Origin of the sequence: Sphingomonas sp., from assembly GCF_965200105.1 — a bacterium.
GTDB lineage: Bacteria > Pseudomonadota > Alphaproteobacteria > Sphingomonadales > Sphingomonadaceae > Solisphingomonas.
The window spans coordinates 1,407,501-1,632,686 of the sequence record NZ_CBDATN010000002.1; the positions used below are offsets into that span (position 1 = coordinate 1,407,501).

210 protein-coding genes, 1 tRNA gene and 7 pseudogenes (2 of these 218 running past the window's edge) are annotated in these 225,186 nt (G+C 69.6%); 103 read left to right on the forward strand and 115 right to left on the reverse strand.

Features of this window, described 5'->3' with window-relative positions; all coding sequences use genetic code 11:
• Positions 1-340, reverse strand: the 5' portion of a protein-coding gene (locus ACOFKX_RS08195) for a CBS domain-containing protein (protein ID WP_419826515.1). It extends 92 nt beyond the left edge of the window; 340 of the gene's 432 nt are visible here — the first part of the coding sequence; it begins with the start codon at positions 338-340; its stop codon lies off the left edge, out of view.
• Between the two features lie 76 nt (positions 341-416).
• Here ACOFKX_RS08195 and ACOFKX_RS08200 point away from each other — a divergent pair, with 76 nt between their 5' ends.
• On the forward strand, positions 417-716 hold the full coding sequence (locus ACOFKX_RS08200; protein WP_419826516.1) for a hypothetical protein: 300 nt from the start codon (positions 417-419) through the stop codon (positions 714-716).
• A 46-nt stretch (positions 717-762) separates the two neighbouring features.
• Here the strand turns inward: ACOFKX_RS08200 and ACOFKX_RS08205 are convergent, their stop codons facing one another.
• The 4 genes from ACOFKX_RS08205 to hisS all read right to left on the reverse strand — a co-directional run bounded on the left by ACOFKX_RS08205 (position 763) and on the right by hisS (position 4,998).
• Positions 763-1,563: a DUF4167 domain-containing protein gene (locus ACOFKX_RS08205; RefSeq protein ID WP_419826517.1), complete on the reverse strand. Its 801-nt coding sequence runs from the start codon at positions 1,561-1,563 to the stop codon at positions 763-765.
• Between the two features lie 291 nt (positions 1,564-1,854).
• Positions 1,855-2,670 carry a peptide chain release factor N(5)-glutamine methyltransferase gene (prmC, locus tag ACOFKX_RS08210; protein ID WP_419826518.1) on the reverse strand — a complete coding sequence of 272 codons (816 nt, stop codon included), beginning with the start codon at positions 2,668-2,670 and terminating at the stop codon, positions 1,855-1,857.
• Entirely contained in the window at positions 2,663-3,736 is a 1,074-nt protein-coding gene (gene prfA, locus ACOFKX_RS08215) for a peptide chain release factor 1 (RefSeq protein ID WP_419826519.1), read from the reverse strand. Before prfA ends, prmC begins: the two co-directional genes overlap by 8 nt.
• Positions 3,733-4,998 (reverse strand): histidine--tRNA ligase, encoded by a 1,266-nt coding sequence (gene hisS / locus ACOFKX_RS08220; RefSeq protein ID WP_419826520.1) that lies wholly within the window; start codon positions 4,996-4,998, stop codon positions 3,733-3,735. The genes prfA and hisS overlap by 4 nt, the downstream gene beginning before the upstream one ends.
• A gap of 105 nt (positions 4,999-5,103) precedes the next feature.
• Between hisS and ppa the strand changes: the two genes are divergently transcribed.
• The 3 genes from ppa to ACOFKX_RS08235 all read left to right on the forward strand — a co-directional run bounded on the left by ppa (position 5,104) and on the right by ACOFKX_RS08235 (position 8,459).
• Entirely contained in the window at positions 5,104-5,673 is a 570-nt protein-coding gene (gene ppa, locus ACOFKX_RS08225) for an inorganic diphosphatase (protein ID WP_419826521.1), read from the forward strand.
• 88 nt (positions 5,674-5,761) lie between these two features.
• A complete protein-coding gene (locus tag ACOFKX_RS08230; protein WP_419826522.1) occupies positions 5,762-7,717 on the forward strand; it encodes a M61 family metallopeptidase in 1,956 nt (651 codons plus the stop codon).
• A 91-nt stretch (positions 7,718-7,808) separates the two neighbouring features.
• Positions 7,809-8,459 (forward strand): DUF1345 domain-containing protein, encoded by a 651-nt coding sequence (locus tag ACOFKX_RS08235; RefSeq protein WP_419826523.1) that lies wholly within the window; start codon positions 7,809-7,811, stop codon positions 8,457-8,459.
• Here ACOFKX_RS08235 and ACOFKX_RS08240 read toward each other — a convergent pair.
• Genes ACOFKX_RS08240 through ispG form a run of 4 tightly spaced genes read right to left on the reverse strand, consistent with a single transcriptional unit; the run spans position 8,456 to position 11,317 of the window.
• The gene (locus ACOFKX_RS08240) at positions 8,456-9,382 is read right to left on the reverse strand and encodes a hypothetical protein (protein WP_419826524.1); all 927 of its coding nucleotides are present in this window, start codon (positions 9,380-9,382) and stop codon (positions 8,456-8,458) included. The two genes, ACOFKX_RS08235 and ACOFKX_RS08240, sit on opposite strands and share 4 nt — an antisense overlap.
• Positions 9,379-9,855: an N-acetyltransferase family protein gene (locus ACOFKX_RS08245; protein WP_419826525.1), complete on the reverse strand. Its 477-nt coding sequence runs from the start codon at positions 9,853-9,855 to the stop codon at positions 9,379-9,381. The genes ACOFKX_RS08240 and ACOFKX_RS08245 overlap by 4 nt, the downstream gene beginning before the upstream one ends.
• Positions 9,852-10,187, reverse strand: a complete 336-nt coding sequence (locus tag ACOFKX_RS08250) for a hypothetical protein (RefSeq protein WP_419826526.1) — start codon at positions 10,185-10,187, stop codon at positions 9,852-9,854. Before ACOFKX_RS08250 ends, ACOFKX_RS08245 begins: the two co-directional genes overlap by 4 nt.
• The gene (ispG, locus tag ACOFKX_RS08255; protein ID WP_419826527.1) at positions 10,184-11,317 is read right to left on the reverse strand and encodes a flavodoxin-dependent (E)-4-hydroxy-3-methylbut-2-enyl-diphosphate synthase; all 1,134 of its coding nucleotides are present in this window, start codon (positions 11,315-11,317) and stop codon (positions 10,184-10,186) included. Before ispG ends, ACOFKX_RS08250 begins: the two co-directional genes overlap by 4 nt.
• Before the next feature lie 45 nt (positions 11,318-11,362).
• Here ispG and ACOFKX_RS08260 point away from each other — a divergent pair, with 45 nt between their 5' ends.
• Positions 11,363-12,307 carry an isoaspartyl peptidase/L-asparaginase family protein gene (locus tag ACOFKX_RS08260; protein ID WP_419826528.1) on the forward strand — a complete coding sequence of 315 codons (945 nt, stop codon included), beginning with the start codon at positions 11,363-11,365 and terminating at the stop codon, positions 12,305-12,307.
• Positions 12,308-12,489: 182 nt separating this feature from the next.
• Here the strand turns inward: ACOFKX_RS08260 and ACOFKX_RS08265 are convergent.
• Positions 12,490-13,694: pseudogene (locus tag ACOFKX_RS08265) on the reverse strand (pyridoxal phosphate-dependent aminotransferase).
• A 34-nt stretch (positions 13,695-13,728) separates the two neighbouring features.
• Positions 13,729-15,483 carry an aminodeoxychorismate synthase component I gene (gene pabB / locus ACOFKX_RS08270; protein WP_419826529.1) on the reverse strand — a complete coding sequence of 585 codons (1,755 nt, stop codon included), beginning with the start codon at positions 15,481-15,483 and terminating at the stop codon, positions 13,729-13,731.
• 83 nt (positions 15,484-15,566) lie between these two features.
• Here pabB and ACOFKX_RS08275 point away from each other — a divergent pair, with 83 nt between their 5' ends.
• Positions 15,567-16,244, forward strand: coding sequence for an MBL fold metallo-hydrolase (locus ACOFKX_RS08275; protein ID WP_419827382.1), 678 nt, complete (start codon positions 15,567-15,569; stop codon positions 16,242-16,244).
• A gap of 4 nt (positions 16,245-16,248) precedes the next feature.
• On the opposite strand, the gene ACOFKX_RS08280 is transcribed toward ACOFKX_RS08275, so the two are convergent.
• Complete coding sequence (locus ACOFKX_RS08280; protein ID WP_419826530.1) at positions 16,249-16,662, reverse strand: MAPEG family protein; 414 nt, start codon at positions 16,660-16,662, stop codon at positions 16,249-16,251.
• A 206-nt stretch (positions 16,663-16,868) separates the two neighbouring features.
• Here ACOFKX_RS08280 and rpmF point away from each other — a divergent pair, with 206 nt between their 5' ends.
• The 6 genes and pseudogenes from rpmF (at position 16,869) to ACOFKX_RS08310 (ending at position 20,744) form a co-directional block, all read left to right on the forward strand.
• Positions 16,869-17,048: a 50S ribosomal protein L32 gene (gene rpmF / locus ACOFKX_RS08285; RefSeq protein ID WP_419826531.1), complete on the forward strand. Its 180-nt coding sequence runs from the start codon at positions 16,869-16,871 to the stop codon at positions 17,046-17,048.
• A gap of 23 nt (positions 17,049-17,071) precedes the next feature.
• A complete protein-coding gene (gene plsX / locus ACOFKX_RS08290) occupies positions 17,072-18,127 on the forward strand; it encodes a phosphate acyltransferase PlsX (RefSeq protein ID WP_419826532.1) in 1,056 nt (351 codons plus the stop codon).
• Between the two features lie 14 nt (positions 18,128-18,141).
• Positions 18,142-19,116 (forward strand): beta-ketoacyl-ACP synthase III, encoded by a 975-nt coding sequence (locus ACOFKX_RS08295; protein WP_419827383.1) that lies wholly within the window; start codon positions 18,142-18,144, stop codon positions 19,114-19,116.
• Positions 19,117-19,224: 108 nt separating this feature from the next.
• On the forward strand, positions 19,225-19,506 hold the full coding sequence (locus tag ACOFKX_RS08300) for an integration host factor subunit alpha (protein ID WP_419827384.1): 282 nt from the start codon (positions 19,225-19,227) through the stop codon (positions 19,504-19,506).
• Between the two features lie 8 nt (positions 19,507-19,514).
• Positions 19,515-19,865: a MerR family transcriptional regulator gene (locus ACOFKX_RS08305; RefSeq protein ID WP_419826533.1), complete on the forward strand. Its 351-nt coding sequence runs from the start codon at positions 19,515-19,517 to the stop codon at positions 19,863-19,865.
• 91 nt (positions 19,866-19,956) lie between these two features.
• Positions 19,957-20,744, forward strand: a pseudogene (locus ACOFKX_RS08310) (IS481 family transposase).
• 242 nt (positions 20,745-20,986) lie between these two features.
• Here ACOFKX_RS08310 and ACOFKX_RS08315 read toward each other — a convergent pair.
• From ACOFKX_RS08315 to ald, 4 genes and pseudogenes are all read right to left on the reverse strand, one after another.
• Positions 20,987-24,310 (reverse strand): annotated as a pseudogene (locus ACOFKX_RS08315) (error-prone DNA polymerase).
• 2 nt (positions 24,311-24,312) lie between these two features.
• The gene (locus ACOFKX_RS08320; RefSeq protein ID WP_419826534.1) at positions 24,313-26,937 is read right to left on the reverse strand and encodes a Y-family DNA polymerase; all 2,625 of its coding nucleotides are present in this window, start codon (positions 26,935-26,937) and stop codon (positions 24,313-24,315) included.
• A complete protein-coding gene (locus tag ACOFKX_RS08325; RefSeq protein ID WP_419826535.1) occupies positions 26,852-27,601 on the reverse strand; it encodes an ImuA family protein in 750 nt (249 codons plus the stop codon). Before ACOFKX_RS08325 ends, ACOFKX_RS08320 begins: the two co-directional genes overlap by 86 nt.
• A gap of 131 nt (positions 27,602-27,732) precedes the next feature.
• Complete coding sequence (gene ald / locus ACOFKX_RS08330; RefSeq protein WP_419826536.1) at positions 27,733-28,851, reverse strand: alanine dehydrogenase; 1,119 nt, start codon at positions 28,849-28,851, stop codon at positions 27,733-27,735.
• Positions 28,852-28,979: 128 nt separating this feature from the next.
• Between ald and ACOFKX_RS08335 the strand changes: the two genes are divergently transcribed.
• Entirely contained in the window at positions 28,980-29,444 is a 465-nt protein-coding gene (locus tag ACOFKX_RS08335; protein WP_419826537.1) for an Lrp/AsnC family transcriptional regulator, read from the forward strand.
• Between the two features lie 59 nt (positions 29,445-29,503).
• Here ACOFKX_RS08335 and ACOFKX_RS08340 read toward each other — a convergent pair whose 3' ends face one another.
• A complete protein-coding gene (locus ACOFKX_RS08340; RefSeq protein WP_419826538.1) occupies positions 29,504-29,986 on the reverse strand; it encodes a membrane lipoprotein lipid attachment site-containing protein in 483 nt (160 codons plus the stop codon).
• A 53-nt stretch (positions 29,987-30,039) separates the two neighbouring features.
• On the opposite strand from ACOFKX_RS08340, the gene ACOFKX_RS08345 reads away from it, so the two are divergent.
• From ACOFKX_RS08345 to ACOFKX_RS08355, 3 genes are read left to right on the forward strand one after another with little or no spacing between them, the layout of a single operon-like run.
• The gene (locus tag ACOFKX_RS08345; RefSeq protein WP_419826539.1) at positions 30,040-30,714 is read left to right on the forward strand and encodes an ABC transporter ATP-binding protein; all 675 of its coding nucleotides are present in this window, start codon (positions 30,040-30,042) and stop codon (positions 30,712-30,714) included.
• On the forward strand, positions 30,711-33,221 hold the full coding sequence (locus ACOFKX_RS08350) for an FtsX-like permease family protein (RefSeq protein WP_419826540.1): 2,511 nt from the start codon (positions 30,711-30,713) through the stop codon (positions 33,219-33,221). The genes ACOFKX_RS08345 and ACOFKX_RS08350 overlap by 4 nt, the downstream gene beginning before the upstream one ends.
• The gene (locus tag ACOFKX_RS08355; RefSeq protein WP_419826541.1) at positions 33,218-34,273 is read left to right on the forward strand and encodes a lipocalin-like domain-containing protein; all 1,056 of its coding nucleotides are present in this window, start codon (positions 33,218-33,220) and stop codon (positions 34,271-34,273) included. Before ACOFKX_RS08350 ends, ACOFKX_RS08355 begins: the two co-directional genes overlap by 4 nt.
• Here ACOFKX_RS08355 and ACOFKX_RS08360 read toward each other — a convergent pair.
• From ACOFKX_RS08360 to ACOFKX_RS08415, 12 genes are all read right to left on the reverse strand, one after another.
• On the reverse strand, positions 34,270-36,345 hold the full coding sequence (locus ACOFKX_RS08360) for a prolyl oligopeptidase family serine peptidase (RefSeq protein WP_419826542.1): 2,076 nt from the start codon (positions 36,343-36,345) through the stop codon (positions 34,270-34,272). The two genes, ACOFKX_RS08355 and ACOFKX_RS08360, sit on opposite strands and share 4 nt — an antisense overlap.
• Before the next feature lie 137 nt (positions 36,346-36,482).
• The gene (gene rplQ, locus ACOFKX_RS08365; protein WP_419826543.1) at positions 36,483-36,905 is read right to left on the reverse strand and encodes a 50S ribosomal protein L17; all 423 of its coding nucleotides are present in this window, start codon (positions 36,903-36,905) and stop codon (positions 36,483-36,485) included.
• A gap of 95 nt (positions 36,906-37,000) precedes the next feature.
• Entirely contained in the window at positions 37,001-38,068 is a 1,068-nt protein-coding gene (locus ACOFKX_RS08370) for a DNA-directed RNA polymerase subunit alpha (RefSeq protein WP_419826544.1), read from the reverse strand.
• Between the two features lie 88 nt (positions 38,069-38,156).
• The gene (gene rpsK / locus ACOFKX_RS08375) at positions 38,157-38,546 is read right to left on the reverse strand and encodes a 30S ribosomal protein S11 (RefSeq protein ID WP_419826545.1); all 390 of its coding nucleotides are present in this window, start codon (positions 38,544-38,546) and stop codon (positions 38,157-38,159) included.
• Positions 38,547-38,645: 99 nt separating this feature from the next.
• Positions 38,646-39,014: a 30S ribosomal protein S13 gene (gene rpsM, locus ACOFKX_RS08380; protein WP_419826546.1), complete on the reverse strand. Its 369-nt coding sequence runs from the start codon at positions 39,012-39,014 to the stop codon at positions 38,646-38,648.
• 951 nt (positions 39,015-39,965) lie between these two features.
• Positions 39,966-41,729, reverse strand: a complete 1,764-nt coding sequence (locus ACOFKX_RS08385; protein WP_419826547.1) for a methyl-accepting chemotaxis protein — start codon at positions 41,727-41,729, stop codon at positions 39,966-39,968.
• A gap of 10 nt (positions 41,730-41,739) precedes the next feature.
• Positions 41,740-43,788, reverse strand: a complete 2,049-nt coding sequence (locus ACOFKX_RS08390) for a TonB-dependent receptor plug domain-containing protein (RefSeq protein WP_419826548.1) — start codon at positions 43,786-43,788, stop codon at positions 41,740-41,742.
• Positions 43,788-44,234 (reverse strand): hypothetical protein, encoded by a 447-nt coding sequence (locus tag ACOFKX_RS08395; RefSeq protein WP_419826549.1) that lies wholly within the window; start codon positions 44,232-44,234, stop codon positions 43,788-43,790. The genes ACOFKX_RS08390 and ACOFKX_RS08395 overlap by 1 nt, the downstream gene beginning before the upstream one ends.
• A gap of 413 nt (positions 44,235-44,647) precedes the next feature.
• A complete protein-coding gene (locus ACOFKX_RS08400; protein WP_419826550.1) occupies positions 44,648-46,663 on the reverse strand; it encodes a sulfotransferase in 2,016 nt (671 codons plus the stop codon).
• A complete protein-coding gene (locus tag ACOFKX_RS08405; protein WP_419826551.1) occupies positions 46,660-48,171 on the reverse strand; it encodes a 2OG-Fe(II) oxygenase family protein in 1,512 nt (503 codons plus the stop codon). Before ACOFKX_RS08405 ends, ACOFKX_RS08400 begins: the two co-directional genes overlap by 4 nt.
• 7 nt (positions 48,172-48,178) lie before the next feature.
• Positions 48,179-49,339 (reverse strand): aspartyl/asparaginyl beta-hydroxylase domain-containing protein, encoded by a 1,161-nt coding sequence (locus tag ACOFKX_RS08410; protein ID WP_419826552.1) that lies wholly within the window; start codon positions 49,337-49,339, stop codon positions 48,179-48,181.
• A gap of 123 nt (positions 49,340-49,462) precedes the next feature.
• Positions 49,463-52,624 (reverse strand): TonB-dependent receptor domain-containing protein, encoded by a 3,162-nt coding sequence (locus ACOFKX_RS08415; protein WP_419826553.1) that lies wholly within the window; start codon positions 52,622-52,624, stop codon positions 49,463-49,465.
• 233 nt (positions 52,625-52,857) lie between these two features.
• Between ACOFKX_RS08415 and ACOFKX_RS08420 the strand changes: the two genes are divergently transcribed.
• Positions 52,858-53,391: a hypothetical protein gene (locus ACOFKX_RS08420; RefSeq protein ID WP_419826554.1), complete on the forward strand. Its 534-nt coding sequence runs from the start codon at positions 52,858-52,860 to the stop codon at positions 53,389-53,391.
• Between the two features lie 2 nt (positions 53,392-53,393).
• On the opposite strand, the gene ACOFKX_RS08425 is transcribed toward ACOFKX_RS08420, so the two are convergent.
• The 3 genes from ACOFKX_RS08425 to xseA are packed head-to-tail and all read right to left on the reverse strand — an operon-like array spanning position 53,394 to position 56,036.
• Complete coding sequence (locus tag ACOFKX_RS08425) at positions 53,394-54,305, reverse strand: M23 family metallopeptidase (protein WP_419826555.1); 912 nt, start codon at positions 54,303-54,305, stop codon at positions 53,394-53,396.
• Positions 54,302-54,499, reverse strand: a complete 198-nt coding sequence (locus ACOFKX_RS08430) for a DUF2093 domain-containing protein (RefSeq protein ID WP_419826556.1) — start codon at positions 54,497-54,499, stop codon at positions 54,302-54,304. The genes ACOFKX_RS08425 and ACOFKX_RS08430 overlap by 4 nt, the downstream gene beginning before the upstream one ends.
• Positions 54,500-54,524: 25 nt before the next feature.
• Positions 54,525-56,036, reverse strand: a complete 1,512-nt coding sequence (xseA, locus tag ACOFKX_RS08435; protein ID WP_419826557.1) for an exodeoxyribonuclease VII large subunit — start codon at positions 56,034-56,036, stop codon at positions 54,525-54,527.
• Between xseA and purD the strand changes: the two genes are divergently transcribed.
• Together purD and ACOFKX_RS08445 are read left to right on the forward strand one after the other, a co-directional pair.
• Positions 56,035-57,324: a phosphoribosylamine--glycine ligase gene (gene purD, locus ACOFKX_RS08440; RefSeq protein ID WP_419826558.1), complete on the forward strand. Its 1,290-nt coding sequence runs from the start codon at positions 56,035-56,037 to the stop codon at positions 57,322-57,324. The genes xseA and purD overlap by 2 nt on opposite strands.
• Entirely contained in the window at positions 57,321-57,800 is a 480-nt protein-coding gene (locus ACOFKX_RS08445; protein WP_419826559.1) for a hypothetical protein, read from the forward strand. The genes purD and ACOFKX_RS08445 overlap by 4 nt, the downstream gene beginning before the upstream one ends.
• A 6-nt stretch (positions 57,801-57,806) precedes the next feature.
• Here ACOFKX_RS08445 and ACOFKX_RS08450 read toward each other — a convergent pair whose 3' ends face one another.
• From ACOFKX_RS08450 to ACOFKX_RS08475, 6 genes are all read right to left on the reverse strand, one after another.
• Complete coding sequence (locus ACOFKX_RS08450; protein ID WP_419826560.1) at positions 57,807-59,111, reverse strand: hemolysin family protein; 1,305 nt, start codon at positions 59,109-59,111, stop codon at positions 57,807-57,809.
• Between the two features lie 94 nt (positions 59,112-59,205).
• Positions 59,206-59,415 carry a hypothetical protein gene (locus tag ACOFKX_RS08455; protein ID WP_419826561.1) on the reverse strand — a complete coding sequence of 70 codons (210 nt, stop codon included), beginning with the start codon at positions 59,413-59,415 and terminating at the stop codon, positions 59,206-59,208.
• Between the two features lie 207 nt (positions 59,416-59,622).
• The gene (locus tag ACOFKX_RS08460; protein ID WP_419826562.1) at positions 59,623-60,048 is read right to left on the reverse strand and encodes a nucleoside deaminase; all 426 of its coding nucleotides are present in this window, start codon (positions 60,046-60,048) and stop codon (positions 59,623-59,625) included.
• 20 nt (positions 60,049-60,068) lie between these two features.
• Positions 60,069-60,299: a YqaE/Pmp3 family membrane protein gene (locus tag ACOFKX_RS08465; RefSeq protein ID WP_419826563.1), complete on the reverse strand. Its 231-nt coding sequence runs from the start codon at positions 60,297-60,299 to the stop codon at positions 60,069-60,071.
• On the reverse strand, positions 60,296-60,520 hold the full coding sequence (locus ACOFKX_RS08470; RefSeq protein ID WP_419826564.1) for a hypothetical protein: 225 nt from the start codon (positions 60,518-60,520) through the stop codon (positions 60,296-60,298). The genes ACOFKX_RS08465 and ACOFKX_RS08470 overlap by 4 nt, the downstream gene beginning before the upstream one ends.
• A 61-nt stretch (positions 60,521-60,581) precedes the next feature.
• Positions 60,582-60,860, reverse strand: coding sequence for a YciI family protein (locus ACOFKX_RS08475; protein WP_419826565.1), 279 nt, complete (start codon positions 60,858-60,860; stop codon positions 60,582-60,584).
• An 83-nt stretch (positions 60,861-60,943) separates the two neighbouring features.
• Here ACOFKX_RS08475 and rpmB point away from each other — a divergent pair, with 83 nt between their 5' ends.
• The gene (gene rpmB, locus ACOFKX_RS08480; RefSeq protein ID WP_419826566.1) at positions 60,944-61,231 is read left to right on the forward strand and encodes a 50S ribosomal protein L28; all 288 of its coding nucleotides are present in this window, start codon (positions 60,944-60,946) and stop codon (positions 61,229-61,231) included.
• Positions 61,232-61,233: 2 nt separating this feature from the next.
• On the opposite strand, the gene ACOFKX_RS08485 is transcribed toward rpmB, so the two are convergent.
• The 4 genes from ACOFKX_RS08485 to ACOFKX_RS08500 all read right to left on the reverse strand — a co-directional run bounded on the left by ACOFKX_RS08485 (position 61,234) and on the right by ACOFKX_RS08500 (position 65,909).
• A complete protein-coding gene (locus ACOFKX_RS08485) occupies positions 61,234-62,262 on the reverse strand; it encodes an esterase-like activity of phytase family protein (protein ID WP_419826567.1) in 1,029 nt (342 codons plus the stop codon).
• Positions 62,263-62,320: 58 nt separating this feature from the next.
• Positions 62,321-64,153 (reverse strand): cobaltochelatase subunit CobT, encoded by a 1,833-nt coding sequence (cobT, locus tag ACOFKX_RS08490; protein ID WP_419826568.1) that lies wholly within the window; start codon positions 64,151-64,153, stop codon positions 62,321-62,323.
• Between the two features lie 3 nt (positions 64,154-64,156).
• Positions 64,157-65,161, reverse strand: a complete 1,005-nt coding sequence (cobS, locus tag ACOFKX_RS08495) for a cobaltochelatase subunit CobS (RefSeq protein ID WP_419826569.1) — start codon at positions 65,159-65,161, stop codon at positions 64,157-64,159.
• A gap of 85 nt (positions 65,162-65,246) precedes the next feature.
• Positions 65,247-65,909, reverse strand: a complete 663-nt coding sequence (locus tag ACOFKX_RS08500) for a winged helix-turn-helix transcriptional regulator (RefSeq protein ID WP_419826570.1) — start codon at positions 65,907-65,909, stop codon at positions 65,247-65,249.
• A 78-nt stretch (positions 65,910-65,987) separates the two neighbouring features.
• Between ACOFKX_RS08500 and ACOFKX_RS08505 the strand changes: the two genes are divergently transcribed.
• From ACOFKX_RS08505 to ACOFKX_RS08520, 4 genes are read left to right on the forward strand one after another with little or no spacing between them, the layout of a single operon-like run.
• Positions 65,988-66,392, forward strand: a complete 405-nt coding sequence (locus ACOFKX_RS08505) for a VOC family protein (protein WP_419826571.1) — start codon at positions 65,988-65,990, stop codon at positions 66,390-66,392.
• A gap of 14 nt (positions 66,393-66,406) precedes the next feature.
• On the forward strand, positions 66,407-67,168 hold the full coding sequence (locus ACOFKX_RS08510) for a VOC family protein (RefSeq protein WP_419826572.1): 762 nt from the start codon (positions 66,407-66,409) through the stop codon (positions 67,166-67,168).
• A complete protein-coding gene (locus ACOFKX_RS08515) occupies positions 67,168-67,653 on the forward strand; it encodes a VOC family protein (protein ID WP_419826573.1) in 486 nt (161 codons plus the stop codon). The genes ACOFKX_RS08510 and ACOFKX_RS08515 overlap by 1 nt, the downstream gene beginning before the upstream one ends.
• Entirely contained in the window at positions 67,650-68,003 is a 354-nt protein-coding gene (locus tag ACOFKX_RS08520) for an SRPBCC domain-containing protein (RefSeq protein ID WP_419826574.1), read from the forward strand. Before ACOFKX_RS08515 ends, ACOFKX_RS08520 begins: the two co-directional genes overlap by 4 nt.
• Before the next feature lie 121 nt (positions 68,004-68,124).
• On the opposite strand, the gene ACOFKX_RS08525 is transcribed toward ACOFKX_RS08520, so the two are convergent.
• On the reverse strand, positions 68,125-68,730 hold the full coding sequence (locus tag ACOFKX_RS08525; RefSeq protein ID WP_419826575.1) for a J domain-containing protein: 606 nt from the start codon (positions 68,728-68,730) through the stop codon (positions 68,125-68,127).
• Positions 68,731-68,770: 40 nt separating this feature from the next.
• Between ACOFKX_RS08525 and ACOFKX_RS08530 the strand changes: the two genes are divergently transcribed.
• Together ACOFKX_RS08530 and ACOFKX_RS08535 are read left to right on the forward strand one after the other, a co-directional pair.
• A complete protein-coding gene (locus ACOFKX_RS08530) occupies positions 68,771-69,064 on the forward strand; it encodes a BolA family protein (RefSeq protein WP_419826576.1) in 294 nt (97 codons plus the stop codon).
• Between the two features lie 25 nt (positions 69,065-69,089).
• The gene (locus ACOFKX_RS08535; RefSeq protein ID WP_419826577.1) at positions 69,090-69,791 is read left to right on the forward strand and encodes a glutathione S-transferase; all 702 of its coding nucleotides are present in this window, start codon (positions 69,090-69,092) and stop codon (positions 69,789-69,791) included.
• 473 nt (positions 69,792-70,264) lie between these two features.
• On the opposite strand, the gene rplT is transcribed toward ACOFKX_RS08535, so the two are convergent.
• Together rplT and rpmI are read right to left on the reverse strand one after the other, a co-directional pair.
• Positions 70,265-70,642: a 50S ribosomal protein L20 gene (gene rplT / locus ACOFKX_RS08540; RefSeq protein WP_419826578.1), complete on the reverse strand. Its 378-nt coding sequence runs from the start codon at positions 70,640-70,642 to the stop codon at positions 70,265-70,267.
• 14 nt (positions 70,643-70,656) lie between these two features.
• Positions 70,657-70,860, reverse strand: a complete 204-nt coding sequence (gene rpmI / locus ACOFKX_RS08545; RefSeq protein ID WP_022692209.1) for a 50S ribosomal protein L35 — start codon at positions 70,858-70,860, stop codon at positions 70,657-70,659.
• A 182-nt stretch (positions 70,861-71,042) separates the two neighbouring features.
• Between rpmI and ACOFKX_RS08550 the strand changes: the two genes are divergently transcribed.
• A complete protein-coding gene (locus ACOFKX_RS08550) occupies positions 71,043-73,175 on the forward strand; it encodes an AsmA family protein (protein WP_419826579.1) in 2,133 nt (710 codons plus the stop codon).
• A 94-nt stretch (positions 73,176-73,269) separates the two neighbouring features.
• Here ACOFKX_RS08550 and ACOFKX_RS08555 read toward each other — a convergent pair whose 3' ends face one another.
• Positions 73,270-74,037: an inositol monophosphatase family protein gene (locus ACOFKX_RS08555; RefSeq protein WP_419826580.1), complete on the reverse strand. Its 768-nt coding sequence runs from the start codon at positions 74,035-74,037 to the stop codon at positions 73,270-73,272.
• A gap of 47 nt (positions 74,038-74,084) precedes the next feature.
• Here ACOFKX_RS08555 and ACOFKX_RS08560 point away from each other — a divergent pair, with 47 nt between their 5' ends.
• Positions 74,085-74,516 carry a VOC family protein gene (locus ACOFKX_RS08560; RefSeq protein ID WP_419826581.1) on the forward strand — a complete coding sequence of 144 codons (432 nt, stop codon included), beginning with the start codon at positions 74,085-74,087 and terminating at the stop codon, positions 74,514-74,516.
• Between the two features lie 120 nt (positions 74,517-74,636).
• Positions 74,637-75,965 (forward strand): cystathionine gamma-synthase family protein, encoded by a 1,329-nt coding sequence (locus ACOFKX_RS08565; protein ID WP_419826582.1) that lies wholly within the window; start codon positions 74,637-74,639, stop codon positions 75,963-75,965.
• Positions 75,966-75,977: 12 nt separating this feature from the next.
• Here ACOFKX_RS08565 and ACOFKX_RS08570 read toward each other — a convergent pair whose 3' ends face one another.
• The 4 genes from ACOFKX_RS08570 to ACOFKX_RS08585 are packed head-to-tail and all read right to left on the reverse strand — an operon-like array spanning position 75,978 to position 78,826.
• Complete coding sequence (locus tag ACOFKX_RS08570) at positions 75,978-76,286, reverse strand: hypothetical protein (RefSeq protein ID WP_419826583.1); 309 nt, start codon at positions 76,284-76,286, stop codon at positions 75,978-75,980.
• A 58-nt stretch (positions 76,287-76,344) separates the two neighbouring features.
• Entirely contained in the window at positions 76,345-77,016 is a 672-nt protein-coding gene (locus ACOFKX_RS08575) for an HAD family hydrolase (protein WP_419826584.1), read from the reverse strand.
• Positions 77,013-77,771 (reverse strand): nucleotidyltransferase family protein, encoded by a 759-nt coding sequence (locus ACOFKX_RS08580; RefSeq protein ID WP_419826585.1) that lies wholly within the window; start codon positions 77,769-77,771, stop codon positions 77,013-77,015. Before ACOFKX_RS08580 ends, ACOFKX_RS08575 begins: the two co-directional genes overlap by 4 nt.
• Positions 77,759-78,826, reverse strand: coding sequence for a CDP-alcohol phosphatidyltransferase family protein (locus tag ACOFKX_RS08585; protein ID WP_419826586.1), 1,068 nt, complete (start codon positions 78,824-78,826; stop codon positions 77,759-77,761). The genes ACOFKX_RS08580 and ACOFKX_RS08585 overlap by 13 nt, the downstream gene beginning before the upstream one ends.
• A gap of 105 nt (positions 78,827-78,931) precedes the next feature.
• Between ACOFKX_RS08585 and ACOFKX_RS08590 the strand changes: the two genes are divergently transcribed.
• Genes ACOFKX_RS08590 through ACOFKX_RS08610 form a run of 5 tightly spaced genes read left to right on the forward strand, consistent with a single transcriptional unit; the run spans position 78,932 to position 82,499 of the window.
• Positions 78,932-80,032 (forward strand): ABC transporter permease, encoded by a 1,101-nt coding sequence (locus ACOFKX_RS08590; RefSeq protein ID WP_419826587.1) that lies wholly within the window; start codon positions 78,932-78,934, stop codon positions 80,030-80,032.
• Positions 80,023-80,832 carry an ABC transporter ATP-binding protein gene (locus tag ACOFKX_RS08595; RefSeq protein WP_419827385.1) on the forward strand — a complete coding sequence of 270 codons (810 nt, stop codon included), beginning with the start codon at positions 80,023-80,025 and terminating at the stop codon, positions 80,830-80,832. The genes ACOFKX_RS08590 and ACOFKX_RS08595 overlap by 10 nt, the downstream gene beginning before the upstream one ends.
• A gap of 7 nt (positions 80,833-80,839) precedes the next feature.
• Positions 80,840-81,784 carry an MlaD family protein gene (locus tag ACOFKX_RS08600; protein ID WP_419826588.1) on the forward strand — a complete coding sequence of 315 codons (945 nt, stop codon included), beginning with the start codon at positions 80,840-80,842 and terminating at the stop codon, positions 81,782-81,784.
• Positions 81,784-82,368, forward strand: a complete 585-nt coding sequence (locus ACOFKX_RS08605; protein WP_419826589.1) for an ABC-type transport auxiliary lipoprotein family protein — start codon at positions 81,784-81,786, stop codon at positions 82,366-82,368. Before ACOFKX_RS08600 ends, ACOFKX_RS08605 begins: the two co-directional genes overlap by 1 nt.
• Positions 82,369-82,373: 5 nt before the next feature.
• Positions 82,374-82,499 carry a hypothetical protein gene (locus tag ACOFKX_RS08610; RefSeq protein ID WP_419826590.1) on the forward strand — a complete coding sequence of 42 codons (126 nt, stop codon included), beginning with the start codon at positions 82,374-82,376 and terminating at the stop codon, positions 82,497-82,499.
• 8 nt (positions 82,500-82,507) lie between these two features.
• On the opposite strand, the gene pepN is transcribed toward ACOFKX_RS08610, so the two are convergent.
• Positions 82,508-85,117 carry an aminopeptidase N gene (gene pepN, locus ACOFKX_RS08615; RefSeq protein WP_419826591.1) on the reverse strand — a complete coding sequence of 870 codons (2,610 nt, stop codon included), beginning with the start codon at positions 85,115-85,117 and terminating at the stop codon, positions 82,508-82,510.
• Positions 85,118-85,192: 75 nt separating this feature from the next.
• Between pepN and ACOFKX_RS08620 the strand changes: the two genes are divergently transcribed.
• Positions 85,193-86,044, forward strand: a complete 852-nt coding sequence (locus ACOFKX_RS08620; RefSeq protein ID WP_419826592.1) for an SDR family NAD(P)-dependent oxidoreductase — start codon at positions 85,193-85,195, stop codon at positions 86,042-86,044.
• On the opposite strand, the gene ACOFKX_RS08625 is transcribed toward ACOFKX_RS08620, so the two are convergent.
• The 8 genes from ACOFKX_RS08625 to glgB form a co-directional block, all read right to left on the reverse strand.
• On the reverse strand, positions 85,945-86,883 hold the full coding sequence (locus tag ACOFKX_RS08625; protein WP_419826593.1) for a DMT family transporter: 939 nt from the start codon (positions 86,881-86,883) through the stop codon (positions 85,945-85,947). The two genes, ACOFKX_RS08620 and ACOFKX_RS08625, sit on opposite strands and share 100 nt — an antisense overlap.
• A complete protein-coding gene (locus tag ACOFKX_RS08630; protein ID WP_419826594.1) occupies positions 86,883-87,884 on the reverse strand; it encodes a threonine aldolase family protein in 1,002 nt (333 codons plus the stop codon). Before ACOFKX_RS08630 ends, ACOFKX_RS08625 begins: the two co-directional genes overlap by 1 nt.
• A gap of 34 nt (positions 87,885-87,918) precedes the next feature.
• Complete coding sequence (locus ACOFKX_RS08635) at positions 87,919-88,902, reverse strand: magnesium transporter CorA family protein (protein ID WP_419826595.1); 984 nt, start codon at positions 88,900-88,902, stop codon at positions 87,919-87,921.
• 112 nt (positions 88,903-89,014) lie between these two features.
• Complete coding sequence (treY, locus tag ACOFKX_RS08640; protein ID WP_419826596.1) at positions 89,015-91,489, reverse strand: malto-oligosyltrehalose synthase; 2,475 nt, start codon at positions 91,487-91,489, stop codon at positions 89,015-89,017.
• Entirely contained in the window at positions 91,486-93,420 is a 1,935-nt protein-coding gene (gene malQ / locus ACOFKX_RS08645; protein WP_419826597.1) for a 4-alpha-glucanotransferase, read from the reverse strand. Before malQ ends, treY begins: the two co-directional genes overlap by 4 nt.
• Entirely contained in the window at positions 93,417-95,144 is a 1,728-nt protein-coding gene (gene treZ, locus ACOFKX_RS08650) for a malto-oligosyltrehalose trehalohydrolase (RefSeq protein WP_419826598.1), read from the reverse strand. Before treZ ends, malQ begins: the two co-directional genes overlap by 4 nt.
• Positions 95,141-97,258, reverse strand: a complete 2,118-nt coding sequence (gene glgX, locus ACOFKX_RS08655; protein WP_419826599.1) for a glycogen debranching protein GlgX — start codon at positions 97,256-97,258, stop codon at positions 95,141-95,143. Before glgX ends, treZ begins: the two co-directional genes overlap by 4 nt.
• A 3-nt stretch (positions 97,259-97,261) precedes the next feature.
• Positions 97,262-99,394 carry a 1,4-alpha-glucan branching protein GlgB gene (gene glgB, locus ACOFKX_RS08660; RefSeq protein WP_419826600.1) on the reverse strand — a complete coding sequence of 711 codons (2,133 nt, stop codon included), beginning with the start codon at positions 99,392-99,394 and terminating at the stop codon, positions 97,262-97,264.
• 127 nt (positions 99,395-99,521) lie between these two features.
• Here glgB and glgC point away from each other — a divergent pair, with 127 nt between their 5' ends.
• The 4 genes from glgC to ACOFKX_RS08680 are packed head-to-tail and all read left to right on the forward strand — an operon-like array spanning position 99,522 to position 105,288.
• The gene (gene glgC, locus ACOFKX_RS08665) at positions 99,522-100,787 is read left to right on the forward strand and encodes a glucose-1-phosphate adenylyltransferase (protein ID WP_419826601.1); all 1,266 of its coding nucleotides are present in this window, start codon (positions 99,522-99,524) and stop codon (positions 100,785-100,787) included.
• A gap of 9 nt (positions 100,788-100,796) precedes the next feature.
• Entirely contained in the window at positions 100,797-102,251 is a 1,455-nt protein-coding gene (gene glgA / locus ACOFKX_RS08670; protein WP_419826602.1) for a glycogen synthase GlgA, read from the forward strand.
• A 9-nt stretch (positions 102,252-102,260) separates the two neighbouring features.
• Positions 102,261-102,695 carry a DUF2141 domain-containing protein gene (locus tag ACOFKX_RS08675; RefSeq protein ID WP_419826603.1) on the forward strand — a complete coding sequence of 145 codons (435 nt, stop codon included), beginning with the start codon at positions 102,261-102,263 and terminating at the stop codon, positions 102,693-102,695.
• Between the two features lie 7 nt (positions 102,696-102,702).
• On the forward strand, positions 102,703-105,288 hold the full coding sequence (locus tag ACOFKX_RS08680; protein WP_419826604.1) for an MMPL family transporter: 2,586 nt from the start codon (positions 102,703-102,705) through the stop codon (positions 105,286-105,288).
• Here ACOFKX_RS08680 and ACOFKX_RS08685 read toward each other — a convergent pair.
• Positions 105,263-105,814 carry an ABC transporter substrate-binding protein gene (locus ACOFKX_RS08685; RefSeq protein WP_419826605.1) on the reverse strand — a complete coding sequence of 184 codons (552 nt, stop codon included), beginning with the start codon at positions 105,812-105,814 and terminating at the stop codon, positions 105,263-105,265. The genes ACOFKX_RS08680 and ACOFKX_RS08685 overlap by 26 nt on opposite strands.
• A gap of 135 nt (positions 105,815-105,949) precedes the next feature.
• Here ACOFKX_RS08685 and ispH point away from each other — a divergent pair, with 135 nt between their 5' ends.
• Entirely contained in the window at positions 105,950-106,903 is a 954-nt protein-coding gene (gene ispH, locus ACOFKX_RS08690) for a 4-hydroxy-3-methylbut-2-enyl diphosphate reductase (RefSeq protein WP_419826606.1), read from the forward strand.
• Positions 106,904-106,916: 13 nt separating this feature from the next.
• Positions 106,917-108,056 carry an adenosyl-hopene transferase HpnH gene (hpnH, locus tag ACOFKX_RS08695; protein WP_419826607.1) on the forward strand — a complete coding sequence of 380 codons (1,140 nt, stop codon included), beginning with the start codon at positions 106,917-106,919 and terminating at the stop codon, positions 108,054-108,056.
• 97 nt (positions 108,057-108,153) lie between these two features.
• Here the strand turns inward: hpnH and ACOFKX_RS08700 are convergent, their stop codons facing one another.
• The 7 genes from ACOFKX_RS08700 to hpnA are packed head-to-tail and all read right to left on the reverse strand — an operon-like array spanning position 108,154 to position 115,871.
• Entirely contained in the window at positions 108,154-108,900 is a 747-nt protein-coding gene (locus tag ACOFKX_RS08700; RefSeq protein WP_419826608.1) for a phosphorylase, read from the reverse strand.
• Positions 108,897-110,849, reverse strand: coding sequence for a squalene--hopene cyclase (gene shc / locus ACOFKX_RS08705; RefSeq protein WP_419827386.1), 1,953 nt, complete (start codon positions 110,847-110,849; stop codon positions 108,897-108,899). The genes ACOFKX_RS08700 and shc overlap by 4 nt, the downstream gene beginning before the upstream one ends.
• Before the next feature lies 1 nt (position 110,850).
• Positions 110,851-112,110 (reverse strand): hydroxysqualene dehydroxylase HpnE, encoded by a 1,260-nt coding sequence (gene hpnE, locus ACOFKX_RS08710; protein ID WP_419826609.1) that lies wholly within the window; start codon positions 112,108-112,110, stop codon positions 110,851-110,853.
• On the reverse strand, positions 112,107-112,922 hold the full coding sequence (gene hpnD / locus ACOFKX_RS08715; protein ID WP_419826610.1) for a presqualene diphosphate synthase HpnD: 816 nt from the start codon (positions 112,920-112,922) through the stop codon (positions 112,107-112,109). Before hpnD ends, hpnE begins: the two co-directional genes overlap by 4 nt.
• The gene (gene hpnC, locus ACOFKX_RS08720) at positions 112,919-113,758 is read right to left on the reverse strand and encodes a squalene synthase HpnC (protein ID WP_419826611.1); all 840 of its coding nucleotides are present in this window, start codon (positions 113,756-113,758) and stop codon (positions 112,919-112,921) included. Before hpnC ends, hpnD begins: the two co-directional genes overlap by 4 nt.
• Entirely contained in the window at positions 113,755-114,882 is a 1,128-nt protein-coding gene (locus ACOFKX_RS08725) for a glycosyltransferase (protein ID WP_419826612.1), read from the reverse strand. Before ACOFKX_RS08725 ends, hpnC begins: the two co-directional genes overlap by 4 nt.
• Positions 114,879-115,871 carry a hopanoid-associated sugar epimerase gene (hpnA, locus tag ACOFKX_RS08730; RefSeq protein WP_419826613.1) on the reverse strand — a complete coding sequence of 331 codons (993 nt, stop codon included), beginning with the start codon at positions 115,869-115,871 and terminating at the stop codon, positions 114,879-114,881. The genes ACOFKX_RS08725 and hpnA overlap by 4 nt, the downstream gene beginning before the upstream one ends.
• Positions 115,872-115,949: 78 nt before the next feature.
• Here hpnA and hpnI point away from each other — a divergent pair, with 78 nt between their 5' ends.
• The 6 genes from hpnI to ACOFKX_RS08760 all read left to right on the forward strand — a co-directional run bounded on the left by hpnI (position 115,950) and on the right by ACOFKX_RS08760 (position 121,864).
• The gene (hpnI, locus tag ACOFKX_RS08735) at positions 115,950-117,092 is read left to right on the forward strand and encodes a bacteriohopanetetrol glucosamine biosynthesis glycosyltransferase HpnI (RefSeq protein ID WP_419826614.1); all 1,143 of its coding nucleotides are present in this window, start codon (positions 115,950-115,952) and stop codon (positions 117,090-117,092) included.
• A complete protein-coding gene (gene hpnJ, locus ACOFKX_RS08740; protein ID WP_419826615.1) occupies positions 117,089-118,537 on the forward strand; it encodes a hopanoid biosynthesis associated radical SAM protein HpnJ in 1,449 nt (482 codons plus the stop codon). Before hpnI ends, hpnJ begins: the two co-directional genes overlap by 4 nt.
• A gap of 76 nt (positions 118,538-118,613) precedes the next feature.
• Entirely contained in the window at positions 118,614-119,486 is an 873-nt protein-coding gene (hpnK, locus tag ACOFKX_RS08745) for a hopanoid biosynthesis-associated protein HpnK (RefSeq protein WP_419826616.1), read from the forward strand.
• Entirely contained in the window at positions 119,483-120,379 is an 897-nt protein-coding gene (locus ACOFKX_RS08750; RefSeq protein WP_419826617.1) for a ferritin-like domain-containing protein, read from the forward strand. Before hpnK ends, ACOFKX_RS08750 begins: the two co-directional genes overlap by 4 nt.
• Positions 120,376-121,344 carry a lysylphosphatidylglycerol synthase domain-containing protein gene (locus ACOFKX_RS08755; RefSeq protein ID WP_419826618.1) on the forward strand — a complete coding sequence of 323 codons (969 nt, stop codon included), beginning with the start codon at positions 120,376-120,378 and terminating at the stop codon, positions 121,342-121,344. Before ACOFKX_RS08750 ends, ACOFKX_RS08755 begins: the two co-directional genes overlap by 4 nt.
• A 10-nt stretch (positions 121,345-121,354) precedes the next feature.
• On the forward strand, positions 121,355-121,864 hold the full coding sequence (locus ACOFKX_RS08760) for a gluconokinase (protein WP_419826619.1): 510 nt from the start codon (positions 121,355-121,357) through the stop codon (positions 121,862-121,864).
• Here ACOFKX_RS08760 and ACOFKX_RS08765 read toward each other — a convergent pair.
• Positions 121,861-122,757, reverse strand: coding sequence for an acyl-CoA thioesterase (locus ACOFKX_RS08765; protein WP_419827387.1), 897 nt, complete (start codon positions 122,755-122,757; stop codon positions 121,861-121,863). The two genes, ACOFKX_RS08760 and ACOFKX_RS08765, sit on opposite strands and share 4 nt — an antisense overlap.
• 159 nt (positions 122,758-122,916) lie before the next feature.
• Between ACOFKX_RS08765 and ACOFKX_RS08770 the strand changes: the two genes are divergently transcribed.
• Genes ACOFKX_RS08770 through ACOFKX_RS08780 form a run of 3 tightly spaced genes read left to right on the forward strand, consistent with a single transcriptional unit; the run spans position 122,917 to position 125,348 of the window.
• Positions 122,917-124,011 carry an alpha/beta hydrolase gene (locus ACOFKX_RS08770; protein WP_419826620.1) on the forward strand — a complete coding sequence of 365 codons (1,095 nt, stop codon included), beginning with the start codon at positions 122,917-122,919 and terminating at the stop codon, positions 124,009-124,011.
• Positions 124,012-124,034: 23 nt separating this feature from the next.
• Entirely contained in the window at positions 124,035-124,520 is a 486-nt protein-coding gene (locus tag ACOFKX_RS08775; protein ID WP_419826621.1) for a DUF4142 domain-containing protein, read from the forward strand.
• 30 nt (positions 124,521-124,550) lie between these two features.
• The gene (locus ACOFKX_RS08780) at positions 124,551-125,348 is read left to right on the forward strand and encodes an SDR family NAD(P)-dependent oxidoreductase (RefSeq protein WP_419826622.1); all 798 of its coding nucleotides are present in this window, start codon (positions 124,551-124,553) and stop codon (positions 125,346-125,348) included.
• A gap of 81 nt (positions 125,349-125,429) precedes the next feature.
• On the opposite strand, the gene gyrB is transcribed toward ACOFKX_RS08780, so the two are convergent.
• The 4 genes from gyrB to recF form a co-directional block, all read right to left on the reverse strand.
• A complete protein-coding gene (gene gyrB / locus ACOFKX_RS08785; RefSeq protein ID WP_419826623.1) occupies positions 125,430-127,895 on the reverse strand; it encodes a DNA topoisomerase (ATP-hydrolyzing) subunit B in 2,466 nt (821 codons plus the stop codon).
• An 80-nt stretch (positions 127,896-127,975) separates the two neighbouring features.
• Positions 127,976-128,308 (reverse strand): hypothetical protein, encoded by a 333-nt coding sequence (locus tag ACOFKX_RS08790; protein ID WP_419826624.1) that lies wholly within the window; start codon positions 128,306-128,308, stop codon positions 127,976-127,978.
• Positions 128,309-128,376: 68 nt separating this feature from the next.
• Positions 128,377-129,132, reverse strand: a complete 756-nt coding sequence (locus ACOFKX_RS08795; protein WP_419826625.1) for an OmpA family protein — start codon at positions 129,130-129,132, stop codon at positions 128,377-128,379.
• Between the two features lie 82 nt (positions 129,133-129,214).
• Complete coding sequence (gene recF / locus ACOFKX_RS08800) at positions 129,215-130,294, reverse strand: DNA replication/repair protein RecF (protein WP_419826626.1); 1,080 nt, start codon at positions 130,292-130,294, stop codon at positions 129,215-129,217.
• A 66-nt stretch (positions 130,295-130,360) separates the two neighbouring features.
• On the opposite strand from recF, the gene ACOFKX_RS08805 reads away from it, so the two are divergent.
• Positions 130,361-131,566 (forward strand): MFS transporter, encoded by a 1,206-nt coding sequence (locus ACOFKX_RS08805; RefSeq protein WP_419826627.1) that lies wholly within the window; start codon positions 130,361-130,363, stop codon positions 131,564-131,566.
• Positions 131,567-131,607: 41 nt separating this feature from the next.
• On the opposite strand, the gene ACOFKX_RS08810 is transcribed toward ACOFKX_RS08805, so the two are convergent.
• From ACOFKX_RS08810 to ACOFKX_RS08820, 3 genes are all read right to left on the reverse strand, one after another.
• A complete protein-coding gene (locus ACOFKX_RS08810) occupies positions 131,608-132,408 on the reverse strand; it encodes a class I SAM-dependent methyltransferase (protein WP_419826628.1) in 801 nt (266 codons plus the stop codon).
• A gap of 313 nt (positions 132,409-132,721) precedes the next feature.
• Positions 132,722-133,849, reverse strand: coding sequence for a DNA polymerase III subunit beta (dnaN, locus tag ACOFKX_RS08815; protein ID WP_419826629.1), 1,128 nt, complete (start codon positions 133,847-133,849; stop codon positions 132,722-132,724).
• Between the two features lie 85 nt (positions 133,850-133,934).
• Positions 133,935-134,567, reverse strand: coding sequence for an outer membrane protein (locus ACOFKX_RS08820; protein WP_419826630.1), 633 nt, complete (start codon positions 134,565-134,567; stop codon positions 133,935-133,937).
• A gap of 1 nt (position 134,568) precedes the next feature.
• Here ACOFKX_RS08820 and ACOFKX_RS08825 point away from each other — a divergent pair, with 1 nt between their 5' ends.
• The 5 genes from ACOFKX_RS08825 (at position 134,569) to ACOFKX_RS08845 (ending at position 139,587) form a co-directional block, all read left to right on the forward strand.
• Positions 134,569-135,138 (forward strand): hypothetical protein, encoded by a 570-nt coding sequence (locus ACOFKX_RS08825; protein ID WP_419826631.1) that lies wholly within the window; start codon positions 134,569-134,571, stop codon positions 135,136-135,138.
• Positions 135,139-135,197: 59 nt separating this feature from the next.
• Positions 135,198-135,611 (forward strand): DUF3597 domain-containing protein, encoded by a 414-nt coding sequence (locus ACOFKX_RS08830; RefSeq protein WP_419826632.1) that lies wholly within the window; start codon positions 135,198-135,200, stop codon positions 135,609-135,611.
• Positions 135,612-135,662: 51 nt separating this feature from the next.
• Positions 135,663-136,868 (forward strand): 23S rRNA (adenine(2503)-C(2))-methyltransferase RlmN, encoded by a 1,206-nt coding sequence (gene rlmN / locus ACOFKX_RS08835; RefSeq protein ID WP_419826633.1) that lies wholly within the window; start codon positions 135,663-135,665, stop codon positions 136,866-136,868.
• A gap of 118 nt (positions 136,869-136,986) precedes the next feature.
• Positions 136,987-139,107, forward strand: a complete 2,121-nt coding sequence (locus ACOFKX_RS08840; protein ID WP_419826634.1) for a sodium-translocating pyrophosphatase — start codon at positions 136,987-136,989, stop codon at positions 139,105-139,107.
• A 72-nt stretch (positions 139,108-139,179) separates the two neighbouring features.
• Entirely contained in the window at positions 139,180-139,587 is a 408-nt protein-coding gene (locus ACOFKX_RS08845; protein ID WP_419826635.1) for a TIGR01244 family sulfur transferase, read from the forward strand.
• A 251-nt stretch (positions 139,588-139,838) separates the two neighbouring features.
• Here ACOFKX_RS08845 and ACOFKX_RS08850 read toward each other — a convergent pair whose 3' ends face one another.
• The 4 genes from ACOFKX_RS08850 to ACOFKX_RS08865 form a co-directional block, all read right to left on the reverse strand.
• Complete coding sequence (locus ACOFKX_RS08850) at positions 139,839-141,293, reverse strand: ammonium transporter (protein WP_419826636.1); 1,455 nt, start codon at positions 141,291-141,293, stop codon at positions 139,839-139,841.
• A 20-nt stretch (positions 141,294-141,313) separates the two neighbouring features.
• Positions 141,314-141,652, reverse strand: a complete 339-nt coding sequence (locus tag ACOFKX_RS08855; RefSeq protein WP_419826637.1) for a P-II family nitrogen regulator — start codon at positions 141,650-141,652, stop codon at positions 141,314-141,316.
• 146 nt (positions 141,653-141,798) lie between these two features.
• Positions 141,799-143,229, reverse strand: coding sequence for a metalloprotease TldD (gene tldD / locus ACOFKX_RS08860; protein WP_419826638.1), 1,431 nt, complete (start codon positions 143,227-143,229; stop codon positions 141,799-141,801).
• Positions 143,230-143,278: 49 nt separating this feature from the next.
• A complete protein-coding gene (locus tag ACOFKX_RS08865; protein WP_419826639.1) occupies positions 143,279-143,485 on the reverse strand; it encodes a zinc-finger domain-containing protein in 207 nt (68 codons plus the stop codon).
• Positions 143,486-143,563: 78 nt separating this feature from the next.
• On the opposite strand from ACOFKX_RS08865, the gene ACOFKX_RS08870 reads away from it, so the two are divergent.
• From ACOFKX_RS08870 to ACOFKX_RS08885, 4 genes are all read left to right on the forward strand, one after another.
• On the forward strand, positions 143,564-144,484 hold the full coding sequence (locus ACOFKX_RS08870) for an ABC transporter ATP-binding protein (RefSeq protein ID WP_419826640.1): 921 nt from the start codon (positions 143,564-143,566) through the stop codon (positions 144,482-144,484).
• Positions 144,484-146,079 carry an L-aspartate oxidase gene (gene nadB, locus ACOFKX_RS08875; RefSeq protein WP_419826641.1) on the forward strand — a complete coding sequence of 532 codons (1,596 nt, stop codon included), beginning with the start codon at positions 144,484-144,486 and terminating at the stop codon, positions 146,077-146,079. Before ACOFKX_RS08870 ends, nadB begins: the two co-directional genes overlap by 1 nt.
• 89 nt (positions 146,080-146,168) lie before the next feature.
• Positions 146,169-148,934, forward strand: coding sequence for a DNA polymerase I (polA, locus tag ACOFKX_RS08880; protein WP_419826642.1), 2,766 nt, complete (start codon positions 146,169-146,171; stop codon positions 148,932-148,934).
• Positions 148,935-148,942: 8 nt separating this feature from the next.
• Positions 148,943-150,457, forward strand: coding sequence for a lipopolysaccharide biosynthesis protein (locus ACOFKX_RS08885; RefSeq protein WP_419826643.1), 1,515 nt, complete (start codon positions 148,943-148,945; stop codon positions 150,455-150,457).
• Between the two features lie 7 nt (positions 150,458-150,464).
• On the opposite strand, the gene purH is transcribed toward ACOFKX_RS08885, so the two are convergent.
• The 4 genes from purH to ACOFKX_RS08905 are packed head-to-tail and all read right to left on the reverse strand — an operon-like array spanning position 150,465 to position 155,852.
• On the reverse strand, positions 150,465-152,054 hold the full coding sequence (gene purH / locus ACOFKX_RS08890; RefSeq protein WP_419826644.1) for a bifunctional phosphoribosylaminoimidazolecarboxamide formyltransferase/IMP cyclohydrolase: 1,590 nt from the start codon (positions 152,052-152,054) through the stop codon (positions 150,465-150,467).
• 25 nt (positions 152,055-152,079) lie between these two features.
• Positions 152,080-153,879 carry a heparinase II/III family protein gene (locus ACOFKX_RS08895; protein WP_419826645.1) on the reverse strand — a complete coding sequence of 600 codons (1,800 nt, stop codon included), beginning with the start codon at positions 153,877-153,879 and terminating at the stop codon, positions 152,080-152,082.
• The gene (gene rpe / locus ACOFKX_RS08900) at positions 153,876-154,538 is read right to left on the reverse strand and encodes a ribulose-phosphate 3-epimerase (protein WP_419826646.1); all 663 of its coding nucleotides are present in this window, start codon (positions 154,536-154,538) and stop codon (positions 153,876-153,878) included. Before rpe ends, ACOFKX_RS08895 begins: the two co-directional genes overlap by 4 nt.
• A 33-nt stretch (positions 154,539-154,571) precedes the next feature.
• Positions 154,572-155,852, reverse strand: a complete 1,281-nt coding sequence (locus ACOFKX_RS08905; RefSeq protein ID WP_419826647.1) for an RsmB/NOP family class I SAM-dependent RNA methyltransferase — start codon at positions 155,850-155,852, stop codon at positions 154,572-154,574.
• Here ACOFKX_RS08905 and ACOFKX_RS08910 point away from each other — a divergent pair.
• The gene (locus tag ACOFKX_RS08910) at positions 155,851-156,030 is read left to right on the forward strand and encodes a DUF1674 domain-containing protein (RefSeq protein WP_419826648.1); all 180 of its coding nucleotides are present in this window, start codon (positions 155,851-155,853) and stop codon (positions 156,028-156,030) included. The two genes, ACOFKX_RS08905 and ACOFKX_RS08910, sit on opposite strands and share 2 nt — an antisense overlap.
• Before the next feature lie 3 nt (positions 156,031-156,033).
• Here the strand turns inward: ACOFKX_RS08910 and ACOFKX_RS08915 are convergent, their stop codons facing one another.
• Entirely contained in the window at positions 156,034-157,014 is a 981-nt protein-coding gene (locus tag ACOFKX_RS08915; protein WP_419826649.1) for an NAD(P)H-dependent glycerol-3-phosphate dehydrogenase, read from the reverse strand.
• On the reverse strand, positions 157,011-158,045 hold the full coding sequence (gene tsaD, locus ACOFKX_RS08920) for a tRNA (adenosine(37)-N6)-threonylcarbamoyltransferase complex transferase subunit TsaD (protein WP_419826650.1): 1,035 nt from the start codon (positions 158,043-158,045) through the stop codon (positions 157,011-157,013). Before tsaD ends, ACOFKX_RS08915 begins: the two co-directional genes overlap by 4 nt.
• Positions 158,046-158,090: 45 nt before the next feature.
• Here tsaD and hemC point away from each other — a divergent pair, with 45 nt between their 5' ends.
• The 8 genes from hemC to ACOFKX_RS08960 all read left to right on the forward strand — a co-directional run bounded on the left by hemC (position 158,091) and on the right by ACOFKX_RS08960 (position 166,510).
• Positions 158,091-159,002 carry a hydroxymethylbilane synthase gene (gene hemC, locus ACOFKX_RS08925; protein ID WP_419826651.1) on the forward strand — a complete coding sequence of 304 codons (912 nt, stop codon included), beginning with the start codon at positions 158,091-158,093 and terminating at the stop codon, positions 159,000-159,002.
• Positions 158,999-159,667: a uroporphyrinogen-III synthase gene (locus tag ACOFKX_RS08930; RefSeq protein ID WP_419826652.1), complete on the forward strand. Its 669-nt coding sequence runs from the start codon at positions 158,999-159,001 to the stop codon at positions 159,665-159,667. Before hemC ends, ACOFKX_RS08930 begins: the two co-directional genes overlap by 4 nt.
• A gap of 4 nt (positions 159,668-159,671) precedes the next feature.
• Entirely contained in the window at positions 159,672-160,559 is an 888-nt protein-coding gene (locus ACOFKX_RS08935; protein WP_419826653.1) for a hypothetical protein, read from the forward strand.
• Positions 160,560-160,629: 70 nt separating this feature from the next.
• Positions 160,630-161,991, forward strand: a complete 1,362-nt coding sequence (locus tag ACOFKX_RS08940) for a glycosyl transferase family protein (RefSeq protein WP_419826654.1) — start codon at positions 160,630-160,632, stop codon at positions 161,989-161,991.
• Entirely contained in the window at positions 161,991-163,076 is a 1,086-nt protein-coding gene (locus ACOFKX_RS08945; protein ID WP_419826655.1) for a hypothetical protein, read from the forward strand. The genes ACOFKX_RS08940 and ACOFKX_RS08945 overlap by 1 nt, the downstream gene beginning before the upstream one ends.
• 27 nt (positions 163,077-163,103) lie before the next feature.
• Positions 163,104-164,018, forward strand: coding sequence for a sulfite exporter TauE/SafE family protein (locus tag ACOFKX_RS08950; protein ID WP_419826656.1), 915 nt, complete (start codon positions 163,104-163,106; stop codon positions 164,016-164,018).
• Positions 164,015-164,782 (forward strand): TIGR02186 family protein, encoded by a 768-nt coding sequence (locus ACOFKX_RS08955; protein WP_419826657.1) that lies wholly within the window; start codon positions 164,015-164,017, stop codon positions 164,780-164,782. The genes ACOFKX_RS08950 and ACOFKX_RS08955 overlap by 4 nt, the downstream gene beginning before the upstream one ends.
• A gap of 45 nt (positions 164,783-164,827) precedes the next feature.
• Positions 164,828-166,510, forward strand: coding sequence for an ATP-binding protein (locus ACOFKX_RS08960; RefSeq protein ID WP_419826658.1), 1,683 nt, complete (start codon positions 164,828-164,830; stop codon positions 166,508-166,510).
• 13 nt (positions 166,511-166,523) lie between these two features.
• Here the strand turns inward: ACOFKX_RS08960 and ACOFKX_RS08965 are convergent, their stop codons facing one another.
• Positions 166,524-167,849 (reverse strand): M23 family metallopeptidase, encoded by a 1,326-nt coding sequence (locus tag ACOFKX_RS08965; RefSeq protein WP_419826659.1) that lies wholly within the window; start codon positions 167,847-167,849, stop codon positions 166,524-166,526.
• A 225-nt stretch (positions 167,850-168,074) separates the two neighbouring features.
• Between ACOFKX_RS08965 and ACOFKX_RS08970 the strand changes: the two genes are divergently transcribed.
• The 4 genes from ACOFKX_RS08970 (at position 168,075) to ACOFKX_RS08985 (ending at position 172,048) form a co-directional block, all read left to right on the forward strand.
• Positions 168,075-170,648, forward strand: a complete 2,574-nt coding sequence (locus ACOFKX_RS08970; protein WP_419826660.1) for a helicase-related protein — start codon at positions 168,075-168,077, stop codon at positions 170,646-170,648.
• A complete protein-coding gene (locus tag ACOFKX_RS08975; protein WP_419826661.1) occupies positions 170,641-170,919 on the forward strand; it encodes an RNA-binding S4 domain-containing protein in 279 nt (92 codons plus the stop codon). Before ACOFKX_RS08970 ends, ACOFKX_RS08975 begins: the two co-directional genes overlap by 8 nt.
• A gap of 73 nt (positions 170,920-170,992) precedes the next feature.
• Complete coding sequence (gene fdxA, locus ACOFKX_RS08980; protein ID WP_419826662.1) at positions 170,993-171,331, forward strand: ferredoxin FdxA; 339 nt, start codon at positions 170,993-170,995, stop codon at positions 171,329-171,331.
• 198 nt (positions 171,332-171,529) lie between these two features.
• Positions 171,530-172,048 (forward strand): CarD family transcriptional regulator, encoded by a 519-nt coding sequence (locus tag ACOFKX_RS08985; RefSeq protein ID WP_419826663.1) that lies wholly within the window; start codon positions 171,530-171,532, stop codon positions 172,046-172,048.
• Between the two features lie 255 nt (positions 172,049-172,303).
• Here ACOFKX_RS08985 and ACOFKX_RS08990 read toward each other — a convergent pair whose 3' ends face one another.
• Genes ACOFKX_RS08990 through ftsE form a run of 4 tightly spaced genes read right to left on the reverse strand, consistent with a single transcriptional unit; the run spans position 172,304 to position 175,159 of the window.
• The gene (locus ACOFKX_RS08990; protein ID WP_419826664.1) at positions 172,304-173,020 is read right to left on the reverse strand and encodes a lysophospholipid acyltransferase family protein; all 717 of its coding nucleotides are present in this window, start codon (positions 173,018-173,020) and stop codon (positions 172,304-172,306) included.
• Between the two features lie 11 nt (positions 173,021-173,031).
• Complete coding sequence (locus ACOFKX_RS08995) at positions 173,032-173,565, reverse strand: YdcF family protein (protein WP_419826665.1); 534 nt, start codon at positions 173,563-173,565, stop codon at positions 173,032-173,034.
• Positions 173,562-174,446 carry a cell division protein FtsX gene (locus ACOFKX_RS09000; RefSeq protein WP_419826666.1) on the reverse strand — a complete coding sequence of 295 codons (885 nt, stop codon included), beginning with the start codon at positions 174,444-174,446 and terminating at the stop codon, positions 173,562-173,564. The genes ACOFKX_RS08995 and ACOFKX_RS09000 overlap by 4 nt, the downstream gene beginning before the upstream one ends.
• Positions 174,443-175,159, reverse strand: a complete 717-nt coding sequence (gene ftsE, locus ACOFKX_RS09005) for a cell division ATP-binding protein FtsE (RefSeq protein WP_419826667.1) — start codon at positions 175,157-175,159, stop codon at positions 174,443-174,445. Before ftsE ends, ACOFKX_RS09000 begins: the two co-directional genes overlap by 4 nt.
• 197 nt (positions 175,160-175,356) lie before the next feature.
• Between ftsE and ACOFKX_RS09010 the strand changes: the two genes are divergently transcribed.
• Both ACOFKX_RS09010 and ACOFKX_RS09015 read left to right on the forward strand, forming a co-directional pair.
• Positions 175,357-176,079 carry a zinc-ribbon domain-containing protein gene (locus ACOFKX_RS09010; RefSeq protein WP_419826668.1) on the forward strand — a complete coding sequence of 241 codons (723 nt, stop codon included), beginning with the start codon at positions 175,357-175,359 and terminating at the stop codon, positions 176,077-176,079.
• A 111-nt stretch (positions 176,080-176,190) separates the two neighbouring features.
• Positions 176,191-176,277 (forward strand) — tRNA-Leu (locus ACOFKX_RS09015).
• A 1,154-nt stretch (positions 176,278-177,431) separates the two neighbouring features.
• Here ACOFKX_RS09015 and ACOFKX_RS09020 read toward each other — a convergent pair.
• Positions 177,432-177,608, reverse strand: a complete 177-nt coding sequence (locus ACOFKX_RS09020; RefSeq protein WP_419826669.1) for a hypothetical protein — start codon at positions 177,606-177,608, stop codon at positions 177,432-177,434.
• A 235-nt stretch (positions 177,609-177,843) separates the two neighbouring features.
• Here ACOFKX_RS09020 and ACOFKX_RS09025 point away from each other — a divergent pair.
• The 14 genes and pseudogenes from ACOFKX_RS09025 (at position 177,844) to ACOFKX_RS09090 (ending at position 190,043) form a co-directional block, all read left to right on the forward strand.
• Positions 177,844-179,282 (forward strand): annotated as a pseudogene (locus tag ACOFKX_RS09025) (methyl-accepting chemotaxis protein).
• Positions 179,283-179,307: 25 nt separating this feature from the next.
• Positions 179,308-179,583 (forward strand): STAS domain-containing protein, encoded by a 276-nt coding sequence (locus ACOFKX_RS09030; protein ID WP_419826670.1) that lies wholly within the window; start codon positions 179,308-179,310, stop codon positions 179,581-179,583.
• A 10-nt stretch (positions 179,584-179,593) separates the two neighbouring features.
• A complete protein-coding gene (locus tag ACOFKX_RS09035; protein WP_419826671.1) occupies positions 179,594-181,726 on the forward strand; it encodes a chemotaxis protein CheA in 2,133 nt (710 codons plus the stop codon).
• 23 nt (positions 181,727-181,749) lie between these two features.
• Positions 181,750-182,580: a CheR family methyltransferase gene (locus ACOFKX_RS09040; RefSeq protein ID WP_419826672.1), complete on the forward strand. Its 831-nt coding sequence runs from the start codon at positions 181,750-181,752 to the stop codon at positions 182,578-182,580.
• Positions 182,577-183,614, forward strand: coding sequence for a protein-glutamate methylesterase/protein-glutamine glutaminase (locus ACOFKX_RS09045; RefSeq protein ID WP_419826673.1), 1,038 nt, complete (start codon positions 182,577-182,579; stop codon positions 183,612-183,614). Before ACOFKX_RS09040 ends, ACOFKX_RS09045 begins: the two co-directional genes overlap by 4 nt.
• Before the next feature lie 71 nt (positions 183,615-183,685).
• A complete protein-coding gene (locus ACOFKX_RS09050; RefSeq protein WP_419827388.1) occupies positions 183,686-184,051 on the forward strand; it encodes a response regulator in 366 nt (121 codons plus the stop codon).
• A gap of 23 nt (positions 184,052-184,074) precedes the next feature.
• Positions 184,075-184,518, forward strand: coding sequence for a chemotaxis protein CheW (locus ACOFKX_RS09055; protein ID WP_419826674.1), 444 nt, complete (start codon positions 184,075-184,077; stop codon positions 184,516-184,518).
• Positions 184,519-184,545: 27 nt separating this feature from the next.
• Positions 184,546-185,544 carry a chemotaxis protein CheB gene (locus tag ACOFKX_RS09060; protein WP_419826675.1) on the forward strand — a complete coding sequence of 333 codons (999 nt, stop codon included), beginning with the start codon at positions 184,546-184,548 and terminating at the stop codon, positions 185,542-185,544.
• Positions 185,545-185,582: 38 nt separating this feature from the next.
• Positions 185,583-185,867, forward strand: a complete 285-nt coding sequence (locus ACOFKX_RS09065) for a hypothetical protein (protein ID WP_419826676.1) — start codon at positions 185,583-185,585, stop codon at positions 185,865-185,867.
• A 129-nt stretch (positions 185,868-185,996) separates the two neighbouring features.
• Positions 185,997-186,942, forward strand: a pseudogene (locus ACOFKX_RS09070) (IS630 family transposase).
• A 231-nt stretch (positions 186,943-187,173) separates the two neighbouring features.
• Positions 187,174-188,661, forward strand: coding sequence for a PAS domain S-box protein (locus tag ACOFKX_RS09075; RefSeq protein WP_419826677.1), 1,488 nt, complete (start codon positions 187,174-187,176; stop codon positions 188,659-188,661).
• 119 nt (positions 188,662-188,780) lie between these two features.
• A complete protein-coding gene (locus ACOFKX_RS09080) occupies positions 188,781-189,038 on the forward strand; it encodes a GlsB/YeaQ/YmgE family stress response membrane protein (RefSeq protein WP_419826678.1) in 258 nt (85 codons plus the stop codon).
• A gap of 58 nt (positions 189,039-189,096) precedes the next feature.
• Entirely contained in the window at positions 189,097-189,717 is a 621-nt protein-coding gene (locus ACOFKX_RS09085) for a hypothetical protein (protein ID WP_419826679.1), read from the forward strand.
• A gap of 14 nt (positions 189,718-189,731) precedes the next feature.
• Positions 189,732-190,043: a hypothetical protein gene (locus tag ACOFKX_RS09090; protein WP_419826680.1), complete on the forward strand. Its 312-nt coding sequence runs from the start codon at positions 189,732-189,734 to the stop codon at positions 190,041-190,043.
• A 170-nt stretch (positions 190,044-190,213) separates the two neighbouring features.
• Here ACOFKX_RS09090 and ACOFKX_RS09095 read toward each other — a convergent pair whose 3' ends face one another.
• Positions 190,214-190,381: a hypothetical protein gene (locus ACOFKX_RS09095; protein ID WP_419826681.1), complete on the reverse strand. Its 168-nt coding sequence runs from the start codon at positions 190,379-190,381 to the stop codon at positions 190,214-190,216.
• A 172-nt stretch (positions 190,382-190,553) separates the two neighbouring features.
• Here ACOFKX_RS09095 and ACOFKX_RS09100 point away from each other — a divergent pair, with 172 nt between their 5' ends.
• Complete coding sequence (locus ACOFKX_RS09100; protein ID WP_419826682.1) at positions 190,554-191,891, forward strand: hypothetical protein; 1,338 nt, start codon at positions 190,554-190,556, stop codon at positions 191,889-191,891.
• Positions 191,892-191,929: 38 nt separating this feature from the next.
• On the forward strand, positions 191,930-192,925 hold the full coding sequence (locus ACOFKX_RS09105) for a S66 peptidase family protein (RefSeq protein ID WP_419827389.1): 996 nt from the start codon (positions 191,930-191,932) through the stop codon (positions 192,923-192,925).
• A 341-nt stretch (positions 192,926-193,266) separates the two neighbouring features.
• Here ACOFKX_RS09105 and ACOFKX_RS09110 read toward each other — a convergent pair whose 3' ends face one another.
• Positions 193,267-193,407, reverse strand: coding sequence for a hypothetical protein (locus ACOFKX_RS09110; protein ID WP_419826683.1), 141 nt, complete (start codon positions 193,405-193,407; stop codon positions 193,267-193,269).
• A gap of 772 nt (positions 193,408-194,179) precedes the next feature.
• A protein-coding gene (locus ACOFKX_RS09115; RefSeq protein WP_419826167.1) for an IS3 family transposase occupies positions 194,180-195,309 on the reverse strand; the annotation gives its coding sequence in 2 pieces (ribosomal slippage) (positions 194,180-195,048 and positions 195,048-195,309; 1,131 coding nt in all).
• A 424-nt stretch (positions 195,310-195,733) separates the two neighbouring features.
• Here ACOFKX_RS09115 and ACOFKX_RS09120 point away from each other — a divergent pair.
• The gene (locus ACOFKX_RS09120) at positions 195,734-196,303 is read left to right on the forward strand and encodes a peptidase S14 (protein WP_419826684.1); all 570 of its coding nucleotides are present in this window, start codon (positions 195,734-195,736) and stop codon (positions 196,301-196,303) included.
• Position 196,304: 1 nt separating this feature from the next.
• Here the strand turns inward: ACOFKX_RS09120 and ACOFKX_RS09125 are convergent, their stop codons facing one another.
• Genes ACOFKX_RS09125 through ACOFKX_RS09140 form a run of 4 tightly spaced genes read right to left on the reverse strand, consistent with a single transcriptional unit; the run spans position 196,305 to position 200,345 of the window.
• Entirely contained in the window at positions 196,305-197,054 is a 750-nt protein-coding gene (locus tag ACOFKX_RS09125) for a peptidase (protein WP_419826685.1), read from the reverse strand.
• Between the two features lie 14 nt (positions 197,055-197,068).
• Positions 197,069-197,893, reverse strand: coding sequence for a transglutaminase family protein (locus ACOFKX_RS09130; protein WP_419826686.1), 825 nt, complete (start codon positions 197,891-197,893; stop codon positions 197,069-197,071).
• Entirely contained in the window at positions 197,893-198,828 is a 936-nt protein-coding gene (locus ACOFKX_RS09135) for an alpha-E domain-containing protein (RefSeq protein WP_419826687.1), read from the reverse strand. The genes ACOFKX_RS09130 and ACOFKX_RS09135 overlap by 1 nt, the downstream gene beginning before the upstream one ends.
• Positions 198,828-200,345, reverse strand: a complete 1,518-nt coding sequence (locus tag ACOFKX_RS09140; protein WP_419826688.1) for a circularly permuted type 2 ATP-grasp protein — start codon at positions 200,343-200,345, stop codon at positions 198,828-198,830. The genes ACOFKX_RS09135 and ACOFKX_RS09140 overlap by 1 nt, the downstream gene beginning before the upstream one ends.
• Positions 200,346-201,500: 1,155 nt before the next feature.
• Here ACOFKX_RS09140 and ACOFKX_RS09145 point away from each other — a divergent pair.
• Positions 201,501-201,800, forward strand: coding sequence for a transposase (locus ACOFKX_RS09145; protein WP_419826689.1), 300 nt, complete (start codon positions 201,501-201,503; stop codon positions 201,798-201,800).
• Between the two features lie 191 nt (positions 201,801-201,991).
• Here ACOFKX_RS09145 and ACOFKX_RS09150 read toward each other — a convergent pair whose 3' ends face one another.
• The 3 genes from ACOFKX_RS09150 to ACOFKX_RS09160 form a co-directional block, all read right to left on the reverse strand.
• Entirely contained in the window at positions 201,992-202,501 is a 510-nt protein-coding gene (locus tag ACOFKX_RS09150) for a hypothetical protein (RefSeq protein ID WP_419826690.1), read from the reverse strand.
• Positions 202,502-202,638: 137 nt separating this feature from the next.
• Positions 202,639-203,190, reverse strand: coding sequence for a transposase (locus ACOFKX_RS09155; RefSeq protein WP_419827390.1), 552 nt, complete (start codon positions 203,188-203,190; stop codon positions 202,639-202,641).
• Between the two features lie 96 nt (positions 203,191-203,286).
• The gene (locus ACOFKX_RS09160) at positions 203,287-204,186 is read right to left on the reverse strand and encodes a LysR family transcriptional regulator (protein WP_419826691.1); all 900 of its coding nucleotides are present in this window, start codon (positions 204,184-204,186) and stop codon (positions 203,287-203,289) included.
• Positions 204,187-204,263: 77 nt separating this feature from the next.
• Here ACOFKX_RS09160 and ACOFKX_RS09165 point away from each other — a divergent pair, with 77 nt between their 5' ends.
• The gene (locus tag ACOFKX_RS09165; RefSeq protein WP_419826692.1) at positions 204,264-205,376 is read left to right on the forward strand and encodes an S-(hydroxymethyl)glutathione dehydrogenase/class III alcohol dehydrogenase; all 1,113 of its coding nucleotides are present in this window, start codon (positions 204,264-204,266) and stop codon (positions 205,374-205,376) included.
• A pseudogene (locus ACOFKX_RS09170) lies at positions 205,376-205,645 on the forward strand (ferredoxin). Before ACOFKX_RS09165 ends, ACOFKX_RS09170 begins: the two are co-directional and overlap by 1 nt.
• 17 nt (positions 205,646-205,662) lie before the next feature.
• Here the strand turns inward: ACOFKX_RS09170 and ACOFKX_RS09175 are convergent.
• A pseudogene (locus ACOFKX_RS09175) lies at positions 205,663-206,706 on the reverse strand (IS630 family transposase).
• Between the two features lie 244 nt (positions 206,707-206,950).
• Between ACOFKX_RS09175 and ACOFKX_RS09180 the strand changes: the two are divergent.
• From ACOFKX_RS09180 to ACOFKX_RS09195, 4 genes are all read left to right on the forward strand, one after another.
• Positions 206,951-207,967: an aldo/keto reductase gene (locus ACOFKX_RS09180; protein ID WP_419826693.1), complete on the forward strand. Its 1,017-nt coding sequence runs from the start codon at positions 206,951-206,953 to the stop codon at positions 207,965-207,967.
• A 469-nt stretch (positions 207,968-208,436) separates the two neighbouring features.
• Positions 208,437-208,709: a hypothetical protein gene (locus ACOFKX_RS09185; RefSeq protein ID WP_419826694.1), complete on the forward strand. Its 273-nt coding sequence runs from the start codon at positions 208,437-208,439 to the stop codon at positions 208,707-208,709.
• 688 nt (positions 208,710-209,397) lie between these two features.
• Positions 209,398-209,622 (forward strand): hypothetical protein, encoded by a 225-nt coding sequence (locus ACOFKX_RS09190; RefSeq protein WP_419826695.1) that lies wholly within the window; start codon positions 209,398-209,400, stop codon positions 209,620-209,622.
• Between the two features lie 80 nt (positions 209,623-209,702).
• Positions 209,703-210,176: a hypothetical protein gene (locus ACOFKX_RS09195; protein WP_419826696.1), complete on the forward strand. Its 474-nt coding sequence runs from the start codon at positions 209,703-209,705 to the stop codon at positions 210,174-210,176.
• Here ACOFKX_RS09195 and ACOFKX_RS09200 read toward each other — a convergent pair.
• The 4 genes from ACOFKX_RS09200 to ACOFKX_RS09215 form a co-directional block, all read right to left on the reverse strand.
• Positions 210,173-210,337 carry a hypothetical protein gene (locus ACOFKX_RS09200; RefSeq protein ID WP_419826697.1) on the reverse strand — a complete coding sequence of 55 codons (165 nt, stop codon included), beginning with the start codon at positions 210,335-210,337 and terminating at the stop codon, positions 210,173-210,175. The two genes, ACOFKX_RS09195 and ACOFKX_RS09200, sit on opposite strands and share 4 nt — an antisense overlap.
• Before the next feature lie 117 nt (positions 210,338-210,454).
• Positions 210,455-210,721, reverse strand: coding sequence for a hypothetical protein (locus ACOFKX_RS09205; protein ID WP_419826698.1), 267 nt, complete (start codon positions 210,719-210,721; stop codon positions 210,455-210,457).
• 1 nt (position 210,722) lies between these two features.
• The gene (locus ACOFKX_RS09210; protein WP_419826699.1) at positions 210,723-211,301 is read right to left on the reverse strand and encodes a Panacea domain-containing protein; all 579 of its coding nucleotides are present in this window, start codon (positions 211,299-211,301) and stop codon (positions 210,723-210,725) included.
• Between the two features lie 81 nt (positions 211,302-211,382).
• Positions 211,383-212,357: an IS1595 family transposase gene (locus ACOFKX_RS09215; RefSeq protein ID WP_419826700.1), complete on the reverse strand. Its 975-nt coding sequence runs from the start codon at positions 212,355-212,357 to the stop codon at positions 211,383-211,385.
• Here ACOFKX_RS09215 and ACOFKX_RS09220 point away from each other — a divergent pair.
• Together ACOFKX_RS09220 and ACOFKX_RS09225 are read left to right on the forward strand one after the other, a co-directional pair.
• Complete coding sequence (locus ACOFKX_RS09220; protein WP_419826701.1) at positions 212,328-213,341, forward strand: hypothetical protein; 1,014 nt, start codon at positions 212,328-212,330, stop codon at positions 213,339-213,341. The two genes, ACOFKX_RS09215 and ACOFKX_RS09220, sit on opposite strands and share 30 nt — an antisense overlap.
• Positions 213,342-213,371: 30 nt before the next feature.
• Positions 213,372-213,875, forward strand: a complete 504-nt coding sequence (locus ACOFKX_RS09225) for a hypothetical protein (RefSeq protein ID WP_419826702.1) — start codon at positions 213,372-213,374, stop codon at positions 213,873-213,875.
• 536 nt (positions 213,876-214,411) lie between these two features.
• On the opposite strand, the gene ACOFKX_RS09230 is transcribed toward ACOFKX_RS09225, so the two are convergent.
• Positions 214,412-214,963: a SixA phosphatase family protein gene (locus tag ACOFKX_RS09230; protein WP_419826703.1), complete on the reverse strand. Its 552-nt coding sequence runs from the start codon at positions 214,961-214,963 to the stop codon at positions 214,412-214,414.
• Positions 214,960-217,689, reverse strand: coding sequence for an ATP-dependent DNA helicase (locus ACOFKX_RS09235; protein WP_419826704.1), 2,730 nt, complete (start codon positions 217,687-217,689; stop codon positions 214,960-214,962). Before ACOFKX_RS09235 ends, ACOFKX_RS09230 begins: the two co-directional genes overlap by 4 nt.
• Before the next feature lie 86 nt (positions 217,690-217,775).
• Between ACOFKX_RS09235 and ACOFKX_RS09240 the strand changes: the two genes are divergently transcribed.
• Together ACOFKX_RS09240 and ACOFKX_RS09245 are read left to right on the forward strand one after the other, a co-directional pair.
• A complete protein-coding gene (locus ACOFKX_RS09240) occupies positions 217,776-219,356 on the forward strand; it encodes a lysine--tRNA ligase (protein ID WP_419827391.1) in 1,581 nt (526 codons plus the stop codon).
• A gap of 189 nt (positions 219,357-219,545) precedes the next feature.
• A complete protein-coding gene (locus ACOFKX_RS09245) occupies positions 219,546-220,220 on the forward strand; it encodes a hypothetical protein (protein ID WP_419826705.1) in 675 nt (224 codons plus the stop codon).
• A gap of 1 nt (position 220,221) precedes the next feature.
• Here the strand turns inward: ACOFKX_RS09245 and ACOFKX_RS09250 are convergent, their stop codons facing one another.
• From ACOFKX_RS09250 to ACOFKX_RS09280, 7 genes are all read right to left on the reverse strand, one after another.
• The gene (locus ACOFKX_RS09250; RefSeq protein WP_419826706.1) at positions 220,222-220,977 is read right to left on the reverse strand and encodes an NYN domain-containing protein; all 756 of its coding nucleotides are present in this window, start codon (positions 220,975-220,977) and stop codon (positions 220,222-220,224) included.
• Between the two features lie 2 nt (positions 220,978-220,979).
• Complete coding sequence (locus tag ACOFKX_RS09255; protein ID WP_419826707.1) at positions 220,980-222,731, reverse strand: DUF885 domain-containing protein; 1,752 nt, start codon at positions 222,729-222,731, stop codon at positions 220,980-220,982.
• 74 nt (positions 222,732-222,805) lie between these two features.
• On the reverse strand, positions 222,806-223,282 hold the full coding sequence (locus ACOFKX_RS09260; RefSeq protein ID WP_419826708.1) for an RcnB family protein: 477 nt from the start codon (positions 223,280-223,282) through the stop codon (positions 222,806-222,808).
• Between the two features lie 101 nt (positions 223,283-223,383).
• Positions 223,384-223,785, reverse strand: coding sequence for an RcnB family protein (locus ACOFKX_RS09265; RefSeq protein ID WP_419826709.1), 402 nt, complete (start codon positions 223,783-223,785; stop codon positions 223,384-223,386).
• Positions 223,782-224,084, reverse strand: coding sequence for a hypothetical protein (locus tag ACOFKX_RS09270; protein ID WP_419826710.1), 303 nt, complete (start codon positions 224,082-224,084; stop codon positions 223,782-223,784). The genes ACOFKX_RS09265 and ACOFKX_RS09270 overlap by 4 nt, the downstream gene beginning before the upstream one ends.
• Before the next feature lie 370 nt (positions 224,085-224,454).
• Positions 224,455-225,000 (reverse strand): (2Fe-2S)-binding protein, encoded by a 546-nt coding sequence (locus tag ACOFKX_RS09275; protein ID WP_419826711.1) that lies wholly within the window; start codon positions 224,998-225,000, stop codon positions 224,455-224,457.
• A 9-nt stretch (positions 225,001-225,009) separates the two neighbouring features.
• Positions 225,010-225,186: the final stretch of a slipin family protein gene (locus ACOFKX_RS09280; protein WP_419826712.1), read on the reverse strand. Its footprint extends 597 nt past the window's final position; only the last 177 of its 774 coding nucleotides appear in the window; its start codon lies off the right edge, out of view; its stop codon occupies positions 225,010-225,012.

Genomic DNA, 225,186 nt, shown 5'->3' on the forward strand with positions numbered 1-225,186 from the left:
CGATCATCCCGCCGCCGTCGACCACGGGAAGGTGGCGGATCCGCCGCTGCGTCATCAGCGCGAGCGCCGCGAGCAGCGAGGTGTCCGATGTCACCGTCAGCGCCGGCGCCGTCATCACCTCGGACACTCGACGATCGAGCAGCGCGGCCCCTTCGCGCGCCAACCCGTAGAGGACATCGCGTTCCGAGAGGATGCCGAGGACTTGGCCGTCGCCGTCCGTCACCGGCACGGCGCCGATCCGCTTCTCGGCGAGGAGTCGAACCGTGTCGCCCACGCGATCGTCCCGACCGGCGGCGACGACGTCGCCGCCCTTGTTGCGCAATATTGTCGCGACCGTCATTCGCGGTCTCCTCTCCTCGTCGCGGCGCGCCCGCCTGCCGCTTGATGATCCCACGAGGCGAGGCCAAATGGAAGCCATGCCGAGGCACGATCCGATCCCGCGCAGACCGTCTGCGGCGACCAGGGTAGCCAATCCGCACGCCTGGGCGCGTTACCGCCGGATCATGCGCTGGATGGCGATGCTGGCGGCGGTGTGTGCGGTCGGATCCGTCGCGTGGCTGCACTGGACGGGCATGGCGCTCAAGCTGCACTTCGTCATCGCCACGCTGATCGGCGTGTTCCTGACGGTGCTGGTAGGCACAGGGCTGATGAGCCTCGCCTTCCTCTCGGCGGGCAGCGGCCACGACGCGCGCGCCGGCGAACGGTTCGAGGAGTAAGGGCGCCGTCCGTCAGTCGGACGACGCCCCCCGGTAGCGACGAAGGTCAGGCCGCGACGCTATCGCCATCGCCCTTGGCGCGCCGGGCGCGGCGGCGACGGGGAGCCTCCTCGCCCTCGGCGGCTTGCGATCCGCCCTCGGGCGCGGTTGACGGCTCCTGAACAAAGGCTGGCGGCAGCCGGTCGACCTCGATCCGCTCCGCCTGCACGGCCTCTGCCTCGTTATCGCGGCGGGGGCGGCGGCCACGGCGCGGCCGACGCGGCTCGCCGTCATCCGCTGACAGGGCAACCGCTTCGGGCTCGCGGGCCGGCAACCCCTCGCTGTCGGCACGATCCTCGTCGGGATAGGCGTTGGGCTCGGCAGACTGGCGCTCGGCACGCTGTTCGTAGCGCGGCTGCTCGTAGCGCGGCTGCTCCCGTTCTCCACGGTACTCCTGCCGATCGCCATGCATCTCCGGACGCTGCTCCTGCCGCTCGTTGCGCTCGAAGCGGTCCTGGCGATGCGGCTGACCGACGCGGTCGTCGGCGTAGATCTCACCGTCGTCGCCGCCGTCGTCATACTCCTCGTCGCGGCCGCGACGGGGCTGCTGCTCCTCGAAACGGGCGCGGGATTCGCTCAGCACGCGAAAATAATGATCCGCGAACTGGAGATAATATTCGGTCATCACGCGATCGCCCTGCGTCTGCGCGTCGCGGGCGAGGTTGCGGTATTTCTCGTGGAGTTGAGCGGCGTTGCCCCGCGCGCGATTGTCGATCCGGTTGCCGCGATCGGCGCCGCCCCCCGCGCCGTTACGCACCTGCGGACCACCGCGACCACGGCGGCGGCCGTTCTGCCGATTGTTGATCAACGTCTGTCCTTCACTGGTGGTACGAGCTCACCACTCCTGCCGGAACCCGTCCGGCGTCACCGCCCGGCCTGCGCCCAGGCGATCGCGCGCGCCATGATCATCCCGGTAGCGGGGACAGGTTACCATCCCGCTGCCACCACCGGTTGGACGAACAACCGTCGAGCCATCGGCGCGAGGTCCGACCGCGATCCGCCGCTCGCGCGCGAGCGATCCGGGATTTGCGTGACAGGCCTCTCTGAAGCGACAGATAGTCACCGTCCCGGTGAAATCCAAGCATTATGTGCGCCGTGGTCAGCGGCGTACGATCAGGCAGCGCGCGATGCCGGCAAGATCGCTTCGTGCCGAGGCCGCGAGGCCGGAGTCAGCCAGGATCGTCACGACGTCGCCCGCCTGCCCGACCCCCACCTCGATGAACCCCGCCCCTCCCGTCGCGAGCTGCGAGGCGAGGGATGGCGCCAGCGCGCGATACGCATCGAGCCCGTCCTCACCCGCCCAGAGTGCGCCCGACGGCTCGAACGCGGCGACGTCGCGCGGCAGCGCCTCTCCGGTGGCGATGTAAGGGGGGTTGCAGAGCAGAAGGTCGAATTGCTGGCCCGTGCCCTCCCAGCCGCCGACGAGAAAGGCCGTCCGCGCGCCGAGCCCCAGCGCCGCGGCGTTGACCGCCGCGACCGCCAGCGCGGCCTCCGAGCGATCGATGCCGACGCCGCTCGCGTCGGGCCAGACGCGCAACGCCGCGAGCAGCAGCGCGCCCGAACCCGTGCCGAGATCCAGCACCCGCGCGGGTCCGGGCGTGCCCGCGAAATGGTCGATCGCCGCTTCGATCAGCGTCTCGCTGTCGGGGCGCGGGATCAGCACGTCGGGGGTAACGCCGAGCGTCATGTCCCAGAAATCGCGCGACCTCACGATATACGCCACGGGCTCGCCCGCTTCGCGACGCGCGACAAGCGCGTCGAACCCTGGCGGCACCACCCGCTCCGGCCCGAGCAGCAGCGCCTCGCGCGCGATGCCGAGCGCGTGCGCCATCAGCAGCTCGGCATCCAGCCTGGGGGTGTCGCTCTCCGTCAGCCGGGCGGCGGCGGCGCGCACCGCCGCCAGCGCGTCAGCCATCCAGCGCTGCGAGCCGGCTCGCCTCGTCCTCGGCGACGAGCGCGCCGACGAGCTCGTCCATCTGGCCTTCCAGGATCTCGGGCAGGCGGTGCAGGGTCAGGCCGATGCGATGGTCGGTCACGCGGCCCTGCGGGAAATTGTAGGTGCGGATGCGCTCGGAGCGATCGCCCGATCCCACCATGGAACGCCGCGTTCCGGCGCGCTCGGACGCCAGCCGCTCGCGCTCCGCCTCGTAGAGGCGCGCGCGCAGCACCTTCAGCGCCTTGGCCTTGTTCTTGTGCTGGGACTTCTCGTCCTGCTGGATCACGACCATGCCGGTGGGCAGGTGGGTGATGCGCACCGCCGAGTCCGTGGTGTTGACGGATTGGCCGCCCGGCCCCGACGAACGGTAGACGTCGATCCGCAGCTCCTTGTCGTCGATGCGGACGTCGACCTCCTCGGCCTCGGGCAGCACCGCCACCGTCGCGGCGGAGGTGTGGATGCGGCCGCCGCTCTCGGTCACGGGCACGCGCTGAACGCGATGGACGCCGCTCTCGAACTTTAGCCGCGCGAACACGCCTTGTCCGGTGACGGACGCCACCACCTCCTTGAAACCGCCCAGCTCGGCAGCGTTGGCGGACATCAGCTCGACGCGCCAGCCGGCGGTCTCGGCGAAGCGCTGGTACATCCGGAACAGGTCGCCCGCGAACAGCGCCGCCTCGTCGCCGCCGGTGCCGGCGCGGATCTCCAGGATGGCGGAACGCTCGTCGGCGGCGTCGCGCGGCAGCAGCGCGAGCGCGAGGCCGCGCTCGGCGACGGCGAGCTTCGCCTCGTTCTCGGCGAGCTCCTCGGCGGCCATGGCGCGCAACTCGTCGTCGGCGTCGCGCGTCATCTCGTGCAGCGTCGCACGCTCGGCGCGCAGCCTCCGCACCTGCGCGGCGGCGGCGGCGACCGGTTCGATCTCGGCATAGTCCTTGGACAGCCGCACGAACTCGTCGGCCGCGAGATCGCCGCGCGCCATCGACGCGGCAAGCTCGTCCCGCCGCCCCTCGATCTGGGCGATCCGCTCGGCGGTGATGGTGGTCATGCGCCGGTGCTATCCACGAGTCCTTCGACTCTCGTCTGCAGAGCACGGGCGACAGCAAGATCGAGAACGGAGCCGCTAAAGGTGGTGTTCTGGCTACTGGATACGCGAACGTCGTCCGGCCGAACAAACACGACGGCGTCAACGCCCGCCTTCCGAGCGGCTTCGATCTGCTTCTTAGGGGTAGCACGGTAAGGCGTATCAACGACGAGGCCAGCTTCACGCATCAGAGCGATTGACTTGAGAACTTTTGCGTCCAGCATGGGATCGTCTGACACTACGGCGAACCGCATCTCAGGATTTGCAGTGTCAGTCAGCATCCCCAGCCGCTCGATCCCCGCCGCCCAGCCGACACTCGGTGTCGCCGGCCCGCCCAGCGCCTCGACCAGCCCGTCGTAGCGGCCGCCGGCCAGCACCGTGCCCTGCGCACCGAGCCGATCGGTTACGAACTCGAACGCGGTGTGACGATAATAGTCGAGCCCGCGCACCAGCCGTGCGTCGCGCTCCCAGCGCACGCCGGCGGCGTCGAGACCCTTCGTCACCGCCTCGAAGAAGGCCCCAGCCTCGCTCGTCAGGTGATCGTCGATGCCGGGCGCGGCATCCGCCACCGGACGATCGCGCGAATCCTTTGAGTCAAGGATACGCAGCGGGTTCTTCGCCAGCCTGGAGACCGAATCCTCCGAAAGCGCGTCGCGATGCATCTCGAAATGCGCCACCAGCGCGTCGCGCCACGCACCGCGCGTCGCCGCGTCGCCGAGCGTGTTGAGCTTGAGCGTCACGCCGTCCGCGATGCGCAAGTCGTGCAGGAGCTGGTCCGCCATCGCCAGCAGCTCGACGTCGGCCTGCGGCTCGGCCGCGCCCAGCACCTCGGCGTCGATCTGGTGGAACTGGCGGTAGCGCCCCTTCTGCGGCCGCTCGTAGCGAAACACCGGGCCGTGCGTCGCCACCTTCAGCGGCGCGTGCTGCTGCCAACCCTCGGTCAGGTAGGCGCGGCAGATGCCGGCGGTGAACTCCGGGCGCAGCGTCACGCCCTCCCCGCCGCGATCCTCGAACGAGTACATCTCCTTGGAGACGACGTCGGTGCTCTCGCCGATCGATCGCGCGAACACCTGCGTCTGCTCGATCACCGGCACTTCGACGCGGCGGAAGCCGTAGAGGCGTCGCACCCGATCGAACGTCTCGACCACGCGCGCGAAGCGATCGGCCGTCTCGCCCAGCATGTCCTGCGTGCCGCGGACGGGCCTCGGTATCTCGGGTCTTGGCATGGGGCGGGCGTCCTACTGTAAAACATCCGAGCGGAAAATAGCTTCGCAGGCGCAGCAAATGACTGCTTGTCCGGCCGATCGCGGCAACGCTATGTGCGCTGCATCATGAACATCGACCTCATCCCAATCGGGAACAACCCGCCCCACGAGCTCAACGTCGTGATCGAGGTGCCCATCGGCGGCGAGCCCGTGAAGTACGAGTTCGACAAGAAGTCGGGCGCGCTGTTCGTGGATCGCATCCTCCACACGCCGATGCGTTATCCGGCGAACTACGGCTTCGTGCCACACACGCTCTCGCCCGATGGCGATCCGCTGGACGCGCTGGTGGTGGCACGCTCGCCCTTCATTCCGGGGTGCGTGGTGCGCGTGCGGCCGGTCGCGGTGCTCAAGCTCGAGGACGAGGCGGGCGGCGACGAGAAGCTGCTGACGGTGCCGGCCGACGCTACCTTCCCTTATTACTCCAAGGTCGGCGAGAAGGACGATCTGCCCGAGATCGTGATGCAGCAGATCGAGCACTTCTTCACCCACTACAAGGATCTCGAGGCCAAGAAGTGGGTGCGCATCGGCCAGTGGGGCGATGCCGAGGAGGCCAAGCGGATCATCCTCGAAGCGATCGACCTCGCCGCCAAGAAGAAGGCCGAGATCGGCACCGACGCGGGCGCGAAGCAGCTCTGATCGCGCGCAGTCTGCGCGCGGCTCTGGACGAGCGCCGGCGTCCGCGCCATGCCTGCGGCAACGACGCAGTCATGGGAATAGCCGCTTCATGTCCTTCACACGCGTAGGCCTCGCCACCTCCTCGCTGGCGCTGATCGCCGGCGCAGCTCTTGCCCAACCCTCCCTGACGGGTACGCCCGGCCAGCCCGCAAGCAACACGCTGCCCCAGCCATCGCCGATCGCGAACACCATCCCGGCGGCGGTCGATACGCCCTACCCCGGCGGCACCATCAAGCTCGCGGTCGATGCGACCGACACCACGCGCGGCATCTTCGCCGTTACGGAAACGATCCCCGTCGCCGGGCCCGGGCCGCTGGTGCTGCTTTACCCGAAGTGGATTCCGGGCGACCACAGCCCAACCGGACCGGTCAGCAAGGTCGCCGGTCTCAAGATCACGGCGAACGGCACGGTCATCCCGTGGACGCGCGACCCGGTCGACGTCCATGCCTTCCACGTCGAGGTGCCGGCCGGCGCGACGAGCGTGGTCGCCAGCTTCCAGTTCCTGTCGCCGACCAGCTCGGCACAAGGCCCGATCCAGATGACGCCGGACATGCTCAACCTCACCTGGGACACGGTCTCGCTCTACCCGGCCGGCTACTTCGTCCGCCGCATCCCGATACAGGCGAGCGTCACCTATCCGACCGGCTGGAAGTCCGCGACCGCGCTCAAGCCGGGCCTCTCGGGCGACCGCGTCGACTATGCTCCGATCGACTACGAGACGCTGGTCGACTCGCCCGTGCTCGCCGGCCGCAACATGCGCTCGGACGAACTCGCGCCCGGCGTGCGCCTCGACATCGCCGCCGACCGTCCCGACCAGCTCGCCGCGACGCCCGCGCAGATCGACGCCCACAAACGGTTGATCGCGCAGGCCGTCAAGCTGTTCGGGGCGCAACATTACGACCACTATGATTTCCTGCTGTGGCTGTCGGATACGATGGGCGGCAAGGGGCTGGAGCATCACCGCTCCTCCGAAGACGGTACCGACGCCAGCTACTTCACCGAGTGGGACGACACCGCGCCCGCGCGCAACCTGCTGCCGCATGAATACACCCATAGCTGGGACGGCAAGTTCCGACGAGGCGCGGACCTGTGGACCGCCGACTATCGCCAGCCGATGGGTGACAGCCTGCTGTGGGTTTACGAGGGGCAGACCCAATATTGGGGCTATGTCCTCCAGGCGCGCTCGGGCCTTGTCTCCAAGGAGGACACGCTCGATCAGCTCGCCTCCGTCGCGGCGAGCTACGACAACCAGCGCGGCAAGGACTGGCGCTCGCTGGAGGATACCACCAACGATCCGACGATGAATCAGCGCCGTCCGATCGGCTGGCGCAGCTATCAGCGCGCCGAGGACTATTATAGCGAGGGCCAGCTCACCTGGCTCGATGCCGACCAGATCATCCGCGAGAAGTCCGGCGGGAGAAAGTCGCTGGACGATTTCGCCCGCCTTTTCTTCGGCATCCGCGATCGCGACTGGGGCGTCGTCACCTACCGCTACGAGGACGTGGTCGAGACGCTTGGCAAGGTCGTGCCGTACGATTGGAAAGGCTTTCTCGACGCCCATGTCTACGCGGTCAATCCCAAGGCGCCGCTCGATTGGATCGGGCGGGGCGGCTATCGCCTGACCTATGTCGAGAAGCCTCCCAAGGTGTGGGCGCAGAACGAGGCCGAACGCAAGATCAGCGACTTCAGCTACTCGGTCGGCTTCACCGTCGGCAAGGAGGACACGCTGAGCGCGGTGCTGTGGGGCAGCCCGGCCTTCCAGGCGGGGCTGACGACCGGCGCCAAGCTCGTGGCGGTGAACGGCCGCACCTACGACAAGGATCAGCTCAAGGCGGCAATCAACGCCGCCAAGGGCGGAGGCGAGCCGATCCACCTGCTCGTCCGGCAGAAGGACCAGTTCCGCACCGTGGACGTCCGCTGGAACGGCGGCTTGCGCTACCCGCATTTGGAGAAGGTGGGCAAAGGCACGGGCGGGCTCGACCGCCTGCTGGCACCGAAGGCATGATCTCGGGCGCCTCCTCCCGAAGCGGGAGGAGGCGCGGCATTTCCGCCTTTTCACACGCGCAGCGGCGCCGCGATGCGCTACGCTGGCGGCCATGACGCTGCATCTTGGCCGACATGTCGCCCCCGCTCGCTTCGTTCTCTTCGCGCTGCTGCTCGCGGCGGTGCTGCCGTTCGCGATGCCGGCGTTCGGATGGCGGCATGGGATCATGGCGGGGTTCGACGTGGCCGCAGCGGTGTTCCTCGGCTCGCTGAGGCCGCTCCTCGCCACGCCGCATGCGGAAGCGATGCGCGAGCGGGCGCGAACGAACGACGCCAACCGTGTGCTGATGCTCGCGATCACGGTGGCGGTAACGGCGGTCGTGCTGGTCGCGGTCGGCTCCGAGCTGATCGAGAAGGGTTCCCCCAAGGCGAGCGCGATCGCGCTCATCATCGGTACGCTGGCGCTCGCCTGGACGTTCAGCAACATGGTCTACGCGCTGCATTACGCGCACATGTTCTACCTGGAAGCCGAGGGCGGCGATGCGGGGGAGGACCAGGGCGGCCTCGACTTCCCCGACACGAAGGAGCCCAATTACTGGGACTTCATCTATTTCAGCTTCACGCTGGGCATGACGTTCCAGACCTCCGACGTGGAGATGACGTCGACCGGGATACGCACCGTCGCGATCTTCCACTGTCTCGCCGCGTTCGTGTTCAATCTCGGCGTGCTCGCCTTCACGATCAACGTGCTCGGCGGCGGCTAGCCTAGGCTCGCGATGGCCTCGATCGTGCGGCGGCGATACTCGCCCGTCGAGTACCGGTGCGTGCCCACGAAGTGGAGGAAGGCGGCGTCCGCCGGCGGCGCCTCGTTCCAGTAGTTGAGGTGGCGCGCGTAGGGCAGCAGCACCGGGTGCGCCCCGTTGGCGACGAGGAAGTTGGAGGCGACCTGTTCGCTGCCCCAGCGCCGCCACTTCTGCGCGCCCACGACTTCCGCCGCCGCGGCGCTGAACGCCTCGGCCGCGTCGCGCCCGGCGCCACCTCGGGGAAAGCCCGCGAAGCCTGCCGAGCCGCGCACGTAGCGCCATGCGGCGGCATCCGGGAAGCGATCCCAATTGCCCTCGATGGAGGATTGGATGTGCGCCGGCCCGGAGGGATCGATCCCGCTGCCCTGCGGGTGGTAGGCCGCCATGAACTCGGGCAGCGACAGCACGCCGTTGGCGTCGGCCGTCGGGTCGCCGAGCAACGTGAAGGGGCGGTTGCCGGCGATCGCAGCCTCCACCTCCGGAAGCGCACTCAGCGTCAGCGTGTCCGAGTCGAGCTGGATCACGTAATCCTGCCGTGCGAGGTCGAGCAGCGTCAGCAGCCGCTCCCAGCAGCCACCCGTGGGACAGGCGCCCGTGGCGACGTCGGCGATCGCCAAGATCTCGGGGTCGCCGAGGTGATGCGCCAGCACCCTGCGGTCCTTCGGAGTCAGCGTGCCGTCGTCCAGGATCGCGATCCGCCCCCTGCCCAGCCGCGCGTGGAGCGACTTCACCGCGACGAGATAGGGCAGCAGCACGGCGTGACCGATCATCGAGAAGATCACCACGCCGTCGGCGCGCGGCACGATCGGCGTGGTCCTCAGCACCGACCTCGCGGCACGGAGATGCGCGAGTTCGCGCAGCGTGCGCGCCACGCGATCGATCATGCCGCCAGCCTCGCCAGAGCCTTGCCCTCCAGCCGCCAGGGCTGCCAGCCGGCGGCGGGCTTGGCGCCGACCGCGCGATACGCCGCCATCGCGTCCTCGTTCCAGTCGAGCACCGCCCAATCCATCCGCGCGCAGCCCCGCGCCACCGCCTCGCGGGCGAGCGCGACGAGCAGCGCGCGGCCGACGCCGCCACCCCGCGCCGCCGCCTCGACGAACAGGTCCTCCAGATAGAGGCCCGGCTTCCCCGTCCAGGTCGAATAGTTGAGGAACCAGACGGCAATGCCGACGATCGCGCCCTCCCGCTCGGCGACATGCGCGTGAACGATGGCGCCGTCCGCGAACAGCGTCGCCGTCAGCATCTCCACCGTGGCCTCGACCGCATCGGGCTCGCGCTCGTAGGCGGCGAGCGCGCGGATCAGGCGGAGGATATCGGGAACGTCGCCGGGCGCGGCGCGGCGGACGGTGGCGCTCACCGCGTCGCTCGTTCGGCGCGCGGGCCGGTGGTGAGACCGATGCGGCCGTAATAGCCCGCCCGCTTCAGCGTCTCGATCATCTCCGCGACGCAGGCATAGGGCACGTCGCTGGCGCCCGAGACGTGGAGCTCGGCGCCCTTGTCGGGCAGCGCCGAGGCGAGCGCCGCCTTCCCCGCCTCGCTCTCGACGTCGCCGGTGTCGACACCGCGCACGGTGGGCACGCACGACTTGGTCTCGGCATCCCAGCGCACCGCGACCGCCTGCCGCCGCTCGACCGTCGGCGCCGGCGGCCCGGCCGTGCCTGCCGCCCAGAGCAGCAGCGCCGCGATCACTCCGCCGCGACCGCCGTCGCGTCGGCGATCGACTTGGCCGCCTCGATCTCGGCGGCCTTGGCCTCGACGAGACGCACGACATGATCGATCATGCCCTCGTCCTGCACGGTGTGGTCGGTCACGCCCGACAGGTAGATCATGTGCTTGCCGTTGCCGCCGCCGGTGACGCCGATATCTGTCTCGCGCGCCTCGCCGGGGCCGTTGACCACGCAGCCCAGCACCGACAGCGAGAGCGGCGTCGCGATATGCTGCAGCCGCGCCTCCAGCGCCTCGACGGTGCGGATCACGTCGAAGCCCTGCCGGGCGCAGGACGGGCACGACACCACGCGCACGCCGCGCGTGCGGATGCCGAGCGCCTTCAGCATCTCGTAGCCGACGCGCACCTCCTCCTCCGGCTCGGCCGACAAGGACACGCGGATCGTGTCGCCGATGCCGAACCACAGCAGCGAGCCCATGCCGATCGAGGACTTGACGGTGCCGCCGATCAGCCCGCCCGCCTCGGTGATGCCGAGGTGCAGCGGACAATCCACGACCTCGGCGAGCTGTTGGTAGGCGGCGACGGCGAGGAACAGGTCCGATGCCTTCACCGCCACCTTGTATTCGTGGAAATCGGCGTCCTGGAGCAGCTTGATGTGATCGAGCGCGCTCTCGACCAGCGCCTCGGGACAGGGCTCGCCATATTTCTCGAGCAGGTCCTTCTCCAGGCTGCCGCCGTTGACGCCGATGCGGATCGAGCAGCCATTGGCCTTGGCGGCGCGCACGACCTCGGCGACGCGTGCGGCGGAGCCGATATTGCCCGGGTTGATGCGCAGGCAGGCCGCACCGTTATCCGCCGCCTCCAACGCGCGCTTGTAGTGGAAGTGGATGTCGGCGACGATCGGCACCTTCGCGGCGCGGGTGATCTGGCGCAGCGCCGCCGAACTCTCCTCGTCGGGGCAGGAGACGCGGACGATATCGACGCCCGCTTCCTCGCAACGGCGGATCTGGTCCACCGTCGCGCGCACGTCCGGCGTCGGCGTGTTGGTCATCGTCTGCACGCTGATCGGCGCGTCTCCGCCGACAGGGACGTTGCCGACCATGATCTGACGGCATGGGCGGCGCGCGATGTCGCGCCAGGGACGGACCGACATGGGAAGCCTTCGCGGTTGCTCTCGGCACCCCTATAGGCGCTTGCCATGACGAAAGTAAGGACGGGCTGGACGCTGGCTATCCACGGCGGTGCGGGATCGATGACGCCGGAGACGCTGGCGGCCGACGAGGCGGAGCGGGCGCTCGCCGGGCTGCGCGCCGCGCTCGACGCGGGCGGTGCGATGCTCGAAGCTGGCGGCGCCGCGCTCGACGCGGTGGCGATCGCCGTGCGCGTGCTGGAGGACGACCCCGCCTTCAACGCGGGCCGCGGATCGGTCTTCACCTGGGACGGCCACATCGAATGCGACGCCGCCATCATGGACGGGCGCGATCGCCGCGCCGGCGCGGTGGCGGGCGTCACCGCCACGCGCCATCCAATCGACGCGGCGCGCGCGGTGATGGAGCGGAGCCCGCACGTGCTGCTCTCCGCCGCCGGTGCCGACGCCTTCTCCGCCGAACAGGGGCTGGAGCAGGCACCGCCCGATTGGTTCGCCACGCCCGCGCGCCGCCGCCAGCTCGACGAGATCAAGGCGCGACCCGACCTGCCGTTCGACTCGGGAATGAAGTACGGCACGGTCGGCGCCGTCGCGATGGACGCCACCGGCCATGTCGCCGCCGCCACCTCGACGGGCGGGCTGACCGCCAAGCGTTGGGGGCGGATCGGCGATTCGGCGCTGATCGGCGCGGGCACCTACGCCGACGATCGCGCGGGCGCCGTCTCCTGCACCGGCTCGGGCGAGCATTTCATCCGGCTCGCGGTGGCGCACGAGCTGACCGCGCGCCGCCGCCTCGTCGGCGAAACGCTGGGCCAGGCCGCCGACGCGCTGATCGCCGAGCTCTCGGCGCTCGGCGGCAAGGGCGGCTTCATCGCGGTGTCGCCGCAGGGCGACGCGCTGTGGCGGTTCAACACGCCCGGCATGTTCCGCGGCCTGGCGCGGGATGGCGGGGAGGCGACGGTCGCCGTCTTCGGCGAACCCGTCGGAACCGCGTAGGCCGCGCAAGGTAAACGTCGCCGCCCGACGCCCCGCATTCACCGGCGATGAGAAGGAACCGGGGCCTGCGCTAGCGGCCGGTTTCCAACATGTATCCAACAATCGTCATGCGCCGGTGCGGGCGCCGCATCGGGAGGATCGGCGGGCTCCGGGCCGCGTCGTCGTCGATCGGCGCCGCGCGGCTACCGCAGCGCCGCCAACGCCTCCGCGATGCGGTCGCACGCCTGCGCGAGCAGCACGTCGGAGGTCGCGTAGCTGATGCGGAACGCGGGCTCGAGCCCGAACGCGCGGCCGTGCACCACCGCGACGCGCGCCTCGTCGAGCAGGTAGCCCGCCAGCATCTCGTCATTGGCGATCGTCAGCCCGCCGGGCGTCGCCTTGCCCATCACGCCCGAGCAGTCGGGATAGACGTAGAAGGCCCCTTCAGGTGTCGGGCAGGCGATGCCGGGGATCGCGTTCAGCCGCTCGACCACAAGGTCGCGGCGGCGCTGGAAGGCGGCGTTGCGCTCGGCCAGGAAGTCCTGCGGGCCATTGAGAGCGGCGGTCGCCGCCGCCTGCGCGATCGAGCAGGGATTGGAGGTGGACTGCGACTGGAGCTTGGCGATCGCCTTGACGAGCCACTTCGGCCCGCCGGCATAGCCGATGCGCCAGCCCGTCATGGCATAGGCCTTGGAGCAGCCGTTGACGGTCAGCGTCCGCTCGAACAGATCGGGACAGACCTCGGCGATCGTCGCGAACCTGAAGTCGCCGTAGACGACATGCTCGTACATGTCGTCCGTCATCACCCAAACGTGCGGGTGGCGCTGGATCACCTCGCCCAGCGCGCGAAGCTCGTCCGCCGTGTAGGCGGCGCCGGTGGGGTTTGACGGCGAGTTAAGGATCACCCAGCGCGTGGCGGGCGTGATCGCCGCGTCGAGCGCTTGCGGGCTGATGCGGTACCCCTGCGCCGCGCCCGCCGCGACGAACACCGGCGTGCCGCCGCAATATTGCACGATATCGGGGTAGCTCACCCAGTAGGGCGCGGGGATCACCACCTCGTCGCCCGGGTCGATCGTGGCGACGAGCGCGTTGAACAGGGTCTGCTTGCCGCCGACGTTCACCGTCACCTCGTCGGCGGCGTAGGCGAGACCGTTGTCGCGCGCGGAACTTGGCCGACGATCGCGGCTTTCAGCTCGGCGGTCCCGTCGACGGGCGTATATTTGGTGCGTCCTTGCCGGATCGCCTCGATCGCCGCGTCCTTGACGAAATCGGGCGTGTCGAAGTCCGGCTCGCCCGCCGCCAGGCCGATGACGTCCACGCCCTGCCGCTTCAGCTCGGCGACGCGCCCCGTCATCGCGACGGTGGCGGACGGCTGGATACGGTCGAGCGCGGCGGAGGTGGTGCGCATGAGGTTCCCCGGTGAAGGCGGGGCGCCTATAATCTCATGTCGCGTTCGGCGGCAACCGCGCCTCGATCAATCCGCGCAAAGCGTTGCCGAGCAGGAATCCTGCGCGAAGGTCGTCGGCGGTCAGGTCCGTCTCGATCGCGCGACCTTCCTCGATCAGGCGCTGGCGAAGCACGCCGGGCAGCAGTCCGCGCGACAGCGGGGGCGTCAGCAGGCGCCCGTCGCGCGCTACGAACAGGCTGGTGAAGCTGCCCTCTGTGAGGAGACCGTCCTGCCGTGCGAACACCACCTCGAACGTGCCGGCGGCGGCGCGCGCGCGATCGTAGAAGCCGCGATCCGCCGTCTTGTGGCGGAGCCGATAGTCGGACGGGGAGACGGGCAGCGGCACCACCGCCACCGTCACCGGCGCGGCGGGCGGCGCAGGCAGCGGCCGAACCTCGATCGCCGCCCTGCCCGAAGGCGCGGCACGCAATCGCACGCGCGCCGGTTCGCGCAGCCGGAAGGTCGCGGCCTGAAGCTCGTTGCGAAGCGCGTGACGGTCGATCGCGAAATCGAACGCCTCCGCGGAAGCCTTCAGCCGGGCGAGGTGACGTTCGAGATCGGGGATGCCGTCGAGCGGATCGAAGCGCATCGTTTCGATCAGGTCGAAGCCCGGGCAGCGCAGGAACGCGGCCTTGTCGAGACACTCGCGCCATTCCGCCGCGCCATTCGAGTCGGCGACGATCCCCGATCCCAGCCCGATCGTGGCGCGCCCCTCCCCCTCCAGCACCAGCGTGCGGATGGCGACATCGAAGGCGGAGTCGCCGCCCGCGTCGACGCGTCCGATCGCGCCGGTGTAGAGGCCGCGCGAACCCGCCTCGACGTCGGCCGCTACCGCCATCGCCTTCAGCTTGGGCGCGCCGGTGATCGAGCCGCACGGGAAGCAAGCCTCCAGCACCGATACCGCGTCCGCACCCTCCGCCAGGCGGGCGGAGACGGTCGAGGTCATCTGGTGGACGGTCGGATAGCTCTCGACCTCGAACAGCGCGGGCACCGCCACGCTGGCCGGTGCGGCGACGCGCGATAGATCGTTGCGGAGAAGGTCGACGATCATCAGGTTCTCGGCGCGCTGCTTCTCGTCCGCGGCAAGCCCTTCGGCCGCGAGAGCGTCGGCCCGCGCGTCCGACAGCCGACGCGCGGTGCCCTTCATCGGTCGCGCGGTCAGCACCTCGCCGTCCAGCCGGAAGAACAGCTCGGGCGAGAAGGAGAGGATAAGGCGCGTGCCGTCGTGCACGATCCCGCCCCACCCCGCCGCCGCGCGCGCGCGCAGCCGGGCATAGAGCGCCAGCGGATCGCCAGCGACGCGCAGCCCAGCCTGGAAGGTGAGGTTGGCCTGGTAGATGTCGCCGGCCGCGATATGCGCCTTCACGCGATCGAACGCGGCGACATAGGCATCGCGCGTGATTGCCGGACGTGGGGCGGAGCACCATGCGCCGTCTGGATCGGGAAGCAACCCGGGCACGTCGGCGGGGGCGATCTCCTCATGGCGGTCGAACAGCCCGAACCAGAGCAACGGCGCCCCCGACGCGACATCGCCCGGCGCCTCGGCGAGCGCGCCGGCATCGTAGGCGACATAGCCCGCCGCGTGCAGCGCGCCCCGCTCGCGCAACCGGTCGAGGCAGGCGGCGACGCCGGACTGCGCGTGTGCGACGATCGTCTCGACGGGATCGCGGTACAGCCGGGCGGGCGCCGCACCGTCCACGCGCGCGTCGTCCAGCAGCACGAACGGCGGACCGGCGGTGTCGAGCGTCATCGTGGTCCCCTCCTCGCGCGGCGGCGGCCGGCCGGCAAGCCCGGCGCTTGCGCGCGCGGCGCCGCGCCGCCATGTCGGGCGCGATGGCCGACACCGCTTCCCCCGAACCGCCGCTGCGCGCCGCGATGCTGCCGGTCACGCCGCTCCAGCAGAATTGTACGCTGGTCTGGTGCACGAGGACGATGCGCGGCGCCTTCATAGATCCGGGCGGCGACCTGCCCAGGCTCGAGGCGGCCGCCGCCAAGGCTGGCGTCACGGTCGAGAAGATCCTCGTCACGCACGGCCATATCGACCATTGCGGTCAGGCGGGCGTTCTCGCCCGCCGCCTGGGCGTGCCGATCGAAGGACCGCACGAGGAGGATCGCTTCCTGATCGCGGACCTGGCTGAGCATGGGCGCCAGTACGGCATCCCGGGCGAGGGCTTCGAGCCCGATCGCTGGCTCGACGAAGGCGAGGCGGTGACCGTCGGCGAACTCTCCTTCGACGTCTATCACACGCCCGGCCATACGCCGGGGCACGTCATCTTCCACAATGTCGCGTCCAAATTCGCGCAGGTCGGCGACGTGCTGTTCCAGGGGTCGATCGGCCGTACTGACTTCCCGCGCGGCGACCATCGGCAACTCCTCGACGCGATCGTCGGCAAGCTGTGGCCGCTCGGCGACGACACGGTGTTCGTGCCGGGCCACGGCCCCGCCTCCACCTTCGGGCAGGAGCGCCGCACCAACGCCTTCGTCGCGGACGCCGTGCTCGGCCGCGCCTGAAAGCTCACATGTAGGTGACGGTGGCGCCCGGCATCGGCGTTGAGGCGACCACGATCGCCCAGCCCGCGAGCCCGAGCAGTACCACCCACGTTACCAATATGCCGCCGGCACGCAGCGGATTGGGCGCCGGCCGCTCCAGCCCGAAGGCGTGGGCGATGCGGCCCGCGACGAACAGCGCGGTGATTGCCCACAGGATGCCGTGAGGCCGTCGCGCCAGCTCTAGCAGCACGACGAGACCGAGGGCGAAGGGCGCGTACTCGACGAAGTTCGCCTGCGCGCGCGTCCGCCCCTGCAGCAGCGGGTGGCCGCCGTCTCCGTTCATCGTCTTCGTCGCGATCCGCACCCGGACGATGCGGTAGGCAAGGAACAGGTTGAGCAGCGCCAGGGCGGCGGCGAAGGTGAGCGAGACGGGCAGCATGACGAGGCTCTCCGGTGAACGTCGCCCTTGCGGTCGCACGGTGAGCTTCGGCTTGCAACATGACGGGGTTCGGCTATAGCCCCCGCTCGCGACGAGGCCGGCCGCCGATCGCGCCCAAGCGCCTGCGGGCTCGGGGCGTTCGGCGCGATCCGGCCCATTTTGTTGGTTTCGCCCGATCTTGCGGGTTTCAAGGAACAGGTGCCGAGATGGCCGTCCCCAAGCGAAAGACATCGCCTTCGCGGCGCAACATGCGGCGCAGCCACCACGCGCTGCCGGTCGAGTCGTTTCACGAATGCTCGAACTGCGGCGAGCTCAAGCGGCCGCACAACCTGTGCAACGCCTGCGGCCATTATAACGGGCGCGAGATCGTCTCGGTCGACGCTTGATCGATTGATCGCGCGAGGTCGACATGAGCGCGCCGCGAATCGCCATCGACGCGATGGGAGGCGACGGCGGCGCGAGCCGGATGGTCGCGGGTGCCGCGCTGGCGCTGGCGCGCTCTCCCGATCTCCGCTTCCTGTTCGTCGGTGACGAGGGGGCCATATCGGCCGAACTCGGCCGGCACGAGGCGCTCGCCGCCGCGAGCGAGGTGACGCACGCCGCCGACGTCATCACGGGCGACGACAAGCCCGGACGCGCGCTCCGCCGTGCCAAGACGAGCTCGATGGGCGTCGCCATCGCCGCGGTGAAGGATGGCCGCGCCGGTGCCGCCGTATCGGGCGGCAATACCGGCGCACTGATGGCCACAGCCAAGCTCGCGCTGCGTACCATGCGCGGCATCGATCGCCCGGCGCTTGCCGCGCTGCTGCCTTCGCTCGGGCACAACGACGTCGTGATGCTCGATCTCGGCGCCAATACCGACTGCGACGCGCGCAACCTTATCGAGTTTGCGCTGATGGGTGCCGCCTACGCGCGCGCTGCGCTCGACATCCCTCGCCCCACGGTCGCGCTGCTCAACATCGGCACCGAGGCCCTTAAGGGTACCGACGTGCTGAAGGATGCCGCGGCGGCGCTGCGCGAGGCGCAGCTTCCGCTCGAATTCACCGGGTTCATCGAGGGCGACCGGCTCTCGCGCGGCGAGGTCGACGTCATCGTCTCGGACGGCTTCTCCGGCAACATCGCACTCAAGACGGCCGAAGGCACCGCACGCTTCGTGACCGACCTGTTGCGCCGCTCGTTCGAGAGCTCGTTTCGCTCCAAGATGGGTTTCCTGCTCTCCAAGCCGGCGCTGCACATGCTCAAGGTCCACCTCGATCCCAACAACCACAACGGCGCCGTCTTCCTGGGCCTCAACGGCATCGTGGTGAAGAGCCACGGCGGCGCCGACGACAAGGGCGTCGCCAACGCGATCGGCGTCGCCGCCAAGCTGGTGCGCGACGATCTCAACCGCCGCATCGCGCACGCGCTGGCGGACTACCGCGCGACCTCGTCGAACGACGGCGCGCAGGCGATCGCGGCACAATGAGCGAGGGGCAGACCATGCGCCGCGCGGTGATCGCCGGCACCGGTTCGGCGCTGCCAAAGCGCTGCGTCACCAACGCGGAGCTCGCCGAAACCGTTGAGACCAGCGACGAATGGATCGTCGAGCGCACCGGCATCCGCCAGCGTTACGTCGCGGGCGAAGGCGAGACGACGGGGACGTTGGCCGCCGACGCGGCGCGCGCTGCGCTGGAGGCGGCCGGGGTCGCGGCGGCTGACGTCGGCCTGATCGTGCTCGCCACCGCCACGCCCGACCAGACTTTCCCGTCCACCGCCACCAAAGTGCAGGCGATGCTCGGCATCGACGACTGCGTGGCGTTTGACGTGCAGGCGGTCTGCTCGGGGTTCCTCTACGCGCTGACGGTCGCCGACGGTATGATGCGTTCGGGCACGGCGGACGTGGCGCTGGTGATCGGATCGGAGACATTCAGCCGCATCCTCGACTGGGAGGATCGTGGCACCTGCGTGCTGTTCGGCGACGGCGCCGGCGCGGTGGTGCTGCGCGCGGAAGACGGTCCCACCGATCCGACGGTAGCGCGAGGTATCCTGGCCACCAAGCTGCATGCTGACGGGCGGCACAACGAGCTCCTCTACGTCGACGGCGGACCCTCGACCACGGGCACCGTCGGCAAGCTCCGCATGAAGGGGCGCGAGGTGTTCCGCCACGCCGTCGTCAATCTCGCGACCGTGCTCGGGGAGACGATGGCCGCCGCCGGCCTCGATCCCGCCGACATCGACTGGCTGATCCCGCACCAGGCCAACGCCCGAATCCTGGAGGCCACCGCGAAGAAGCTCGGCCTTTCGCCCGAGCGCGTGGTCGTGACGGTCGATCGCCACGCCAACACGTCCGCCGCCTCGGTGCCGCTGGCGCTGGACGAGGCGGTGCGCGACGGGCGCGTGCGGCCCGGCCAGCTCCTCGTCCTGGAGGCGATGGGCGGCGGCTTCACATGGGGCGCTGCCGCAGTCCGCCTCTGATCGCCCGTTGCAGGACGGACGCCCCCGCCCCAGGGCTTTGATTCGGCGCCGCGCTCGCGCTAGGACGGCGTCGAGCCGAGGGAGAAAGACGTGGCGGAGACCGGCACGATGACACGGGCGGACATCGCCGACAAGGTCCATGCCGAGATCGGACTGTCGCGGACCGACTCGGCGTCGGTGGTCGAGCAGGTCCTCACCGAGATGTGCGGCGCGCTGGAGAGGGGCGAGAACGTCAAGATCTCGGGCTTCGGCACCTTCGTGCTGCGCGACAAGGGCGAGCGCGTCGGCCGCAATCCCAAAACGGGCGTCGAGGTGCCGATCGCGCCCCGCCGCGTGCTGACCTTCCGGGCATCAACGATGCTGCGCGATCGTATCGCCAAAGCGGACTGAGGGAGCGGATGGAGAAATCGGAAGCCGCGTTCCGCACGATCGGCGAGGTCTCCGCGGAACTCGGCGTGCCGCAGCACGTGCTGCGCTACTGGGAAACGCGCTTCCCACAGCTCCGCCCCGTGCAGCGCGCGGGCAATCGCCGCTATTATCGCCCGGCCGACGTCGCGCTCGTCCGCCGCATCCACAACCTGCTCACGCACGAGGGCTATACCGTGCGCGGCGTGCAGAAGCTGCTTGCCGACAAGGCGACGTCCGATCCCGCCCCCGCCCCGACGCCGGTAGCGGCAACACCCGCGCCATCGCTCGCCGAGCTCCGCGAGATCCGCGCGATGCTGGCGCAGGCGCTGGCGACGTCCTGAGGCGGGACGCTCGAGGAACGGCGGGCTGTCACCTGTGTCTGATCCCGCGGTTTGATGGTGTGATCCTTTCGTTGGAATGGAAGGAAGCCATATGGGACAGGTTCGTCACGGGAGCGCCACGACCACGCACGCCGTCCGAGCAGCAATACAGCGATCGCAGGCTTCGTTCGCGACGTTGAGCTGGGAGCTGGGGATCGATCCCGAGACAGTGGGCGAAGTGGCGTAAGCGCACTACGGTCGATGATCTTAAGACCGGGCCGAAGGCGCCTCGCTCCGCCGCCTTGTCCGAAGCCGAGGAGGCGATGGTGGTCGCGTTCCGGCGGCATACGCTGCTGCCACTGGACGACTACCTCTATGCCCTGCAGCCATCGATTCCCTCATCTGACCCGATCAGCGCTGCATCGATGTCTGCAGCGTCACGGCATCTCACGCCTGCCCGATGCAACGGCGTGAGAGTTCCTCGAACACCTGCTGAAGGCCGTGCCCTACCACATCCACGATCCTGACCGACAACGGCATCCAGTCTGCCGAGCAGCCGCGCAACCGAAACACCGCCTAGTCGCGGCAGATGCGCTTCGACATGATCTGCGAGGCGAACGACATCGAGCACCGGCTCACCAAGCCACCATCCGTGGACCAATGGTCAGGTCGAGCGATGAACCGCACCATCAAGGAAGCCACCGTCGAGCGACGCCACCACGAGAGCAACGACCAGCTACGAACGCACCCCGCCGACTTCATGGCAGCCGATGACTTCGGCCGCCGCCTCAAGACGCTCAGCGGCCTCACGCCCTACGAACACATCGCTAGGATCTGCACCTCGGAACCAGAACTTTTAATCGCCAATCAATCCACCAGATGCCGCGACTAAACAACTAGCCGCGGCATCGCGCCGAGCCGGAGATATTGATCGAAAAATCCCTAATCTAGGTAGCTTGAATTGTTTCTGCCTCGCTTCGCGCCGATACGAATGATGAGACGGGCACAGAACAGATCATGTTGCTCAAGGAAATAGCCGGCTTCAACTCTTCTCTAATCTGCAACGCCGGCAGACCGCCCTGACGTTCACCTTGTTCGCGCGACGTCGACAAGGCGCTAGAGCATCGGCGCCGGAGCTGACGTCAGTGGAAGTCGTGGCTGCGGATCGGGATCACCTCCTCAGGGTCGCGACCATGGCGGAACGGCGGGTGGTAGTCGCTGCGGATTCGCGGCCGCCAGCCCCGGTCGCCGCGATCAGGCGCGCCTGCGTGCGTCGCGCCGTCGCCGGGACTGGTCAGCCGCGGCATGTCGATGTCGCCCACCGCGCGCAGCATGGCGGTGCGATCGTGGATGCGGTCGGCAATGATGTGGATCACCTCGCCCTCGCGCTGGACGATGCCGGTGACGCGGATCATCGCCGAGGACATCACCACAGTGCGCTGCGCCTCGAAACGATCCGGCCACAGGATGATATTGGCGACGCCGGTCTCGTCCTCCACCGTGATGAACAGCACGCCTTTGGCCGACCCTGGCTTCTGGCGGACGAGGATAATGCCGGCCACCTCTACGCGCCGGCCATCGCGCACGTCTCGCAGCGCGAGGCAGGGGAGGACGCCCTCGGACGAGAGCAGGTGGCGCAGGAAGAACAGCGGGTGCTGGCGCAGCGTCAGCTGGGTAGCGCGATAGTCCTCTACCACTTCACGCCCTGCGGTGAGCGGGACCAGATCGACGGGCTCCTCGCGCCGCTGCATGGCCTCGAGCAGCGGCAGCGGCTTGTCGCCGAGGCCGCGGATCGCCCAGAGCGCCTGGCGGCGGTTCAGCCCGAGCGCACGGAACGCGTCTGCCTTGGCCAGCTTCTCCAGGGTCGCAAGCGGCACGCCCGAGCGGCGCCACAGGTCCTCGACCGAGACGAACGGCGCGGCGGCGCGGGCGGCGAGGATTTGCTCCGCGTCGACCGCCGCGACGCCGTGAACGATGCGCAATCCCAGCCGCAACGGCAAGCCTGCGTGGCTGCGCGCGCGCTGTCCGTCCGATTGGTCGACCAGTCGACTGTCCCACCCGCTGTCTACGACGCACACCGGCCTGATCCTCACGCCGTGCTCGCGCGCGTCGCGGACGATCTGCGCGGGCGCGTAGAAGCCCATCGGCTGCGCGTTGAGCAGCGCGCAGCAGAACACGTCGGGATGGTGGCACTTCATCCAGCTCGACGCGTAGGCGATCTTGGCGAAGCTGGCGGCGTGGCTCTCCGGGAAGCCGTAGGAGCCGAAGCCCTCGATCTGCTTCACCAGCCGCTCGGCGAACTCGGGGGCGATCCCCTTCCTTGCCATGCCCTCGATCAGCTCGGCTTTAAACTGCCCGACGCCCTGCGTGTACTTGAAGGTGGCCATTGCCTTGCGCAGCTCGTCGGCGCGGGCGGGCGTGAAGCCGGCGCCCTCGATCGCCACCTTCATCGCCTGCTCCTGGAAGAGCGGCACGCCGTAAGTTTTGGCCAGCACCGCCTTCAGCTCGGGGCTGGGATAGTCAAACTCGATGGCGGGATCGCGACGCTTCTGCTCGCGGCGCCTCAGATACGGGTGCACCATGTCACCCTGGATAGGGCCGGGGCGCACGATCGCGACCTGGATGGCGATGTCATAGAAGGTCTCGGGCAGCATCCGGGGCAGCATCGCCATCTGCGCCCGACTCTCGATCTGAAAGACGCCCAGCGTGTCGGCGCTCTGGATCATCTTGAAGGTCATTATGTCGTCAACCTGCAGCTCCTCATGATCGAGGGTCAGGTGGATGCCCTTATGCGCGGCGAGCAGATCAAAGGCACGGCGCATACAGCCGAGCATCCCGAGGCCGAGGATGTCGACCTTCATCATGCCGGCCTCCTCCACGTCCTCCTTCTCCCACTCGATGACGTAGCGATCGAGCATGGAGGCGGGCTCGATCGGCACCAGCTGGTCGAGCCGGTCACGAGTCAGCACGAAGCCGCCTGGGTGCTGCGACAGGTGCCGGGGCGTTCCGATGAGCTCGCGCGCCAGCTCCAGCGTGAGCGCCAGGCGCGGGTCGCCGCGGTCGAGGTTGAGCGCATCGACGTGGTGGTCGGCGACGCCTTCCTCGGACCAGCCCCATACCTGGCCAGCCAGCGCCGCCGTCATGTCCTCGGGCAGGCCCAGCGCCTTGCCCACCTCGCGCACCGCTCCGCGTGCGCGGAAGCGGCTGATGACTGCGGTCAGCGCGGCGTGCTCATGGCCGTAAGTCTCCTAGATCCACTGGATCACCTCCTCGCGGCGCTCGTGCTCGAAGTCGATGTCGATGTCGGGCGGCTCGGCCCGGTTCTCCGACAGGAAGCGCTCGAACAGCAGCTGGTGGACGATGGGATCTATGGAGGTGATCCCGAGCACAAAGCAGATCACCGAGTTCGCCGCTGACCCGCGCCCCTGGCAGAGTATGCCCTGGCTTCTCGCAAACTCGACGATTGAGTGAACGGTCAGGAAGTAGGCCGCGTAGCCGAGCTTCTCGACCAGCCCGAGCTCCTTGGCGAGCATGTCGCGGTACGCGCGCGGCGCGGAACCGCCGAAGCGCTGATCGAGCGCACCCCGGACGAGCTTCTCCAGAGCCTGCTGCGGCGTGTGCCCCGCCATAACAGCTTCCTCGGGATAGCGATATTGGTCGCGAAGGTCGCGTGGGGAGAAGACGCAGCGCTCGACCACCGCCTCGACCGCAGCGATTGCGTCCGGATATCGCGCGAAGCGGCGCGCCATCTCCTGCGGTGGATGCAGGCAGCGATCGGCCGATCGCTCGCGCCTGAGCCCGAGTTCGTCGATGGTGCTCTTCTCGCGGATCGCGGTGACGACGTCCTGGAGCAGGCGGCGATCGGGGTGGTGGTAGAGCACGTCGCCGGTCGCGAGCGGCGTCAGGCCAAAGCGGCGCGCGACGGCGGCGGCTTCATGCAGGCGCCGGGCGTCGTCGGGGCGGCGCCGCTGCGTCAGGCAGACGTGACCGCGCGGATCGCCGGAGCCGCGGCCGAACAGGTCCGCCATCCAATGTAGCTCGCCCTCGTCCGCGCCATCGGAGCCCGGCACCAGCGCGGCGACCAAGCCCGCGGCGTACTCGGCTACGTCCTCCCAGTGCAGGAAGCAGCGGCCCTTCTCGCCATGCTGTGGCCGCACCCGCGCCTTGCCGATCGTGAGCAGGCGCGTGAGCCGGCTCCAGGCCGCTACGTCTTCCGGCCAGACGAGGAGCGATGCGCCGGTGACGAGGTCGAGCCGGCAGCCGGTGACGAGGCGAACGGGTGCGCCCTGCGCCGAGGTCTCCTCGGCCGCCACCATCGCTCGCACGATCCCGGCGACCGAGTTGCGGTCGGTGACGCCGAGCGCGGGCATACCCATAACCGACGCGATCGCAAACAGCTCCTCGCATGACGACACGCCGCGCAGGAAGCAGAAGTGGGTGGAGACTTGGAGCTCGGAGTACGCCACCGCTAATCGCCTAGCCCGTGGACGAACCAACTGAGGTCGCCGGTCTCACCGCGCACACCGTCGCCGCGGCGAAAGAGCCAGAAGCGTTGGCCCGCCTGGTCTTCGACGCGGAAATAATCGCGGACGGCTTGGCGCTCGGCCGCGCGGCGCCACCACTCGCCCACCACACGTTCCGGACCTTCCGCACGAACGACAAGGTGAGGAGTGCCGCGCCAACTGAACCGCTTGGGCGGTTGGTCGGGCAGCTCGGCCAGCACATGGTCGATCCGCTCCGGCCGGCGTAGCAGCAACACGGGTCGCGGCCAGCGCGAGTGCCAGGGGTGATCGGGCGTACTCATGTCCAGGCGGCGGACATCCTCGTCTTTCAGGGCTCGCGTGCGGTCCGCCGGAGGAAGCAGCGGCGGCGAACGCGTCCAGGACCGCTCGGGCACGTCGCTCTCGACGGGCACCACGCGCCATAGCCGGTCAGCCCCAATGCGGTTCGCCAGCACGTCGATCAGGGGCGCGAGGTCAGTCCCGGCCTCGTCCGCCAGCGCGGGTGAGAGCGCCTCCGCCCCCAGCGGATCGGCACGACGAACGTGCAGTGCGATCGCGTCGATGCCGTAGCCGGGCTCGACCTCCTCGATCCGCCGCAGCGTCAGGCGAAGCATGTGCGCGGCATCGCGGGTCGGCCGCGCGAAGCCGAGCCGCAGCCGCTGCGGCACGCCGTCGACGCGCGCCGCCGCCATCTCGATGGAGCGGGCGCCCTGCCCTGCCTTTGCGAGCTCGGCCGCAAGCCGCGGCATCAGAACGCCGAGCCAGTACTCAATCGCCTCCGGCGTCGCGATCGGCTCGGCGAAGCACTGCTCGACCATCACGCAGGTGGGCGGGACGACCGGCTCGAACGGTTCGGGCGCGCGGCCGGTCGCCTGGTCGAGCCGGTCGACGATGATCCGGCCGAAGCGGCGCACCAGCGGCGCGCGCGGCATGGCCATGAGCTGGCCGATGCTATCGACCCCGAGCCGCGCAAGCAGCTCCAGTGCGGGCGGCTCCAGACGCAGCGCGGCAACGGGCAGCGACGCGATCGCGTCGGCCTGCTCGCCGGGCGCCAGTATCTGCGCCGGTGCCGATGCGCCGAAGCGCGCAAGCGCCCAGGCCGCACCGGCCGTGTTTGCTACCGCCACCCGTGCCGCGACGCCGTGCCGGGCGAGCAGGCGCAGAAGCCGGCGGCAGAAGCGCGCTTCGCCGCCGTGGAGGTGCGCGACGCCGGTCAGATCGATGAACAGACCGTCCGCGTCGGAGATCGCGACGCTCGGTGCCCAGCGGCGCGAGAGCAATTCGGCCAACGCGGCGAGGGCGGCGGCGTCGCCGTTCGGGTCCGCTTCGCACACCTTCAAGCCCGGCACCTGCGCGCGCGCCATGGTGAGCGCCGTGCCGGGGCCGAGCCCAAGCGAGCGCGCCGTAACGTTCGCTGCGGCGACTTCGACGCGCGGACCGATCTTGCGCGCCGTCACCAGCGGCGCCTCATCGCGAGGCTTCTCCACCTCGACGCCGGCATCCTCGTCCCGGCACACGCGTGCGACCACGCTGGCAAGCGTGCGCCCGGTCTGGAAGAAGCGGCCCTGGCCGTAGGTGGGCGCGGTCGGCTCGCTGCGGCCGTGATTGTCGGGGTGCGGTCCCTCGCCCGGGAACTGCACAGCAGGCATGACGGCGAGCTGCTTCAGGCTCTGCGCCACATTCGGTGGCGCGACATAGCCTGCCTCGCCGCCATGCCCATCGCGTGCGCTGCGCCGGGGCGCCTTCATCGCCCGACGCACGACGATGTCCTCGCCGGGGCCTTGCACTGGCGGCGCGGAGGCGAGACGGTGCGGTGACGGCGCCTCGTTGCGGTGACGGACCCGCTTCTCCTCGTTTCTCAACGCCGCGTCGTGCCCCGCCTTCGCCAGCGCATCCTCGCCTGGGAAGCGGAGCGGCGGGATGTCGGGGCGACCGTGTCTCAGGTTCGGCCCCACGTCGTCGGGGGAGAGCCGGAACGGATTGTCGATCACCTCGCTCGTGCGCGACAGCTCGCCCGAGCGCGGCCGCTGATGCACGGGCAGGCCGCTCACCGCCGCCTGCAGGTCCTCGCCGTGCCAGCCCCTCGTACCGGGCTTGAACAGCGGCCCGGCCGCTTCCGTGCGGCGTGACAGCTCGCGCGTGTTAGTCGGACGCGCTTGCGCGCAGAGAGGCGCGGGCACGGCCACGCGCTCCTCGGGCGGGCGGCTCAGACCTTTGCGGAACGGGTTGTCGGCGGCCTCGCTCGTCCGGCCGAGCTCGCGCTGGGGTGGCCGCCGATGAACGGGTAGTCTCTCGATAGCGGCCTCGGCCTGCCCGCGCGTGTCGGCCAGACCGCTGTCGTCGCGGTCGGGATCGCTGCGCGCCCAACGTGCGCCGGGGCGCCATCCGCCCTCCTTGGGCACGGAGCAGTGCTGCCCACGCTCGGCCATCGCCTCGGCCCCGAGCGTATCTAACCCACTCCTGAGCGACGCCGCAGGCGACGTCGGAGGTGCGCGGCCGTCGGCCTCAGCCGACGGCGCGCGCCGGCGCTCTATCCGCCGCAGCAGGTCGATCGACCAATTGGGCAGGTAGAGCGAGACGACCCGCTTCATCGGAGCCCTCCACCACGAGTTCAAATGGGTCGCCGCCGCGTTGGCGGACGCACTCGACGTGCCAGCATGCCCGGCCGAGGCCCTCCCACGGCACCGGCGCGGACGGCGCGTGAGCGACGCGCCAGCGGGTCACCGCAGCGGACGATGCGTCCAGTGGATCGGTACCGCTCCGCGATGGTCGCCTGAGGAGCAGCGCTACCGTGCCGCCACCTTCAGCCGCGAGCTGTAGCCGCCGTGCCTGGGCCATCTGCATGCGCTTGGCCTCCCCGACGACTGCGCCGAGTCCGCGATGGCGGAGGCCTTCCTCCAGCAGAGCCAGCAGTTCCGCATCGTCACGGGCCTCTGCAAAGACGACACACGAGGGCGCCAAGCCGGCCTGGTAGAGCCCCGGGGCAAAGAGATCGCGCGAGCGTACTACCCAGAGCACGTTTCTCCGCGTCCGAGCGGCTACGCCTGCGGCGAACAGCACCGCGGCGGCGTCGTCACCCCAGCCCGCACCTCGCGACGAGACCTCGTGCAGCGCATCCAGACGCAGCCCGCCGTCGGCGAGCCGCCCGTCGAGCGATTCGATGCCGAACGGCAGAACCGGCCGTTCCCGCACGCCACCTTCGATGGTGCGCAGGGTCGCGCGCAACTCGGCGACGGTGGGAACGGCATCGGACACGGCGACTCGCAGCGATTAACGTTCCCACTATGTTCCACTCGACCGCTGCGTCCGTCAAGCAGACTCGCTTTCCCACGCGATCATGAAAGGTAGGCTGACCACCATCCCGTCCCGGATCGGCGCCGCGTGCATTAGGCAAGGCCCAGCGCCTCCTCAGGCGTGATCGCGTCCATGCCCAGGCTCGCGCCGACGGGCGCGTTGGTGAGCTTGCCGTGGAAGACGTTGAGTCCGGCGCGCAGATGCGGATCGGCTCGCAACGCGTCGAGGCCGTGATCGGCGAGCGCGAGGCCGAACGGCAGCGTCGCGTTGCCGAGCGCGAAGCTCGACGTCCTCGGCACCGCGCCCGGCATGTTGGCGACGCAATAATGGGTGATGCCGTCGACCGTGAACACCGGATCGTCGTGCGTCGTGGGCCGCGACGTCTCGAAGCAACCGCCCTGATCGATCGCGACGTCCACCAGCACCGCGCCGCGCTTCATCTTGGCGAGCATCGGCCGCGTGATGAGCTTGGGCGCGCGCGCGCCGGGCACCAGCACGGCGCCGATCACCGCGTCGGCCATGCACGCCTGCCGCTCGATCTCGTGCGCGGTCGAGAAGGCGGTGGCGATGCGGCCGCCGAACAGCTCGTCGATCTGGCGAAGCCGGGGCAGCGAACGATCGAGGATCACCACCTCCGCGCCGAGCCCCGCGGCCATGCGCGCGGCGTGCAGGCCCACGACGCCGCCGCCGATCACCATCACGCGCGCGGGCGCCACGCCCGGCACGCCGCCCATCAGCACGCCCGGCCCGCCGGCGGTGCGCCGGAGCGAGAAGGCCGCCGCCTCGATCGAGAGCCGCCCCGCGACCTCGCTCATCGGCGCGAGCAGCGGCAGGCCTCCGCCCAGATCGGTGACGGTCTCGTACGCGACCGCCACGCAGCCGCTGTCGATCAGGCCGCGCGTCTGGTCGGGATCGGGTGCCAGGTGCAGGTAGGTAAAGAGAATCTGCCCGTCGCGCAGCATCGCCCACTCGGCCGCCTGCGGCTCCTTCACCTTCACGATCATGTCGGCTTGGCCGAAAATTTCGGCCGCCGTGGCGACGACCGCCGCCCCGGCCGCGACATACTCGTCATCGCCCGAACCGATGCCGGCGCCCGCGCCGGCCTCGACCAGCACCTCATGGCCGTGCGCCACGAACTCATGCGCCGCCGCGGGCGTGAGGCCGACGCGATATTCCTCGACCTTGATCTCCTTGGGAACGCCGACGCGCATCATCTCTCTCCTTTGCGCGGGATCATACTCCCGCCCGCACGCCATGTCCGACGATTATCCGGCGTCTACCTGCCGCCAATTGGAGGATTGCGCTACTGTCCGCGCCTCACATGGTGAATAACGGCGGCATGGATCGACTCGACCGCAAGATCATGCGCACGCTCGTCAGACAGGGGCGGATCACAAATCACGAACTCGCCGACGCAGCCGGATTGTCGCCCACGGCCTGCGCGCGGCGGGTGCGACTGCTCGAGGAGCGGGGCCTCATCGCCGGCTACCGCGCCGAGTTGGGGCTTGCCGCCTTCGGTCTCGGCGCGACGGTGATCGTAAGCATCACGCTGGAAAGGCAGACCGAAGACACCATGGCTGCGTTCGAGCGCGCGATCGAAGACTGTGCGGCGGTCTTGTGGTGCTACCTGATGGCGGGCAGCGACGATTATCTCGCCTGCGTCGCGGCGCGCGACATCGCGGATTTCGAACGCATCCACAAGGAACAGCTCACCCGCCTGCCCGGCGTCGCCAGCCTTAACTCGAACTTCGCGCTGCGCCGCATCGTCGGACGGGCCATGCCTGCCGACCTGCTAGGCCCGTAGTGTCGGCCTCGCCGTTCAACAGATCCTCAGCGTCCTGGCATCGCTGCCGAGATGCCAGACTAGTGGCCGCGCCCGTGGGCGCCACCACCGCGCGAGCCGCCAGGCGTTCCACCATGAAAATCCCCGAAGGCGCCGCCGTGGAAGCCTCTGGAGGGGGCGCCGGAAACCCCGCCCGGAGCGGTGCCATGCCCCACGCCCGTAGCGCCTCCGAGGTGCGGCGCCCGGACACCGGCACCCGGCGTGAAGTTGCCGTGCATGGGATGAAAATGGTGGCCGCCACCGTCATCGTGGCGGAAATGGTCACGCCGACCGCGGTAGAAACGGCGATCGCCGCCGCCGCGCCTGTACCAGAAGGCGCCGTCATTGCCCCAGTAGCCGTCATACAGCGGACCGTAATAGCCGTCGTAGAAGCCGTCATAGCCGATCGGGCTGCCGGCATAGGCGGCCCCGCCGCCATAGTAGCCACCATAGCCGCCGTCGTAATAATCCGCGCAACCGGCGAGAGGCAGAGCGGCGACGAGCGCGAACAACATGCGTTTCATGCGATCAATCCTTCGGTCGCCGGGTGGAACGGATGGCGCACAGGCGCGGTTGCATGACCGTGTCCCACCCAGCGCTTGCCATCACCGGCCTCGCCAAGACCGTGCCGGGCGGACGGCGCCTGTTCGCGGACCTCGACCTCGTGGTCGGGGCGGGCGAGATGGTCGCGATCACCGGCGAATCGGGCGCCGGCAAGTCCACGCTGCTCAACCTGATCGCCGGACTGGACGACGCGGACGCGGGCGAGATCCGACTCGCGGGCGAGAAGGTGGGCGACCTCGACGAGGATGCGCGCGCGGCGCTGCGGCTGCGGCGAATCGGCTTCGTCTTCCAGGCCTTTCACGTCCTGCCGCATCTCAGCCTGGTACAGAACGTGGCGCTGCCGCTGGTCCTCGCGCGCCAGGAGGCCGGCGGGTCGGGGCGACGCGCGAGCACGCTCCTCGATCGGGTCGGGCTTGGCGGGCGCGACGACGACTATCCGAGCATGCTCTCGGGCGGCGAGCTCCAGCGGGTGGCGATCGCGCGCGCGCTGGTCGCCGGGCCGGCGCTGATCCTCGCCGACGAGCCGACCGGCAATCTCGATCCCGAGACGGCAGACCGCGTGATGACGCTGCTCGCGAGCGAGGTACGCGGGGCAGGCGCGGCGGCGCTGATCGTCACCCACTCTGAAAGGGCGGCGGCCGCGGCGGACCGGGTCGCGCGGCTCGGCGCGGTCGGGCTCTCGGGATGACGTTCGTCACAGCTTGGCGTGCGCCGTGGTGGATGATCCGGGGCGAGTGGCGCGCGCACCCGGCACGGATCGTCACGGCGGTGATCGCCATCGCCGTCGGCGTCGCGCTCGGCCTCGCGGTCCACCTCGTCAACGCCTCGGCGCTCGATCGCTTCGCGCGCGGGCTGGCGCTGGTGCGTGGCCGCGCCGACCTGAGCGTCACCGCCGCCGGGCCAGACGGGATCGACGAGCGGCTCTACCCGCGCCTCGCGCGCCTGGCCGGCATCGCGGCGGCGAGCCCGGTGGTGGACGCGCACGGCGCGCTCGGCCGCGATCCGATCGAAATCGTCGGTCTCGATGCTTTCCGTGCGGCCGCGGTGACGCCGGGGCTGATCCCCACGCCCGCCGCCGGCCAACCACTCACGAGCCTGCTCTCCCCCCAGGCCTTGTTCCTCTCGCCCGCCGCACTGGCCGGGAGACGCTTGGGCGATGTCGTGACGATCGTCGCGGGCACGCGGACGGCCGCTTGGCGGATCATGGGCACCGTGCCCGGCGCCGGCGAGGGGCGACGCATCGCCGTGGCGGACATCTCCGCCGCGCAGGCGCGCCTTGGCCGAGCGGGGCATATCGATCGCGTCGATCTCAAGCTCGACGCCGACGTCGACGCCGACATGATCGCGGGAACGATCCGGGCGATGCTGCCGCGAGGCGCGGTTCTGGAGACCCCGGCGGACGAGAGCAGCAGCACGGACGCGCTGTCGCGCGCGTACCGCGTGAACCTCGACATGCTGGCACTGGTGGCGCTGCTCACCGGCGCGTTCCTCGTCTACTCGGCGCAGGCGCTGTCGGTGGCGCGCCGCGCGCCGCAGTTCGCGCTTCTGCGCGTGATCGGCGGCACGCGGTCGTTGGTGCTGGGGCAAGTGCTGGCGGAAGGCGCGGTGCTCGGCATCGTCGGCGCCGGCGCCGGGATCGCACTTGGCACCGGGCTTGCCGCCGGCGTGCTGCGGCTCGTCGGCGGCGATCTTGGCAGCGGCGCGTTCGCAGACGAGCAGGCGCCGCCGCTGGTGTTCGCGCCCGGCGCGGCGCTGGCCTTCGCCGCACTTGGCATAGCGGCTGCGCTGATCGGCAGCCTCTTGCCCGCGCGCGCGGCGGCGGCCGGCCGGCCGGTGGTGGCGCTACGCCACGGCGGCGACGCCGTCGATCCGAGCGCCAAGCCTCGGATCATGCCCGCGCTGGTGCTGGCGGTGATCGCGGTGGTGCTGGCGCTGCTGCCGGCGGCGGCCGGGCTGCCGATCGCGGGCTATGCCTCGATCGGGTTGATGCTCGCCGCCGGCATCGCGGCGATGCCGCGCGTGGCCCGCTGGCTGCTCGCGCCCTTGGCGCACGCGAGGCTTTCGTCGCCGGCGGCCCAGCTGGCCGTGGCGCGGTTGTGGGGTGCGCCGGCGCAGGCAGCGGTGGCGCTGTCGGGCATCGTCGCCAGCATCGGGCTGATGGCGGCGATGGCGGTGATGGTCGCGAGCTTCCGCGGATCGGTCGACGAGTGGCTGCGACAGATCCTCGGCGCCGACATCTACCTCTCGCTCGGCGGCAGTGGCGCCGCGCTCGCGCCGGAGGACCAGAGCCGGCTGCTCGCCGTCCGCCAAGTCGCGGACGCCGACTTCATGCTCCAGCGCCCGCTGGCGCTTTCGCCCGGCCGGCCGCCGGTGATCCTGATCGTGCGACGCGATCCCGGCGCCGCCTTCCCCGCCGTCGGCCGCAGCGTCCCCGTGCCGGCGGGCACCGTGCCGGTGTGGGTGTCGGAGCCCTTCTCGCGTACCTTCGACGTCGCCGCCGGCGACGCGCTGGCGCTGCCGCTCGGGCCCGGCGTGCGGGCGCGCATCGCCGGAGTGTTCCGCGACTATGCCCGGCAGCAGGGCGCGCTGGCGCTGCGGGCGGCGGACGCGGACCGGCTGACCGGTGAGCGCGGGCGGAGCGAAGCGGCGATCTCCCTCGCTCCCGGCACCGATCCGGGCGGCACGATCGCCGCGTTGCGCCAGGCATTGCCCCCGCCGCTCCGTTCGGTGGCGGTCATCCAACCGGTCGCCGATCTGCGTGCCCGCGCGCTCGCCATCTTCGATCGCAGCTTCGCGGTCACCTATGCGCTGGAGGCGGTCGCCGTGGCGGTCGGGCTGGCGGGCGTCGCCGCTACCGTGTCGGCGCAGACGATCGCGCGCACCCGCGAATTCGGCATGCTCCGCCATCTCGGCGTCACCCGCCGGCTCATCGTCGCGACGCTGGGGATCGAGGGCGCGCTGATCGGCGCGGTCGGCGCCGTCGCCGGCATCGGCCTCGGCGCTGCGATGGCGCAGGTGCTGATCCACGTCGTCAACCCGCAGTCGTTCCACTGGACGATGACCACGCGCTGGCCGATCGGGCTGCTCTCCGGTGTCGCCGCCGCTCTCGTCGTCGCGGCGAGCGGGACGGCGATGATCGCCGGGAGGCGCGCGGTGTCGCTGGACGCGGTGCGTGCGGTGCGGGAGGATTGGTGAGGCGCGTTTCCACCCTCTTGGCTCTGCTCGCGCTTGGCACCGCCGGTCCGCGCTTCGAGGAGGTGCGCGAGCCGGTGCATCTCGCCTTTCCACGCGATCACGGCGCGCATCCGGGTTTCCGCACCGAATGGTGGTACGTCACTGGCTGGCTCGACGGCCCCGCGGGCAAGCGGCGCGGCTTCCAGATCACCTTCTTCCGCGTCGCTACCGGCCTAGGCGCCGGCGAGGCGAGCGCGTTCGCGCCGCGCCAGATCCTGTTCGCGCACGCCGCGATCTCCGATCCCGCGATCGGCCACCTGCTCCACGCCGAGCGGATCGCGCGCGCCTATCCCGGGTTGGCGGCAGCGGCGGTGAACGACACCGACGTGACGATAGACGACTGGCGGATCCGCCGCGCGCCCGACGGCCGCTTCCTTGCCCATATCGGTGGGCGCGACTTCGCGCTCGATCTCGCCTTTCGTCCGACCCAGCCGCCGCTGCCGCAGGGGCACGACGGCTACTCGGCGAAGGGTCCGAAGCCGGGCGAGGCCAGCACCTACTACAGCATGCCGCAGATGCGCCTCGAAGGAACCGTCACCGAGAGCGGACGCAAGGAGAGCGTCGGCGGCACCGCGTGGCTCGATCGCGAATGGTCTTCGAGCTACCTGGTGCCGGGCGCCGCCGGTTGGGACTGGACCGGCCTCAACCTAGCCGACGGCGGCGCGCTGATGGCGTTCCGCATTCGTGACCGGAACGGCGGCACGTTATGGGCGGGCGGCACGCTGCGCGCGGCGAACGGGCGGCGCGTGACGCTCGGCCCCCGCGACGTCGCCTTCGTGCCGCGCCGGCGCTGGCGGAGTCCGCGCACCGGCGGCACCTACCCGGTCGATCCGGTGCTGCGCGTGCGTCTGCCGGGCGGCGTCCGCTCGCTGCCGCTCGCGCCGCTGTTCCCCGATCAGGAGCTGGATGGGCGCGCCGGCGGCAGCCCGGTCTACTGGGAGGGCGCGGTGTCGGCACCCGGCGCGCGCGGCTACCTCGAACTCACCGGCTACGCGGGCAAGCTCAACCTCTAGGCGAGTCCAGTCCAGCGCGCGGCGAAGGCCAGCGTGTCGGCGGTCTCCGCGATCTGGCGGTCGACCGGCTTGCCGGCGCCATGCCCTGCGCGCTGCTCGATCCGGATCAGGCGCGGCTTGTCGCCCAGCTCGGCGGCCTGGAGCGTCGCGGCATATTTGAAGCTGTGCGCGGGCACGACGCGGTCGTCGGTATCGGCGGTGGCGACCAGGATCGCGGGGTAAGGCGTGCCGTCCCGCACCTGATGCAGCGGCGAGATGGCGAGCAGCGCGGGGAAGTCCGCCTCACGGCCGGGATCGCCATAGTCGTCGATCCAGTAGCGGCCCGCGGTGAAGCGCGGGAAGCGGATCAGGTCGTGCACGCCCACCGCAGGCAGCGCGGCGGCGAACAGCTCGGGCCGCCGGTTTGTGACGGCGGCGACCAGCAGCCCGCCGTTGGAGTGGCCGTGGATCGCCAGACCGTTGGCGGCGGCGATCCCGTCGGCGACGAGCTGCTCCGCCGCCGCCTCGAAATCGGCATAGGCGACGGGACGATTGACGGCACCCTTGGCCGCCTCGTGCCAGGCCCGGCCATATTCGCCGCCACCCCGGATGCACGCGACCGCCCACACCCCGCCACGCTCCGCCCAGGCGAGTGCGGCGGCGGAGAAGGCGGGTTCCAGCGCGATGGCGAAGCCGCCATAGCCGTAGAGGATGGTCGGCGCCGGCCCGGTGACGTCGCGGCGGCGGAGCAGGAACAACGGCACGCGCGTGCCGTCGGGCGAGATCGAGACGGTCTGCTCGACGACGAAGCGATCGGGATCGAAGGTCAGCTCGGGCCGTGCCCAGATCGCGTCGGCGGGCGTCGCCATGTCTAGCCGGTGGATCTCGTTCGGCCGGTCGTAGCTTGTAAAGCCGAACCAGCCATGCGGCTGATCCGGCTCGCCCGAGAGACCGGTGACGGCACCCGTGCCCGGCAGCGTCACCTCGTCCAACGAACGCCCGTCGGTGCTGGCGACGCGGAGCACGGAGGCGACGTCGCGCGAGGCGGCGATCAGCAGCCGCCCGCCGATCAGCCGTGCGTCGGTGAGCACGTCGGCGCCCTCCGGCACCACCTCGCGCAGCCGGCGCATCGTGGAGGCGACGTCCATCGCCACGATCCGACGCCTGGGCGCGTCGAGATCGGTCAGGAAGTAGAAGAGATCACCTTCCGATCCCGCCAGCCGCCACTCGTTCTCCAACCCGCGGATCAGCGTGCGCGCGCGGAGCTTGGGCGCGGCGAGATCGATCAGCGTCAGCTCGTGCCGCGCGTCGGTACCCTCGGACGAGGAGACGAGCAGCCAGCGGCCATCGTGCGTCGTCTCCGCGACGTGCATCAGCCTTGGCCGATCGGGCGAGGCGTAGACACGATAGTCCTTGCTCTGTGGCGTGCCGATGCGGTGGAACCAGACGGCGTGGTCCTCGCCCGCGCCGAGATGCTCGGCACCGGCTGCGGGGGCGGGAAAGCGCGAGTAGAAGAAGCCCGAGCCGTTCGCGGCCCAAGCGATGTGACTGAACTTCACCCAGGCGACCGCGTCAGCCGCGAGTTCTCCGGTCGCGACGTCGAGCACGCGGATGGTACGCCAGTCGCTGCCCGCCTCGGCGAGCGCATAGGCGAGCCGCCTGCCGTCGCGCGACGGTGCCCACTCGGCGAGCGCCGTCCCGCCGCTCGGATCGATGGCGAGCGGATCGACGAGCACGCGGGACTCGTCTCCTTCGCCCTGGCGGACGCAGAGGCGCGGCTGGCGGTCGAGCCCGTCATTGACCAGGTGGAACAGCCGTTCGCCACGCGCGACCGGCAGCGACACCCGGCGATAGTTCCAGAGCGCGGCCAGACGTCGGGCGAAGGTCTCGCGCGCGGGCAGCTCTCCGAGATGGCGCTCGGTCAGCGCGTGCTGGGCGTCCGCCCAGTCGCGCACCGCCTCGTCGGTACGGACGTCGGCCTCGAGCCAGCGATAGGGATCGGCGACGCGGACGCCGAAATGCTCGTCCACATCGTCGCCGCGGCGCGTCTCGGGATAGGCGCGAACGTGCGCCGCCATGTCCGTGTCGATCATCCCGCCCTCCCTCGACCGCGCAGCGCGCGTGGTCTAGCCAGCGCGAGCCTTCAAGCCAAACCGGCTACGGTCCCCAAACGCAAAAGGGCCGCCCCAAGCCGGGACGGCCCCTTCGATCTGCGGAGCGGAGGGGCGGCTCAAGCGGCCTCGTCATACTCCTCGTCGTCCTGCACCGGACCCGAGTCGAGCCCCTTGGCGGCGACATCGCGGTCGACGAACTCGATGATCGCCATCGCCGCCGCGTCCGACGCGCGAATGCCCGCCTTGATGATGCGGGTGTAGCCGCCGGGCCGGCTCGCGTAACGCGGGCCGATTACGTCGAACAGCTTGACGAGCTGCGCGTCGTCCAGAAGGCGGGCATGCGCGAGACGACGGTTGGACAGGCCGCCCTTCTTGGCGAGCGTGACCAGCTTCTCGACATAGGGGCGGAGCTCCTTCGCCTTGGCGAGCGTGGTGGTGATCTGCTCGTGCTTGACGAGCGCCGCGGCCTGGTTGCGGAACAGCGCGGCGCGGTGCGACGAGGTACGCTGGAGCTTACGGCCGCCGACACGATGGCGCATGATATTTGTCCTTCGTTCGTCCGGACGCCGTGCGAGGTACGTCCGGCCGGGCGGTGGAACAGGGCACCGCCCAAACCCTGGTGATCAGCGCAGGATCAATATTCCTGCTCGAGCTTCTTGGCCATTTCCTCGATGTTCTCGGGCGGCCAGCCGGGGATATCCATGCCGAGCCGGAGACCCATCGACGACAGCACCTCCTTGATCTCGTTGAGGCTCTTGCGGCCGAAGTTCGGGGTACGCAGCATCTCGGCCTCGGTCTTGCCGACGAGATCACCGATGTAGATGATGTTGTCGTTCTTGAGGCAGTTTGCCGAACGCACCGATAGCTCCAGCTCGTCCACCTTCTTGAGGAGGTAGCGGTTGAGCTGGTTGGCGTCCGTCTCGGGCTCGGCGTGGGTGGGCTGCACGGCGACACCGGCCATCTGCGGCACACCCTGCGATACCGTCATGCCCTCGTCGAAGTGGACGAAGAGCTGGAGCTGGTCCTGCAGGATGCGCGCGGCGTACGCGACCGCATCCTCGGGCGTCACGGTGCCGTCGGTCTCGACGGTCAGCGTCAGCTTGTCGTAATCCAGTTCTTGCCCGACGCGCGTATTCTCGACCTTGTAGGCGACCTGCCGCACCGGCGAGTAGAGCGCGTCGACCGGGATGATGCCGATCGGCGCATCGGCCGGCCGGTTCTGCGCGGCCGCGACATAGCCCTTACCGGCGGCCGCGGTCAGCTCCATGTTGAGCGTCGCGCCCTCGTCGAGGTGGCAGATGACGAGATCGGGATTCATGACCTCGATGTCGCCCGAGGTCTGGATCATGCCGGCGGTCACCTCGGCGGGTCCGGTCGCGGCGAGCTGAAGGCGCTTCGCCCCCTCGCCCTGCATCCTGAGCGCGATCTGCTTGACGTTGAGAACGATGTCGGTCACGTCCTCGCGCACGCCGACGAGGCTCGAGAATTCATGCAGCACGTTCTCGATCTTGATCGAGGTGACGGCCGCGCCTTGCAGCGACGACAGCAATACGCGGCGCAGCGCGTTGCCGAGCGTGAGGCCGAAGCCGCGCTCCAGCGGTTCGGCGACGAAGATGCCGCGACGCTGGTCTCGGCCCGCGGCCTTCTTCTCCAGCCCGTTGGGCTTCTTCAGTTCCTGCCAGTTCTTGGCGTTGACGGCCATAATGGTCCCTCGGTTAGGCCTGTCCGGGGCGCGTCCGCCCCGCAGCCGGGAAGACGACGCGGACGGAGAACCCGGCCGCGCGCAAAGATCAGACGCGGCGTCGCTTGGACGGACGAACGCCGTTGTGCGGGATCGGCGTCACGTCGCGAATGGACGTGATCTGGAAGCCGACCGCCTGGAGGGCGCGCAGCGCCGACTCACGCCCCGATCCGGGTCCCTTGACCTCGACCTCAAGCGTGCGGACGCCGTGCTCGGCGGCCTTCTTGCCTGCATCCTCGGCGGCGACCTGCGCCGCATAGGGCGTCGACTTGCGCGAGCCTTTGAAGCCCATCATCCCCGACGAGGACCACGCGATGGCGTTTCCCTGGGCGTCGGTGATGGTGATCATCGTGTTGTTGAAGCTGGCGTTGACGTGCGCGACGCCGGCGGTGATGTTCTTGCGCTCGCGACGGCGAATGCGCTGCGGTTCACGGGCCACTGTAATTCCTGACCTAATTCGATGCTGTGCCACGCCTCTGCGCCCTCACGCAGAGGCGGAATAAGCCTTGGAAAACGTCCCGGACGCTTTCCGTCTGGCTTACTTCTTCTTGCCTGCGATCGGCTTCGCCTTGCCCTTGCGGGTGCGGGCGTTGGTGTGGGTGCGCTGACCGCGGACGGGCAGGCCCTTGCGGTGGCGGAGACCACGATAGCAGGCGAGATCCATCAACCGCTTGATGTTCATTGCGGTCTGTCGGCGCAGATCACCTTCCACCGAATAGCCGGCGTCGATCGCCTCGCGAATCTGGAGAACCTCCTGGTCCGACAGATCCTGGACGCGGCGCTGCGGCTCGATGCCGAGCTTACCGGTAATCTCCCGCGCCTTGGACGGGCCGATGCCGTGAATGTAGGTAAGCGCGATCTCTACGCGCTTGTTGGTCGGGATGTTCACACCCGCGATACGTGCCATTGCTTCTGTTTCTCCCAGCTCCACAGGGCGGCTGGCGACCGCCCCATCTCGACGCCAATTCAGTCCAAGTCCCGCAACGAAGTATAGCCGGCGTGCGCAGATAAGGCACCGCCGGTCACCGGTTTCGGGATGAGCGGCCCAATAGCCTCGCACCTGCGCGCCGTCAAGCGATGCACGTTATCGCCACGCCTGCCGCGGCGCGGATCCGGTCGCCTGGACGGAATGGTGGCTGATCTGGGCTAGCACTACCGCGTAGCTCGTCGAACGAGTGACGGAGGGCGCCCGAGGCGGGAAGCTGTCGGGCAGGAACCGCGACGAGCCCGCCCGCAGGATGTGGCGGTCGCATCCAGATCCGCTGCCACCGCAATGACGATGCGGCTGCGGTGACTGGGCTGGGTTCTGTACTCAGCCGGCTGCAGTGGAGCGGCGGAGTTGATTCAGGGTTGCCGGAGGTGATCTGGCGATGGCGCGATATGATCGGAGCGAGGCGGAGTGGCGGCTGGTGGAGCCGCTTGCCGCCGGGTGGGCGCAGGCCGGCGCGGGTAGACGCCCAGGCCGCCGTCGCAGACCGTGGCTACGACAGCGATGCCGTCCTTGCGCTCTTCCAACGGCGCGGATCCGTCGCTCACATCCCCAGCACCTCGCGCCGCAGGGTCCGCCGCTCGGTCGACCCCGACCTCTACCGCCAGCGCAGCATAGTCGAACCTACTTCTGCAAGCTCAAGCAGTTGCGCCGCGTAGCCACCCGCTTCGACAAGCTCGCCCGCAACTTCCTTGCCGCCGCCATGCTCGCCTCAACGCGCAACTGGCTCAGAGCGGTTGAGACCACGCCTTTTGGCAGGAGCGGTGCTACGGTCGCCACCCCGCATCAGCCAGGTTCCCTTACGGCGCGACCATGCACGGCTATGTTGCGCGCGTCCGCGCAGCCAGTTCGTTCCATGCTCGCACCAATTCACCGTGCGCGAAGCAACGCGATGAAGGACTGCGCGTCGCCGTTCAGGGCGGACAGGGCGTCCTGAAGTCGCCGGCCGCCCGAGCGGAGTTCGCCGATCGATCGCGCATTGCCGCCCGCCGCGTCCCTTATGCTCCGGCTTACCGTGGACAGCACGTCGACGCGCGATCTCACCGCCTCTATCTGCGTTTCGATGCGACCGGTGGAGCTGGCCTGCTCGCTGGACGTGCTCGACATGCGACGGGCGATCGCTTCCATTTGCTCGATCAACCGCGACAATTCTCCGGTCTCCGCGACGATCCGGCCGACACCGTCCTGCACCTGGCGCACCTGATGCCGAACGACGCCGGTGGATTCGCCGGTGCGGCCCGACAACGCCTTGATCTCCGAAGCCACGACCGCGAAGCCACGACCGGCCTCGCCGGAACGTGCCGCCTCGATCGTCGCGTTGAGAGCGAGGAGGTTGGTCTGCCTGGCGATCTCATCGATGACGTCGACCACGCGCTCGACTTCGCTGGCACATCGTTCCGATCCGCTGACCTCCTCCCCTGCGGAGTTTGCGCGGGCCAGGATGGCGGTGGCGATGCCGCTGGAGCGGCCGGCCTCCTCGTCGATCCGACGTATCGCGCAGGTCAGCTCGCCGGTCGCTATGCCCGCCTGTCTCATCTCGGCAGCGAACATCGTGGCGAGTTCCTCGAGTTGCGACGCCAACGCGTTGGCATTGGCGACCGTCCGCTCGAGCTCGGCCGCGTTCGCGTCGACGCGCAGCATCGCGTCGCCGGCTTCGCCGATCATCCGGCGCACTTTGCTCTCGAACTCGTGCGTGAGCCGCTCGAGCATGGCTTCGCGCTCGCGCGCGTTGCGCTCGTTCGCCGCATCCACGGCGATGGCTTGGCGCCTCTCCTCCTCGGCGGCGTCCAGCTCCATCATCTCCTTCTCGACGAGTTGCGAGCGAAAGGTCTTAAGCGCGGCCACGAGCATGCCGAGTTCGTCCTTCCGGGCGAACGCGTCGAGATCGACTTCGTAGCGGCGTTCAGCGAGTGAGCGCGTCGCCTCGGCGAGGGCGACGATTGACCTGATCGTGGCCTTGCCGATGCCGACGGGCACGATCAGCCCGATCACCGCCAACGCCGCCGTCAGCATGATCGTCAGGCCGATCAGTACGCGCGTTCGAGCGGCTGCGACGGCTGCATGTTCCTGCGCGCGCCGGACGCCCTGCGCAACCATGCGGTCGACACTAGCTATGGCGTGATCGGCGTTGGCGCGGAAGGGCGCGAGCATCGCCGCACTCGACGCGAAGTTCACGTCAAGCATCGACGAGACGACATCCACCGCCTCGGCATATTGCGCGATCTGGTCGGCGACCGCATGGGCCTGCGACCGATCCTGGAGGGGGACTTGGCGGTCGATCGTGACGAAGTCGTCGTGCAGACGGGTTAGATCCGTCTTGATCGCGGCCGCGCGACCGGCCGTGTCGAAGCTCGGACCTCCGGTCGCCTTGTCAACGAGCAGGCGATGCAGGGCATCGTCATCGTGGATAAAGCGCGCAGCGATCGAGCTGAGTTCCGTCGCGACCCGCATCTCGGCCTCGACGACCGACGTGGCGTGGCGGGCGTAGATCAGCGCGGCCACGCTCAACAGCGTCGCCAAGGTGAAGAGGCCGAGCATGATGACCGGGGCCGCGGCGAACTTCGCGACGAGCGGCCGGTCCTGCAGACGCAGCCGCTTCTCGAGCAGTTCGGCAAGACGGTCGCTTGGGCTCATTCGATGGCCCTCAGAGCCTGTAGGTCAGGCCGACGCGTAGGCGGCGATCCGCGGGAATGGGGGAGCCGGCGGCGCCGCCTGCCGCCGACAGATTCTCTCCGGCGGCATAGGCGTCGAGATGACCGGTGACATGGTAGCCGATCTTGGCGTCGACGCCGATCGCGCGAGGGATCCGGAGAAGCACCATCATCTCGTCCCGGTCGAATACGAACTGGTGCGTCGAGGAGGTGTAGCGTGCGGTGGCGCCGCCGAACCAGCGGCCCCCGCCATAGTCGAGGCCGATGTTGGCGACGTGCTCCGGCGTCGTCGCCGCCGGCGCCAGCGTCACCGCATAGGGCGGGCCGCCGGGCAGGGTTTGGTGAACGCGCGTCCAGGTGTAGTTGGCCAGCCAGCCGACGCGCTGGGCCATGCGTCCGGACCCGGCGACCGAGACGCCGTAGGTCTCGAACGCGCCGACATTGGCTAAACGCGTCACCCCGCTCAGAACCGGTAGCTCGTCCAGTCGGATGGTTGGCTGATCGCCCGGAAAGGCGATCGCGTCCGCCGTGCGCGTGACGAAGACGCTGCCTTCCAGCCGCACGTCGGCCGCCAGGAGCTGCGAATAGCCGATCTCCCCGCTCCACACCGTGGTCGGCTCGATCCGCGGGTTGCCGATCACGTAGATCGGGAACGGCGCGGTATTGAGGGGCAGGCCGATGAACAGGCCAAAGTCGATCAGCGACGGCGACTGGACGCCCCGCCCGCCGTTGATCCGCAGCTGGCCGTCGGCACCCACCCGTACCAGCAGCGCGGCGTTGAAGCTCGCCCGCGTGAGCGCGCGGTCGTAAGCGGACGCGGGCTCGATGATCGGCGTCCTAGGCGACCCACCCTGATCGAGCCAGAGATGGTCGACGCGGCCCGCCAGGCTCAGCGTCACGCGATCGGACGGATGCAGGTCCGCCATGCCGTTCACGGCGGCGACCTGATAGCCGACGCGCTGCGAGTAGAGATCGCCCGAGTAGATCTGGTTGTTGCGATATTCGAGGCCGACGCGGACGGTGTTGTTCGCCCTCACCCTCGCCAGCGAGGAGGCCTTCACGACGGCGATCCTGTTGCGGAACGAGACGTGCGGGTACTGGGACACGGCGTCCACCAATCCGGTGGTGTTGTACGCGGCGTCCAGCCAGTTCGCATAGGCCTGTCCGTCTATGCTTCCCCACCCCGTGTCGTGATCGACGATCGCGCCCGCCGTCCTGCTGCGGAAGTGCTGCACCGCGAGTAGCGCGTTCGGAAGCAGTTCTAACTGGTGGTTGTCGGCGTATCCGCCCTGCAGCTCCACGCGCGTCATCGCGCCGGGCGTCGCCACCAGCGAACCGCTGATCTCGTCGGCGGTGACGTCGTTGATCGTGGGCGGCATGTCGAGCCGGTCGGGGATGTGGCGTTCGTTCTCGCGGCGACGCCCGCCCGAGAGCTTCGCCACGAGGTCCTTGACCACCGGCACCGCGACGAAGCCCGAGAATCGCGAATAGCCGTGATTCCCGCCCTCGACCGTGACGGCGGCCTGGCGGCCCTTCGCCGGATCGACCGTGATGATGTTGACGACGCCTATGGCGGCGTTGAACCCGAACAGCGCGGTCGCCGGCCCGCGCACCAGCTCGATCTGCTGGATGACGTCCAACGGGACGCCGAGCAGGTTCCAGTCGGTCATGCCGTAATGATCGAGATAGACCTGCCGCCCGTTGACCAGCACGAGCAGCTGGGCGTTGTAGGGCTGTACGCCGCCGCGCACCGCGACATCGCTCTGCCCCGCGGTCCAGCGGTTCACGTCCACGGCCGCATACGCCTTCAGCAGATCGGGGACGCTGCGGGCCGGCGATCGTGCGATCTGTTCGCGCGTGATGATGGTGATCGAGGCCGGCGCCGCCGACGCTCGCTGCGGCTTGCCCGTCACGCTGGTGGTCACCGGCTCCCCGAACATCTCCTGGAGCGTGGCGTAATCCACCGCCTGCGCGCGCAGCGCCGCCGGGAACGCGACCGCGATCGTTGCCACGCCGGCGAGGACGTACACGGGCAAACGCATCATATTTCCTTGACGAGCATGAGAAACGCCGAGCCGAAGCGGACCTTGGCTGCCTTGGCGGCCGCGCGGCTGACGGTGATCTGCGGCTGCGAACCGCCGGTGATGCCCACCACGCAACGGGCCGCCTGGACGCAGGCGAGGTCAGACGTGATCGTGAGGATGGAATTGCGGGCGGCGAGATCAGCCACCTGCTGCTGTTCGCGCACCCCGACGGTCACGAAAGCGACGCGAATGCCCGCGAGCCCGCCCAACGCACTCACGGGGATCCTGCGGACCCTGATCGTCCCGCGACCGGTGGCGAGCCCACCGCTCGCCTGCTGCTCGATCGCGGCGGCTTCGGCTTGCGAGGCCGCGTTGCTCGGGTCGAAGATGACACCGACGCTGACCACGCCGTTCGGAGGCGGTTGGGTGAACCCTATGACCCGCGACGCCACAGGGAGGTTCAACGTTGCCCATGCACAGGCTGGGGCCGCGCTGAGGCTCAGAGCAGCGAGGTAGTTGAACCGTTTCAAGGCACCAGACACCTGTGATGATCACGGTGGGTGTATGGGGAAACTAACTACGACATGGTTAATCCGGCGAGATGTACTCGGCCGGAGCTGACCGCCTGGAACCGACGCGGCGGTCCGCCCCGGTGGACCACCCCGCCATCGCGACGAGCCGGCGCCGAAGGGGCGCGTGTCGTGCCGCATCATCGGCTACCATCTGGCGTCCAATGCGCGGCGTTGACGCGGGCGGTACAGCGCCGCTCCAGGATCCGCTTGCCGAGATGATCCCGGCGGGTAAGCTGCCCGACGACACGCGCATCGCGCCGGTGAGGGGGGAGCTGGCGCCGAAGGTGGGGTGCCCCTGCCCCGCATCACAGCGTATAGCCAAACCGCTCCACCCAGGGCGCGAGGATTGGCAGGACGGGCCCGAGGTGGCGCTCGTAACGGCGCCACCGTCCTGCCGCGCGCGCGTAGACGGGCTCGGTCACCTGAGCGTAGCTCGCCGTCGCAATATGGCCGCGCGCGGCAGCGGTGGCGCGGTGATCGAGGACCTGCTTCCGCCACTCAAGCCCGAGATGCGCGAAGACGGGACGGAGCGCAGCGGCGGCATCTGCTACGACGTCCTCGTACCGCGTCGTCACCACGTCGAGCGGCAGCACCTCGCGACAACGGTCCCAATAGCGGAACACAAGATCGTAGGTCTCCGCCGCCCTTCGGAGATCAAGAAAGTTGGCCATAGCGTCGTTGAGCTTGAAGGCGGTGATGAAGCAGCTCAGCACGACGTCGCACGGATGGCGGAGCGCCAGCAGGAAGCGCGCGTCGGGAAACAGCCGATGGATAAGCGCCGCCTTAGCGAGGTGAAGCGGCATCTTGTCGACCAACACCGTCTCCCCATCCCATCCACCACGGTCGTGCGCGGCTTCGAAGTAGCGGGCGCGAGCATCGCGGATCGCCGCCCCATCGAGCGCGGCGAGATCGGCACCGTGCCCGATCGCATCCTCGACCACGCGCAGGACGGGCAGCTCCTCCATGATCGTCACGTCGGGATGGCCCATCATCATCGTATCGAGTAGCGTCGTGCCCGATCGCGGAAAGCCGAGCAGGAACACGGGCGCGGGCGGATCGGCAGGTGGCGGCAGGAAGGACTGCCAGGGCGCGTACCGTTCGGCTGTCACCTGCGCCAGGCCGCTCCGGACGCGGGCTCGATACGCATCCGCGCGCAAGGCGGGCTTCGTGGGATCCTTGCCGTAGAAGAGGTTCATCGCGGTGAAGGCCGCGAAAGCTGCGTCGATATGGCCCAGCCTGTCCTCGCATTGGCCGACGATCTGGGCGCGACGGCCGGGCTCATAATCTTCCGGCACGTCGGCGAGCGCCGTCAGCGCATCGGCGAAGCGGCCATTGCGGCGATGATCGAGCGCTTCCACGAAGCGGCGCGCGACCGGATCGGCAACCCGCTCCTGTGCCGCCTCCCGGACGGCTCGCAGATCCTCGCTGCGGTTCAGATGTTCGTGGAGCAGGGCGAGCTGCACGTGCGCGTCGCCGTCGCCGGGCGCGATCGAAAGCGCCGCCCGGAACGCCGCTTCGGCGAGGTCGGCCTGAAGTAGCCCGAACCGCTGCTCGCCCAGCCTGACATAGGCCCGCGCCTCACCCGATCCGAGCAGGATTGCCCGTTCGAGTGCGGCCACCGCTTCCTGGTCGCGATGAAGGCGTCCGAGCAGGACGCCGAGCTCGATCATAGCTTCGGCGTCGTGTGGGAAATCGCGAACGCAGGCCTGGAGCAGTTCAACGGCACGCGGCTCGTCGCCCGCCTCTGCGATGGCGAGCGCGTGACCGCGCCGCACATTTGCATCCTCCGGCCGCAGCCGCACGGCCTCAGTAAAGGCGCCGACTGCCTGCTCACCGTCGCCCGCGACGGCGAGGGCGTTGCCAAGATTGTTCCAGCTCTCCCAATCACCGGGTGCCTGCGTAACCAGTCGGCGGTAGGCTTCTACCGCGGCGGTCGCGTGCCCGGTCTCGAGCGCCGCGAAGGCGCGAAGCCGCCAAAGCCGCATCGTCGGATCGGCGGCGGCTGCCTCGGCGGTGATGACGCAGCAGGCCTCGTCAAGCTGACCGCGATCGATCAGCGCCTGGGCGAGGTTCGCTCGCGTCGCTACGTCGGCCGGCCGTCCCGTCAGCGCCGTTCGAAGATGTACGATGCCCTCCTCAAGATCGCCGGTGCGGCAGGCGAGCATACCGAGCAGCGCGTGCAGCACCGGCGCGTCGCCCCCCTGCTCCAGCCCGGCGCGTGCGACGGCGCGCGCGCGGGCATCGTCGCCGGCGCGCATATGATCGAGCGCAGTGCGCAGCGCCGCGACCGTCGCCGCATTGAATGTCGAGATCTCGCTCACGACGGCGGCGCGACATCGAACGCGACGGTGAGCCGCTCGCCCGCAGCAAAAGGCACCGTGCCGTGCCACATCGTCGAGGGGAAGAGGACAAGACGGCCCGGCCGCGGCTCGATGCTCCGCATCGGCTCCAGCGACAGCCCCAATTCGGCCTGCGGCTGCCCCAGCGTCAGCCAGCCGGCTTGCGGCGGATCGCCCTCGCGTTTGGCGGGAAGCGCCACATAGAGCGCCGAACTGATCCAGCCGGCGGGGTGGTTGTGGTTGGCGTGGAAGCCCGTGTCGGCAAGCCGGACTGACCAAGAGCCGCTGAAGCGCGTACGCCGATCCCGTCGGCGGCGAAGCAGCGGGTGATCGGGATCGTACGGCGGCAATCGCGCGACGTGCGCCGTCACCTCCTTCACGATCACAACGCGCAACGCGACGATCTCGGGCTCCAGCCGCTCGAACAGGGAGCCGTCGGTCTGCGTGCCCCCGCGTAGCGATTGATCGAGCGGCTGGGAGCGCGCACCGTGCAATCGGCGGAGCGCGGCCGCCAATCGATCGAGCGGCGGCAGGTCGCAGGCGATGTCGCGGATCGAGACGAACCGCGCGTCTCCGTCCAGCCAATCAGCGCGATTGTTCCCCGTCAGCCGCCAGACGATCGACAGGTAGGGCCAGGCAAGATGCTCCGCGGGAGTCCCGATCATGCTTTGCAGCGGGAGCACGGCGCGATCGACCTCGTCGTGGCGCAGGAAATGGCGCGCGCGACGCACCCGCAACGCGGGATCGGTATGCACATCCAGGCGAGCGAACAACGACTCGGCGTTCTCCCGACGACCTAGCTCAGACAGGGCGATCGCCTCGTTCGCGACGACCACGTTGTGATCGCCGATGGCGCGTTTCGCCTCGACGATCGCGGACAAGGCATCTTCGTAGCGGCGAGCATGGTCGAGCAGCGAGAGCAAGGTACGCCACAAGGTGACGTTGGTCGGCCGGGCGACGAGCGCGCGGCGCACCGAGCGCGTGAAGTCCTCCGCACCGCCCCGCTGAAAGCGCAGCCGCGCCACCGTCTCATGTCCCGCGAACCACTCGGGCGTCAGCGACAGCGTCGCGTCGAGCTGCGCGATCGCAGTAGCGGTCTCGCCCTCGGCGCATTGCGCGGCCGCGCGACCGAGCAGGATCTCACCGTCATTAGGCGCGAGCCGGCGCGCGCGTTCAAAAGCCTCTAGTGCGGGCAGCCCCGCCTCAAGCCGCGTGCGCGCAACGGCATGGGCGATGCGTGGATCGTCAGGCGCGAGCCGATCGGCAGCGGCAAGCGCGCGCAACGCATCCGCACGGCGATCGAGGCCGCGATAGAGCAGAGCCGTCCACTGCCACAGCGACGGATCGTCCCCGACGTCGCGCGCCGCCGCCGCGACCATGGAGACCACCTCGTCCTCGCGACCGGCATCAAGCGCCGCCTCGGCCAGCGCCATCGCCTCGGCGGCACCTAGCCGGCCGTGACGCCGCGCGCTCAAAAGCTCGTCGAGCATCGGACGGTCAGAGCCCGCCGGCCGGCCATGCCGCCCGTGCCGCGATCATCGCCGCGACACCCTCACGCTCGACGGCGGAAAGATCCGGATGCCAGATGTCGACGATCAGAATGACGCGCAACGCGTCGCTCTCGTTGGCCGCCTCGTGCTCGATGGTGTCGTCGAATACCCAGGCCTCTCCGCGATGCCACTCGCGCCGCTCGGCACCCACGCGGAACCAACAGTTGCCCGGCACGATCAGCGGCAGGTGACAGACGAGCCGGGTGTTAGCGATGCCGTGATGCGGCGGGATCCGCGCGCCCGGAGCGAGTAGCGAGAACAGTGCGTTGGGCGATGCGCCCGCGATGCGCGGCTGCGGAAGCTCGCGGATGAGGGCCATCGTTCCGGGACAATGGCGTGCGTTGGCCTCCACATGCTCCCCGTTCTGGAGCAGGTGGATCGCCGACCAGTCGAGCGAGTGGTTGAGCGCGTTCCACTGTCGAAGCGGGTGGTGAGCGGGATAGCGGACATAGGGCACGAGTTCGTGTCGTTCCGCGGTCATGACGGCGTCGAGCTCACCCGCAATCATGTCGGTCGCGGCTTCCAACGTAGCGAGCCATTCAAACAGCTCGCGATCGTGGAATTCACGGGCGCGGAGGCCGGGATAGTGGAAGTCCGTGGGTTGCGGGTGCCAAACGCGCGTGGCGCGCAGGCTGTTCGTGCGAAAGCGATCGAGCCGCGCGCGCTCGGCGAGTGTCGCCGACATCGTCGTGGAACTGGCAGCCTTCCGCAGGAGGCGCTCGGCCGTGTCGCGATACACGCCGCGGCGTAACTCGGCATGAGCGATCATGGCGACGAGGCTTGGCGGCACGTTGCCTGGCGGCCGCTGCTCCAGCGCGCGATCGTAGGCGGGCCCGGCGTCTGGCGACTGCAGGCTTTCCAGGAGGTGCGCCCGCATGAGCAGGGCGGTGAGATCAATCGGATCGATCGCCAGCGCCGACTCTATGGCAGAGAGCGCCTCCGCGCGATCGCCTACCGCGCGGCAGGTAGCGGCGAGCCGGACGCGGATGGCGGCGTCGCCGGGCGCGGCGTCGACCGCCTGCTGCAGGAGCACACGAGCAGAGCGAGGATCACCTCGCGACGCGGCCGCGTCAGCGCGAGCGACCAGATCAACGGCCTTTACTGCCATGTCGCTTTCTAGCTTGCCACGGCGCCGGGTGGAAGGCTGAGCATTCAGCAGGAAGTCGGCAGGCGCAATGTAAAGGGCGGCAAGCCGAAGCCCACCGCCCTAGAACCTAGTCTGGTAATTGGATCAGAACTCGAGCCCGATCCTCACGTACAAATAACGGCCTAGGTAGTCGTATATACCGGGATAGGTGTTGCCCGAGCAGACCACCGAGGCGCAATTGCTGAGCGCGCCGTTGCTGTTGACCACTGGCGGCCGCTTGTCGGCGATGTTGTTGACGCCCGCCGTCAGCAGATAGTGATCGCCGATCGTGGCAGTGCTGGACAGGTCGAAGTAGCTCTGCGACTTGATCCGGCTGCTGAACTGCGAGAACGCGGCGGCAAGCGCAGGGTTGTCGCTCGTCCGGTCGGCGTTGACGTGGTTCAGGTAGCGCCACTGGCCCGACAGCTGGATGCCGAACGGCGCCGTGTAGGTAAGGCGAGCCTTGCCCTTCCACTTGGGCAGCGGCACGCCGCAAGTCGCACCGTAGAAGCCCTTGCAGTCATAGGGTGTGGAGCCGGGGACGCCCGGATCGGTGACGAACTTGTCGAGGTAGGTACCCGACACGTTGAAGCCCACCGTGCCGAAGCGGCCGATCTCGTGGGTGTAGCTGCCCGTGAAGTCGACGCCGCGAGTATGGACGCCGCCGGTGTTCAGGTTGAGGTCGGTGACATAGTGGCCCGGATCAAGCCACAGCGAGCCGTTGACGGGGTTGCGGTTGATTAGGCTGCAGAGGCCGGCATCGCCGCCGCTGGCGCAGCTCTGCAGGATGGTGTTCGAGCCGATGATGCCGATCGCCTTGGTGACCTTGATGTCGTAATAGTCGGCGGTCAGCGCGAGGCGCGGCAGGAAGCGCGGCTGGATCACCACGCCGGCGGTCTTGGTGGTCGCCTTCTCGGGACGAAGCGAGGACGTGCCGCCGATCAGGCCGTTATACTGGGCGGCCGGGTTCTCCGTGATGTTCCCGAACTGCGCCGCCGTCACGCCGGTGTTGGCGCACTGCGCGGCCGTGTAGCCGTTCACCGTGCCGTCGTCACCGATCGCTCCGGCGCAGGGATCTACCGTGCCGTCGAGCGCGACGTGCTGCGGCTCGAAGAGCTCCTGAATGTTGGGCGCGCGGACGGCGCGGTTGTAGGCGGCGCGGAAGGTGATGTCCTTCACCGGCGCGAAGGTGCCGGCGAACTTGTAGGTGTTCGTCGTGTAGCCGCCGCCGCCATCGAGATGATACTTGGAGTAACGATAGCCGCCCTCGAGCGACAGGTCGTAGATGAAGTTGTCGTGGATCAGCGGGAGCTGAGCCTCGACGAACGCCTCGTTCACGACGAAGCCGCCGAAGGTGGACAGGGTGGCCGCGCCCTGTCCGGCAAGATCACCCTGCGTAAAGGCCTGATCGGTGCGGAACTCCAGCCTCTCGCGCCGATGCTCGAAGCCGAAGTTGACGCCGAGACCATCATCCGCGAGCGGCGACTTCAGCCCGTACTCGCCGCCGAGGAAGGTGAAGTCGACGTGGGCCACCTGCTCGGAGACGATCGCGCGCTGGAAGCCCGGCGTCGAGAGGTAGTTGGTCGCCGCCGGGGTGACGCCACCGACAGAGAAGATGTCGTAGGGCACGCAGTTGGTGTCTGTGCCGGCGAGCGCTGAGCGGCAGACGGGCTGGCCGGTCGTCGGGCTGGTCACGACATCGAGGGCGCGGGTGAGACGCTGGATCGAGAAGTCGTTCGAGTAGGTCTCGGAGAAGACGGTGCGGCCGTACTGGTAATAGCCGTCATAGGCGAAACCCTTGGCGATATCGCCCTTGGACCCGATCACGCCACGATAGGAGGTGTGCTGCAGGTCGTCCTGACGGTTACCGCCCTCGACGTTGCGGCGCAGGATGTTGAGATAGCCGCGCTGGAACTGCGCGCCCGTCGTCGGATCGGTAAAGTTAAGCGCGCCGCCGTTCGCCGGCGTGTTGCCCACCGTCGTCGGGAAGGTGCTGCCAACGAAGCCGTTCACCAGGTTGCCCGGCGCGCACGCGATGGCGAGCTGCTGGGCGGAAAGCAGCGGGTTGTCGCAGTTGATGCTGAAGGTGTTGCCGAAGTCGCCCGAGGGCGCGATCTGAGCGACCGTACGGTCGTCCATGAACATGAACTCGGTATAGGGCTTGATCGCGTCCGAGATGTCGTAATGGGCGAAGAAGCCGGCCGTGTAGCGCTCGTCAGGGCGCTGGTAATAGTTGGTCGGCGCGAAGTTGTAGCGGGTGAAGCCCGGCGTGAAGGTGCGGCCGCTGTTCACCTGGTAGGAGCTGCTGTTGCCATCAAAGAACGTGCCGGTCTGCGACGTCAGCGACCCGCCGCAGACCGGGCCGCCCGTTGCGGCGGCCTGCGCGGTGCAGGCGCTGTAGTCGCGGTCGGCCTGAGAGATCGCACGCTGCCGGCGATAGCCAGCATAGGCTACGATGTGGCCGCGATTGTCGTCGAAGCCCGTGCCCAGCGTCACGTTGGTATCGATGTTGCCGCCGTCGACGCCGTTACCGCTCGGATAGCCAAAACCGGCAAGACCTGCCGCCTGGCGTGCGTTGAGGCCCGGACGCAGCACGTTCGACGAGTTGTCGTGCTGGAAGAAGCTGTACTGACCGTCGACCTTGAACCCCGTATAATCGGTGTCCATGATGAAGTTGACGACGCCGGCGACCGCATCCGCGCCGTAGGTCGACGAGGCGCCGCCCGTCAGCACCTGCACCGACTTTATGAGCGACGACGGAATGTTGTTGAGGTCGGCCGCGGACGAGTTGGGATCGCCGGGCAGCAGACGGCGGCCGTTGACAAGGACCAGAGTGCGTTGGGCGCCCAGGTTGCGCAGGTTGACGGTCGCGGTACCGGTCGCGCCGTTGGCAAGGCCGCCATTCTGATCGGCCGACACCTGCGGCAGCGTGTTGAGCAGATCCTCGACGCGGGTCGTGCCCTGGAGCCTGACTTCCTGCGCAGTCACCACCGATACCGGCGCAGCGGAGGTGAGGTTCGGCTGCGGGATGCGAGAACCGGTGACGATGATGGTGCCCTGATCGCCGGCACCCTGGTTCATGTCCGAGCCGGAAGCGGGCGTCTGGCCCTCGATCGGGCCGGTGCTGGCACCAGCCTCGGTGGCCTGCGTTACAGGATTGTTAGGCTGATTGGCGCTGTTGGCCTGCGCGCTCAGCGGAGCGGCAACGGCGGCGGCCCCTACAATCATGGTCGTCGCGAGCAAGCGCGTACGCGTAAGCTTCGTCATAACAGTCCCCTTGGTAAATCCATCGATCAGCTGGGCCGATTCGATCGCTCCGCTCTTGCAGCTGCCGGACTGTCGTTCATGTAAAAGCAATGTGAGCGGCGCAGCAATGCGGCAGCAAAGTAAATCCCGCGCGTTTCGGCGTTTGCAAGCATCTGTCGCATTTGGGCAACAGGTGGACAACCGCTCCTGCTTTCGGGCAGCGCTGCCGAAGGGCAGCATGGGATAGACGAGACATGATCGGGCGGAAGTGCGCGACGGCAACGGTGACGGCGGCCCTGCTTCTCGCCGCCGCGGCCACCGCCAAACGGCGGTCCGCGGAGCCTACCAGCTCCGACGCCCTTCAGCCCGTGCTCGCCTGCCGCCTTGTCACGGGCGAAGCTGAACGGCTTGCCTGCTACGACAAGGCCGCGGCTGTGCTCGGCGACGCCGCCGCGAAACGCGACATCGTGGTGGTGGACGCACAGGTGGTTAGCAAGGCGCGACGGTCGCTCTTCGGCTTCAGCACGGCTCCGCTCGATCTGTTCAAGAGCAAGGCGGACGAGCCCGAACCGACTGAGGTCAGCTCCACGGTGCGTGCCGCCCGCCGCGACGCCGACGGCAACTGGATCGTGACGATCGACGACGGCGCGGTGTGGCACCAGACGGGCGGCATGGTCGGCGGCACCGTGAAGGCGGGCGACGCCGTGATCATCAAGCGCGCCACGCTGGGGAGCTACTTCATGCGGCTCGGTAAGCGACCGGGCGTCAAGGCGCGGCGCGAGGGCTGAGCCTAGCCGCCGGGCATCGACGGCGCCACTAGCAGCGGGTCGATGCGCTCGCCGCGCCAGGTGAGCGCCCAGTGGAGGTGCGGGCCGGTGGCGCGGCCGGTCATGCCGACCCTGCCGATCATGTCGCCCCGGCGTACCCGCTGACCCGGCACGACGTCGATCTCGGAGAGATGGAGGAAGGCCGAATCGAGCCCCATGCCGTGGCCGATCATCAGCAGGTGCCCCTCCAGGCTGAACAACTCGTCGCGCGCGGCGAGCAGCACCACGCCGTCGGCGGGCGCCCGAACCGGCGTTCCGGTGGGCACCGCGACGTCGAGGCCGCTGTGATAGGCACCCTTTTCGCCCTGGTATACGCGCTGCGCCCCGAACAGTCCGCTGATCCGGCCGGTGACGGGCCACGCGAACGGCTGCTCCCAGCCGTCGGAGGCGACGGTTGTCGCGCGCACCCGGGCGTCCTTAATGCGATCGGTCTCGGCCTTGCGACGGGCGAGGAACTCGGGCGACGGGCTGGTGCCCCGCGGGATCGGCAGCGCCTCGATCCGCCACGCGCGGGTTGCGACCGCGAGCGGCTGGAGCCAGCGCGCGCCGTCCGGCCCGGTGGCGGCGAGCGTCGCCGCGGGTCCGTGGTCGCGACCGAAGGCGATCAGGAAGCGGTGGTCGGGCGCGAGCGGGACGTCGGCGCCGTCGAGCGTGACGGCGCTTGCACCGCTGGGCGCGATGCCGATCACCATCCCGCCCTGGCTCACCGTGCCTCGAAGTGCGAAGCCGCCCTCCACCGGCGCGGTGGCCGGCGGGATCGCCGACGGCGGCAGCGGCGGCGCACCGGCGGCCGATGCGCGCTCCTCGGATCGCTGGCCGGGGCCGACGCAGGCGGCGAGCAGCAGCAGCAGCGATGCGGCCGTACCGCGCCTCAAGCGCCGCGCTCCGCCTTCGCCGAGGCCTCGACCGAGGCGTAGGGCTCCTGCCGCGCGACGCTCCAGTAGCGCAGGCGGTCGAGCGCGATGGGCTGGCCCGTCACCGCGCACGTGACGTGATCGCCCGCCACCAGCACGCGGAACCCGTTGGCCATGTAGCGGAGCCTCGCCTCCCGACCTTGCGACATCAGCATCGGCATGTCCTTTCCGGCCGCCCCGCTACAACAGGCGCGGCTGGTTTGCAGCCCCGCCGCGCAGCCGCTCGCGGCGTGGTGTCGGCGGGGGCGAGGCGGCGAGCGGTGCGACGTCGACGCCGCCGTCCGCGAAGACCACGCGGAAGTCGCCCAGCGTGCGTGCCACAGCCGCGCTGGTGACCGTCCTTCCGCCGGCCTCGACGCGCGCGTAGCCGCGCGACAGCGGCCGGTCCGGATGGAGGCTCTGCGCCAGCCGCCACAGGGCCGCCAGCCGCGCCTCACCTTCCGCGAGGCGCGCGGTGACGACCGCCGTGCGCAGCGGGAGAGAACCCAGCCGGGTGCGCGCCTCCGCGAGCGGGCGCGAAGCGGCGCGGTCGAGCGCGGCGCCGGTGCGAGCGAGCCCGTCCCGCTCGCGCTCGACACGTTGGCCGAGCAAGCGCGGGCGCAGGCCGCCCGCGGCACGCGCGAGGTCGGCGCGCGCGTGGGCTGCGCGACCAGCCAGCGCCCGCGGCAGCCGATCGGAAAGATCGTCGAGCCGCTGGCGCTGCCCCGCCAGCAGCGCGTCGGGCGCGGGCCAGCCCCGCGTCAGCGCGGCGAGCCGATCTGCGGCGCGCTCGGCGCCACGCCTCGTGCAGGCCGTCATCCGCCGCCGCGCCGCGTCGAGCGTGTCGAGCAGCTCGGCGCGCACCGGGACCGCCATCTCGGCCGCCGCCGTCGGCGTGGGCGCGCGCCGATCGGCGGCGAAGTCGCACAAGGTGGTGTCCGTCTCGTGGCCCACCGCCGAGATGGTGGGGATCGAGCAGGCGGCGACGGCGCGCACCACCGCCTCCTCGTTGAATGCCCACAGATCCTCGATCGAGCCGCCGCCGCGCGCGACGATGACGAGGTCGGGGCGTGGTATCGTGCCGCTTGTCGGCAGTGCGTCGAAGCCGGCGATCGCGGCGGCCACCTTCTCGGCCGTCCCTTCCCCCTGCACCGGCACGCCCCACACGATCACGCGCGTCGGCATCCGATCGGCGAGGCGGTGGAGGATGTCGCGGATCACGGCACCGGTGGGCGAGGTGACGACGCCGATGGTGGCGGGCAGGAAGGGCAGCGGGCGCTTGGCGCTTTCGTCGAACAGCCCCTCGGCAGCCAGCGCGCGACGGCGCCTGTCGAGCAGCGCCATCAGCGCGCCCGCGCCGGCGAGCTCCATGCGATCGATCACGACCTGATACTTGGAGCGGCCGGGATAGGTGGTCAGGCGGCCCGTCGCGATCACCTCGGCGCCATCCTCGGGACGGAAGCGCATGGCGGCCGCCTGACCCTTCCAGATCACGCCGTCGATGCAGGCCTTGTCGTCCTTGAGCGTCAGGTAGCAGTGGCCCGAGACGTGGCGCTTGAAGCCGGAGATTTCGCCTCTCACGCGGACATGGCCGAAGCGATCCTCAACGGTGCGCTTGAGTGCGCCCGATAGTTCCGAGACCGAGAGCGCGGGCGAATTGTCGCCCGGCACCGGCTCGGCTAGGAGGCCGGCTTCGTCGAGAGGGGTGGCCATGAACGTCCTGCTGCTGGGCTCGGGAGGCCGCGAACATGCGCTCGCCTGGAAGCTCGCGCAATCGCCGCTGCTTGCGAAGCTATGGGCCGCGCCCGGCAATCCGGGCATCGCCGCGTACGCCGAGCTGGTGGCGCTCTCCCTCAACGACAGGCCCGCGATCGTAGCGTGGGCGCAGCGCCACGCCGTCGACCTCGTCGTGATCGGGCCGGAGCAGCCCCTGGTCGACGGCCTTGCCGACGATCTCCGCGCCGTCGGAATCGCGGTGGTCGGGCCCTCGGCGGCGGCGGCGCGATTGGAAGGATCGAAGGCGTTCACCAAGGCGCTTTGCGATACGGCGGGGATCCCCACCGCCGCCCACGCCAGCTTCGAGGCGGCGGCGGCGGCCAAGGCTGCGCTCGCACGTTTCGGTCTGCCGGTGGTCGTCAAGGCAGACGGGCTGGCGGCAGGCAAGGGCGTGGTGATCGCCGCTACGCGCGAGGAGGCGGAAGAGGCGATCGACGAGATGCTCGGCGGCCGCTTCGGCGCGGCGGGCGCCACCATCGTGATCGAAGAGCATCTCGACGGCGAAGAGGTGTCCCTCTTCGCCCTCTCCGATGGTCGCTCCGTGGTGCCGCTCGGCTCCGCGCAGGATCATAAGCGCGCGTTCGACGGCGACGAGGGGCCCAATACCGGCGGCATGGGCGCCTATTCGCCCGCCTCCGTGCTGACGCCGGCGCTGGAACGCCAAGCGATCGCGGAGATCGTGCGGCCCGCCGTGGACGCGATGGCGACGGCGGGAACGCCCTTCTCGGGCGTGCTGTTCGCCGGCCTGATGCTGACCGCCACCGGCCCGAAACTGATCGAGTTCAACGTCCGCTTCGGCGATCCCGAGTGCCAGGTGCTGATGACGCGGCTGGACGAGGACCTGCTGCCGCTGCTCGACGCCGCCGCGCGCGGTACGCTCGTGGACCGGCCGGCGCGCTGGAAGGACGCGGCCGCGCTGGCGGTGGTGCTGGCGGCGGACGGCTATCCCGGCATGCCCGCGACCGGCGGCGCGATCGGCGGCATCGCCGGCGCGGAGGCTGCCGGCGCGCACGTCTTCCACGCCGGCACGCGCCTGGACGGCGAAGCGCTGGTTGCGGCTGCCGGTCGCGTGCTCGCCGTCACCGCGACGGGTGCTGGCGTGGGCGAAGCACGCGCGCGTGCCTATGCCGCCGTCGACGCGATCGACTTTCCCACCGGCTTTTGCCGCCGCGACATCGGCTGGCGCGAGCTTGCCCGTGAACCCGCGACGGAGGCCGCGCCATGAACTGGACTCTCGACAATTCGACCATCCTGATCGTCGCGGCGGCGGTGCTGCTGCTGGCGCTGGTGCTGGTGCTGCTCGCGCGCACCGGGCGGAAGCCGCCCGAGGCGCCGGTCGAGACGCCCGCCGAGTTCTCGCCCATCGCCCCTGACGAACCGCTGCCCGAGGCGACGATGGCGCCCGGCCTCTCGGCGACCGAGCTTGCCCCCTCGCCCGCCCCTGCCCCAGCGCTCGGCCCGCCGGATCCGCTCACCCGGATGAAGGGGCTGGGCCCCAAGGCGGAGGCGCTGCTCAACGGCATGGGCGTGGTGCGCTACGACCAGATTGCGGCCTGGGAGGCGGCCGACGTCGCGCGCATCGACGCGCAGATGGGGGCGTTCAAGGGTCGTATCGAGCGCGACCGCTGGGTGGAGCAGGCGCGCTTCCTCAGCGAGGACGACGTCGCCGGCTTCGAGGAGCGCTTCGGCAAGCTGGGCTGAGCCCGTCTACTCCGCCCGGCTCACCAGCAGCTTGTCCACCCGCCGCCCGTCCATGTCGACCACTTCGATCCGCCACTCGCCGAGGCGGAAATGCTCGCCAGTCTCAGGGATGCGGCGCAGCTCGGCAAGGACGAGGCCGGCGGCGGTCGCGTAGTCGCGGTCCTCGGGAAGCTGGATGTCCAGCCGCTCGGCGAGCGCGTCGGCGGCGAGCGTGCCCGAGACGAGCAGGCTGCCGTCGTCGCGCTCGACGATGTCGGGATCGCCGCCCGCGTCGCGATCCGATGCGAAGGCCCCGGCGATCGCCGAGAGCAGGCTGGCGGGCGTCACGAGGCCGTCGAAATGGCCGTATTCGTCGAGCACCAGCGCCACCGGCACCTCGGCGTCGCGCAGCACCTCCAGCGCGTCCATCGCATCCATGCGATCGGGCACGGCGGGAGCCGGACAGGCCAGCGCGCGGAGATCGACGGCGCGGCCCTCCAGCATCGCCGTCAGTATGTCGCGCAGCGAGACGATGCCGATGATGCGGTCCACCGACCCTTCCGCCACCGGCAACCGGCTGTGCGGGCTCTCCAGCACCGCTTCGCGGATTTCGTCCAGCGTGGAGTCGGCGTCGATCCAGTCGACCTCCGGACGAGGCGTCATCACCTCGCGCACCGGGCGGTCCGCCAGCCGCACGACACCCGAGATGATCGCGCGCTCGCTCTCCTCGATGACGCCCGCCGACGAGGCCTCGGCGACGACTAGGTGTAGCTCCTCCGCCGTCACCTTGCTGTCGCTCTCGCGCTTGAGGCCGACGAGGCGGAAGATCGCCGCGCTGGTGCGGTCGAGCAGCCAGACGAGCGGCGCGGTGCCGATCGCCAGCCAGCGCATCGCCGGCGCCGCCACCGCCGCGATCGGCTCGGGCGCGCGCAGCGCGAACTGCTTGGGTACGAGCTCGCCCGCGATCAGCGAGACGTAGGTCGTCGCCACGATCACGAGCACGAAGCCGATGCGCGGCGCGAGATGCGGCGGTACGCCGGCGGCGGCCAGCCGCAACGCCACCGGCCCGCCCAGCGCCTCGCCCGAATAGGCGCCGGACAGGATGGAGATCAGCGTGATGCCGATCTGCACCGTGGAGAGGAACTTGCCCGGATCTTCGCGCAGCCGGATGGCGACCGCCGCGCCACGCCGCCCGCCGCGCGCCATCGCCTCCAGCCGCGCCGCTCGCGACGAGACGATCGCAAGCTCGCTCATCGCAAACAGGCCATTGAGGAGCACGAGCGCCACGATGATGGCGACGTCGATCCACGGAAAGGGCGCGGGCGTTGTCATGACGATGCCGTCGCGTAGCCGACCACACCACGTCCGGCGAGCATCCTTGATCGCGTACCCCTCGCTTTTCTGCGCGAGGGATCGGGCGGAGCGGTCAGCCGCCGCCGTTTATGCTGCGTTGCGTCTGTACGCGATCGAGCGCCTGGCGGTCGTCCTTCGCGTCCTCGCGCCATTGCGCGCGCGTCTTGCACACCTTGTGCCCGCCAAGCCGTGTGCCGAGCGTCTCCATCGTCTGGCAGACCAGCTTGGAGAGCGGATCGACTGCCGTGGTCTTCACCGTCGTGCCCTTGGGCGTCGTCGTCACGGTCGTGGTGGCTGGAGCCTCTGCGGTTCCGGACGTAACGGTCGTCGTCGAACCGTTGCGGGCGGCAGCGACGGACGTCGTAGACGATTGTCCCAACGCCGGAGCGGCCGAGAGGGCAAGAAGGGCAGCGATATGTCGCATGGAATATCTCCCTGACGTGACACCGCACGCTATCTCGCCGCACTTGGTGCTGACAAGGCCGGCCGCTCAGCGCCGTTCCGCGAAGAAGGCGCGGAGCAGCGCCGCCGCCGCGCCCTCGCCGATGCCGGCATAGACCTCCGGGCGATGGTGGCATGTCGGCTGCGCGAAGAAGCGCGGGCCGTGCGCCACGGCACCCCCCTTGGGATCGGGTGCGCCGTAGTAGAGCCGGTCGATCCGCGCATGCGCGATCGCGCCCGCGCACATCGCGCAAGGCTCCAGCGTCACCCACAAGTCGCAACCGTCGAGGCGGCCAGTGGCAAGCCGCGCGGCGGCAAGGCGGATGGCCGCCATCTCAGCATGCGCGGTGGGATCGCCGGTGGCGCGCATCGCATTGGGCGCCACCGCTACCACGTCGCCTCCGCGCATCACGACGGCGCCGACCGGCACCTCCCCGTCCAGCGCGGCGGCGGCGGCGTCGAGCGCGAGGCGCATCGGCACCGGCAGCGGGAAGCTCAGCGGCCGCGCATCCGGGCAATGAGGTCAGGCCGCGCGACCGCCACTACCGAGAAGATGATGCCGGGCACGTAGGCGAGGATCGTCAGAACGAGCGACACCCAGAAGGAGAAGCCGACGCCGCGCGCAATCCACACGCCGACCGGGGGCAGCAGCACCGCCAGCACGATCGCGAGGATCGGCGGCTGCCCTGGCCGCCCCCTGCTCGCGGGTTTCGCGGCGGCGCTCATCGCGGCTTCTCCACCTTCAGCGTCGGCGTGGAGACGACCGTCTTCTCGTTCGCCACGCTGACATTGGCGGTCTGCACGTCGAAGGCCGGTGCCTGCCCGCCCTTGAGCTCGATCCGCGGCAGCGATGCGGTCTTCGTCTGGTTGACGTTAACGAAGCCCAGCGCGATCGCGGCGATGGCGACGACCACGACCAGAACAAGGAGGACGAGGATCGCGCGCATGGATGGGCTACTCCGTTTCGACGCCGGTACAACGCCGCTGCGTGGAGCCGGTTGCGAGCCGCTACGGCAGCACGCGCGTCCAGCCTTGCACCGACTGTTCCTGGAACAGCCCGGCCCGCGCGTAGGGATCGTCGCGCGCGAAGGCGCGGGCGGCGGCGAGATCGGAGAAATCAGCGATCACGAGCGAGCCCGCCGGCTCCCCCGCTTCGTCGAGCAGCGGCCCCGCGCTGTTGAGCCGATCGCCCAGGCTGGCGACGTGATCGAGGTGCGCGGGGCGGTTCTCGGCGCGCAGGTTTGCCGCATCGGGGCGGTTGCGGGCGATGATGGCGAAAAGCGGCACGGGTCGTCTCCGGTTGACGATCGAGCCTCCGTCCACTAGGGCCACGCGCTTTCCGGGCAACCGATTAATCCAGGACCGCTATCATGTCGCGCATCTGCGAGCTGACGGGCAAGGGCCGCCAGGTCGGCCACAACGTCTCCCACGCCAACAACAAGACCAAGCGCACCTTCCTGCCCAACCTGCAGAACGTGACGCTGATCTCGGACGCGCTGGGCGAATCGGTGAAGCTGCGTGTGTCGATGCACGGCCTGCGTTCGGTCGAGCATGTCGGCGGTCTCGACAACTGGCTCGCCAAGACGGGCGAGGATCAGCTTTCGCCTCGCGCACGCAAGCTGAAGCGTGAGATCGCGAAGAAGGCGGTCGCGGCCTGATCTCAAGGGGCGGCGCGCGACGCCGTCCGGTCAGGAACGCGGCGTCGGACGTCCCCGTCCAACGCGAACGCCAGCAGCAACGTGCGCTGCAAGACGAAGAAATTGTCGTCGGAAGCGATCCAGAGGATGGTCCGGCCGTCACGCCGCTCCACCGCCAGCGCCTCCATATTGTCGACCGTGAGCGGCGGCGCGAACTCCGCCACCTGATCGACCGCCACCGTGCCGTCCGGCCGCGCCTCGCGCGGATCGATCACGATCAGCGCGCCGGAGAAGCCCAGCGCGCCGGCAAGCAGCCCCCGCCCCGGCGAGAAGCGCCGCATCAGCACTATGACGCGTCCGTCCGGCAGCTCGGCGGCGTCGGTGGGCGCATAGCCATAGGGGCCGTGGAAACCGAACTCGAACGGCACCGCCCCCGCCACCGGATCGCCGGGGAACATCAGCACGAGGTGGCCGCCGTGGTCCGGCCGCTGCTTCGTCTCGGCGAAGACGAGGAAGCGGCCGTCGCGCAGCCGCACCATCGCCTCCGCGCCCTCATTGTCGGGCCAGCCCGCCATCGCCGCCGGTGCGACATGGCCGTCCGCGGCGGCGAAGCCCTTGGTGTAGCGCCATATCTCGTTGCGCGTCTCGAAGCCCGCCCAGACATGGCCGCTCGCCGGATCGTAGGTGGAGGATTCGCTGTCTCGGTTGATCTTGCGCCAAGCGGCGCCCGGTCCGTTGGGCAGTGCATGGATCGCATAATCGGTAACGGTGCCGTCTCGCGCGAGACGCAGTCGCGTCACGACGCCCGTGTCGCTGAGCAGAGTGAAGGCGCCGTCCTCGATCGTCATCGAGGAGATGCCACCGAAACGCCGGTCGCGCCCGGTCAGCCGCCAGCCGCCGAGATAATGCAGCCGGCCGACGTCGCGCCGCGCGGGATCGCGCGCGTCGAGCGGCACCACGCGCGCGACGGGCGACCCGCCGGCGGCGCGGAAGGCGAGCGGCACCGGCGCGAGGGCTGCCAACAGGGCGACGAGGGCGAGGCGCGACGACATGCCGCCCTTTAGGCGTAGCGGCGGGCGATTGGACAGGCGGAAGATGGAGCGAGCCGGCTCAGGCCGCCTCGTCGAACAGATCGGCGAGCTGGCCGACCATCGTGCCGCCGAGCTGCTCGGCATCCATGATCGTGACGGCGCGCGCGTAATATCGGGTGACGTCGTGGCCGATGCCGATGGCGACGAGCTGGACGGGCGAGCGCGCCTCGATCCAGCCGATCACCTGGCGGAGATGGCGCTCCAGATAGGAGCCCGAGTTTACCGATAGCGTGGAATCATCCACCGGCGCGCCATCCGATATCACCATCAGGATGCGCCGCTCCTCGGGACGCGCGATCAGGCGGCTGTGCGCCCAGAGCAGCGCCTCGCCGTCGATATTCTCTTTGAGCAGCCCCTCGCGCATCATCAGGCCCAGGTTGCGGCGCGCGCGGCGCCACGGCTCGTCCGCCTCCTTGTAGACGATGTGGCGGAGATCGTTGAGCCGGCCCGGCATCGGCGGGCGGCCGGCGGCGAGCCATGCCTCGCGGCTCTGCCCGCCCTTCCATGCGCGCGTCGTGAAGCCGAGGATCTCGGTCTTGACGCCGCAGCGTTCCAGCGTACGCGCCATGATATCCGCCGAGATCGCCGCGATCGAGATCGGGCGGCCGCGCATCGAACCCGAATTGTCGATCAGCAACGACACTACGGTGTCGCGGAATTCTGTGTCGCGCTCAATCTTGTAGGAGAGCGACTGGCCCGGATTGACGACGACGCGGGCGAGCCGCGCGGCATCGAGCAGCCCCTCCTCCTGGTCGAACTCCCAGGATCGCGACTGCTGCGCCATCAGCCGGCGCTGGAGCCGATTGGCGAGCTTTGTGACGGCGCCCTGCAGGTGGGTGAGCTGCTGGTCGAGATAGGCGCGCAGGCGATCGAGCTCGTCGCTGTCGCAGAGCGTGGCGGCGGCGGCGACCTCGTCGAAGCGGCTGGTGTAGGGCGAGTAGTCGAAGCGCGGGCCGTCGTCGGCGGCCGGCCGGTTTGGGCGCGCGGGGGACGCCGCCTCCTCGCCCTCCTCGCCGTCGCCGGCCTCGGTATCGGACAGCTCCTCGGAGCGCTGCTCGCCCTCGCTGTCCTGGGGATCGCCTTCCTGCTGCTCGGCGCGGACCTCCATCTCGTCCTGCGCGGCGCCGCCTTCGCCCTCGCGCTCCTCGTCGGTGTCGCCCTGCTGGTCGGCGTCGTCGCCCTCGTCCTCGCCTTGCTCGGGGTCGGCCTCGGGCGGCAGGTCGGGGACGGCGAGTTCAAGATCCTGGAGGAGCCGCGTGGCGAGATCGGCGAACGCCGCCTGATCGTCGATTGCGAGGCCGAGCGCGTCGAGCTGCGCGCCTGCCTTCTCCTCGATCCAGTCGCGCACCAGCGCGAGGCCGGCGGCAGCGCGCTCGGGCGGCTTCTCGCCGGTCAACCGCTCGCGCGCGACGAGCGCGATGGCCGTCCATAGCGGCACCTCGTCGCGCGTGCGCGCGCGGGCAATGGGGTCCGCACGCATTCGCGCCGTCAGCGCGCTCGTCAGGTTCGCGGCCATGCCGTCCATGCCGCGCGAGCCGAGCGCCTCGACCCGCGCCTGCTCGGCGGCGTCGAAGACCGCGCGCGCAACCGGATCGGGCGGCGCGCGCCGGGAATGGAGTGCTGCATCGTGGTGACGCAGACGAAGCGCGAAGGCGTCGGCGCTCCCACGCGCCTCGGCGACCTGATCGGCCGGCAGCGTGCGACCCGGCATCGGCACCTTGACCGTCTTGCCCGACTGCACCGTCGCCTCGGCGGAGAAGCCGAGCTCCACCTCGGGCTCGCGCGCGATCGCCCGCGTGGCGCCACCGAGCGCGAGGCGGAAGGCTTCTAGCGGGTTGTCCTTGTCGGCCACTCGTCAGCGCTTCACGGCGACGCTCTCGGGCAGATCCTTGCCGAAGACGCGCTGGTAATACTCCGCCACCAGCGAGCGTTCGGCCTCGTCGCACTTGTTGAGGAAGGTCATGCGGAAGGCGAGGCCGACATCCTTGAAGATGAGCGCGTTTTGCGCCCAGGAGATGACGGTCCGCGGGCTCATGACGGTCGAGATGTCACCCGCTATGAAACCCGCGCGGGTGAGGTCCGCCACCTTGACCATGCGCTCGACCGTCTGCTTGCCGTCGGGCTTGTCATACTCGCCCGACTTGGCGAGCACGATCCGCGCCTCGGTGGCGGCGGGCAGGTAGTTGAGCGTCACCACGATGTTCCAGCGGTCCATCTGACCCTGGTTGATCTGCTGCGTGCCGTGATACAGCCCGGTGGTGTCGCCCAGCCCCACCGTATTGGCGGTGGCGAACAGGCGGAACCAGGGATTGGCGCGGATCACGCGGTTCTGGTCGAGCAGCGTCAGCTTGCCTTCCGCCTCCAGCACGCGCTGGATCACGAACATCACGTCGGCGCGGCCGGCGTCATACTCGTCGAAGACGAGCGCGGTTGGCGTCTGGATCGCCCAGGGCAGCAGGCCCTCGCGGAACTCGGTCACCTGCTGGCCGTCGCGCAACACGATGGCGTCGCGGCCGATGAGATCGATGCGGCTGACATGCGCGTCGAGGTTGATGCGGATGCACGGCCAGTTGAGGCGGGCCGCCACCTGCTCGATGTGGCTGGATTTGCCGGTGCCGTGATAGCCCTGCACCATCACGCGGCGGTTGTGCGCGAAGCCGGCGAGGATCGCCGTCGTCGTCTCGGGATCGAAGACGTAGGCGGGATCGAGATCGGGCACGCGCTCGTCGGCCTCAGAGAAGGCCGGCACCTCCATGTCGAGATCGAGCCCGAAGACGTCGCGGGCCTGCACCATCCTGTCGGGCGCCGCGAGCAGCGTGTCGGTTCGCGCGTCGGGCTGAGTGTTGGGGATGTCGGTCATGTCGGTCCGGATGGTAGCCTTGATGAGTCGCGGTCAACGCACCCGCGACGGGATGGAGCCGAGGTGCGGACGCGGGCGCGGCGCGTCAACCCACGGGGGCCTTGGCGGGCAGCGGAAAGGCGCGCGCGAAGCGGGCGAGCAGCGCGCGGTCGCCTTCGATGGCGACGCCCGCCTCCTCCGCCGGACGACCGCCGTAGATCATTGCGGCGATCGCCTCGGCGCAGCCGGTAAGGACGAGCGCGGTGCCCTCATGGGGATCGCCGCGCGCGATGCGCATGTCGCCAGGCGCCTCGCGCGCATCGGCGACGAACGCCTCTCGGCCGATGCGGAAGCCGATCCGCGCCGCCATGCCGCCCGCGTACATGGTGCGGAACGACAGCATCAGCGCGGCGGGCGAGAGCGGCAGCGAGGGATCGTGCGCGGGCGATCGCACCGCCCAGCGGCCGAGCGCCTTGATCGCCTCCTCCGCCTCGTAGCCCCACGGCGTCAGCTCGTAGACGCGTGCGCTGGCGGGCGGCGGCAGCGTCCGACGTGCGAGGATGCCGGCCCGCTCCAGCCCCTCCAGCCGCTGTACGAGCACGTTGGCGCTGACCGTGCCGAGCGCGGCCTTGATCTCACCGAACCGCCGCCCACCGAACATCAGCTCGCGCACGATCAGCAGCGACCAGCGCTCGCCGACCAGCTCCAGCGCGAGCGCGGTACCGCAGGCGTCGTCATACCAGCGCCGCTCGCCACCCGCTTCGGTCACTTTTGCTAACTTCATAGTTGTTTTTTGTAACTCACGGCGGCATTTCATGCAAACCCTGAGTCGGACGGAGAAGCGGCGATGAGCAGAACGATCTTCGTGAGCCTGCCCGTGGCCAACGTCGCGCGGTCGGCAGCCTTCTACGAGGCGATCGGCTTCGTGAAGGATCCGCGCTTCTCGACCGAGCAGGCTGCCGCGCTGCGATGGGCGGACGGGATCGCCGTGATGGTGCTCGACCGCGCCTTCTACTCGACGCTGACGCCCAAGCCGATCGCCGACGCGCGCGCGACCAGCGGCGCGCTGTTCGCGCTCGGGCTCGAGAGCCGCGCGGCGGTCGACGAGATCACCGAGCGGGCGATCGCGGCGGGCGGTCGCGAGGCGCACGGCCCCGAGGACCTCGGCTTCATGTACTCCCGCGCTTTCGAGGATCTCGACGGCCACGGCTTCGGCCCGATGTGGATGGACACCGCCGCCGGGGCGGCATGAGGAGGAGGATCGCCATGAACGCCCACGGAACCCCGATCTGGTACGAGCTGATGACCGGCGATCCCGACGCCGCGACGCGCTTCTACGCCGCGGTGACCGGCTGGCGCGCGGCGTCGGGCGGGATGGCGGGCATCGAGTACCGCATCCTCTCCGACGATGCCGGGAGTGCCGGCGGGATGATGCCGCTGCCCGAGCCGGGCGCGACGCCGGCTTGGCACGTCTATTTCGGCGTGGACGACGTCGGTGGCCGCACCGCCCAGGCCGTGTCGCTCGGCGCGAGCGTGCTGCTGCCCCCCGCCGACATCCCCGGCGTCGGCCGCTTCGCCTTCCTCGCCGATCCGCAGGGCGCGCGCTTCTACCTGATGCGCGGCGACGGCGAGGCGGACAGCGACGCCTTCTCGGAGACCGCGCGCGGCCGCTGCGCCTGGAACGAGCTTCGCACCGCCGATCAGGACGCCGCGCTCGGCTTCTACGGCACGCTGCTCGGCCTTGAGAAGGCGGGCGCGATGCCGATGGGGGAGCTGGGCGACTACAGCTTCCTGACGCTCGGCGGCCGCCCGCTCGGCGCGATGATGACCGCGCCCGCCGGCCAGCCGCCCGCCTGGACCTTCTACTTCCGCGTCCCCGACATCGACACCGCGAAGGCGGCGGTGGAGGCGGGCGGCGGCACCGTCCGCAACGGCCCGAGCGAGGTGCCCGGTGGCGACTTCGTCGTCCAGGCCGCCGACGGCCAGGGCGCGGCGGTCGGCTTCGTCGGCAAGCGCGGGGCGGCGTGATGGCGGACGTGGCGATCCACCTGTGGTTCGAGCGTGACATGGAGGCGGCGGTCGCGCGCTACGTGGCGCTCGTGCCCGGCTCCGCGATCGAGCGTCGTGCAGCGGTGCCGCAGGACAGTCCCAGCGGTCCGGCGGACACGATCGGCATGCTGTCGTTCACGCTTGCCGGGCGGCCGTTCCGCGCCATCGAGGCAGGGCCGCTCGACGCCTTCAGCCGCGCGATCTCGATCATGGTCGAGTGCGACACGCAGTACGAGATCGACCGGCTGTGGGACGGACTCACCGCCGACGGCGGGCAGGAGGAGCGGTGTGGCTGGCTTCGCGACCGCTGGGGCGTCTCGTGGCAGATCGTGCCGCGCATGCTGGGGCAGGCGATGGCCGGCTCCGACCGGGCGCGTGCGAAGCGCGTCGGCGAGGCGATGATGACGATGCGGCGGCTGGACATCGCCGCGCTGGCGCGGGCGGCACGGGGAGAGCAAGGATGAGCGACGCGCTGGAGCTGAGCGTCACCCGGCTGATCGCCGCGCCGCGCGCGGCGGTGTGGCGCGCCTTTACCGAGCGTAGCGCCGACTGGTGGTGCCCGAAGCCGTGGACCACCGACATCGCCGAATGGGATCTGCGCGCCGGCGGCCGGATGGCGCTGACCATGCGCGGCCCCGCCGGCGAGGAGGCGCCGCAGGACGGCGTGTTCCTGGAAGTACGCGCGTCGGAACTCGTCGTCTTCACCGACGCCTTCGCGGCGGGCTGGCGGCCGCAAGGGCCGTTCATGGTGGGGTTGATGCGCTTCGCGGACGAGGGCGGCGGCACCCGCTACACCGGAACCGCGCGCCACTAGAACCGGGAGGCGCTGGAACAGCATCGCGCGATGGGTTTCGAGCAGGGCTGGGGCACGGTTGCCGATCAGCTCGCCGCCGTCGCGGAGGCGGTGGCGCGGAGCTAAGGCCGCCGCGGCGCCGTCACGCGAAGGCGCGCGCGCTCTTCAGACAGATATAGGCGGCGATCGTCTCGGCAAGCGCGCGCTCGTGGCTGCGGTCGCCGCCGTTGCGATCGGGGTGGTAGCGCCGCACCAGCTCGGCGTAGCGCTGGCGTAGCGCGCGTCGGTCGGCATCGGGCGGCAGGCCCAGCGTCGCCAGCGCGCGCCGCTCCTCGCCGGAGAGCGGGCGGCCGTCGGCGCGCGGCTGCTCGGCCGCACGGCGCTCGCGGAAACGCGCGCCGATCGCGTCGAGAGGGTCGGTGAAGTCGGCCCAGCGTGGTGGCCGGTCCGCGCCGCCGGACGCGAAGGCGCGCGTCTCCCGTTCCCATCCCGCATAAGGGCGCTGCGCGGCGGCGATCTCGTCCGCGTCCATGCCCGAGAAGAAATTGTAGCGCGCGTTGAACGCGCGGACATGATCGAGGCACAGCCAGCGCCAGCCGCCGGGCTCATCGCGCCGCGCCGCGCCATCACGGTCGGCGGGCGCGCGGAACTCGCCCGGTGCGTCGCAGCCGGACTCGTCGCAGGCGCGCCCCGTCTCGACCCGCCCGTGGAAGCGCGGCCCCGCCTTCCTCGTCTCGTCGTCTGCCAAAACTGCTCCCCAGCCCCGGAAAGCGGCCTATATAAGCGCCATGATCGACCCCGCCACGGCCGCGCCCGGCCCCGTCGCCGCCGAGATCGAGCGACTGCTAGTCGCCGCGCTCGCGCCCACCCGTCTCGCCGTGATCGACGATAGCGCGAAGCATCGGGGCCATGCCGGGCACGATCCGCGCGGCGAGAGCCACTTCACCGTCGATGTCGAGGCGACGGCGTTCGCGGGGCTGAACCGGGTGGCGCGGCAGCGGCTGGTCAACCGCGCACTCGCCGATCTGCTGGCCGAGCGCGTCCACGCGCTCGCGATCCGCGCGAGCGCGCCGGGAGAATGACCGTCGTCCGATCGTTGATGGCGGCATGATCGAACTCTGGTATTGGCCCGGGATACCCGGACGCGGCGAATTCGTGCGGCTGCTGTTGGAGGCGGCCGGGATTCCCTATCGCGAGATGAACGCGGACGCCGACGTCTCCGAGGACATCGGCGGTCGCCGGCCCGAGCCGTTCGCGCCGCCCTACATCGTCGACACCGATGTCGAAGGCGGACTTGTGATCGCGCAAGTCGCCAACATACTGCTCTACCTAGGCGATCGCTACGGCCTGGCACCCGCCGATCCCGCCGGGCGGCACCTCGTCCACGGCGTCCAGCTCACCGTCGCCGATATGGTCGCGGAGGCGCACGACGTGCACCACCCGATCGCCGCCATGGCTTACTATGAGGAACAGCGCGACGAGGCGGCGCGGCGGGCGGCGGACTTTCGCGCAAGCCGGATGCCCAAGTTCCTCGGCTGGTTCGAGCGCATGGCGGCACGCTCCGGCGGGAAATGGCTTACGGGAGACCGCTGGAGCACCGCCGACCTGTCGCTGTTCCAGCTCGTCGAGGGCCTCTTGTTCGCCTTTCCCCGCCGCATGGCTACGCTGATGCCCGATCACCCTGCGCTCGCGGCGCTGCACGCCCGCGTCGCCGGGCTGCCCGAACTGGCCGCCTATTTCCGCTCGGATCGGCGGTTGGCTTATGGCGACGGCGTCTTCCGCCACTATCCCGAGCTTGACGGCACATAGATTGCGGCGATGCGGCTCGACGGTCCCGGTAGCCGCCGAAGCTGTCCCCTAGTTACGGACGGCTTCCACCGGGCCGGCTAACTCCGGACCCCGCGACGCAGGTGGGCGCACGCCCGCCCATCCGTGGAGAAGCGTCGTTTTCCCGAATCGCTTTGATCTGCCGGTCCGCAAGCTGAAGTCGCACTCACCGTTCTCGGCCGGCGACCGGCGGGAGCTGCGATCTGCCCTGCGCGTCGCGCGAGCTGGAGCCGCATGGCTGCCAGTTCGCGATGCCGCTGTCCGCGACGAGGCTCACCGACGATCATAGGTACGGCTGCCGATAACGAGGAGCAGCTCGGCGCGACACCGGCGCACGTCGACCGCACGCCGAAGATGCCGGCCGAGTGCGCTGCGCGATGCTGAGCCCAGCCGGCTGGTTGGGCTGAGGGGGACGCCGCCCCGGACCAAGCCCGAGGCGGCGGGATCAGCTCCGCTTAGGCCGCGAGGCGCGCGCCCTCGGGCAGCGCGGCCCTGGCCTGCGCGATGATCGCCTTGAAGGTCTCGCCCTCGTGCATCGCCATGTCGGCCAGCACCTTGCGGTCGAGCTCCACGCCGGCGAGCTTCAGGCCGTGCATGAACACGCCGTAGGTGAGGCCTTCCTGGCGCACCGCTGCGTTGATGCGCTGGATCCAGAGCGCACGAAACGAGCGCTTCTTCACCTTGCGGTCGCGATAGGCGTACTGGCCCGCCTTCTCGACGGCCTGCCGGGCGATGCGGATGGTGTTCTTGCGACGGCCGTAATAGCCCTTCGCCTGCTCTAGGATGCGGTTGTGCTTGGCGCGGGTCGTGGTGCCCCGCTTCACGCGTGCCATTGTCTAGGACTCCCTCAGTTCAGGCCGTAGGGGGCCCAGAGCTTCACGCGGGCCGTATCGGCCTCGGCAAGCACGGTGGTGCCGCGATTGGTGCGGATATACTTGGCATTGTGGCTGATGAGCCGGTGGCGCTTGCCGGCGACGCCGTGCTTCACCTTGCCGGTGGCGGTGAGCTTGAAGCGCTTCTTCACGCCGCTCTTCGTCTTGAGCTTGGGCATTTTCGACTCCTTCGCGAAGGTGGCTCCGGGATGGAGCCGGTCGACTGCGGACGCGCCACGGCAGCCCTGGATGGCCGGGCGATCCCTCGATCGAAGCGCGGGGCTATAGAGGCAAGGCGCGTGGGCCGCAACCTTCACGACCGCGCCGGAACCGCAACGATCGCCGGCGGTTCAACCCCATCGTGGCTACCACCGCCGATAGCGCGCGCGCATCCGACGCGTCCCCTCCCCCGCCGCGCGGGCGACGCCCGGCGCGCTGGCACGCCCCGCTCGGCATCGGGCTTGGCATCCTCGGCTGCCTGCTCGGCCTGATCGTGCTCGCCTGGGCGGTGCTGTTCATCACCAAGGGCCGCTTCCTCAAGCACACCGTCGAGAATGTCGCGTCCAAATCGAGCGGGCGGCGGGTGGCGGTCGCGGGCGACTTCCAGCTTTACCTCGATCCGATCAACGTGAAGTTCGTGGCCGACGGCATCACCGTCTCCAACCCCGCTTGGGCCTCCAAGCCCAACTTCTTCCAAGCCGACCATGTTGACACGCGCATCTCAACGGTGCGTGCGATCTTCGGCCACTATCACGCCCGCTGGCTCAACCTGATCGGCGCAGGCATCGATGCCGAGTGGGACAAGGAGCACAAGCACAACACCTGGACGTTCGGCGCGCCCTCCAAGCCCGGCAAGCCGTTCGAGATGCCGACCGTGGACCAGGCGATGGTTGCGGGCACTACCGTGCGCTACCGCGATCCCTCAATGCGGTTGGCGACCGACATCGCATTCGACACCGTCCGCTCCACCGGCAAACGCATCGACAACGCGATTCGCGCACACGGCACCGGCACGGTCCGCGGCGAGCCGTTCAAGATGGAAGCAGCGCTGCTCTCGCCCAACTCGGCGATCGCGATGGGCCGCACGCAAGTGACGGCGGCAATCGACGCGGTCTCCAGCCACGCCGACATTACGGGCACGCTGCAAGGGCCGACAAAGATCGAAGGCGCCCAGCTCGACATCGGCCTGCGCGGGCCGAACATCGCCACCATCGGCACGCTCGGCGGCCTGGTGATCCCCGCTACCCGTGCATACCGCATCCGCAGCCACTTCACGATGGCCGACGGCAAATATCAGTTCACCAGGCTCAACGGCCGCGTCGGCGACAGCGACCTGTCCGGCCGCATGACAGTGTCGCTGCCGAACAAGCGCCCGACGATCGACGCGGATCTCCATTCCGACAAGCTGGACATCATCGATGTCGGCCCGCTGATCGGCTACGACCCCAAGACGGTCGCCAAGGGCGCCACCGCCGCTGCCACCACGCAAGGCACGCCGTCGGGCGGGCACCCGCGCATCCTGCCCGACGCGCCGTTGCGTGCCGAAGCGCTGAAGACGATGGACGCGCACGTACGCTACTCGGTGCGCGTGATCCGCGCGCCCAACGTGCCAGTATCGAACGTCGCGCTGACGCTGGACCTCGACCATAACCTGCTCAAGCTCTCGCCGCTGACGATGGACGTGGCGGGCGGGCACCTGGCGGCCGACATCTCGCTGAACGCGCGCGTGCCGGCGGTCGTCACCGATTACGACATCCGCATGTCGCCAACGCCGATGGGCCGCCTGCTCAAGGGCTTCGGCATGGCCGATCCGGGCACCACCGGCACGATCAAGGCGCGGATCAAGATGCGCGGCACCGGCGACAGCGTTCGCAAGTCGCTGGCGACCTCCAACGGCCGCATCGCGATCGGGCTGCCAGCGGGCACCTTCATCACCAGCTATGCGCAGCTCTCCGAGTTCGACGTCGGCGTGTTCCTGCAGAAGCTGCTGCAGGGCAAGCTCAAGCAGCCGATCCAGATTAACTGCGGACTGATCGCTTTCACCGTGAAGAACGGCGTCGCTACCACCGATCCGGTGCTGATCGACACCGACAAGAACGTGATGACGGCGACGGGCGGCTTCAGCTTCGTCGACGAGTCGCTCAATCTCACCTTCCGCTCGCGCGCCAAGAAGTTCTCGGCCTTCTCCGGGCAGGCACCGGCCTACATTAAGGGTTATTTCGGGGCGCCAGGCTTCTCGGTGGTGTCGCCGCAGCTCATCGGGCGTGCGGCGGCGGCGGTGGCGCTGGGCGTCGTCGCCTCGCCGATCGCCTCGGTGCTCGCCTTTGTGGATGTTGGCGCCACCGCCGACACCGCCTGCGGCCCGGTGCTGGCCGGCGCCACCACCGCCGCCCAGCACACGGAGGGTGGCAATCCGGTGAAGGGCATCAACGACAAGGGCGCCAACCGCGAACAGGCCGCCAAGCCGCGTAAGAAGTTCCTGGGCATCTTCTGACGGGCGACCGGCGAGGTTCACGGGCGAGACCCCGATGGTCCTGATCAAACGGCTGGTCATCCGATCCTGCGACGCGCCGAGCGACCCCCGACATCTAGCCGCCGAGCCGCTCCAGCACCGCGTCGAGCAGGCTCGCATCGCCGAGCGCGATGACGCGGCCGTCGCTCTCCGCGTCGAGCGGTCGCCCGCTCCAGTCGCGCAAGATTCCGCCCGCGCCCTCCACCACCGGCACAAGCGCGGCGAAATCGTGGAGCTTGAGGTTGGTCTCGATCACGCCGTCGAGCCAGCCGCTCGCCACCGCCCCGTAATTGTAGCAATCCCCGCCCCAAAGCGCGTCGCGAGCTTGACCTGCCACGCGCAGGTAGGCTGCATGCTCGGCCTCGTCGAAATGCGCCGGTGCGGTCGATCCGAAGCGCGCTTCGGCAAGTGCCGCGCAGGGGCGAACGCGGGCGAGCGCGTCGTTGAACGTGGTCGGGCGGCCGGCGGCGCCAACCCAGCGTTCGCGCAGGATCGGTTGATCGATGACCCCCAGCACCGGTGTCGCCTCCTCGACGAGCGCGATCAGCGTGCCGAAGATCGGCCGCCCGATCGCGAAGGCGCGAGTGCCGTCGATCGGATCGAGCACCCAGCGCCGAGCGGCACCGCCCCGCGTCACCCCATATTCCTCGCCGACGATGCCGTCCGCCGGTCGCTCCGTGTCCAGCACCGCGCGCATCGCCGCCTCCGCCGCGCAATCCGCAAGCGTGACGGGCGAAGCGTCCTCCTTGTGCTCGATGCCGAGCGCGCCACGGAAATAGCCGCGGATCGCGGTGCCGGCGGCATCGGCGAGGGCGTGGGCGAGGCGGACATCATCGTCGGTCATGGCCGCGCAGCGTAGCGCAGCGGGTCGCCCTCGGGTAGGCTCGCGGCATGCGGCCAGCAATCGTTCCGTGCCTGCGCTACGCCAACGCGCCGGATGCCATCCTCTTCCTGTGCGATGCGTTCGGCTTCCTGCCGCATGCCATCCACCTCGACGAAGGGGACCAGCGTTTCGTCCACCACGCTCAGCTCGTCCTCGACGGCAATATGGTGATGCTGGCGAGCACACCGCCGACGGGCGAGTGGGACCGCTTCGGCCAGCTCCTGCCGAGCGAGGCGGGCGGTGTCACCGCGACGCTCTACGTCGTCTTGGCCGACCCCGACGCGCATCATGCGAAGGCAGCGGAGGCAGGCGCCGAGATCCTCGCGGAGCCGCACGACAGTGACGGCTATCCGGGTCGCGGATACAGCGCGCGCGATCCAGAGGGCCATGTCTGGAGCTTCGGCAGCTACGACCCCTTCGCGCCGCCGCAAGACGCATAGCGGCCGCGCCTTCCGGACCGGCGCCGCTAGAGTGCGAGCGTTCGACGTCGGCTTCCCGTCCTGCTTGGTCTAGGATGGCGGCATGGCCCGCCACGGGCTCTCCCAACCGGAAGACCAAACATGACCGACCAGACCGTACCCGAGACCGAAGCCGACATCGGCGGCGCCACGACGCGCCGCCGTCCCAAGCCGGCCGTGCTGGAGGTGGGTGATCGCAAGCTCTCCCCCTCCACGCTGATGATGGGCCACGCCTTCGATCCGATGCTGTCGGAGGGCTCGCTCAAGCCGCCGATCTTCCTCACCTCGACCTTCGTGTTCGAGAGCGCGGCGGCGGGCAAGCGCCACTTCGAGGGTGTCACCGGCAAGCGGCCGGGCGGCAGCGAGGGGCTAGTCTACTCGCGCTTCAACGGGCCGAACCAAGAGATATTGGAGGATCGCCTGGGCATCTGGGACGGGGCGGAGGACGCGCTCGTCTTCTCCTCCGGCATGTCGGCGATCGCGACGATGATGCTGGCGCTGGTGAAGCCGGGCGACGTGATCGTCCACTCCGCGCCGCTGTACGCCGCCACCGAGACGCTGATCGGCCGCATCCTCGGCCGCCTCGGCGTCACCTGGCTCGACTTCCCCGCCGGCGCGACCGAGGCCGAGATCGAGGCGGTCGTCGCGCGCGCCAAGGCGCAGGGCCGGGTCGCGCTCGTCTATCTCGAGAGCCCTGCCAATCCCACCAACGCGCTGGTCGACGTCGAGGCGGTAGCGCGGGTGCGCGATCGCCTGTTCGCGGACGCGGAGGAGGCGCCGCCGATCGCGATCGACAACACTTTCCTGGGGCCGCTCTGGACGCGGCCGCTCGCCTCTGGCGCCGATCTCGTCGTCTACAGCCTCACCAAATATGCCGGCGGCCATTCCGATCTCGTGGCGGGCGGAATCACCGGCTCCAAGGCGGCGATCGCCCCCATCCGCATGATGCGCAACACGATCGGCACGATCACCGATCCGCATTCCGCCTGGATGCTGCTCCGCTCGCTGGAGACGCTGGAGCTACGCATGAGCCGCGCGGGCGAGAATGCCGCCAAGGTCTGCGCCTTCTTCCGCGATCATCCCAAGGTGGAGAGCGTCGGCTATCTGGGCTTCCTGCCCGAGGATTCGCGACAGGCCGACATTTATCGGCGCCATTGCACCGGCGCGGGCTCTACCTTCTCGCTGTACCTCAAGGGCGGCGAGCGCGAGAGCTTCGCCTTCCTCGATGCCCTCCGCATCGCCAAGCTGGCGGTGAGCCTGGGCGGCACCGAGACGCTGGCCTCGTGCCCGGCGGCGATGACGCACCTGTCGGTGCCCGATGCACGGAAGAGCGAACTCGGTATCACCGCCAACCTCGTCCGCATCTCGGTGGGAGTCGAGGACGCCGGCGATCTCATCGCCGACTTCGATCAGGCGCTCGCGGCGGTGTAGCGGCGGCGAAGCTCAGCCGCCCGAGCCCGTGCCGACGGCGCCGGCCCGGCCCTCGCAGGAGGTGGCACCGTTCGCGGACCGGACGGAGAAGCGGCCGTCGGCGCAGCGACCGCCTGTCGCCGGGGCCCCCGCCTGCGGGCGGGACGGCGCACCGCCGACGATGCTGGTGGAACCGGGTGTCGGATCGGTGAGCGCCGGGCTGCGCCCGAACGGCGAGGAGGAGAAGCCGCTGTCGATGCCGTGGAACGGCTCGGGCACCCCGCTGATCTGCGCGGCGGCAGGGGTGGCGATCAGGGCGGCAAGGAGGACGGCGGCGCGCATCGGGTGTCTCCGGATGATCTCCGTGCACCAATGGCCGGCGTGCGACGAGCGTTCCGGATCAGTGGCGGAAGTCGAGAATCGGCCAGCCGCGCTTCGTCGCCAGCGCGCGCATCCTGGGCGACGGCGTCGTGGCGAACGCCTCGTCCGCCCACGCCATCACCGGCGCGTCGGAGGCGTGATCGGAGTAGAAGCGGATGTGGCACTCACCGCGCGCGAGGCCCTGCTGCTCCATCCAGGTCTGCACCATGCGCAGCTTGGCCGGTCCGTAGCAGTTCTCGCCGTCGATCTTGGCGGTGATACGCGCGTCGATGCCGATGATCGAGTTGGTGGCGATCACGTCATCCATGCCTAGTCGTGCGGCGATCGCCCCGACGTACAGCCGGTAGGAGGCGGTGGCGAGAACGAGGCGATAGCCCGCCGCGCGATCTTCCGCCAAGCGGCGAAGCGCGCCGGGCAGCGTGTTGAGCGTGTAGGTGCGCTCGGCGAAGCTGGCGGTGACGGGTTCCAGCTGCGACCGGGTGATGTGGGCGCCGAGCAGAAGCCGCTGATTGACCTCCTTCAGCCGCGCGCGCGTGATGAGCTTGATCGCATAGGCGAGCATCGAGCCGAGCACGAGCGGCAGGAAGAGGAGGCGCCACGGCGCGCGGGCGAGCGCGGCGTGGATCAGGAAAGGCGTGTAGGTGCCCGTTCGCGTGATCGTGCGGTCCATGTCGTAAATGGCGAGCTTCACGCGCGGCCTCCCAGCACGCCCTCGGCGAGAGCCAAGTCTTCCGGCTTGTCCACGTCCACGGCGGCGAGCGGATCGGCGAGCGGGATCGCGCGCGCGGTCACCCCCAACCGGCGGCCGGCGCGGCGCACCGCCATCTCTAGCGTGATCGTGCGGGTGAGCGCGCGGACGAGCAGCGCCGGGCCGAAGCGCGCGATCAGCCGCCAGCCCTTCTTACGATCCTGCTCTACCTGCCCCCACGCGGTGAGCACCGGCAGCGCGGACCAGCCCTGGAGCCGGAACAGGTTGGCGCCCGTCCAAGCGCCGTCCTTGAAGCGCAGCCAAGTACGGCGCGTGTTCGGAAAGCGCGCCTCGACGACGCCGCGCTCCACGACGCCGACGGCGACGTCCACCCCGCCCGCGGCGGCGAGGAAGGCGGAGACGGTTGCCGGGGTGAGCAGCGGATGATCGGCTGTGGTAACGAACAGCGGCCGCCCCTCGCGCGCGATCTTCGCGACCGAGGCCGCGATGCCGTCGCCCGATCGTTCAACCGACACGCGCGGATCGGGGGCGAGCGCGGCGGTGATCGCGTCCACGTCCTGCGTCAGCACGCGCACTCGCTCGATTTCCGGGCAGGCGAGCAGCGTGTCCGTGACACGCGCCACCATCGCGCGGCCGGCGACCGGGATCAGCGCCTTGAGCGCGACGCCCCGCGAGGCGGCGAGCGGATCGGTGCCTGGCCGACGGCCGGCGAGCAGCAGCGCGGTCAGGCCAGCCACGACACGATCTCCGCTCCACGCGCACGCGCCGCGAACGCCTGCGCCAGCCGCACGAGGTGAAAGAGACAGGACGCGATCGTCCACGCCAGCACGGCGATCAACCCCCAATCGGGGCGGCCGGCGATCACGCTCGCCAGCAGGACCAACCAGTTGGGATTGCGCCGGGCCGTCACCAGCCGGAAGCGGCTGTCGGCGAGCCGCCAGACGTGGATGTGCATCCCGAACGCGCCGATGAACGCGCCCTCGATCAGCCGCTGCACGACGTAGCCGACGACGAGCAGGCCAAGGATCGTCCACAGCACGCCCGGCGCGAAGGCGAGATCCCACGCCGTCAGGCCGATCCCCCACGCCCAGTACCAGATCGGCGGATGGATCAGATCGGTGCCGTGATCCAGCAGGTGCCCGAACTTGGACGAGGTGCCGGTGCAGCGCGCGAGTTTCCCGTCCACGGTGTCGAGCACCATGAAAACGAGACCGACGATCAGCCCGGCGAGGAAGTGGCCCCGGTAGAACAGCAGGGTCGCCCAGACGCACAGCGCGAGGCCGATCGTCGTCACCATCGTGGGGCTGAGCCGCAGCGCGGCGGCCGCGCGCGTCAGGTGGAAGGCGGTGCCGCGCCACAGGTAGAGCGTCAGCAGATCGGTGACGCCCTTGTAGCTCGCGTCGTAGCTCGCGCGCTCGACGGCGGGCGCGGTGGCAGGCGTCAACGGCATGAGGTAGGCGTCGTCGCGCTTGCGCAACGTGGCGTTGTAGAGGCTGGTGCCGTCCTCGACGCGGCGGATCTCGGCGTCGGCGGGCACGTCGAGCGTCGCGCCGGCGCGACGGTGGACGAGCGCCGGGAAGCCGGCGATCGTGACCGCCGTGCCCGGCCGCGTCTTGAGCCAGCCCAGCCAGGCGGGATCCCAGCCGTAGCCGAGATCGGCGACGATCGTACCGTCCGTCCCCTCCCCCGCGACCAGCCCAGCGGCCCGCGCGAAGCGGCCGGCGCGCGTCGCGGGATCGAGCCCGAAGACGCGCGTGCCGTCGCCACCCGTGCCGATGAATCCCGTCGCCATCGCGGCCCCTTGGCAGGTTTTCGGGCGGCTTGCACCCGCCGAGCCGCGCTCCCCTCCTCGCGCCGGCTTGCCGCGCCGCGCGATCTCCTCCATCCTTGCTCCCGCATGGGCGACGAGGCCGCGGACTTCGGGCAAGAGGGCGGCACGCTCCGCTTCACCGGCGCGCTGACGCTCGCGCGGCTGGGCGACGTGCCGCGCCGGCTGGAGGCGCTGAACACCCAGCCGACCCGCGTCGATCTCTCCGCCGTCGAGCGGATGGACACGGTGGGCGCGTGGATCGTCCACCGGCTGGAGCGCGACCACGGCGTCCGCGTGGACGGCGCCGACGATCGCCAGCGCCGGCTGATCGCGAAGGTCGGCGAGGTCGACCGGCCACTGCCCATTCGGCCGAAGGGGCCAACCGGGATCACTGCGATGCTCGCCCATGTCGGAGACGCGACGACGGAGGCGGTGCGTACGCTGCACGGCCTGCTCGGCTTCTTCGGCGCGACGATGATCGCTGTGTGGCAGGTGATCCTCGAACCGCGCCGCTTCCGGGGCAACGCCGTCGTCCGGCAGATCGAGGTGGTCGGCGTCGACGCACTCGGCATCATCGGGCTCATGAGCTTCCTGATCGGCATCGTCATCGCGCAGCAGGGCGCGGTGCAGCTCCGCCAGTTCGGCGCGGAGGTGTTCACGATCAACCTGATCGGACGGCTGACGATGCGTGAGCTAGGCGTGCTGATGACGGCGATCATGGTCGCCGGTCGATCGGGCTCGGCGTTCGCGGCGCAGATCGGATCGATGCGGCTGGCCGAGGAGGTCGACGCGATGCGCACCATGGGGCTGCAGCCCATGCAGGTGCTGGTGCTGCCCCGCGTCGCCGCCACGCTGGTGGCGATGCCGCTGCTCGCCATCTACGCGATGCTCGTCGCGCTGGTCGGCGGCGGGCTGCTGTGCTGGCTGACGCTCGGCATCCCGCCCGTCACCTTCGTCAGCCGCATCCGCGAGGTCGTGCCGATGACCGATCTGTGGGGCGGCCTCCTCAAGGCGCCGGTGTTCGGGCTGATCATCGCGATAGCGGGCTGCTTCCAGGGCATGCAGGTGGAGGGCAATGCCGAGGAGGTGGGCCTGCGCACCACGTCCGCCGTCGTGCAGTCGATCTTCCTGGTGATCGTGCTCGATGCCTTCTTCGCCGTCTTCTACACCATGATCGGCTGGGTGTGAGCGGCGAGCCGATCATCCGCGTGCGCGGGCTGACCAACCGCTTCGGCGGGCAGACCGTGCACGACGGGCTGGACCTCGACATGACGCGGGGCGAGATCCTCGGCGTGGTCGGCGGATCGGGCACCGGCAAGTCCGTGCTGATGCGATCGATCATCGGGCTCCAGACGCCGGAGCAGGGACTGGTGGAGGTGTTCGGGGAGCCGACGCAGGGGCTGCGCGAGGCGGACGAGCGCGCGATGCGCGGCCGCTGGGGAGTGTTGTTCCAGGACGGCGCTTTGTTCTCCACGCTCACCGTCGCCGAGAACATCCAGGTGCCGATCCGCGAGTACTACCCGCGCGTTGATCGCACGCTGCTCGACGAGATCGCCACCTACAAGCTCGTCACCACCGGGCTGCCCGCCGACGCCTCCGTCAAATACCCGTCGGAGCTTTCCGGCGGCATGAGGAAGCGTGCCGGCCTCGCCCGCGCGCTGTCGCTCGATCCGGAGCTGCTCTTCCTGGACGAACCCACCGCCGGCCTCGATCCGATCGGCGCGTCCGCGTTCGACGAGCTTACGCGCGGGCTGAAGGAGACGCTGGGCCTCTCCGTCTTCCTCATCACCCACGACCTCGACACGCTCTACGCCATCTGCGACCGGGTCGCCGTGCTCGCCGACGGCAAGGTGGTGGCGGTGGGCACGATCCCCGAGCTGCTCGCGCTCGATCATCCCTGGATCCAGAGCTACTTCAACGGGCCTAGGGGACGCGCGGCGGCGGGCACGCGAGAGAGCCTCGACGAACCGGCCGGCGCTGAGGCATGACACGCTGATGGAGACCCGCTCGAACCACGTCCTGGTCGGCACCGTGGTGCTCGGCATCGTCGTCGCGGCGCTGCTGTTCATCGTGTGGATGGCGCAGATCGGCGGCGGCCATCAGAACAAGTACGACGTCTTCTTTCCAAACTCGGTGGAAGGGCTGGCGAAGGGATCGGCCGTCACCTTCTCGGGCGTACCGGTGGGCAAGATCGACGAGATCCGGTTGCTGCCGGACAACCCCTCCAACGTCCGCGTCCGCATCTCGGTCGACGATACGACGCCGATCCTGCAGGGCACCACCGCGTCGATCGCGGGCGTCGGCTTCACCGGCGTCAGCCAGGTGAACCTCCGTGGCGCGATCAAGGGCGCGCCGCCGATCGCCGCGCTGGGCCCGTTCGGCGTACCCGTGATCCCGGTCAAGGCGGGCGGCCTGGGCGCGCTGCTCGCCTCCGCGCCGCAACTCCTCGACAAGCTCACTACGCTCACCGATCGGCTGAGCGGCCTGCTCGACGACCGCAACCAGAATTCGATCCACCACATCCTCGCGAACATCGACTTGGTATCGTCGGCGCTGGCGGCACGGGGCGGCGACATCCAGCAGACGATGCGCAACGCCAACCGCGCGATCGCGCAGGCCGGTGACGCGGCGGAGAAGATCGGCCGGCTCGCCGACACCAGCAACCGGCTGCTCGACCAGCAGGGGCGGCCGCTCGTCGCGCAGCTCCAGCAGACCGTAGCGGCGGCGCGGCACTCGGCCGAGCAGATCGACGACCTGGTGGCGAAGGCCAAGCCCGGCGTCGTCCAGCTCACCACGCAGACCGCGCCCGAGGTCGACCGATTGGTACGCGACCTCTCGGAAATGGCCGACGCGCTGACGCAGACCGCCAACCGCCTCAACACCGCGGGCGCAGGCGGCGTGCTCGGCGGCGGCCGGCTCCCAGACTACAAGGGCAAGTGATGACCGCACGACGCACAGCGCCCGCCGTCCTCCTGCTGCTGGCCGGCTGCATCAGCCTCGGCCCGAAGCCGCCTGCCTCGCTGATCCGGCTCGATCCTGCCGAGCGCGCGCCCGCCGACGCGGGGCAGCCGCTCACGCCGGCGCGATCGGTGACGGTGCTGCCGCCTACCGCGGCGCAGGAGATCGCGGTGACGCGCGTTCCGGTGCGGTCGGGCGCCGCCCAGCTTACATACCTCAAGGGCGCGACCTACGCAGACCAGCCGACGCGGCTGTTCGGATCGATGCTGTCGGAGACGATCCGCGCGCGCACGGGACGGCCGGTGCTCGACGTACGCGGCTACAGCCTCGCGCCGGGGCTCAGGCTGTCGACACGGATCGTCGCGTTCGGCGCGGATGCGGACAGGCGCGAGGTGACGATGGTGGTCGACGCTTCGCTCCAGCCCGCGGGCAATGCCACGCCGACGCTGCGCCGCTTCGAGGCGCGCGCGCCCCTCGCGACGATCGACGCCGCAACGGTGGCGCCGGCACTCGATCGGGTGGCGAACGAGGTCGCTGCGCAAATGGCGGATTGGGTGGGACGCTAGCCGCGGTGCGCCTGCTCATCGACGGCGTCGCCTGGACAGTGATCCTGCTGGTGCTGATCCTGCTGCTGCTCAAGCCGTTCGTCTGGCTGCTCGGCTCGGTGCTGACGACCCTCAACGGCATCGGTAACTGACCTGGGGTCTACCCCAGGCTGCGCGTCACCTGCTCGAAGGCATCCTTGCTGAGCCCCGGCGCCGCCGCCAGCCGCTCCAGCTCCATCCGCATCAGCGCCGAGCGACCGGGCTCGAACCGCCGCCAGCGGCCAAGCGGCGGTACGAGGCGCGCGGAGGACTGCGGGTTGAGCCGGTCCGCCGCGAGGACCATGTCGGCCACGAAGCGGTAGCCCCGGCCGTCCGGCGCGTGGAAGGCATATTGGTTCGCGGCGAGGCAGCCGACCAGCGCCCGTAGCCGGTTGGGATTGGCGAGCGTGAAGTCGGCGTGGGCAGACAGCGCGATCGCCTCGTCCAGCGCCGTCTCGCGCATCGAGAGTGCCTGCGCGGAGAACCACTTGTCGAGCACCAGCGGATCGGCGCGGTAGCAATCGTGGAACTGAGCCAGCGCCGTCTCGCGCTCCGCCGAGGTGCCACTGGCCAGCACGCCGAGCGCGCCGAACCGATCGGTCATGTTGTCCGCCGCCTCGAACTGGCGGAGCGCGATCCCGGCCGCGTCGTTTGCGCCGGCCGCCGCGATGTAGCCGAGCGCCACGGTGCGGAGCCGACGCCGGCCCTTGGCCTCGGGCGAGAGCGAGAAGCCGTTGTCGCAGGCGGCCTGATAGGCGGCGCGCCACTCGGCATCGAGTGTGGTCGCGATGCGACGGCGCAGGCCTTCGCGCGCGGCCCGGACGGCGGCCGGATCGACGACAGCGAGCTGATCGCCCAGGAAGGCCTCGGAGGGCAGCAGCACCGTCTCGCCGACGAAGGCCGGATCGAGCTCGGCATCGGTGAGAGTGCGCGCGATCGCGTCGATCAGCGGCGCCTCATCGGGAGACCGCCCGTTGATCGCGGCGATGAGCGTATCGACCATGAGCTGCTGCATCGCCTCGCTGCGCGCGAACGGATCGTCGTCGTGCGCGGAGAGGAAGGCGAGATCGGCCGGCGTGCGATCGGTCTCGATCGTCACCGGCGCGGAGAAGCCGCGGTTGATCGACAGCACTGGCGGCTCCGTCACGCCATCGATGACGATCTCCCCTATTGCGTCGTCGAGCAGGTGGACGCGATCCGGCACGATGGCGGCGGCCGACGCGCGGCCGAACAGCGCGAGGCGGAGCGGGACCGGCATCGGCCGCTTCTCCGGCTGCCCCGGCGTCGGCGGAACCGTCTGGCGAAGCTCCACGCGCGCGGTGGCGGTGTCGGGATCGTGGCGGACGGAGGCGCGAACGCGCGGCGTGCCGGCCTGAGTGTACCACAGGCGGAACTGCGTCAGGTCCGCGCCATTCGCCTCCTCCATGGCGCGGACGAAGTCCTCGCAGGTGGCGGCGGTGCCGTCGTGATCCTTGAAGTAGCGGTCGCACCCGGCGCGGAAGCCCTCGTCGCCGAGCATCGTGTGGAGCATGCCGATCACCTCGGCGCCCTTGTTGTAGATGGTCGCGGTGTAGAAGTTCGAGATCTCGAGGTAGCTGTCCGGCCGGATCGGATGCGCGAGCGGGCCCGCGTCCTCGGGGAACTGGGCAGCGCGCAGCACGCGCACATCCTCGATGCGCTTGACCGCGCGGCTGCCCTGATCGCCCGAAAATTGCTGATCGCGATAGACGGTAAAGCCCTCCTTCAAGGAAAGCTGGAACCAGTCGCGGCAGGTAACGCGATTGCCCGACCAGTTGTGGAAATACTCGTGCGCGACCACGCCGGCGATCGCGTCGTAATCCGCGTCGGTCGCGGTCTCGGGATCGGCGAGGATGTAGCGCGAGTTGAAGATGTTCAGGCCCTTGTTCTCCATCGCGCCGAAGTTGAAATCGGAGACGGCGACGATGTTGAAGATGCCGAGATCATATTCGCGGCCGTAGACGCGCTCGTCCCACGCCATCGACGCCTTGAGCGCGGCCATGGCGTGGCCGGTGCGCGGCAGGTCCGCCTCGCGCACCCAGATGCCGAGCTGCACGGTGCGCCCCGACATCGTCGTGAAGCTGTCGCGGTTGGCGGCGAGATCGCCCGCCACCATCGCGAACAGGTAGCAGGGCTTGGGGAAGGGATCGTGCCATTCCGCCCAATGGCGGCCTTCTTCCACGCCCTCGCCGACCTTGTCGCCGTTGGCGAGCAGAACCGGGTAGCGTGCGGCGTCCGCCGTCATTCGCACCGTATAGGTGGCGAGCACGTCGGGGCGATCGGGGAAGAAGGTGATGCGGCGGAAGCCCTCCGCCTCGCACTGGGTGCAGAGCAGGCCACTTGATGCGTAGAGGCCCATGAGCTGGGTGTTCGACCCCGGATCGATCATCACCTCGGTGTCGATCACATGCTCGGCGCCGATCAGCGGGATCACCAGCCGGTCATCGTCGATCCGCCATTCGCCCGCGTCAAGCTCGACGCCGTCTACGGCGACCAGCGTCGGCCTCATGCCGGGCGCGCCGTCGAGCCGCAGCGGCTCGGGCGGCGCCAGCGGATCGGCGTTGCGGCGCACGTCGAGCCGGGCGCGCACCCGCGTCGCACGTGGATCGAGATCGACGTCGAGCCGCACCGCCGGGACGAGCCAAGCCGGAGGGCGGTAATCTCCGCGATGGACCGGGGTATGCGGGCGGGCGACAGCGGCGGGATTGTCCATGCGTCGCAATCTAATCGCTCGGCCGGCGAGTTCACGTCTTTTCGGGCGCGCCGGCCCGCGGCATGGACACCCATGATGCCGACCATGATGATCTTCGGCCTGGGTTATACCGCCGGCCGCCTCGCCGACCACTTGCGGGGGAACGGCTGGACCGTGCTCGCCACGCGGCGCGACGCCGGCGGCGATGCGATGGCGTTCGCGGATGAGGCGGCGGTGTTGCCCGCGATCGCGGCCGCCACGCACATTCTGTCGAGCGTACCGCCGGCTGACGGCGGCGATCCGGTGCTCGCGCGCTACCAGGCGGCGATCGCGGCAGCGGGCGCGCGGTGGATCGGCTATCTCTCCTCCACCGGCGTCTATGGTGACGCGGGCGGTGCCTGGGTGGACGAGGGCACGCCGCTCGCCGGCGCGCGCGTCGCGGGTCGGACGGCGGCCGATCTCGCCTGGCGGGCGGCGGGCGCGCGTATCTTGCGGCTGCCCGGCATTTACGGGCCCGGCCGCTCTGCCTTGGATCGTGTGCGAGAGGGCAAGGCGCACCGCGTCGCCATCGCCGGTCAGGTGTTCAGCCGCGTCCACGTCGACGACATCGTCGACGGCATCGTCGCCGCGTTCGACGCCCCGCCGGGCGCCTACAACCTCGCCGACGATCAGCCGACGAGCCAGAACGCCGTCGTCGAGGAGGCGGCGCGGCTGCTCCGCGTGGATGCGCCGCCGATCGTCGGCCTCGACACGCTGTCGCCGATGGCCCGGAGCTTCTACGCAGAGAACCGGCGCGTGGCGAACGGCCGGGCGAAACGCGTGCTCGGCTGGCGGCCGCGCTTCGCGGACTATCGCGCCGGGCTCGCCGACTGCCTCGCGCGCAGCGCGACCGCCAGTCCCGCCAGCGCGGCCGCGCAGCCCAGCGCCGCCTCCCACGACCAGCGATAGCCCTCGAACAGGGTCGACAGCAGCATTGCGATGGCCGGCGTCAGCACGCTCGTATAGGCCGCCCGCCCGGGTCCGACCGCATGGATCAGCCGAGCGTAAAGCGTGAAGGCGAGCGCCGAGCCGATCAGCGCCAGGTAGAGCGTGCCCCCCCAGTAGGCCGGCGAGGCGTCGAACACCGGCGAGCCGTCGAGCGTGAAGGCCACGCACGTATCGAACGCCGCACCCCACGCCATGCCCCATGCGACGAAGCTCGCCATCGGTATCGCGCGCGCCGGGGCGCTACCCTGCGCCACCTGGGCGATCGATGCGACCAGCACCGCGAACAGCGACCAGCCTATGCCCACCGCCAGCCTGTGAGCGGAAGGCGCGGCGTGCAGCTCGTGCGCGAACAGGAGCGCGATGCCCCCGAGCGCGATCGCCGATCCCGCGACGAAGCGCCGCGAAACTCCCTGCGCCAGGAAGAGGCGGGCGAGGATCGCGTTGGGCAACAGCAGCAGCGCGAAGACCACCGCGACGAGGCCCGAAGTGACGCTGCGCTCGGCCAGGTACACGCCGAAATAGTTAAGCGCGTACTGAGCGATGCCGTAGGCCGCCGCGAAGCCGTGCTGGCGCGGCGTGAGGCGGAGCGAAATGCCCGACACGCGGGCGTAAGCGAGCATCGCGGCAGCCGCGACGCCGAAGCGGTACGTCACCGACCAGGCAGGCGGCACCACCCCGAGCTGCCCGCGCACCACCAACCAGGTCGACGACCAGATCAGCGTGACGAGCACGAACGGCAGCGCCAGCTTCACCTGCCGCTCCGCCACCAGCGGGGCGGTGCCGGCGGTCGCGGCATCCATCACAGCGCGGCGAGCGCGGCGGCGAGCGCCCCGACATGGGCCGCGTCCTGATCCCAGCTCGTCACCAGCCGGATCTCGCCCGCCGCCCAGTCGTAGAACCCGAAACCCTGCGTGCGGAGCGTCGCCGCCTCCTCGGCGGTCGCGCGGACGAACAGCTCGTTCGCCTCCACCGGCAGCGCCAGACGATCGCCGGCGGCCTCCGCCAGCCGCGCGGCAGCGGCGTTGGCGGCGCGGCCGTTCGCCAGCCAGCGATCGTCCTCCAGCAGCGCGAGGATCTGCGCCGCCTGGTAGCGTCCTTTGGAGAGCAGGTGTCCGCCGCGCTTCAGCCGAACGCGCACCGTGTCCGCGAGATCGGGGGCGAACAGGATCAGCGCCTCCGCCGACAGCCCGCCATTCTTGATGAAGCCGAAGCTCAGCGCTTCCACGCCCGCGCGCCACGTCACCTCGCCGGGGTGGCAGCCGAGCCGCGCCATCGCGTTGGCGAAGCGCGCGCCGTCCACGTGGAAGCGCAGGCCGCACGCGCGCGCCGCCTCGCCCAGCGCCGCGACCTCGTCCGGCGTATAGACGAGGCCGTATTCGGTGGCATTGGTGACGGAGAGCGCGCGGGGCTGCACGCGGTGGACGTCGTCGCGGATCGCCGCGCGGGCGACGCGCACCGTGTCGGGTGTCAGCTTCGCACCCTCGCCGTTGAGCGGCATCAGCTTGGCGCCATGCGTGTAGAACTCGGGCGCGCCCGCCTCGTCGGCGTTGATGTGCGCGTCGGCGTGGCAGAACACGCCCTGGTGCGGCGCCACCAGCGCGGCCAGCGCCAGCGCGTTCGCCGCCGTGCCCGTCGTTACCCAGATCGCGGTGCAGGCCGTACCGAACAGATCGGAGAAGGCGCCGTCCAGCCGCCGGCTCCACGCATCGCCGTCATAGCCGATGTCCGGCGTGTCGGCCTCGCGCAACGCCTCCCAGATCGCGGGGTGGACCGTGGCGGCGTTGTCGGACTGGAACAGCATGGGCCGGGCCATAGGCCGGCGGCGGGAACGAACGCTAGAGCCAGTCGCGCCACTTGAACCAGGCGATCGGCAGCAGCGTCGTCACCACCATCAGCGCCACCGCCAGCGGATAGCCGAGATGCCAATCAAGCTCTGGCATGTATTTGAAGTTCATGCCGTACACCCCCGCGATCAGCACCGGCGGCACGCCCGCCACCGATGCGACCGTCAGCACCTTCACCACGTCGTTCTGCTCGATCGAGATGAAGGCGTTGGCGGCGTCGAGCAGCATGGAGACGCGGCTCGTCAGGCTGGTCTCGAACTCGTCGAGCGACTCGATGTCGCGGCGCACCGTCTCCAGCCGCTCGCGCAGGCCGTCGACGATCTTGGGCTGGCAGCGATCGAGCATGAAGCCCGCGATCCGCCCAATCGCCAGGAAGGCGTGGCGGACCTTAACCATCTCCTCGTTGGATCGGCCGATGCGGATCATCAGGCCGCGCAGCCGCCGCGTCTCGCGGCCGACCTTGTGACGTTTCCGGAGAGCTTGCGGATCGGAGAAGATCTCGTGACTGGATTCCGCCAGCGTCTCGGCGACGCGCTCCAGCCGGTCGGCGGCGCGATCGACGATGTCCTCCAGCAGGCGGATCATGATCTCGGGCGCGGAAAAGGTGCGCGGGCGGGCGCTCAATTCCTGATGCACCGTATCGAAGGTGCGAAGCTCGGCGAAGCGGATCGTCACCAGCCGTTCCGCCGACAGGATGAAGCCGGTCGGCACCATGACGAAGCCCTCGCCCTCGCGCGCGAGCAGCGGCGCCGACATGGTGAGCGTGCCGCCGTCCGATCGCAGCCGGCTCGACGCCTCGATCTCGGCGAGGCTGGCGCGATCGGGCACGACGATCCCCAGCCGGGCCGAGATTTGCGCCACCTCCTCCTCGGTGGGCTCCATGAGGTCCACCCAGCGCGCGCCGTCCAGCGCCTGGGCGTCGGCGCGAGCATCGGGCGGGGTGGAGCCGTCCTCGTCGTAGAAGCTGCGGAGCATCGCCTAGTCCTTCGTCGCCCCTGTGTTGGCAGGGGCCCATCTCCTTCTGTCCGACAGGAAGCAAGCGGCGGAAGATGGGTTCCTGCCCGCGCAGGAGCGACGCATCTTCGCGCTACGCATCGAGCCGCCACGCCACCACGGCACGTCCGGCGACCTCGACGGCGGTGCGGCCGTCGTCGAGCGCGGTGTCGCCCCACCAATCCTCGGGCAGCACGAGATCGTCGCCCTCGGCGCGCGCGTCGGCGGTGCGGATCGCGGCGAGGACGGTGAGCCGTGCGCCGTCGTGGACGCGCGCGAAGGCGATCGCCTGCCCGGCGCGTTCGCCCAAGAGCTGGATGCGCTCGAACCCGCCGTCGCGGAACAGCGCCTCATGCTCGCGGCGCAACGCGAGGAGATCGGCGATCAGCCGCTGCTTGGCCGCGCCGCTGCGCCAGTCGCGCGCGCCCGCGTCCAGCGCGCGTTCCAGCGCGGGGAAGTCGACGGGCGTACGGTTGTCGGGATCGACGAGGCTGAAGTCCCAGAACTCGCGGCCCTGGAAGCAATCGGGCACGCCCGGGACGGTGCAGCGCAGCGCCGCCTGCACCAGGCCCTTGGCGGCGCCGGGCTCGGCCAGCTCGACGAGCAGCGCGGTGGCGGCGCGGGCGAAGCGCGATCCGGGCTTGAGCAGCGTCTCCAGATAATCCTGGCAGGCGGCCTCGTAATCCTCGTCGGGCATCGTCCAGGAGGAGCGCAGCTTGGCCTCGCGCAGGGCCTTCTGCCACCACTGGCCGATGCGCTCCGCATACTTGGCCATGCCGTCAGCATCGTCGGGATCGAGATCGAGTGGCCAAGCGCCGACCAGCGTCTGGTGGAGCATGTCCGCATCGCCGGGGGCGACGCCCTGCGCCACCTTGCCCGCCCACTCGCGCGCGAAGGCGGCCCAACGCTCGGGCCGCTCGGTGATGATCGAGAGGCGCATCTGCACGTCCTCGCCGCGCTTGTGATCGTGCGTGGCGGTGGCGAGCATGGCGTTGGGATGATCGCCCGCGCGCTGCTCGATGGCGCGCGCGAACCAGGCGGCGCGCGAACCGAGATGATCGGGATCGAAGCCGACATTGTTGGCCGAGAGCAGCCGGCCGTAGCGGTAGAAGGCGGTATCCTCCACAGCCTTGGCGGCGATCGGCGCGGAGAGCTGCTGGAACTGGCGAACAGCCTCGCGGCGCAGATCGACGTCGCCCGGCCCCTCGCCCGCCAGCCAATCGCCGACGCGGGTGACGAGATCGGCGTCGGCGGGGCTGGCGAGCTCGCGACCCTTCGCCACCGCCGGATCGCGGATGGTGGCATCGAGCGCGGGGGCGGCATCGCCGGTGCCGTAGGTGCGATAGGCGTTGAAGCCGCAGATCAGGTCGCCGATCGCGCGACGGAGCGCGGGCTTGGCGATGTCGGACGTCGCCAAGTCGGACTGCGCGACCTTGAAGAAGGCGTTGGCGCAGGCATCCCACTGGCCCGCGAAGCCGTTGGCCAGCATCTCGCGCCGCGCCGCCAGCTCCTCCGGCGCGAACTCGGCCGGGCGGCCGCTGATCTCGTGCCACAACTCGCCGAGGCCGCTCGCGGCGCTGGGATCGTGGAGCAGGGTCGCGACGGTGTTCATGAAGTCGTAGCCGCTGGTGCCGTCGGTCATCCACTCGGGGTTGAGCCGCTCGCCCTCGCCGAGGATCTTCTCGACGACGATATAGGCCGGGCCGGGCGCCGCGTCCGTCGGGCGCCACTCGCCGGCGCTCTCCAGCTTGTCGCGCAGGCGACGGCAATAACCAGCTGGATCGGCGAGGCCGTCGACATGATCGACGCGCACGCCGTCGATCAGCCCCTGCGCGTAGAGCTTGAGCGGCAGCGCGTGGACGGCATCGAACACCTCCGCCTTCTCGACGCGGATGCCGGCCAATTCGGTGATGTCGAAGAAACGCCGCCAGTTGATGCGGTCCCCCGCCGTGCGCCACCAGGCCAGCCGCCAATGCTGGCGTTCGCAGAGTTCGTGCAGCGCCTCCGGCGTGGCGTAATCGCCGGGTTCGATGCCCTGATCCTCGTCGCGCAGCGGAAAGACATGCTCGCCATAGGCGGTGACGGCGAGGCCGCCGCCATCCACCTGCTCCACCTTGAGGTCGCCCGAGCGCAGCACCTCGGCATAGGGCGCGCCCAGGAACGGCGCGTAGACCTTGCCGTCGAGCGCTGGGTCGCCGGGGTGCCAGTCCACGTCGAACCAGTCGGCGTAACGGCCGCTCTCCCCATGCGCGAGGAGATCGAGCCACCACGCATTGTCGCCCTTGCCCACCGCGAGGTGGTTGGGGACGATGTCGAGGATGATGCCGAGCCCGGCGGTCTTGCACGCGGCGGCAAGCGCGCGAAAACCTTCCTCGCCGCCCAACTCCGGGTTGATCGTCATGGGATCGACGACGTCATAGCCATGGTTGGAGCCCGCGCGCGCGGTGCCGATCGGCGAGGCGTAGAGGTGGCTGACGCCGAGCTTCGCCAGATAGGGCACCAGCGGCGCCGCGTCGGCGAAGGTGAAATCCTTGTGGAACTGGATGCGGTACGTCGCGCGCGGGATCATCGGCGGGCCTCGTTGAGCGCGTCGGCGCGGTGCCGGACGGCAGGGTCTGCAAACAAGGTGTCGGCATCGGCGGCCAAGCGGCGGCGCCAGTTGGGATGCTCGTCCGTGGTACCGGGCAGGTTGGGTGCTTCCACAAGCCCGAGTAGATCCTCCACTGGCACGATCGCCAGCTCGCAGGCGGAGACCGCGACGAGACCGATCGCGGCGTCCACGGCGCGGGCGGGATCGGCTTCGGCCGGGCACTCGCCGTCCGCCACGCTCTCGTCGCGGGCGCGGTTCCACAGCTTACCACGATCAGCAGCGCGCTTCTCGGGCGTGTCGAACTCCAGCCCGATCTTCTCGCGCCAGCCGCGATCGACGCCCCCCCACCAGCCGGCGATCGGCGTCATGTCGTGCGTGGTCGTCATCGCCGCCGCCACCGGCCGCCAGCCGCGTGGGGACGCGAAGCCGCCGTCGCCCTCGCGCTCGAACATCAGCACGCCCATGCCGTAGAGCTGCTTCTCCGCCATGTCGTCGCGCAGACCGGCGGGCACGGTGCCGAGATCCTCGCCGATGACGACGGCGTTCGCGCGATGCGCCTCCAGCGCGAGCAGGCGGAGGAGATCGTCGAAGGGATAGCTGAGGTAGGCGCCATCGGCGGGGCTCGCGCCCTCCGGGATCACCCACAGCCGCTTCAGGCCGAGCGCGTGATCGATGCGCACCCCGCCGGCGTGCGCCAGCGCGGCGCGGACGGTGCGGAGATAGGGCTCGAACGCCTGGCCCGCGAGCGCCAGCGGCGAGAAGCCGGTGATGCCCCAGCCCTGTCCGCGCTCCTGATACTCGTCGGGCGGTGCGCCGATCGAGAGGCCGGCGATCAGCTCGGAGCGCCGGCTCCAGGCGTGGCTGCCGCCCCCGTCCAGGCCGACCGCGAGATCGGCGATCAGACCGATCCCCATCGTCTCGCGCGCGGCGGCCTGCGCGGCGGCCAGGCTGCGCGAGGCGAGCCATTGCAGCCAGAGGTGAAAGCGCACTTCCACCTCGTGCTTGCGCGCGAAGGCGGCGACGGCAGGCGCGTCCGGCTCGCGCAGTTCCTCGGGCCAGCCGAGAAAGCCGCCGCCGCCCTGCGCGTTGTCGATCGCCTCGAACAGCGCGTGGCCCCGCAACGGTTCGCCGCCTTCCGCCACGAAGCAGTCAAAGTCGGGATCGCCGCCGAACCTGTCGAAGCCGGCGCGCAGCCAGGCGAGGCGCGCGCGCGAGGCGGGCACCCAGTCGACCAGATCGCTGCCCGCCTCCTCGCCACCGTCGACGCCCGCCAGCGCGGGATCGACGTAAAGCGGGTTGAGGAAATCGCGCGAGGAAGGCGCATAGGGGCTGAAACGATCGGGCGACGCGGTGAACAGCGCGTGCGCCGGGCTGATCGCCAGCGCGTCCGCGCCCGCCGCGCCGGACGCGCGCGCGAACTCGGCGAGCGCGGCGAAGTCGCCGAAGCCCGAAGACGCCGTGCCGCGCAGCGAGTAGAGCTGCACGGCCGCGCCCCACGCCTTGTCGCGGGCAACGAGGTCACGGACGCCCGGCGCGCGCGGCGGCGCCACCGCGACGACGATCTCGCCGTCGTCACGCTCCAGCCGGTGGTAGCCGATCTCGTCGACCGCGAAGCCGCCGGGGTCGACGTCGCGCGCTTCGCCGCTCTCCAGCCGCAGCCGCGCGCGGCCACCATCAAGCGCGATCGTCTTGCCGGAGACGACGCTGACGAAGGCACTGGCCTGCTTCTGCTTGTCCAGCCGGCGTTCGCTGTCGGCGATCTCGGCATCGCTGTCCGCCGGCAGGCCCATCGCCGCCAGCACGCCGCGAAGCGCGTCGGGGCTGACCGTCTTCGGCTTGTCGGCATAGTCGCGCCAATCGGGCTGGAGCCCGGCGCGCTTGGCCAGCGCGCGGAGGCGGTCGTCGCTCATGCCTCCAGCCACGCCGACAGCGAGGCGGGCGCGAGCCGGCCATCCGCCACGCCGCCGCCGACGCTCGCCAGCGGCTCGCCCGCGTTGTCCACCGCCACGGGCGCGTCGCCGAGGTTGAGCGCGATCGTCAGCCGCGCGCCGTCGCCCATGCGCCAGCGCGCCAGCACCGCCTTGTCGCCGATCACGTCCGCGCCCTCGCCGCACGTACCTTCTAGGCGCGGCACGATATGCTCGCGCCTCAGCGTCAGCCAATCGCGGTAGAAGCCCTGCCACTCGTCCGCCTGCGGTCCGCGCGCGGGGAAGGAGGCGTCGAACGTACCCTTGGCGTTGGGGTCGGGGATTTTCTCACGATCCGCCTCGCTGGCGAAGGCGGCGAACTTCGCGAACTCCTTGCGGCGGCCGTTGCGGACGGCATCCGCGAGTTCGTCGTGGAAATCGGTGAAGAACAGGAAGGGCGCCTCGCTGCCCTCCGCATCGCCCATGAAGATGAGGGGGATCTGCGGGGATAGCAGCAGCAGCGCGGTGGCGGCGCGCAGCTTCTCCTTGGCCGTCAGCAGCGTCAGCCGCTCGCCGAGCGCGCGATTGCCGACCTGATCGTGGTTCTGGAGGAAGGAGACGAAGCGCGTGGCGGGGAGATGCCCACTGGGCTTGCCCCTCGGCTCGCCGTCATGATTGGGCGAAGGATCGCCCTGGTAGATGAAGCCCTGCGACAGGCAGCGGGCCAGCTTAGCCTCGGGCTCGTCCGCGAAATCCTGATAATAGGCGTCGCGCTCGCCGGTGAGCAGGACGTGCAGGACGTTGTGGAAATCATCGTTCCACTGGCCGTCGTACTTGCCCTCGGCGAGCCGTTCGGCGTCGTTGTTCTCGTTCTCCAGAACAAGGTGGACGTGGCGGCCCTCGGGCACTTGTCCGCGGATCGAAGCCGCTAGATCGTCGAGGAAGCCGTCGTTCCTAATCGCGTGCACGGCATCGAAGCGGAGCCCGTCGATGCGGTACTCCTCGATCCACATGCGCGCATTATCCTTGAAGAAGTCCGCTACTTGCGGCTTCTGGACGGCCACCGCACCGCCCCACGGCGTGTGCTTGCCCTCGTCGAAGAAGCCGGGCGCGTAGGCGTTGAGGTAGTTCCCGTCCGGCCCGAAGTGGTTGTAGACGACGTCGAGCAACACGCTGATGCCGTGGCCATGCGCGGCATCGATCAGCGCGCGCAGATCGTCGGGCGTGCCGTAGGTGGCGGCGGGCGCATACGGCAGCACGCCGTCGTAACCCCAGTTGCGCGTTCCCGAGAAAGCGTTGACCGGCATCAGCTCGATCGCGGTGATGCCGAGGGCGGCGAGGCCAACCAGGCGCTCGGCCACGCCCGAGAAGCCGCCGAGCAACCCGGCGTGGCATTCCCATAGCACGGTCTCCGCCCAGGGCCGCCCGCGCCAGTCCTGGTTCTGCCAGGCGTAGGCGGCAGGATCGACGACAAGGCTCCAGCCATGGACGTCGCCGTCCTGCGCGCGGCTGGCCGGATCGGCCACCGCCGTCTCGGCGTCGAGACGGTAGCGGTAGCGGGTGCCCACCCCCGCCGGCGCTTCCGCCTCGAACCAGCCGTCCGCAGCGGCCGTCATCGCCAACGGCGCGGCGCCGTCGATTTCCAGCGTGATGGCCTTGCGCGCAGGCGCCCAGATGCGGAAGCGCGCGCGGCCGGGCGCGGTGAGCGTCGCCCCCCAGGCGCTCATCCCGCCTGCCCCTCCTCCGAGGAGATCGAGCCGACATCGACGACCACAACGACCGAGCGATCCTTGACCTCGACCGTCTCGCCGACCTCGCGCTCTGGCGCGGTAGGATCGGCGCTGTCGATGACGAGATAACGCTCCTCCGTCAGGCCCGGCATGGTGAAGCTGATCGGCTCGGCACCGCCGTTCATCAGCATCGTCACGCTCTCCAGCGTGCCGTCTTTGCGCTTGCGCACGCGGCGCATGGTGAGCGCCTTGGCGCCGGGATTGCCCCAATCCTCATCGGAGAGATGCTCGCCGCGTTCGTCGAACCAATCGATGTCGAGCACGCCCGGCGCCACCTCCACCTTGCCGTGGAGGAAGTGGCTGGCGCGGACCAGCGGATAGTGCCGGCGCACGGCCGTCAGCCGGCGTACGAAGTCCGACAAGGCGTGACCCTCGTCGCTCTCCAGATGGTCCCAGTTAAACCAGTTGAGCTCGTTGTCCTGGCAGTAGGTGTTGTTGTTGCCCTCCTGCGTGCGGCCGAACTCGTCGCCGCCCAGGATCATTGGCGTGCCCAGCGACATCAGTAGCGTAGTGAGCATCGAACGGATGACGCGCCCGCGCGTCCCAATGATCGCCGGATCGTCGGTCGGCCCCTCGACGCCCCAGTTGCACGAGTTGTTGTCGTCGGAGCCGTCCTTGTTGTCCTCGCCATTGGCTTGGTTGTGCTTGCCCTCGTAGGAGGCGACGTCGGCCATCGTCTGGCCGTCGTGCGCCGTCACGAAATTGACGGACGCCCACGGCCGCCGCGCACGCTCGTCGAACAGGTCGGCGGAGCCCGCGATGCGGCTGGCGAAATCGGAACGCTGGCCTTCGCCCTTCCAGAAAAGCCGCGTCTCGTTCCGGAACTTGTCGTTCCACTCGGCGAAGCCCGGCGGGTGGTTGCCGAGCTGGTAGCCGCCCGGGCCGATGTCCCACGGCTCGGAGATCAGCTTCAACTGGTTGAGCACCGGATCCTGGCGCAGCACGTCGAAGAAGCCCGATCGCGGATCGAAGCCGTTGTCGCCGTCGCGCCCCAGCGTGCAGCCGAGATCGAAGCGGAAGCCGTCGACGTGGAAGCTCTCCGCCCACCAGCGCAGCGAATCCGCCACCAGTTGGAGCACGCGCGGGTGCGAGAGATCGAAGGTGTTGCCGGTGCCGGTATCGTTCACGCAGTAGCGCGGCTGATCCTTCACCGACCGATAATAGGCCTTGTTGTCGAGGCCGCGGAAGGACAGCGTCGCGCCCTTCTCCGATCCTTCGGCGGTGTGGTTGTAGACGACGTCGAGGATCACCTCGATTCCGGCGCGGTGCAGCGTGCGGATCGCGTTGCGCAGCTCGTCGGCATCGCCCGTCGCCATGTAGCGCGGCTCGGGCGCGAAGAAGGCGAGCGTGTTGTAGCCCCAGTAGTTGACGAGGCCCTTCTCCTGAAGGTTCCTGTCCTGCACGAAACCGTGGATCGGCAGCAGCTCCAGCGCGGTGACGCCGATGCGCTGGAGGTGATCGATCACCTTGGGATGGGCCAGCGCCTTGTAGGTGCCGCGCTCCGCCTCGGGCACGTCCTGCAGAAGCTGGGTCAGCCCCTTGGCGTGCGCCTCGTAGATGATCGTCTTGGTCCACGGCGTCTTGGGACGGCGATCGTCGGACCAGTCGAAATTGTCCTGCACCACCACCGCCTTGGGCATGGCGTGGGCGCTGTCGCGCTCGTCGAAGGTGAGGTCCGCGTCTTCGTCGGTGCTGACGGTGTAGCCGTGCAGCGTGTCGTCCCACACGACCTCGCCGTCGAGCTTCTTGGCGTAGGGATCGAGCAGCAGCTTGTTGGGATTGAAGCGGTGGCCGTTCTCGGGCTCGTACCGCCCATGCGCGCGGTAGCCGTAGCGCAGGCCGGGCCGGGCATCGGGCAGGTAGCCGTGCCACACCTCGTCGGTGCACTCGTTGAGCGCGAGACGCGTCTCGGTGCCGTCGTCCCCGAACACGCACAGCTCGATGCCGTCGGCATTGCCCGAGAACACCGCGAAATTGACGCCGGCGCCGTCATAGCTGGCGCCGAGCGGATACGGCTGACCGGCGCGCAGCCGGTCGGGGAAAACGTCCAAGCTTCAGGCTCCTTGCAGGCGGAGGAAGATCGCGCCGAGCGGCGGTAGTGTTACGGTTACGGATTGGGCGAATCCGTGCTCGGCCTCGTCCGCCGCCTCAACACCGCCGAGGTTGCCGACGTTCCCGCCGCCATAATCGCCGGCGTCTGAATTGAGGATCTCGGCCCAGCGCCCCGCCGCCGGCACGCCGAGCCGGACGACGCGCGGCGTGGGCTCCATGTTGACGGCGAACAGGATCGTCGGCGCGCCGTAGCGCGAGGTGCGCAGGAAGGCGAAGAGCGAGCGTTCGCCGCCGCCCTCGACCAGCCAGCGGAAACCCCCGGCGTCCGCGTCGCTCTGGTGCAACGCGCCCTCGGCCGCGTAGAGGTGGTTCAGGTCGCGGACCAGCGCCTTGATGCCGGCGTGGCCGGGATTATCGAGTAGGAACCAGTCGAGTTCGCGGTCGTGGTTCCACTCGCGGACCTGCGCCAGCTCGCCGCCCATGAACAGCAGCTTCTTGCCGGGATGCGCCCACATCAGGCTGTAGAGCGCGCGCAGGTTGGCGCGCTTCTGCCAGTCGTCGCCCGGCATCTTGCCGATCAGCGAGCCCTTGCCGTGGACCACCTCGTCGTGGCTCAACGGCAGCATGAACTTTTCGGAGAAGGCGTAGACGAGGCCGAAGCCGACGTCCGATCCGTGCCAGCGCCGGTACATGGGATCGCGCTCCATGAAGCGGAGCGTGTCGTTCATCCAGCCCATGTTCCACTTGTAGGAGAAGCCGAGCCCCCCTTCGCTCACCGGCGCGGAGACGCCGGGGAAGCTGGTCGATTCCTCCGCGATCGTGATCGCGCCGGGGCAGCGTTCGGCCACCACCTCGTTCAGGCGGCGCAGGAAGGCGATGCTCTCCAGATTCTCGCGGCCGCCGTGGATGTTGGGCACCCACTCGCCCTCTTTCCGCGAATAATCGCGGTAGAGCATCGAGGCGACGGCATCGACGCGCAGTCCGTCGACGTGGAACGTCTCCAGCCACCACAGCCCGCTCGCGATCAGGAAGCCCGCCACCTCGGTGCGGCCGAGATTGTAGATCAGCGTGTTCCAATCCTGGTGGAAGCCCTCGCGAGGATCGGCATGTTCGTAGAGGTGGGTGCCGTCGAACTGCGCCAGCCCGTGCGCGTCGGTCGGGAAGTGCGCGGGCACCCAGTCGAGGATCACGCCCTTGCCGGCCTGGTGTAGCCGATCGACGAAGCGGCGGAAACCCTCCGCCGAGCCGAAGCGCGCGGAGGGCGCGAACTGGCCGAGCGGCTGGTAGCCCCACGATCCGCCGAACGGATGCTCCGCGATCGGCAGCAGCTCGACGTGGCTGAAGCCCATCTCGGCCAGGTAGGGGATCAGCATGTCGGCGAGCTGATCCCAATCGTGCGCCGCCTCCCCGTCCCACGGCCGCCGCCAGGATGCGGCGTGAAGCTCGTAGACGCTGATGGCTGCGCCGGCGTGGTGGCGATCCGCACGCCCCGCCATCCACTCGGCGTCGCCCCACTCGTCGGAGGGCAGCGGCGCGACGATCGACGCGGTGCCCGGCGGCAGCTCGGTGGCGCGCGCCAGCGGATCGGCCTTGTCACGGGCGATGCCATCCGCGCCGACGATCTCGTACTTGTAGTGCTCGCCGGCACCCACGCCGGGAACGAAGATCTCCCACACGCCGGCGCCTGGGTGGAGACGCATCGCGTGGCGGCGGCCGTCCCACGAGTTGAACGTGCCCACCACCGAGACCGCGCGCGCGTTGGGCGCCCAAACCGAGAAGTTCGTGCCCGGCACGCCGTCGCGGATCACCGGCACCGCGCCCATCCGCGTCGCCAGCTCCCAGTGCCGGCCCCCGTTGAAGAGGTGGAGATCGAGGTCGCCGAGCAACGGCCCGAACGCGTAGGCGTCCGCCGTCTCCTGCACGACGCCGCCGGGCCAGCCGATGCGCAGCGTGTAGTCGCCCTCGATCGGACCTGCGAAGAGGCCGGGCTCCACCTCGTCCAGCGCCGCCGCCCCTGCGGCGGTCACCGCCTCCACGCGCTCGGCGCCGGGCTGCAAGACGCGCAACGTGCCCGCGTGCATGCCCAGAAAGGCGAACGGATCGCGCCGCCACCGGTCGAATGTCGTGTCGCCCAAGCCGAGCTCCCGTCGCTGTGGAACCTCCTGAACGACGTGGGCGCGTTTCCGTGCCCCAGGCGTTGATCGCGCGAGCGGACGACATGGTAAACGAATTGGTTACCAGCGCCGTTCAAGGATGCCGGCCATGGCTTCACGCGCGACGATCGGCGGGCTCGTCACCCGGCAGGCGATGGCCTTCGTGCTCGCCGGCGGGCGCGGCAGCCGGCTGATGGAGCTGACGAACACGCGCGCCAAGCCTGCCGTCTTCTTCGGCGGCAAGACGCGGATCATCGACTTCGCGCTCTCCAACGCGCTCAATTCGGGTATCCGCCGGATCGGCGTCGCCACGCAGTACAAGGCGCACAGCCTCATCAAGCACCTGCAATATGGCTGGACCTTCTTCCGCCCGGAACGCAACGAGAGCTTCGACATCCTGCCCGCCAGCCAGCGCGTGAGCGAGGAGAACTGGTATCTCGGCACTGCCGACGCCGTGTTCCAGAACACCGACATCATCGAGACGTACCGGCCAAAGTACATCGTCATCCTGGCGGGCGACCATGTCTACAAGCAGGATTACGGCCCGATGCTCCAGGAGCATATCGACAACAGCGCCGACGTGACGGTGGGCTGCGTCGAGGTGCCGCTCGCCGAGGCGTCGGGCTTCGGCGTCATGGACGTCGATGCGTCGGACCGCATCGTCCGCTTCCTGGAAAAGCCTGCGGAACCGCCGGCGATGCCCGGCCGGCCCGACGTGGCGCTCGCCAGCATGGGCATCTACGTCTTCGGCACCGACTTCCTACTCGATCTGCTGGCCCAGGACGCCGCCGAGCCGCGTTCAACTCACGATTTCGGGCACGACATCATCCCGGCGCTGGTGCGCGGGGGCCGCGCCTTCGCGCACCCGCTGTCGCGCTCCGCCGTGCGCACCAGCCCGGAGGCGCAACCCTATTGGCGCGACGTGGGCACGCTCGACGCCTATTTCTCGGCCAATATCGACCTCACGCAGGTGGTGCCCGATCTCGATCTCTACGATCGCGACTGGCCGATCTGGACCTATTCGGAGATGACGGCGCCTGCCAAGTTCGTCCACGATCAGGAAGGGCGGCGCGGCGAGGCGATCTCCAGCCTCGTCTCGGGCGACTGCATCGTCTCGGGCTCGCGCATACGCCACGCGCTGCTGTTCACCGGCGTGCGCGTGAACAGCTATTGCGAGATCGACAACGCCGTCGTCATGCCGCGCGTCGAGATCGGCAGGCGGGCGCGGCTGTGCAACGTCGTCATCGATCGCGGCGTCCGGATCCCCGACGGTCTCGTGGTGGGCGAGGACGCCGAGCTAGACGCGAGGCGCTTCCGCCGCAGCGAGAACGGCATCTGCCTCATCACCGAGGAAATGGTCCGGCGGCTGGCGTAAGCGTCGGCCATGACGACGTCCGTCCTCTCCGTCGCCTCCGAGGTGTACCCGCTCGTCAAGACCGGCGGGCTCGCCGACGTCGCGGGCGCGCTCCCCGGCGCGCTGGCGCGGCACGGCGTCGCCATGAGAACGCTGGTGCCGGGATACCCGCCGGTGCTCGCCGCACTGGAGGGCGCAAGCGAGGCGGCTTCGCTCGACGCGATACCCGGCGGCCCCGCGCGGCTGCTGGCAGCGCGCGCCGCCGGGCTCGACCTCCTCGTCCTAGACGCGCCGCAACTCTTCACCCGCGATGGCGGCCCCTATGCCGACGCGACGGCACGCGACTGGCCGGACAACGCGCTCCGTTTCGCCTGCCTGTCGGCGGCGGCGGCGGCGATCGCGGCGGGCGCGATCCCCGGCTGGCGGCCGGAGCTGGTCCACGCGCACGACTGGCAGGCGGGCCTCGCGCCCGCCTATCTCTATTACGGCGGCGTGGACGTGCCGAGCGTGCTCACCGTCCACAATCTCGCTTTCCAAGGCCGCTTCGAGCCCGCGCTGCTGCCCGAACTCGGCCTGCCTGACACCGCGATGACGATCGACGGCGTCGAGTATTTCGGGGGCATCGGCTTCCTGAAGGCGGGCTTACGCTTCGCCACCCGCGTCACCACCGTGTCGCCAAGCTACGCGCGCGAGATCGCCACGGAGGCCGGCGGCGTCGGGCTGGGCGGGCTGATCGCGGCACGCGGGCGCGACGTGACGGGCATCCTCAACGGCATCGACACCACCGTGTGGGATCCGGCCAGAGATCCGCTGATCGCGCGGCCCTATACCCGCCACCGCCTCGCCGGCCGCGCCGCCAACCGCGCCGCACTGGGTGCGGCGTTCGGGCTGGAGGCCGACGACGGCCCGCTGTTCGGCGTGGTAAGCCGGCTCAGCCAGCAGAAGGGGCTCGACCTGCTGCTCGACGCACTGCCCGCTCTGGTCTCGGACGGCGGCCGGCTGGCGCTGATCGGCGCCGGCGATCCGGCTTTGGAGCGCGGCTTCGCGCAAGCTGCCGCCGCGCATCCGGGCCGCGTCGGCGTCTTCATCGGCTATGACGAGGCACGTGCGCACCAGATGCAGGCGGGTGCCGACGCGCTGCTCGTGCCCTCCCGCTTCGAGCCGTGCGGGCTGACCCAGCTTTGCGCGCTGCGCTACGGCTGCGTGCCGGTGGTGGCGCGCACAGGCGGGCTCGCCGACACGGTGATCGACGCCAATCCGGCGGCGCTTTCGGCGGGCGTCGCCACCGGCGTCCAGTTCGCGCCCGACGACGCCGGCGCACTCCTCCACGCCATCGGGCGGACGACCACGCTCCACCGCGACAAGGCGGCGTGGCGGCGGCTGCGCGCCAACGGCATGGCCGCCGACATCTCGTGGGACGCGCCCGCCGCTGCCTATGCCCGGCTCTACCGCGAGGCTCGACAGGCGGGGCGCCCGGCGGCATAGTCGCCGCCCATGCGCATGATCCTCCTCGCGCCGCTGGCGCTGGCCCTCTCGCCCGCCGCCGCCGTCGCCGCACCGGGCGGATCGACCATCACCGTCGCGGTCGCCGGCATCGGCGCCGCCGAGGGCAAGGTCCACGTCGACATCTGCCCGGAGGCGAGCTTCCTCCAGCCGGACTGCGGGTATTCAGGCGAGGCGCAGGCGGTCGCTGGAACTACCGTCGTCACCGTCGCGAACGTGCCGCCCGGCCGCTACGCCTCGGCCGCCTACTGGGACGCAAACGGCAACGGCAAGGCGGACCGCAACCTCATCGGGCTGCCCATCGAACAGGTCGGCTTCTCCAACGACGTGCGCGTGAAGATGTCGAAGCCCAAGTTCGCGGACTGCGCCTTCACGCACGCCGCCGCGCCGCAGAAGATCGGCTTCGCGATCCACAAGATCCCCTGATCGCTCCGTGACGCATCCGCTCGGCCGGGCGGCGGGGCTGGCCTGCCGGCGGCCGCGCACCGTCCTCGTCGCCACGCTGATCCTCGTCGTCGCGAGCCTCGCCTTCGCCGGCCTGCGCTTCCGCATGACGACGGACGCCACCGATCTCATCGCGCCCACCGTCCCGTGGCGGCTGGCGGAGCGCCGGATGGACGCCGCCTTCCCGCGCGGCACCGACGTGATCGTGGCGGTGGTGGACGGCCGCACGCCCGAGCTCGCCCGCACCGGCGCCGCGTCGCTCGCCGCCCGGCTGGCGGCCGACCGCGCCCACTTCCGCGCCGTGTCGCGCCCCGATGGCGGCCCCTTCTTCGACTCGCACGGCCTGCTGTTCGCGGAGCTGGCGCAAGTCCGCGCCGCCACCGACGCGATGGTGAAGGCGCAGCCCTTCCTGGGTCCGCTCGCCGCCGATCCTTCGCTGCGCGGCATCGCGACCACGGTTGGCACTTTCGTGCGGGGCGTGGCGACGGGCAACGCGACGCTCGGCCAATTCGCCAAGCCGATGGCGGCGCTGGCCGGCTCGCTCGACGCCCGAGCGGCCGGCCAATCCGCCTTCTTCTCGTGGCAGGCGATGCTGGCGGCCGGCGGCCCTGCCGCGCCGACGCGCCAGCTCGTGATCGCGAGCCCGGTGCTCGATTACGACGCGCTGTCGCCGGGGGCGGCCGCCGAGGACGCGGTGCGCGCCGCCGCCGCCGGGCTGCGCCTCGATCCCGCGCACGGCGTAACCGTGCGGCTCACCGGCAACACGCCGCTCTCCGACGAGGAGTTCGCCAGCCTCACGGACAATTGGTGGCTGGTGGCGGGGGCGATGATCCTCGCGATGCTGGCGACGCTCAGGCTGGCGACGGGATCGTGGCGCGCCACCGCCGCGATCCTGCTGACGACGCTGGCGGGGCTCGCCGTCACCACCGCCGCCGGGCTGGCGATGGTGGGCACGCTCAACCTCATCTCGATCGCCTTCATCCCCCTGTTCGTCGGGCTGGGCGTGGATTTCGGCATCCAGCTCGCGGTGCGCTTCCAGGCGGAGCGGCATGGCGGCATGGCGCCGGCGGACGCGATCGCGGCGGCGACGGGCGCGATCGGGCATCAACTGCTGCTCGCCGCCGGCGCGGTGGCGCTGGGCTTCCTCGCCTTCCTGCCCACCGACTATGTCGGCATCGCCGAGCTGGGGCTGATCGCGGCGGTGGGCATGGTGGTGGCGCTGGGCCTGAGCGTCACGATGCTACCTGCGTTGTTGCTGCTATTGCCGCCGCCCCGCCCGGCAGCCGAGATCGGCTCGCCCGGCCTCGCCTCCGCCGACGCGTGGCTGGCACGGCACCGCCGCGCCGTGCTGATCGCGTTCGTGGCGGGCATGGGGCTGAGCATCGCGACACTACCGCTGGTCCGCTTCGATTTCGATCCGCTGAACCTGCGCCCGGCGGATAGCGAGGCGATGCGCACGCTGCGCGATCTCGCCGCCGATCCGTTGCGCGATCCCAACACGATCGAGCTGCTCGCCCAGGATCTGCCCCGCGCCCGCGCGCTGGCCAAGCGGCTGGCGGCGCTGCCGGAGGTGGGCGGCGCGGTGACGATCGAGAGCTTCGTGCCCGCCGATCAAGGCCCCAAGCTCGCCGCGATCGCCGACGCGCAGGCGCTGCTCGGCTTCTCGCTGGATCCGCTGATGGCGCTGCCGCCGCCGACCGACGCGGAGACCGCAACCGCGCTGGGTGACACCGCGCGCGCGCTCGCCGTCGCCGCGCGAACGGGTGGGCCGGGCGCCGAACCCGCGCGCCGCCTTGCCGCTGCCTTCGCGCGGCTCGCCTTCGGGTCGTCCGCCGCGCGCGCCACCGCGACCGACATGCTGGTGCCGCCACTCGCCGCGATGCTCGATCAGCTCCGCGCGATCCTGTCGGCGACGCCGGTGACGCTCGCGACGCTGCCGGCGGACCTGCGCGACGACTGGGTCGCGCGCGACGGGCAGGTGCGGATCGAGCTGACGGCCGCGAGGGGCTATCGCGACGAGACCGGCCTGCGCCGCTTCGTCCGCGCGGTCACGGCGGTGGCGCCGCAGGCGGGCGGCCCGGCCGTCTCGGCGCAGGGCGCGGCTGGCACGATAGCGGGCGCGTTCGTGGAGGCCGGTCTGCTCGCGCTCGCCGCCGTCAGCCTGCTGCTGGTGCTGATGCTGCGCAGCGTGCGCGAGACCGCGTTCACGCTCGCGCCCGTCGTGCTCTCCGGCTTCCTGACGCTGGGCACCTGCGTGGCGATCGGGCAGCCGATCAACTTCGCCAACATCATCGCCTTCCCGCTGCTGTTCGGGGTGGGCGTGGCCTTCCACATCTACTTCGTGGTGGCGTGGCGCAACGGCGAGGGCGCGCTGCTCGCCTCCCCGCTTGCCCGCGCGATCTTCTTCTCGGCGCTGGCGACGGGCACCGCGTTCGGCTCGCTATGGCTCTCGCACCACCCCGGTACCGCCAGCATGGGCAAGATCCTGCTGATCTCGCTCGCCTGGACGCTGGTGTGCGCGCTGGTGTTCGAGCCGGCGCTGCTCGGGCCTATTTCGCGGCGTCGAGCTGCCTGAGCTTGGCCGTCATCGCGGCCACCCCGCCGGACGCCAGCGTGGCGGCGAGATCGGCGCGCTGGAGCGCCAGGTTGCTCACCCCGCCCGAAATGACGTCGACGATGCCGGCCCTGCCGAAGCGGTAGAACAGCGTGTCCGTGCCCACGGTCACCTTCACGATCCGCGAACCCGCGCGATCGATCGGGGTAGGATCGACCCGGAAGGCAGTGGCGCCCGGCCCCTTGAAGTTCTTGGCGAGCGACGCCGCCGAGTGCCGCGTCAGCGCCGCGATCGCCGCCTGGCGATCCGCAGGCGACGCCTTGGCCCAAGCCGAGCCGGCGATCAGCTCCGCGATCGTCGGCATGTCGTAGGTGTCGCGCACCACGGCCTCGAACTTGTCGGTGCGCTGCGCCTGCCCGCCGCCCGCCTTCTCGATCGCATTGATGCGCGCATCGTAGGCGGTCACGCGCGCCACCGGATCGGATTGCGCGCGGGCGACGGCCGGCATGGCGAGCGCGATGGCGAGCGCGAGTGGGTGACGGCGCATGGGCTCTCCTCGGTTAGGGACGTACTCGGTTCGGGACGTATTTGGCCGGAATCGGCCTTCATCACGCTGAACGTCCCGATCGCGACGCCGCTCCCCGCCCTTCCGCACCGGCACGCGAAGCCCTATAGGGGGACCATGATGAAGGTGCTCCTCGCCCAGCCGCGCGGTTTCTGCGCGGGCGTCATCCGGGCGATCGACATCGTCGACCGCGCGCTCGACAAAGTCGGCGCGCCGGTGTTCGTTCGCCACGAGATCGTCCACAACCGCCACGTCGTCGAGACGTTGCGCGCCAAGGGCGCGGTTTTCGTGGAGGAATTGTCGGACGTGCCGGACGGCGCCGTCACCGTCTTCTCCGCGCACGGCGTCGCGCGCGAGGTGGAGAAGGCCGCCGCCGCGCGTGGGCTTCCCGTGATCGACGCGACGTGCCCGCTCGTCACGAAGGTGCATGTCCAAGGCCGCAAATATGTCCGCAGGGGCCGGGTGCTCGTGCTGATCGGCCATGCCGGCCATCCCGAGGTGGTGGGCACGCTTGGCCAGATCGAGGGCGAGGTGCATCTCGTCGGCACGCCGGAGGAGGTGGCGGCGCTGCCTGTCGCCGAAGACGCGCCCGTCTCCTACATAACCCAAACGACGCTGGCGGTGGACGATACGCGTGCGATCATCGCGGCGCTGCGCGCCCGCTTCGCCGACGTGACCGGACCGGATACCGCAGACATCTGCTACGCCACGCAGAACCGGCAAGCGGCGGTGCGCGATCTCTGCGCCCAGGCCGACCTGCTGCTGGTGGTGGGCAGCTCCAAGAGCTCCAACTCGCGCCGCCTGCGCGAGATCGGGGAGGAGATGGGCAAGCCCTCCTACCTGCTTGACGACGGCAGCGAGCTTGATCCCGCATGGCTCGATGGCGTGCGAACGGTGGGCCTCACCGCCGGCGCGTCCGCGCCCGAGGAGCTGGTGCAGAGCGTCATCGCCGCCATCGCGGCGCTCCACCCCGTCACCGTCGAGACGCTGGACGGGATCGAGGAGACTCTCCAGTTCCGCCTGCCCCCGGCGCTCGATCGCCTGCCTTCGCGCAATCGCGCTGCGGCCTGAGGATTAGCACAGCATGGCCCTTCCCATCTCCGTCCTCGCGCGCCTCGGCACCTACGCCGTCACCAAGACGCTGAAGCGCGAGCGCCATCCCATGGTGCTGATGCTGGAGCCGCTGTTCCGCTGCAACCTCGCCTGCAAGGGCTGCGGCAAGATCGACTATCCGGACGAAATCCTCAACCAGCGCCTCAGCTACGATCAGTGCATGGAGGCGATCGACGAGTGCGGCGCCCCCGCCGTCTCGATCGCGGGCGGCGAGCCGCTGCTCCACCGTGATATGCCGCGCATCGTCAAGGGCTTCTTGGATCGCAAGAAGTTCGTGATCTTCTGCACCAACGCGCTGCTGCTCAAGAAGAAGATCGACGACTACAAGCCCCATCCCTTCTTCGCCTGGTCGATCCACCTCGACGGCGATCGCGGGATGCACGACACGGCGGTTTCGCAGGACGGCACCTACGACATCGCGCGCGAGGCGATCGACCTCGCCATCGCCAAGGGCTTCCGCGTGCAGGTGAACTGCACCGTGTTCGACGGCGCCGATCCCGCCCGCCTCGCCGCCTTCTTCGACGAGATGGAGACGCTCGGCGTCGAGATCACCATCTCGCCCGGCTACGCCTACGAACGCGCGCCCGATCAGGCGCACTTCCTGAACCGCGAGCGCACCAAGCAGTTCTTCCGCGACGTGTTCGCGCGCGGGCGGGGCGGCAAGGCGTGGAGCTTCACCCAGTCGCCGCTGTTCCTCGATTTCCTGGCGGGCAACCAGAGCTACGAGTGCACGCCCTGGTCGATGCCGTTACGCAACGTTTTCGGATGGCAGAAGCCCTGTTATCTCCTCAACGAAGGCTACGCCAAGAGCTTCGGCGAGCTGATGGCGGAGACCGAGTGGCAGGCTTACGGCGTCGGCCGCTACGAGAAGTGCGCGGACTGCATGGTCCATTGCGGTTTCGAGGGCACGGCGGCGGCAGACGCGATCCGCAACCCGCTCAAGCTCGCGCGCGTGGCGATCAAGGGCGTGCGCACCGAGGGGCCGATGGCGCCCGACGTGGACCTTTCGCAGGCGCGGCCGGCGGCGGAGACCTACTCCACCCACGTCGAGCGCGAATTGGCGCGGATCAGGGCGGAGCAGCCGGCGGCCAAGCGAAGGGTGGCGGGGTAAGCTGTTCCGTTTGCCCTGAGCCTATCGGAGGTTGCCTTTCCCGGCGCAGAAGACGGTGCTTCGACAAGCTCAGCACGAACGGAGATAGGCTGCGCGCCTACGCGGGATCCAGGCCGAACCCTGCCGCCGCCAGCCGCCGCCAACCTTGGCGCAGCACCCTGCCCGCCCGCCACGCATCGCGCGTGAAGCGGAGCAGAGCCGGCACCTGCCACGGCCGCCTGAGGATCGAGAGCAGGATCGCACCTACCGCCAACCCGCCGCTGGCGCCCATCGCCACCTGAATCGCCGGCGGCAGCGCGCGGTCGGCAGCGTCGGAGATCACGCGCGCCACCGCGAAGGGAAGGCCGTGGCGCGCCGCCACCCGCGCCGCGACGTGGCTCTCCATGTCCACCGCGACCGCGCGCGAGGAGAGGTGCAGCGCGTGCTTCTCGGCCACGCTGGCGACGATCGCGCGGCTGCCATGGATGCGGCCGACTACCACGCCGCCCAGGATGCGGGACAGCGCGTGGATCCAGCGGCGGGTCTCCTCGCTTTGCTGGCCCGGCTCCGGCCGCGCCTCGCCGATGCGCGTCGACTTGGTGCGCGAGGCGCCGGCGCCGACGCTCCACTCGCGCCGCTCCATGCCGGTGGGCGCGATCGTGCCGACCACCCACTCTCCCGCCGCCATGCGCGGCGCCAGGCCGCCCGCGAAGCCGACGCTCATGATCGCGCGGGCACGCGGCACCGCCGCCTCGAGCGCGGCTTCCAGCGCCGCTTCGTCGCCGCCGCCCGCCACTGCCTCGACCCCTTCGGCGTGCAGCCATCGCGCTTCGCGCTTCAGCCCGCACGCGACAAGCAGGGTCACATGCCGAACCCGACGCGCCGCGCGTTGCCGCGCTTGAGGTTGCGGTAGCGGGCGAGCGCCCACAGCGGGAAATATTTCGGGTAGCCGTGATAGCGCAGGTAGAAGACGCGCGGGAAGCCGCCGCCCGTGTAATGCTCCTGCCCCCACAGCCCGTCCGCGTCCTGGTGACGCTGGAGCCAGGAGACGCCACGCGTCACCGCCGGGTGATCCACCTCGCCCGCCGCCATCAGGCCGAGCAGCGCCCAAGCCGTCTGACTGGCGACGGACGGCGCCGGCACATGCCCCTTGCGATCCAGCGCGTAGCTGTCGCAGCTCTCGCCCCAGCCGCCGTCGGCGTTCTGGATCGCGATCAGCCAGCGTACCGCACGCCGCACGATCGCGTCGGCCGGGGCCACCCCTGCCGCGTTCAGCGCGCAGAGCACCGACCAGGTGCCGTAGATGTAGTTCACGCCCCAGCGCCCCCACCAGCTTCCCTCGGTAAGCTGATCCTTCGCGAGCCAATCGAGCGCGGCCTTCATGCGCGGGCTGTCGGCCGGCTCGCCCAACTGCGCCAGCATCGAGACGACGCGCGCGGTGACGTCGGCGGTGGGCGGATCGAGCAGCGCGCCGTGATCGGCGAAGGGGATGTCGTTGAGGTAGAAGTGCGTGTTGTCGGCATCGAACGCCGCGAAGCCGCCGTCCGCGCTCTGCAGCCCTGCGCACCAGTCGGCGCCGCGCCGGATTGCGTCCGCATAGTCGCCATCGGATCGCGGGGCGGCGCGATCCATTGCCATCGCCACGACGGCGGTGTCGTCGAGATCGGGATAATGATCGTTCCGATACTGGAAGGCCCAGCCGCCGGGCGCCACGTCCGGCCGCTGCTCCGCCCAGTCGCCCGCCACCTCGGTAATCTGGAGCGGCGCGAGCCAGGCGAGGCCACGATCGGCCGCCGCCTCCGCCACGTCCCCACCCGCCTCGAGCATGGCGTGCGCGGCGAGCGCCGTGTCCCACACCGGCGATACGCAGGGCTGACAGTAAACCTCGCCGTCCGGCCGGCGCACCAGCAGCGCCTCGACGGATGCGCGCGCGATCGCGCGGTGCGGCTGGTCGGGCGGGTAGCCGAGCGCATCGAACATCATCACGCTGTTGGCCATCGCGGGATAGATGGCGCCAAGACCGTCCTCGCCGTTCAGCCGCTCAATTACCCACGCTTCGCACACCCGGATCGCACGGCGGCGCAATGCGCGCGGCCACAGCGGCCGGCCGCGCCGGAGCACCGTGTCGAGGGCGGCGAAGCCCCTCTCCCACGCCCACTTGCCCGGCAGCGCGCGCGCCAGAGGACGATGACCGGGCAGAAACAGCTCGTCCACTCGGACGCAGCGCGGATTGCGCGCCCTCGGTCGCAGCGCGCAGAGCACGAGCAGCGGAACGACGACGGTGCGCGCCCAGTAGCTGAAGCGCGACAGCCGAATCGGGAACCAGCCCGGCGCGAGGATCAGCTCGACGGGTACTTCGGGCACCGTCTCCCACGATCCCGCGCCGAACAGCGCGAGCTGGATCCGGGTGAAGACGTTGACCGCGCCCGCGCCGCCACGCTTCAGCACCTCTGCGCGAGCGCGCGCCATGTGCGGCGCGTCGGTATCGTCGCCGATCATCTTCAGCGCGTAATAGGCCTTCACCGTCGCCGAGACGTCGAAGCCGCCCTCATGGTAGAGGCTCCAGCCGCCGTGCACGCCCTGGATGCGGCGCAGGTAGCGGCCGATCGCGGCCTCCAGCGCAAGGTCGTCGGGCTCGCCGAGATAGTGGCGGAGCAGGATATACTCGGCCGGAATGGTAGCATCGGCCTCCAGCTCGAACACCCAGTGACCGTCGTCGCGCTGGGCGGCGAGGAGCGCGTCGCGGGCGCGTGACACGGCGGCGTCGATGGCTTCGAGCGGATCGGGCGCGGCCTCGCTTGCGCTCACTCCCAAGTCACGCAGCACGCCCGTCTCCGCCCGCGACGATCCGAGCCGCCCGATTGCCCGAGCGGATAGCAGCTTCGATCGTCGCCGGAAGCCCCGTGCGGGTCCAGTCGCCGGCGAGCGCCAGGTTGGCGAAGCCGGGCGCTGTCGGCTCCGGCCGCAGCGCATCCTGCGCGGGCGTGGCGGAGAAGGTGGCGCGCTTCTCGCGCACGAGCTGCCATGCGGGCATTTCGCCGTCGAGCCCGTGGACGGCGGCGACATCCGCCCAGATCGCCTGCGCCAACGTCTCGCGGTCGGTGTCGAGGTGGCGATCGGCGGCGCTGATTGTGACGGACAGCCGATCGGGAAAGGCGAACACCCACTCGGCGGTGCCGCCGATCACGCCCACGATCGGCGGCGCGCCGGCGGGCGCCGCGATCCGGAAATGCGCGTTGACGATGGCGTGGTGCTTGGTGGGCACGGCGAGGCCCGGCAGCAGCGTTGTCGCCACCCAGGCGGGCACCGCGAGCACAACGCCGTCTTCCGGCCCCAGCGCCTCGCGTCCGTCCGCAAAATCGAGTGCGGCGACGCGGCCGTCGGCGACCTCCAGACCGCGCAAGCGACGACCCAGGCGGACGTCGGCACCGCGCTCCCGCAACCAGTCCAGCGCGGGATCGACGAAGGCGGCGGACAGCGTCGGTGTCGCCACCAGCGGCCGGCACGCGGCAGCGCCCTTTGCCAGCGTCTCGGCGATCACTGCGCCGGCGAGCGCCGCCGACCCGCCGCGCGCAGGAGTGTTGAGCACCGCCACCAGGAACGGTTCGATCAAGCGCCGCCACAGCGCGCCGTCGGTCGGGATCGTCTCCGCCACCATGGCATCACGTCGTGCGGCGACGAGGCGGGCAAGCGCAAGGTAGTCAGCGACGCTTGTACCCGGCACTCGCCGCGCCCGCGAGAACAGCCACCATGGCACGCGTCCGCGGTTGGGCGCGACCGCCCAGCGCTCGCCGCTCGCGCGATCGAAAAAGTCGAGCCGCGCCCGCGCCGGGCCCGTCAACCGATCGGACGCGCCGATCGTCGCGAGGTAACGCATCGCCGCGTGATTGCCCGAGAGCAGCAGGTGATTGCCGTTGTCGATCGTAAGGCCGAGCTGGCGGTCGTGATAGGAACGGCAGCGACCGCCGGCCTGCGGGCTCGCCTCGCTCAGCGTCACCGCGCGCCCCTCGGCGACCAGCGACACGGCGGCGGCGAGGCCGGCCAGCCCGCCGCCCACGACATGGACCCGCATCATTGCCTGAGCCTGAGCCTGACTAGCCTCCAGGCGAATGCGATGCGGTTGTGGCGGACACGCGCGCGCGGCGCGGTCCAGCCAGCGCTTTCCATCCGCCGCAGCAGCTCCGCATAGGCCGCCGCCATCAGCTGGGGCGCGATCAAGTGGCCGCGCGGGCGTGCCGCCAGGATGCGCTCGGCCTCGACGAAGTGCCGTCGCGCCTCGGCCGCGACCGGGCGGCAGGCGGCGTACAGCCGCGGATCGCCGACGACGGCGGCGACGTTACCGATCTCGATGCCCGCGCCTTCGAGCGCCTCGCGCGGCAGGTAGACGCGGCCGATCGCGGCATCCTCGTCGATGTCCCGCAGGATGTTGGTGAGCTGCAACGCGCGGCCGAGATGGTGCGACAGGCGGACACCCACCTCGCGCTCCATCCCGAACACGTCGACCGACAAGCGGCCCACGGCGGAGGCGACGCGATCGCAGTAGAGATCCAGCGTCGCCGCGTCCGGCCAGCGCATGTCGGACGCGACGTCCATCGCCATGCCGTCGATCACCGCCTCGAAATCCGTCCGAGAAAGGCCGAAGCGGCGGACCGGACCGGCGAGTTCCACCGCCCGCCCGGGATCGCCGCCAGCGTATAGCGCCGCGATGTCAGCCCGCCACACGTCGAGCGCGCGAGTGCGGTCGGCGACATCGCCGCAGAGATCGTCGGCGATGTCGTCGACGGCGCGCGCGAAGGCGTAGATCGCGTACATCGCATGACGCTCCGACTTGGGGAGCACGCGCATCCCCGCGTAGAAGCTCGACTTGGCGGCGACGGGCGCGGTCAACGTCCGGCCATTCGGGGCGCGAGCATCCGAGGGATCGCCGCGCTGGCGGCGAGCAGAGCGGCCTCCGCTTTGTGGTGGTGGACGCGCTGGTGGAGCGGATCGCGCGCGATCAGCCTGGCCGTCAAATCCTCGGCGAGCCGCTGGATCACCGCCACCTCGGTGCCGAGGCGACGATCCCGGATTGCGTTCGCGAAGCCGGCCGAGCGGCGCAGCAGCTCGCGGCACTTTACCGCCAGCGCCAGGATCGCGGCGCGCAGTGTCGGCGAGGAGCGCGGCGCCGCGAGCGCGGACGGATCGGGCAGCAGGTCCGCGGGGATGTAGACGCGGTTGAGCGCGCGGTAGTCCTTCGCACAATCCTGAAGGTGGTTGACGATCTGGAGGGCGGCGCAGAGCGCGTCGTTGGCGGGCCACAGCGTGGCGGGCTCGCCATGGACGTCGAGCACGAAGCGGCCGACCGGCATGGCCGAGACGGTGCAATAGCCGAGCAGGTCGTCCCAATCGGCGTAGCGGCCCTTGGTGACGTCGCGGCGGAACGCCTCCAGCAGATCGAGCGCGTGCGATGTCGACAGGCCGCGCTCGGCCTGCGCGACGCGGAGCGCGGCGGCGGTGGGTTCGGCATCGCCTTCGCCCATCAGCGTGGCGCGCATCGACGTCAGCCGCGCGAGTTTGTCGTAGGCGCCGGCGGTGGGATGATCGGCAACGTCGTCGGCGGCGCGGGCGAAGGCGTAGAAGGCCATGATGGGCGCGCGGTGGCGCGGCGCGATCAGCCGCGAGGCCACGGGAAAATTCTCGTCCCGGTGCCCCTTGCCCGAGGCGAGCGCCGCCGCCTTGCTCACGCCCGCCCCATCCCAGCCTGCGCGCGGCCCTTCCACATGCCGCCCCGCCCGCGATTATGGCGCACCGCCGACCAGAAGGTCGACGCGCCGTAGAAGACGCCGATCGCTGGCATGGCAAGCGCCCACAGCGGCGATTGGCGGTAGAAACGCAGGATCGGCAGCGCCGCCACCGCCATCAGCCCCCACGCCGCGAGCCCCGCCGCGCGCGCCGCGCCACCGCCGGCGAGCGCGGCGAGGGGCGGCCCCGCGAACGTCAGCGCGAGCGCAGCGATGGTGCCCGCCAGCACGAGCGGAGAATACCCGAGCTGCGCGTAGGCCGAGCGCGCGATCATGTCGAAGACGCCCCGCCAGCCGCCGTAGGAGCGGATGCTGCGCGAACGCCGGGTGAGCATCAGCCGTATCGCGCCCTGCCGTTTCATCAGCGCCCCCAGCGCACAATCGTCGATGATCCGCCCGGCGATAGCGGCCATGCCGCCCGCCCGCGCGAACGCATCCGCGCGGACCAGCGCGCAGCCGCCGGCGGCTGCCGCCGTTCCGCCCGGCCGGTTCACGCGCGCGAAGGGATAGAGCATCTGGAAGAACAGCACGAAGGCGGGAATGATCGCGCGCTCGGCCGCCGTATCCGTGGCGAGCCGCGCCATCAGCGACACGAGCGTCAGCCGCTCCCCCTCCCCGCGCGCCACCAGCGAGGCGAGCACGTCGGGCGCGTGGGCGATGTCGGCATCGGTGAACCACCACCAGTCGGTCGCGCCGGCCGCATGGACGCCGGTGTCGATCGCCCACAGCTTGCCCGTCCAGCCGGCGGGCAACGGTCGGCTCGGCACAATCGAGAGGCGCGGATCGTCGCCGGCGGCATCCCGCGCGATCGCGGCAGTGCCGTCGGTGCTGTGATCGTCGACGAGGACGACGCGCAGCTCGCCCGGATAGGCCTGCGCGAGGACGGAGCGCAGGCTCGCCGAGATCACCGCCGCCTCGTCGCGCGCGGGGATCACCGCCGTCACCGCCGGCCAGCGCGGCGGCGCGGGCGCCGGGGCCAAGTCCGTGTCGCGCGCCAGCCAGAAGCCGTTGCGGAACGCGAGCAGCCCCAGCCAGATGCCGAGCGAGAGCAGCGCCGCCGCCGTCACCGGATCATCCCCTCCGCCCGAAACCAGCCGAGCGCGTCCGCCACCGCCTGCTGCCACGGCCGCGCGGCGTAGCCGAGCTCGGCCTTCGCGCGCGCGCTGCTGTAATACATGTGGTGCCCCGCCATGCGCAGCGTGTCGAGCGTGAGGCGCGGTTCGCGCCCCGTCACCCGCGCCCACGCCTCCGCCGCGTGAGCGAGCGGGATCAGCGGCCGCACCGGCAGCTTCACGCGGGCCGGGCGGCGGCCCGTCTGCCGCGCCAGCTCGGCGAGCAAATCCTTGAGCGGCACGTCCTCGCCGCCGAGAATGTAGCGGCGGCCGATCGCGCCGCGCTCGAATGCCGCGAGGTGGCCGGCGGCGACGTCGTCGACGTGGACGAGGTTGAGCCCGGTATCGACATAGGCGGGCGTGCGCCCGGTCGCGGCATCGACCAGAATGCGCCCCGTCGGCGTCGGCTTGACGTCGCGCGGGCCGATCGGGGTGGACGGGTTGACGATCACGGCGGGCAGGCCGTCCGCCACCATGTCGGCGACGATGCGCTCGGCGATCGCCTTGGATCGCTTGTAGGCGCCGACCACGGCGTCGGGATCGAGCGGCGCCGTCTCGTCGGCGGCGGCGTGCGGCCTCGGCGGGATCGTCGCGACGCTGCTGGTGTAGACGATGCGGCCGACCCGCGACGAGCGCGCCGCGCGCATCGTCGCGGCCGTGCCCTCTCGATTGGCGCGCACGATTTCCTCCGGATCGCGCGCCCACAGCCGATAGTCGGCGGCGACGTGGGCCAGACCGGCGCAGCCTTCGAGCGCGCGCGCCACGGCGCCCTCGTCGCGCATGTCGCCCTCGACGATCGCGCCGGGGAAGGCGCGCAGGTTGGCGCGCGGGCTGGACGCGCGCACGAGGCCGCGCACGCGCCACCCGGCACCCGCGAACGTCCGCGCCACGGCGGCGCCGACGAAGCCGGACACGCCGGTGACAAGGATCGTCTCACCCGCCATGACGCGGGCTTCTATGCGCGGGTGCGGGGCTTTGGAAAGGCTTGCGGCACGGACATGGCGGAACGGTAAGGAGGCGGGGTGACGATCATCGTCTGGATGCCCGCGCTCCTCGCCGGCGCGGCGGTAGCCTACACGCTGTTCGCGGCGTGGGCGGTGGCGGGCTTCGGCCGGGGCGCGGCGCCCGTCGGGCCGGCCGAGCCCGTGTCGCTGCTGAAGCCGCTGCACGGCGCCGAGCCTCGCCTGCGCGACAACCTCATGACCTTCCTCGATCAGGATTGGGCCGCACCGATCGAGATGGTGGCGGGCGTGCAGCGCGCCGACGATCAAGCGATCGCGGTGGTCTCCTCGCTTCCTGCGACCGCGAACGTCGTCCTCATCCGCGACGCGACGCGCCACGGCGGCAACGCCAAGGTCTCCAACCTCATCAACATGGGGCCGGCGGCGAGCCACGACATGGTGGTGCTCAGCGACAGCGACATGGCGGTGCCGCGCGACTATCTGCGGCGGCTGGCGGGCGCGCTTGGCGAACCGGGCGTGGGCGCCGCCACCTGCCTTTATCGAGGGCGCGGCGATGCCGGGCGCTGGTCGGTGCTGGCCGCCGCCGGGATCAGCTATCATTTCCTGCCCCAGCTGCTCGTGGGCCTGAGGCTCGGGCTGGCGCGGCCGGGCATGGGATCGACGATCGCGCTGCGCGCGCGCACCCTTGCGGCGGCCGGCGGCTTCATGCCCTTTGCCGACTCGCTGGCCGACGATTACGCGCTCGGCGAGGCGGTGCGCGCGCAGGGCCTGCGCGTGGTGGTGCCGGCGATGATGCTCGTCCACGGCTGCGACGAGCCGAGTCTCGCGGCGGTGTGGCGGCACGAGCTGCGCTGGGCCGCGACGATCCTGCGGATCAATCCCGGCGGCCAGATCGGCACGATCCTCACCTATCCCATACCGCTGACGCTGATCGCCTGCGCCGCGACGCCGCGCGCGGGGCTGGCGCTGCTCGCGCTCGCCGTCCTGGCGCGCCTGCTGCTGTGGCGGACGGTGGATGCCGCCGCCGCGCGGCTGGGCGGCGGGGCGCGGCGCACCGCATCCGCCTGGTTACTGCCGTGGCGCGACGGCCTCTCCTTCGCCGTCTTCGTCGCCGCCTTCTTCGCGCGCTCGGTTGATTGGCGCGGCAGCAGGCTTAAAATGGAGCCGTCCGGCCGCGTATCGGCGGCCAAGGAGTTCCCATGACGCTGCGCACGCTGTTCCTCCAGGCCCCTTCGTTCGACGGCTACGACGGCGGCGCCGGCGCCCGCTACCAGATGAAGCGTGAGGTGCGCTCCTTCTGGTATCCGACATGGCTCGCGCAGCCCGCAGCGCTGGTCGAGGGATCGCGCCTCATCGACGCCCCCGCGCACGACCAGAGCTGGGACGATATCGCGCACGAGGTGGACGACAAGGAGCTCGTCATCCTCCACACCTCCACGCCCTCGTTCCGGCAGGACGTGCACACCGCCGAGCTCATCAAGGGGCGCAACCCCAACGCGATCATCGGCTTCATTGGCGCCAAGGCGGCGGTCGAGTCGCAGAAGGTGCTGGACACGAGCGCGGCGGTCGATTTCGTGTGCCGCAACGAGTTCGACTTCACGGTGCTGGACGTCGCCAGCGGCATGCCGCTTTCGGAGGTGGACGGCATCTCCTACCGCGACGCGTCGGGCGCGATCGTCCACAACAAGGACCGCGCCGTCGTCGAGGATATGGACACGCTGCCGTTCGTGTCGCCGATCTACAAGCGCGACCTGACGATCGAGAAGTATTTCGGCGGCTATCTGCGCCACCCCTATGTCAGCTTCTACACCGGGCGCGGCTGCAAGAGCCGCTGCACCTTCTGCCTGTGGCCGCAGACGGTGGGCGGGCACAACTACCGCACCCGCTCCATCCCGCACGTGGTCGAGGAGGTGCGCTACGTCCTGCGCGAGATGCCGCAGGTGAAGGAGATCTTCTTTGACGACGACACGCTGACCGACAACGCGCCGCGCATCGAGGAAATCGCGGTCGCGCTCGGCGCGCTGGGCTTCGGCAGGCCCGGCTTCCCCGTCTCGTGGAGCTGCAACGCCAAGGCCAACGTGCCGAGGAAGACGCTGGAGATCATGAAGGCCGGCGGCTGCCGCCTGCTGCTGGTGGGCTACGAGAGCGGTAACCAAAAAATCCTGCACAACATCAAGAAGGGCCTGCGCGTCGACGTCGCGCGGCAGTTCACCAAGGACTGCCACGATCTCGGCATCGTCATCCACGGCACCTTCATCCTGGGGTTGCCCGGCGAGACGCTGGAGACGATCGAGGAGACGATCGAGTACGCGAAAGAGATCAATCCGCACACCATCCAGGTCTCGCTGGCGGCGCCCTATCCCGGCACCTTCCTCTACAAGCAGGCGACCGAGAACGGCTGGTTCGACAATTCGAACGAACTGCTCACCGACGGCGGGACGCAGATCGCGCAGCTCAGCTATCCGCACCTGCCCGCCAGCGTGATCTTCGACAAGGTGGAGGAATTCTACAAGCGCTTCTACTTCCGCCCGCGCAAGATGGGCGCGATCGTCGGCGAGATGATCCGCGACTTCGACATGATGAAGCGCCGCCTGCGCGAGGGCGTCGAGTTCTTCAGCTTCCTACGCCACCGCAAGCAGGCGGCTTAGGCTAAGGGCACCTCTCCACCATGCTGCGCATGGTCCCCCTCCCCTTGCAGGGGGAGGACCGAAGGTGAAACCTCCCTTGCGAGGGGACCATTGGAGGGGTGAGGCGCCCACCCTCCTCGTCACAGCCGACGATTTCGGCGCCTCGCGCGCCGTCAACGAGGCGGTGGAGCGTGGCCACCGGCACGGCATCCTCACCTGCGCCAGCCTTATGGTCGCGGGCGACGCCGCCGCCGACGCGGTGGCGCGCGCCAAGGCGCTGCCCGGGCTCGGCGTCGGGTTGCACCTCGTGCTGGTGGAGGGACGACCCACGCTGCCCGCGCGCGACGTGCCCGATCTCGTCGACGGAGCAGCCCGCTTCCGAACGAACATGGCGCTTGCCGGCGTCAACTTCCTGCGCCCCCAAGTCCGCCGCCAGCTCGATGCCGAGATCGGCGCGCAGTTCGACGCCTTCGCCGCCACCGGCTTGGCCCTCGATCACGTCAACGCGCACAAGCATTTCCACCTCCACCCGATGGTCGCCGCGCTGATCCTGAAGCACGGCCGCCGCCACGGGCTCCGTGCGGCGCGAGCGCCCGTCGAGCCGTTGGCGCTGCTCCGCGCGGTCGAGCCGGTGCATGTCGGCCTCGCCGGGCGCATCGCGGCGCCTTACGCGAGAAGCGTCGCGCGGCGTTTCCGGCGTGCTGGGCTGGCAGTACCCGATCGCGTGCTCGGCCTCGCCTGGTCCGGGCACATGACGCCGGCGCGCGTCGCCAGGCTCATCGACGCCCTTCCGCCCGGCGTCACCGAACTCTATCTCCACCCCGCGACCGTCGACGACTGGCCGGGCCACGCGCCGGGGTACGACTACCGCGGCGAACTCGCGGCGCTCGTCGGTGGCGACGTGCGCGAGGCGGTGGGACGGCGGGGCGCGCGGCTGGCGCATTTCGCGGAGCTGGGAGGACGGGAATGACGGCGATGGATCGCGGCATGGGGCCTTCCGCGCCCGCACTCGGCGAGCCGGCGCCGCTCGGCTCTGACGCGCACCGCGACCTGTTCTGCCGCACGCTGCTCGACACGCACGATCCCTACCGGCCCGCGCTGCTCGATTGGCCGAAGCTCAGCGAGGAGACGCGCGGCAAGATCGCCTCGCTGCCGATCTGGGACATGGCGGTGCAGACCGAGGGGCGCACCGGCCTGTTCGTGAAGACCTTCGGCGAGACGGTGTCCGATCCGCTCCTGAAGCAAGCGATCGAGATGGACGCCTTCGAGGAGGCGCGTCACAAGGTAGTGCTCGCCGATATGGTGACGGCTTATGGCATCGAGCTGGAGCCCGCGCCGCCTTATGTCCGCCCGCGCGATCCCGAGTTCGCCTTCATGCGGTCGGGCTATTCGGAGTGCATCGACAGCTTCTTCGGCTTCGGCCTGTTCAAGGTGGCGCAGGCCAGCGGCTTCTTCCCGCCCGAACTCATCGATACCTTCGATCCGGTGATGCGCGAGGAAGGGCGCCACATCCTGTTCTTCGTCAACTGGGTGGCGTGGTGGCGGCGCACGATGCCGTGGTGGCGTCGCCCGATCTTCGAGGCCAAGGTGCTCGCGGTGTGGGCGTTCCTGATCTGGGAGCGGCTCGACATGGCCAAGGGCATGGGCAAGAACACCAAGGCGCAGGAGAACAATTTCACCCTGAACGGCTCCAAGGAGCTGGGGGTGGAGATCAGCTTCCGCGAGTTGGCGGAAATCTGCCTCGCCGAGAATGCGCGCCGCCTCGCGCCCTATGACGAGCGGCTGATCCGCCCGCGCTTCGTGCCCTGGGCGATCCGCACCGCGCTGCGCTTCATCCCCAAGGGCAAAGCCGCGACGGCATGAGCAATCGCCTACGCTGGCCGATCGCGCTGGCGACCGTCTGCGGCATGGCGGCGGGGATCTGGACGCTGGGCGTGGTCGGCCTCTCCGCGCTCGTGGAGGCGGCGGCGCGGTTGGGCGCCGGGGGGTTCGCCGCGTTGTGCACGATGTCGCTGGCGCTGATGGCGGTGCTGGGCGCGGCGTGGCTGGCGGTGCTGCCCGCCGCCGGCGTCGATCGCCTCGGGCTGTTCGCCTGGGCGCGCACCGCGCGCGAGGCGTCGAGCGACATCCTACCCTTCGCTCAGCTCGGCGGGCTGGTGGTAGGTTCGCGCACGCTGACGGCGGCAGGCCTGCCGGCGGTGCCGGTCTATGCCTCGATGATCGTCGATCTCACGACCGAGATGGGTAGCCAGGCGGTGGTGACGCTGTTCGGGATGGTGGTGCTCGCCGGCCGCCTCGCGGCGGGCAACGAGGCGGCGGCGAACGGGGTGTGGATCGGCGCGGCGATCGGCATCGTGACGCTCGCGAGCTTCGCTGCCTTGCAGCGCCCGCTGCTGTCGATGGGCGCGGCGATGCTCGGCAAGCTCGCGCCCGACATGGACCTGCCGCTCGCGGCGTTGCGCGCCGAGCTCGACGGCATATACGCGCGGCGGGGACGCATCACCGTATCGCTGGCGCTGAACCTCGCGGGCTGGCTCATGAGCGCGGGCATCGGCTGGGCGACGCTGGCGATGATGGGCACGGCGGTGCCGTTCGGGCGGATGCTGGCGCTGGAAAGCCTGATCTTCGCGGTGCGCACGGCGGCGTTCGCGATCCCCGGCGCGATCGGCGTGCAGGAGGCGGCGTACCTGCTGCTCGCCGGGCTGTTCGGCATCGATCCGCACGCCGCGGTCGCACTATCGCTCGTCAAGCGCGCGCGCGACGTCGCGATCGGCGTGCCCGCACTGATCGCCTGGCAGGCGCGCGAGTGGCGGCCCCGCACCGCGTGATGGACCGAGCGTGAGCGGCGCCCCCCGTGCCATCGTCGTCATGGGCGTTTCGGCGTCGGGAAAGACCAGCCTTGGGCGCACGCTGGCCGACGCGCTCGGCTGCGGCTTCGTCGAGGGTGACGACCTCCACCCGCCCGTCAACGTCGCTAAGATGAAGGCCGGCGTGGCGCTGGACGACGCGGATCGCGTGCCATGGCTCGACGCGGTCGCGCGCGCGCTCGGCGCGGCGGAAGGCTGGACGGTGGCAAGCTGCTCCGCGCTCAAACGCGCCTATCGCGAGCGGTTGCTGGCAGCGGCGCCGCGCGCCGCCTTCCTGCTCATCGACGCACCCGAGGCGGTCCTCCGCCACCGCATCGCTGAGCGGCGCGGCCATTTCATGCCGCCCTCGCTGCTCGCGAGCCAGCTCACGACGCTGGAGAAGCCGCGCGCGCCCGAGCGCGCGCTGATCCTCGATGCGACGCGGCCGATGGAGACAAACGTCGACGAGGCGCTTGCCTGGTTGCGCTCGCTGCCGGGCTAGGCTCCCGCGTTCGTCGCGGGGCGGATCAAACCTTCCTGCGCGGCGCTCGCCACCAGCCGGCCATCGGCGGCGTAGATGAGACCGCGGTTGAAGCCTCTCGCGCCGCCCGCCCACGGGCTATCGCACGCGTAGAGCAGCCAGTCGTCGGCGCGCGGCGTCTCATGCAGCCACAGCGCGTGATCAAGGCTCGCCGCCACAACCGTATCGGCGTCCCAGAGCCCGCCGTGGACGCGTAGCGACGTGCCGAGTAGCGCGATGTCGGAGGCGTAGGCGAGCACCGCGCGATGGACTCGCGGATCCTCTGGCAACGGCGCCACGGCCCGGAACCAAGTCGACTGGAAGGGCGGCGCCCCGGGCTCCGCGTCGAACGGCTCGCACGGACGAAGTTCGATGGGACCGTTGAGCATGCGGTCGCGCGCGAGATCGTTCATCGTGCCGGGCGAACGCGCGTCGATGCGTTCCGCCATCGTCGGCAATGCGTCAGGGCGGGGTACGTCCGGCATCGGCGCGTGATGCGCGAACCCTTCCTCCGGCCGTTGGAAGGAGGCAGCCATGTTGAGGATCGGCTTCCCCTTCTGCAGCGCGATGATGCGGCGCGTCGCGAAGCTGCGCCCGTCGAAGTCGCGCACCACGCGGAACACGATGGGCCAGTCCTCATCGCCGCCGCGCATGAAGTAGGCGTGGAGCGAGTGGGCGACCTTGTCGTCCTCGATCGAGCGCGTCGCCGAGGCGAGCGCCTGCGCGATCACCTGGCCCCCGAACACTCGGCCGACGCCGCCGGGCTTGCGCGCGCCCCGCATGAGGTCGCGATCGATCTCCTCGACGTCGAGGAGGCGGACGAGCGCAGCGACACGCTCCTCAGGCGGGGACGGCGGCTGGATCATCGTGGCCATCCCTGCCATGGCGGTCGCCGCCCGCGCAACGGCGAAGCGGCGAGCACACCACCGAGACTCGCCTAATCTACGTCAAGGCTTTGAGGTATGCCGAATATTTGAGGAACCGAACAACGGCATACCGGTTCACCGGCGGTCCGGCCGAACAGGGGAGCCATCATGAGCCGTCGTATCGCCATCACCGCAGCGCTGCTGCTCGGCACGTCCGCCGCCGCGTTCGCGCAGTCGCCCGGCTCGATCGATGCCGCGCCGCCCCCGCCGCCGCCCGCATCCGCCACGCAGCCGCCGAAGCCGGCGCCCGACATGCAGGCGGTGCTCGACCAGATGATGGCGCTCGGCGCGAAGCCCATCGAGACGTTGACGCCGCTCAAGGCCCGGCTCCAGCCGAGCGCCGCCGATGCCGCGCACGCCGTCATGCACAAGCAGGGCATGTCCACCGCGCCCGATCCGGCGGTGGTGACGCAGGAGATGCCCTACGGTTCCGATCCGATGCAGTATGCGCGCATCTACAGGCCGGCGTCCGCCGCCGGCGGCGCGGCGACGCCGATGCCCGTCATCGTCTACTATCATGGCGGCGGTTGGGTGATCGCGGACATCAACACCTATGACGACACGCCGCGTGCATTGTCGAAGCAGCTCAACGCCATCGTCGTCTCGGTCGAGTATCGCCACGCGCCCGAGTTCAAGTTCCCCGCGCAGCACGAGGACGCCGCCGCCGCCTACCGCTGGGTGACGCAGAACGCCGCCTCGTGGGGCGGCGATCCGCGGAAGATCGCATTGGCGGGCGAGAGCGCCGGCGGCAATCTCGTCGTCGCCACCGCGATCTACGCGCGCGACAACGGGCTGCCGCCGCCCGTCCACGTCCTGTCGGTCTATCCGATCGCCAACAGCGACATGAACCTGCCGTCGAGGAAGGACGCGGCCAACGCCAAGCCGCTCAACACCGCGATGCTCAACTGGTTCGGTTATTACTACTCGACCACCAAGGCGGATCAGATGGACCCGCGCGTCAATCTGGTGAAGGCGGACCTTCATGGCCTCCCGCCGACGACGATCGTCAACGCGCAGATCGATCCGCTGCGCTCCGACGGCGAGACGCTGGCGGCGGCGATGCGCAAGGCCGGCGACAAGGTCGAGCAGAAGACCTTCCCAGGCGTCACCCACGAGTTCTTCGGCATGGGGAAGGTGGTGCGCGGCGCCTATGACGCCGAGAACTACGGCATCGCCCGGCTCAAGGCCGCATTCGCCCGCTGACACGCTTTTCCGGAGATAGGATGATGACCAGGTTCGCTCCCATAGCTGCTGTTATCGCCGCGCTCGCGGCCGGCCCGCTCGCGGCGCAGGTGATGACGCCCACCGAATATGTCGCCACCGCCGGCGCCAGCGATCTCTACGAGATCCAGTCGAGCCAGACGGTGCTCAAGACGACGCAGGATCCCAAGATCCGCGCCTTTGCGCAGCAAATGATCGCCGATCACGCCAAGAGCACGGCGCAGGTCAAGGCCGCCGCCGCCAAATCCAAGGTCAAGGCGCCGCCGCCGATGCTCAATCCGCTCCAGACGGAGCTCGTCGCCGAGCTCGACGGCGAGAGCGGGCCGGCGCGCGACGCACGCTACGTGGCGGAGCAGAAAGCCTCGCACAACCAGGCGCTGGCGGTGCAGAAGGCCTACGCCACCGACGGTACGGCGCCCGCGCTGAAGGCGGCGGCGGGTGGCATCGTTCCAGTGGTGCAAAACCATGTCGAGATGCTCAAGACGATGTGAGCCTTCGACCCGAGAACGAGGAGAGACGGCATGGCGGACTCGAATGACCGCCGCTTCGCGGTCGTCACCGGCGGATCGAACGGCATCGGGCTGGAACTCGCGCGCGAGTTCGTCGGCAACGGCTTCGACGTGCTGATCGCGGCCGAGGATCGGTCGCACCTTGCCGAGGCGGCGCAGACGCTGTCGACCGGCGGGGCGCGCATAGAGCAGCACGCCGCCGATCTTGCCACCGAGGATGGCGTCGCGAGCCTGCACGACGCGATCGTGCGGCTCGGCCGTCCCGTCGACATGCTCGCGGTCAACGCCGGCATCGGCCTTGGCGGCCCGTTCGTCGAGACCGATCTCGCTACCGAGCTGAGGATGATCGACCTCAACGTGCGCGGCGCCGTGCAGCTCACCAAGCTGGTGCTGCCCGCGATGGTGGCGCGCGATGCGGGCAAGCTGCTCTTCACCTCGTCGATCGCGGCGACCATGCCCGATCCCTTCGAGGCGGTGTACGGCGCCACCAAGATGTTCCTGCGCTGGTTCGGCGAGGCGCTGAGGAACGAGCTGAAGGACACCAACGTCGGCGTGACGGTGCTGATGCCGGGCGTCACCGAAACGAACTTTTTCAGCCGCGCCGACATGATGGATACCAAAGCGGGCGCGTCCGAGAACAAGGACGATCCGCGCGACGTCGCCAAGGCCGCGTTCGCTGCGCTGACGGCCGACAAGGACAAGGTCCTGCCGCTGCTCAAGAACAAGGTGATGGGCGCGATCGCAGACGCGCTGCCGGACGGCGTTGCGGCGCAGGTCCATCGCGGGCTGTCGGAGCCGGGCTCCGCCTGAGCGCGAACCGCAACGGCAGGGCGGCATCGGTACCCGGCCGGGCTATGGGCGCGGCCGAACAGGCGGCCCGACGGCCGTCGTTCAGACGTCGAGATTGGCGACCGAGAGCGCATTCTCCTGGATGAACTCGCGACGCGGCTCGACGATGTCACCCATCAGGCGGGTGAAGATCTCGTCGGCGACGTCGGCCTGCGCGACCTCGACACGGAGCAGCGAGCGGTTGTCCGGATCGAGCGTCGTTTCCCAAAGTTGCTCGGCGTTCATCTCGCCCAGCCCTTTGTAGCGCGCGATCGCGGCGCCCTTGCGTCCTTGCGCGAACACCGCCTCCAGCAGCGTGGAGGGGCGGCCGATCGCGATGCCCTTCGCGCCGGCGGGCGCGGCGTCCTCGCCTTCGCCCTCGTCGCGCCCGACATCCTTGACCGCCACGAGCCGCGACGGCTGCGCGTAGGCGTCCGCCTGCTCGGCGGCGAGCGCGTGGAGCTTGCGCGCCTCGGCAGAGCCCAGGAACGCCGCATCGACGACATGGTGGTCCGACACGCCGCGCCAACCCCGCACGAGATGGTAGCCACCCTCGGCCGATGCCTCGCCGGTCCATGCCGCCTCGGGATCGTCGCGGCCGAGCCACGCGGCCGTCGCCGCCGCCGCACTCGCGCGGTCGGCATCAGGTGCCAGCGCCCCGGTCAGCGACAGCGCCTCCACCATCATCGGCTCGTAGCGACGCGGCACATAGCCCATCAGCATGCGCATCCGCCGCGCGTGACCGATCAGCGTCTGGAGATCGTTGCCCGAACGCCGCCCCTCGGCGGTATCGAGCACCAGCGCTTCTACGCCGCTCTCGACCAGATAATCGTCGAGCGCGGCCTGATCCTTGACGTACATCTCGTGGCGCGCGCGCGTGATCTTATAGAGCGGCGGCTGAGCGATGAAGAGGTGTCCGCGCGCGATCAGCTCGGGCATCTGCCGGTAGAAGAAGGTCAGCAGCAGCGTGCGGATATGCGCGCCGTCGACGTCGGCGTCGGTCATGATGACGATCTTGTGGTAGCGCAACTTGTCGGCGTTGAAGTCGTCGCGGCCGATACCGGTGCCCAGCGCCTGGATCAGCGTGCCGACCTCCTTGGAGGACAGCATCCGATCGAAGCGCGCGCGCTCGACGTTGAGGATCTTGCCCTTCAGCGGCAGGATCGCCTGGTTGTGGCGGTTGCGGCCCTGCTTGGCGGAGCCGCCGGCGCTGTCGCCCTCTACGATGAACAGCTCGGACTTGGCAGGATCGCGCTCCTGGCAGTCGGCGAGCTTGCCGGGCAGCGATGCGATGTCCATCGCGCCCTTCCGCCGGGTGAGTTCGCGCGCCTTGCGCGCCGCCTCGCGCGCGGCGGCAGCGTCGATCACCTTGCCGACGATCGAGCGGCCGTGGGCGGGGTTTTCCTCCAGCCACTCGGCGAGCTTGTCCGCCATCAGGCTTTCCAGCGGCTGGCGCACCTCCGACGAGACGAGCTTGTCCTTGGTCTGCGACCCGAACTTGGGATCGGGCAGCTTGACGGAGACGATCGCGGTCAGCCCCTCGCGCATGTCGTCGCCGGTGAGGCTCACCTTCTCCTTCTTCAGCAGCCCGGACTTCTCGGCATAGTTGTTGAGCGTGCGCGTCAGCGCGGCGCGAAAGGCAGCCAGGTGCGTGCCGCCGTCACGCTGCGGGATGTTGTTGGTAAAGCAGAGGACCTGCTCGTAATAGCTGTCGTTCCACTCCAGCGCGACGTCGATGCCGACATCGTCGCGCTGGCCGGTGATCGCCACCGGATCGGGCATCAACGGCACCTTGGCGCGATCGAGATATTTAACGAAGGCGGCGATCCCGCCCTCGTAGAACAGCTCGATCTCCTTCTTCTCGGCATGGCGCGCGTCGACCAGGAACAGCCGCACGCCCGAGTTGAGGAAGGCGAGCTCACGGTAGCGATGCTCCAGCTTCTCGAAATCGAACTCGGTGATCTTGAACGTGTCGGGGCTGGGCAGGAAGGTGACGCGGGTGCCACGCCGGTCCGACGGACCCACCACCTTGAGCGGCGCCTCCGCATCGCCGCGCCGAAAGCGCATCTGGTGCTCCTCACCGTCGCGCCAGATGGTGAGGTCAAGCGTGTCGGACAGCGCGTTGACCACGCTGACACCCACGCCATGCAACCCGCCCGAGACTTTGTAGGCGTTGCTGTCGCTCGCGTTGTCGAACTTCCCGCCGGCGTGGAGCTGGGTCATGATGACCTCGGCCGCCGACACGCCTTCCTGCGGGTGGATGCCCGTCGGGATGCCGCGACCATTGTCCTCGACCGAAACCGAGCCGTCGGGGTTGAGCATGATGACGATGCGGTCGCAATGCCCGGCCAGCGCCTCGTCGATGGCGTTGTCCGAGACCTCGAACACCATGTGGTGAAGGCCCGATCCGTCGTCGGTATCGCCGATATACATGCCCGGCCGCTTGCGAACAGCGTCGAGGCCTTTCAGGACCTTGATGGAAGAGGCGCCATACTCGTTCTGGGGGGCGATCGGGGGGGTGTCTGCCATGTCGCCGATATAGGCGTCGCAGCGCACCAACGGAAGGAAAATGGCGGCGCCGAACGAGTGCCGGCGCCGCCTCGCGCGAATTAGATCTTCAGCTTGTTCGGCCCGCGCGCCGTATTGTCCTTCTTGTGCAGGATCTGCGCATTCGCGGCGTTCTGGCGGGCGTGGATCAGCCGCTTGTCGCGGGCGGTAAGATGGCCGCCGTGCCTCGCACGCAGGCGCGCCTCCTCCTGCCGGATCGAAGCCTGCTGCGCCTTCAGCCGCGCCGCCTCGCGGTGGGTGAGCTTGCCCGAGCGGACGCCGGCGTCGATCCGGCGCTCCTGGTTCGCCTGCCGCAGGTTGACCGGCATCGCAGCCTGCGCGGCGGTCGTCGCGGTCACGGCACCGAGAGCTAGGGCGATCATCATCTTTTGCATAGTCTGTCCTTCGCTTGGCCGCCGATCCGGACGGCGCGGGTTGGGGAACGCGCAGAAGCCGGGTTCGATCAGCCGAACTCGGCGGCGCGCCGCCCGATCAGCGTGACCTCGACGCGGCGGTTGAGCTGCCGGCCTTCGACGGTCGCGTTGCTGGCGACGGGCGCGGTTTCGCCACGGCCCGCGAGCCGGAAGCGGCCGGGATCGACCCCCATCGCCTCCAGCGCCGAGGCGACGGACGCGGCGCGATCGCGCGAGAGCTGGCGATTGCTTGCCGCCGCACCGACCGAGTCGGTGTTGCCGTCGATCGCGACACGGACGCCCGGGTTGGCGCGCAGGAAGCCCGCGAGCGGTCGCAGCCTAGCCTCAGCACCGGGACGAAGCTCGGCCGATCCGGTGCGGAACAGCACGTCGGAGACGTCGAACACCGCGCCTTCGCGGCCCTGGCGGAAGTGGTAGCCGCGCATCCCCTCACGATTCCAGCCGCCGGCATAGCCCGGCGGCGGCGGTGGCGGGGCATGCCGCGCCTCCCAGTCGAAGCGCGCGCGGTCGGCGCCGGCGATGGCGTCGAAGGCGCGATCGGCGGTCAGTGCCTCGCGCCGCGTCAGCCAACCGTCACCATCCCGATCGAAGTTGCGCGCCACGAAGGCGCGCCCCCGCCTATCCTCGCGCAGCTCCGGGTAGAGCAGGCGCACGCCCGGCCCGCGCAGGTCCCAGGCTCGCCCCGGCGGGCCCCAGTCGTAGACGTAGCCAGGCTGCGCGACGACGGGCGCGGCGGCGGCGAGCGAGAGGATGGCGGCGAGAACGGGCTTGGCGTTGCGGATCATGCGATATCTCCCTTGTCCCCACCCGCCGCCGAACTGGCCCACGGCGCTTGAACGGACGATGAGGCGAGCCGAAAGCCGCCGTTCAGGCGGTGACCGCCCCGTCCGCTACCGTCAGCCGGGTAGCGTCGCCGGGAAGCTCCATGAACAATGCAGGCTCCGTGCCCGTCATCCACACCTGTCCGCCCGTCTCCGCCAGCCGCTCGAACAGCGCGGCACGGCGGAGCGGATCGAGATGCGCCGCCACCTCGTCGAGGAGCAGGACCGGCGGTCGCCCGGTGCGCTCTGCGACAAGGCCGGCGTGGGCGAGCACGATACCGATCAGCAGCGCCTTCTGCTCGCCGGTGGAGGCGAGCGCCGCCGCGCGGCGCTTGGCGAGGTGGACGACCGCGAGATCGCTGCGGTGCGGCCCCGCAAGCGCGCGTCCCGCCGCCGCGTCGCGCGCGCGCCCGGCCCGAAGCTCGGCGGCGAGATCGCCGCCCGACCAGCCCTCCAGCGACAGCCCGGCGCGCGCGAACGGGCCCTCTGGCGCATCGACGAGCCGAGCCGCAAGCGTGGCAACCACCTCCGCCCGCGCGCGCGAAATGGCGGCGCCATGCTCGGCCATGCCCGCCTCCAGCGCCGCCAACCACGCCGGATCGGCGCCCCCGCCGAAATCATTGGCCGGCTCGGCGAGCAGCTTGTTGCGCGCGCGCATCGCCGCCTCGTAGCGCGCGGCGTGGCGGCCATGATCGGGCACCAGCGCCAGCACCAGCCGATCGAGGAAGCGCCGCCGCGCGCCCGCGCTGTCCGCGAACAGCCGGTCCATCGCCGGCGTGAGCCACAGCACCGACAGCCGCTCGCTAAGCGCGGTGGCGGGCTGGCCGGCACCGTTGACGCGCACCTGCCGCCGCTCGGGCGCCGTGGCGGTGGCGCCGGTGCCGATCTCGTTGCCGTCGCCCAGCACCGCCGCCATCGCGAAGCCACCCGGCCCCTCGCTCCGCGCCATCTCCGACAGCGTCGCGCCGCGTAGTCCCCTCCCCGGCGCCAGCAGCGAAACCGCCTCGAGCAGGTTGGTCTTGCCGGCGCCGTTCTCGCCGGTCAGCGCGACGAAGCCCGGCCCGGCCTGCACCTCGGCGGCGGCGTAGGAGCGGAAGTCGGTCAGGCGCAGGCGGCGGACGGGCATCGCGCGCAGCCATGGCCGCGAACGCGCCGCGTGGCTATGCTCGCTACCAAACAGGGGAGAGGCGGCATGGGCGTCAGGCGCGAACTCGCACAACTGGATCGCGGCCAATGGAGCGCGGTGGCCGCCGCGTTCCTGGGCTGGACATTGGACGCGTTCGATTTCTTCGTCATGGTGTTCATGCTGAAGACGATCGCAGCCGAGTTCGGCACCGACGTGAAGGCGGTGGCGGTGGCCGTCACGCTGACGCTGGCGGCGCGGCCGTTCGGGGCGCTCGCTTTCGGCTGGCTGGCGGATCGCTACGGGCGCCGCCCGATCCTGATGCTCGACGTGATCCTCTACTCGCTATTCGCCTTCGCCAGCGGCTTCGCGCCGACGCTGCCCGCGCTGATCGCGATCCGCGTGGCGTTCGGCTTCGCGATGGGCGGCGAATGGGGGATCGGCGCGTCATTGGTGATGGAGACGATCCCGGCGGGCGCGCGCGGCGTGATCTCGGGCCTGCTCCAGGAAGGCTATGCGGCGGGCTACCTGCTGGCGAGCCTCGCCTACTTCTTCCTGTTCGACGCGATCGGCTGGCGCGGCATGTTCATGCTGGGCATCATCCCGGCCTTCCTGACGATCCTGATCCGGCTGGGCGTGAAGGAGAGCCCGGCGTTCGAGGCGAGCCGGGGGGCTCAGCGCGAGAACCCGATCCGCGTGATCCTGCGCCACTGGAAGACGGCGCTGTACGTCATCGTGCTGATGACGGCGTTCAACTTCTTTAGCCACGGCACGCAGGATCTCTACCCCACCTTCCTCCAGACGACGCACGGCTTCGACACGCACCATGTCGGCATCATCACCGCGATCATGAACGTGGGCGCGATCACCGGCGGCATCGTCTTCGGCGCGCTGTCCGATCGCTTCTCCCGGCGGTGGGGGATCATCGCCGCCGCGCTGCTGGCGCTGCCGGTGATCCCGCTCTGGGCGTTCAGCCACACGGCGGCGATGCTGGCAGCGGGCGGGTTCCTGATGCAGGTGGCGGTGCAGGGCGCGTGGGGGATCGTGCCCGTCCACCTGAACGAACTGGCGCCCGACGGCGCGCGCGGCACCTTCCCCGGCTTCGCCTACCAGGCGGGCAACCTCGTCGCCTCGGCCAACGCCACCCTTCAGGCGGGGCTGGCGGAGCGCAACGGCTACCCGCACGCGCTGGCGTGGATCGTGAGCGTGACGGCGGTGGTGCTGGCGGTCTGGACGTTCGTGGGGCCGGAGCGGAAGGGCGTGGCGCTCAGGTGAGGGAGAGAATGGTGGTTTGCAGTCCGACGGCATTGAGACGATCAGGCCGGAGAGCGGACAGCGGCTTGCGGGAAGGTGCGCTCCGGAACCTCCGCTCGCTTATGGCGCAGCACCACCATGTCCTGCAGACTGAGCGAACCACGCGGGATGTAGGCCGCTATCTCCATGAAGCGGGACCAGTGCTCGAAGACATACCACGGGGAATGAAACGTGTTCTGGTAGTAGGTCGGAAAGTCGGCCGCCCACGCGTCGTCCTGCATAAAGTAGATGCCCTGCCGGTCCACCGTTCGGTACATGGTCGCGATGCGTTCATCTCGACCCGGCTCGTCGCGAGGCAGATGCTCCACCCAGAACTCCTGCGAAAAGGTGCCGTGCACCGTCAGCACGAGGACACCTCCGGAGCTAAGCACACGGCGCAGCTCGGGAAGCCAAGCGTCCTGGTGCGCTTCGTCGAGGTGCGTCAGCACCGAATGGTTGATGATGAGGTCGAACTCGCCATCAGCATAAGGTAGTGGCGGCCACTCGCCGGTAACGACGGCCCTGACGAACGGCAGATTGGCGCCGACCCACTCGACCGCTTCTCGATCGATGTCGCAGGCGTGGATCTCGCCCGGAAAATGGCCGGGCAGGTGCTTGACGGTCCCGCCGGGCCCGCAACCCCAATCGAGCAGCTTACGGAATGTGTTGAGCGGCCGACCAATGCCCGACAGAGCCCGCTTGAGATCGACTACGGCATGATGGCCCAGCTCATCGAACGATGCAGGATCGCTCGTGAGCGAGACGCGCATCCGCAGGTGCTCGGGTGGTGGATTGGTAATCGGTGGAGCATCGGTATCCATCATCTCCGCCTAGCTGGCGCCAAAAGCATCGTCGATTGACGAACGACCGATCCCAGGAAGTTCAAACACTGCGTCTGGAGTTGGGCGATGGCGGCCGTAGACGCGATAGCTGGATACGACTTGGAAAACGCGCGCTAGCGTCGGATCGGCTCCTTCTCAGCAGGTCTCTGGCAGCCGCCGGACGGGACCCGCCATACGCGTCCACTTCGTCACTTTCGCGGGCACGAGATACGTCGACTCTCCAACCGGTCCCCGCCGCGACTCGCGCCGATCGGCCGCGTCGGCGCGCCGGATGTTGGAGCCGGAGGCCTTCGCCTCACACCCGCATCGGCATCAGCACGTAGAGCGCCTGCGCGGCGTCGTTCTCGCGGATCAGCGTGGGGGCGGCGGCGTCCGCCAGGTGGACCTCCACCGCGTCGCCGTCGATCTGGCCGAGTATGTCCATCAGGTAGCGCGCGTTGAAGCCGATATCGAAGCCGGGCGAGGCATAGTCGCCGGGCACTTCCTCGGCCGCCGTGCCGTTCTCGGGCGAGGTGACCGAGAGGATGATCTTGTCGCGATCGAGCGTCATCTTCACCGCGCGGGTCTTCTCGCTGGCGATCGTCGCTACCCGATCGACGCCCTGCGCGAAGCTCTTGGGGTCGATCTTGAGCAGCTTGTCGTTGGCGGTGGGGATCACGCGGCTATAGTCCGGGAAGGTGCCGTCGATCAGCTTGGAGGTCAGCGTCGCCGAGCCCAGCCCGAAGCGGATTTTGGTGGCGCTGAGCGACACGTCCACCGAGCCGTCGACCTCGTCGAGGAGCTTGCGCAGCTCGCCCACGCACTTTCGCGGGATGATGACGCCCGGCATCCCGTCCGCGCCCTGCGGCTGCGGCACCGTCATGCGCGCGAGGCGATGCCCGTCGGTGGCGGCGGCCTTGAGCACCGCGCCGCCCTGCCCGTCCTCGGCGGTGTGGATGTATATGCCGTTCAAATAATAACGCGTCTCCTCCGTCGAGATCGCGAAGCGCGTCTTGTCGATGATCTGGCGGAGTGTCGGCGCGGGCAGCTCGAAGCTGGTCGGCAGCTCGCCCTCGGCGATCACCGGGAAGTCGTCGCGCGGCAGCGTCTGCAGGTTGAAGCGGGCCCGCCCCGCCTTCACCTCCATCTTGCCCTCGGCCGCCGAGAGCGACACCTGCGCGCCTTCGGGCAGCTTGCGCGCGATATCGAACAATGTGTGCGCCGACACGGTGATGGCGCCGGGCTGGTCCACCGCCGCCGCGATCGTCTCGACGATCTGGAGGTCGAGGTCGGTGGCCATCAGGCGCAAGCCGGGGCCGTCGGAGCCGGCCACCGCCTCCAGCAGCACGTTGGAGAGGATCGGGATGGTGTTGCGCCGCTCGACCACCGACTGGACGTGGGACAGGCCCTTCAGCAGCGTCGCGCGCTCGATCGTCGCCTTCATGCAGTCGTGACCCCGCTTATGTGCGCTCTGTCTATAGCGCGCTCGGGCGTGCGGGAAAGGGGCGGCGATCCGCCGCCCCTCGCCGTCACCGGAAGCGGACGCCGAAGCCGCCGACCACCTGGTTGCGGCTGAAGCCCTGCTCGTAGTTCGAGTAGCGATACTCGGCTTTGGCGTAGGCGTTGGAGAAGAGCTGGTACTCGACGCCCGCGCCCACCCGCACGCCGTCGAGATCGGCATGCGCGCGATCGCGAAACGTGCCGTCGTCGTAGGTGACGCGGACGCGCTCGTTGGTGTAGCCGGCCTTGCCGTAGACCATCGCATTCGGCATCACCGCCACGCCGACGCGGCCACCGGCATAGAAGTCGCGGCCGAGCTTGGCGCAGATCTCGGGATCAATCGCGGTCTGGGCGCCTTCGCACTGCTTCTGGTTGCTGTCGGAAAACTCACCCTCCACGCCGACGATGGCGCGACGATACTGGACGTCGTAGCCGGCCGCGACACCGTAGGCGACGCCGTTGGAGTGACCATGGTTCTGGAAGCGATCCCAGCCGACCAGCCCCTCGACGCGCAGGCCGGTGAACGGCGCGTTGACCGGCGCGGGGCCGTAGTTGACGGGTGGCGCGCCGGCAGGCGGGCCGTAGGAGCCGCCATATTGCGCGGCGGCGGGTACGGCCGCGAACGCGAGCGGAAGGGCGAGGATGGCAACGAGACGTGGCATATTGAACTCCCTCTGGCGCCGCCGGTCGATCTGGGGCGGCGGGACGGGATCGGATTGCGCGCGGATTGGTAAACGCCGCGTAAACCATGCCGCCGCGGCGCTCCTCCTGCTTGCCACGGCCGGGCCGCTGACCGCGAAGCGCGCGGCGATCGCCATGTTCCGCGACTGGGGGGCGTTCAGCGACGAGGCGCCGGGCCGCTGCTTCGCGATGGCGGCGCCGCCGCCCGGCACCGTCGCCGACCCCGCGCCCGCTTACGTCGCGGTGACGAGCTGGCCCAATCGACGCGTTCGCGCCCAAGTCTCCGCGCTTCTAAGCCACGGCCATCGTCGCGGCGCGCCCGTCACGCTAACGATCGGCGACAGCGGCTTCGCGATCGTCGCCGACGCACGCACCGCCTGGGCACGCGATCGCCGGCAGGACGCCGAGATCGTCGCGGCAATGCGATCCGGCAGCTCGATGAGCGTCTCGACCGTGTCGCCCCGCGGCCATGCCTATGCCGACGTCTACCGGCTGCGCGGCGCCGCGAGCGCGATCGACGCCGCGATGCTCGCCTGTCCGCCGGGGCGCTGATCGCGCACCCGAACGCGACGGTACGGCGTTTGGCACGCGCTCCACGAAAGGATCAAGCGATGAGCCTGTTCGGCACGATCATGCAGAAGATCTTCCACCACGGCGCGGCGAAGCCTGCCCCCGCCCCGGCGGCTCCCGCGCCCGCCGCGACGCCCACCGCCGTCCCGCCCCCGCAGGCGGCGCAGCCCGCCCCGCAGCAGGCAACACCGCAGGCTCCCGTCGACGTCGAGGCGGTGCTGAGCGAGATGGCCGGGCAGAAGGGCGGCGGCGGCAACTGGCGCACCTCGATCGTCGACCTGCTCAAGCTGCTCGATCTGGATTCAAGCCTCCAGGCGCGCAAGGGACTCGCCGACGAGCTCGGCGTGCACGCGGGCGCGGACGGCAGCGCCGAGGAGAATATCGCGCTCCACAAGGCGGTGATGCGCAAGCTCGCCGAGAATGGCGGCAAGGTGCCCGCCGGCCTGAAGGACTGACGCGGGCCGCCCAAGCTGGTGCGGGCGGACATGGTCGCCTATGTGGCGGCCATGTCCGACGCCGACGCTCTGATGCCGATCCCGGGCGCGATCGATCCCGTGCCCGTGCCCCGCGCCGCGCCGGTGCGCGAGGATGCGCGCGTCGATCTCGTCGGCCTGTCGCGGGACGCGGTGCGCGAGGCGCTCGCCGCCGCCGGCTTGGAGCCCAGGCAGGCGAAGCTGCGCGCCAAGCAGCTCTGGCACTGGATTTACAATCGGGGCGCCACCGACTTCGCCGGCATGACCGACATCGCCAAGGCGCAGCACCCCTGGCTGGCCGAACGCTTCGTAGTCGCGCGGCCGGAGGTGGTGACGGCGCAGGTCTCGACCGACGGCACGCGCAAGTGGCTGCTCCGCTCGCCCGACAGCCATGATTACGAGATGGTGTTCATCCCCGATGCCGACCGGGGAACGCTGTGCGTTTCGAGCCAGGTCGGCTGCACGCTCAACTGCTCCTTCTGCCACACCGGCACGATGCGCTTGGTCCGCAACCTGACGGCGGGCGAGATCGTCGGCCAGGTGATGCTGGCGCGCGACGCGCTGGGCGAGTGGCCGTCGCAGCCCGAGGGGCGCATGCTCACCAACATCGTGCTGATGGGGATGGGCGAGCCGCTCTACAATTTCGATGCGGTGCGCGACGCCATGCGGATCGTGATGGATGGCGACGGGCTCGGCCTCTCGCGCCGGCGGATCACGCTCAGCACCTCGGGCGTGGTGCCGATGATCGCGCGCGCGGGCGAAGAGATCGGCGTCAACCTCGCCATTTCGCTCCACGCCGTCACCAAGGAGGTGCGCGACGAGCTGGTGCCGTTGAACCGCAAATATGGCATCGACGAGCTGCTCGCCGCCTGCGCCGCCTATCCGCGCGCCAACAACGCGCGCCGGATCACCTTCGAATATGTGATGCTCGACGGCGTGAACGACAGCGACGCTGACGCGCGCGAACTGGTGCGGCTGCTGCGCGCCTACAAGCTACCGGCCAAGGTGAACCTGATCCCGTTCAATCCCTGGCCGGGCGCCGCCTACGCCTGCTCGCCGCCGGATCGGGTGCGCGCCTTCTCCAACATCGTGTTCGAGGCGGGCATCTCGGCGCCGGTGCGCCAGCCGCGCGGCCGCGACATCATGGCGGCGTGCGGGCAGCTCAAGTCCGCGGCCGAGAAGAAGAGCCGCGCCGAACTCGATCGCATCGCGGCGGACAAGCAGGCGGCGCTCGGCTGATCCCGTAACGGCTTGCCAAGCCGCGCCTTACGGCGTCTTATCCACAGGTCTCCCGCGCGGACGACCCTGGCAAACGGGGCGCCGCGCATTGTCCGGAGGCGCACTGGAGGGATTGCCGATGATCGTCGTCTACGCCGCCATCGCGTGCGGATTGCTGGCCGTATTGTACGGGCTCTTCACCAGCCGGCAGGTGTTGGCGCTCCCCGCCGGCAACGCCCGGATGATCGAGATCGCCGGTGCCATTCAGGAGGGCGCGGGCGCCTATCTCGGCCGGCAATACCGCACCATCGGCATCGTCGGCGTGGTCGTCGCGGTCATCGTCTTCTTCGCCCTCGGCGCCGTCTCGGCGGCGGGCTTCGTGCTCGGCGCGGTGCTGTCGGGCGTCACCGGCTATATCGGCATGAACATCTCGGTGCGTGCCAACGTCCGCACCGCCGAGGCCGCGCGCGGATCGCTGCAGGGCGGGCTCACCGCCGCCTTCCGATCGGGCGCTGTCACCGGCATGCTGGTAGCCGGCCTCGGCCTGCTCGCGATCTCGATCTTCTTCTGGTATCTCGTCGGTCCGGGTCACCACGTGCCCGGCGATCCGGCGGACCGCACAGTGGTCGACGGTCTGGTCGCGCTCTCCTTCGGCGCGTCGCTGATCTCGATCTTCGCGCGTCTCGGCGGCGGCATCTTCACCAAGGCGGCGGACGTAGGCGCGGATCTCGTCGGCAAGGTGGAGGCCGGTATCCCCGAGGACGATCCCCGCAATCCCGCCGTCATCGCCGACAATGTCGGCGACAATGTCGGCGACTGCGCGGGCATGGCCGCCGACCTGTTCGAGACCTATGTGGTGACGCTGGGCGTGACGATGGTGTCGATTGCGCTCGCCGCCGGCGCGGGTGGGCTCGCCGGCGGCGAGGCGACGCTGCGGTTGATGGCGCTGCCGCTGGCGATTGGCGGAGCGTGCATCGTTACCTCGATCATCGGCACCTACATGGTCAGGCTGGGCTCGGGCTCGATCATGGGCGCGCTATACAAGGGCTTCTGGACGTCGGCGCTCCTCGCCGTGCCGGCGCTGTGGCTGGTGACGGACTGGGTGCTGGGCGACATCTCAGGTCCGATCCTGCCGGGCGCGGCCGTCACCGGCAACGCGATCTTCGCGTGCATGGTGGTGGGCTTGGCACTCACCGGCGCGCTGGTGTGGATCACCGAATATTATACCGGCACCAACTACCGCCCGGTGAAGTCGATCGCGCTCGCCTCCGTCACCGGCCACGGCACCAACGTCATCCAGGGCCTCGCCGTCAGCCTGGAGGCGACCGCGCTGCCAACGCTGGCGATCGTCGTGGCGGTGATCGTCGCCTTCCAGCTCGCCGGCCTGATCGGCATCGCCTTTGCCGCCACCGCGATGCTGGCGCTAGCAGGCATGGTCGTCGCGCTCGACGCCTACGGCCCCGTGACCGACAATGCCGGCGGCATCGCCGAAATGGCGGGGCTGGAGCCGGACGTGCGCGAACGCACGGACGCGCTCGACGCGGTGGGCAACACCACCAAGGCGGTGACCAAGGGCTACGCGATCGGCTCGGCCGGGCTCGCTGCGCTGGTGCTGTTCGGTGCCTACACCACCGATCTGCGCACTTTCTTCCCCGATCTGCAGGTCGATTTCACGCTGGGCAACCCGTACGTGATCGTCGGGCTGCTGCTGGGCGCGCTGCTCCCCTACCTGTTCGGCGCGTTCGGGATGACGGCGGTGGGCCGCGCGGCCGGAGCGGTGGTCGAGGAGGTGCGCGCGCAGTTCCGCGACAATCCCGGCATCATGCAGGGGACGGCGCGGCCGAACTACGCGCGCACCGTCGATCTCGTGACGCGCGCGGCGATTCGCGAGATGATCGTGCCCTCGCTGCTGCCGGTGCTGACGCCGATAGTGGTGTTCTTCGTGATCCGCCTCGTCGCCGGCGTGCAGGACGCGTTCGCGGCGCTGGGCGCGCTGCTGCTCGGCGTGATCGTCTCGGGGCTGTTCGTCGCGATCTCGATGACCAGCGGCGGCGGCGCCTGGGACAATGCGAAGAAGTACATCGAGGACGGCAATTACGGCGGCAAGGGATCGGACGCGCACAAGGCTGCGGTGACCGGCGACACGGTCGGCGATCCCTACAAGGACACCGCTGGGCCGGCGGTAAACCCGATGATCAAGATCACCAACATCGTGGCGCTGCTCCTGCTCGCCGCACTCGCGGGCCACTCGGCGGGGTAGGCTCTACCGCCCTGGCTTGACTTGGCCGGGCCGCCCCGCGCAGTCCGGCCTCGTCATTTCCGGAGGGGCCCCATGTTCCGCACGATCGACGAGACGCTGTTCGTCGCCGGCCAGATCACACCAGAGGACGTCGCGGAGGCCGCGCGGCTCGGCATCCGCACCATTGTCAACAACCGCCCCGACGGTGAGGAGCCCGGCCAGCCGACCGGAGCCGAGATCGAGGCGGCGGCGCGGGCGGCGGGGCTGGAGTATGTCGCCATCCCGGTCGATCACGCCGGCCTTTCAATGGCGCAGGTGGAGGCGACGCGCGCGGCGCTGGCGAAGCCCGGCCCGACGCTAGCCTATTGCCGCTCGGGCACGCGCTCGACCAACCTGTGGGCGGCGACGCGCGCGCTCGACGGCGGCGACAAGGGCGAGATCGCGGCGAACGCGGGTAACGCGGGCTACGACGTGCGCGGGCTGTTGGCGTCGATCGGGTAAACGAGTCTTACGATGCACTGGCGGAGATTAAGCCTCATCGCCTTCGCGCTGGCATTGGCGTTACTCATCGGGGTGGGTAGCCAACTCGGCCAAGGCTGTGGTCGCCTCTACGGGCGTGTCGGCGGATACCCGGCGCCGCCTCCGAGCCTGCACTGTCCGCGTCTTATGATACTCGGCCAGGACCTCCTGCAGTAGGACAAAAAAGACCGGCGGGTTTCCCCGCCGGCCAGGTCTTCGCAGGAGGAAGCTCGTCAGTAGTGATAGGCCCGCTCGCCATGCTCGGCGATGTCGAGGCCCTCATGCTCGATCTCGACCGGCACGCGCATGCCCCAGGTCTTGTCGATGATGAGGAAGAGGATGGTGGCGCCGATCGACGACCAGGTCAGCGTCAGGATCACGCCCTGGAGCTGGATCCACAGCTGTCCCAGCATGTCGTAGGTGCCCGCCTGCAGCGTGCCAGGCTTGGACGCATAGTCCGCGATGCCCTGCCCGCCGAGATAGGGCGCGTCGAGGATGCCCGTCATCAGCGCGCCGGTGATACCGCCGATGCAGTGGACGCCGAACACGTCGAGCGAGTCGTCGTAGCCGAACTTCTGCTTCACCGTGGAGACGAAGAAGAAGCAGATCGGCGAGACGAGGAGCCCCAGCACCACCGAGCCCATCGGCCCGGCGTAACCCGCCGCCGGCGTCACCGCGACGAGGCCGGCGACCACGCCTGAGGCGGCGCCGAGCAGCGAGGGCTTGCCGCGCACCGCCTGCTCGACGAGCAGCCAGGAGAGGCCCGCCGCCGCCGTGGCGACGAAGGTGTTGATGAAGGCTACCGCCGTCACGCCGTTCGACTCAAGGTTGGAGCCGGCGTTGAAGCCGAACCAGCCCACCCACAGCAGCGAGGCGCCGATCATCGTCATGGTCAGCGAGTGCGGCGGCATCGGCTCCTTGGGGAAGCCCACGCGCCGGCCGAGCAGGATGCACATCATCAGGCCCGCGATGCCAGCGTTGATGTGGACCACGGTGCCGCCCGCGAAATCGAGCGCACCCTTCTGGAAGAGGTAGCCCGCATCCAGGTTCTGCGCGGCGAGCGCGTCGGCGCCCTTGATCGCGGCGTTGGCGATCGCATCCGGGCCGCCCCAGTACCACACCATGTGCGCCATCGGGAAATACACCAGCGTCAGCCACAGCGCGGTGAACAGCATCAGCGGCGAGAAGCGCACCCGCTCCGCCACCGATCCGATGAACAGCGCGGGCGTGATGCACGCGAACGTCATCTGGAAACAGATGTACGCATATTCGGGGATGTAGACGCCGTTGGAGAAGGTCGCCGCCTGGCTGTTGGCGTCGACACCCATCAGCAATGCTTTGGAGAAGCCGCCGAAAAAGGCGTTGCCGCCGGTGAACGCCACCGAGTAGCCGAACGTGATCCACAGCAAAGACGCCATGCACACGATCATCAGCGTCTGGGTCAGCACGCTCAGCATGTTCTTGGTGCGCACCAAGCCGCCATAGAACAGCGCCAGCCCCGGCACCGACATCATCAGCACCAGCAACGTGGAGACGAGCATCCACGCGGTATCGCCCTTGTCGACGGTGGCAGCGGGCACCTGCCCCGCCACCGCGCCCCCCGGCGTCTGTGCCAGCGCGGGTGCTGCGATCAGCAGCCCTCCCGCCAATGTCGCCAGGCCGAGGCCTAGCGCGGTCGATCGCTTCATCGATTGCCCCCTTGTTGCTGTCACAGCGCGGTGTCGTCGGTCTCGCCGGTGCGGATGCGCACCGCCTGGCCGAGATCGAGCACGAAGATCTTGCCGTCGCCGATCGCGCCGGTGTTGGCGGCTTGCTGGATCGCCTCCACGACGCTCGCCACCGCACCCTCCGAACAGGCGACCTCCACCTTGATCTTGGGCACCATGTTGGTCGAGTATTCGGCACCCCGGTAGATCTCGGTCTGCCCCTTCTGGCGGCCGAAGCCCTTGACCTCGGTGACGGTCATCCCGGTCACGCCCACGCCGGACAGCGCCTCGCGCACCTCGTCGAGCTTGAATGGCTTGATGATCGCGATGACGAGTTTCATGCCGCCTCCCTACCGCTTCCCCGGCTGAGAGATTTGCAACCTGCGTGCCAAATGCCGGCACGAGGGCGGCGCGGCGGACTCCGGCAGGAACGCCGCCCGCTTGTTAAGCAATGATGAAGGTCTGCCTGCTTTTCAGGCAGCAGGAGTCACGCGGCGGCGGTGCCGCCCACCGTTAGCCGATCGATGAGCAGCGTCGGCTGGCCGACGCCGGCCGGCACGGATTGCCCACCCTTGCCGCAGATGCCGACGCCCTCGTCGAGCGCCATATCGTTGCCGATCGCCTTCACGCGGGTGAGCACCGACGGACCGTCGCCGATCAGCGTCGCGCCCTTGATCGGCGCACCGAGCTTTCCGTTCTCGATGCGGTAAGCCTCGGTGCAGGTGAAGACGAACTTGCCGCTGGTGATATCCACCTGCCCGCCGCCGAAGCTCTTGGCGAAGATGCCGTCGCGCGCGCGCTCGATGATCTCCTGCGGATCGTCGTGGCCGCCGAGCATGAAGGTATTGGTCATGCGCGGCATTGGCGCGTGAGCGAAGCTCTCGCGCCGGCCGTTGCCGGTGGGCTCGACGCCCATCAGCCGCGCGTTCAGCCGGTCCTGGATGTAGCCCGTGAGGATGCCGTCCTCGATCAGCACGTTGCGCTGCGTGGGCGTGCCCTCGTCGTCGATGGAAAGCGAGCCACGGCGACCCTTGATCGACCCGTCGTCCACGACGGTAACGCCCGACGCTGCGACGCGATCGCCGATCCGGCCCGCGAACGCCGACGATCCCTTGCGATTGAAATCCCCCTCCAACCCGTGCCCGATCGCCTCGTGAAGCAGCACGCCCGGCCAGCCGGGGCCGCACACCACCGTCATCTCGCCCGCCGGCGCGGCGACTGCTTCGAGATTGACGAGCGCCTGCGCGAGCGCTTCGTCGATGGCACGATCCCACGTCACGCGCTCGAACAGCCGGTCATAAAGGTAGCGGCCGCCGAGCCCGTAGGAGCCGGTCTCCCGTCGGCCGTTCTGCTCCGCGACGATCGAGACGTTGAGCCGGACAAGCGGGCGCACGTCGGTGGCGATGAAGCCGTCAGGTCTCACGATCTCGACCACCGACCAGCTTCCCGACAGGCCGACCGACACCTGCGCCACGCGCGGATCGCGCGCACGCGCGAGCGCATCGATCTGCTGACAAAGATCGACCTTGCGGGCGAACGGCACCAGGCCGAGCGGATCGGCGTCGGTGTAGAGGTGGCGGTTGGTGCGCTTGGGCGCCGGCGCCGGCCCTGCGCTCGCCGGATCGAGCAGCCGCATCGTCTCCGACGCGCGGCGGATCGCGGCCTCGCTGATCTCGTTGGCGTGCGCGAAAGCCGTTGTCTCGCCCGACACGCCGCGCAGCCCGAAGCCGCCCTGCGTCGTGAAGTCCGCGGTCTTCAGCCGGCCGTCGTCGAAGCCGAAGCTCTCCGACACGGCGTGCTGGAGGTAAAGCTCGCCATCGTCGCAGCGGCCCAGCGCCTCGCCCGCAAGCCGGACGGCGGCATCGGGATCGAAGCCGTCACGATAGAGGAAGGATCGGGGATCGGAGAGCGTCGCCATGTCAGCGATATAGGCGCATGCCCGCGTCGCGCCACCTCCACGCCGGCAATCAGGATGCCTGATCGCCGCCGTCGGCTGGGCCGCCGATCAACACGAAACGGCGATCGCAGTATCCGCAGTCGACGGCGCCCGTCTCGTCGATTTCCAGCCATACGCGCGGATGCCCGAGCGCCGCGCCGGCAGCAAGATCGGTCGCGCCGTCGCACACCACCCGGCGATTGGGGACACGGATGATCTCTGGCGGCGCGCTGGACACGTGCGCCGCGTAGCAAGGCCGGCCCATACAGGCAATCGGCCATGGCACCACCGCGCCCGAGCCGCTATCCCGCACGCCATGATGCAGGCGGCGATCGATATTGAGGCTCTGGAGAAGGTCTACCAAGGAGGGAAGCGCGCGCTCGACGGCGTCACCTTTCAGGTGCCGCGCGGATCGGTGTTCGGGCTGCTCGGCCCCAACGGCGCGGGCAAGTCGACGCTCATCAACATCCTCTCGGGCATGGTGCGCAAGACGGCGGGACACGCCGCGATCTGGGGCTTCGACATCGACGAGCATCCCCGAAACGCCAAGCGTTCGATCGGCATCGTGCCGCAGGAAATCCTGTTCGATCCCTTCTTCACGCCCGCCGAGGCGCTGAACATCCAGGCGGGCCTATGGGGCGTCCCAGTCGCAGAGCGCCGCACGTTGGAGTTGCTCCGCGCCGTCCACCTGGAAGACAAGGCCGACGCATACGCGCGCACGCTGTCAGGCGGCATGAAGCGGCGGCTGCTCGTCGCCAAGGCGCTCGTCCACCAGCCGCCGGTATTAGTGCTCGACGAGCCGACCGCCGGCGTCGACATCGAGCTTCGCCAGCAGCTCTGGACCTATGTGCGCGAGCTCAACGCGGCGGGCACCACGGTGGTGCTGACGACCCACTATCTTGAAGAGGCGCAGGAGCTCTGCGACCGCATCGCGATCATCAATCATGGCCGGCTCATCGCCAATGAGCCCACTTCGGTGCTGCTCGCCAAGGCCCGCGAGAAGATCGTCGAGGTGACGGTGGATCGCGACCTCGACGGACCACCCTCCGCCTCCTGTTTTCAGAAGGTGGAGCTGAAGGGTGATCGGACGGTGGCGATCACCTATGACAAGGTCGACGTCCATGCCGGCGACGTGCTCGGCGCGCTTTCCGCGGCCGGCCTGGGCGTGGTCGACGTCTCGACGCGCGAGGCGGACCTGGAAGACGTCTTCCTGAGCCTCACCCGCCAGGCCGCCTGATGGCCGCCCGCGCCTACGACGTCGTCATCGTCGGATCGGGCGCCGCCGGGCTCACCGCCGCGCTGACGCTGGCGACGCGCTTCCGCGTCGCGGTGCTCGCCAAGGGCGGGCTGTCCGAAGGCTCCACCGCCTGGGCGCAGGGCGGCATCGCGGCGGTGCTGGAGGAAGGCGACAGCTTTGAGGCGCATGTCGAAGATACAATAGTCGCCGGCGCCGGCCTCAACGATCGACGCACCGTCGAGTTCGTGATCGAAGAGGCGCCTGCCGCGATCGCCAAGCTGATCGAGCTCGGCGTGCCGTTCGACGCCGAGGGGAACGCGCTGCACCTGACCCGCGAGGGCGGCCACAGCCACCGGCGAATCGTCCACGTCCACGACGCCACCGGCCAGGCCGTGCAGCGCGCGCTGGAAACGGCGGCGGTCAGGCACCCCAACATCACGCTGGTCCCGGAAATGGCGGCGATCGATCTCGCGACTTCTCGTCACGGCGAGCGCTATCTCGGCGACGGACGCGTGTGGGGCGTCTACGCGCTCGATCGCACGACCGGGCAGGTGGAACTGTTCACCGGCCGCGCCACCATCCTCGCCACCGGCGGCGCGGGCCGCGCCTACCTCTACTCGACGGCCCCGCGCGGCGCGACCGGCGACGGCATCGCGATGGCGTGGCGCGCGGGCGCGCGCGTGTCCAACATGGAGATGATGCAGTTCCACCCGACCTGCCTCTATAATCTGGAAGTCAAGAACTTCCTCGTCACCGAAGCGGTGCGCGGCGAGGGCGGCCATCTCAAGCTGCCGCCGGGCGTGCCGGGCGCCGGCCACCGCTTCATGCCCGATTTCGACGAGCGTGCCGAGCTGGCGCCGCGCGACGTGGTGGCGCGCGCGATCGATCACGAGATCAAGCGGCTCGGGCTCGACTATGTCCATCTGAATATCAGCCACATGCCGGCCGACTTCGTGCGCGGACACTTCCCGATGATCCACGCCAAGCTTCTGGAGCTCGGCATCGACATCACCACCGATCCGATTCCGGTCGTGCCGGCTCAGCATTATACCTGTGGCGGCATCATTGTGGACCTCAAGGGCCGCACCGACCTGCCCGGCCTCTACGCGGCGGGCGAATGCACCCAGTCGGGCCTGCACGGCGCCAACCGCCTCGCCTCCAACTCGCTGCTCGAATGCCTGGTGTTCGGCGAGGCGGCGGCAGGCCATGTCGGCCGTCACTTCGACGAGATGCCGGAGCCGCCGCCAATCCGCCCGTGGGACGAGAGCCGCGTCACGGACTCGGACGAGGAGGTGATCGTCCAGCACAACTGGCGCGAGATCCGCCGCTTCATGTGGGACTATGTCGGCATCGTGCGCACCACCAAGCGGCTGGAGCGCGCGCAGCACCGCATCCGCATGCTCCGCCGCGAGGTGGAGGACTATTACGGCGAGTTCCGCGTGACCGCCGACCTGATCGAGCTGCGCAACCTCGTCGAAGTCGCCGACCTCATCGTCCGCTGCGCGCTCGCCCGCCGCGAGAGTCGCGGCCTACACTACACGCTCGATTTTCTCGAGACGCTGGCCGACGCGCGCGACACGGTGCTGGTGCCCTAGTTGCCCTTCGCGGCCGCGCTCGCTCCCTGACCGTACCGGCAACGGGCCGGCCTGTCGCCATCGCGGCGGCGCGCTGCTAGATCGCGGACATGGCCGCCAACCACCTCTACCTCGTCGACGGATCGAGCTACATCTTCCGCGCCTATCACCGGCTCCCGCCGCTGACCAACCGGCACGGCGTGCCGGCGGGCGCTGTGTACGGCTTCACGACCATGCTGTGGAAGCTCATCCAGGATCTCTCCGGTCCGGAAGGGCCGAGCCACCTCGCCGTGATCTTCGACAAGGAGTCGAAGACGTTCCGCAACGAGATGTACGATCAGTACAAAGCCCACCGCCCGCCCCCGCCCGAGGATCTCGTTCCCCAGTTCCCGCTGATCCGGGACGCGACGCGCGCCTTCTCCGTGCCGTGCATCGAGGAGGCGGGGCTGGAAGCGGACGACATCATCGCCTGCTATTCGAAGGCGGCGCTGGCCGAGGGCTGGCAGGTGACGATCGTGTCCTCCGACAAGGACCTGATGCAGCTGGTCGAGGACGCCAAGGACGGCGGACCAGGCCTCGACATGCTCGACACGATGAACGATCGCCGCATCGGCGAGGCGTACGTCGTCGAGAAGTTCGGCGTCGGGCCCAAGCTGCTCGGCGACGTGCTCGCGCTGATGGGCGACACCGTCGACAACGTGCCCGGCGTCCCCGGCATCGGCCCCAAGACGGCGAGCCAGCTCATCCAGGAGCATGGCGACCTGGAGAGCGTGCTGGCGGCGGCCGAGACGATCAAGAAGCCCAAGCTGCGTCAATCGCTGATCGACCATGCCGACATGGCGCGGCTCTCGCGCCGGCTCGTCGAGCTGGAGTGCACCAGGCCGCTGCCCGAGCCGCTCGACGGCCTCGCGCTTCAGGGCATCCCGCCCGATCCGCTGCGTGCCTTCCTGGAGGAGATGGGCTTCCGCTCGCTGATCGCGAAGCTCGGAGCGATCGAGGTGCAGGCGCCCGTCCCCACCGCCGCGATGCCCGACGATCCGCCCTTCGTCCACGAGGAGTACGAAACGGTCGTCAAGATGGAGCAGCTCGATCGCTGGATCGCGGAGGCGACCGCGCAGGGCCACGTCGCGATCGACACCGAGACCGACCATCTCGATGCCATGCGCGCCGAGCTGGTCGGCGTCAGCCTCGCGCTCGCGCCGGGCCGCGCCTGCTACATCCCCATCGGGCACAAGGGCGAGGCCGAGGGCATGTTCGCGGAGCTGCCCGTCCAGCTCCCGCGCGAAACCGTGCTGACGAAGCTGAAGCCGCTGCTCGCCGACCCGGCCGTCCTCAAGATCGGCCAGAACCTCAAATTCGATATGCTGGTGCTCGCGCGCGCAGACGTCGATCTCGTCGGTTGCGACGACACGATGCTGCTCAGCTACGATCTCGATGCCGGGCGGCAGAACCATGGCATGGACGATCTGTGCAAGACGCATCTCGCCCACACCACCATCGCCTTCAAGGACGTGTGCGGCGCCGGCAAGAACCAGGTAACGTTCGATCGCGTCGCGCTGGACCGGGCCACCCACTACGCCGCCGAGGACGCTGACGTGACGCTGCGCCTGTGGCGCCGCCTGCGGCCGCGGCTCTCGGCGGAAGGCGCGACGCGCGTGTACGAGCAGGTCGATCGCCCTCTGGTACCGGTGATCGCGGCGATGGAGCGCGAGGGCATCCTCGTCGATCGTGCCGTGCTATCCGATCTTTCCGCCGCCTACGACATCGAGATCAAACGGCTCGAAGGCGAGATCCACGAGGCCGCGCAGGGGCCGTTCACCATCGGCAGCCCCAAGCAGCTCGGCGAGGTGCTGTTCGAGCGGCTGGGGCTGAAGGGCGGGCGCAAGGGCAAGTCGGGCGTCTATTCCACTGACGTCACCGAGCTGGAGCGCCTCGCCCGCGACGGCGTGGAGGTCGCGCGCATGGTGCTGGACTGGCGGCAGCTCACCAAGCTCAAGACCACCTATACCGACGCACTGCAGGAGCAGATCAACCCGGAGACCGGCCGCGTCCACACCAGCTTCAGCCTCGCCGTCGCGCAGACTGGGCGGCTGTCGTCCACCGATCCCAACCTCCAGAACATCCCGATCCGCACCGAACTCGGGCGGCGCATCCGCGATGCCTTCGTGGCGGCGCCGGGCAACGTCATCCTGTCCGCCGACTATTCGCAGATCGAGCTCAGGCTGGCCGCGCACATGGCCGACGTGCCGCAGCTTCGTGACGCCTTCGCCAATGGCGACGACATCCACAGCCTGACCGCGCAGGAGCTGTTCGGCACGGTGGACCGCGACACGCGGGGCAAGGCAAAGACGATCAACTTCGCTATTCTCTACGGCATCTCGGCGTTCGGGCTGGCCGGGCGGCTGTCGGTCTCGCGCGAAGAGGCGCAGCAGATCCTCGATCGCTATTTCCAGCGCTATCCCGGAGTCAGCCGCTACATCGCCGATACGGTGGCGCTGGTGCGCGAGCGCGGGCACGTCACCACGCTGTTCGGCCGCAAGACGTGGCTGCCCGGCATCCGCGGCAAGACACCCAACGAGCGGCAGGCCGCGGAGCGGCAGGCGATCAACGCGCCGATTCAGGGTACGTCGGCGGATCTCATCAAGCGGGCCATGGTGCGGATGAGGCCGGCGCTGGCCGCTGAAGGACTGTCCGACGTGAAGATGCTCCTCCAGGTCCACGACGAACTGGTGTTCGAGCTGCCCGAGGGACGCATAGAGGCGGCCTCCGCCGTCATCCGCCAGGTCATGGAAGCCGCCGCCGGACCCGCCGTGACGCTGTCGGTGCCGCTCGGCGTCGAGATCGGCACCGGGCCAAGCTGGGGCGCGGCGCATTGAGAACCGGCGTGGACGGCGACGGCCCGGGCGATATCGCCGCGCTGGCGAAGGGAGGCCGCACCAACTTTCTCGGCTTCCTGCTGCGCCTTGCCGCGCGGCTGCCCTTCCTGTTCATCGCCGGCCGCCTCTACGGCGCGGACGTGCTCGGGCGCTTCGCCTACGCGACGATCATCGTCGAGTTCGCGGGCCAGATCGCCACGCTCGGCCTCAAGCGCGGGCTGGCGCAGCAACTCTCGCTCACCGAGCGGCCGCACGTCCACGTCGTCTGGGACGGGCTGCTCGTCGGGCTGATCGTGTCGGTGATCGCGTCCGCCGTGCTGATGGCGTTCCCGTTGCTGCTGTTTCCCAATTCCGAGGTGAACCCGCTCGACTGGCTGCTGCCGCTCACCATCTTCGCGTGGGCGGGATCGGATATCGCGCTCGCCGGCCTCGCCTACCGCGGCGACATCGGCGCCACCGTCACCGCACGTTCGATCATCGAGCCGTGGACGATCAGCATCGCCGCCGGCGCGCTCGCCTTCTACTCGCTGAGGGACGGGCTGATCCTCGCCTATGCGCTGTCGGCGGCAGCGGCGCTCATCGCCTCCATCTGGCCGTTGATGCGGAGCTACGGTCGGCCGCGCGGCTGGCGGCCGATGCCGCGCCGCGTGTTCAAGACGATGCGGCGCAACTGGCCGCTCGCCGGCGCCGACGCGATCGAGTGGGGCTCGCGGCGGCTCGACATCGCCATCCTCGGCCTGTTCTTCTCGCCCGCGATCGTCGGCATCTATTACGTGGCGCAGCAGGTCGCCTCGCTGCCACAGAAGCTCAAGACGAGCTTCGATCCGATCCTAGGGCCCGTCATCACGCGCGATCTCGCCAACGACGACAGGGCGGCGGTGGCGAAGCAGGTGCGACAGGTCGGCTTCTGGATCATCGCCGCGCAGGTGGGGATCGCGCTGGCGCTGGGGCTGCCCGGCGGCGCGGTGATGGGCCTCGTCGGGCCGCGCTTCGCGGGTGGCGCGGGCGCGCTCGGCGTGCTGCTGGCGGCGGAGGCGATCGCCGCGACGGCAGTCGTCAGTGAGGCCGCGCTGATCTACGTCGCGAGGAAGCGCAACCTGATGATCTCCGTGGCGATGATCGCCGGGCAGGCGCTGGCCTCGATGCTGCTGATCCGCGCGATACGCGCGATCCATCCGGTGGCCGACTGGAAGAACGACGCGATCGCCGCCGCCGGCCCGGCGATCGCGCTGTTGCTCGCGCTGGGTGCGGCATCGGTGGCCAAGTCGCGGCTGCTCGCCCGCCTGCTGGGCACGCGCGTGTCGGGCTGGCGCTGGGCGCTGGTGCCGGCGTCGCTCGCCGGCGCGGGGGTAGGCGCGGTGGCGATGCTGCTGCCCGAGTGGACGGAGCTGGCGCTCGGCGTGCCCGCGATCCTCGCCGCCTATGGTGCGGTGATCTGGTATCGCGGCTTCGGACCGGAGGACCGGATGCTGTTCCGGCTGAAGGAGGGCGAGGCGCCGCCGCCGACGCTGGCGACCGCCTAGCCGGCCCTCAGTGCCGGAAGTGCCGCATGCCCGTGAACAGCATCGCCAGCCCCGCTTCGTCGGCGGCCGCGATCACCTCATCGTCGCGGATCGAGCCGCCCGGCTGGATCACCGCCGTGGCGCCCGCCTCCACCGCCGCGAGCAGCCCGTCGGCGAAGGGGAAGAAGGCGTCGGACGCGACCGCCGAGCCCACCGTGCGCGACTCCGCCCAGCCCGCCTTGTCGGCGGCGTCCTTCGCCTTCCACGCCGCGATGCGTGCGGACTCCAGCCGGTTCATCTGGCCCGCGCCGATGCCGGCGGTCGCGCCACCCTTGGCGTAGACGATGGCGTTGGACTTCACATGCTTGGCGACGGTCCAGGCGAAGACGCAGTCCTCCAGCTCGTCGAGCGTCGGCGCGCGCCGCGTCACGACCTTGAGATCCTCGCGCGCGATGCGTCCGAAATCGCGCTGCTGGACGAGCGAGCCGCCGGCGATGATCGTCGTCAGCAGCCCCATGCGTTGCGGATCGGGGAGTTCGCCGGTCAGCAGCAGCCGCAGGTTCTTCTTGCGCGCGAACACGGCGCGGGCCTCGGCGTCGGCGTCGGGCGCGACAACGACCTCGGTGAAGATCGCCGCCATCGCCTCTGCCGTCGCGCCGTCCAGCGTGCGATTGGCGGCGATGATGCCGCCGAAAGCGGACACGCTGTCGCACGCCAGCGCCGCGCGGTAGGCGTCGGCCAGCGTGTCGGCGGTGGCGACGCCGCACGGATTGGCGTGCTTCACGATCACCACCGTGGGCGGGCCGTCGCGGAACTCGGCGACCAGCTCCAGCGCGGCGTTGGCGTCGTTGTAGTTGTTGTAGCTGAGTTCCTTGCCCTGAACCTGCTCCGCCTGCGCGATGCCGCGCGCGGCGGCCGAGTCGGCGGCGTAGAGGGCGGCGAGCTGATGCGGGTTCTCGCCGTAGCGCAGCGTGGAGACGAGCGTGCTCGCCATCACGCGCCGCGCCGGGAAGGCCTCGCCCTGATCGAAGCCCGAGAACCAGCCGGAGATCGCCGCGTCGTAGGCGGCGGTGGCGGCGAACGCCTTGGCGGCCAGGCGGCGGCGTGTATCGAGCGCCGTCGCGCCGCCGCTCGCGTCCATCTCGGCGACGATCGCGGCATAGTCGGCGGGATCGGTGACGATCGCCACGAACGCATGGTTCTTGGCGGCCGAGCGCACCATCGACGGGCCGCCGATGTCAATGTTCTCGATCACCTCGTCGCGCGACGCGCCCTTCGCCACCGTCTCGCGGAACGGGTAGAGATTGACGACGACGAGGTCGATCGTGGCGATGCCATGCTCCGCCATGGCCTGCTGGTGCGCGGGATCGTCGCGCACCGCCAGCAGCCCGCCATGCACCATCGGGTGCAGCGTCTTGACGCGGCCGTCCATCATCTCGGGGAAGCCGGTGAGGTCCGACACGTCACGCACGGCGAGCCCCGCCTCGCGCAGCGCCTTGGCCGTACCGCCCGTCGAGACGAGTTCGACGCCGTGCCGCGCCAGCGCCGCGCCCAGCTCCGGGAGCCCGGTCTTGTCGGACACGGACAGCAGCGCGCGCGTGATCTTCCCGTCCGACATGATTTCATCCGAGCTGCGCCAGCCCTCAGCCCGCGCGTTTGAAGGTCCAGGAGACGCTGGTGCCGCCCGCCGGCGCCTCGCCGGTGACGACGAGCTGCGTGGCGGGTGTCGGCCGGCCTGCGCCGTCGATCCACAAGCCGTCCTCGATCGCGAGCGCTCCCCCCCGGCAGCGGAACTGCCACGGCGGGCCGCCGTCCACGCGGAGCAGCGCGGCCATGCCGTCCGCCGTCGCGGTGGCCTCGACGCCGGGCGCGAGGTGGAAGCGCGCAGCGAAGGCGATGGGCAGGCCGGGCCGGCTGCCGCGGCCCTCGTTGCGGGGCAGCAGCACGTCCTCTCCGGCCAGCTCGCGACCGTCGGCGGCGAGCGACAGCAGGCGTCGGTGGACGAAGCCGTGTCGGCGGACATAGCCGTCATGGCTCGCCTCGATGCGGCTCGCCGCTTCCTGCTCCTGCCGGTCGAGCTCGACCAAAGTGACCCCCCGGCCCAGCGATCCATCGGCGTGGATCGCGGTGGAGTTCGAGTCGGCGAGGGTCAGCGTCGAGTGGGCGGCGGTGGTACGCAAGCCGGCGGCGATGCCGCGGGTCAGCGTGCCCCAGGGCTGTCCGCCGCCGCAGTTGACGACGATACGGCGCGGCCCGTCGGCGAGCTCGAAGGCAAGCGTGGAGGCGCAGCCGCCGCGCGCGAGACGGCTGGCGGGCGGCGGCGCGCAATCGATCACCGCCACCGTCTGCCCTGCCGACAGCCGCTGGAACCCCCAATCGCGCGATTGACGCTGCGGACGCGTGCGGATGCCCGACCCCGTCACCACGCGCGCGACGCGACCCGCGTCGAGCGGCCCGCCACCCTGCCAGCTCGACAATTGGCCGTCGCCGAGCATGACGCCGAGCAGCGCCGGCACCGCGCGCGCCAACGTCGCCGTCGCCATCCCCGGCGGCTCGCGGCGACGTTCCTCGTAAACGGCGAGCAGCGAGGCGAGGAGTTCCACGAGATCGAGCAGGTCGACGGGCGAGCGGCTGACGACGCCGCCGTCCGGCATGGTGCCCTGGCGCAGCGCGCGCGCGAGCCCCTGCTCGCCGATCGCCACGCGGGGATCGCCGCCCGGGATCAGCAGGCCGGCGACGATGAGCCCGGCATAAGCGGCGATGCGCGGCACGCCCACCGCCGCAGTGTCCGCCGCGCGATCGAGGTGGCGCGCGCCGCGCGCCAGCGTGTTGAGCACGGCGCTGCGATAGGTGACGTCGCCCGATGACAGGATCAGCGGGGCGTGGAACGTCCAGGCCAGGATGCGCCGGCCCCAGAGATCCGGCCGCCATGCGACGTCGTCGACGCGGTCGGCATGGGCGTGGAGCCAGCGCGCGAGCACCGCCTCCGCGACAGGAGCGGTGACCTCGCGCGGGCCCGCCACCGGCAGGTCGCGCAGCCAGGCGAAGGATTGGACGTGATCGACGAACCCCCGACCGTGGCGCGAATCGGCAAAGTCGAGCGTCGCGAGATCCGCGCGCACCGTGCCCCAGACGATCTCGCCCTCGATCAGCTCGGCGCCGGCCCGCGCGTCGCCCGCCACCGGATCGCGCGGCACGCCGAGCAGCTTCAGCGGATGACGTCCGCGCAGCCGCATCTGGTGAAGCGGGGTACGCCACGTCAGCCGGTGGAACTGGCCGACGACGCGCTCGGCTAACGAGGCGCCACGATCGGCGCCGACGCGGACGAGGCTGCGCCCCGGCGCCACCGCCTGCTCGGGCGGCGGCTCCTCGCGTGGCGCCTCCGGCGGCGCGGCGCGGTTTGAGACGGCCTTCCTCGTAGCGACAGGACGCGGCGCGCTCATCCGGCCCTCAGCGCGGCGATGTTGGCGGCGTAAGCGGCGGCCCCGCCCTTGAAGGTGGCGGTGCCGGCGACCAGCGCGTCCGCGCCGGCTGCGATGCAGCGCGGCGCCGTCTCCGCATCGACGCCGCCGTCAACCTCCAGATCGATGTCGCGGCCGGTCTGGTCGATCATGCGGCGGATGCGCGCGATCTTGGCGAGCTGGCCGTCGATGAAATGCTGCCCGCCGAAGCCGGGATTGACCGTCATCACCAGCACGAGGTCGATCGTGTCGAGCAGGTAGGTGAGCGCGTCCTCGGGCGTGCCGGGGCACAGCACCACGCCGGCGCGCTTGCCCAGCTTCTTGATCGTCTGCACGGTGCGATGGACGTGCGGCCCGGCCTCGGGATGGACGGTGAGGCAATCGGCGCCGGCCTCGGCGAACGCCTCCAGAAAGCCGTCCACCGGCGAGATCATCAGGTGGACGTCGAAAGGCTTGGCCGTGTGCGGCCGCAGCGCCTTCACGATCGCCGGCCCGATCGTGATGTTGGGCACGAAGTGGCCGTCCATCACGTCGACGTGGATCCAGTCCGCGCCGGCGGCGTCGATCGCGCGCACCTCATCGCCCAGCCGCGCGAAGTCGGCCGAGAGGATCGAGGGAGCGATGCGGACGGGCTTGGCCACGGAGCCGGCGCCTACCCCCCGGCGGAGGCCCGCTCAACCCTTAACGAAGCGCGCGATGAAGAACCCGTCGCAGCCGCCGCGATCGGCGAGCGCGCCGGGCGGCACGCGGAGGAAGCCTTCCGCCGACGGCGCGAGGCCGGCGGGCAGTTCGTCGGCGCGGACGGGTTCGGTCGCGAGGCCGTACGCGGCAGCGGCGCGCACCGCCTCCTCGCCCTCCTGCTGCTCCAGCGAGCAGACGGCGTAGACGATGCGACCGCCGGGCTTCACCCAACCGGCGGCGCGCGCGAGCATCGCCCGCTGCGCGTCCGCCAGCGCGGCGATCGCGGACGCGCGAACGCGGTGGAGCACGTCCGGGTGGCGGCGGAAGATGCCGGTCGCCGAGCAGGGCGCGTCGAGCAGCACCGCGTCGGCGGGAGCGGCGGGCGCCCAGTCCATGGCGTCGGCGACGATCGTCTCCATCGCCAGCCCAGTGCGTTCGCCGTTGTCTGCGAGGCGGGCAAGGCGGGCGGGATCGCGCTCCACCGCCGTCACCCTCCAGCCGGCGGCGGCGAGCTGCAGCGCCTTCCCGCCCGGCGCGGCGCAGAGATCGAGGACCGCGCCGTCGCCGCGTCCCAGCAGCCGCGCGGGCAGCGAGGCGGAGAGGTCCTGCACCCACCACGCGCCTTCGTCGTAGCCGGCGAGCGCCGTCACGTCTGCGACCGCGCCGAGGCGGACGTGGCCCGGCGCGAGGCTCTCGCCGCCGAGACGCTCGGTCCAATGCTCGGTCGCGCCCGGGTCGCGGAGCGTAAGATCGAGCGGCGGTCGCCCCAGGAGCCCGGTGCGCGCCCCGTCCACCGCATCCCCGCCCCACGCCTCGCACCAACGCCGCGCGACGTCTTCCGGAAAGCGCGGCGGCTCGGCCAAAGTCGTGCCGGCGCGCATCAGCGTGCCGAACACGCCGTGGACGAGGCGGCGCGGGCCGCCGTCGACCAGCGGCAGCACGGTCGCGATCGACGCGTGCGGCGCCACCCCCATCGCCAGCGCCTGCACCAGCGCGATGCGGAGCGCGAAGCGCGCCTTGGCGTCGGGCGGCAGCGTCAGGCGCGTGGCGCCGTCGATCAGCGCGTCGAGGTCGGGCAGCCGGCGCAGCGTCTCCGACGCGATCGCTCGCGCGAGGCCGCGATCCTCGGTCCGGACGAGGCCGCTGGTGGCACGCGGAAGCTCGGCCTCCAGCGGTAGTCCTCGCCGCAGCACGGCGTCGAGCAGCCGCAGCGCGGCGCGGCGCGCGGGAACGCCGGGCGGATCGGGCGCGCGCGTGGCGGGTTGTCTCGCCATGACTAGCGAACCTTCCCGCCGCCCGGCCTCGTCGACGCCGCCCGCCCATCTCTCGCCCAGCCCGCCGCTGCCGCAGCCCTCGTCGGACCTCGATCCGGCGCGCGGCGAGACCGCCGATCGTCCCGCGCCGACGCGCTACGGCGACTGGGAGCTGAAGGGGATCGCGGTGGACTTCTGAGCATCATCGCCGCTCGACGCCAAGCGGGCGATTGAGCAGCCGCTCGACGACGTTGGCGACCGAGGCCTCGCCGGCGAGCAGCGTGCCGACCGCCTCAGCGATCGGCATCTCCACCCCCGCCGCGCGCGCCGCCTCCACCAGCACGGGCGCGGTCGCTGCGCCTTCCGCGACGGTGCGACGCGTGGCGAGCAGGTCGGCGGCGCGCTCGCCCCGGCCGAGCCCCAGCCCCAGGCTGTAGTTGCGCGACGATGCCGACGAGCAGGTGAGCACGAGGTCGCCGAGCCCCGCCAGCCCCGCCAGCGAGACGGCGGACGCGCCGCGCGCCGCGCCGAACCGCGCCATCTCCGCGAAGCCGCGCGCGATCAGCGCGGCGGCGGCATTGTGGCCGAGCCCGTAGCCCGCGACCACGCCGCAGGCGATCGCCAGTACGTTCTTGACGGCGCCGCCGATTTCCGCGCCGATCACGTCGTCGCTCAGATAAGGCCGGAAGCTCGCGCGGGCGATGCGGCGGGACAGCCGCTCGGCGACCGCCGCGTCGCCGCACGCCAGCGTGACGGCGGTGGGCAAGTCGACGGCGACCTCGTGCGCGAAGGTCGGCCCTGAGAGCACTGCGATTGGCGAGGACGGGCGAAGCTCGGCCGCGACCTCGGACATCAGCAGCCGCGTGCCGGCCTCGATGCCCTTGGAGCAGAGCAGCAGCGGGCACCCGCTCTCCGGCATCCCAACGAGCACGCCGCGCATCGCCTGCGCCGGCGTCGCTAGCAGCAGCGCGTCGCAGCCGGCGAGCGCGTCGGCTTGCGCCGTGACGCGAATCACGGGGGAGAGCGCGACGCCCGGCAAATAGGCGTCGTTGCGGCCGGTGGCGGCAATGGCGGCGGCGCGTTCGGCCGAGCGCGCCCACAGCGTCACCGGGCCGTTGGCGGCGGCGAGGTGGGCGAGCGCCGTCCCCCAGGCGCCCGCACCCACGACGCCAAGATGCCTCATGCCTTGACGCCCGCGCCGCGCACCGCCTCGCCCGCCGGATCGAGTGGCCAGCGCGCCCGCGCCGGCACGTCGAGCGGATCGGTGAGGCCGGCGGCGAGGCGCTCGGCGCCCGCCCAGGCGATCATCGCGGCATTGTCGGTGCACAGCCACAGCGGCGGCGCGACGAAGCGCAGCCTCGCCTCCCCCGCCAGCGTCTCCAGCGCGGCGCGCACCGCGCCGTTGGCGGCGACGCCGCCCGCCACCACCAGCGCCGTCGCACCCGGCACCCGCGCGAGGACGCGCCGCGTCCGGTCGATGAGGCAGTCGACTACCGCCTGCTGGAAGGACGCGGCAACATCCTCGGCGCGATGGCGGCCGGAGTCCCGCGCGCGCAGCACCGCGCTCTTGAGCCCCGCGAAGGAGAAATGCGGCTCGGTCGAGCCGACCAGCGGGCGGGGTAGCGGCACGGCGATCGGATCGCCGTCGCGCGCCGCCTGCTCCACCTTCGGTCCGCCGGGGAAACCGAGGCCGAGCAGCTTGGCGGTCTTGTCGAACGCCTCGCCGGCCGCATCGTCGATCGTGGTGGCCAGCCGGCGGTAGCGGCCCACCCCCTCGACCGCGAGGAGCTGGCAATGCCCGCCCGAGACGAGCAGCAACAGGTAGGGGAAGGCGAGCGTCCGATCGGCGAGCCGTGGCGACAACGCGTGGCCCTCCAGGTGATTCACCGCGATCAGTGGCTTTCCCGCCGATAGCGCCAAGCCCTTGGCCATCGACAGGGCCACCATGACACCCCCGATCAGTCCCGGCCCGGCGGTCGCGGCGACCGCGTCCATGCCCGCCATCGTCACGCCCGCGTCGGCGAACGCCGCCTCCACGAGCGGCCCGAGCGCCTCGACATGCGCGCGCGCCGCGATCTCGGGCACGACGCCGCCGAACGGCGCGTGCGCCGCCTCCTGCCCGGCCAGCCGGTGCGCGAGCACGCGGCCGTCGCCGTCCACGATCGCGGCGGCAGTCTCGTCGCAGGAGGATTCGAGGCCGAGGATCAGCGTCATGTCCCGCTTCCCTGCACCGGCGAGCGCGGCTAGGGCAACCGCGTCATGCCCCCCCTCCGTCTCGGCACGCGCGGATCGCCGCTGGCGCTCGTCCAGGCGCGCATGGTCGCGGCCGCGCTGCGCGACGCGCACGGCTGGGATGCCGACGCCGTCGCGATCGTCCCGGTCCGCACCACCGGCGACCGTGTGCAGGATCGCCCGCTCGCCGAGATCGGCGGCAAGGCGCTGTGGACCAAGGAGCTCGACCAGGCGCTGCTCTCGGGCGCGATCGACTTCGCGGTGCATTCGATGAAGGACGTCGAGACGATCCGGCCGGACGCGATCCGCATCGCCGCGATGCTGCCGCGCGCCGACGTGCGCGACCGACTGGTCGGCGCGACCTCGATCGCGGCGATATCGTACGGCGCGCGCCTCGGCACCTCCTCGCCTCGCCGCGCTGCACAGGTGCGTCATCGTCGGCCCGACATCGTGGTGGTGCCGTTTCGCGGCAATGTCGACACGCGTCTCGCCAAGCTCGCGGCCGGAGAGGCGGACGCGACGCTGCTTGCCGCCGCCGGGCTGCTGCGGCTCGGCCGCGACGATGTCGGCCACGCGATCGAGACGGACGAGATGCTGCCCGCCCCTGCGCAGGGCGCCGTGGGCATCGAGGCGCGTGCCCGCGACGCGACGACGCTCCGCCTGCTCGCCCCGATCGATCATGCCGATACCCACGCCTGCATCGCAGCCGAGCGCGCGCTGCTCGCCGCGCTGGGCGCGGACTGCCACTCCCCCGTCGCGGCGCTGGCGCGGATCGAAGGACGCAGGCTCGCCATCAACGCGGAACTGCTCGACGAGGGCGGCGCGCACCACGTCTGCGATACGATCACCCTGGCGGGCCCGGCCGAGGCGGCGCGGCTCGCCGACATGCTGCTCGCACACGCCCCCGCGCCGATCGCCCGCCTGTTTGCAGGGCGATGACGCGCCCGCTGCTCGTACTCCGTCCGCAGCCGAGCGCCGATCGGACGGTGGAGGCGGCACGCGCGATCGGGCTTGAGGCGGTGGCAGCGCCTTTATTCGAGCTTCGCGCCGTAGCGTGGCGGCCGCCCATCACGATGCCACAGGCGGTGCTGATGACAAGCGCCAGCGCCGCCCGGCTCGGCGGCGACGGGCTCGGCGCGGTCACGCACCTGCCGCTCTACGCGGTCGGCGACGCCACCGCCGAGGCGGCGCGCGCCGCCGGCTTCGCGCACGTCGTGATCGGCGGAGGCGACGCCGCCGCGATTGCCGCGACCGCCGCTGCCGACGGCGTCACCTCGCTGCTCCACTTGGCGGGGCGCGAGCATCGCGTTGTGACGATACCCGGCCTGGGGATCGAGACGCGCATCGTCTACGCCGCCGACGCGGTGGAGGCGCTGCCGCGCGTCGCCCGCGCCGTGCTGCCGGATGCGGTGGCGCTGCTCCACTCGGCCCGCGCCGCCGCCGCCTTCGCGAGGCTGGCGCCGGAGCGCGCGCGGATCGCGGTGGCGGCGATCAGCCGCGCGGCGCTCTCCGCCTCGGGCGGCGGCTGGCGCGCGGCCGCCGTGGCTTCGGCGCCGACCGACGCCGCGCTGCTGGCGGCGGCCGCCAAGCTGTGCGATCACTGAGCGCATGGCGACGGCCCGGTACGACGAGGAGGATCTCCCCCGGCGGCGGCGCTGGCCGTGGCTGCTGCTCCTGGCGCTGCTGCTGTTCGCGGCCGGCGCGGCGGCGGCGGGTTATGCGATCGCGCGCCTGCCGCGCCTCGCGGGCGCGCTCGGCCTGGTCTCCCACGACGAAGCCCGAGCTGACATCCTCGCGACGCGCATCAACACGCTACGGTCGATCCCACGGCCGCCGCCCGCGCCCACGCCTGTCGTCGCCGCTCCGGACCCGGAGACGACCGGCGCCATCGCCGAGCTGCGCGAGAAGGTCGGCGACATCGAGACGCAGGCCCGCGCCGCAACCGGCGATGCCAGCCGCGCGGAGGGGCTGCTCGTAGCGTTCGCGGCGCGGCGCGCGCTCGATCGCGGGTTCGAGCTCGGCTATATCGAAAGCCTGCTCCGCCAACGCTTCGGCCGCAGCCAGCCCGCCGCCGTCGCCACCATCCTGTCAGCGTCGCGCACGCCGGTGACGCTCGCCGATCTGCAGAACGGGCTCGACGCGATCGCGCCGCAACTCGCCGGCGGCGACGAGCAGGGAGGCTGGTGGCAGGCCTTCCGCCGGGAGATCGCCGGCATGGTGACGATCCGCCGCGCCGACGTGCCGTCCACCGTGCCGGCCGATCGCGTCGCCCGCGCGCAGCGTATGCTGGAGGGCGGGCAGGTCGACGGGGCGCTCGCCGAGGTGCTGCGCCTGCCCGCGCGCGACGCCGCGCAGCGCTGGATCGTCATGGCGCGGCGGTATCTCGCCGGGCGAGGCGCGCTCGACCGCATCGAGACGGCGGCGCTGCTTGATCCCGGCGACGCGCCCGTTGCGACCGGAAACGGGACCGTTACGCCCAGCGATAACGCAGACTGACTCGACAAGCCGCTCCTCGCCGCTAACCTCATCGGGATAGGGCGAACGGGGGTCCGCCGTGGAGCATTGGGTGGTGCTGGACGCCGCCGCGCGCGAGCTTGCGCTCTTCGCGGCGGTCGGCTTCCTGATCGGCGGGCTGGACGATCTCTGCATCGATCTGATCTGGCTGGCCCGCACGGCGTGGCGACGGATCACCGTCTATCGCCGCCATCCCCGCGCCACCGCCGCCACGCTCGCGTCGCCCAAACCCGGGCGGCTCGCGATCTTCGTGCCCGCGTGGCGCGAGGACGCGGTGATCGGGCAGATGATATCGCGCGCGAAGGCGACGCTGCGGCACCGCGACTGGGTGCTCTACGTCGGCTGCTACCCCAATGACCCCGCCACCATCGCCGCGGTGGAGGCGGCGACGCGAGGCGACGAGCGCGTGCGCCTCGTCATTGGCGATGCGGCCGGCCCCACTACCAAGGCGGGCTGCCTCAACTGGCTGTGGCAGGCGATGCGTGTCGACGAGGCGACGGAGCACCGCCACGTCAAGGCGGTGATCCTCCATGACGCGGAGGACGCGGTGCATCGCGACGAGCTTGCGGTCTACGACGCGCTCATCGACCGCTTCGATCTCGTGCAGCTTCCGGTTGCAGCGGTGCCGGTCAGCGGACGTGGCTGGTGGGCGGCGCTCGTCTCGGGCTCCTACTGCGGCGAGTTCGCGGAGGCGCACGGCAAGCAGGTGGTGGTGCGCGAGGCGGTGGGCGCCGCCGTGCCGTCCGCCGGCGTCGGCTGCGCGATCGGCAGGCGCGCACTAGCGCAGGCGGCGCGCGGACGCGACGGGCCGTTCGATCCGGGTACGCTCACCGAGGATTACGAACTCGGCCTGCGCATCGGCGCGGCGGGCGGGCGCGGCGCCTTCGTGCGCGTCCGCGCCGCCGACGGCGACGGCATCGTCGCGGTGCGGGCCTGCTTCCCCGAAACGCTTCCCCAAGCGGCGAGACAGAAGGCGCGCTGGATCACCGGCATCGCGCTCGCCGGCTGGGATCGGCTGGGCTGGGAGGGCGGGCTCGCCGAACGCTGGATGCGGCTGCGCGACAGGCGGACGCCGATCGCCGCGATGGTGCTGGCCGCCGCCTACGCCGCGGTCATCCTGTGGGGGATCGAGGCGATGGCAGGTCTGCTCGGTCTCGCAGCGCGCCCCACCTCGCCGCTGCCCCCGTGGACGATGTGGACCAACCTCGGCCTCGTCGCCTGGCGCGCCGCGTGGCGCGCGGCGTTCACCGGGCGCGCGTGCGGATGGCGGATGGCGCTGCTGACCGTGCCCCACATGGTGGTGGGCAACCTCGTCGCGATGGCGGCGGCGGTGCGCGCGATCGGGCTTTACGTCGGCATCGTCCGAAGCGGCCGAGTGCGTTGGGACAAGACCGTGCACGTCTTCCCCGCCTGATGCTGGCGCGCGGACAGGCAGCCCCGTTACGCTTCCTAGTGACGGTGGTGCTGCTGTGGGTGGCCGTGCGCGGCGCATCGCTAGAGGGATGGCGGCCGTTCGCGCCGGCGCGGTTGCGGCTTGCCCCCCCGCCGGGATGGCTGATGGGGCACTGGCCGGTCGCCGCCGCCGCCGCCGCGACTCCGCCGCCGGCACGCCTCGCGGCAGCGGCCGGGCCAGCGACGGCGCGCGTATCGTCGCCACGGGCCACGCCACGCCCCGCGCCCGCCCCCAAGCAGAGCGCGCCGAACGATATGATCCGCGAAGGCATCCCCATGGATGTGGACCAGCTCCGCCTGATCGCCGTGAACGCCGACCAGCCGACCGGCGAGCGCAGCTACGTGCGCGAGACGGGCATCGCCCACGCGGCCGAGGCTTCCGGCGTTCCGGACGCCCGAGCGGCGCTGCCACGCTGGTCTGGCTCGGCCTGGGCGTTCCTGCGCGGCGGCGGTCACGCACGGCCGCTGTCGAGCGACGGGCAGATCGGCGGCGGCCAGGCGGGCGCGCGCGCACTCTACCGACTCGACTCGAGGGGCAGGATCGGGGCCTCCGCGCGTCTCTCGCGCACGATCGACGGACCGAGACAGGCGGAGGCGGCGGTAGGCGTGGACTGGCGGCCGCTGCCGGCGCTGCCGGTCCACCTGATGGCCGAGCGTCGCGTCGCGCTCGATCGTGGCGGCCGCGACGCCTTTGCGATCGGTGCGGCGGGTGGCGCCTACGACGTGCGGCTGGCGGACGGCTGGCGGCTCGACGGCTATGCAGAGGCGGGCGTCGTGGGTGCCAAGCGGCGCGACCTCTACGCCGACGGCGCGCTACGCGGCGGCCGCGAGCTCGGCCTCGGCGACGGCCGGACGCTGACGCTCGGCGCGGGGCTGTGGGGCGCGGCGCAGCCGCACGCGGCGCGGATCGATGTCGGTCCGTCGGCGGTGGTGCGCCTGCCCGTCGAGGATCGCACCGTCGCCGTGGCGCTGGACTATCGCGCGCGCCTCGCCGGCGACGCGCGCCCGCACTCGGGCGTGGCGCTGACGATCGGCGTGGACTTCTGACCGCGCGCGGCTAGCGTCGCGGGCGCGATGCACATCTACCTGCCGATCGCCGGACTGTCGGTGAACATGCTCGTGATCGTGGCGCTCGGCGGCGGCGTCGGGCTGCTGTCGGGCATGTTCGGGGTGGGCGGCGGCTTCCTAACGACGCCGCTGCTGATCTTCTACGGCATCCCGCCGACCGTCGCCGTGGCCTCGTCCGCGACGCAGATCACCGGCGCCAGCGTCTCGGGCGTGCTCGCGCAGGTGAGGCGCAACGGCGTCGACTTCCGCATGGGCGGCGTGATGGTCGCGGGCGGCATCCTCGGCTCGGGCGTCGGCGCGCTGGTCTTCCGGCTGCTGGAGCGGCTCGGCCAGATCGATACGGTGATCGCGCTCACCTACGTGGTGCTGCTCGGCACGATCGGCGCGCTGATGGCGCGCGAGGCGGCGAGCACCATCCTGGCGAAGCGGCGCGGCACCCGACCGAAGCGCGCGCCCCGGCGCCATAATCCGCTGGTCGCGGCGCTGCCGCTGCGCTGGCGCTTTTATCGATCGGGCCTCTACATCTCGCCTTTCGCGCCCTTCCTGCTGGGATTGCTGACGGGCATGCTGACGGTGGTGCTCGGCGTCGGCGGCGGCTTCGTGATGGTGCCGGCGATGATTTACCTGCTCGGCATGTCCGCGCAGGTGGTGGTGGGCACCAGCCTGTTCCAGATCCTGTTCGTGACGGCCGCGACCACGATGATCCACGCGATGACGACGCAGGCGGTCGACATCGTGCTCGCAGTGCTGCTGCTGGTGGGATCGGCTTCGGGTGCGCAGATCGGCACGCGCTTCGCGCAGAAGTTCAGCCCCGAATGGCTGCGTCTCATGCTGGCGATCATGGTGCTGGCGGTCGCCGTCCGCATGGCGCTGGGGCTGACGTGGCGGCCGGGCGAGCTCTACTCGCTCGCGGCGGGATGAAGGCGCCGCTGCTCCTGGCATGCACGCCGCTGCTCGTCGGCGCGACCGCGCCGCGCCTCGTGCCCGACGTGTCGGACGGCGAGGTGCGGATCGTCTACAGCTTCACCGGCGCCGAACTGCTGCTGTTCGGCGCCATCCTCTACCCGGAGGGACGCGCGCCCAACCGACCGGCCGACGTCGTGGTGGTCCTCAAGGGGCCCACCGAGCCCGTCCTCGTCCGCGCCAAGCGCCGCATCGCCGGCATGTGGGTGAACGCGGACAGTGCGCGCTTCCGCTCCGTGCCGAGCTTCTACGCGGTGGCGAGCGCGCGGCCGCTCGCCCGCATTGTCGATCGGCGCACCGCCGCGATCTACGAACTCGGACTCGACGCGCTTCAGCTCTCGCCCACTTCGACCGCCGCGCCACGGGCGTTCGAGGACGGGCTCGTCGACATCAAGCGCCGCGCCGGGCTCTACGTGGAGGATAAAAGCGGCGTCTCGGTGCGCGACGGCGTGCTGTACCGGGCACGGATCGCGGTGCCCGCCCGCGTGCCGACGGGCCGCTATGTCGCCGAGACGTTCCTGGTGCAGGACGGCAAGGTCGTCGCCGGCGCCGTCAGGGACGTGCGCATCGCCAAGTCCGGCTTCGAGCGTTTCGTCGCGATCGCGGCGCGGCGCCACGCCATCCTCTACGGCATCGTCGCGGTGGCGGTCTCGCTCGCGCTCGGCTGGGCGGCGGGGGCCCTGTTCGGCCGGCGGCAGGCACCCGCGCGGATCAAATCTTAACGCTTGGATGGATATCTGCGCCTCTTCGAGCAGGGGAGGCGGTGCATGGACGCGACGGTGTGGAGCGGCTTCGACGAGGACGTCTCCGAGCCGCGGCGGACGCCCGCGCCGGAGGTGCCGGAGGCTCTGCCGTCGCCGATCGGCCGCATGGTGTCCATCGCGGGCGGCTCGGCGCGCGTCCTGCTCGACGCCGCCGCGCTGCACCGGCACCACGCCGACGAGACCCGCACCGACAGCGGCGCGCGGGCCGGCGAGGTCGGCTCGCTCGTGAAGATGCGGATCGGCCGCTCGTGGCTGATCGCGACCGTACGTGCGCTGGCGCTCGACGACACTGGCGGCCAGGCGATGATCGCCGACATCGACTTCCTCGGCGAGGGGCTGGAGGCGGCGTCGGGCGCGCTCACCGGCTTCCGGCGCGGCGTCACCCGCTATCCGCTGCCCGGCGTCGACGTGCATCCGGCGGGCGACACCGACATGCGCCAGATATTCGCCGCCGACGAGCGCGCGCACGTCGAGATCGGCACCGTCTATCCGACCGCAAATGTGCGCGGCGCGCTCTACATCGACGCGCTGCTCGGCCGGCACTTCGCGCTGGTCGGCTCGACGGGCACCGGCAAGTCGACCAGCCTCGCGCTCATCCTCCACCGCATCTGCGAGGCCGCGCCCGAAGGCCATATCGTGATGATCGATCCGCACGGAGAATATCCGGCGGCGTTCCAGGGCTATGGCGAGCTGTTCGATGCCGAGAACCTGGCGCTCCCCTACTGGCTGATGAACTTCGAGGAGCATGGCGAGGTGCTCGTCACCTCCGAAGGACCCGACCGACAGCGCGACATGGACGTGCTCGCCCGCTGCCTGCTCGCCGCGCGCTGCAAGAACCGCGCGGCGGAAGGCGTGGCCAAGGTGACGGTGGACAGTCCGATCCCCTACCTCCTCTCCGACCTGATCGCCTTCGTCGTCCAGGACATGGGCAAGCTGGAGCGAGCGGGCGACACCGGCCCGCACATCCGCCTCAAGACAAAGCTGGAGGAGCTGCGCACCGATCCGCGCTACGCCTTCATGTTCTCCGGGATGCTGGTCGGCGACACGATGGCGTCCGCGCTGGCGCGGCTGTTCAGGCTGCCTACCGTCGGCAAGCCGATCTCGATCATCGACGTGTCGGGCGTGCCCTCCGAGATCACCTCGGTCGTGGTGGCACTGCTGTCCCGGCTGGTGTTCGACTATGCCGTGTGGTCGCGGCACGAGACGACGCGGCCGATCCTACTCGTCTGCGAGGAGGCGCACCGCTACGTACCCTCCGATCGCGTGACGACGGGCGCCGCCGTGCGCCGCGTGCTCGAACGCATCGCCAAGGAAGGCCGCAAGTACGGTGTGTCGCTGGGCCTGGTGACGCAGCGGCCGTCCGATCTCGCCGAGGGCGTGCTCTCGCAATGCGGGACGATCATCGCAATGCGGCTCAACAACGATCGCGATCAGGCGCGCGTGCGCGCGGCAATGCCCGAGGGCGCCCGCGGCTTCATGGATACGATTCCCGCGCTCCGGAACCGCGAGTGCGTGATCTGCGGCGAAGGCGTCGGCGTGCCGATGCGCGTGGCGCTCGACACGTTGGAGGCGAACAAGCGGCCAGCGTCGGGCGATCCGTCGTTCTCCGCTCTGTGGCGCGAGAGCGGCGGCGAAGGCGCGATGATCGAGCGCGTGATCGGACGCTGGCGGCGGCAGGGGCGGTAACGCGCAACGGCCGCTAGCGGGGCGGCAGCGCCGTCAGCCTTGCGAGCCGCGCACGGAACGCCGCGAGGTCCGCGCCCGCGATCCGCGGGGTGGCGGCGAAGCTGGCCGCGGCCGGATCAATCGCGACGCCGTGGTGGAACACCTCGAAGTGGAGGTGCGGACCGGTCGATAGGCCGGTCGATCCGACATAGCCGATGACTTCGCCCTGCGACACCTGCTCGCCCGGCGTCGCGGCGATGCGGCTCATGTGGCCGTAGCCAGTGGAGAGGCCGCCTTCGTGGGCGACGAGCACATAGTTGCCGTGCCCGCCGTGCCAGCCCGCGAAGGCGACGCGTCCGTCGCTTGCCGCGACGATCGGCGTGCCGGCGGGCGCCGCGAGATCGATGCCCTGATGCATTCGCGAATAACCGAGGATCGGGTGGAAGCGCAGGCCGAAGCCCGAGGTGACGCGGCCGGCGACGGGCATGGCGAAGCCGGTACGGTTGGCGCCGGCACCGGCGGCGTCGAACCAATGCTCGCGCCCGGCGAGCGTCCAGCGCAGCAGGCGCAGCGGCCTGCCGGCATGGACGAGGCCCGCGTAGAGCAGCCGTCCAATTTCTATCTCGCCGGTCTCGGCGCGCCGTTCCTCGAACGCCACGTCGAAGCGATCGTCGGCGCGGATCTCACCGACGTCGACATGCGGTTCGATCGCGCGGAGATACTCGGCGAGCACGGCGAGCGGCACGCCCGACGCGCGCGCCGCGCGGTAGAGGCTGAAGCCGACGGGACCCGCGATGCGCGCGGGCGTATCGTCGACGGCGATCGCCTCGCGCGCGATCACCAGCCGCCCTGCCTCGCGGTGGAGCGACACGGCAAGATCGATGCGGGCGCGCAGCGACAGTGCGTCGAGCGGCCGCGCGACGCTGCGGTCCGGCCGCCGCCCCAGCGCGATCGCAACGCGGGTGCCGTCGGCAAGCCGTGGCGCGACCGAGGAGACGAGCGCGGCGGCGGTGGCGGAATCGGCGGCGGACGCGCCCTCGCGCTCCAGCAGGCGGGCGAGGCCGTCGCCCTCCGAGAGGCTGGCGACGAGATCGACGCGGGGGCGCTCCGGCATCGCGGTCAGCGGCTCGGCGAGGAGTCCGGGTGCCACCGCGCGCCCGCTGTCGCCGCCGAGCGCACGCGGGGCGACGCCGATGGCGGCGAGTTCGCGCTGCTGGGTAGGCGTCGGAGCCGGCGGAGCGGCGGTCGGCAGCGGGGCGAGGCCTGGCGTCAAGCGAACGAGCGTCGCCACGGCGATGGCGAGCGTCGCGACGCCGCGCCACCAAACAGGCGAGCCGATGTCGCGGCCGAGATCGACCACCGGATCGAAGCGCGGCCGGCGCGGCGCGGTGTCGAGGCGGCCGAAGGCCGGCGGCCGCCACGCCGGCGCAGCGAACTCGGCGGCGGCGCCACCGGCGAACTCCGAGGCGCGGGGCTGATACAGGGGCGGGTCTCCTCGGCGATGCCTGCCCCATGCCGGATCGAGGTTAAGGCGCGCCTAACCGCGCTTGCCATCCTCCTCCCGGCACGCCACCTTGGTCGTAGGATGGGCGTCGCTTCGGATGGCCGGCTCACCGCCGTGCTCGGCCCGACCAATACGGGCAAGACGCATCTCGCGATCGAGCGGATGTGCGCCCACTCCTCCGGCCTGATCGGCTTCCCGCTGCGCCTGCTGGCGCGCGAGGTCTATGATCGCGTGGTGGCGCTGAAGGGCGAAAAGCAGGTCGCGCTCGTCACGGGCGAGGAGAAGATCGTGCCGGAGACGGCACGCTACTTCCTCACCACGGCGGAATCGATGCCGCTCGGCGGCGGCGCGCACGATGCGAGCTTCAACGCGCACGATCGCGAGTTCGCCTTCGTGGCGCTCGACGAGGCGCAGCTCGGCGCCGATCCGGAACGCGGCCACGTCTTCACCGATCGGCTGCTGCGCGCGCGCGGGCGTGAGGAGACGATGATCCTGGGCGCCGAGACGCTGCGCCCGATGCTGCGCGCGCTGCTGCCCGGGATCGAGATCGTCACCCGGCCGCGCTTCTCCACCCTCTCCTATATCGGGCCGAAGAAGCTCTCGCGCCTGCCCAAGCGATCGGTGGTGGTCGCCTTCTCGGCGGACGAGGTCTACGCCGTGGCCGAGATGCTGCGCCGCCAGCGTGGCGGGGCGGCGGTGGTGATGGGCGCGCTCTCGCCGCGCACACGCAACGCGCAGGTGGCGATGTATCAAGCGGGCGAGGTCGATTACCTCGTCGCCACCGACGCGATCGGCATGGGCCTCAACATGGACGTGGCGCACGTCGCCTTCGCCTCGCTCCGCAAGTTCGACGGGCGGCGTAATCGGCGGCTGACCGTGTCCGAGATGGCGCAGATCGCGGGGCGCGCCGGGCGCCATCATCGCGACGGCAGCTTCGGCACGCTGGGCGGCGAGGGCGCGGCGTTCGAGGCGGACGAGGTCGCCGCGATCGAGGGTCACCACTTCGCTCCGCTCGACCATCTCTACTGGCGCTGCGGCACGCCCGACTATGCCAGCGTCGAGCGGCTGGTTGCGAGCCTGGAGGCACGGCCCGAGCTGCCGGGTCTGCGCGGCGCGCCGCAGGCGATCGACCTCGCCGTCCTCAAGCGCCTCGCCGCCGAGCCGGAGGTCGCCACGCGGGCCAAGGGCGCGCGGATGACCCGGCGGCTGTGGGACGCCTGCGGCCTGCCCGACTTCCGCCGCACCGGCGCGGAGCACCACGCCCGCCTCGTGCTGCGCGTGTTCGGCCATCTGAGCGAGGGCGACGGCCGCGTGCCCGCACGCTGGTTCGCCGACGAACTCGCGAGGCTGGACAGCGTGGCTGGCGACGTCGAGACGTTGGCCGACCGCCTCGCAGGCGTGCGCACATGGGCCTATATCGCCAACCGCGCCGACTGGCTCGCCGATCCCCGCCATTGGGCGGAGCGCACGCGCGAGCTGGAGGAGAAGCTATCCGACGCGCTGCACGATCGGCTGACGCAGCGCTTCGTCGATCGCCGCACCTCGGTGCTGCTGCGCGATCTCTCCGCGCGTGGCGCCGACGCGCTGCCCGTCGCGATCGACGAAGCGGGCGCCGTATCCGTCGCGGGGGAGGCGATCGGATACCTCACCGGCTTCCGCTTCGAGGCCGACGCCGCCGCGCGCCACGCCGACATGAAGCGGCTCCTCGCGGCCGCCGAGCGCCGGCTGGGTGACGAGCTCGCCCGGCGCGCGCGTGCGCTGGCGGCGGACGGCGACGAGGCGTTCACGCTCGCCACCGACATCGGGCGGCCGGTGGCGATCTTCTGGCGCGGCGACGTGGTGGCGCGGCTGGGGCGCGGTCGATCGCTGACGCAGCCGCGCGTCACCCTGCACCGGACGCTCGATCCCTTGAGTGCGACCGACCGCGTGGCGGTAGCCGCGCGCCTGGAGCGCTGGCTTGGCGGAGAGGTTGCGCGGCACTTGCCGGCGCTTGGTCCCATTGCGGCGGCATCGACGGACGAGGCGACCCCACCGCCGCTCCGCGCCATTCTGGCGCCGCTCGTGCAGGCGGGTGGCGTGGTCGCGCGGGAAGCGGTGGCGGCGACGCTGCCGACGCTCGATCCGGCGGATCGCAAGCGGCTGGCGGCGCTCGGCGTCAGGATCGGCACGCTCGACCTGTTCGTGCCCGCGCTGCTCCGCCCGGCCGCGATGCGCTGGCGCCTCGCGCTCGCGGCGGCGCGCGCGGACGCGGCGATGCCGCCGCTGCCGCCTGCGGGCGCCGCGTTGCTCGATCGGCCCGATCCGCTGCTGGCCGCCGCCGCAGCCCGCGCCGGCTTTCGCGCGCTCGGCGAGCAGATGCTGCGAGTCGATCTCGTCGAGCGGCTGGCGCGCCACGCGCACGACGCGCGCAAGGGGCGCCGCCCATTCGCGCCCGATCCGTCGCTGTCCACCTCAATCGGCCTACGCCCACCGGCCGTCGCGCGGCTGATGCGTCAGCTCGGCTTCGCGCGGACGGAAGGAAGCGAGGGTATGGTCGCCTGGGCGTGGCGCGGCCGGCGCGAGCCGGTGCCGCCGCCTGCCCGCCCCACTTCGCCCGGCAACGCCTTCGGCTCGCTCGCGACGCTCTTCCCCGGCGCCCAGCGGACGCATGGCTGAAGGCTCGATCCGGCTCGACCTGTTCCTGTGGTTCGCGCGCTTCGCCAAGACCCGCGATCGTGCGCGGCAGATCGCCTGCGAAGGCCATGTCCGGATCGACGGGCGCCCCGTCAGCAAGCCGTCGGCGGCGGTGCGCGTAGGGCAGGTGCTTGGCCTGCCGATCGGGAACGCGGTGCGCATCGTGCGCGTGGAAGCGCTGCCGGCGCGACGCGGGCCGGCGCCCGAGGCGAGCGCCTGCTACACGGAACTCGGGGGTGCCCCGCCCGGTTGACCCCACGGGGCACTGCCACTAGCAGGGCGCCCCGTCGACTGCCCCCTTGGCGCCGCCTGAGAGTCCTTCGAGCATGACCTACGTCGTCGTCGACGCCTGCATCCGCTGCAAGTATATGGATTGCGTGGAGGTCTGCCCCGTCGACTGCTTCTACGAGGGCGACAACATGCTCGTCATCAACCCCAACGAGTGCATCGACTGCGGGGTGTGCGAGCCCGAATGCCCGGCCGAGGCGATCCTGCCCGATACCGAGGGCGGGCTGGAGAAGTGGCTGGAGCTCAACACCACCTTCTCGGCGCAATGGCCCAACATCACCCGCAAGCGCGATGCGCCGGCCGACGCCGACGCGCACAAGGGCGAGGACGGCAAGTACGACAAATATTTCTCGCCCGATCCCGGCCAGGGCGACTGACGCCCGAACGCTTCGTGGGCGCACCATATCGCGCCGGCGAAAGCCTACACTTTTCCGCTGAAAGCTGCTAAACGGCTCCGGTTGGGCGCCGTTCTTGCGCCCGCTTCTTCGATGCAGGCGATCGCGCGGTCGCCGACGGTCGCGCCAGGCGCGCGCCGCTTGGGTTCGTGCGGTCGCCAAGATCCGGAAAGGTTCATCATGGCTGCCAAGGCGCTGAGTTTCGACGTCGGCGATTACGTCGTCTATCCCAAGCACGGCGTCGGCCGCGTGATCGAGCTTCAGAGCCAGGAAATCGCGGGCGCGAAGCTGGAACTCTACGTCCTCCGCTTCGAAAAAGAGCGCATGACGCTACGCGTGCCGACCAACAAGGCGGAGAGCGTGGGGATGCGCAAGCTGTCCTCCTCCATCACGCTGCAGGAGGCGCTCACGACGCTGAAGGGCAAGCCCAAGGTGAAGCGCACGATGTGGTCCAGGCGCGCGCAGGAATATGAGGCCAAGATCAATTCGGGCGACTTGGTCTCGATCGCGGAGGTCGTGCGCGACCTCTTCCGCGCCGAGGATCAGCCTGAGCAGAGCTACTCCGAGCGCCAAATCTTCGAGGGCGCGACGTCCCGTCTCGCGCGCGAGCTCGCCGCGATGGAGGAGACCGACGAGCCGCGGGCACAAGAGAAGATCCTGGAAATCCTGCGAGAGGCGGCAGTCCAGTACGCCAAATAAGGCGAGGCAGTCGTCGGATGAACGAAGGGCGGCTGCGGCCGCCCTAATCGTTGGCGGCTCAACTCGCACGACTCCTGCCGCCATCTCATGGCGATCCAGCCGAGCCATCTTCGATCCATGACGAGCGTGACTTCAAGCCGATCAGGCAACGAGACAACGCGCAGGTTGGCCTTCAATCAGGATCGCCTCCTGCGCATTTGGCACATGCCGGCGTCGCCCGGCTCCCGCAGACGACTGGCGCCCGGATCATGCCGGCTAATTCCTGGTCACGATGCCGGACGCCCCCCCGTCCGGCCGCAGCACGTTGATGGCGGCGTGGACTCTGGCCTCGGCTTCGCGGCGCGGCAGTCCGGGCGGGATGGGTTCGCCGATGCGGAGCCGGATCGTGCCGGGATGCTTCACGAGGCCGCGCGGCCACAGCGCGCCCGCGTCGGTGGCGATCGGCACCACCGGCAGGCCGAGGCGCGCGTAGAGCCCGGCGAACCCAGCCTGAAGCGGCGGCGCCTCGCCATGCGCGACGCGCGTGCCCTCTGGGAAGATCAGCACGCTACGCCCGGCCGCCTTGGCGGCATCGGCGGCACGCAGCATCTGGCGGAGCGCGCCCGCGCTGGCGGTGCGGTCGACGGGAATCGCGCCGTGCCGCACCATCAGACGGCCGAGCACCGGCACCCGCGTCAACTGGCGCTTGAGCACGATCACCGGGTCGTCGACCAGCAGCAGCAGCGCGAGCGTCTCGTACGCGCTCTCGTGCTTGGCCGCGACGAGCACCGGCGCCGGGGGCATCGCACCCTCGATGCGCAGGTCGATGCCGAGCAGCGTGCGCGACAAGGCTCCGTGCAGCCGACCCCATTGCGTGACGTAGCGCGCCAGCCGCCGCCGCCCCGCAAACGCTACGGGCACCCCCGCGATCGTCATGACCGTGGTGGCGCCGTTGAATGCGGCGGTGAACAGGATCGCGCGCAACAGCCTCATCGACGATTCACTCAGTAGCCGAACGGCGCTGCGGCGCTGCGCAGCAGATACTTGTTATACTCGGCGAACAGCGTCGCGAGCCCCGGCTCGCTGGGCACCGGATCGATTAGGATCGGGAAACGGCGAGGCAGCGCGGAGGCGAGTTCGCGATGCGCGCGCGGCATATGCCAGTCGGTGGTGATGAGGCGCAGGCTGCGGTAGCGGTGTCGCGCGATCCACCCCGCCGTCTCGCGCGCGTTGGAGCGGGTATCAACCGATTCCTGGCCGAGATCGACGCAGCAGTCGAACAACGCCATCGGCCGGCCCGTCTCGACGGCGAGCTCGCGCTTGCGCACGGTGCGGTCGGCGCCCGATACGAACAGGCGGAGCGCGCGGTGCCGAGCGATGAGATCGAGCCCCCGCTGCAGCCGCCCGGCGCCCCCGGTCAGCACCACGATCGCATCCGTGGCGGCGGCGGCATCGGCGGGGCGTGGTAGCGTCGTCGCGTAGACCACGAAGCCCAGCGCCCAGCCTATGCCGAAGATCGCCAACAGCCGCGCGATCACAGCGTCCGCCCGAGCGCGCGTACCACCGTCAGCCGCGCGGCGGCGAGGGCGACCACGCCCGCGGCGACCGGCAACATCAGGAGCAACAGCCAGCCCCCGACGCCCAGCCCCAGCGACCCGACGAGGCCCGAGCCGATCTCGTCAATACGGCGGCCAAGCGACAGCAGCACCGCGATCGCCCCCGCGAAGCCGACGCCTGCCCCGAACAGCGCGTCGAGCGCGAGGCGGCGCTGGAACAGCCGCGCGATCTGCACGTCGGTCGCGCCCATCAGGTGCATGACGTCGATAGTCGAGCGATGGGTATCGAGGGCGGCACGCGCCGCGAGAACGACGGCGGCAGCGGTCGCCCCCGCCATCAGCGCGACGATGCCGCCCGCGAGGACGCCGAGCGAGCGGACCAGCGACACCAGTGGCCCAATCCATCGCGCGTGATCGTCCAGCCGCGCGGCGGGCGCGGCGGCGCGCACCGCGTCGGCGATCGCGCCAATGCGCAGTCGCGCGCCTGCGTCAAGTTCGGCGTCGATCATCGCGGGCAGCGGCAGGTCACGGTCGAGCCCGGCGTCGCCCAGCCATGGCTTCAGCAGCTGCTCCATCTCGGTGGCGCCGACCCGGCGGATCGCGCTCACCCCCGGCTGGTGGGCGAGCGCCGTCGCGGCCGCGCCGGCCTGCGCGTCGCGAACCCGGCCATCGGCGGCGATCACCTGCACCGTCACCTGCCGGTCGAGCCCGTCGCCCAGCCGGTCGGCGGCGGCGCGCATCGCCAAGCCGGCGGCGGCGGCGAGCGTCGTCAGGAACATCATGATCGCGATGACCCACGGCATCGGACCTGCGAGCCGCCCCTCGGGCAGCAGGCGGCGATCAGCGGCAGTCGGCTGGATCACGAGCGTGGCCCGCCGTCGCGCAGCGGCGGGAAACGCAGCGCGCCGGTGGGGTCCGCCAGGCGGCCATCCTCGATCCGCATCACCTCGGCCTTGGCGACGCGGCTGAGCAGGTGAATGTCATGGGTAGCAACGACGATGGTGGTGCCCAGCGTGTTGAGCGCGTCGAACAGGTGAAGCAGCCGCGCCGCCATCTCGGGATCGACGTTGCCGGTCGGCTCGTCCGCCAGGAGGACCTCCGGACGTCCGATCACCGCGCGGGCGATCGCGACGCGCTGCTGCTCGCCGCCCGATAGCGTCGCCGGCCGCGCATCGGCGCGCTCGCCCAAGCCGACCCAGGTCAGCATCTCGCGCACCGGCGTCACGAGGTCGCGTTCGTCGACGCCCGCGATGCGGAGCGGCAGCGCGATGTTGTCGTAGGCGGAGAGATGCGGGATCAAGCGGAAATCCTGGAAGACGACGCCGATCCGCCGTCGGAAGCCGGGCAGGCGGCCACGTTGAAGCCGCACCACGTCCTCGCCGAAGAGCCGGATGCTGCCGCGCGTCGGACGCTGCGCCAGGTAGAGCATCCTGAGCAGCGACGTCTTGCCCGCGCCGGAGGGCCCGGTGAGGAAGTAGAAGCCGCCGATCCCGAGCGTGAAGCTCAGGTCGGACAGCGTCTCCTCGCCATGGCCGTAGCGCAGGCCGACATCCTCGAACTGGACGATCCCCGCCATTCTCCGCGCGCCGCCGGCCCTCGCCCGACGACCCGACCGTCGCCAATGCCGCTTTCGCACAGGCACGCCGGGCGCGGCAAGCGTCGCCGCCCCACGCTTCGTCGGGCATCTCGCCTCGTCGCGCGCCGCTTGCCAGCGCGTGTCCGAACCGCCTAGACCAAAGCGGGGTAAGGGTTCGGGCGAGGGGCGCCGCTGGCATGATCTTGAGCTGTCCGGCGTGCGGCACGCGCTATTTGGTTCCCGACAGCGCGGTCGGCCCGGAAGGGCGGCAGGTGCGCTGCGCGTCATGTCGGCACAGCTGGTTCCAGGATCCGCCGGTGGTGGATCCTGCGGCGCCACCGACGTCCTTCGCGCCGCCGCCGACCGCCGACATTGCGCCGCCTCCTGCGGGGGTGCCGTCGCGCCCGCTGCCAGCCGGCGCCATCTCGTCCGACATCCGGCCGAGTGCCGTGCCCTCCGAAGCCTATGCCGCGTTCGAGCCGCCGTTCCGCGCGACGCCCAACCGCCTCAAGATCTACACCTGGGCGGCGGCGACGGCGGCGGCCGTGCTGCTCCTCGCCGCGCTGCTGCTCGTGTGGCTGGGTCCACGCTGGTCGGCGGCCTCGGGACGGAGCGCGGGCGACAGCCCTCTGATGCTCCAAGTCGTGCAGAAGCCCGATCGGCGGATGATGGCCAGCGGTAACGAGCTGTTCGCGGTCTCCGGCCGCATCGTCAACCCGACCGCGACGATGCAGACCGTGCCGGACATCCGCGCCGAGTTGCGCGACGCCGCCGGCCATGTCGTCTACGGCTGGACGATCGCGGCACCCGTGCGCGCCCTGGCGCCAAAGGCGAGCGCCGACTTCGACAGCGCCGAGGTCGACGTGCCGCGCGGATCTAAGGCGCTCAACCTCAGCTTCGCGGGCGATGCCGACCGCTGATCGGGGCGCGCCTCCCAAGCCGCTTGCGCCCTCCGCGACCCCTTGCTAGGGGCACCCGCCTACCGGCCTGCCGGCCCTCCTCAGGGAGCTTCGACGGGCGAGCATCGGCGTGCGGTCGTGGCGGAATTGGTAGACGCGCAGCCTTGAGGTGGCTGTGGCCGAAAGGCCGTGGAAGTTCGAGTCTTCTCGACCGCACCACTCCCGAGCAGAAGAGGGCCCCATCCTCCTGACGCCGGTTTGACCTTGCCGACGGCCGAGTCTGGCCTGTTGGTCGAGCCGGAGATGCGAGTGCATTTCTGGTCGACCGCGACCTCCGAGACGAATAGCGCCACATAGGCGTTGCTCGCTGTCGGAATCTCACCGCGGAGGCGGTCGCGGCGAGCGACGTGAAGGCGTCCGCCATCTCGGGCGTGACCTGCCTGGGCGGCGAGGTCTGAGAAGTCCTCGCGAACCGGGGACCTCCACCGACCGTTTGGATCCAATCTGACGCACCGCCGCGATTGAGCCTTTCAACCGTCGGCAGCGAACACGCCGCGTCAGGTGGCGCTGACCGCTGATGGGAGACCAGCCGCGCACGAACCATGCTCGCGATAACCTGCGACCTTCGCTCACGAAGCCTGACGGGCGGCATTGCGCGCCGCCGCTCAGCGGTGCAGTTCGCGCTTGCCACGGGGCTCGAGCAGTCCGGCATGCGCCTTCACGGTGGCGGTGACCGCGTCACGCAGGCACGTTCCGTCGGTGTCGGTCGGCGTTGCCTCTATCAGCGGCTCTAGGCTGCCGGGGCTTGCGAAGGCACCGGCCCAGCTTGGCGATTACGGTGGTGGAAGCCGAAGAGGTGCCAGACCATGCCGCAGCCGAGGAGCGGATCCGCCCGCGATATAGGCGCTGTCGGCGAAGACCTCGCCGGGATCGTCTGGCAGCGCGTCGGGGCCGGCGCGCCCGTCGTTCACGTTGGCCGGCGCGACCGCCTCCTCTCGACAAGTGCGGTGTCCGCATCGCAGTCGACATGCGCCGTGAAGTCGTGCGTTGCGCGCTTGCCCCTGTGTTTCACCAGAGACTGTGAGCATCATCCTCGCTAGCGGACGGGACGATCGTCGCATCGACGATAGTACCGATCTTTGCCGTGATCGCCCTCGCGGTGAGCTGAGCCGTAACGGCATCAATCAATGCACAGTTCAGGCGTTGAGCGACCAGCAGCCGACGCAAGCGAACGAACGCCGTGCGCTCCGGCGTCGCCTTAGTGCGCGAGGAATTGCACAACCGGTGGAGCGAGGCTCAATCGTCCAGCGCATCGGCCAGTTTCAAGTCCGACAGGCCATGCCACACCGCCAGCAGCCGCGCCTCAAATGATGTCACCGGCGGCCAAGCCGCTCGCCTTCGGTCGCCGGGTAGAGCTGACCCAGCAACGCCGCGATCGACTCCCAGGCAACCAGCGCGGCGATTTTGCCGAACGTCGATCGCGGCCGCTCCCGTCGCGCAAAGCCGAACCCATCCTGTCCGATCGCCCGCTGCGCCGCGCAGGCCTCCACCACCAGAGGCGCTATGGAGTCACGTGCGACGCTCGCCGTCTACAACCACCCGCGCAGAGGTCTGCTAGGGCACGATAAGCCTGGACCACCCAAAAAGGGCTGATCAGCCTCGCAAGGACATTAGTCGCTTGTTAAGCAATAATCCCTATTTTTATGAACGATGAGGATAAGTCTCGCAAGCTCCAACTTCGTCCTGACGTTTTGCCAAATTCCAGCATGCCGGTGAGGATAGAAAATGCTTACTTGGTTTCAAAAGCATGCGCCGATCCGTAGCAAGTTCAAAGTTCTTCTTTGCATGCACGGCGCGGTCTCGGCCTCGGGTGTGGCGACAACATATCTCGCTGCTCGGGCTCGCCGGAACAGTATCACATCTATGTCGGACTGGCTTGTGCGCTCTTCCTGCTCACGCTGTTCGCGGTTCGGGCCAGCGGTAAGCTGATCTCGGATCCCTATGTCGCGACGGTGCTTCGAATGGAGGCGCTGGCCAACGGCGAACTCGACAGCGAGATCCGGTTTTCGGAACATAAGGACTGCGTTGGCCGGATGGCACGCGCCATGGCCGTGTTTCGCGAGAACGCTCAGCGAGTGGTAGCCGCCGAACGCGCGAGGGAAGCACAAGAAAACCTTATCGTCGATAGCGTCGGCACCGCGATGTCCGCTCTAGCGAATGGTGATCTCACCGCACGCATCGGCTCGGGTTTGGAAGGGGCGTTCGCCAACCTCACGAGGGACTTCAACGCGGCCATGGAGACCGTGTCCGACACGATGTCCGCAGTCGTCGAAGCCGCCTCGGGCATCAATAATGGTGCGGGCGACATCCGCCAGGCCTCGGACGATCTCTCGCAACGTACCGAGCAGCAGGCGGCCAGCCTTGAGCAAACCGCGGCGGCGATGGAGGAAATCACCTCGGCGGTGCGCGAAACGGCGGCGGGCGCCAACCGCGCCAACACGGTCGTCGGCGAGGCGCGCATCGAAGCGGAGCATTCGGGAGACGTAGTGCGCCGCGCGATGGACGCGATGAGCGGGATCGAGCGTGGCTCCACGGAAATTTCCGAGATCATCACGGTGATCGACGGGATTGCATTTCAGACCAACCTGCTGGCTCTGAATGCCGGCGTCGAGGCGGCCCGCGCGGGAGACGCCGGCAAGGGATTTGCGGTAGTCGCCTCCGAGGTGCGCGCCCTCGCCCAGCGTTCGGCGGAGGCTGCAAAGGACGTGAAAACGCGCATCCTCGCAAGTTCCGAGCAAGTCGATGTGGGCGTTGAGCTCGTCAGCGAAACGGGCAAGGCGCTCCAGCGCATCATCACGCGCATCGCGGAGATCAGCACGCTCATGTCGGCGATCGCGTCGTCGGCGGAGCATCAGGCAACCGGTCTGCAACAAGTCAACACCGCCGTCTCCGAAATGGACGGCGTGACGCAGCAGAACGCCGCGATGGTGGAGCAGGCTACGGCCTCCGCGCGCAGCCTCTCCAGCGAGGCAGAAGCGCTCGCCCGCCACGTCGCGCGCTTCAAGCTCGCCGCCACCCAGGACCAGCCTGCGAAGCCTGCTAACCCGGTCCGCAAGCTGCAGGATCGCGCCGCCGTCGCGGCGCGCCGGATTGCCAGTACGGCCTCCTCGCGCGGGAACGCGGCGGTAACGCTCGCCAGGGACGACGACTGGTCGGCCTTCTGATCCGTCTCGGCTGAAGGTTCACTGCATGATCGTCGTCCATCCTCTTGAGGCGAGGCTCGACACTGCGGCGGCGGCCCCCCTCCACCGCGAGCTGGTGAGCCGGCTAGAACTCGGCCGCCCCCTGCTGCTCGACGGCAGCAAGGTCGACCACAGCGGCCTGGCCTGCCTGCAGCTCCTCACGGCTGCACGAGCCGCAGCGGCGGAGGCCGGTCTCGCCTTCGGGATCGCCGAAGCAAGCAAGCCGCTTCGCGACGCGGCGACGCTCGCTGGCCTCGCCGCCGTCCTCGACCCGACCGATTAAGGACGGCACCATGGACCTTGACGAGATTCAGCAGATCTTCTTCCAGGAGTGTGACGAAGGTCTCGCGACGATCGAGGCCAGCTTCGCCGAGATCCGCGCCGGCGACACCGATCCCGAGACGATCAACACCGTGTTCCGCTCGGTACACTCGATCAAGGGCGGCGCGGGTGCCTTCGGGCATGAGGCTCTTCAAGCATTCACGCACTGCTACGAAACGCTGCTCGACCTAGTGCGCAACGGCACGCTCGCATTGGACCCGGCGCTCGTCGGCACGATCATCGCTGCCTTCGACATGCTTGCCGATCATGTCGCGACAGCGCGCGACGGCGGCGAGCCGCCCGCAGACGCCGCCATGCTGGCGCGCCTCGCCGAGGCGGCGGACGTCGGCGGCGGGCAGGCAGCGATCGAGCTTGCCGGGGTCGCGCCTGCTACCGGCACCGCCACATCGTTTGAGGACGGCTTCGACGGACTCTTCGACCTTATCGAAGGGGGTGGCGATGCCGTGGCCGAAGACGATGTGTGGACCGTCGAGGTCCGGCCCGAAGCGGGCGCGTTCGATAATGGCGCGGAGCCGCTGCTGTGGCTGCGCGAGCTTGCGGCGCTCGGCGGGATGGTGATCGAGGCGGACACCGGCTCGATGCCTTCGCTCGCATTGCTTGATCCCGAGCAGAGCTACCTCCGCTGGACGATCTCCGTTCCGGGATCGGTGGCCGAGGCCGACATCCGCTCGGCGTTCGACTTCATGAGCGGCGGCGAGCTTGTCGTGAAGAAGGAGTGTGCGCAGCAGGTTGCGCCGTCGGACCTGTTCTTTGACTTGGAACCCGTGGCTCCCGTCCCGGCCGAGCCCGCGCCCATGACGGCGTGGCAAGCCCCGGCGCGGACCGCCGACACCCCGGCACCGGCGCAGACTGCCGACACCGCGGCCCCGCCGCCGCGAGCGACCGCTCCGGCCGCGACTCAAACGATCCGCGTCGATCTCGATAAGCTCGATCGGCTGGTGAACTTGGTCGGCGAGCTCGTGATCACGCAGTCGATGCTGGCGCAGTGCCTCTCCCAACACGGGCTGACCGGCGTCTCCGAGCTTTCCGACCTCGATCTCCTGACGCGTGAGCTTCAGGAGAGCACCATGGCGATCCGCGCCCAGCCGATGAAGACGGTGTTCAGCCGGGTTCCCCGCATCATCCGCGAGCTCGAAAGCGAGACCGGAAAGCGCGTCCGTCTCGAGGTCGAAGGCGAGATGACCGAGGTCGACAAGACCGTCGTCGAGCGCATCGGCGAACCGCTCACCCATCTCATCCGCAACGCCGTCGACCATGGGCTGGAAGGCCCGGCGGAGCGCGGGGAAGCCGGCAAACCCGAGGAAGGTGTCGTGCGCCTGTCCGCCGCGCACCAATCCGGGAGGATTGTCATCACGGTCGCCGATGATGGGCGCGGCATCGACCGCGGGCGCGTGCGCGCTAAAGCCATCGAGCGCGGCATTATTCCGCCAGATGCAAGCCTTACCGACGAGGAGACGGACAATCTGATCTTCGCGCCGGGCTTCTCCACGGCAGCGACGATCACCAATGTTTCCGGCCGCGGCGTCGGCATGGACGTGGTTCGAAAGAACGTCCAGGCGCTCGGGGGCCGCATCGGCATCCAGTCCGAACTCGGTCGCGGATCCAGCTTCTCGCTCAGCTTGCCGCTGACGCTCGCGGTGCTCGACGGCATGATCGTCACCGTCGGCACGCAGACCTTCGTGATCCCGCTCGGCCATATCGTCGAGAGCCTGCGACCCGAAAAAGGCCAGGTGCGCCGGCTCGGCGCTCAGTCCGCGCTGTTCGACGTGCGCGGAACCTACGTGCCCATGCATCGCGTCGCCGATCAGCTCGGCATCGCGGATGCCGCCGCCGACCCTACCCAGGCGGTTCTGATCGTCGTTGAAAGCGACGACGGCCAAGCGGTGCTCATGGTCGATACCATACAGGATCAGCGGCAGGTCGTCGTGAAGAGCCTTGAGGCCAACTATCAGGCGATCCACGGCCTTGCGGGCGCGACGATCCTCGGCGATGGGCAGGTCGCGCTGATCCTCGACATCGACGCGCTGATCTCCCGCTGGCGACGCGAGCAGCGATGCGCCAGCCCGCAGGAGCGTGCGGCGTGAGCGCGGCGGCTTCAGCAACCCGCGTGGACAGGTACCAGTTCGGTGCCGGCGAGCACGCCGCGATCGCGCGGCTCGCCTTCGATGAGGCGGGCATCGTGCTCGCGCCCAACAAGGCGCAGCTCGTCTACGGCCGGCTGGCTCGCCTAGTGCGCGCGTGCGGGCTCGACAGCTTCGCCGACTATGTCGTGCGGATCGAGGAGGACGCCGACGAGCGCGCCCGCGCCGTCGACGCGCTCACCACCAACCACACCGGCTTCTTCCGGGAGAGCCATCATTTCGATCACTTCGTCGCGGAGGTCTGGCCGACGCTGCGCCGCCGACTCGCCGAGGGCGGGCGCGTGCGCCTCTGGTCCGCGGCGTGCTCGAGCGGCGAGGAGCCCTACACCTTCGTCATCGCCGCGCTCGGCCGTGAGAAGGGCTTGGCGCGCGAACTGGCGAGCCGAGACTTCCGCGTGCTGGCGACCGATCTCTCGCAGACCATCCTAACTGCCGCGCGGGCGGGCCGCTACCCGCAGGACGTGGCGTCCACCATCCCGGCGGCGCTGCGCGCCTTGTGGACCGAGCCCACGGAGGACGGCTTCGCCATCGCCGAGGGGGCGCGCGCACCGATCGCGTTCCGGCCGCTCAACCTTCTGCGTCCATGGCCGATGCGCAACCGCTTCGACGCGATCTTCTGCCGCAACGTCATGATCTACTTCGACGAGGCCACCAAGGCTCGACTTCAGGCGCGCCTTGCCGACCAGCTCGCGCCCGGCGGATTTCTTTATATCGGCCACTCGGAGCGCCTGGCCGCCGACGTCGCGCCGCGCTTCGCGAGCATCGGACGCACCATATATCGGAAGGTCGACGCATGAGCGCCGTCCGCGCCCTCGTCGTTGACGACTCCCCTTCCATGCGCGCGATCATCAGCCACGCGCTCACGCGCGATGGCGGCATCGAGGTCGTCGGCACCGCCGATTGCCCGGCGCGCGCGCGCGAACTCATGAAGACGCTGGACCCCGACGTCGTCACGCTGGACATCGAGATGCCGGGGATGAACGGCCTCGATTTCCTCGAAAAGATCATGCGACTGCGCCCGACGCCGGTGGTGATGATCTCTACGCTGACGCAGCGCCACGCAGACGCGAGCATCCGCGCGCTCGAACTCGGCGCGTTCGACAGCATCGGCAAACCCGTCAACGGCGCCGCGGTGACGGGCGAGTATTCCGCCGAGGTCGCGGCCAAGGTGAAGGCGGCGGCGCGCAGCCGGCACCGGATCCGCACCCGGCTGCCGGGGGCCGCAACGGCCGCGGGCGCCGCCCCCAGCTACCGCCCACGCGAGGGCACGATGCTCGCAGTCGGCTCCTCCACGGGCGGCGTCGAGGCGCTCATCGAGCTGCTTGCCGGCTTTCCCGAGACCTGCCCGCCGACCGTCATCGTGCAGCACATGCCCGAGGCCTATACCGGCACGTTCGCGGCACGGCTGGATCGGCTGTCGCGGCCCCGCGTCGAACTGGCGCGACACGGCGGGCCGGTGCTGCCCGGCCACGTGTATCTAGCGCCCGGCGGAGAGCGCCACCTCGAGATCGCGGGCGATGGACCTTGGCGATGCCGGCTGGTGCCGGATGGCAAGGTGAACGGGCACCGCCCGTCGGTCGACAGGCTTTTCCACAGCATCGCGCGCGCGGCAGGCGGGCGCGCCGCCGCCGCGATCCTGACCGGCATGGGCAATGACGGCGCCAGGGGCATGAGGGCGATGCGCGACGCCGGCGCTTTCACCATCGGGCAGAACGAGGAGAGCTGCGTCGTCTACGGAATGCCAATGGCGGCGCGCAAGGCGGATGCCGTGGCCATCGAGCTGCCGCTCTCCCGCATCGCCGGGCGGCTGCTCAGCGAGCTGCGGGCATGATGGCCGCGCGTGCCAAGCCGCGTCGCACCGCCGGTCTTCAGGGCGAGACGCGGGAACCGAAGGACCGTTTCATGGCTCGCACCATCATGATCGTGGATGATTCGCCGAGCATGCGCATGCTGCTCCGCCTCGCGCTCTCGGATCTCGGCTACGACGTCGTGGAGGCCGAAGACGGCGTCGACGCGCTGGAGCGGATCGAAGACGCGGGCCCGGACCTCCTCATCACCGACATCAACATGCCACGCCTGGACGGGTTCGGGTTGATAGACGAGGTGCGTACGCGCTCCGAGCACCGCGGCCTGCCGATCCTGGTGCTCACCACCGAGAGTTCGGACGAGAAGAAGGAGCGCGCGCAGACAGCGGGCGCCACGGGGTGGATCGTCAAGCCGTTCGACCCGGACAAGCTTGCCGCCGCAGTCCGGCGCGTAATGTACTGACCCGTTCGAGAAGGAGACCGACCTTGCCCCGCCAACTCATCACGTTCCAGCTTGGCGAACAGATCCTCGGCATCGACATAATGACGATACGCGAGATCCGAGCCTGGTCTCCCGCTACCCCGCTGCCCAACGTGCCGTCGCACGTCAGGGGGGTCGTCAACCTGCGCGGCGTGGTTCTGCCGGTGCTCGATCTGAAGCAGCGGCTCGGTTGGGGCGTGACCGACCCGAGCGCGCGCCACGTCATCATCGTGGTGCGCATCGCCGACCAGCTCCAGGGCCTGATCGTCGATGCCGTGAACGATATCGTGGAAGTGCCCGCCGACGAACTGCAGCCGCTGCCCGACCTCACGGACGCGGCCGCGGCGCAGTTCCTGGAAGGGCTCGCCACCATTGACGATCGCCTCGTCCTGATCCTCGCTCTCGATCGCCTGATCGAGACCGGTCCCGCGCTTGCCGACGCCGCCTGAAGGCGCTCGCAAAAAGGAACCTCTTCCATGGCACTCGTCACCAAGGTCCTCGTCGTCGACGATTCGCTGACGATGCGCGCGCTCATCTCCGGCGCGCTGGAGAAGATCCCCGGCGTCAAGATCGTCGGCCTCGCCGACGGGGCCGCCGAGGCGCGCAAGCTAGTCGCGGAGCATAATCCGGACGTCATCACGCTCGACGTCGAGATGCCGGGCACCAGCGGCATCCAGTATCTCGCCGAAGTCATGGAGACGCGGCCGATCCCGGTTATCATGTTCTCGACACGCACCGAGGCCGGCGCCAGCGAGACGATCGAGGCGCTCCGGCTGGGCGCGATCGATTGCTTCCCCAAGCCCAAGGTCGCGTCATCTGCGGAACTGAACAAGATCATCGAGAAGCTCGGCAAGCGTATCAAGTCCGCCAAGAGCGTCGAGGTCCGCAAGGCGGCGCCCGCCGCCGCCGCGGTGCCTGCGATTGAGTGGAACGGCCGCCTTGCTGCGATCGGCGCCGATGCAGCCAATACCAAGGCGCTGTTCGAGCTGTTCGCCGGTTTCCCGGCGAACTGCCCACCAACGCTGGTGGTTCAGCATCTCGGGCCGGGGCTGGTCGCAAGCATGGTCGCCAAGCTCGCCGGCCAGTCGGCGGCGCGGGTCGTGGTCGCGGAGGACGGCATGGCGGTCGAACAAGGCACCATCTATTTCGCGCCGCAGGGCGACGCGCACATGATCGTGGACGCCTGGCCCGACGGGCACATTCGGCTGCTTCGGCGTGATCCCGTATCCGGCGAGCGTCCGTCGATCTCGGTACTGTTCGCATCACTGGCCAAGGCGGCGGGTGTAGCGGGGCTGGGCGCGCTGATTGCGCCCGAAGACGATGACGGCGCTGCCGGGCTGAGTGCCCTCGCCGCCGCCGGCGGCGCCACGCTCGCGCGCGAGAAAGACGGCTTTCGCCTCACCCGCCGGCAAAGCTCGCAACTGGTTCCCGCCCCCTTCCTGGGTCAGGCCATGCTGAAGCTGAGCGCTCGGTGAGCCAAGTAGCCGGCGGAGCGGCAGCGCCTGCGGCGTGTATGCTGGAACGGCCGCTCGCACTAGCGCTCGCGGATGCGCTGACCGCCCTGACAGACAAGCTGGCCGATCTCGCCTGCGATCTGGGCCGTGATGCAGACACGCTCCGCCGTCATATGGCGAGCGTCCAATCGGTGGATCTCGTGACGCAGAGCCTGCTTGCCATCGCCGACGTCCTTCGGTCCGAACGAGCGACGTGCGAGAGACCGGAAGCCGTAATGGTCGAGGCGCTCGCAAGGCAGCTTCGCTCCAGCTACGAGCGTTACCAAGCGGCTGCTGTTGCTTAGGACATGATGGCGTCCGCTCCTGATCACGGCGCCCGTTAGAGCGATTTTCGAGCGGGCTGAATCGGCTGGGATTCACACGGCTAGGATTTTCTGATTCATGATCCATGCTGGCGGAGGAGGCTGGCATGGATGGGTCGAGCCTTATCGCGTGATCTTCGGGATCGTGTCGTTGCTGCCGTTGAAGGTGGGATGTCGTGCCGGCGAGCGGCCGAGCGGTTCGGCGTCAGCGCGGCGAGCGCGATACGGTGGCGGCAGCTGGCGGTGCGTCATGGCGTGCCGGCGGCCAAGCCGCAGGGCGGAGATCGTCGAACGGCGAAGATCGAGGAGCATGCGTCCTTCATCCTGGACGCAATCGAGCAGCAGCCCGATCCGACCTTGGCGGAGTTGCGCGAGATGCTGGTGGCGCGTGGCGTGAGCGTCAGCATCGCCACGCTGTGGCGCTTCTTCGCCCGGCACGGGATCACGCGCAAAAAAAGACCGGCCACGCGAGCGAGCAGGACCGTCCCGACATCCTGAAGCAGCGCGGGAAATGGTTCGACGGCCAACTCGACCTGGACCCCGAGCGGCTGGTGTTCATCGACGAGACCTGGGCCAGCACCAACATGGCGCGGCGCCATGGCCGCTGCCGGCGGGGCGAGCGCCTGCGCGCCGACATCCCGTTCGGTCACTGGAAGACAGCCACCTTCGTCGCCGGCCTGCGCCGCACGGGCATGGTTGCGCCCTGGGTACTCGACGCACCCATGAACGCCGACGCTTTCCTCGCCTACGTCACCCGTGTCCTCGTGCCTGAACTCGGACCCGGCGACGTGGTCATCATGGATAACCTGTCGAGCCACAAGGCGCCGGCCGTGCGCGACGCCATCGAGAGCGTCGGCGCCAGGCTGCTCTTCCTCCCGCCCTACAGCCCCGACTTCAACCCATCGAGCAGGCCTTCTCCAAGCTGAAGGCGCACCTGCGAAAGGCAGCCGAGCGCACCATCCATGGCCTCTGGAACGCCATCGGCCGCATCCTCGACCTCTACTCGCAACAGGAACGCACCAACTACTTCGCCGCCTGCGGCTACGATGCAGACTGATCGAAAACCGCTCTAGTCGCTCTGCCGAGCGTGGCAGGCGTTCAGCGAGGAGGTCCATCAGGGTGTCGGACGTCATCGCCGCCGCGGCATTTAGCTCGCCGACGGGATGGCCTTAGACGGTTAATGGATGATAACGGCAGCGCACCGGCACAGCGGCAGCTTTCGGTACCGGCAAAGCTTGATCAACGCTCCCATTGCGGCCTCATTCCGAGTTATCGACGTCCTGGGGAGATGGACTTGACCGGCGAGCGCACGACCGACCAGCCGAACCGACAGCAGCTTCACCGGATTGTTGCCGGGCTTAGCGACGGCGTCATCCTGATCGAACCCGACGGGCGCATCGTGTGGGCGAACGATGCGGCGCTGGCGATGCACGGATGCTCCGAGGTGTCGGACCTCGGCAGGACCACAGCGGGCTATCGTCGCCACTTCCGCCTCGCCTATCGCGGGGGCCGCGCCGTGCCCGCCGACGCCTATCCGATGGACCGGCTACTCGCCGGCGATGCCTTCGAGGATGTGGTTCTCGACGTCTGCCGAACGGGGCATCCTGAGCCTGACTGGGTGCACCGCGAGCGGGGCTTCATCCTGAACGACGCCGACGGCAAGCCCGACTGCCTTGTCCTCGTCATCTGCGACGCGACAGAGGCCTACGAGGCGGAGGAGCGCTTCGAGAGCATGTTCAACGCCAACCCGGCGCCGGCGCTGATCGCGCGCATCGACGATCTGCGCTTCGTCCGCGTCAACGAGGGATTTCTCGAACTCTCCGGCTGGCGCGAGGATGAGGTGGTCGGCCGCACCATATACGAGCTCGACATCCTCGCCGGTGCCGTCAGGAAGGAGGAGGCCAAGGCTCTGTTCGGCAAGGGCCGCACCGTGCCGCAGATGGAGGCGGAGCTGCCGTTGCCGAGCGGCGGCGGCAAGCTCGTGCTCCTTGCTGGCCATCCCGCCGAGATGCAGGACAATGAGCCATGCATGATCTTCACCTTCGCCGACCTCGAGCCCCGCCGCCGCGCCGAGGAGGCGCTGCGCCAGAGCGAGGAGCGGTTCGCCACCGCCTTCCGCTTCGCGCCGGTGCCGATGCTGCTCTCCAGCCTCGACGGGCACCGCATCCTCAACGCCAATCACGCCTTCCTCAACCTCACCGGCTGGAGCTACGAGGCAGTGATCGGCCGCCGGCCCGCCGATATCGAGCTGTGGGAGACGAGCGCGACACGCCGCGAGATCGAGCGCCGGGTGAGCGAGAGCGGCAGCTTTCGCAATCACGAACTGCGCTTGAAGACCAAGGACGGCGCGCTAGTCACCTGCCTCGTCTCGGCCGAGACAGTCACGATCAACAGCCAGCACTGCATCCTCGCGGCGCTCCAAGACATCTCGGAACGCAAGCGCACGGAGCTTGATCTTATCGCCGCGATCGAGGGTGCGATGCAGGACTCGTCATGGCTCAGCCAGAAGATCATGGACCGGCTTGCCGCGTTACGCAGCCCCGAGAAGACCGACGTGGCGGCCGTCAGCCTTACGGCACGCGAAGGCGAGGTGCTGGCACTCATCAGCCGGGGGAAGAGCGATGCCGCGATCGCCGACACGCTTTCGCTGAAGCGCACGACGGTGCGCAACCACGTCGCCCGGCTCTACGCCAAGATCGGCGCCCACAGCCGAGCCGAGGCGATCATCTGGGCGCGCGACCGCGGCCATCAGATCGGCGCTGGTACGTCTGACTGAGGCGTTCACTAGTGCCGATGCACCCACGCGGCGGGTGCACCCGCATCTTTGGCGACGATTACCGACTCCTTAGCTCCCGTTTCCATCGGACCCCGTCCGAGGACATTAGGAGACGGACTATGTCGATACTCGCTTGGATTATCCTCGGCCTGATCGCAGGCTTCATCGGCAGCAAGATCGTGAATCGCACCGGCGAGGGCGTGCTGCTCGACGTCGTGCTCGGCGTCGTCGGCGCGGTCGTCGGCGGCTTCCTGTTCAACCAGTTCGGCGAGGCCGGCGTCACCGGGCTCAACCTCTACAGCCTGCTGGTGGCGGTGGTCGGCGCGGTCGTCGTCCTGTTCCTCTACCACCTCGTCATCCGCGGCACGGCGCGCTGAACCGCCGGCATCCGGTCCGCCGAGGCGGCTCGCCAGCAATCGCGACAAGGAGAGCATCATGACCCAGACACTCACCGGCCAAACACTGACCGGACTCTTCGACCGCTACGACGACGCACGCCGCGCCGTGCAGGACCTCGAAGCCGCCGGCGTACCGCACCGCGACGTCAGCATCGTCGCCAGTAACGGCCGTGGCGAGCATGCCGCCGCAACGGACCCGGCGGGCGACGCCGGCGCGGGCGCAGGGATCGGTGCCGCGATCGGCGGCGCGGGTGGGCTGCTCGCCGGCCTCGGCCTGCTCGCCATCCCCGGGCTCGGCCCCGTAGTCGCGGCGGGCTGGCTGGCAGCAACGGCGGTCGGCGTCGTAGGCGGTGCCGCGATCGGCGGGGCGGCCGGCGGCCTCGTGGGCGCGCTTACCGACGCGGGCGTGCCCGCCGACGACGCGCACGTCTATGCCGAGGGCGTGCGGCGCGGCGGCACGCTGGTGACTGCGAAGGTCGACGAGAAGCTGGTGCCTACCGCGCGCGCGATCCTCGGCGACCAGCGCGCGGTAGACGTCGGCGAGCGTCGCGACCACTACCGTCTCGAAGGCTGGACCGCGTTTGACGAGCACGCGCCCGCTTACACGCCCGAGCAGATCGATGCCGAGCGCGACCGCTACGACCGCGTGACTCGCTGAGAGGAGGACGCACTATGACCATGACCATCCGCATAGCTGCTGCCGTCACCTTACTGGCGTTGGCGCTCCCTGTTGCCGCTCAGCCCGTGGCGAAGAACAACAGCGCGACGAGGACTGTGCACACCGTTGACGACGGCGGTGCGCGAACGGGCGCGAACTCTTTTACCGAAAAGCAGGCACAAGACCATATCGCGAGATCCGGCTTCACGAAGGTTTCACCGCTCAGAAAAGACAGCAATGGCGTTTGGCGCGGCACAGCTGTCAAGGACGGCCGTACAACGCCCGTCGGGCTCGACTTCAAGGGCAATGTGTCGACTGCCGGGTAGCTCGCTCAACGACATCGTGTCCGCCGCCGCGAATCCAGTGTTCGTGGCTGCGGACACGATCATGCCATCTCGGCTCAGCGGCTTCCGCTTAGGTCGGAAGACGCCGGCGGCCTAGCCTATCTCGGCGCTCGACTAGCTCTCGCTCGCCCGGCAGCGCGATCAGCTCTCACCTACGGCAAATCCTCTACCTCGACTAACACGTGCACGGGCTTGCCCTGCGGGTCGTCGGGCGGCGCTGTCACCGACTTGCCATCTTTCGATACTTTCGGCGTGCCCGCCACGCCGATCTCCTGGAGCACCGACTGAACGACGGTCGCAACACCTTTGGCATCTGCCATGCTGGTTTTCTCGGATGGGCTGGAGCGAAGTTATACCCCGCCCCGAGATGCTACATCATTCGCCGTGAGGTATTACAAGGATCAATGCCAAGCACGCGATCGATCTTAGCCGTTGATCGGATAGCCAGTTTGTGAAAAACTCTTTGGCGAGGTCTAGCTCCGTCGCCGGTACATGATCGTTCAGGAGGGGGGCGATGGCGGAGGCGGCGCGATCCGAACGTGCCTGTGGGGCCAAGCGTGGGCGTCGGGGCCGACGATCAACGTCGGCAAGTCCGGGGACGAGGTGAAGCCATTTGCCAATTTGGCGGACAAGGCGAACAAACTCGCCGAGGCGCACGGCACCGACCGCGAACGCGCGATGGTCCACGCGCTCCAGCTCCGCTACGAGGAAGGCGGCGGTGGCAAACCCGGCGCCCTCGCCTTGGCCAAAGCGATGACCACGCTGGCGGGCCAGTACCCCGCCGACGACGAGATCGCGGTCATGGCGGCCGATGCCTGGTTGATGACGGACGACAATAACGAGGAATGGAAACTCAGCGCCGGCATGGCGATGCCGCTGCTAGAGGTCGTGCTGACGCGTCGCCCGGACTATACGCCCGCGATATACTTCTACATCCACGCGACCGAGATTGCCGACCTGCCGGCTGAGGCTGAACCCTACGCCGATCGGCCAGCCGCGCTGGCGCTGCGCGCCAGCCACCTCATCCACATGCCGAGCCACACCTACTACTGGGTCGGCCGCTACCAGGACGCCGCCGATACCAGCGTGTGCTTAGTGGCGCTCGACGTCAAGAATGCGCACGCGCTGGGCCTGCCCCCGCCCGATGCCGTATGGAGCCTGTCCTACCACGCGCACAACGTCACCTACGGCCTTGGCGGCGCGTTGGAGGCGGGCGACGCCACCACCGCGCTGATGCTCGGCCGGCCGCTCGTCGGGCGCTCGCAGAAGCGCGACGCTGCCGGTCTGTTCAGCCAATTCCTCGCCGCGAACGGCTATTTCGGGTTGGCGCGCTTCGCGGATCCTGCGGAGGTGCTGGCGCTGCCCGTGCCCAAGCTGCCGATCCTGACGGCGGCGTGGCACTACGCGCGCGGCGAGGCATTGGCGCGCAAGGGCGATGACGCCGGTGTGCGCCGCGAGGCCGGCGCGATCGAGGGGATCAAGGGCAAGCTCTCCGCCGACGACGGCTCCGCGCAGGCGCAGCAGATGACGTTCATCGCGCGCGACGTGCTCGCCGGGCGCGCGGCGATGCTGGAGAAGCGCCCCACCGAGTCGGCGAATGCGTTCACGCGGGCGGCCGAGCAGCAGGAAGGCGACGACTTCTCCGCCGTGCCCGATCCGCCCGCCTGGTATTATCCCGTTGGGCGAGCCTATGCCCAGGCGCTGCTCGCGGCCGGCGACCGCACGGGTGCGCGTCGGAAAGCGGAGGCCGCGCTCAAGTATCGCGCCAAGGATCCCGGAACGCTCGCCCTGCTGCGCGGCATGGACGAGACGATGGCGACGCGCCTGTGATCGACAGACGGCAGGTGATCGGCTGGGCGGCGGCAGCGATGGCCGCCGGACCCGCTCCGTTGCGCGCCGCCCTCGCCCCTACTGCCGTTCGCAAGCCGCCGAGATTACGGCAGGGCGACGTCGTCGGCCTGATCGAGCCTGCCTTCTTCCCGGACGATCCATACGACATGCGCTTCGTGCAGGAGACGATCCGCGCGATGGGGCTGGTGCCGAAGCCGGGGCGGCACGTCGGCGATCGCTACGGGTATCTCGCCGGCACCGATGTCGATCGCGCCGCCGACATCAACGCGATGTACGCGGACCCCGAAGTGAAGGCCGTTTTCGCGATCCGCGGCGGCTGGGGCTGCGCGCGCGTCCTGCCCTTTCTCGACTTCCGCACAATCACGGCCAATCCCAAGCTGCTCGTCGGCTTCAGCGACCTTACCGCGCTGCACCTCGCCTTTGCGGCGCGCGCCGGGTTCGTGACGGTCCATGGCCCGAATGCGTCGAGTTCGTGGGGCAAAGACTCGTGGGAGCCGTTCCGCGCGCTCGCCTTCGATGCAGCGACCCCCACTTACGCTAACCCACAGGCGCACGACGATCGGCTGGTTCAGCGGAGCTGGCGGACGCGTGCAATCCGCGCTGGCAAGGCGAGGGGCAAGCTGCTCGGCGGCAACCTGTCGGTGCTCGTCTCGCTGCTAGGCACGCCGTACCTGCCCGACTTCACCGGAGCGATCCTCTTCGTCGAGGACACCGAGGAGCCGGAGTACCGCGTTGATCGCATGCTCACGCAGTTGCGGCTCGCGGGCATACTCGGCCGCGTCGCGGGCGTCGTGTTCGGCCAGTGCACCAAGTGCCAGGGCGACGGCCAATCCTACGGCGGCTTCACGCTTTCCGAGGTCTTGCAGCAGAACCTCGCGCCGCTCGGAGTCCCCGTCTACGAAGGCGCCGCTTTCGGCCACATCGCCAACCAGTTCAGCCTGCCGGTAGGCGTCCGCGCCGAGATCGACGCCGAAGTCGGGACGATCCGCATCCTCGAGCCCGCCGTCAGCTAACAAGCAAATTATCACCGTTGGAGCCAGCGTAATGGGGTCCGGCCGAATGCGCTATAACTATGAGCCTAGATGCCGACCGGCAGCGCGTAGCTGCCGCGCGATCCCGTTGAAGCTGGCGGTGCAGCCCCGCGCCCGGCCGATGTCGTTATCTCGAGCGGCCGCATCCCAGAACATCGTCAGCGGCCAACGCTCGGGACAATGGCGCAGCGGGGATCGCAGCGCTAGCCGTACCGGGAGCGTGTCGACGCGCACCTCGGTCGAAGGCAGCATGGCATCGCGCAAGATGCGGACCAGAGGCCGATGACCACTCGGCTCTGGCGCGAGAGCGGCAGCACCTGCAATCAGCGGAAGTTGCGGTCCTTGACCCGCACGACGGCATCCTTGGGGTCCATGCCGTCGGCGTGCGGCGGCCAGTAGCAGTCGCGCGGCCGCGGGCTGGCCTTGTCGCCTCGATCCGGCGCACCCGGCGTGCTTGGCGCCATCGCCGCGCCCGGTGTGGTGCGGTGCGGTGCGGTGCGGTGCGGTGCTAGAATCCATGTCGCCGACGCGGCGGAGCATGTCGGGCGTGGTTGACGGTCGTCTCGGAGACGAGGTGGATCACCTTGCCCTCGACGCGGCCACGGATCCCGATCATCACCGCCGACATGACGATACGGCGCTGCGCCTAGAGGCGTTCGGGCCAGATGATGCCGTCGGCGATGTCGGTCTCGTCCTTGATCGTCAGGACTAGCACACCTTGGCCGATTCGGGCTCTGGCGACGAGGATGATGCCCGGACCTCAATGCGGATGCCATCGCGGACCTGCTCGAGTTAGGCGCAACGCTGAACCAGTTAAGCGCTACGCGCCTTCGGCATGAGTATCCGCAAGCCCCACACCCCGAGATCGAGCGCATGGAACAGCGCCACGTCATTGATCAGCTGTCGCGCTGGTTGTGTCCGTCAAACTGGTGTAACTTCGGGTGTGGTCCCGGGCCGCATCTGGTCAGGCGGCCTTGGGTGTAATCTGTAGCTGGGCGACCTCCTCGATCTGCGGTGTGGCGAGGCGCGCCGGCGGCCGGCTCGCGAACTGCTCGAACCTTCCCCTGTCCCAGGTCTAGCCCATGAGATGGGATCGCTTGAGACTGCGTGGCGCACCAGTCTCTACTGATTGCATCAAAGAATGCCGGGGTGGCGTAAGTCTGTGCCGTGCCTCAGAGGTGGCTCGGTTTGTCTGCACAGGCTCGCGGCTCGGATAAGTGGACTGCCGCTGGTTGATCATGCCGCTGCGAGAAGCGGGTGGTTGAAGTATATCTGGTCGGGCGTTCTGCCGCCTAGCGCCGAGTGCGGTCGGACGGCATTGTAGAAGCCGAGGTAGCGGCCGATGCCGTCGCGAGCCTCGGGGACCGACGCGTAGGCGTGGAGATAGACCTCCTCGTATTTCACCGAGCGCCAGAGGCGCTCCACGAACACGTTGTCGCGCCAGCGACCCTTTCCGTCCATGCTGATGGCGACCTTCTCGCGGTGCAGGACGGCGGTGAACGCCGTGCTCGTGAACTGCGCGCCCTGGTCGCTGTTGAAGATCGCCGGCCTGCCGTGGCGGGCGATCGCCTCCTCCAGCGCCTCGATGCAGAACGCGATCTCGAGCGAGATCGACACCCGCCACGCCAGCACGCGCCGGGTGAACCAGTCGACGATGGCGACGAGGTAGACGAAGCCGCGAGCCATCGGGATGTAGGTAATGTCCGTTGCCCACACCTGGTTCGGCCGCGTCACCGCCAGCTTGCGCAGCAGGTATGGATAGATCTTGTGCCCCGGTGCCGGCTTCGACGTGTTCGGCCGCCGGTAGATCGCCTCCAACCCCATCCGCTTCATCAGCGTCGCGACATGCAGCCGACCAACGCTCACGCCCTCCTGCCGGAGCAGGTCGCGCAGCATCCGGCTGCCGGCGAACGGATAGAGCAGGTGCAGCTCGTCGATCCGCCGCATGATCGCCAGGTCAGTGCCCGGCACAGCGCGTGGCAGATAGTAGATGCTGCCGCGGCTGATCCCGAGCTGCCGCACCTGGGCAACCAGCGGCAGCGCATGACCACGGTCGATCATCGCTTTGCGCTCGGCAACAGACCGGCCTTGCCGAGCGCACCGGCCAAAAAATCATTCGCCAGCGTCAACTCGCCGATCTTCGCGTGCAGCACCGTCACATCGACGGTTGGCTCTGTCGCTGTGGGCTCCGACCCGAACACGTCCGCTGCCCCCTCAAGCAGCCGTGCCCGCCACTGGTTGATCAGGTTCGGATGCACGTCATACTGCTGCGCCAGCTCGGCCAGCGTTTTCTCGCCCTTCACGGCAGCCAGCGCCACCCTGGCCTTGAACGCCGGGCTGTGGTTCCGGCGCGGTCGCTTGCTCATCTTGCCTCCTGCTCGCGGCCAGCATGGCCGCTGTCAGATCGGCAATCCACTTATCCCCGCTGTGCAGATTCCCCGAGCCACCTCTCCTCTTCGCGGCGGAGGCGTCCTTGGCCCGTGGCGCCGCCGACCAGACGCGCGCTTTCGGAGCCGTCATCAGGCGACCACGCTTCCGGGTTTCGAAGGCCCGGCCAGGATCAGCAACGCTTTGTCAAACCATTCCTAAGGTCATTCTGCTTTACACGAGGATCGGCGCCGTCGAGCGCAGGAGTTGTAGGCTTTCACACCTAAGCTTGTGTTGGATAGGGCGAGTGGATCTCACTGCCGCACTTACGGACGCGTACGACGTCCGGGATGCTTGGCTCTTTACCTCGGCAAACGCATCGGTATCTGCGGAACATCCTCATCCCCAACGTTTTGAAGCGCCATGGAAGCCAGGCCACTCACCCCCTCCGATTTCCACCGACCCGAGGTTTTGCTGTCCGGCACCGTCGATCAGGTGATGTATGCCGAGTTCCGTCGCCAGCTCGATGCTTCGTCGGAGGAGGGCTTGTGCGTGATCGAATTGTCCACTTTGGGCGGTGACCCGGAAGTCGCGCGCCTCATGGGCGAGGACGTGCGGTTTCACAGTGACCTCAAGCCCGGGCGCCGGTTTATCTTCCTGGGAAAGGCGGCGATATACTCGGCCGGCACGACCTTCATGAGCTTCTTCGCGCGCGCCAACCGCTATCTTACCCGCGGGACGCGGCTGATGATCCACGAGCGGCTGATGGCGTCGACGCTCCCGATCAACGGACCACTCACCACCTGCGTCGCGGCGGTCGAGGCCAAGCTCAACGAGATCAGGGCATCGATCGCGATACAGGACGAAGGCTTCGACAACCTCGTCCGTGGATCGCAGGTATCGCTCGACGAGGTGCGCGAGCGTGCCACCAGCAACTGGTATATCGAGGCTTCCGAGGCGCAGGCGCTCGGCCTGATCGAAGGGGTGCTGTAGCTCAGTCCGGCGCCAGGAAGGGGGGCTGGGGGATGGTGGCCCGCACCTCGTCGAGCAGCATGGACCAGCGCATCGACAGGTCGTCGAAATAAATGTCGCGCACCTCGATCCGCCGCGAGACGACCGGCGCCTCGGCGTCGGCGGGAATGACCATCAGATCAAGCGGTCGGCCCACCGACAGGTTCGACCGCATCGTCGAGTCGAAGCTGATGAGCCCGATCTTGACCGCCTCGTTGACGGGCATGTCGTGGCGCAGCGAACGGTCCAGGATCGGCTTGCCATATTTAATATCGCCGATCTGGAGGAAGGGCTTGTCGCGCTGGCATTCAATGAAGTTACCCGCCTCGTAGAAGAGATAGAGCCGCAGCCGCTCATGCCCGACCCTGCCTCCCAGCAGCAGCGACACGCCAGTCGCGATCCCCTGCGCCGCCAGCCCCGCCGCAACCCGGTCCGACGCGATCGCCATCGCCTCGCCGACGAGATGCGCGGCGCGGAACATCGAAGGCACGTCGCTCAGCCGACGCGGCGGAGCACCCTCCTCCGCGGGCGGCAGTCCCTCCGCGAGCGTCGCCAGGATGCGCTGCGTCATCGAGAGATTGCCGGCGCTCGCCACCACCAGCAGGCGGTCGGGGCCGCTCGCGACGAGGTGGAGCTTGCGGTAGGTCGAGATGTCGTCAACGCCCGCGTTGGTGCGCGTGTCCGCGATCATCACCAGTCCATCGTCGACCAGCATACCGAGCCCGTACGTCACCGCAGCTCTCTCCTTCAGCTCGGTCGTTGCGCGTCGGCTTGCGTCACGGACACGGCGACGTCGAGCCGTTCGTCGCCCGCACCGGTGCGCGCGCCGGCGATCGGCGCCGCCTCGCGATAGTCGAGGCCAACCGCGACGCGGACATAGGCCTCGTCGGGCGAGATGCCGTTCGCGCCGTCGAAGCCCACCCAGCCCAGCTCTTCGACGAACGCCTCCGCCCAAGCATGCGCGGCGGTCTGCTCGTCCGCGCCGTCGCGGCGGTAGAGGTGGCCCGAGACGTAGCGGGCGGGGATCTCCATTTCACGCGCCGCGGCGACGAAGATGTGCGCGAAATCCTGGCAGACGCCGTGCCCGCGCGATAGCGCCTCGGCGGCAGTGCGGCGGACATCCATGCCGCGCGCGTCGAACCGTATCGTCCCGGCGAGCCCTCGGGCGAGCGCGTGGAGCCGCGGGAGCGCCGTGTCGCCCGCTGCAAGCGCGTCCGACGCCAGCGCGGCGATCGCGGAATTGGCCTGGGTGAGCGGCGTCGGGCGGAGGAAGGCGGCGGGGGGCAGCGGCTCGGTCGTGCCCTGAACGATGCCGGAGCGATCCTCAGTCAGCACCTCGCCCGTGACTTCGATCGTCAACGACTCAAGCGGGCCATCGACATAGATCATGGTGGTCTCATTGCCGTAGCCGTCGCGTGCCCGCCGCAGACGGGCGTCGCAGTCGACGCTGATGTCCCAGCCCGTGACCGCTTGGCCGGCGAAGCTCGGCGGTGTCAGGCGCGCGAGCTGGACCAGCCGCTGTTGAGGCTGATCGAAGCGATAGGTCGTGCGGTGGCGTACGTGCAGCCGCATCAGGTGAACCGGAACTGCTGCGAGATCGCGCGGTCAAGCTCGGCGATCTCACCGAGGAAGCGGTCCAGATACTCGTGGAGACCGCCCTGAAACAGCGCGGCGGCGCTGGTCTCCCGCATTTGTCGGCGTTGAGCCCGCGCCAATCGGTCTGCCTCGCCCTGCCATCCGGTGCGCTGGGCTATGCGCGTCAGCAGCGTCCCGATGCGTTCGATGGAGTTCGTCAGCGAGCGCGGCAGTTCGTCGCGCAGGATCAGGAGCTCGGCGACCAGCCACGGCTTCAACCCTTCGCGGTAGAGCCAACGATAGGCGGTGACGGCTGAAACGGTGCGCAGGATGCCCGTCCACTGATCGCGATCCACCGCCCCGCCGACCGGCTCGCCCTCGGGCAGCAGCAGGTGATACTTGACGTCGAGCAGGCGCGCGGTCCCGTTCGCGCGCTCGACGGCAGTACCGAGCGCGATGAACGCGCGCGCCTCGTTGTGGAGCATCCGGTTGAGCGCACCTTCGAAGCCGCGCGCATCGGACTTCACCTCCTCCACCAGCGTCAGGATTTCCTCGGCATTGCCGAGTTGGAGGCGCTCGCGGACGCTGATCCACGCGCGGTTGATCGAGATCCACGCCTCTCGCGACAGCGCGGTGCGCACTGCACGCGAGTTGTGGCGCGCAGCCTCGATGCAGGAGCGGATAGAGCTTGGATTGGCAGTGGACAGCAGCAAGTGTCGCGTAACGGCGGCAGGATCCATCCGCTCGCCCGATGCGGTGAAGCCTCCATCGGCGGACGCGACCGCCAGTGCGGACGCCCAGGCGTCGCTTCCCGCCGGGCGCGCGGCGAGTTGATCGAGGCGCAACGTCGCCTCGACCAGCTGGGCGGTGAATTCCGCCCGCTCGACGTAGCGGCCGAGCCAGTAGAGCGAGGCGGCGGTGCGCGACAGCATCAGCCGGCGCCGCCGCCGGGCGGGTTGAGCTGGAGGTCGGGCAAGATCTGGCTCTGGTGCATACCGTCCAGCGACTGGGACTGGCTCATCCACGGCGCACCCAGCACGAAGCTGTCTTTGGTGCCGCCGCCTTGGCTTGAGTTCACCACCAGCGAACCCTCGCGCAGCGCCACGCGGGTGAGCCCGCCCGGCGTGATGGTAACACCGTCGGCGCGGGAAAGCACGAAGGGGCGGAAGTCGATGTGGCGCGGCATCAGGCCACTCTCGGTCAGCGTCGGACAGGTGGAGAGCGCGAGAGTCGGCTGCGCGATGTAGCGGTGCGGTTCGGCCTTCAGCGCCGCGCGGAAATGATCGACTTCGTCGCGGCTCGCAGTCGGGCCGACGAGCATTCCATAGCCTCCCGATCCGTCGACAAGCTTTACCACCAGCTCGTCTAGGTGGTCGAGCGTGTAGCGGAGCGCGTCGGGCTCTCGGCAGCGGAACGTCTCGACGTTGGGAAGCAGTGCGTCGCCGCCCGAGTAGTAGCGCACGATCTCGGGCATGTAGCTGTAGATCGCCTTGTCGTCGGCGATTCCGGTACCCGGCGCATTGACCAGCGCGACATTCCCCGCCCGATAGGCGGAGATCAGCCCCGGCACGCCGAGCAGCGAGTCCGCCCGGAAAATCAGCGGATCGAGGAAATCGTCGTCGATGCGCCGGTAGATCACGTCAACGCGGACCCGGCCCGAGATGGTGCGCATCCAGACGACGTCGTCGGAGACTTCGAGATCGGCCGCCTCGACGAGTTCGATGCCGAGATTGTCGGCGAGGAAGCTGTGCTCGTAGAAGGCGGAATTGAACGGCCCGGGCGTGAGCAGCACGCACACCGGTTCGCGGCTGGACCGATCGGGCGCGACGGAGCGCATGGCCGACAGCAGCGCGTCCGGATAGCCGTCGACCGGCAGTACGGGAAACAGCGTGAAGAGTTCCGGGCACAGCCGTAGCATCGCCTCGCGGTTCTCGATCATGTACGAAACGCCCGACGGCGTGCGGACGTTATCCTCCAGCACGAAGAAGTCGGTCGGCCCCGTACGGACGATATCGATACCGCAGACATGAGCGAAAATGCCCTTGGGCGGCCGAATGTCCGAGATGGGAGCGGCGAACTGCGGGTTGCGCAGGATCAGGTCGGCAGGGATTACGCCGTCCTTTAGTATGCGCCGCTCGCCATATATGTCCCGGAGGAAAGCGTTGATCGAGAGGACGCGCTGCTCGAGGCCGCGGCTGAGCGTCGCCCACTCGGGCGCGCTGAACAGGCGCGGCAGGATGTCGAAAGGGATGATCCGCTCCGCCGCCTCTTCCTCGCCATAGACCGCGAAGGTGACGCCGATCTGCCGAAAGGCGAGTTCGGCCGCGTCCTGCCGCCGTTTGAAGTCGTCGATCGGCATGCGCGCGAGCCACTCGGCCAAGGCCGCGAATTCCTGACGAGGCGAACCATCCGCCCCGAAGATTTCGTCAAATGCACCGCCGGCCCGCATGGCGCCTCCAGATCGTCAGAAGCAATGGTGCAATGAAATGGTGCGCCGCACAAGCCATTCCAGGGCGTGGCCCGTTCGCGCGAGCCGACTTCAAGAACTGACGTTGAACCACTCGCGGATCACCCGTCAGACTCCGTCTCCGGAAACCTGGTCGTCCCGCCGCTCGTTAGGCGGATCTCTGTCAGACCAGTGGCACCAAGCCTCCGATCCAGGTACGACGAGCAGCGGCCGCCCATCTGGTCGTGCAAGGCAGAGTGGTCTGAGATGGACCGCGACCTTGCCGAGGCTTTTGCACCGGAGCGGCCTCGACCCGCCACGACCCGGTGAAGCGTCCCGCATGAAGTACTCGTTCACAGCCGCCGGACCCGTCCGAGATCGTCCGTCTCGCCCAAATGCGATCAGGCTAGGCTGGGCGACGCCCTCAAGTGGCTCAGCGCGGCCGTTGGCTGGTCTTCGCAGGATCCTGGAGCGGGCGAGTAATTTAGACCTCAAACCCTAGCCTTATTAGGTAATTACATATTCTGATGCATCTATGTGCGCTTGCGTAAGCTAATCCTCTGTGATCACGCGATTGCGTTTGCATGCGTGAGCATGGCCGAGCGCCAATACTTGGCCCCTTGTTACGCGGCTTTACACAGCGAGCATCAAGGTTGGGGTCAGGAGGTTGGGGGGTCAGAGAAATAAAGCTGACGCAGGCGCTCGCAAGAGGCGATTTGCCGCACGCTGGGCACGCATGCGCACGTTTCTGGCCCGTTGCCCGCCGCGAAGATCAGGGCCGACTGCGCAGCCCTCTTTCTGGAGAGCACAGACGTTAGCCGTGCATCGCTTAACCGACAAGTGGCTTCAGGAGTCGAGCATAGTGCCCGACGGCGGCCGGCGAGACGTCGTCAATTTGCCCTGTCCCGGCTTCCGTCCCGGAAGGCAGTCAACAAACATTCCAGCGAATAATGACGGCATTAGTCTGACGCCGCGTAACACTCAGGTGCAAGCTATAGCGCCCTTCAGCATCGGTCAGATCTACCGGATGTTTAAGGCCCGCACTTTTCTCGATCTATTCTATTTGGTCATGGCCGCGTCGCCTAGGTTGAGAACCTGCACAGATTGTTGTGGTGCTGCGATAATAGCTGCTTCTGATGGGTTCGGGCAGGAGCGGCTATGGCACGGCATCTGTTCTGGCTGTCTGATGGGGCGTGGGCGGCGATCGAGCCTCATCTTCCGCATGGGCGCCCGGGCAAGCCGCGGGTGGACGATCGCACGGTGATCTCTGGCATCCTGCACGTGCTGAAGACCGGACGCCGGTGGCGCGAAGTTCCGGCTGCCTATGGGCCGCCGACGACAACCGCTATAACCGGTGGGCGTCGCGCGGAATCTGGCAGCGCCTGTTCGAGAAGACAGCCGGTGCCGGGCCCGTGCCTGGCGAGCTGTCGATCTGCACCTTCTCGGACGGCAAGCTGAAGCTTGCCGGGGGACAACGATTACGATCCAGACGAACTTAATAGAAGCGATGAAGTTCCCGAAGAATCGGCGCGTATGTCGAGCCACTCGACGGCACCATCGAGCTGGTCAACGTCAAGACGATCCGTTGATTTCGTCCAGGTCGCTGGGTACATCGCAGCCTCGACAACGCCGGTCTCGGGATCACCGGGTCATCGGCAGCCACCTCGTCCGTGCCACTGCTTCTCAACATAATATTTGACGCCACGGTAGTCCGCCTCGGGACCGAACGCATCCGCCGCTGGAGCCGGTACGGCACCGGGCGTACCGTCGGGTTCCAGAGACGTGTAGCGGATGATGAAGCGGGCGCGACAACGGCCCTCGTCGACGACTTGCATCGTCGTGGATCCGGGATGGAAGTTAGCAGAGTAGACATAAACAAGGTAACGGGCTTTGTTGTCGACGTGAACAAGCGTCTCGTCAATCGATGTGGGGATAACAAAGTTCGGATCGCCGACTTCGGGTGGAGGAATCAATCCCTTCATCTTCGCCGGGTCAAACAGGCACCGGCGGGTCCGCGGAATCTGCCGCTCGGTCTGACCGGCGACGAGGCTGCAGCTCAACATCGGCGCCTTCGGCTTTCCAGGCACCGCCACCCACCACTTCATCACGCCACCCCAGTCCGTCAGCACGCTCCACAAAGCGGCGGCCGGGGCGCTCACGACACCTTCCTGCTGTACTGCCCGTTGCACGTAACGAGGTGTGACGCCACTATGGCTGGCTGCCGACGCCGGCGATGCCAAAAGCGGCGCAGGCGCCGCTATGAGCATGAGTCCCAGCAGGCCGGCCGCGGCGGTTGCTACAGGAGAATGAGACATGGCGCTTCACCCGATCGTTGCGGCGAGGACGAGACCCTAGGGAGTGGGCTCGAGAAGCACAACATGCGCTGCCATAAGCAGGACGGCGCTGTCGGGCCCTGCCGGTCGGGTTCATTGTAGCCGGGAAGACGTTGGCCGACTTGATGCGGCAATAGGACGTGCACCCGAACCTCGGCCACCGGTGCAGTCGCGGCTGCTAAGGCGTATTCTGCCTTAGTTGATGGCGTACTGTGAGTTTTGCGGATAGTTCCGTAACTCAGTCGAGCGGAAGGCATCGAGCAGTTGGCCGATGCTGGTTTGGACGGCCTCGCGGTTGGGGCGACGGCCTTGCGGAGCAGCGCCTCGAGCTTGAGAAAGACCTGCACGATGGGGTTCAGGTCGGGAGAGTATGGCGGCGAGTAGAGGATGCTGGTGCCGATAGCCCGCACCGCTTCGGCGACGCCGGTGACCTTGCGGGCGGAGAGGTTGCCCATCGCCACAACGTCGCCGGGCTCAAGTTCGTGCGCGAGGAACTGGCGGACGCACGCGAACAGCGGTACCGGCTGGCTGCTTCATCTTCCGGTGGAGGCTATGGCGCAGCGTGCGGGCTGATGCCAGCCGCCCTCCCCTTGAGATGAAAGCCAGCGTCTTCAGACGTCGCCAACGGCCCGTCCGAGTGCGGGATCAAGCTTGGCGCGCAACGTCGCAATGAACGCGCGGACCGTCGGCAGCGGGTGGCGTTGCTGTGGGCAAACGGCCCATATCAGTTGATCTCGCGGGGCAAAGTCGGCCAGCAGCATTTCCAGCCGTCCGTCTCGGATCGCCTCCAGGACTTGGAAGTCGGGCAGCTGGCATAGTCCGAGTCCCGCCACCGCCGCCTCGAAGACCGCATCCCCGTTGTTGCACCGCCAGCGCCCCTCCGGCCGAAATGAGCGCTCGGAGCCGTCGACCTCAAAGCGCCATGTCGACGCCGTGCCGAGCAGGCAATCGTGCCGGGCCAACTCGTCCAGAGCGACGGGACGTCCCGCCCGAGCCAGGTAGGCGGGGGCGCCGCACAGACAGAGGCGGCGCGAGGAGATGCGAGTGGCGGTGAGGCTGGAGTCGCTCAGCACGCCGGTTCGTATCGCGAGGTCATAGCCTTCGGCAACGAGATCGTGGACGCGATTCGACAGGTCCAGCGTAACCGCGACCCTGGGATTGTCCAGCAGGAAGCCAGCCATGATCGGCGCGACGTAGCGTGATCCGAAGGCGGTCGCGCAGGTAATGCGGAGTTCGCCGTGCGGCTCTTCCGTCTCCCCAACGAGTGCGAGGGCTTCGTCGCGCTGGCGGGCGGCATCCTGGCAGCGTTGGAACAGCGCGCGGCCGACGTCGGTCAGGGCGACCTGGCGGGTGGTACGGTACAAGAGCTGCACTTGAAGCCGCTCCTCAAAAGCGGCGATGGCGCGGCTAATCTGCGAGGTGGAGGCGCCGAGCCGGCGTGCGCCGCCGACGAAACTCCCAGCTGTTGCGACGGCGACGAACTCATCAATCCCATCCCATCTTGGTCGCACGCGTTATCCCAAACATGCAATAATTCATTGCTCAATCGCACGTTTCGACAGCAAGGACTATGAGCTAATTATCACCCATGAAGACGCGTGCAGCGGTGGCGTTCGAGGCGAAGCGCCCGCTCCAGATTGTGGAGCTTGATCTTGAGGCCCCCCGCGCGGGCGAAGTGCTGGTCGAGATCATGGCGACGGGCATCTGTCACACCGACGCCTACACGTTGGAAGGGCTCGACTCCGAGGGGCTTTTTCCGTCGATCCTCGGTCACGAGGGCGCGGGCATCGTGCGCGAGGTGGGGGCGGGGGTGACGAGCGTCGCACCCGGCGATCACGTAATTCCGCTCTACACGCCCGAGTGTCGCCAATGTAAGAGCTGTCTCTCGGGCAAGACCAACCTATGCACCGCGATCCGCGCCACTCAGGGCAAGGGACTAATGCCCGATGGCACCAGCCGGTTCAGCTACAAGGGCCAGCCGATCTTCCACTATATGGGCTGCTCGACCTTCGCGAACTTCACCGTGCTGCCGGAGATCGCGGTTGCGAAGATCCGCGAGGACGCGCCGTTCAAGACCAGTTGCTATATCGGCTGCGGCGTGACGACAGGCGTCGGCGCGGTGGTCAACACCGCCAAGGTCAAGGTTGGCGAGAACGTCGTCGTGTTCGGTCTGGGCGGAATCGGCCTCAACGTAATCCAGGGCGCCAGGCTTGCCGGCGCGAGCCGGATCATCGGCGTCGACATCAACCCTGATCGCGAGGAATGGGGCCGCCGGTTCGGCATGACCGACTTCCTCAACACTAAAAGCCTGTCACGAGAGCAGACCATCGCAGAGCTCGTCGAGCTTACCGGTGGCGGTGCCGACTACACCTTCGATGCGACTGGAAACACCGAGGTAATGCGGACCGCCCTGGAGGCGTGCCATCGCGGCTGGGGCACCTCGATCATCATCGGCGTCGCCGAAGCGGGCCGCGAGATCGGCACGCGGCCGTTCCAGCTCGTGACGGGGCGTAACTGGCGAGGCACAGCGTTCGGCGGGGCCAAGGGCCGCACAGACGTGCCAAAGATCGTCGACTGGTACATGAATGGCCAGATAGAGATCGATGCCATGATCACGCACGTCCTCACCCTCGACGAGATTAACAAGGGCTTCGATCTCATGCGTAAGGGCGAAAGCATTCGCTCGGTCGTGATCTACTAATGCCGTGGCTAACCGTCACGACGCGTGAGGGCGGGACGCATGACGTATAAGGCCGGTTTTTCGGTGATGGGGTGATCCGCGACGCCGTTTTCGACGAACTGCTCGCACTTTGTAGAGGCTGCTGCTCCTGCGTGACCTGCCACGTTCGTGTCGCGCCAGAGTGGCTCGGCCGGCTGCCTCCGATTAGCGATGACGAGGACGATCTGCTCGACAGCTCCTCGCATCGCGATTCAACCTCGCGCCTGTCGACCCTAATACCAAGTCCCTGAGGTCATGACGCATGAGCTCAGCGGCGCAGGCCGAGGGCCATGGTGCGCCAGGGCTGGTCGATCAACTTGTTCCAGGCATGGCAGCAATGGTCGAGGATGTCGGCGTAGGAGCCGAACACACGGTTTGAGAGCCAGTTGTCGCGCATGAACTGCCAGACGTTCTCGACGGGGTTGAGCTCGGGCGAGCGCGGCGGCAGCGGCATGAGGGCGATGTTGTCGGGCACGACGAGGTTGCGCGCGCCATGCCAGCCGGCCTGGTCAAGCAGCAGCACGGCGTGAGCGCCGGAGGCCACCGCTGTAGAGATCTCGGCGAGGTGGAGCGTCATGCCCTCAGTGTTGCAGCGGGGCAGGACGAGTGCCGCCCCCTTGCCCTCGGCGGGGTAGATCGCACCGTAGATGTAGGCGGACGCGGTGCGCTGATCTTACGCCGCCGCCGGCCGCGTGCCGCGTCTCGCCCATCGCCGCGCGATGCCGTTCTTCTGGCCGACGCGTGCCTCGTCCTGCCACCACAGCTCTACGGCCGTGCCGTAGGGCAGCCGCGCGCGGATCGCCGCCAGCTTGGCTGGGAAGTCTTTTAAAAAACGGGGATGATGTCTGCATCCTGAGCTTGGTGGCGCGGCCGTGCCGACAGCTTGCGGTAGCCGAGCGCGCGCAGCTCGCGGCTCAGCGTCTGCTTGCTGATCGACAGCGCGAACTCATCCCACACCCACTGTGCCAGGTCGATCAGGCGCCAGCGCACCACGCCATGCACCGCCGGGATCGGACCTGCCTCGACCATCTCCGCCAAGGCACGGCGCTGGTCGGCGCTGAGCATCGGGCGGCAGCCCGGCGGCTTGCGGTCGATGAGCCCGGACGGACCCTCGGCGTTGAACCGCACCACCCAGTCCCGCACGATCTGAAGCGTGACACCGCCGACCCGCGCCGCCTCGCTGCGGCTCTCGCGCTCGTAGATCGCCGCAAGCGCCAGCAGCCCGTACCTGCTTCGCATCGCGGCTCGTCCGAGCCAGCTTGCGCAACGCCGCCCCATCGAAGTCCCACCGCAACTGCACCGCCGCCGCCACCGCGAACCTCCCTCAGCCCGCGATCTTGAATCATGCCAACGGCCGCTCGGGAAGCCTGCCGTGAGTCAGCCCCCAGCGACTTGGTATCAGGCCGTCCGACCGTGCGGCCCTCCCCAAACGCCCGCAAACCTTGACATGGGACGTGGTAATCAGCTCGCTTCCGGCATTCAGGCGCTTGAGCCGTTCGCCGAGCCGTTGCCAACACCTCTTGTTCTCCCGTCGCGAACTATCGGAGCAACCGACCATGGACCTGACCGCCTACCGCGTGCTTGGCCGATCAGGCCTCGAAGTCAGTCCCTTGGCACTCGGAACCGGCCGCTGGGGCGGGGGAGATCGCAGCGCGCTCCGGGCGATGTACGAGATCTACACCGACGCGGGCGGCAATTTCGTGGACACTGCCGACGTCTATGGCAGCGAGGAGATGCTAGGCGACTTCCTCGGCGCCGGCATCCGCGACCGGATCATCTTAGCGAGCAAATGCGGCTTCGCGTCGCCTGACGGCACGGGCGGCAACGGTGGTCGCCACATTCGAGCGGCACTTGAAGGATCGCTGAAGCGGCTACGGACGGATCATCTGGATCTCTACTGGATCCATATCTGGGATCAGGTCACCCCCGTTGAGGAGGTGCTCGGCACGCTCGTCGATCTCGTCAAGGCGGGTAAGATCCGTCATTTTGGCCTGTCCAACGTGCCGGCGTGGTATGTCGCAAAGATGGCCACGCTCGCCGGAGCGCACGGAGTACCTGGACCGGTCGCGCTGCAACTCCAATATTCGCTCGCCGAACGCGGCATCGAACTTGAGCATTTCGATGCGGCCGAAGATCTCGGTCTCGCGATCGTTCCGTGGAGTCCGCTTGGCGGCGGCCTGCTCGCGCGGCGCGAGCGGACTGACGACGCGGCTACCGCATCCCACGACTACGAGGAGAGCGGCCCGTTCGGCCTGCTTAAACCGACCGCACGCAACGCGCTCATCCGAAAGGTTGTTCTCGCGATCGCAGACGAGTCCCGTGCTACGCCCGCGCAGGTTGCACTGGCGTGGGTCGTCGGGAGGCAAGGTGTCGCCTCCACTCTGATCGGTGCCACCCGCGCGGCACAGATGGTCGAGAACGTCGCCGCGCTCAAAGTCGTGCTGACGCCGGAGCAGCAGGAACGGCTCGACGTGGTCAGCACTGTCGGACGACGCTATCCACACACGCTGTTCACCCCGGCGATGCGCGACACGGTATTCGGCGGACAAGGGGCGCCGGCAGGAGCGAGTTAAGCAGCCCGACACCCAGACTGGATCAGGTCCTGGCCGCCGAAGCTGATGGGCGGCGAGCGCGGCCGTGCCACTGTCTCTCCACATGATGTTTGACTTCGCGGTTGCCCGCATCGTGCCGCAAAGCATCCGCGATCCCGCGTCGGACGCTGAAGCCGGTTCGGCCAACAGCGCCGCAGGCGCCGAGAACTGTAGCGGATTACGAACCCGACGCGACATCGTCCCTCATCGATCACCTGCATCGTCGTCGAACCCGTATGAAACCGCACGCCGACCTCGTACGCAGGAGCTGACCGATCATTAAGACGGTAAGGATCGGGCCGCCTACGACCAGGCCTATAGCGCGCGACATGACAGCCCGCGTACCGCGATTGAGGGCGCCAACGCCCGAAAGCTCGGGCTCGCATGGTTTCGAGATCTGGTGCCGGGTAAGTGGGTCACCGCCCCGATCGAGGTTGACGGCGTTCCTTAGATGGCGACCGGCTACGGCATCGTGCGCGCCCTCGGTCCCGGCGCCGGCTGCATGCTCTCGGTCTCTTGGTTCGAAGGCTGTGGAACTCGCCGGCTCAAGTTGCGCGACCGCCCGAGCATACGCGGCCTCGCCTGGTGGGCGGGACGCATCCTGGTCGGCGCGCCGGACGGCCGGCTGATCGCCATCGATGCGCGTAGCGGCCAGCCGCCTGGAGCCCTATGGCCGTCGAAACGCACGACTACCGCTTCGTCAACAAGCCCTGCGGGGATTTGATGATGCGGTTATCTGCCATGGCGGCGCCTACGGCTGCGACACGCGCGTTTATATGACTGCTTTCGAGGGGGCGACCGGGAAGCAGCTCTGGCGCATTCTCACGTCCCCGGCGATCCCTCAAACGGCTTGGCGGACGCGACCAAGGCCGTGGCGGCGAAGACCTGGCCGGGTAGTGGTGGAGACATGGCAGCGTTAGCACCACCTGGAGCGCGTCTCCCATGGCTACGATATAAGACGTCCTTCGTCGGCAGCGACAGCGGCGCCCTATGCCATCGGCGCGGCCACGGGCAGGGTGCCGTGCCCGGCGGCCTGGCGCCGGACCTCCACCACTCGTCGATATCGACGAACGCAGAGGTGTTCGACTCGGGTGTTCCCCGAGGCACGCCGGTTTCGGTCGGCGTGCCCGGCCTCCGCCGAGTTCGACACCGGCCATTCGTTAGTATCTGCGAAGCCGGGTGGCCGCCAAGCCAGACGCGACAAGACGTCGCATGATCGTTCGCGCCGCGAGAAACCCCGCGTAATCGTCGCCTTCGAAGGAAGACAGGAGACCGGGCGCATGCATCGACGCGGTTGGCCATCAGGAAATGGGAACATGGCTGAAGAAGCTGTATCCGCCGCTAGCCGGCCCGGTCGTAGTCCGCGTGCTCCCTATATATTTGGGTCCCTTCTGATCCTGCTCGGTCTCGCGATGGCGATCGGCGGCGCGCAGCTCGCCCTCCTGCACGGCTCGGTTTACTATCTGCTGGCCGGCGTCGCGCTCATCGCGATCGGCGTGCTTTTCTGGCTACGCTTCGCTGACGCGGCGCTCGCCTACGGGCTGTTTCTCCTTGCGACGATCGTCTGGGCGGTTTTGGAACCGGGCTTTTTCCTCTCGGCGCTTGGCTGCTGCTCCCTTTTTCCCGCCACAAGTTGAAAGCGCGAACATGGCCCGGCTCGCCGATCGCCAGGATCGCGATCGCGCTTGTCAGCGTCGGGGCGACGGCGGGGACCGGCTTGGCGCTGCACCAGGCGAGCGGTAACGGGCAGTTCGATCCGATCTTTGCGCGCGGCGTTGCCGGCCCGGTCGCACCGATCAACAAGCAGTCCGCGGCTGCGGGATCGGAGGATTGGCGCAGCTACGGTAACGACGTCGGCGGTTCGCGCTTCAGCCAGCTTGCCGACATCAACCCAGGCAATGTCGCAAAGCTCACGAAGGTTTGGGAATACCGGGTTGGGCCCGGCAGCGACGGGAAGGTCGGTGGCCTCGAAGTGACGCCGCTGAAGGTGGGCAACAGCCTCTACATTTGCACCGCTTACAACGACGTGATCGCGCTCGATGCGGAGAGCGGCAAAGAACAGTGGCACTTCCGTTCGAACATCGATCGTCACGGGTTGCCCTACAGCAACTGCCGCGGGGTCGCCTATTCTGGGCGTTTACGTATTTCGCAAACCCATGCGCCATCGAGAGGTGGCGTGCCGCAAGGCTAATCGCGAATACCTCTCCTTGCCTGATCAGCAATCACATTGCCGTGTCCAATGATCCCGCGCAGCGTTTCTAGCTGCTGGCTGATTTGGTGTAGGTACAGGATCACGATGACCAGCAGCACCAGCACCCCAATGCCGATCGCGCCCAATGCGTCGGCGCTCACTCCGCCTTCTCCCCCGGTTTCCGCTTCACCAGCTTCTTGACGCGCTCGTCAAAGCGCGCGTCGTCGTCGTCGCATTCAAGCGCGCGGGCCGCTTCCTTGAAACGGTCGAGCTGGGATTTAGAAGGGGACATTTTCCTCGATCTGCTTGAGAAACACGTTACCATCTTGGTCTAGAACAAATACAACGGTAAGCGCGGCAATTTTGCCTATTAGAACAGTTTTAGCGTACCGAAAACTAAAATGCTCACTATCAAACCTTGCAAAACCTTCCGGATCACGCATCAGGCCGTCCATGATTGTATCTAGCGCGACATCAATCCTTCTGGCGCCGCCAAGCTGGCGAACTTGCTCAGTGAATTGCGGATCTTCAACGATTCTCCGCATGTTAGTAAGTGTGCCAGTTGTTCTCTGCTGCTAAGCGGCCAAAATATCTCTCTTCCCAGCTATCCAGCTTATCGTCTGATAAATAGGATAGCTCGTAAGGCATGTCATCGCCGTTCTCACGAGTAGACCAAGCCACTCCGTGAGAGTGATCGCTTGCCTCTGTGCCGGTAAAATCCCAATAGAAGCGTATCGCTCTGTCCAAAAACGCTAGATCAGCAGGACTAAAGTTACGATATGGCAAAGCTACTTTGGGTATGACACGTTGTTCGACAAGCCCGGCAATTGGCCTACGTTCAATCTCAATGTCTTCATCGTAGAGCATATCATTTAGAAGCGGCCGCATCTCATAGGGGACAGGGCCATCTTTCTGACGCTTGTACTGACGACCCGTAACTGGCTGTTGACGTTCTCTAAACGCGTCAAAATCAGCCTTCCAAATCGTCTTGTTTAGCTTGACGAGCCCGAACCGCTCTGCGTCTCGGTATTTGTCCGCAACATACAAGATAGCGTCCCGCAGCCGGCCTTGGCCGCCAGGAAGATTGACCTTGTAGGTCAGTCGGGGGAGGCGCTCAAAATCCATATCGCTCTCTGAGCGATTCTACCTCTTCCGCGAACGTTTGCCTAGAGCCTGCGCTTCAAGCCTTCAGGGTGCCGAACTTCTTCAAGCCTCCGTAGTGGGGCGGTAGGTCACGCGCTTGCCGACAATGCCGCGCAGCGCCTGCTCCCCGCGCATCGCATCGTTGAAGCCGGTGCGCTCCCGGTGCGTGTAGCGAAACTCGAACTCGGCAACGTAGCGGTGCAGGTGCTTCTTCGCACAATGCTGGTAGGTGCCCTTCATACCACGCTTGAAGATGGAGAACGCGCCCTCGATCGTGTTCGTGTGGATCGTGCGGTCCACCAAATCGACGTACTGGCCAGCGCCGTGACGGGTGTAGCCGTGATCGGCGAAGTGGACGCCGAGCGAACGATACTGGCCAGCCTCATCGGTCATCACCCGCGCCTCGGCGGCGATGTTTGCCTTGAGAATCGGCACCACGTCCTCGGCTTTGAGGCTGTCCACCACCATTGAACGCTGACGGCCGGTCTCGCGATCGACCAGCGACAGCACCTTGTGCTTGTGCGCGTAGCCGCGACCCTTCTTCTCGCCCTTGGGCTTGATGGTCTGATCGTGGCCGATGAAGGTTTCGTCCACCTCGACAACGCCGCCACCGGAGCCGAACGGCGACAGGTCGCCGGAGCGCATCGCCTCACGGATACGGTGCGAGAGGAACCACGCGGAGTTATACTGCACCTCAAGGATGCGGCTAAGCTGGTGCGACGAAATGCCCTTCTTGCTGCTCATCATCAGATGGACGGCCTGTAGCATCTTGTGCAGCGGCAACTTCGCGTCCTCGAACACGGTGCCGACCTTGGCGGTGAACTGCTTGCGGCACTCGCCGCACTTCTTGAGGCCGTAGCGGATCGCGCCTTCCGGGTTCTTCTTGCTCGGCTTACCGCGCACGCCGTCCAGCTTGTAGACCCGGCCACCGACGACGCCACAATGCGGGCACGTCACGCCGTCGGCCCAGATCATCGCCTCTAGGTAGGCGAAGGCGGCGGATTCGTCGTGAAAGCGGGGCTGGGACAGAACGGACATCGGCTTGCTCCTTGCCGTTCGTCCTACCGGCAAAACGTGGGTTTGTCAACTACGCAATCGCCCTATTTTGAGGTTCCAAATGCGCAGGGCGAATGCGCTAAGCGCGTGATCGCGACGATGATGGACGGGCGGCTCATGGCGCTTGGCGCGGCGACCGGCCGCCCTTGCAGCAGCTTCGGCAGGGGCGGCGCGGTCTCCCTTCTCGAGGGGATGGGCGACGTGCCCGACCAATATTTTTTCATTACCTCAGCGCCGACGATCGTCCGCGGCATCTTCGTGCTCGGCGGCTTCGTCGCGGACAATCAACGTGTCGGCGAACCCTCGGGCGTTATCCGTGGCTTCGATGCGGTAACGGGCAAGTTCGCCTGGGCGTTCGACGCTGGCCACCCGGAGCGCCAGACCGCGCCACCGCCGGGTGAGTCCTATACACGCGGCACGCCGAACAGTTGGGCGCCGATGAGCGGAGACGAAGCTCTCGGACTCGTCTACGCGCTGACCGGCGGCGCCACGCCCGATTACTATGGCGGTCAGCGGCGGCCGTTCGATGAGCGATATTCGGGTTCGGTCATCGCGATCGACGTCAGGACTGGCAAACCGCGCTGGACGTTCCAGGCGGTTCATCACGACCTATGGGACTATGACGTCGCGTCGCAACCGACGCTGGTCGATGTGCCCGATGGCAAGGGCGGGGTGCAGAAGCTCTTGGTGCTGCCAACCAAGCGGCCAGTTGTTCCTGCTCGATCGCGTCACCGGCAAAGCCGCCGCCTGGATCGAGGAGCGAAAGGTTCCGGGCGGCGGCGTGGCTGGCGAGCGCCTTTCGCCTACACAACCCTTCTCTGTGGGAATGCCGTCACTCGCCGGCCCTGCGCTTTCGGAGCGCATGATGTGGGGCATCACTCCCTTCGACCAGTTATGGTGCAGAATCCGGTTCCGTTCGGCGCGCTACGACGGCCCGTTCACGCCGCCGAACTTCGTACCGAATAGCCTTTATCCGGGTTTTTCGGAGGAATGGATTTGGGCAGCGTCGCGATCGCCGTCGATCGACAGCTGGTGATCGTGAACTCGAACCGCATGGCCGTGATCGATCGACTGCTCACGCGCGCCGAGGCGAACCGGCGTGGGCTCACTTCGATGACAGAGGCGAACGGCGTCAGCCTGGGCGGCCCGTCCGGGCAACAGGGTTTGCCTTATGCCGTCGATGCCGCGCCGTTCATGTCGCCGCTCAGCGTGCCCTGCCGGCAACCGCCGTTTGGCATGATCAGTGCGATCGATCTTCAATCGCGCAAGGTTGTGTGGACCCGGCCGTTCGGCACCAGCTTGGATAGCGGCCCGAAGGCCTATGCATCGCGTCTGCCGCTGCCCATGGGGGTTCCGAATGTCGGCGGATCCGTGATGACGCGCGGCGGGCTGACCTTCATCGGCGCCACGCAGGACGCCTACCTGCGCGCGTTCGAAACCGCGACCGGCAAGCTGCTCTGGCAGACGCGGCTGCCTGCCGGAGGCAATGCCATCCGGTGACGTATCGCTCTGCGGCGAGCGGGCGACAGTTCGTGGTCATCGCCGCATCCGGCCACTACGCAATCGCGTACCCGGTCGGCAATTACATCATCGGTTACGCCTTCCAGCAACGGCGCGGTGGCGGCGCACGGCGTGCAATGACGGATGGTCTTGCAAGAGAGTACCGGGCTTATTAACGGCGGACGGCATCGAAGGCAGTGATGACAAGCTGACGAGCGAGCGAACGGCGAAGCGGCTATCGCGGGGCCGAGCAGGTTCTCGGCGGCAGCGTCGCCCGCGAGGAGCAGAACATCCGCTGGCGGAAGTAATGGTTCGTCGACAGTGAAACGCCCCGCCGGCTCGTCGGCACTGAGAGCAGCCTCCACATCCTCGCCTACAACCTCAAGCGCGCCACCGTCCTTCTCGACCTCTCAAACACTGACGGCCGCGATGCACGCCTGAGCCGTCGCGCTCGCCCATACCATCCGATCAACGCTATCGGGCCGTTCTCACGCACCCCTCACCGCTTCTGACCGCTTACGCCACTCCGCCTGCGTTCACTCGCTCGGCTCAGGCCCGAGGTCGGGATCGAGGTCCCGAGGGCGGACGAAGCGCACCAGGTGGCCGCCACTCTCGGCGACGTCCGCCCAGCTCTCCACGTCGAAGCGCAGCTCGGCGATGCTGGCGGTGGGATATTTATCCTCGATCGAGCCGCGCGCCGCAATCTCCTCCTCGCCGGCGTCTGTCGAGAGCAGCAGCACCAGTTCCTCGATGCTGGGATTGTGGCCGGCGAGCATGAGCGTACCCGCCTCGTCCGGCGCCTCCTGAACAACCTCGAGCAGCGTCTCGGGCGTCGCGAGATAGACACGGCGATCCCAGTGCGGCTGCGCGATGTCGCCATAGCCCTCGATCATCGCGTCGAGCGTCTCGACGACGCGAACGGCGGGCGACGCGATGACGAGGTCGAACGTCATGCCCGCCTCTCGCATGTGCTCGCCCATCATCCGCGCGGCGCGCTTGCCGCGATCGTTGAGCGCGCGATCGAAGTCGCGCCGTGCGGGCTGGTCCCAGCCCGACTTGGCGTGACGGAAGGTCACCAGCCGCTTCATGCCCCCGCCGCTCCCGCCAGCCCCGCGTCCTGATGCCCGACGCACGCCGCGTTGGGAAGGCCGGCGGCGATCCGCGCCACCGCCTCGTCCAGCGGCCCGCGCAGGATCGGCACGCCGGCCGGAAACGCGTCGAGCAGCCGCGACGGGGTGGCGGCCGACAGCAGCACGAAGCGCCCGCTGTCCGTCGCGGTGCGGATCAGCCGTCCGAACGCCTGCGCGAGCCGCGCGCGGACGATCTGGTCGTCGTGCTTCGATCCGCCGTCCACCGCGCGCCGAGCGGCGTGGAGCACGGTGGGGCGCGGCCACGGCACCTGCTCCATCACGACGAGGCGGAGCGAGTGACCGGGCACGTCGATGCCGTCCCTCAATGCGTCGGTGCCGAGCAGCGAGGCGTGCGGATCGTCGCGGAAGATGTCGATCAGCGTGCCGGTGTCGATCGGATCGACATGCTGCGCGTAGAGCGGCAGTCCGTCGCGCGCGAGCCGGTCCGCGATGCGCGCGTTCACCGCCTTCAACCGCGCGATCGCGGTGAAGAGGCCGAGCGTGCCCCCCTGCGACGCCGCGATCAGCCGGTAATAGGCATGGGCAAGCTGGGCCGGATCGCCGCGCGGCACGTCGGTGACGATCAGCACCTCGGCGTGCGCGCCATAGTCGAACGGGCTCGATGCGGCGAAGCGCTCGATCGCGGTATCGAGGTGGCGGACACCCGAGCGCGCCTCCGCTCTCGCCCAACCGGCTTCCCCGTCGGTGCCGGAGCCGCGCAGCGTAGCGGAGGTGACGAGCAGGCCCTGCGCGGGCGCCAGCACGGTACGCGCCAGCGGCACGCCGGGATCGAGCCAGTGGCGGTGCACGCCGACGTCCCACTCGCGCGCCTCGACGCGATCGACGGCCAGCCAATCGACGAAGTCCGGATCGGCCTCTCCCCCTAGGCGACCGAGCATCGCCACCCACGCCGCGATCGTGCGCGCGCGGAGCGCCAGCCCGGCGGCGGCGCCCTCGACGCGGGCGCGCGCAGGGCCGTCGAGCCAGTCGGGCGCCTCCTCGATCACCGCTTCCAGTCGCGTGGCGAGCGCCGTCATCGGCCGCATCAGCGCCTCGAACGCGCGCGCCGCGACGCCTGCTGCCTCGACAGTCGCGCCGTCGAGCGCGGCGGCCTCGGTCTCGATGCCGTAGCCGGCGTCGGCGGCGGTGGCGCGGGCGAGCACCAGCGCGCGTACGGCGGCGAGCAGCCGCTCGACGGGGCCGAGCGTCGTTCCGTCGGCGATGCGCGCGAGCCAGCCGTCGGCGGGGAGCGCGTGGCTCGCCTCGACGATCTCGCCGAGCGCCACCGCGCCCGCCTCGTCATAGGAGCAGACGTCCGCGAGTCGGGCGGCGAGGCCCCGCCTGCGCCCGCGCGTCGCGCGCTCGGGGCCGGCGATCCAGCGACGCAGCTCGATCGCCTCCTGCCCGGTCAGCGCCGCCGAGAAGGTCGAGTCAGCGGCGTCGTGGAGATGATGGCCCTCGTCGAACACGATGCGGCCGATCGCGCGCCCCTCCGCCTGCCGCCGCTCCGCCACCAGCATCACCAGCGCGTGGTTGGCGATGACGATGGCGGCGCCGTCGGCGCGGCGCACCGAATGCTCCACGAAGCAGCGCCGCCAGTGCGGGCAGCCGGCGTAGACGCACTCGCCGCGGCGATCGGTGAGCGCGGTGGAGCCGGCGCGGCGGAACAGCGTCGCCAGCCAGCCGGGCAGATCGCCGCCCACCATGTCGCCGTCGCGCGTGTAGGCCGCCCAGCGCGCGACGAGCTGCGCGAGCACCGCCGCGCGACCCGCGAAGCCGCCGTGCATCGCATCCTCCAGGTTGAGGAGGCAGAGATAGTTCTCGCGCCCCTTGCGCACCGCGATCCTGGCGCGGCGCTCCGCGGGATCCGGAAACAACCGCGCCGTCTCCCTGTCGAGCTGGCGTTGGAGTGCGCGCGTGTAGGTGGAGATCCAGACCGTGCCGCGCGCCGCTTCCGCCCACAGCCCGGCGGGCGTGAGATAACCGAGCGTCTTGCCGATGCCGGTGCCGGCCTCCGCCAGCAGCACGCGCGGGCGCCCCTCCACCATGCGCGGGCCGAAGGCGTGCGCGGCAGCGGCGGCGTAGGCGCGCTGGCCGGGCCTCGCCTCCGCGCCCCTCCCCGTCAGCAGGTCGAGCCGCTTCAGCGTCTCGGCCTCGCCCAGCGTCACCGTGGCAGGCGGGGGCGAGGGCGGCGCCTCCTCCCACTCGGAGAGCCCCGCGAAAAGCCCGCGCTCGGGCCGCTCGGGCGGTACCATGCGGGCGAGCACGTGCTGCGCCCACGGCCAGCGCAGGCGGGCGAGCGCGTTGGCGCGATCCCAGGCGCCGGCGCGCTCCTCCCACGGGGCGCCGAGGGTGGCGAGCAGCGCGTCCGCGCAGGCGATCAGCGTCGCGCCCGCCTGCGCGTCGTCGACCGGCGGCGCCAAGCCCAGCGCACGCGCCAGGCCGGCGGGCGTCGGCACGGCGAAGCGCGCCGGCCGTACGAAGGCGAACAGCTCCAGCAGGTCGAGCCCCGAAAGCTCCGCATGGCCGAGCCGCTGTCCGGTAAGCGGCGCGTTGAGGAGCAGCAGCGGCCGCTCGGCGGCGAGCGCCACCGCCTCACCGCGCGCGAGGCTCGCCACCCGCCCGTCGCGCGTGGTGAGCCAAGTGCCGCCATGGGTGGCGACCAGCGCGTCGAACGGCGTCATCGCGCGGATATAGGCCCGCGCGAACGGAAGGGAAACGAGTACGCATCGTTGTGAACCCGCACGCCGGGGCTTATCGCCGCCGCATCATGACCGATCCCGCCGACATCTGCGCCGCCGCCCTCGCTTCCAAGGCCTGGCCCTACGATGAGGCGCGCAAGCTGATAAAGCGCTGGCCCGACGGTAAAGACGGACCGATGCTGTTCGAGACCGGCTACGGCCCCTCGGGCCTGCCGCATATCGGCACGTTCACGGAGGTGGCGCGCACATCGATGGTGCGCAACGCCTATGGGGAGATGACGGGCGCCGCCACGCGCCTGATCGCCTTCTCCGACGACATGGACGGGATGCGCAAGGTGCCCGGCAACCTGCCGCAGCAGGATATGCTCCGCGAACATCTCGATCGCCCGCTGTGCCGGGTGCCCGATCCCTTCAGCACGCATGCGAGCTTCGCCGATCACAACAACAACCGGCTGCGCGAGTTCTTGAACGCGTTCGGCTATGAGTATGAGTTCGTCGCCGCCTCCGAGGCTTATGCCGACGGCCGCTTTGACGAGACGCTGCGCGCGATCCTCAGGCACTACGACGCGATCATGGCGGTGATGCTACCGACGCTGGGCGAGGAGCGGAGGCGTACCTACTCGCCTGTTTTCCCCATCCACCCGGAGAGCGGCCGCGTGCTTCAGGTGCCGATCGAGGTGGTGGACGCGGAGGAAGGCATCATCGCCTACGCCGATCCGCAGACGGGCGCGCGGCGCGAGCAGTCGGTGCTCGGCGGGCAGGCCAAGTGCCAGTGGAAGGTCGACTGGGCGATGCGCTGGGTGGCGCTGGGCGTCGACTACGAGATGGCGGGCAAGGACCTGATCGATTCCGTCACGCAATCGGGCAAGGTCGCGGGCGTGTTGGGCTCTCGGCCGCCGGACGGCTTCAACTACGAGATGTTCCTCGACGAGGCCGGCGCCAAGATCAGCAAGACCAAGGGCAACGGCCTCACCATCGAACAGTGGCTGGAATATGGCCCGATCGAGAGCCTCGCCTTCTACGTCTATCGCGAGCCTCGCAAGGCGCGGTCGCTCGGCTTCTCGGTGATCCCGCGCGCGGTCGACGAATATTATCAGTCCCTCGCCGCCTACTCCGATCAGCCGATCGAGCAGAGGCTCGGCAATCCGGTTCACCACGTCCATCTCGGCCGCGTGCCGGCGGTGGACATGCCGGTCAGCTTCGCGCTGCTGCTCAACCTCGTCTCCGTAGCGGCGACCGACGACGCGCGAGTGCTGTGGCGCTACGTCCACCGCTACGCGCCGCAGGCGGCGCCGGAGACGCACCCCGCGCTTGACGCGCTGATCGGCTACGCGATCGCCTACTTCCGCGATTTCGTGGCATCGACACTGGTCCGCCGCGCCCCGGACGCCCGCGAGGCGCTGGCGCTCGCCGACCTCGATCGCCGCTTCGCCTCGCTCGCGCCGGATGCCGATGCCGCAGCGATCCAGGAGGAAGTCTACGAAGCCGGCAAGGCTGCGCGCTACGAGCCACTCCGCGAGTGGTTTCGCGTGCTCTACGAGACGCTGCTCGGCTCCACGCAAGGCCCGCGCATGGGCAGTTTCGCGGCGCTCTACGGCCTCGCCGAGACGCGTGGACTGATCCATGAGGCGATTTCGCGAAAACTGTAGCTTTTCGGCGACACCGCTCCTCGCCGGTCGTGCGTTTCCCCACACGGTCCACCCCCTTTCGGACTGGTGCCGCGCGCGTAATTGCGTGAGCGCCGGCCGCGCCGCAGCTTCCGCACGGCGCGGCCACCGGGGGGGGAGCGGGCTGCCGGTTCCGTCCGGGTTCATGTAGCTTGGTCGAGAGGACGGGCCATGCCTTCCAATACGCCTTTCCTGGCGGTCGCCGCTCTAGCGTGCGTGGCGGCCGCTCCCGCCCCGCGCGACACGCTGCTGCGCGCCGCCTTCCTCACCCACGACAAGGCGCAGGCGCTGGCGCTCGTCGGTGACGCCTATCAGCAGACCACCGCTACGCTGGCTGCCAGTCCGGGCGACAAGGAGGCGCGGCTCCAGCAGGCGCTGGCGATCGGCTACCGCGGACAGCTCAAGCGGTCGCCCGCCGACGCCAAGGCGACGCGCGACGCGCTCACCGCGCTGGTGCGCGCCTACCCGCGCGATCCGGAGGTGGAGATCGCCTATGCCGGCTGGCACCTCACGGCGGTGGACCAGCTTGGTTCCTTCCTCGCACGGACGGTGCTCGGCGCCGACAAGGCGACGGGGCTGGCGGCGCTGGACAAGGCGGTGGCGCTCGGCGGCAATCGCGCCTTCTTCCCGGCGTTCGCGGCGATGATCCGCGTGCGCCTCGATCCCAAGGACACCGCTGCCGCCGCGTCACTGGCCGACCGCGCGGCCGCAGCCGCGACGCCGACCCAGCTCGACCGCGTCATGCAGCGCGCCGCGCAACGCATCGCCGTGCCGCTTCACGCCGGCAATGGCGCCGGCGCCGCGGCGCTCGCCAAGCAGCTTCTGCCGTTCGGGACGATCGCCTAACTCAGCCGCATTTCGGTTTCGCCCGCACCATTACGCCGCGGCCGTCCGGCCGCTTGATCTCGAAGCCGCTGGCGCGCTCCACCAGCGTCACCAGCTTGGCCGATCCGAAGGTGCGCGGGTCGAAGTCGGGCGCGAGCGCGAGCAGCCGCTGGCCGACGCCGCCCAGCGTCACCCACCCACCCTCGTCCTCGTCGAGCTGCGCGATCGCGCGCCGGATCAGCGGCGCGGCTGCGGATGGTGGACGGGCACCCCCACCGGCGCTCTCGACGGCCGCAGGTGCGGCAGAAGCCGCGGCCTCCTCCGCGTCGCGCGCGCCCGGCAGCAAGTTCTCGGTGTAGACGAAGCGGCGGCACGCCTGGCGGAAGCTCTCGGGCGTCTTGCGCTCGCCGAAGCCGTAGACGTCGGCCCCCTGTTCGCGCAGCCGCGCCGCCAGCCGCGTGAAGTCGCCGTCGGACGAGACGATGCAGAAGCCGTCCATCCGCTCGGCGTGGAGCAGATCCATCGCGTCGATGACGAGTGCGATGTCGGAGGCGTTCTTGCCCACCGTGTTGGCGAAGTTCTGGTGCGGCAGGATGCCGTACGCGGCGAGGATGCCCGCCCAGCCCTTCAGATTGTCGCGCGAGAAGTCGCCGTAGATGCGGCGCACGCTGGCCTCGCCGATCTGCGCGATCTCCTCGAACAGGCCGGCGGCGATCTTCGGGCTGGCATTGTCGGCGTCGATCAGGACGGCGAGACGCGGCGCGCGGGGCTCGGCCATCGTCAGCGCGGTCCCCCCGCGGCGATCCAGTCGTCGAGCTTGCGCTCCAGCACGGGCATCGGCAGCGCGCCGGTATCCAGCACCTCGCGGTGGAAGGCGCGCGGATCGAAGCTGGCGCCCATCGCCTTCCGCGCCTTCGCCTTTTCGCGCAGGATGGTGAGCTGGCCGACCTTGTAGGCCAGCGCCTGGCCGGGGATGGCGATGTAGCGCTCGACCTCCGCGACGACGTCGGCGCGCCCCATCGCGGAGTGATCGAGCATATATTGGATCGCCTGATCGCGGCTCCAGCCCTTGGCGTGGATGCCGCTATCGACCACCAGCCGCATCGCGCGCAGCATCTCGTCGTTCAGCCCGCCGAAGCGCGCCGCCGGATCGGTCTCGACGCCCAGCTCGGGCCACAGCGTCTCGGCGTAGAGCGCCCACCCCTCGACATAGGCGGTGTTGCCGCCGAAGCGCATGAAATCGGGCAGCGCGGCGTTCTCCTGCGCGATGCTGATCTGGAAATGATGTCCCGGCACCGCCTCATGCAGGTAGAGCGTGTCCATGTCCCAGGTGAAGCGCGTCGGCAGATCGTAGCCGTTATAGTAGAAGACGCCCGGCCGCGACCCGTCGGGCGTGCCCTGCATATACTCGCCGCCCGCCGAGTTCTTCTCGCGGTAGGCCGGCGTCGGGCGGATCTCCAGCCGTGTCTTCGGCACCAGCGAGAACTGCGCCGGAATATGCGCGTCGATGGTCGCGCCGATCTGGCGATAGCGCGTCTCCAGCCAGGCGCGCGACGGTGGCGCGAACTTGAGATCGCTCGACATATGGCGGAAAAAGGCGGGCAGATCGCCTTGGAAGCCGAGCTTCGTCTTCACCGCCTCCATCTCGCCGGTGATCCGCGCGACCTCGGAGAGGCCGAGCCGGTGCACCTCGTCGGCGCTCAGCGGCAGCGTCGTGTTCTGCTCGATCAGGTAGCGGTAATCGGCGGCACCGCCGGGCAGCGCGCCGAGCCCGACCGTCTCGCGCGCGTGCGGCAGATAGTCGTTTCGTAGGAAGTCGCGGAGCCGGACGAGCGGCGGCAAGACGTCGTGCTCGATCGAGCCGCGGTAGGCGGCGGCGATCGCCGGCGTCGGCGCCGACTTGAGCGGCCCGGCGTAAGGCGACGCCTCCACCCCGCCCTTCGTCTGCGCGTCGAGCTGGTCGATCATGTTGGCGACGACAAGCCGTGGTTCGACGACGCCCTTCGCCAATCCCTTGCGGAACTGGGCGATCACGACATCGACCTGCGCGCCGAAGGCCGCGTTGCGCCGCGATGCCGCCTGATAATCGGCAACGGTCTTGTAGGGCGCGGCGCCTTGCCCCGACGACAGGTCCGCGTAGCTCTGCGGCAGGCCGTAGAAGTGGTTGATCGGCATGACGGACGAGACCGCCAGCAGGCTGGGGGCGTAGCCGGCGAGGTCGATCCGCTTGGCCGTCTCGAACGTGTCGTAGGCGATGCGATCCGTGGGGTTCAGCGTCGCGCGATCGATCGCGTGGAGACGACTCAGCTCCGCCTCGTCGGCGGCCTTCTCGGCCGCGTAATGCGCGTCGGAGTAGCTGTCGCCGATCTGCGCGAGGAAGCGGCGGTCGCCCCGACTGATGCCTTCCACGGGATTGCGCGCGAGCATGGCCTCGTTGCTGTCGCGGAAAAGCCTGGCGAGCGCGTCGTGCGGGCTCGGCGGCGGCGCGGCGGCGACGAGGAGCAACGGGAGAGCGAGGGCGGCGATACGCAAGCGAGAACCTCCGGAGCGGATTGCTCCGGAGGCGTAGGCGTCGGGCCGGTGCCCGGCAAGCGGGCGGGCGGCGTCTAGAAGAAGAAGCCGTTGTAGACGGTCAGCACCCGGCCGGTCGCCACGTTCACGAGCACGACATCGTTGCCGTAGCGGACCCAGCGTCGATCGGGCCCGTAGGCCGGCAGGCGATAGCGGACGGGATCCACCCAGTAGCGCTGGCCATAATAAGCCGGCTCGAATCGGGTGCCCACCGCGACAGGGCGGTAGCGCCAGCCCGCGCGCGGGGCCGCGTATGCCGGGCCGCGATAGACGTCCGGATGGCTGCGGCGCCAGTCGCGCCAATCCTCGCGGCGCTCGGCGCGATCTTCGGCAAGCTCGCGGCGCGCATCGCGCACGTCGTGGCGATCGCCATAGGCCCTGGCGTCACGCAGGTCGCCGCGGTCCTGCCGTACCTCGCGGTTGTCGTGGCGGACCTCGCCCCAGCTCTGCGCCATTCCGGCGGCCGGCATCAGCATCGCAACGGTCGTGGCCGCGAGAAACGATCTGCGCATGATCTTGCTCCTTCTCCCTACCCGTCGACGCGGGCGATGACTCTTCCTGCGCCAGCGCCGCTGAACGCGCCGGGAATGGCTTTGTCAGCCGGCCTTCATGATCACCAGAAGAAGCCCGGGATCCTATCGGCGACCCTCCCGGAGTAGACATCCACCAGCAGGGCATCGTTGAAGTAGCGCACCCAGCGATAGGGGCCGTAGGCTGGCGGCAGCCGGTAGCTGTAAGGGTCGGCGATCCAGTAATCTTGCGCGAAGAAGGCAGGCGCGATCACCGCGCCGATGCCGTAGCGGCGATAGCCATAGCCATAGCCATAGGGCGCGCGGTAGCCGGGCCCGCGGAAGTGGTCGCCATGATCCTGCCGCCAGCCGCGCCAGTCGTAACGACGGTCGTCGCGCCAGCCTCGGTTCCAGTCGCCGCCGGGGCGTCCCCCGGTCCGGCCGCCGACGTAACGCGGGCGATCGGGGCCGCGGTTCCAGTCGCCTCGCGGCCGATCCCCGTTCACATCGCCGACGAAGCGCGCGCGATCGGGTGCGGAGTACCAGCCGCTCCTGCCCGGACCAGGCTGATCGCTAGGCCGATCCCGGTCCCGACCGTCAAAGCCGTGACCCGAACGCGGATCGCCGGGACCGCCATCGAAGTTCCCGACAGGCCGATGCCCGCCGCCGCGCCAGTCACCGCCGCCACCCCGGCGGCCTCGATCGCCGCCGGGCGGATCACCGGCGCGACCGGACGGAATAGCAGGCCGCGCACCACCATGATCGGTGCCGCCCGGCCGACCGCCCGCGCCCAGGCCATAGCCACCGCGATCATTGAATTGGTTCACGACCGGACCGCGATCGAACCCTGGACCGCGCCCAGGTCCACCATTGCCGCCGAAAGGCATTCGGTTGGCATCCGGGCGGCCGACGGCCGATGGATCGCGATCGGAGCCAGGCGCCCGACCCTGCGGGCGCGGTCCGCCGCCGGCTCCTCGATCGCTATCGGGGCGCGTCGCCGGTTCCGGACGCTGGCCGGGCGGCTGCGCCGATAGCACGGTCGCCCCCAATCCGACGCCGATCGCCAGGCTCGTCATCCAACGTCGCATCGCGTGTCTCCTCGCGTCGCGGTCACGGGCGCCGCGTAGCGTGGCCCTGATACGGCGGAGCAGCTGTCGAAGCGCTGAACCCCTTCGTCAGCGATCAGACAGAAGGCGCATCGCGGGAACCACGCGCGCGGCATCGGCCGCCGTCATGCCCGGCGGCGGCAGCGCCGAGATCCTGATCTCGCCGCGCGCCATCGCCGCCGCGCGCAGCACGGCGCGCACCACGCGCGGCTGGATGCCGCAGCGACAGAGGTTGGTGAGCGCGGCGACGATGTCATCGCGCGTCGGCCGGGGATCGGCGGCGATCAGCGCGGCGGCGGCCATGACGAAGCCCGGCAAGCAGAAGCCACATTGCACGAGGCCGGCTTCGGCGAACGCCTGCTGGACGGGATGACCGCGATCGCTCGACAGGCCCTCGATCGTCGTCACCGCCGCACCCTCCACGGCCGATAGCGACACGCGGCAGGATCGCGCCGCACGGCCGTCGACATGGATGGTGCAGGCGCCGCAGTCGCACGTCCCGCAGCCATATTTGGTGCCCGTGAGATTGGAGACGTCGCGTAGCGCGTGGAGCAGCGGCGTATCGGGCGAGATGCGGTAGCGGACGGGTTGTCCGTTGACGGTGAGATCGGTCACGGGCGGCGGCTAGGCCCGGCCCTTCGCCGCGTCGCCGATCGCCTTCGCCGCCTCCAGCAGCTCGACGGGCAGCATCGCGATCACCGTGGAGTTATGCTCGACGCCGATCTCGGTCAGCGTCTGGAGACGGCGCAGTTCCAGCGCGCCCTTCGTCGAGCCGATCGTGCCGGCGGCGTCGGCGAGCTT

Coding starts and splice junctions, on each gene's coding strand:
- ACOFKX_RS08200 (WP_419826516.1), top strand. CDS start 417: ATGCCGAGGCACGATCCGATCCCGCGCAGACCGTCTGCGGCGACCAGG.
- prmC (WP_419826518.1), bottom strand. CDS start 2,670: ATGGCTGACGCGCTGGCGGCGGTGCGCGCCGCCGCCGCCCGGCTGACG.
- prfA (WP_419826519.1), bottom strand. CDS start 3,736: ATGACCACCATCACCGCCGAGCGGATCGCCCAGATCGAGGGGCGGCGG.
- hisS (WP_419826520.1), bottom strand. CDS start 4,998: ATGCCAAGACCCGAGATACCGAGGCCCGTCCGCGGCACGCAGGACATG.
- ppa (WP_419826521.1), top strand. CDS start 5,104: ATGAACATCGACCTCATCCCAATCGGGAACAACCCGCCCCACGAGCTC.
- ACOFKX_RS08230 (WP_419826522.1), top strand. CDS start 5,762: ATGTCCTTCACACGCGTAGGCCTCGCCACCTCCTCGCTGGCGCTGATC.
- ACOFKX_RS08235 (WP_419826523.1), top strand. CDS start 7,809: ATGACGCTGCATCTTGGCCGACATGTCGCCCCCGCTCGCTTCGTTCTC.
- ACOFKX_RS08240 (WP_419826524.1), bottom strand. CDS start 9,382: ATGATCGATCGCGTGGCGCGCACGCTGCGCGAACTCGCGCATCTCCGT.
- ispG (WP_419826527.1), bottom strand. CDS start 11,317: ATGTCGGTCCGTCCCTGGCGCGACATCGCGCGCCGCCCATGCCGTCAG.
- ACOFKX_RS08260 (WP_419826528.1), top strand. CDS start 11,363: ATGACGAAAGTAAGGACGGGCTGGACGCTGGCTATCCACGGCGGTGCG.
- pabB (WP_419826529.1), bottom strand. CDS start 15,483: ATGACGCTCGACACCGCCGGTCCGCCGTTCGTGCTGCTGGACGACGCG.
- ACOFKX_RS08275 (WP_419827382.1), top strand. CDS start 15,567: ATGGCCGACACCGCTTCCCCCGAACCGCCGCTGCGCGCCGCGATGCTG.
- ACOFKX_RS08280 (WP_419826530.1), bottom strand. CDS start 16,662: ATGCTGCCCGTCTCGCTCACCTTCGCCGCCGCCCTGGCGCTGCTCAAC.
- rpmF (WP_419826531.1), top strand. CDS start 16,869: ATGGCCGTCCCCAAGCGAAAGACATCGCCTTCGCGGCGCAACATGCGG.
- plsX (WP_419826532.1), top strand. CDS start 17,072: ATGAGCGCGCCGCGAATCGCCATCGACGCGATGGGAGGCGACGGCGGC.
- ACOFKX_RS08295 (WP_419827383.1), top strand. CDS start 18,142: ATGCGCCGCGCGGTGATCGCCGGCACCGGTTCGGCGCTGCCAAAGCGC.
- ACOFKX_RS08300 (WP_419827384.1), top strand. CDS start 19,225: ATGACACGGGCGGACATCGCCGACAAGGTCCATGCCGAGATCGGACTG.
- ACOFKX_RS08305 (WP_419826533.1), top strand. CDS start 19,515: ATGGAGAAATCGGAAGCCGCGTTCCGCACGATCGGCGAGGTCTCCGCG.
- ACOFKX_RS08320 (WP_419826534.1), bottom strand. CDS start 26,937: ATGAAGCGGGTCGTCTCGCTCTACCTGCCCAATTGGTCGATCGACCTG.
- ald (WP_419826536.1), bottom strand. CDS start 28,851: ATGCGCGTCGGCGTTCCCAAGGAGATCAAGGTCGAGGAATATCGCGTC.
- ACOFKX_RS08335 (WP_419826537.1), top strand. CDS start 28,980: ATGGATCGACTCGACCGCAAGATCATGCGCACGCTCGTCAGACAGGGG.
- ACOFKX_RS08340 (WP_419826538.1), bottom strand. CDS start 29,986: ATGAAACGCATGTTGTTCGCGCTCGTCGCCGCTCTGCCTCTCGCCGGT.
- ACOFKX_RS08345 (WP_419826539.1), top strand. CDS start 30,040: ATGACCGTGTCCCACCCAGCGCTTGCCATCACCGGCCTCGCCAAGACC.
- ACOFKX_RS08350 (WP_419826540.1), top strand. CDS start 30,711: ATGACGTTCGTCACAGCTTGGCGTGCGCCGTGGTGGATGATCCGGGGC.
- ACOFKX_RS08360 (WP_419826542.1), bottom strand. CDS start 36,345: ATGATCGACACGGACATGGCGGCGCACGTTCGCGCCTATCCCGAGACG.
- rplQ (WP_419826543.1), bottom strand. CDS start 36,905: ATGCGCCATCGTGTCGGCGGCCGTAAGCTCCAGCGTACCTCGTCGCAC.
- ACOFKX_RS08370 (WP_419826544.1), bottom strand. CDS start 38,068: ATGGCCGTCAACGCCAAGAACTGGCAGGAACTGAAGAAGCCCAACGGG.
- rpsM (WP_419826546.1), bottom strand. CDS start 39,014: ATGGCACGTATCGCGGGTGTGAACATCCCGACCAACAAGCGCGTAGAG.
- ACOFKX_RS08385 (WP_419826547.1), bottom strand. CDS start 41,729: ATGAGCCCAAGCGACCGTCTTGCCGAACTGCTCGAGAAGCGGCTGCGT.
- ACOFKX_RS08390 (WP_419826548.1), bottom strand. CDS start 43,788: ATGCGTTTGCCCGTGTACGTCCTCGCCGGCGTGGCAACGATCGCGGTC.
- ACOFKX_RS08405 (WP_419826551.1), bottom strand. CDS start 48,171: ATGCTCGACGAGCTTTTGAGCGCGCGGCGTCACGGCCGGCTAGGTGCC.
- ACOFKX_RS08410 (WP_419826552.1), bottom strand. CDS start 49,339: ATGGCAGTAAAGGCCGTTGATCTGGTCGCTCGCGCTGACGCGGCCGCG.
- ACOFKX_RS08415 (WP_419826553.1), bottom strand. CDS start 52,624: ATGACGAAGCTTACGCGTACGCGCTTGCTCGCGACGACCATGATTGTA.
- ACOFKX_RS08420 (WP_419826554.1), top strand. CDS start 52,858: ATGATCGGGCGGAAGTGCGCGACGGCAACGGTGACGGCGGCCCTGCTT.
- ACOFKX_RS08430 (WP_419826556.1), bottom strand. CDS start 54,499: ATGCTGATGTCGCAAGGTCGGGAGGCGAGGCTCCGCTACATGGCCAAC.
- purD (WP_419826558.1), top strand. CDS start 56,035: ATGAACGTCCTGCTGCTGGGCTCGGGAGGCCGCGAACATGCGCTCGCC.
- xseA (WP_419826557.1), bottom strand. CDS start 56,036: ATGGCCACCCCTCTCGACGAAGCCGGCCTCCTAGCCGAGCCGGTGCCG.
- ACOFKX_RS08445 (WP_419826559.1), top strand. CDS start 57,321: ATGAACTGGACTCTCGACAATTCGACCATCCTGATCGTCGCGGCGGCG.
- ACOFKX_RS08450 (WP_419826560.1), bottom strand. CDS start 59,111: ATGACAACGCCCGCGCCCTTTCCGTGGATCGACGTCGCCATCATCGTG.
- ACOFKX_RS08460 (WP_419826562.1), bottom strand. CDS start 60,048: ATGCGCCTCGCGCTCGACGCCGCCGCCGCCGCGCTGGACGGGGAGGTG.
- ACOFKX_RS08465 (WP_419826563.1), bottom strand. CDS start 60,299: ATGAGCGCCGCCGCGAAACCCGCGAGCAGGGGGCGGCCAGGGCAGCCG.
- ACOFKX_RS08470 (WP_419826564.1), bottom strand. CDS start 60,520: ATGCGCGCGATCCTCGTCCTCCTTGTTCTGGTCGTGGTCGTCGCCATC.
- rpmB (WP_419826566.1), top strand. CDS start 60,944: ATGTCGCGCATCTGCGAGCTGACGGGCAAGGGCCGCCAGGTCGGCCAC.
- ACOFKX_RS08485 (WP_419826567.1), bottom strand. CDS start 62,262: ATGTCGTCGCGCCTCGCCCTCGTCGCCCTGTTGGCAGCCCTCGCGCCG.
- cobS (WP_419826569.1), bottom strand. CDS start 65,161: ATGACCGACATCCCCAACACTCAGCCCGACGCGCGAACCGACACGCTG.
- ACOFKX_RS08505 (WP_419826571.1), top strand. CDS start 65,988: ATGAGCAGAACGATCTTCGTGAGCCTGCCCGTGGCCAACGTCGCGCGG.
- ACOFKX_RS08510 (WP_419826572.1), top strand. CDS start 66,407: ATGAACGCCCACGGAACCCCGATCTGGTACGAGCTGATGACCGGCGAT.
- ACOFKX_RS08515 (WP_419826573.1), top strand. CDS start 67,168: ATGGCGGACGTGGCGATCCACCTGTGGTTCGAGCGTGACATGGAGGCG.
- ACOFKX_RS08520 (WP_419826574.1), top strand. CDS start 67,650: ATGAGCGACGCGCTGGAGCTGAGCGTCACCCGGCTGATCGCCGCGCCG.
- ACOFKX_RS08530 (WP_419826576.1), top strand. CDS start 68,771: ATGATCGACCCCGCCACGGCCGCGCCCGGCCCCGTCGCCGCCGAGATC.
- ACOFKX_RS08535 (WP_419826577.1), top strand. CDS start 69,090: ATGATCGAACTCTGGTATTGGCCCGGGATACCCGGACGCGGCGAATTC.
- rplT (WP_419826578.1), bottom strand. CDS start 70,642: ATGGCACGCGTGAAGCGGGGCACCACGACCCGCGCCAAGCACAACCGC.
- rpmI (WP_022692209.1), bottom strand. CDS start 70,860: ATGCCCAAGCTCAAGACGAAGAGCGGCGTGAAGAAGCGCTTCAAGCTC.
- ACOFKX_RS08555 (WP_419826580.1), bottom strand. CDS start 74,037: ATGACCGACGATGATGTCCGCCTCGCCCACGCCCTCGCCGATGCCGCC.
- ACOFKX_RS08560 (WP_419826581.1), top strand. CDS start 74,085: ATGCGGCCAGCAATCGTTCCGTGCCTGCGCTACGCCAACGCGCCGGAT.
- ACOFKX_RS08565 (WP_419826582.1), top strand. CDS start 74,637: ATGACCGACCAGACCGTACCCGAGACCGAAGCCGACATCGGCGGCGCC.
- ACOFKX_RS08570 (WP_419826583.1), bottom strand. CDS start 76,286: ATGCGCGCCGCCGTCCTCCTTGCCGCCCTGATCGCCACCCCTGCCGCC.
- ACOFKX_RS08585 (WP_419826586.1), bottom strand. CDS start 78,826: ATGGCGACGGGATTCATCGGCACGGGTGGCGACGGCACGCGCGTCTTC.
- ACOFKX_RS08590 (WP_419826587.1), top strand. CDS start 78,932: ATGGGCGACGAGGCCGCGGACTTCGGGCAAGAGGGCGGCACGCTCCGC.
- ACOFKX_RS08600 (WP_419826588.1), top strand. CDS start 80,840: ATGGAGACCCGCTCGAACCACGTCCTGGTCGGCACCGTGGTGCTCGGC.
- ACOFKX_RS08605 (WP_419826589.1), top strand. CDS start 81,784: ATGACCGCACGACGCACAGCGCCCGCCGTCCTCCTGCTGCTGGCCGGC.
- pepN (WP_419826591.1), bottom strand. CDS start 85,117: ATGGACAATCCCGCCGCTGTCGCCCGCCCGCATACCCCGGTCCATCGC.
- ACOFKX_RS08620 (WP_419826592.1), top strand. CDS start 85,193: ATGCCGACCATGATGATCTTCGGCCTGGGTTATACCGCCGGCCGCCTC.
- ACOFKX_RS08625 (WP_419826593.1), bottom strand. CDS start 86,883: ATGGATGCCGCGACCGCCGGCACCGCCCCGCTGGTGGCGGAGCGGCAG.
- ACOFKX_RS08630 (WP_419826594.1), bottom strand. CDS start 87,884: ATGCTGTTCCAGTCCGACAACGCCGCCACGGTCCACCCCGCGATCTGG.
- ACOFKX_RS08635 (WP_419826595.1), bottom strand. CDS start 88,902: ATGCTCCGCAGCTTCTACGACGAGGACGGCTCCACCCCGCCCGATGCT.
- treY (WP_419826596.1), bottom strand. CDS start 91,489: ATGATCCCGCGCGCGACGTACCGCATCCAGTTCCACAAGGATTTCACC.
- malQ (WP_419826597.1), bottom strand. CDS start 93,420: ATGAGCGACGACCGCCTCCGCGCGCTGGCCAAGCGCGCCGGGCTCCAG.
- treZ (WP_419826598.1), bottom strand. CDS start 95,144: ATGAGCGCCTGGGGGGCGACGCTCACCGCGCCCGGCCGCGCGCGCTTC.
- glgC (WP_419826601.1), top strand. CDS start 99,522: ATGGCTTCACGCGCGACGATCGGCGGGCTCGTCACCCGGCAGGCGATG.
- glgA (WP_419826602.1), top strand. CDS start 100,797: ATGACGACGTCCGTCCTCTCCGTCGCCTCCGAGGTGTACCCGCTCGTC.
- ACOFKX_RS08675 (WP_419826603.1), top strand. CDS start 102,261: ATGCGCATGATCCTCCTCGCGCCGCTGGCGCTGGCCCTCTCGCCCGCC.
- ACOFKX_RS08685 (WP_419826605.1), bottom strand. CDS start 105,814: ATGCGCCGTCACCCACTCGCGCTCGCCATCGCGCTCGCCATGCCGGCC.
- ispH (WP_419826606.1), top strand. CDS start 105,950: ATGATGAAGGTGCTCCTCGCCCAGCCGCGCGGTTTCTGCGCGGGCGTC.
- hpnH (WP_419826607.1), top strand. CDS start 106,917: ATGGCCCTTCCCATCTCCGTCCTCGCGCGCCTCGGCACCTACGCCGTC.
- hpnE (WP_419826609.1), bottom strand. CDS start 112,110: ATGATGCGGGTCCATGTCGTGGGCGGCGGGCTGGCCGGCCTCGCCGCC.
- hpnA (WP_419826613.1), bottom strand. CDS start 115,871: ATGGCGGGTGAGACGATCCTTGTCACCGGCGTGTCCGGCTTCGTCGGC.
- hpnJ (WP_419826615.1), top strand. CDS start 117,089: ATGACGCTGCGCACGCTGTTCCTCCAGGCCCCTTCGTTCGACGGCTAC.
- ACOFKX_RS08750 (WP_419826617.1), top strand. CDS start 119,483: ATGACGGCGATGGATCGCGGCATGGGGCCTTCCGCGCCCGCACTCGGC.
- ACOFKX_RS08755 (WP_419826618.1), top strand. CDS start 120,376: ATGAGCAATCGCCTACGCTGGCCGATCGCGCTGGCGACCGTCTGCGGC.
- ACOFKX_RS08765 (WP_419827387.1), bottom strand. CDS start 122,757: ATGGCCACGATGATCCAGCCGCCGTCCCCGCCTGAGGAGCGTGTCGCT.
- ACOFKX_RS08770 (WP_419826620.1), top strand. CDS start 122,917: ATGAGCCGTCGTATCGCCATCACCGCAGCGCTGCTGCTCGGCACGTCC.
- ACOFKX_RS08775 (WP_419826621.1), top strand. CDS start 124,035: ATGACCAGGTTCGCTCCCATAGCTGCTGTTATCGCCGCGCTCGCGGCC.
- ACOFKX_RS08780 (WP_419826622.1), top strand. CDS start 124,551: ATGGCGGACTCGAATGACCGCCGCTTCGCGGTCGTCACCGGCGGATCG.
- gyrB (WP_419826623.1), bottom strand. CDS start 127,895: ATGGCAGACACCCCCCCGATCGCCCCCCAGAACGAGTATGGCGCCTCT.
- ACOFKX_RS08790 (WP_419826624.1), bottom strand. CDS start 128,308: ATGCAAAAGATGATGATCGCCCTAGCTCTCGGTGCCGTGACCGCGACG.
- ACOFKX_RS08795 (WP_419826625.1), bottom strand. CDS start 129,132: ATGATCCGCAACGCCAAGCCCGTTCTCGCCGCCATCCTCTCGCTCGCC.
- recF (WP_419826626.1), bottom strand. CDS start 130,294: ATGCCCGTCCGCCGCCTGCGCCTGACCGACTTCCGCTCCTACGCCGCC.
- ACOFKX_RS08805 (WP_419826627.1), top strand. CDS start 130,361: ATGGGCGTCAGGCGCGAACTCGCACAACTGGATCGCGGCCAATGGAGC.
- ACOFKX_RS08810 (WP_419826628.1), bottom strand. CDS start 132,408: ATGATGGATACCGATGCTCCACCGATTACCAATCCACCACCCGAGCAC.
- dnaN (WP_419826629.1), bottom strand. CDS start 133,849: ATGAAGGCGACGATCGAGCGCGCGACGCTGCTGAAGGGCCTGTCCCAC.
- ACOFKX_RS08820 (WP_419826630.1), bottom strand. CDS start 134,567: ATGCCACGTCTCGTTGCCATCCTCGCCCTTCCGCTCGCGTTCGCGGCC.
- ACOFKX_RS08830 (WP_419826632.1), top strand. CDS start 135,198: ATGAGCCTGTTCGGCACGATCATGCAGAAGATCTTCCACCACGGCGCG.
- rlmN (WP_419826633.1), top strand. CDS start 135,663: ATGTCCGACGCCGACGCTCTGATGCCGATCCCGGGCGCGATCGATCCC.
- ACOFKX_RS08840 (WP_419826634.1), top strand. CDS start 136,987: ATGATCGTCGTCTACGCCGCCATCGCGTGCGGATTGCTGGCCGTATTG.
- ACOFKX_RS08845 (WP_419826635.1), top strand. CDS start 139,180: ATGTTCCGCACGATCGACGAGACGCTGTTCGTCGCCGGCCAGATCACA.
- ACOFKX_RS08850 (WP_419826636.1), bottom strand. CDS start 141,293: ATGAAGCGATCGACCGCGCTAGGCCTCGGCCTGGCGACATTGGCGGGA.
- ACOFKX_RS08855 (WP_419826637.1), bottom strand. CDS start 141,652: ATGAAACTCGTCATCGCGATCATCAAGCCATTCAAGCTCGACGAGGTG.
- tldD (WP_419826638.1), bottom strand. CDS start 143,229: ATGGCGACGCTCTCCGATCCCCGATCCTTCCTCTATCGTGACGGCTTC.
- ACOFKX_RS08870 (WP_419826640.1), top strand. CDS start 143,564: ATGATGCAGGCGGCGATCGATATTGAGGCTCTGGAGAAGGTCTACCAA.
- nadB (WP_419826641.1), top strand. CDS start 144,484: ATGGCCGCCCGCGCCTACGACGTCGTCATCGTCGGATCGGGCGCCGCC.
- polA (WP_419826642.1), top strand. CDS start 146,169: ATGGCCGCCAACCACCTCTACCTCGTCGACGGATCGAGCTACATCTTC.
- purH (WP_419826644.1), bottom strand. CDS start 152,054: ATGTCGGACGGGAAGATCACGCGCGCGCTGCTGTCCGTGTCCGACAAG.
- ACOFKX_RS08895 (WP_419826645.1), bottom strand. CDS start 153,879: ATGAGCGCGCCGCGTCCTGTCGCTACGAGGAAGGCCGTCTCAAACCGC.
- ACOFKX_RS08910 (WP_419826648.1), top strand. CDS start 155,851: ATGACTAGCGAACCTTCCCGCCGCCCGGCCTCGTCGACGCCGCCCGCC.
- ACOFKX_RS08905 (WP_419826647.1), bottom strand. CDS start 155,852: ATGGCGAGACAACCCGCCACGCGCGCGCCCGATCCGCCCGGCGTTCCC.
- ACOFKX_RS08915 (WP_419826649.1), bottom strand. CDS start 157,014: ATGAGGCATCTTGGCGTCGTGGGTGCGGGCGCCTGGGGGACGGCGCTC.
- tsaD (WP_419826650.1), bottom strand. CDS start 158,045: ATGACGCTGATCCTCGGCCTCGAATCCTCCTGCGACGAGACTGCCGCC.
- hemC (WP_419826651.1), top strand. CDS start 158,091: ATGCCCCCCCTCCGTCTCGGCACGCGCGGATCGCCGCTGGCGCTCGTC.
- ACOFKX_RS08930 (WP_419826652.1), top strand. CDS start 158,999: ATGACGCGCCCGCTGCTCGTACTCCGTCCGCAGCCGAGCGCCGATCGG.
- ACOFKX_RS08935 (WP_419826653.1), top strand. CDS start 159,672: ATGGCGACGGCCCGGTACGACGAGGAGGATCTCCCCCGGCGGCGGCGC.
- ACOFKX_RS08945 (WP_419826655.1), top strand. CDS start 161,991: ATGCTGGCGCGCGGACAGGCAGCCCCGTTACGCTTCCTAGTGACGGTG.
- ACOFKX_RS08950 (WP_419826656.1), top strand. CDS start 163,104: ATGCACATCTACCTGCCGATCGCCGGACTGTCGGTGAACATGCTCGTG.
- ACOFKX_RS08955 (WP_419826657.1), top strand. CDS start 164,015: ATGAAGGCGCCGCTGCTCCTGGCATGCACGCCGCTGCTCGTCGGCGCG.
- ACOFKX_RS08960 (WP_419826658.1), top strand. CDS start 164,828: ATGGACGCGACGGTGTGGAGCGGCTTCGACGAGGACGTCTCCGAGCCG.
- ACOFKX_RS08970 (WP_419826660.1), top strand. CDS start 168,075: ATGGGCGTCGCTTCGGATGGCCGGCTCACCGCCGTGCTCGGCCCGACC.
- ACOFKX_RS08975 (WP_419826661.1), top strand. CDS start 170,641: ATGGCTGAAGGCTCGATCCGGCTCGACCTGTTCCTGTGGTTCGCGCGC.
- fdxA (WP_419826662.1), top strand. CDS start 170,993: ATGACCTACGTCGTCGTCGACGCCTGCATCCGCTGCAAGTATATGGAT.
- ACOFKX_RS08985 (WP_419826663.1), top strand. CDS start 171,530: ATGGCTGCCAAGGCGCTGAGTTTCGACGTCGGCGATTACGTCGTCTAT.
- ACOFKX_RS08990 (WP_419826664.1), bottom strand. CDS start 173,020: ATGAGGCTGTTGCGCGCGATCCTGTTCACCGCCGCATTCAACGGCGCC.
- ftsE (WP_419826667.1), bottom strand. CDS start 175,159: ATGGCGGGGATCGTCCAGTTCGAGGATGTCGGCCTGCGCTACGGCCAT.
- ACOFKX_RS09010 (WP_419826668.1), top strand. CDS start 175,357: ATGATCTTGAGCTGTCCGGCGTGCGGCACGCGCTATTTGGTTCCCGAC.
- ACOFKX_RS09030 (WP_419826670.1), top strand. CDS start 179,308: ATGATCGTCGTCCATCCTCTTGAGGCGAGGCTCGACACTGCGGCGGCG.
- ACOFKX_RS09035 (WP_419826671.1), top strand. CDS start 179,594: ATGGACCTTGACGAGATTCAGCAGATCTTCTTCCAGGAGTGTGACGAA.
- ACOFKX_RS09045 (WP_419826673.1), top strand. CDS start 182,577: ATGAGCGCCGTCCGCGCCCTCGTCGTTGACGACTCCCCTTCCATGCGC.
- ACOFKX_RS09050 (WP_419827388.1), top strand. CDS start 183,686: ATGGCTCGCACCATCATGATCGTGGATGATTCGCCGAGCATGCGCATG.
- ACOFKX_RS09060 (WP_419826675.1), top strand. CDS start 184,546: ATGGCACTCGTCACCAAGGTCCTCGTCGTCGACGATTCGCTGACGATG.
- ACOFKX_RS09065 (WP_419826676.1), top strand. CDS start 185,583: ATGCTGGAACGGCCGCTCGCACTAGCGCTCGCGGATGCGCTGACCGCC.
- ACOFKX_RS09075 (WP_419826677.1), top strand. CDS start 187,174: ATGGACTTGACCGGCGAGCGCACGACCGACCAGCCGAACCGACAGCAG.
- ACOFKX_RS09080 (WP_419826678.1), top strand. CDS start 188,781: ATGTCGATACTCGCTTGGATTATCCTCGGCCTGATCGCAGGCTTCATC.
- ACOFKX_RS09085 (WP_419826679.1), top strand. CDS start 189,097: ATGACCCAGACACTCACCGGCCAAACACTGACCGGACTCTTCGACCGC.
- ACOFKX_RS09090 (WP_419826680.1), top strand. CDS start 189,732: ATGACCATGACCATCCGCATAGCTGCTGCCGTCACCTTACTGGCGTTG.
- ACOFKX_RS09095 (WP_419826681.1), bottom strand. CDS start 190,381: ATGGCAGATGCCAAAGGTGTTGCGACCGTCGTTCAGTCGGTGCTCCAG.
- ACOFKX_RS09100 (WP_419826682.1), top strand. CDS start 190,554: ATGATCGTTCAGGAGGGGGGCGATGGCGGAGGCGGCGCGATCCGAACG.
- ACOFKX_RS09105 (WP_419827389.1), top strand. CDS start 191,930: ATGGCCGCCGGACCCGCTCCGTTGCGCGCCGCCCTCGCCCCTACTGCC.
- ACOFKX_RS09110 (WP_419826683.1), bottom strand. CDS start 193,407: ATGGCGCCAAGCACGCCGGGTGCGCCGGATCGAGGCGACAAGGCCAGC.
- ACOFKX_RS09120 (WP_419826684.1), top strand. CDS start 195,734: ATGGAAGCCAGGCCACTCACCCCCTCCGATTTCCACCGACCCGAGGTT.
- ACOFKX_RS09130 (WP_419826686.1), bottom strand. CDS start 197,893: ATGCGGCTGCACGTACGCCACCGCACGACCTATCGCTTCGATCAGCCT.
- ACOFKX_RS09135 (WP_419826687.1), bottom strand. CDS start 198,828: ATGCTGTCGCGCACCGCCGCCTCGCTCTACTGGCTCGGCCGCTACGTC.
- ACOFKX_RS09140 (WP_419826688.1), bottom strand. CDS start 200,345: ATGCGGGCCGGCGGTGCATTTGACGAAATCTTCGGGGCGGATGGTTCG.
- ACOFKX_RS09145 (WP_419826689.1), top strand. CDS start 201,501: ATGGCACGGCATCTGTTCTGGCTGTCTGATGGGGCGTGGGCGGCGATC.
- ACOFKX_RS09165 (WP_419826692.1), top strand. CDS start 204,264: ATGAAGACGCGTGCAGCGGTGGCGTTCGAGGCGAAGCGCCCGCTCCAG.
- ACOFKX_RS09180 (WP_419826693.1), top strand. CDS start 206,951: ATGGACCTGACCGCCTACCGCGTGCTTGGCCGATCAGGCCTCGAAGTC.
- ACOFKX_RS09185 (WP_419826694.1), top strand. CDS start 208,437: ATGGCGACCGGCTACGGCATCGTGCGCGCCCTCGGTCCCGGCGCCGGC.
- ACOFKX_RS09190 (WP_419826695.1), top strand. CDS start 209,398: ATGGCGATCGGCGGCGCGCAGCTCGCCCTCCTGCACGGCTCGGTTTAC.
- ACOFKX_RS09205 (WP_419826698.1), bottom strand. CDS start 210,721: ATGCGGAGAATCGTTGAAGATCCGCAATTCACTGAGCAAGTTCGCCAG.
- ACOFKX_RS09210 (WP_419826699.1), bottom strand. CDS start 211,301: ATGGATTTTGAGCGCCTCCCCCGACTGACCTACAAGGTCAATCTTCCT.
- ACOFKX_RS09215 (WP_419826700.1), bottom strand. CDS start 212,357: ATGTCCGTTCTGTCCCAGCCCCGCTTTCACGACGAATCCGCCGCCTTC.
- ACOFKX_RS09230 (WP_419826703.1), bottom strand. CDS start 214,963: ATGAAGCGGCTGGTGACCTTCCGTCACGCCAAGTCGGGCTGGGACCAG.
- ACOFKX_RS09235 (WP_419826704.1), bottom strand. CDS start 217,689: ATGACGCCGTTCGACGCGCTGGTCGCCACCCATGGCGGCACTTGGCTC.
- ACOFKX_RS09240 (WP_419827391.1), top strand. CDS start 217,776: ATGACCGATCCCGCCGACATCTGCGCCGCCGCCCTCGCTTCCAAGGCC.
- ACOFKX_RS09245 (WP_419826705.1), top strand. CDS start 219,546: ATGCCTTCCAATACGCCTTTCCTGGCGGTCGCCGCTCTAGCGTGCGTG.
- ACOFKX_RS09250 (WP_419826706.1), bottom strand. CDS start 220,977: ATGGCCGAGCCCCGCGCGCCGCGTCTCGCCGTCCTGATCGACGCCGAC.
- ACOFKX_RS09260 (WP_419826708.1), bottom strand. CDS start 223,282: ATGCGCAGATCGTTTCTCGCGGCCACGACCGTTGCGATGCTGATGCCG.